The sequence below is a fragment of the Roseateles koreensis genome, assembly GCF_028595305.1.
GTDB lineage: Bacteria > Pseudomonadota > Gammaproteobacteria > Burkholderiales > Burkholderiaceae_C > Paucibacter_A > Paucibacter_A koreensis.
The window spans coordinates 169015-383758 of sequence record NZ_JAQQXS010000002.1 but is presented as its reverse complement, the minus strand read 5'-3'; the positions used below and the strand labels follow the sequence as shown (position 1 = coordinate 383758).

Sequence of the window (214744 nt, the reverse complement as noted above, 5' to 3'; positions counted from 1 at the left end):
TTTTTAGCTGGGGGGACGGGACGGACGCCGATGTGCGAAACGTTGGCACGCGTCTGGGTTCACCCGGCCAATTGCTCTCCGATCTGGATAGTAGCCATGTGAGCGCCGAAGAAAAATGCATCGAAGACGAGCTGTTCTTCAACTCCTCCGAGGAGGAGAAGAAAGGCCTCAAGCCTCACATTCAAAAAGTGATGCAGCGCCGCCAGGCGCGCGGCTGGTACAGCATGTTTTACGACTCCTACGTGCCACTGCTGCACACCTTGAACCAATGGGGTCGTGGCTACTCGGTGAAGCAATTGGATGAGGCGGGGCAGATGCAGGCCCTGCACAACCAGCAGGCCTACCATCCCGTCTGGGCGTTTGGTTATGACTGGCGGCAAGGCGCGGATTTGATTGCTCAAGGCGGCCGGCCTTACGCAAAAGGAGAAGACTTCAGCACCTTTCTGGAAAAAGTCTTTGCAGACAGCTACACGGATTGCGTGGACTGGTACTGGCCCAAGCAGAAGCAGGTGATTGTGGTCACGCACAGCATGGGCTCGCTGGTGGCGCGCTACATCAGCGAGGTGGCGGGGTTCAGGGATCGGATCGCCGGCATCATCCATCTGGCCCAGCCCACCACGGGCGCGCCTGCTGCCTCGCTGCGCCTGCTGGCAGGCACGCAAACCGAAGACATGACCAAGCTCGGGGGCAGTGATGACCAAGCCATTCGCAACATCATGGGCATCTCGCCCTACCGCTATTTGACGGCTGTGGCGCAGCTCACCGGCCCGCAAACCCTGCTGGCCTCCAATGACTATTGCGCCGATGCTGAGAAGGCGGTGGCTTCGGCCAAAGACCCCGTCGATTGGATCAAATGGGTGGACCCGCAGGGGGAGCACAAGGCCTTCATCAATCAGCAAAAGATCGGAGCGATGCGAGGCACTAGCGGGTTACCTGAACTTCATGTCAATGGCCGAATTGGTTGGTCTGCTCCGCGCTTCTGGTCGCGTTGGGGATCACCGGGTGCCTACGGTTACACGGCCTTGAAGCCCTTGCATGACTTCAAAACGCAATGGCGGGCAGATGCGGCGGGGGTTAAGGATCACAGCGAGCCGTCAAGCCAAGGTTTGGATTCGAAGTTTGAAGATGTAAAAAGAGCCTATGAGCAGGCCGACACCATCATCACCAGCCTACGCCTCAAATATCACCCCGAGACAACCGCCATCTACAGCAACGGCGGCCAAAGCATCACCCGCCTGACCGTCCAACTGATACCTGTGAAGTTCCCGGTCAGCCAGTCCATGGACCCCAACACCTTGCAGATGAAACCCACCTTGATCGATGCGTTTCAAGTCCACTGGGGGTTTGAGCGCAGCGCGGGCGATGGCACGGTGCCCGAGTCCTCGGGCAAGGCGCTGAGCGCGGCGGGCGTGAAGCTGCAAAAAGCCATTGCCGGGCCTCACAGCGAGCACCAAAACATCGGCCACAACCCCCAGGCGCAATCGCAGCTCTTCACGGCGCTGCGGGCGATTTCGAAGAAATTCATATGAACAAGCCTACGCAGCGCCGCCATTTTTTACAAACCATACCCGCCTTGCTGGTCTGGCCCCTGGCCGGTTGCAACCCACCCCCTAGCAGAGAGACTCTTCTGATGGAATACACCGGCGCCTGGATAGGCATGGGCAAGGTCTTGATGCCCGTCGCCCCCTTTGAGTTTGAACTCATGTCCATTGAGACAGGGCCCAAGGCCAGCCCGGTCAAACCGATTTACTTCAATATGCGGGTCAATGTGCCGGCCAAGGGCCAGCCTCAACCGCCCATGACCAATCGAGAAAGGCCTGCTGCCGCAGGTATTGACTTCTGGCTGGACAACGGCGGGGGTACTGCCATGGAGATTTTTGAGCGTGCCAGTGAGTGGAATGAGGAGCGCAAGGTGGTATTTGTCAAAGAAGTGAGTTTTGGCAACAACCGCTATCTGCATGGGCAGACGACACAAAAGGGTGCGGATGATGGCACCATCAGTTTGACCGTGGCGGACACTGACCATCGCCTGGACACCTTTGTGTTGACGATCTCTGACCAGCTGAGCCTAGTCATCCAGGCTTCGCGACAAATTGCGATGAATGCGGCTGTGCGTGCCAGGTTTGAGCGCAAGGCCAACACACCAGGGCTCTATTTACCAGACTCGATGAATATCCCGAAGGATTTGCTTGAATCCGAAGCCCGTTACCAAACCTGGCGCGACCAAACTCTGCCCCACCTCGACGCCGCACTGCCTGTTGTGCTGAGCAATGTGCAGGTCTTCCAGCACGACCCTTTTCATTTACCCGCGCCCAAGCCGGGCTTGGAGCGCCACTACCTCTGGAACTGCGCCATTGATTTCCCAACGGACAAGCTGATCGCCAATGGCTGCAGCACGGGGGTCATGGTTAACTTTCATGCGGCGGGCAAAGCGCTTTGGGTGTTTGAAGACAAGCGCATTGAGCATGAGGGCCGGTTTGTGGGCAAGCAGGCCTTGGACGAAGGGGTGCAACGCAATATCGACAAGCTGTTTGCGCAGAGGCAGCACTTCAAAATGGCCACCGACCCGGAGTTCAAAGAGGTCAAGGGTGAGGTGGTCAAGGTGGGCCATCTGCTGGGCCTGCTGAATGAGTTCTATCTCACCGAGGCGCGCTTTGGTTCGTCCGATGATTTAGGCAAGAAGTTCTACAAGCACGAGACGGGCGTGGCTTATGCGGATGGGCATATGTTTTCGTCCGCGACGGAGTTGACCCAGGAGCAGATGTTGGTCTTTCGGGGGTCGATCAAAAACAGTTATGTGGGGCGGTTTTTGCCTTTGCTTTCTTTCACATCGGTGCCTGGGCATTCCTGAGCGCAAGTTTTGACGACGACCTACAGCACAACAAGATCCCCGGAGAGACCCGCGGCACTATTACCATTGGCCATCATTGTTATTGAATGGAGCATGGCATGGCGACGAACCTTAAACCCTCGGGCGGCACAAATTCAGGCAGCCCAAAAATTGATGTCAAACACCTGGCTTCAGACAGCGGCGTGGCTGTAGAAGCCTATGACACCTATGACACCGACGAAGAAACGCTGGCTGCGGCGCACCGCTTTGCCGCCGGCCTGCTGAACCGCGTGGCGCAAATCTGTGAGGCCCAGCCGGGCAAGACTCTGGACGCCGCAGCCCTGCGCGCACTGGCTGCGGGCTTGCTGCCGAAGTAAGAAACTACTTGCGCTGACACGGGCTGAGCGGGCGGCCATTCCTGGCCGCCTTTTGCAATCAGCCCTCAGGCCTTGTTCAGTAAGGGCCGGCGCTCAACCAACGCTCAAGTTGGGGCAGGCGGTCGTTGCCCCAGAAGCGTTCGCCTTCAACGATGAAGAAGGGCGAGCCGAACACGCCGCGCGCTTCGGCCATGTCCACTTCGGCCTTCAGGCGCTGGCGGCTCGATGATGAACTGCTGGCCTCGTGAAAATCTTCGGGCGTGATGCCCATGCTTTCGGCAATCGCCAGCAGCACCTCGGAGGAGGCGATGTTGAGGTCTTGCACAAAGTAAGCCTCCAGCACCTGCTTGGCGAAGGTGCGGCCTTGCTCCGGGCTGCGATCGTTAATCCAGTGGAACAGGCGGGCGGCTTGCTCGGTGTGCAGGCCCAGGGTGGAGGGGGTTTGGTACTTCACGCCCTCATAGGCGGCCAGGCGCTCGGCGTCACGGCGCACGTAGTCGCTGCGCATGACGTTGTTGGGGATGCGGATCCGCTCCAATGAATTGAAGTTGGCGTCCAGCACGATGGCATGCCAGTTCACGGCGCGACCTTGGCGTTCCGCCAACTGATCGATCAGTGCGGAGGCAATGTAGCCGTAGGGCGAGGCAAAGTCGAAATAGAAATCAATCGGCGCGGACATGCGTGGATGCTCCCTCAGTGTGGCGCGGATTGTAGGGGCAGGCTGCGTGGCGTGCGCCTGTGAGGTTAGCGCTGGTGCCTGCGTCGATTTGCTGCCTCGGCATGGGGGGCTTGAAGCGAATTCTCGTTGCGTTGTAAATGAATCAACGCTGTGATGTAATTGCATCATGTTAAAGCCATCAAGCTCATTGCGTTCCTATGGCGGCAGCGTCGCGCTTGCCGGCATTTGGGATTTGCTGGAGGTTCGCGAAGGCGGTCCGCCACCGAGGCCTGTGCAGTCCACCCCCATTGCTTTCAACGCAACAGCGGCCCACCACATCATCAAACGCGGCATCACCAGTCGGGCGATTGCGCCGCTGGGTGACGCGCTTGGCCTGGGCAAGGGCCTTGTTGCAGATTATCTTGATCTCGACAGGGGCACCGCCAATCGGCGGGCCGCCAAGGACCAGCTCCTGCCGCTTCATGCGGCAGAAGGTGTGTTGAGGCTGATGGAGTTGTTTGAATTGGCCAGCGATACCTTTGAGTCCGAAGATGAAGCATCGGCCTGGCTGCGCAAGCCGCATCCCATGCTCGATGGCGAGACACCTCTCGAGACGGCCAAAACCTCCTATGGCGGCGAGCGGGTGAAAGACATCTTGCTGGCCCTCAAGTACGGCGGTGTTGTTTGACTTCGGTTTGGCGCATTGGCTATGTCGACAAACCCGTCCCTGCAAAGGCGGCCCTGCTCGCCTCGCTAGGCTATGGCTCCACGCTTGGCAATGGGCGCTGGCACCTCAAGGGTCCCCACCCGATTGTTTACGCGGGGGCTAGTCGTGCGCTGTGCCAGTTAGAAAAGCGAGTCCACGCCAATGGTGCCCACCCCAAAAATCAAGCGCTGATGCGGCTGGAACTGCCGGCGGGGGCAGCGCTCGCCGATGTGGGCTCGATGCGCTTGCCGGCCGACTGGCGCAGCAATGAAGCGGCAACCCAGGCGCTTGGCATGGCGTGGCTGGGCTCGCTGTCCAGCCTGGGCCTCTGGGTGCCGTCCTATGTAGAACCTGGCGACATGAATTTGCTGATCAATCCCGCGCACCCTGAGTACAGGTCCATCAAGCTAGAGATCGAACGAAACCCCTTTGTGTTCGATCCGCGGATGTTCCCGTAAAGGTACGTCCGCGTTCTTGGGCCGCGTCGGCTTCGTGGCCCCTAACTGTTGCCATCAGCGGCGTGGCACGCCGGGCATGACGCAGAGCATTTCGTACAGCAGATTGGCGGCCAGCAGCGAGGTGTTGCCGGAGAGGTCGTAGGGTGGCGCCACTTCCACCAGGTCGCCGCCGACAATGTTCAGCCCCCAGCAGCCGCGGATGATTTCAAGGGCTTGGGGGACGGTCAAGCCGCCGATTTCGGGCGTGCCGGTGCCACCCGCGTAGGCGGGGTCAATGCCGTCAATGTCAAAGCTGATGTAGCAGGGCGTGTCGCCGATGGTCTCGCGCACCCGGGCCATGATGGGGGCCATGGACTGGTGCCAGACTTCATGGGCTTGCACGATGGTGAAGCCTTGTTCGCGAGGCCAGTCGAAATCGTCCGACGCGTAGCCGGTGCCGCGCAGACCGATCTGGAAGACCTTGTTGCAGGCCAGCAAGTTCTCTTCAACAGCGCGGCGGAAGGGCGTGCCGTGGGCAATCTTTTCGCCGAACATGTCTTCGTTGATGTCGGCGTGGGCATCCACGTGCACCAGGGCCACCGGGCCGTGCTTGGCTGCGAGTGCACGCAGGATGGGTAGCGCGATCGTGTGGTCGCCGCCCATCGTCAGGGGCTTGCAGTTTGCCGCCAGCACGTCTTGGTAGAAGGCTGTGATGATGTCCACCGATTTCGGCAGTGAGTAGGTGTTGATCGGCACATCGCCCAGGTCGGCCACTTGCAGCGCGTCGAAGGGTGCGGCGCCGGTGGCCATGTTGTAGGGGCGGATCAGCGAGGATTCGGCGCGGATCTGACGCGGCCCGAAGCGTGCGCCCGAGCGGTTGGAGGTGCCGATGTCGAAGGGCACGCCGATGAAGCCGACGTCCAGCCCTGCCGCTGAAGCGACGTGCGGCAGGCGCATCATGGTGGCGATGCCGCCGAAGCGCGGCATGGCGTTGCCACTGAGGGGTTGGTTTTTCATGAGGGTCTCAGATTCTGGGGATGTTCTTACATGGGAAAGCCAAGGGCTTTGACGAAGCGGATCCAAGCCCGCTTCCAGCCGCCTTGCGCGTCGGCGCCGTCCAGCGCGGCGAAGGTGATCTTGGCGCCGATCCAGCGCAGGATGCCGGGCGGGATGTAGCTGCTGCCCTTTTGGACGATGTCCAGCCGCTGCTCCGGCGCGTCGCGCCCGAACAAGGTGTTCAAGCCCATGGTGGCGCCGAAGCGGCTGGCCGCCACCCCAAAGCCGGTGTAGCCGGCCACGAACACGGCCTTGCCCTTGAAGTAGGGTTTGACGAAAACGGAGCCGCGCGAGCAATAGTCGATCGGGCCGCCCCAGGCATGCGAGAAGCGCACATCGTGCAGCTGCGGGAAGGTCTTGAAGAAGGCCTCGATCAGGCCCGCGTAGGTCGTGGCCGCGCGGTTTTCGTCCGGGTCGGTGTGCTCGCCGTAGTGGTAGGTGACCGAGCCGCCGAAGATGATGCGGTTGTCTTTGGTGAGCCGGCCGTAGTTGAGCTGGGTGCGGGTGTCGTAGAAGCCCTGGCGGTTTTGCCAACCTACGCGCGCCATCTGCTCGGGCGTCAAGGGCTCGGTGGCCATGATGTGGTCTTGTACATTCATGACGCGGCGGTTGATGTCGCCGACACCGATCTTGGCCACGCCAGTGGCGAAGAACACGCGCTCGGTCAATAGCACGCCTGCCGGCGTGTACAGCGCCAGGCCGTGCGGCTGGTTTTCAATGCGCTCCAGCGGCGAGCGTTCATAGATCGTGACGCCAAGTCTCAGCGCAGCCGCTTTCAGCCCCCAGGCCAGCTTGGCCGGATGCACGGTGCCGCTGCGGTGCTTGCCCCACAGTGCGCCCTCGAACAGCGGGGAGTTGATTTCGGCCTGGGCTTGCGCCTTGTTCAGCAGGGTGACGTCGTGGCCGTGTGCGCGGTGCAGTTCGTAGTCTTCACGCAGCACCTCGATGTGCTCGTGGCTGATGGCGGCGGTGATCTCGCCATTCCATTCGATGTCGCAATCGATGCCGTAGCGGTCGAGGTCGCGCTTGAAGCCGTCGAGGTTGATGCGCCCCAGTTCTTCCAGCTGATCGATGTCTTTGGGAAACACGCGCGCCGCGTTGGCCAGGCCATGCATGATGGAGGTGGAGATGATGCCGCAGGGTCGGCCCGAGGCGCCGTGCGCCACCAGGCCGGCTTCGATCAGCACCACTTCCATCGTGGGGTTGGTCTCTTTAGCCTGGATGGCGGCCCACAGGCCGGTGAAACCACCGCCGACCACCGCCAACCCGGCGCGCACCTCGCCCGTCAACTCACGCTCCGGGCTGGGGGCAGCCGGGTTGTCGAGCCAGTAGGGGAAAAACTTCGTGCCTTGGAAGGCGGGGTGGACGGTCGGGTCGATCATGGCGCGGGTCTTGTTTTTACTGCGGTCGGCGGATAAGAGCTTTTCAGTCTTCGAGGATGACGGCGATCTTCTTCGCGTCGATCAGCGTTTCCCAGCGGCCGGCAAAGCCCTTGGGCAGCAGATAGCCTTCACCGGCCGAGAATTCGCGGCGGCCACCGGCTTCGTCGATCAGCGCGATCTTGCCTTCGGTCAGCCAGCAGACTTCAGTGGTTTCGGTGGCGGGGAAGTCGACGGCGCCGACCTTGCCTTGCCACAGCGCGACGTTGAAGCGCTTGCAGTCGGCGCTGGTGACGCGCAGTTCGCTCTCATCCATGCCGTAGTCCAGGGCGGTGAAGACGCCGTTGGCGAAGGAGATGGCTTGGATGTCGTTGACGGTTTTGCTCATGGTGTGCTTTCAGAGATTGAAATGATGGAGGAAGTGCAGAAAAGTCGGGGAAAGAAAATACTTGCGGTGCCGTTCAGGCGGCTATCAGGCGGCCATCAGGCCGCTTTCAGGCAGCACTACGCACCACGTGGCGAATTTCCTGGAAGGCCTTGAGGCCCCAGGGGCCCAGTTCGCGGCCGATGCCGCTTTTCTTGAAGCCGCCCCAGCCGGTTTGCGGAAAAATCAGCTGCGGGGTGTTGATCCAGACGGTGCCGACCTGCAGCCGCTCAGACAAAACGTTAGCGCGCGCCGTGTCCCGCGTGGCGATGGTAGCCACCAGGCCGTAGTCGGAGTCGTTGGCGATGCGTGCCGCCTCTTCATCGCTGGAGAAGCTGCGCAGGCAGGCCACCGGGCCGAAGATTTCTTCACGCCAGATGGTGGCGCTGACCGGCACGTCGCCAAACACCACGGGGTTCATGAAAAAGCCCTCACGCGGCGTGTCGTCACCGCCCAGCAGCAACTCGGCGGCTTGCTTGCCGAGGTCCACAAATCCGCGCACCCGCTCCCAATGCGCCTGGCTGATGAGCGGGCCCAGCGTGGTGGCCGGGTCGCGTGCGTCGCCGGTTTGCAGTTGGGCGGCGCGTTCCACAAAGCGCCGGGTGAATTCTGCGTAGACGCTTTCCTCGATCAGGATGCGGGAGGTGGCGGAACACATTTGTCCCGCATTGAAGAAGGCGCCGCTGATGGCCAGCGAGACCGCTTCGTCCAAGTCGGCGTCGGCCAGGACGATGAAGGCTGACTTGCCGCCCAGCTCCAGGCTCACGCGCTGGATGCGGTTCGCCGCGGCACGCATGATCGAAGCGCCAGCAGCGGTGCTGCCGGTGAAGGAAATCTTGGCGATACCCGCATGCTGGGTCAGCGCCACGCCCACATCGGCGCCGCCGCAAACCATGTTGACGGTGCCCGTTGGCAGGCCGCATTGCTGGATCAGGCGCAGCAGGGCGATCTCGGCCAGCGGGGTCATGTCCGAGGGCTTGAGCACCACGGTGCAGCCGGCGGCCAGGGCGGGCGCGAGCTTCCAGGCGGTGGTCACCATGGGAAAGTTCCAGGGCACGATCAGGCCGACCACACCGCAGGGCTCGAAGCTCACGTCCGCCTGGAAGGCCGGGTCCGGCAGCGCCACCGGCGCCGTGCCCAGGCCCGCGCCGCTGCGGCACAGCGAGGCATAGTAGTTAAAGGTGGCGACGACGTCGCCCACGTCGATCTCCGCTTCAGCCATGGGCTTGCCGTTGTTGAGCATCTGCAGCTCGGCCAGCGCGCTGCGATGAGCGTCGACGGTGCGGGCAATTTTTTCCAGGCAGTCGGCGCGCTCGGCCAGCGGGGTACGTCGCCAAGTCTCGCTGGCTTGGGCGGCGGCTCGTGCAGCGGCGTCGACGGCGCCGCTTTCGCCGCCCAGCACGGTGGCCAGGGGCATGCCGATGGCGGGGTTGATCACCGTGAGCGCGCGTCCTGTGCCGTCAGACCACTGGCCGTCCACGCAGACGCCGGCGAGGCTGGCCAGTGCGGCGGATTCGGCCTCTGCATCGACGCCAGTACGGGGTGCGCCGAGCAGGTCTTTCAAGGCCCTGGACAGGAGGGGGGTTACTTCGTTATGCATGAGGTTCTCGCGGCGTGCGCGGGAGACTTTCGTTAGGGGCGAACGTTGCCCGCCGCCTGGCAAAGCAGGCGGGGGCCAAGCGTTCTCAGGCGACGGCTTTTAGGGTCGCTCGGGCTCAGAAGCTCACGACCATGGCGCCACCCAGCAGGTGGTTGGTCTTGCGGTAGCCATTGCTGCGTGCGTCGAAGAACACGGCCTCGCTGGCGAAGTCGCTGCGGTACTCCAGCTTGAACGTGGTGTTGGCGTTGAAGTTGAAGTTCGCGCCGACGGTGAGGGCCGTCCGGTTGGCGCCGCGCTCGGGGTTGGTCTGGGTCCAGGCGCTGGCGGCGCTGTCATAAGACCAGCCCGGGCCGATGCCGTTGCGGCCATCGCTGCTGGCGTAACCGAGCAGGCCGCCGCCGTTCTTCTCGTTGTTCAGGTAGTCAAGCCGCACGATGCCTTCAAGCGTCGGTTGGAACTTGTAGGCCATCAGGGTCGAAGCACCCCACCACTGCGCATCACGGTGTTCACCGGTGACGGGGTCGAGCGTGATGGCCGCGTTCTTTTGGCGACCGATGCTCATCTGCCCTTGCAAGGTCAGGTCCCCGCGGATGAAGTAGGCGTCGAACTCGAAGGTGTCAAGGCGTGAGTCCGGCAGTTGGCTACCGCCGCCATCAGCGTAGTTGGCCACGTTGCCATGCACGCCGGCAAAGCCGAAGCCGTCGAACTCGCCCTTGGAGTAGTCCACGCGGTAGGCCAACACAGGTGCCTTTTGATGCGGTGTGCGCAGGCTGGCGTTCATATTGGCCAGCAGGGCCTTGGTTTCCCATTTGCCACGCACGATGTCCACGCCGATGCCGGTGTAGGACACGGGCAGTGTGAAGTCGAACAGCAGGTTGTGGGAGACCAGTTTTGTCTGCGGCGCGGGCACGAACTCGTAGCCGCTCCAGTCAGGAATCTGGCCCGCGATCAGGCGGGTTTGCAGGTCAGTCAGCGGCACCGAGACGCTGGCTTCATGCACGATGGAGCTGCCATCGATGATGGCGCCGGCGCCCCGGTTGGGGGCCAGTGTCAGGTGCCAGCGGGTGCCGCTGTCGGTCTCCTTCAGGAAGTCGAGCATGGCCATGCCGAAGTAGGAGTTGTCGTAGCCATAGCCGCCGCTTTGCACGGGGTTGATGAACTGGAAGCCAGCGCGGTCCTGGGCCTGGTTGTAGACGTAGGCAAGGTCGAAGTAGCCGCTGATCTTGAGGTTCTTCATGCCCATGAAGTCACGGCTGTCTTCCAGCGCTTCGGCCTTGACGGCAATGCGGTTGAAGTCTTGTTGCTGCTCCGGCGTCATGCCCTTGTTGCTCTCGGCGCTTTGCAGGCGCTTTTCCAACTCGGCCATGCGGGCTTGCAGGTCCAGCAATTCCTTGCGCAGTGGGTTGTCGGTCGGGGCCGTCTGGGCGAAAGAAGGCAAAGGCAGGCCCATCGCGACGCCCAGGGCGAGCGCGCTCAATTTGAATTGGTTCATGGAATTCTGTCCGGGGCGGGCCCGGGAGTTGCGATGAATGAAAGAAGAGAGGAGGGGGTGGACGGTGTTTCTTCAGTTCGTCAGTTCGCGCGCTGCGCGGCGCTCATTTCCCGCTGCCGTCGTCGTTCGGTGCGCACGGTCCAGGTGCTGGCGGCGATGACGCCCAGGCTCACGACCGCGATGATCATGGTGGCCATGGCATTGACGCTGGGGTTGAGGCCCAGGCGTGCACGGGAGAAGATCACCAGCGGCATGGTGGTGGCGCCCGGCCCCGAGAGGAAGGCGGAAATCACGACGTCGTCCAGCGAGATGGTGAAGGTCAGCAACCAAGCCGACAGCAGGCTCTGCGCAATCATGGGCAGTGTCACCAGGCGGAACAGCTGCGCGGGCTTGGCGCCCAGGTCCATGGCGGCTTCTTCCAGTTGCGGGGGCAGGCCTTGCAGGCGTGCCTGCACCACCACGGTGGCGTAGGCCATGCCCAGCAGCAGGTGGCCCAGCCAGATGGTCATCATGCCGCGCTCGGGCCAGCCCAGCAGGCGTTGCAGGGAGACCAGCATCAGCAGCAGTGAGAGGCCGAGAATCACCTCGGGCATCACCAGCGGCGCGCTGACCATGCCGGCGAACAGCGTGCGCCCGGCAAAGCGCTTGTACTTGGTCAAGGCAAAGGCGGCCAACGTACCCAGAATGACCGAACCAAAGGCCGTGGCCAGGGCGATCTTCAAGGAAAGGCCGAAGCCGCTGAGCATCTCGCCATCGTTCGCCAGTGCCGCGTACCACTTGAAGGTGAAGCCGCGCAGAATGCTCGGAATCGGCGAGTCGTTGAAAGAGAAGATGACCAGCGCAACGATGGGCAGGTACAAGAACAGGTAGCCGCTGGCGAGCCATGCGCGGCTGAAGGTTTGATTGCTTTTCATGCGCGCTTCTCCTGCGATTGCGCCTGGTACTTATTGAACAGCGCCAGGGGCACGATGATGATCAGGATGAGGGCCACGGCGACGGTGGAGGCCATGGGCCAGTCGTTGTTGCTGAAGAACTCGTCCCACAGCACGCGGCCGATCATCAGGGTCTGTGGCCCGCCCAGCAGTTCAGGGATCACGAACTCGCCGATACAGGGGATGAACACCAGCAGCGAACCCGCCACGATGCCTTCTTTCGACAGCGGCACGGTTACCTTCCAGAACGTCACCCAGGGGTGGGCGCCGAGGTCGGCGGCGGCTTCCAGAAAGCGCACATCGAGCTTTGCCAGGTTGCCGTATAGCGGCAGGATCATGAAGGGCAGATAGGTGTAGACCATGCCCAGGGTGAGCGAGAACGGCGTGTTCATCAGCATCCCCGGCGATGAGATCAGATCGGCGGCGGCCAGCAAGCGGTCAACGTGCAGGGCGATCAAGGCATCAGCCACCCAGCCATGCTCGCCGAGCAGGGCCTTCCAGGCGTAGACGCGCAGCAAGAACGAGGTCCAGAACGGCAACATCACCAGCATCAACAATACCGGCTGCACGCTGCGCTCGGCCCGCGCCATGAAGTAGGCGAAGGGGTAGCCGATGGCCAGGCACAACACCGTGGTGATGGCGGCGTACTTGAGGCTGGCGAAGTAGGCGGTGAAGTACAGCGCGTCCTGCGCGGCCGTCAGGTAGTTGCTCAAGCGCATCGTGATCTGCAGCACGCCGTCGCTCAAGGTCAACAGGTCTTTGAAGACCACGTTGTCCATTTCGGAGACGCTGATCTTCAGCACGATCAGGAAGGGCAGCGCAAAGAACAGCGCAAGCCAGGCGAAAGGGATGCCGATGACCACCTGGCGCCCAAAGGAGGGCCAACGGATTGCGGTCTTCATTGCGTCAGCACCACTTGCGCGGTGTCCGTCCATTGCGCCCAGGCCACATCGCCCACGTCCAGCTCGTTGTCGCGGTGGCGCTCGCTATTGCTTTGGCTCACTTTGAGCACGGCGCCGCTGGCCAGGTCGAGGTGGAACACCGTGTAGGCACCGAAGTAGGAGCGGTCTTTGACCGTGCCGCGCACGGTGTTGAATTCGCCCACGGGCTGCTCACGGGTGAGGCGTACCTTTTCAGGACGCACCGCCACATTCAGCGCCATGCCTGCGTGGCCAGTGATGCCGTGGCCGACGTAATGCCGGCAATCAGCGCACTCGATCACGGCGTGGTCGGGCGCGTCTTGCGCCAACGTGCCTGCCATTAAATTGACGTTGCCGATGAAGTCGGCGACGAAGCGCGTGGCCGGTGTCTCGTAGATGTCGCCGGGCGTGCCGACCTGCAGGATGCGGCCTTCGCTCATCACGGCGATGCGGCTGGCCATGGTCATGGCTTCTTCTTGGTCGTGCGTCACCATCACGCAGGTCACGCCCACGTCGTGGATGATGTTGACCAGCTCGATCTGGGTTTCCTCGCGCAGTTTTTTGTCCAGCGCGCCCAGCGGCTCATCCAGCAACAAGAGCTGGGGGCGCTTGGCCAAGCTGCGGGCCAGGGCCACGCGCTGCTGTTGGCCGCCCGACAACTGGTGGGGCTTGCGCTTGGCGAACTTGCCGAGCTGTACGAGCTTGAGCATGGCGTCCACACGTTCGGCGATTTGCGCCTTGGGCATGCCGTCGCGCCGCAGGCCGAAGGCGATGTTGTCCCAGACCGTGAGGTGCGGGAACAGCGCGTAGGACTGGAACATCATATTGATCGGCCGCTCGTAGGGCGGCAAACCGGCCAGGTCCTGCCCGTTGAGTACGATGCGGCCCGAGGTGGGCGTCTCGAAGCCGCCCAACATCCGCAGCAGCGTGGTCTTGCCGCAGCCCGAGGACCCCAGCAGGGCAAAGATCTCGCCTTGGGCGATGTCGATCGAGACATGGTTGACGGCAATGGCGCCGCCGCCGAAGTCTTTGACGACGTTGTCGATTTTCAGGTAAGGCTCAGCGGCCTGGGTCGTTTTCATGCGGGCTACTTGTTCGGGCAGGAGGACGTTCAAAGACCGGTCTTGAAGCTGGTGTAGATGCGGGTCATCGTGCGACGGATGTCGTTGTTGATGGCCTCGGGCATCACCATCTTCTTCATGGCTTCATCGCTCAGGAAGACGGTGGGGTTGTTCGCCACGGCGGGCTTGACGAGCTTTTTCGACTCGGCATTGGGGTTGGCGTAGAACACCTTGTTGGTCAAGGCCGCCTGCACTTCGGGGCGCATGATGTAGTTGATGAACTTCTCGGCATTGGCCGGGTGGGGCGCGTCGACCGGGCTGACCATCAGGTCGAAGAACAGGATGCCGCCGGTGCTGGGGATCAGCGCCTCGATGTTCTGGCCGGTCTTGCCGTCAATGGCGCGCTGGCGGGCGATGTTGATGTCACCCGACCAACCCAAGGCCAGGCAGATCGAGCCGTTGGCCATGTCGTTGATGTAGCCGGAGGAGCTGAACAGGTTCACATACGGGCGGATGGCCTTGAGCAGGGGCGTGACGCCCTGGTAGTCGGCCATGTTCTTGCTGTAGGCGGGCTTGCCCAGATAGTGCAGGGCAGCAGGCACCAACTCCGTGGACGAGTCCAGCACGCTCACGCCGCAGCTCTTGAGCTTGGAGATGTACTCGGGCTTGAAGAACAGGTCCCAGGCGTTCTCGGGCATGGGCGTGCTGCCCAGCGCGGCCTTGACCTTGTCGACGTTGATGCCCACCGTGGTGTAACCCCACAGCCAGTCCACGCCGTATTGGTTGCCGGGATCGAGCTTGGCCAACTGGGTCTGCACGGCGGGGTCGAGGTACTTCAGGTTGGGCATCTGGCTCTTGTCGAGCTTGCGCAGCAAACCGCCGTCGGCCTGCAGCTTGGCCCAGAAGGCCGAGGACACCACCACGTCATAACCCGTCTTGCCGGCCACCAGCTTGGCGTGGACGATTTCCTGGTTGTCGAAGTTGTCGTAGCGGACCTTGATGCCGGTCTCTTTCTCGAAATTCTTCAACGTGTCTTCGGCGATGTAGTCCGACCAGTTGTAGACGTTCAGCACTTTTTCTTCCTGAGCATGCGCTGCCGTCAGCGCGCCCAGAGCAAGGGCGATGGCGCCCAGAGTCTTAGACTTCATGGTGTGGTTTCCGGAGGTAAGGGTTGGCGGGGTCGGAGTGGGTTGATCGGCCTGGGGCGGCCGCGTTCAGAGCTTGACCATCACATGGCGGGCGACGGTGTAGTCCTCCAGCGAGAGCACGGACATGTCCTTGCCGTAGCCCGAAGACTTCGTGCCGCCGTGCGGCATTTCATTGACGAACAGGCCGTGGGCATTGACCCAGGTGCAGCCGTACTGCAGGCGCCGGGCGACCGACAGGGCGCGGCCCACGTCTTGCGTCCAGACGCTGGAGGCCAGGCCGTAGTCGGAGTCGTTGGCCCAGTTGACGGCTTGCTCGGTGTCGGTGAAGCGGGTGACGGACACCACGGGCCCGAAGACTTCGCGCTGCACGATTTCGTCTTCTTGCCGGGCGCCGGCAATGACAGTGGGTTCGTAGAAGAAGCCCGGGCCGCGCCGCAGCTTGCCGCCGGCGGTCACTTCCATATGGCCTTGCATCTGCGCACGTTCGACAAAGCTGGCCACGCGCTCGCGCTGGCGGCTCGAGATCAGCGGCCCGAGTTCAACGTCAGCCTCTTGCGGCACACCCATCTTGAGCGAGGCGATGGCGCTGCTGAGGTCCGCCACCAGTTTTTCGTAAATCTTGGGGCCGGCGTAAATCCGGCAGGCCGCCGTGCAGTCCTGGCCGGCGTTGTAATAGCCGGCCACGCGAATGCCTTCGACGACGGCTTTCAGGTCGGCGTCATCAAACACCAGCACCGGTGCCTTGCCGCCCAGCTCCATGTGCGTGCGCTTGAGTGAACCCGCCGCTGCCTGCAAAACCTTGCGGCCGGTTGATAGATCACCGGTCAGTGCCACCATGCGCACGTGGGGGTGGTCGATCAATTGCTGCCCGACGCTGGCGCCGCGCCCGCACACGATGTTCAGCACGCCCTTGGGCAGCACTTCAGCCGCCAGCGTGCCGAACAACAAGGCGCTCAGCGGCGTCTGCTCGCTGGGCTTGAGCACCAGGGTGTTGCCCGCGGCCAGTGCGGGCGCGAGCTTCCACACGGCCATCATGAGCGGATAGTTCCAGGGCACGATGGCGCCAATCACGCCGATGGCGTCGCGTCGGATCATGCTGGTGTAGCCGGCGGCATATTCACCCGCCACCGGCGCATTGAGGCAACGCGCCGCACCGGCGAAATAGCGCAGGCAATCCACGATGGCTGGCAATTCTTCGTTGCGCACCGGCGCCAGGGGCTTGCCGCAGTTGAGGGATTCGAGGGTGGCGAAGGCGTCTGCATGGGCTTCCACCACATCGGCCAGCTTCAACAACAGGCGGCCACGCTCGGCCGGCGTGGTCTGCGACCAGGCGTCCCAGGCCCGGCTGGCCGCCGAGATGGCCCGCTGCACTTGCTCGGGCGAGGCCTCAGGCACGTCGCAGAGCGTTTCTCCGGTAGCGGGGTTGACGATGGTTTCTGCGGCACCTTCACCGCGCACCAGTTGCTGGTCGATCAGCAGTTGGGTGGCAAAGGGGGCCGAGCGGTCGCGGAGCGTGGTCATTCAGGTTTTCTGATCAATTTTCGGATCAGCCGCATGTTGATGGACCGGACTCTATGTCTGCCATTCAGGACCGCATAGTTCAATATTTGACAGCCTTGCTATCTAAAAAAGTGATATCGTTGCCAGCCCTTAAGGGTTTTTACGAGGATTTTGGGCTTTATTGGATTCAAGAATGGCGTTTGAATCCTTGTCTAGCCCTAGATTCGAGACCATTGATATCTCTTAGCGAGAGTGCTCACTCATTGCCATGCTGCGGCGCATTACCCTCAAACAATTCCGCTACTTTCTGGCTGTTGCTGACACGGCGTCGGTTGCGGCCGCTGCGCGCTTGCTCAATATTGCGCAATCGGCGGTGACCAAGAGCATTCAGGAGCTGGAAGAAGCGGTCGGGCGCCGGCTGTTTGACCGCACCCCGCGCGGCATGGCCTTGACCAAGGACGGCTATCGATTCAAGGCCAGCGCACTCAAGGTGGTGGAGGCTGTGGCCGAGGCTGGTATGGTCGGCAGCGAAGATGAGCACCAGATGCGTGGCAGCCTCACCATCGGTGTGACCAGCCTGGTGGCGGGCTACTACCTGGCCGACTTGCTCACACGCTTTCAGCGTGCGCATCCCTTGGTCAAGGTGTCGGTGGTGGAAGACGCGCCGCAGTTTCTGGAGCATTTGTTGGTGAATGGCGAGGTGGACCTGGCCATCATGATTTCAAACGAGTTGGGCGACCCGCAGGCCTTGGTGGTCGAGCCGCTGACCCATTCCACCAACCGGGTCTGGCTGGCTTCCACCCATGTGCTGGCGGCGGAGAGTGAGTTGTCGCTGGCGCAATGCGCAACGCAGCCTCAGGTGGTGCTAGAGGTTGCGCGGGTCGACGCGGTGTTGAAGGGCGTTTGGGCGCGCCACGGCTTGCTGCCCGAGGTGTTGCTGCGCACCTCTTCGCTGGAGGCGGTGCGCTCGCTCGTCGGGCGCGGTGCGGGCATCGCCATCCTGCCCGATTTTCTCTATCGCCCCTGGACCCTGGACGCCGATCGGATCGAGGTGCGCACCCTGCGCGACGCGCTGCCCAGCATCGACGTGGGCCTGGTCTGGCGCCGGGGCTCACATATTCGCGACGTGGTGACGGCCTTTATCGCCCTGGCACGCGAGCAGCAGTCGCGCGCCAAGGGCTGGTAGCTGCGTGAATGGTCTTCAGTCGATCAGGCCGAAATCCGGGCTGGCGACCATGGCTTCAATGTCCAGCAAGATCAGCATGCGCTCGCCGATTTTGCCCAGGCCGGTGATGAAGCGTGCGTCCAGAGCGGCGGCGACTTCAGGGCGAGCCTTGATTTGATCCGCGGTCAGCTCCAGCACGTCCGACACCGAGTCAACCACGATGCCCACAATGCGCTGGCAGACATGCAGCACGATGGTGACCGTGAAGCTGCTGTACTCACCCACCTGGCCCAGGCGCATGCGCAAATCAACAATCGGCACGATCACGCCGCGCAGATTCGTCACCCCTTTGATGAAGTCCGGTGCATTCGCCACCCGGGTGGGCGCTTCGTAGGAGCGAATTTCCTGCACACGCAAGATGTCCAGGCCGTACTCTTCCTCCCCGACGCGAAACGTCAGGAATTGGCTGCATTGGGGCCGGGCTTGACCGGTGGTCTGAAGCGCGTGGATGCCAGATTGGGAAACCAGATCGGTAGAAGTCATGAATGTCGTTGACAGCAAACGTGGTGGACAAGGTCAAAGCCAGGGGAGGCTGGGCAGGGCCCAGGCGCTAATTTAGCCACTTTTCACCTTTGGGGATCGCGGGATCAAACCAAAAAAAGCCGAGGTTTCGGTAAAAGCCCAAGTTTTGGCAAAAACTTTGATCCGCAGTTTGCGCCCGTCCGTGCGGAGCGTTGCTGGCATGCCGTCAATAAATAGACCACCCCCCAACGAAAAAACCCCTGCGGGTGGGCAGGGGTTTTGTTCGATATCAGCGGCTGGCCGATGCCGATTTACATCGACAACCTCACGCCCAAGAAGAATTGCCGCCCGCTGGTATAGAACGCCTGGGGTTGTTCGGCATTGGAGTAGTACTTGATGACGGGGTTGTTCAGGTTCAGGCCGTCCAGGGCGACGGTCAGGTGATCGTTGACCTTGTAGTTGATGGAGGCGGCCAGTGTGCCCACACCCGCTGCGTACTGCGGGGTGACGTTGGCCAGGCCCACCAGGAAGGAGGAGCGGTAGGTGTAGGCCACGCGGGTGCTGAAGCCTTCATTCTCGTAGTACAGCTCGGCGTTGTAGGTGCTTTTGGAGAGGCCGACCAGGTCAGCGCCGTCCGCCGTATGGCCCGACGCGTAGGAGTAGTTGGCCAGCACGCCGAAGTTCTTCCAGAACGGCTGCTGCCACGCCAATTCAAAGCCCTTGTTTTTTGCGGCCACGTTGTAGGGCGAGGTGACGATGAAGGTGTCGATCTGCTGGGTGGCCGTGTTCAGATAGGGCTTGGGCGCGTACTGAAAGGCCACGTAAGAGGGCATGTCCATGGTGAACACACCGAACGACAAAAGCGACTGCGGCGCGTAGTACCACTCCAGCGTACCTTCGTAGTTGATGGAGCGAATGGGCTTCAGGTCTGCATTGCCGCCTGAGCCGGTCAAGTTGATGTTGTTCAGCGTGACCGCTGGCGAGAGCGATGAAAAGTCGGCGCGCGACATGGTCTCGGAGCCGGCGATCCGTGCCACCCATTCTTTGGAAATGTCGAATTTGAAGTTGGCGCTGGGCAGCACATTCACGTAGTTATGCGTGGCATTGATGGGCGTGATGTCGCCGCTGTTGACCTCGACGCTGTAGGCCGATCCTTCTTGATGGGTGTTGACCACGCGCAGGCCGACATTGCCGCGCCATTTGGCGCCCGACAGGTTCACCATGGCATATGCCGCCGTGTCTTTCTCGCGGATGGTGAAATTGCTTTGGTAGTTGGGGCCGGTGTTCACGTTGTTGTACGTGGATTGCCAGGCGGCAATGTCATTGGGGTTCAAGGTCCAAAAGCGTGACAGAAAATTGGGTCCGGCGTTCAAGCCCGATCCAAAGTTGGCGGGCGACACGGTGCCGCTCCAGGCCGGCATGGGCAAGGCCTGCCCTGGGTTGTTCATGCAGGGGGCGCTGGGGTCGGCCGAGCAGTTGTAGTTCACGCTGTAGGCGCTGCGTTTGTGGTCGGCGTAGCGCAGGCCGAACTTCACGCTCTCCCAGATGCCGTCGTCCACCATCAACAGGGCATCGACCTGGCCATAGGATTCTTCATCCTTCACCTGGGTCGAGCCTGACCAACTGCCGCCGTTGGTGACGTTGGCAGCATTGTTGAACTGCGTGGTGTCCACGCCGGGGAAGGCCACGTCGCCCGGCCCCTTGGTGCCGTGCAGCTGGTAGCTCATGGGCGAGTTGATCAGGTAGGCCTCGTAGCCGTAGTCGTGTGGCGTTTCTCCGATACCCCGGGTGTAGCCGACTTTGCTGGTCAGTGTGAGTGTGTCGTTTGGTTTGTACTTGGCGTCAAGGTCCAGATACGCTGACGAAGACCCCGCGTTGGGCCGGTAGATGGAGTCGCGCAAGCCCGGAAAGGCCTGGGTCCCGCCGGGTTGAGGGTCATTGGCGTTGTAGCTCGTGGCCGGGAAGTCGGCGGCCACCAGCGTGCTGTTCACCACGGTATAGCGGGTGGGTGAAATGCCCTGGCCCAGCAGATTGCTGGGGCTGGCCATGAAGTTGGTGTCCAGGTTCGTGCCTTTGAATCTGGAATAAAAGCCGTTGAGATCCAGCGTTAGCGATTGACTGGGCCGGAGCTGCACGTCGATCAAACCGCCTTCGCGCTTGCTGGTCTGGGTGAACGCTGCGGAGCCGATCTGCGTGGGATAGCTCACGCCGTTCAGGTCGGGATGGGCGGCGACAACTGCGCTGCTGTTGTCGCTGGGATCACCGATCGTGCCTTTGCCCAGCAAAAACACCTCCTGCCCGTCCCGGCGCTCGTGCCGGGACTCAGAGAACACCTGAAACAGCACGCCCATCGTCTGGGTGTCGTTTTTCCAGTTCACCAGGGCATTCATTTGTGGGTCCCACTGGCCGGGCAGGTCGGCATACAGTCCTTGAACAGTAGCCTCGAGGGTCAATTGCTTTTTGAAGTCCAGCGGCGAGCGGGTCACGATGTTTACATTGCCGGCGGTGCCGCCTTCGATGTAGTCGGCCTGCGAGCTTTTCTGCACCTCGACCGTACTCACGATCTCGGAGGGCAGCAGGGTGAAGCTCACGCTGCGCCCCACCGTGCCTGACTGGTCGCCGATGTACCAATCGCCGGTGGAAATTGTGTGCCCGTTGACCGTGGTTTGCGTCAGGCTGGGATTGGTGCCGCGAATGCTGACCCGATCGTTCTCCGAGAAGCCGCCTTGCCCGCCCGAGCCGGAGCTGATGTTGACACCGGGCACGCGCTGCACCGCATCGGCCACGTTTTTATCAGGCAATTTGCCGATGTCTTCGGCTGTGACCACGTCCATCACCGAGTCAGCGTCCCGCTTTTTGACCAGCGAGTTTTGGCGTGATGCCCGAATGCCGGTGACGATCACTTGGTCCAGCTGCGCCGGTGTTGTGCCGGCTTCAGCCTTGGGCGCGCTGTCGGCGGACTGCGCGTTTGCGCCGAGGCACAGGGTATTCAGCGCCATGGCAACGGCCAGGGCTACGGGCTTGAGTCGCTTATTGTTCATCGCATTTCCTTGCACTGGCCGGGCGAGTTCGCGGCGGCGCTCTGGGTTGATGGGTTGACGTTCGACAGCAAAAAATAGGGTGGGGCGCGCGCTTATTCGCGCTAGGGGGTGGCGTGGCGGCGCTTGAACAGCTCGCTCACGCGCACGGTCTCATTGCGAACCAGGGGCTGGGCCCACCAAGCCATGCTCAAGATGAAACCCAGCGTGAGAAAGACCACCGTCATCGCCGGGCGTAGCCCGACTTGGTCGCCCAGCAAGCCCACCAGCAGGGGCACGACGGCGCCGCCCAGGATGCCGGTGCAGAGAATTCCAGACAGGGCGCCGTGGTTGTCGGGCACCGAGTTGAGGCCGAGCGAGAAGATGATTGAAAACATCACCGACAAGGCAAACCCGCTGGCCGGAAATGCAAACAGGGCGAGCGGCGCGGGCCCGAACAATGCCGCAGCCACGCAGGCCAGAGCCAAGGTTGCGAACAGGCCCAGCACCACTTTGGCGTCCAGCAGCTTGAGCAGGAGCAGGCCCAGCAAGCACCCCAAAGACATCAGGCCCCAGAAAGCGCCTACCGCGCTCGCGCCTTCAGCGGTGGGTGAAATTTGGTGATAGGTGCTCAAGAACTGAGACATCCAGTTGGCCAGTGTTTGTTCGGTGCCCACATAGGCCACGATGCCGAAGAAAAAGCGCCTGACATCGCGTTGCCGGATGAGTGCCTTGTAGGTGTCCAGCCCACCGGCTTTTTCTTCGTCCTTGAGTTCAACCTCCGGGAGCGGCAGCCGGGCGGTGCCAACGATCAGCGCGATGAACAGGATGGTGAAGGCCCAATAGAACGCCACCCAAACCAGCGTCTCCTGGCTTGCACCGGGCCGCGCCATCAAGTGCTCAAACACCAGCGGGCTGACGAAGGAGGCGAAGCCAAAGACAAGCTGCCCCATCACCGAATAGAAGGCAAAGTGAGCCTCCCCGCCAGCCGTGCGCATCAGCGGGTTGATCACAACCTGGAGCATGGCCATGCCCAGCCCGATCACGAACAGGCCGCCCATGGTGCTCACGAAATCGGGCTTCAAGGCAATGGCCAGCGAGCCCAGCAGATTCAGGCCGAAGGCCGCAAGCAGCGTGGTGCGTGGGCCGCGCGCCTCCACCAGGGTGCCCGCTGGGATGGACACCAGGCCATAGGCCAGGAAGAAGGAAAACGGCAGAAAGCCGGCCAGCCCCAGGCTGAGATGAAAGTCCTGAATGATGATGGGCATCAGCGGCCCGATCAGGTTGGTGACGAAGGAAATAACGAACCAAATCAGCAGGATGTAGCCAATCGTGAGGGCGCGTGCGTTCATGCGGCCTCCGTGCTGCTCAGGCTTGCGGGCTGCGCGCAAGCTGCCAACTCGCCGGGCTTGATTTGCCCACGCGGAAATCTGGACAGAATATGGAAGGCCGCATCGCAGCCCGCTTGCATGGCCTGCGCCAGCGCCGCGCCGGACTGTCGGGCCAGCAGGTAGCCGGCGTTGAAGGCATCGCCGGCACCGATGGTGTCGAAGATGGCCGCCCTGCGGGAACTGCACTCGATGGGCGCGCCTTGTTCCAGCCCGATGGCACCGCGTGGCCCGGCTTTCACGACCAGGCTGGCGGAGGGGGCGAGCAGAGTGCGGAGGTGCGCCATCGCGGCGTCCAGGTCGTCGATGTCGGCAATGCTTTTGGCTTCAAGCTCGTTGATCAGCAAATGATCGCAGTGCGCGAGCCAGCCGCTGACTTCAGCGCGCAGCGCCGCATCCCAAGACGATGGGGGCCAGCCGGTGTCTAGCGCCACTTGGTAGCCCGCCGCTTTCAGCGTGGCCAGCAGGGCCGGGTAGTGCGGACGCAAGCCGGGCGCCAGAAAGACACCCGACAAGAGCGCCAATGGCTGCGTGGGTGTGGGCTGCGGCACTGGCAAGTTGGCCTGCACATGTGCCACCGACAAATGCTCCAGATGCCCGCGCGTAGTGAAGAAGCTGCGCTCGCCGCAGGCGTGCATGATGCCGACCGACACGGTAGTGCCGGTGTCGCAAACCTGCAGGGAGGTTTGCAAGCCGTGGAACTGTTGCGCCAGCCAGTTGCCGAAATCATCGTGTCCCACGGCTGAGATCAGATGCGCCTGCCGACCCAGGTGGCGAACCGCCAAGGCGGCATTGCCGGCCGAGCCTCCGGCACGGAGTTCGCTGCGTTCCATGATGGACTCGGTGCCAATCTGGGGCCATGCCGCGATCGGCCCCATGACCAGGTCGACGCCAATGTCGCCAACGATGAGAAGTGGTGCGGTGTGGGTGTGCATGGGCGCCGACTATAGGTCGGCGATTTATGCCTTGTCAATTATTAAATCAACTGGATGTAAATATTTAAAGCCGACCCACCCGGCCCATGTCCCGCTGCCCCAGAAGCTCCGCCACATCGGCGTCAGGGCGCCGGTCTTGCTGCAAGACTTCAAGCCTCGGGGAGAGCATGTCGTAGATGGGGAGCACGGCGGCGCCCAGCAAAGAGCTGTCTTCCTGGCGCTCGGACAGGACGATCCGCTCGCCGTCGGGGGCAACGCCGCCACGGACCGAGCGGTGCAGCGGTTGCGCCAGTTTCACCAGGTGCTCGACCAAGGCTTTGGGGGCGGATCCGCCGATCACGATCGTGCGCGGGTCCAGCATGTTTTCAATGATGCACACGGCATCGCGCAGGCGCAACGCGGCCTGCCGGCACCAGGCATGCAGGGCCTCCTCGCTGGGGTCGCTCAGGCGAGACACGATCTCCATCTCGCGCACCAGATGATCGTCAACATTCAGCGCCTCACCGAGTGAATGCAGTGACAGATAACGCTCCAGGCAACCGGAGTTTCCGCAGTAGCAGGCGAGCCCGCCAGGCACCACGGGGATGTGGCCAATTTCGGTGGCATTGCCATTCGCACCGCGGTAGGTGGAGCGGTTCACCACCAAGGCGCCACCCAGGCCCAGGCCCAGGTGGAGGTAGAAAAAATTGTCCAGCGTCTTGGCCACGCCGAACAAGGTTTCACCAAGGGCGCCGGCCACGCTGTCGACGCTGTAGAACACCTGCATTCGGGTGGCGTCACGGAGGTCGTCAAACACAGATAGATCGGTCCATCCCTCCATGGCCGTCGGGCCGACAAAGCTGATGTCGGTGGCCACGAGCGGGCCAGGCAATGCCACGCCAATCCCCCAAAGCCGCTCGGCCACGGGGCGCTTGACCAGCAGTTCCTTGACCAGGCTCACCATGGCTGCCAGCACCTTGCGGCGATCGCTGGTATCGACTTCGGCGTCACTGCGTTTGAGCACGTCGCCCACCAGATTCACCAGCGCGGCACTGGCGCGGCCGGGCTCCAGGCTGATGCCGATGGCGCAACCGGCGTTGGGGTTCAACTCGAAGGCTATGGGGGGTTGGCCGCGTGACTTTTCGGTCTTGAGTCGTCGCGAAACGATCAGCCCGATGGACTCCAGATCGTTGGTGATGTTGGCCACGGTTTGCGGGCTGAGCGACACCATATCGACGATCTCTTTGCGGGAAATCGAGCCCAAGCGTCGAATCAAATCAAGAACGATGCGCCGGTTGTAGGGGGCGCTCGATTGCTGGGTGGTTCCGCGGTTCACCGTTTGCATGCTTTGAGAGGTCCTGTGTCCATCATGTTCATGGTGGGGCGCCGGGCAGGGCGCGGTGGCTTCGGATGATACGCGAGTGGATTCCGGGTAAACCCGGAAATTGAGGGTGTGGCTCGCGATTGGATATTATTTCCATCCGATGTTTGTTTTTATTGACAGCGGGTCGGCTGCCGGCTTATCGTCGCCATCTTGTACGTTCGCCAAAGCCGAAATCCATGACACGAAATTTAAACGGGATGCGGGCGACAGCCGCTCAGGGTTTGTGGGTGCTTGCCTGTGCGGCCTCCGCCGCCATTGCCGCTCAAGGCCTCGCCGGCAGCGCCCGCGCCGGGGAAGCGGAGCAGGCGTCGCCACACGCTGCTGTACCAATGGCGCCAACTCCCTCGCTCGTCACGATTGGTCGCCCCCCAGCGCCGGGCTTGGTCGTGCGTCTCAACGAGGTTGCGCTTGAACGTCTGGGGCCCAAGGTGGCGGTGGTGGAAGCCTCGGAGGCGCTGGACGCGACCGGCGCTGGACGCGCCCATTTCAAACTCACCCGCGACGGTGCGGTGGTGCTGCAAGGGCCGCTGACCCGCCTCCCGGCATTTCAGGCCTGGGGACCAGGCAGGCGCTATTTCGCTGCCGATTTTTCCGCCCTGGCGGAAGACGGGGTCTACCGCGTGGAGGCATTTGTTGGCGGGCGGCGGGCGGTGTCGGCGCCCGTCAAGGTGGGCGTCCATGCCCTGTTTGCGGCGACTGCAGCTCAACTGCTGGACTACTTTCATGCCAATCGCCATGTAGGGGAAGGGGATCGGCACATCCGCATTTTCGACACCGACCGTTTTGTCGATGTCTGGGGCGGCTGGAAGGACGCGGGCGGTGATACGGGCAAGTACCTCTCGCACTTGTCGTATGCCAATTTCTTCAATCCGCAGCAGGCACCCTTGGTGACCTGGGTGTTGGCCAAGACCTATGACAGCGCACCGGCGCTGTATGCCGAGGCGAAACTTGATGCACGGGTTTTGCGTGAAGTCTTCTGGGGTGCAGACTACTTGCACCGCATCCTCGACCCGGAGGGGTATTTCTACCTGACCGTGTTTGATAAATGGGGCACAGACAACGCTGAGCGCATGGTGACGGGCTTTGAAGGCCTGGAGGGCAATTACACCCGCAATTACAAAGCGGCCTTCCGCGCCGGTGGGGGGGCGGCTATTGCGGCGTTGGCTCGGGCGTCGATGCTTGCGCAGAAGTCAGGGCAGCAGGGCGAATTTGCAGGGGTGCAATACTTGGCGGACGCCGAGCGTGCTTTTGATCACCTGCAGCGCAACAACACCCGGTACTGCGCAGACGGTACCGAAAACATCATTGACGACTACACCGCGCTGATCGCCGCCACCGAGCTGCTTCGGGCCACCGAAAAACCCATCTACCTGGAGGCCGCACGCCTGCGCGCCCAGCATCTGTATCAACGCATGACGCCGCAGGGTTGGTTCGTTAGCGATGCCGGGTCGCGCCCTTACTACCATGGCGTGGAAGCCGGCATGCCGGTGATCAGCCTGGTCAACTATCTGGAGCTGGAAACGGATGTGCTGCACGTGCAGCAGGCACGCCAGACCGTGGCTGCATCGTTAAAACACCAATTGGCCTTGAACCAAGGTGTAGCCAACCCGTATAACTACGCCCGGCAAACCTTCAGCACCTACAAGAAGGGCCAGCTCTCGCCCAAGGTGCAAACAGGGTTTTTCATGCCGCATGACAACGAGACCCAGTATTGGTGGCAAGGGGAGAGTGCGAGCCTGGCCTCGCTCAGTGCTGCGGCCGTGATGGGTGGGCGCCTTGTGGCCGCTGAGCCGCGGGGGAGCTTCGGCGTAAGTCAGGCGCTGGCCGAATTTGCGCAAAACCAGATGGACTGGACGTTGGGGCGAAACCCTTACGGCATCACCCTCTTGTACGGTTTTGGCTCGCACAACCCGCCCAGTGCCGAGAGCGCAGGGGAGATGGTGGTGGGTGGCATCTCAAACGGCATCACTGGCGCCACGCTAAGCGCGACGGGTGCAGGCATCACCTTCGCGCCGGGGCCGGATGAAAACCAATGGCGCTGGGTCGAGCAATGGCTGCCTCACTCGACTTGGTTTCTGCTAGCCGCTGTGACACTGGCGCAGTGAGGAGGGTACCGCTGCCGCCGCTGATTGAGCGCTATTTCTGTGCACCCAAGCCACTTCCTGCCCCAAAGAATGCAACTGGTCAGCACTCAAGCGAAATCAAGTGTAATTAGTTACCTGTGCATCGACGGTAACCTGATCGAGAATTTTCTCGTTCGATGCTGACGCTGATTGGTGCCAGCAGTTGAATCAGGAGATTGCGATGGAAGCAGTTCGCCGTTCGATTCTTGCTTTGACTGCACTTTTGGTTTTCCTCGGAGGCGTGCATTTCGCGCAGGCGAGACCACCCAATGATGTTGCCGGACTCCGAATTCAGCGGCAATTGGAACGCAACCCACCATCAGCCGGCATCGCATTGCGAGACAACTCCAACTACGCGAATTGCATGGACGCGCCAACTTCGGAAGGTTCACCCTTTGATTGTGCCGCCTTCAAACGCAAACACATGAAGCCGGATTTTCAAAAACCGGCGGCGTTAAAAACTCACTCGAAAGCACCTGTACTTAACTATTTCGGTGAGGGCTGCGAAAACGGGTGTGCCCTGAGCAATTGACATGTTTGAGAAGCCATCGCTTGCGACAAAGCCATTGAGTGGCGGGCGCATCCCCAGAGGTGTGGAATGGTCGGGGTTGCTGCGCAGCGAGTAACAGCCTTGTCGTGCATTGCCTGTTCGGCTACACCTCGCATCACGCGAGGCGCGGTATCTTAACGGGGCTTAAGCGGAACCCCTGGAAATGAAAAAGCCTTGTAAGTCGCTGACTTACAAGGCTTCCATTTTTTGGTGGCGCTTCAGGGATTCGAACCCCGGACCTGCGGATTATGATTCCGTCGCTCTAACCGGCTGAGCTAAAGCGCCTCAAGCCCTCTACTATAGCACCGAAATTTTTGCGGGCGCAAGAATTTTATGAAATTGTTTTGAAAACTCTTTGCTGAAGACGTTGTGCTCCGGGTGCTGGATGTCGGACGCAGGGGTTCAGTTCAGGGCGACCCGAACGGCGGCGAGGTCCCAGGCGGCGTGGCCCACTGTTTTCAGGAGCATGGGGGCTTGGGGCAGTTGGGGTTGGGCGAGGGCTTCATGCAGGGGGCGGACGGTGCGCCAATTGACCTTGGCTTGCAGCAGGTCGCCGGCTTCGTGCTGCGCGCCGTCCCAGTCGTCTACCCAGACTTGGCGGGTTTGAATGGCGCGGGCGGGCAGTTCGGCCATTTGCGGGGTGAAGCTGCCCACGCCGACGATCAGGGTGGAAGGGTCAATCGCATCCGCCGCTTCTGGCAGCACGGCGCTGAGTGAGGTGGTGGCTGTCACGACGACGCAGGCCTCGTGCAGGGCGTGCTCCAGGGGCAGAGCGCAGATATTCAACGTGGGGTGTTGTGCTTTAAGGTGGGCCACAAATTGTTCGCTTTGTGCGGGGGGGCGCCCGACGCTACGCAGCGCCACGCCCGGCCAAAGCTCGGCCATGGCCAGGGCGTGCATGCGTGCCTGGGCACCGGTGCCGACCAATGCAATGCGCGTGGGGGTTTGCCGTGTCAAGGTGTTGATGCCCAGCAGGGTGACGGCGGCGGTGCGGCGGGCGGTCAGTTCGGGGCCGTCCAGCACCGCAAGAGGGGTGCCATGCCGGGCGTCGTTCACGATCACGCGGCCTTGCAGCGTGGGCAGGCCTTGGTGCCGGTTGGCGGGGGTGATGGCCACCAGTTTGGTCACGGCGTAGCGGGCATCTGCACAGGGCATGGCCAGGTAGGTGCCGCCTTCAGGTAGCGGCAGCACGGTGCGCTGGCGGGCGTGGATGAGGCCGCTGTGCAAGTCTTGCATGGCCTGCGCCATGGCGGGGACCAAACGCTCGAAGGGGAGCAGCGCGGCGGTGGCAGTGGCGTCGTGGATGTGCATGCTGGGCTGCGGAGTGGGGTGGATGTGATGGGCGATGCGGCGGGCCGCTCGGGGAGGCCGATTATGATTCGGGGCTTCGGGTCGGGGCGTCAAGCGCCGGCCGCGTGGGCGCTCGCCGAACCGGGTTTTCCGGAGCGGCTGATCCCAGGATCTCAGGCACTCAGATGTTCAGTTTTTTCAAGAAAAAATTCGGCGCGGCACCTCCACCAACGTCTGCGCCAGAGCCGGTTCCCGTGGTGGTGCCTGTCCCGGCCCTGGCGCCGATCCCCGCAGCCCCGCCAGACCCGGTTCCGGCCCAGGTGGCGGCAGCTGTGCCGCCTGAGTTGGTGCCGGTTCCCCCGGCCAGCGTACCGGTCGAACGGGCACCATCGGCGTCGCATGATGCTGTGGAGGTACCCGCTCCTGTGCCTGTGCCGGCCGTAGCGCCCGCGCCTGCCTTGGAGCCTCGCCGCAGCTGGATGGAGAAGCTGCGCCAAGGTTTGCGCAAAACCAGCTCTAGCATTGCCCAGGTGTTCACGGGCACGCGCATTGATGATGCGCTCTATGAAGAGCTTGAGGCGGCGCTGTTGATGGCCGATGCGGGTGTGAAGGCCACCGAGTTTTTGTTGGAGGATTTGAAGCGCCGCGTCAAAGAGACCAAGACGACGGAGCCGCAGGCGGTGCGTGGCTTGCTGGTGGAGTCGCTGGCGGCCTTGCTCAAACCCCTGGAGAAGTCTTTGGCGGTAGGGGTGCACACGCCCACGGTGATGATGGTGGTGGGCGTCAATGGCGCGGGCAAGACCACCAGCATTGGCAAGTTGACCCGCCATCTTGCCGAGGCGAATCAGAAGGTTTTGCTGGCCGCGGCGGACACCTTTCGGGCGGCGGCGCGTGAGCAACTCTCGGTGTGGGCCGACCGCACGCAGGTGGAGATCGTCAGCCAGGAGGGCGGAGACCCCGCCTCAGTCACGTTTGATGCAGTCAATGCGGGTCGCGCACGGGCTTGCGACGTGGTGCTGGCCGACACGGCGGGCCGTCTGCCTACGCAGTTGCACCTGATGGAAGAGCTCAAGAAGATCAAGCGTGTGATCACCAAGGCTCAGGCCGACGCGCCACACGAAGTGCTGCTGGTGGTGGACGGCAACACCGGGCAGAACGCCCTGAGCCAGGTCAAGTCCTTCGACGACGCCCTGGGCCTGACCGGCTTGATCGTCACCAAACTGGACGGCACCGCCAAAGGCGGCGTGTTGGCCGCCATCGCTCGCGAACGCGCCATCCCGGTCTACTTCATCGGGGTGGGCGAGAAGCTGGAAGACCTGCAGACCTTCAACGCACGGGAGTTTGCGCAAGCCCTGCTGGAATAAGGCAGGGCAGCGTGATCGGGCGGCAGGGCGCCGTGTATTCAGCGCCCGCAGGCCGGGGGGCTCACATCCCGGGGGGCATCATGCCCTTCATGCCCTTCATCCCGCCAAGCTTCTTCATCATCTTCATCATGCCGCCGCCGCTCATTTTCTTCATCATGCTCTGCATCTGATCGAACTGGGTCAGCAGGCGGTTGACGTCCTGGATCTGGACGCCGGCGCCGGTGGCGATGCGGCGCTTGCGGCTGGCCTTGCTTTTGCCGTCCAGCAGCAGATTGGGTTGGCGGCGCTCTTTGGCGGTCATGGCGTTCAAGATGCCTTCCATGCGTTTCATGTCGCGTTCGGCGCGGTCCATGTCTTGCGGGCCGGCCTTGGCGGTCATTTGCGTGGGCAATTTGTCCATCAGCCCGGCGAGGCCGCCCATTTTCTTCATCTGAGAAATCTGCGCCAGGAAGTCGTTCAGGTCGAAACCGCTGCCGCTCTTGAGCTTTTCTGCCAGTTTTTGCGCAGCGGCCACGTCCACACCCTTGGTCACTTCTTCGACCAAGGCCACGATGTCGCCCATGCCCAGTACGCGGCCGGCATGGCGTTCGGCGTCAAACACTTCCAGGCCGTCAATCTTCTCTGACACGCCGGCAAACTTGATCGGCGCGCCGGTGATCTGGCGCACCGACAGGGCGGCACCGCCGCGTGAGTCGCCGTCCAACTTGGTCAGCACCACGCCGGTCAGGGGCAGGGCCTCCTTGAAAGCGCGGGCGGTGTTGATGGCGTCCTGACCCTGCATCGCGTCCACGACGAACAGGGTTTCAACGGGATTCAAGAGGCTGTGCAGGTCGCGGATTTCGGCCATCAGCGCTTCGTCGATGGCCAAGCGCCCGGCGGTGTCCACCAGCAGCACGTCGAAGTAGTGCTTCTTGGCGTAGTCGATGGCGGCCAGCGCGATGTCACGCGGCTTTTGGTCCGGCGCGGAGGGGAACCACTCGGCGCCGGCCTGTGCCGTGACCGTCTTCAACTGCTCGATAGCGGCGGGCCGGTAGACGTCGGCAGAGACCGTTAGCACCTTCTTCTTGCGCTTTTCGATCAGGTGCTTGGCGAGTTTGGCGGTCGTGGTTGTTTTGCCCGCACCTTGCAGGCCGGCCATCAGGATGACGGCGGGCGGCTGGGCGGCGAGGTTGATGTCCGCCACGCCTTCGCCCATGGTGGCGCTGAGCTCTTTGTGGACGATGGAAACCAGCACTTGCCCGGGGTTCAGCGAACTCACCACCTCCTGGCCCAGGGCCTTCTCTTTGACGCGAGCGATGAAGTCGCGCACTACGGGCAGGGCCACGTCGGCTTCGAGCAGGGCCATGCGAACTTCGCGCAGCATCTCCTGGACATTGCTCTCGGTGATGCGGGCTTGGCCGCGCATCGTTTTCACGAGGCGACTGAGGCGGTCGGTCAAATTGGAAGCCATGAGGGGTGGCACCGCCGGGAAGACGGTGCGCAAAAAGTACACTGTGGGGATGATTTTATCCGTCGCATCTTCGGGGGGCTCCGATTTGCTGTTGGCCGGCGCCAGTTTGTCGGCCGCGTTGGCCTATATCGTGGTCGCTGTTCGGCGTGCCACCCCCGCCGGCACAGGCTCGGTCGCCCCGCCAGAGGATGCGGTGCCTGAGTCTTCTGTGGCGCGTTTGCCGGTGCTGTTGTTGACAGCCTGGGGCTTGCATTTGTTGGCCTTGCTGCTGGACATCTCCGGCTTTGGGCAGCCGCAGCCGGGTACGCGATTCGGCTTTGCGCCGGCTCTGTCTGCCACTGTGTGGCTGGTGCTTGCGGTCTATATGGTGGAAAGTCGCTTTTTGCCCCTCCCCAGCGTGCGCCGTGTCTTGGCGGTGATGGCGGCGGCGGCGGTTTTGCTGGCGATTGTTTTTCCCGGTGAGAGCCGGCCTCATGCGGCCTCGCCCTGGGCGCCGCTGCATTGGTTGCTGGGTTTGGCGTCGTATGGCTTGTTTGGCGTGGCGGTCTTGCACGCGGCGATGCTCAACCGGGCGGAGCGCATGATGCGGACCGTCAAGTCGGGCGTGACACCTCATGGTGCCGGCGCCGGGTTGCCCGCCATGCCCTTGCTGCGCCTGGAGCGGCTGACCTTCCAGTTCGTGGGCGCGGGCGTGGCCGCTTTGTCGGTGGCAATTTTGCTGGGCTGGTGGTTCACGCCGCAGTGGCATTGGGACCATAAAAACCTGCTGGCAGTTTTGGGCTGGTTGGTGCTAACGGGCTTGCTCACCGGACGCCGGGTGTTTGGCTGGCGCGGGCGGCGGGCGACGCGTTGGCTCTATTTCGGCGCCATGCTGTTACTGCTGTCCTATGCCGGCTCGCGCTTTGTGCTGGAAGTCTTGCTGCAAAGGCCGGTGCCGTATTGAATCCAGCCCTACATCCCTAGACGCCGAGATTGCTGCCATGAAGTTTTTGTTATTGATCGCCCTGCTGGCCTTGGTGTTCTTTTTGCTGGGCAAAAAGCAGTCGCGGCCGCCGAGTTCAGAGGGGTCGGCTCGCCCTGTGCCCGGCCCAGTGCCGCCGCAGGCCATGGTCAGCTGCGCCCGTTGCGGTGTGCATTTGCCAAGTGATGATGCGTTGCCAGGCAAGGGCGGCATGTTCTGCTCAGCGGCGCATCGCGCTGCTTTTGAGGCGGAGCAGGCCCGAAACGCATGAGCGGAGCGCCGCACACCTGGTTTGGTTCCATCACGGAAAAGTCAACCGTGCGTGTTGATGCATCCACGGGTGTTGACACCATGCCCGCGGAAAGCTTGGCCGATCTATTGAGCGATGGATCCGGCGAAGACGCCGCTGCAGAGGCGGCCGGCGCGGGCGAACCGGGGCATGAGTCGCAGTTTTTCTTTCGGCAGGCACGGCGTTCGGTCAATCGGGGCGGCAGTGCTTTTGCGCGGCTGTACCGGGCGTTTCTCGGCGCACGCGCTGCACTGGGATGGGCCTTGGTGGTCACCCAGTTGATTGCGGGCTGGCTTGGGGCGCTCGGGCCGCATTGGACGATTGCACTGTGCGGCCTTTACGCCGTGCAGGCCGCGGTGTTGTGGTTGTGGCCGCCCTTGCAAAAGGGCGTGTCGGCGCAAACCATGGCGCGTGTTTCAAGCCCGCAGTGGTGGAGCAGCATCGGGCTCGACCTGATCGCGTTCGGCGTGCTGCATGCCTTCGATCAGGGCGGCACTGTCAATTACGGCGCCTTGTTGGTTTTGCCGGTATTGATGGCGGGGGTCTTGACACCGCGCGCGTTGGCCCTGGCTACCGCAGCGGCGGCCGCATTGCTGATGCTGGGCGTGGCGGGATGGTCGGTGCTGACCGGCGCGGAAGTCGGGTTGCGCATGACGCAGGCGGGCCTGGTGGGCAGCGGATTTTTTGTCATCACCTTGCTGGCCAGCGAGTTGGCCAGCCGATTGGCGAAAGAAGAGCGCGCCGCACGCGGCAGCATGGAGTTTGCCCGTCAGCAGGCTGAGCTCAACCGCCTGGTGATCGATGAAATGCAGGAGGGCGTGCTGGTGGTGGACCGCAGGGGGCGTGTGCGTGCGGCCAATCCTGCCGCCAGTGCTTTGCTGGCCGGCGGCGAGCGCGGTCCGCTGCGCCGCTCGGCGCCCTTTCAGCTGCGCGGCGTGAATGCCTGGGAGCCGCTGGTGATGGCCGTGGAGCAGTCGTTTGCGCAAGGCGGGTGGCCGGAGGCGGGGCGGGATGTGGGTTTGCAGTTTGACGGTGGGCTGCAGCGCAGCCTGCGTTTGCGCATGCGCTTCACCCGCCGCCGTGAGTCCGACACCAGCGAAGACTTGTGCGTCCTGTTCGTCGAAGACAACCGGCAGGTGCAGGCCCGAATGCAACACGACAAGCTGGCGGCCATGGGTCGGGTTTCCGCCGGTATCGCGCATGAAATTCGCAACCCCTTGGCGGCCATCGACCAGGCGAATGCCCTGTTGTGCGAAGACGTTCTAGACCCGCGTGGCCAGCAACTCACCCGCATGGTGGCGGCCAATGTGCAGCGTCTCAAGCGCATCGTGGATGACGTGCTGGAGGTGGCACCAGGCGCGGCTTCAACCGCCATTCCGGTGGACGCGGCGCTGCTGGTGAGTGAAACCTGCCTGGACTGGGCGCGCACCAATCAGCTGGCGCCGGGCCCCTCGGACCCCTTGAGTTGTACGGTGCCCTTGCAGGCTTTGGTGGTGGGTTTCGATCCGGAGCATTTGCGCCGCGTGCTGGTCAATTTGCTGGACAACGCTTTGCGTCACGCGGAGCTGGGGCCGTCTTGCGTGGAGGTGACCCTGGCGCTGGAGCCCGAGTTGCCTCGCGATCCGCAGCGCTGGGCCTGTTTGCGTGTCTTCAACGTGGGTGCGCCTATCCCGTCAGATGTTGAGCAGCATCTGTTCGAGCCTTTCTTCTCGACCCGCAGCCGAGGTTCGGGTTTGGGCCTGTACATTTGCCGGGAGTTGTGCCAACGCTATGAGGCCAGCATCACCTACCAACGCCGTGAAGCCGCAGGCCGAGCCGGCAATGAGTTCAGTCTGCGGCTGCGAGTGATCGCCGGTGGTTCGGGCGTAGGCGTGGGTGCTGGCACTCGAACCTTATTTGATTGATCTTTCGGCCGACGACAAAGCGCATGAGCCCTACGACCCCGACATTCAGCCTGCTGGTTGTTGACGATGAACCCGACCTGCGCACGCTGTATGAACTGACCTTGCTGCGTGAAGGGTATGAACTGGACACGGCAGGCACGGTGGCCGATGCCTTGGCGCGCCTGCAGGCGCGCTCCTATAGCGCTGTGATCACCGACATGCGCCTGCCTGACGGCAGTGGGCTGGATATTTTGCAGTGGCTGGAGCAGCAAGCCCGACGCGAGAAGACCCTGGTCATCACCGCCTACGGTTCCGCTGAAAATGCGGTTGAGGCCTTGAAGGCCGGCGCCTACGATTACCTCACCAAGCCCGTGGATCTGCGGCAGTTCCGCCAGGTTGTGGCCTCAGCACTCGGGCGGATGCCGCAAGCAGCGGCCGCGTCCCCGGCAATGCCCGGCCGTGACAGCGCGGGCCAGCGCATGCCTGAGCCTTTGCGTGCTGGCGTCGCACCGACCGCAGGCAAATCCGTGGCAGCGCCGGCTGTACCGGTCGCCCTGAGCCGCCTGGCGGGACGGTCTGCCGCGATGCTAGAGGTTCATTCGCTCATCGACAAGGTGGCGCGCAGCATGGCGCCGGTCTTGGTGCAGGGCGAGTCGGGCACTGGTAAAGAGTTGGTCGCGCGCGCCATCCATGACAGCGGCGTGCGGGCTCGCCAGCGATTCGTGGCCGTCAATTGCGGCGCCATCCCGGAGCAGTTGCTGGAGGCTGAATTCTTTGGCTACCGCAAAGGTGCATTCACTGGCGCGAACGAAGACCGAGAAGGGTTTTTCCAAACCGCAGATGGTGGCACCTTGTTTTTGGATGAAATCGGCGACTTGCCGCTGGCCATGCAAAGCAAGTTACTGCGCGCCATCCAAGAGCGCTCGGTGCGGCCCGTGGGCGCTGTGGCGGAGGCGCCGGTGAACGTGCGCATTGTCAGCGCCACCCACAAAGATTTGAGCGCGGAGGTGGCTGGTGGGCGCTTTCGGCAAGACTTGTTCTACCGCCTGAACGTGATCCAGCTGCGGGTGCCGCCGCTGCGTGAGCGCATTGAAGATGTGCCCCTGATCAGCGAGACGGTGCTGGCGCGCATTGCGGCGGATGCAGGGGTGTCGCCCACGCCGCGCCTGACACCTGCGGCGTTGGGGCAGTTGGCTCGCTATGCCTTTCCCGGCAATGTGCGGGAGTTGGAGAATCTGCTTCACCGCGCCCTGGCCATGGCGGGCGGCGAATGGATTGATGCCGTGGACCTGGGGCTGCCTGATTCCGTGCTGGATGATTCTCAAATGGGGTCATTGGACGGGCTGGACTCACTGGGTGTACGGGCTCGCATGCCCTTGGGTGTCGACAGCACGCCACCTCAATGGGCTGGTTTGCCGGCCTTGGCCGAAGACGAGGTGCCCGCTGACCTGGCGCGTTACTTGGACGAAGTCGAGCGTGAAATTCTGCTGCGCGCCCTGGCCCGCCATCGCTTCAACCGCACGGCCGCAGGTGCTAGCTTGGGGCTTTCATTGCGCCAGATTCGTTATCGCATGGCCCGGCTCGACATCACGGCCGGCGAGGGCGGCTGAAATCCCTCGCGGCTGCGCCGAATTCACCTTCGCCGAGCCTGGGATTTACCCGCTTTTCCGGGTTCCGCCGGGCGCCTGAGTTCCGGCCGCCGGCGATTGCACGCGCGATGCACCTTCTTTGTGCGCCTCAATAGCCCCAGCATTGGCGCGGCTTGGCGGGCGATGGGCCGCGCCAAGCCCGTCGTCATGCGGGCTTGCGCCGACGGGCCTCGTCGGCATCGGGGTTGGCGCGGGTCAGTGCATGAATTGCGTTAATTCCGGGAGCCGGCCTAGCGTTTCAAATCAACGGCGTCAAGCGTATAGATACGCTATTGGTAGTGCTTGAATGGCATTTGACCCCCAGATATAGTGCGCGGCATGGTATCCTTCCGTCCTGAGTTCAACGCCACGCGCAATCAACTTTTCGATTGTTCGGGTTGGGCATATTTTCAGGAGCGGGCGGCCATTTTTGATTTGCCGCGCTCGCACTACCGTCTCCCATTGCCGTCTAAAGCAAGCGGTGATCTCCCGGCTTGGATGCCGTGGGACGCACTTGCAAGGGCGGCCTCGATCGCGCAGCCTGGTTCAGGCACCCCCATCAATGAAGAAGCAAGTCTGGCAATGGCCACGAATGTTCATGGCCCATTGGCGCGCCTTGAATTCTGATTCAAACAAAACAGCAGCACCGGAAAGGATTCCATTCATGCAAACTCATGTCGATCATGCCGCGCCCGAAGGCGTCGCCCATCCCACCGTAACGACGGCCGGACAGGGCCACGCTTCGGCGTATCTGGCGTATCACATCTTGCGTCGCAACGGCGCCGTGGTGTCCTTCGAGCCCAGCAAGATTGCCGTGGCTTTGATGAAGGCATTTCTGGCCGTGCACGGCACGACCGGCGCGGCCTCGGCCAGCGTGCGCGAAACGGTGGACGGCCTGACCGAAGCCGTGGTGCGCGCCCTGGTGCGTTCACGCCCCAGCGGCGGCACCTTTCATATTGAAGACGTGCAAGACCAAGTTGAACTGGGCCTGATGCGCGGTGGCCATCATGAAGTGGCCCGTGCCTATGTGCTGTATCGCGAGCGCCGCAATCAAGAGCGCGCCCGCCAGGGCGAGCTGAAGACGCCGGTGGCGGCTGCTGCCTTGACCGTGATTGACGGCGGCCAGCGCGTTCCGCTGGACCTGGCGCATCTGCAAAGCCTGATTGTGTCCGCCTGCGCCAACCTGGGCGCCGACGTGAAGCCTGACCCCATCCTGGCCGAGACCAAGCGCAATCTGTACGACGGCGTGGCCATCGATGAGGTGTACAAGGCCTCGATCCTGGCCGCCCGCACCTTGATCGAAAAAGACCCGGGCTATAGCCGTGCCACTGCCCGCTTGCTGCTGCACACGATCCGCCGCGAAGTGATTGGCGGTGAAATCACGCAAGAGCAGATGCAAACCCGCTACGCAGAGTACTTCCCTGGCTACATCAAGAAGGGCGTCAAGGCTGAGTTGCTGGACGAGCGTTTGGGTCAGTACGACCTGGCTCGCCTGGGCGCCGCGCTGAAGGCTGAGCGCGATCTGCAGTTCGACTACCTGGGGCTGCAGACGCTGTATGACCGCTACTTCCAGCACATCGATGACCAGCGCATCGAGATGCCGCAGGCCTTCTTCATGCGCGTGGCTATGGGCCTGGCGCTGAACGAGATCGACCGCGAGGCGCGCGCCATCGAGTTCTACGAAGTGCTGTCCAGCTTCGATTTCATGAGCTCGACGCCCACCTTGTTCAACTCCGGCACGCGCCGCTCGCAGCTGTCCAGTTGCTACCTGACCACCGTGGCCGACGATCTCGATGGCATCTACGAGGCGCTCAAAGAGAACGCGCTACTGAGCAAGTTCGCCGGCGGCCTGGGCAATGACTGGACACCTGTACGCGCCCTGGGCTCGCACATCAAGGGCACCAATGGCAAGAGCCAAGGCGTCGTGCCCTTCCTGAAGGTTGTCAATGACACCGCCGTGGCGGTGAACCAGGGCGGCAAGCGCAAGGGCGCCGTCTGCGCTTATCTGGAAAGCTGGCACCTGGACATCGAAGAGTTCCTGGAGCTGCGCAAGAACACCGGCGACGACCGCCGCCGCACGCACGACATGAACACCGCGAACTGGATCCCCGATCTGTTCATGCGCCGTGTCATGGACGGTGGTGACTGGACCCTGTTCAGCCCCTCCAGCACGCCTGATCTGCATGACCTGTTCGGCGCTGCCTTCGAGAAGGCCTACGTCGAGTACGAGGCCAAGGCCGACCGTGGCGAGATCAAGCTCTTCAAGCGCATGCCCGCCAAGGACCTGTGGCGCAAGATGCTCTCGATGTTGTTCGAAACCGGCCACCCCTGGATCACTTTCAAGGACGCTTGCAATGTGCGTTCGCCCCAGCAGCATGTGGGCGTCGTGCACTCCAGCAATCTGTGCACCGAGATCACGCTGAACACCAACGACAGCGAAATCGCCGTCTGCAACCTGGGTTCGGTCAATCTGGTTCAGCACTTGAAGGACGGCGGCGTGGACCACGCCAAGCTGAAGAAGACGATCTCGACCGCCATGCGCATGCTGGACAACGTGATCGACATCAACTATTACGCCGTCAAGAAGGCGCGCGACTCCAACCTGCGTCACCGCCCCGTCGGCCTGGGCCTGATGGGCTTCCAGGACGCGCTGTATGCGCTGCGTACGCCTTACGCTTCTGACGCTGCGGTTGAATTTGCCGACCGCTCGATGGAAGCCATCTGCTACTACGCCTACGAAGCCTCGACCGAGTTGGCCGCTGAACGTGGCCGTTACTCCAGCTACCGCGGTTCGCTGTGGGACCAAGGCATCTTGCCGATTGACTCGCTCGATCTGCTGGCCAAGGCCCGTGGCGGTTATGTGGAAGTGGACCGCAGCACTTCGATGGACTGGGACACCCTGCGTGCCCGCATCCAGCAACACGGCATGCGCAACAGCAACTGCGTGGCGATTGCGCCCACGGCCACCATTTCCAACATCATTGGCGTGGATGCCTCGATCGAGCCGTGCTTCGGCAATCTGTCGGTCAAGTCCAACCTGTCGGGCGAGTTCACTGTCATCAACGAATCGCTGGTGCGCGACCTGAAGACCTTGGGCCTGTGGGACGACGTGATGGTCATGGACCTGAAACACTTCGACGGGTCGCTGCGTCGCATCGACCGCGTGCCGGACGAGTTGAAGGCGCTGTACGCCACGGCGTTTGAAGTCGAGACGCATTGGCTGGTCGAGGCCGCCGCGCGTCGCCAGAAGTGGATCGACCAAGCGCAGTCGCTCAACATCTACATGGCCGGTGCGTCGGGCAAGAAGCTCGATGAAACCTACAAACTGGCCTGGTTGCGTGGTTTGAAGACGACCTACTACCTGCGCACCATGAGCGCCTCTTCGGCTGAGAAGAGTACGGTGACCCAGGGGCAACTCAATGCGGTGTCGTCGGGCGGTGCGTCTTCGATGATGTCGGCCCCGGCGGCCCCTGCGGCTGTCGTGCCGGTGGATGAATTGCCAGCCACCGACATGAAGTTCTGCTCAATCGACAACCCCGATTGCGAGGCTTGTCAGTAAAGGTTGGCCGGCACTGTCAGTGCTTGTACAGGGTCAGCACATCACCTGCAGTCGTCGGTGATGTGCGAGATTGCTACAAAGTACGGCGCAATAAATTTGTAAAGAGAACGCAGCATCTCAGCGGTACGTCAAAGCTCGCGCACAAGGCGGGTCTGAAACCAGAGGTGCCTGCGATCCCCGTGTTCATCGGCTCAAACTCGATTCACTTATTGGCAGCAGCGATCGATCAAACGCACTGGGTGCGTTGAAATCGGCCGCGATGCGATGCACGCGAGCAACGCAGTTCGCATCGCAATGTCAAGAAGTCCTTGGTGTTTGAACGCAACACTCTGATAATTCGATTCGATAGGAAGGCCACCATGTTGGTTTGGGAAGAAGACCTGAAGCCTGCTGAAAAAGCAACTGCAAATACCGCGACCGGCCCAGCTGCGAACGCGGGTGCAAACGCCACCCCCCAAGGCTCGACTCCTCATGTTGCAGCGCCCGCTGAGAGCTCGGCCACCGCCGCCGAGCGCCGCGTGAAAGCTGCTGACAAACGCATCATCAACGGCCAGACCGACGTCAACCAGTTGGTGCCATTCAAATACAAATGGGCGTGGGAAAAGTACCTCGCCACGTGCGCCAATCACTGGATGCCGCAAGAGGTGAACATGTCGCGCGACATCGCTCTCTGGAAAGACCCTAACGGTCTGACTGAGGATGAGCGCCGCATCATCAAGCGCAATCTGGGCTTCTTCGTGACGGCCGATTCGCTGGCCGCCAACAACATCGTGTTGGGCACCTACCGCCACATCACTGCGCCCGAGTGCCGCCAGTTTTTGCTGCGCCAAGCCTTTGAAGAGGCCATCCATACGCATGCCTACCAGTACATCGTGGAGTCGCTGGGTCTGGATGAGTCCGAGATCTTCAACGCCTACAACGAAGTCAAATCCATCCGCGACAAAGACGAGTTCCTGATCCCCTTTATCGAGGCGATCATGGACCCGAACTTTCACACTGGCACCGTAGCCACCGACCAGACATTGCTGAAAAGCCTGATCGTGTTCGCCTGCTTGATGGAAGGTTTGTTCTTCTACGTGGGCTTCACGCAGATTCTGGCGATGGGTCGGCAGAACAAGATGACGGGTGCTGCCGAGCAGTACCAATACATCTTGCGCGACGAGTCGATGCACTGCAATTTCGGTATCGACCTGATCAACCAGATCAAACTGGAAAACCCGCAGCTCTGGACCGCTGAATTCAAGGCTGAGATCAAGGCCCTGTTCATGCGGGCCGTGGAGCTTGAATACGCCTATGCCGAAGACACCATGCCGCGCGGCGTGCTGGGCCTGAACGCTTCCATGTTCAAGGGCTATCTGCGCTACATCGCCAATCGCCGCGCTACGCAAATCGGGCTGGAAGAGTTGTTCCCCAACGAGGAAAACCCCTTCCCCTGGATGAGCGAAATGATTGACCTTAAAAAGGAACGCAACTTTTTTGAAACCCGTGTCATCGAATACCAATCCGGTGGCGCGTTGAGCTGGGACTGAAATCGCAGGCATGACAGGCGGTGTCGCCTGTCATGGATGCAGTGGCCGTTTGGCCGATGTGGGTTTTGTCTCGATGGAGACGGTTTGAACCTCATGCGTTTCAGTTTTCGCTCAAGTTGATAGAGAAATTTGTCGAGGACCACCTGCTTGGCCGCTGAAGCCGAGACGGGGTTATCGAAACCCAATTCTTCGCACCGGGGCGCTCTCCTAAGCGACATCTGGGCGTTGAATAACTGCGACGCAGCCGCGGTCTGATCCCCGCTGTCTGCACGCAGTGCTTTTTCCACTTGATCAAGGAGAACTGAAATGGCAACTGCAAAGAAAGCGCCGGCAAAGAAAGCCGCTGCACCCGCGAAGAAGGCTGCTGCTCCCGCAGTGAAGAAGGCCGCTGCACCTGCGAAGAAGGCTGCTGCTCCGGCCAAGAAGGCTGCTGCACCTGCGAAGAAGGTTGCTGCTCCGGCCAAGAAGGCTGCTGCACCTGCGAAGAAGGTTGCTGCTCCGACCAAGAAGGCCGCTGCACCTGCGAAGAAGGTTGCTGCTCCGGCCAAGAAGGCTGCTGCACCTGCGAAGAAGGTTGCTGCTCCGGCCAAGAAGGCTGCTGCACCTGCGAAGAAGGCTGCCGTGCCTGCGAAGAAGGCTGCTGCACCTGCGAAGAAGGCTGCTGCTCCGGCCAAGAAGGCTGCTGCACCTGCGAAGAAGGTTGCTGCTCCGGCCAAGAAGGCTGCTGCACCTGCGAAGAAGGTTGCTGCCCCGGCCAAGAAGGTTGCCGCACCTGCGAAGAAGGCCGCTGCACCTGCAAAGGCTGCCAAGCCTGCTGCTGCACCGAAGAAGGCTGCTGCGCCCGCCAAGCCTGCTGCTGCTCCGAAGAAGCCCGCTGCCAAGCCGGCTGCCGCTGCTCCCACGGCCAAGACGGCGCTGAGCCCGCAAGCTGCATGGCCCTTCCCGACAGGCAACAAGCCCTGAGGCGTGCATGGCCGGTGAAAGCCGGTTTTGCCCCATTGCAAACCCGGCCTCGGCCGGGTTTTTTCATTCAGGGGTAGAAGATTTCGACGCTGTAGCCGCTGATGCGCTGTGCGCCGGTGGATAGCACCACCTGCAAGGGGAGTTCTGCGCCAGCCGCCATGACAGGAAGTGCGGCGCTGTCGCGTGTTGCTGTCTGTGTTGATGCCGTTGTGCTGGACGGCGCTGGTGGCGCCGATGCGGCCGCTACGGTTGCTTGCGCCGACTGAAGGGGCATGGCGGCCGATCGAAACTCGTTGGGCGCCAGCAGTCGGCGGCTGACCAAAGCACCGCTGGCGTCGGTGAGGCTGAGTTCAACCCAGGGCGTGGCCAACTCGACGTGGCCCTTGTTGCGCAAGCTGATGGCCAGTTGATACCGGGCACTGGCGCTACCGGGGCTCATCTGGCTCAGGGCGGTGCTCTCAACTGCCACGTGCTCAATGCGTTGCCATGGGCGCAGCTCGCAGCCGGCGAGTTTGCAAAAGCTCATCAGCGCTGGGCGGGTTTGTGGCCAGGTGGCCGCCATGGCGTCGTGGGCATAGAACAGCACTTGCGTGCCCAGCAGCAGCATCGACAGCAAAACACCCAGCCCAAGTGCTGCCCGCACGGTGCCGCGCTGCCAGATGTGCTGGCCATCGGCTGGCTTGCGCATGAAGGAGGGTACGGCTGCTTGGTTTGTCGCGTCGGCTGCGCTTTTGCCGACACGGCCGCTTTTCCCTGGCACCGACTTTGCAGATGGCGATGCTGCTGATACTGCGGATTTGGCTGCGGCTTGGGCGGCCGCCTCCAGGCTCTTGGAGAGCAGGACATCGGGCTTGTCATCAACGAGCGGCTCGGCGGGCGCTGCAGTGACTGGCGTGACCTTCGGTGCCTTGGCGACGCCAGCGGGCTTGGGCCGCGGCTCTTCATCCACGTTGTCTGGCGGTGCATCATCGACCCAGCGGGGCTCTTGGCGTTGCTGCCCGCCGGCGCTCACATAGGGCGCTGTCGCTTGGGGAGCCGCGTGGTCCTGTTCGACGTCGATTTCGGGGGCGGCGTCCGCGGCAAGTTCGGGAGGCGGCACAAATGCCTGCACGTGCTCGGGTTCAGAAAAACCGCTGTTGTGCTGATCTGCATGAGTCGTCGGAGTCTCATCAAACTGCCAGTTATCTTCGACGGACTCTGTGTTGGGTGTGTTGGTTACGTCCAACGCCTCGGCCGGTGCGGGCCACGGTGGCGGGGCTTCACGGTCGATGTCGAAGAGTTGTTCGCGGGCGTCAAACACCTCGGCGCAACGGCCGCAGCGCACCCAACCTTCGGACACACGGAGTTGATCTTGCACCACCCGAAAGATGGTGCCGCAAGCGGTACAACGGGTGGCGAGACTCATGGCGGAATGATGCCATGAGTTTTTGCCATTTCAGGCCGCACTGGCGCCTTGAAAGCGCCAAACCAAGGGATAAACCGAAGGCTTGGCTCGCCCATCAGGCGCTGCGCTGCGCGTGCATCAGGATCCAGCCCTCTTGGCTGTCGCTCACGTCCAGTTGCAACCAGGGCGCATAAGCCTCTTTCAGATCGTCGGCCTGACGCTCCAGGATGCCGGCCAGGATCAGGTGGCCACCCGGTGCCAGATGCGCGCAGAGCAAGGGTGCAAGCAGCTTCAGCGGCGTGGCCAGGATGTTGGCGATCACCAGAGGATATTCGCCCTTGGCAGCGTCGGGCATGGCGGCCTGCAGCGTGACCTTGTTGGCCTCGGCATTGGCTTGGCTGGCCACAATGGCGGCGGGGTCGATGTCCACCGCGTCGATGTTCAGCGCGCCATGCAGGGCCGCACCGATGGCCAAAATGCCGGAGCCACAGCCGTAGTCCAGCACGCGTTGCCAGGTGGGGGCCAACGTCTGGTGATGGGCAATCCAACGCAGGCACATGCGTGTGGTGGGGTGCGTGCCGGTGCCAAAGGCCAGACCGGGGTCGAGCCGCATGACCTTGCGGGCTTGCGGCGGCGCCTCGTGCCACGAAGGCACGATCCAGAACTCGGGCGTGATCTCCACCGGCTGGAATTGGGATTGCGTCAAGCGCACCCAGTCTTGCTCGGCCACGGCCTGAATGCCTTGCACATGCACGTCAGCGGCCCAGTCCTGGCTGAGGATGAGGGTAGCGCATTCGGTGGCTTCCGCTTCGTCCGGGAACAGCGCCTTGACCACCGAGCGCTGCCAGCCACCGCGCGGCGCGGGCATGCCGGGCTCGCCGAACAGGGCGTTCTCGGCGTCGGTGTCTGCATCGGCGTCCTCCACCGAAACGGCCAGGGCGTCGAGTTCCATCAGCGCGTCGCTGACGATCTCGACGTCGTCCTCGCCGCAGATCAGCAGCAACTCGTGCAGCGTGGCCGGGTTGGGTTCATCTTGCGCGTCGGGGGTGATGGCTTCACTCATCGCTTGTGCTGGCTCATCCAGCCCTCAAGGTAATGGATGTTGGTGCCGCCTTCGACAAACTTGGCGTCCACCATCAGTTCGCGGTGCAGCGGGATATTGGTCTGAATACCTTCCACCACGGTCTCGGACAGGGCGATGCGCATGCGCGCCAGGGCCTGTTCGCGGGTGTCGCCGTGCACGATGATTTTGCCGATCATCGAGTCGTAATGCGGCGGCACGAAGTAGTTGGTGTAGACATGCGAGTCCACGCGCACGCCCGGGCCGCCCGGCGCATGCCACATGGTGATGCGGCCGGGGGAGGGGGTGAACTTGAACGGGTCTTCGGCGTTGATGCGGCACTCGATCGCGTGGCCGCGCATCATGATGTTGCGCTGCGTGAAGGGCAGCTTCTCGCCAGCCGCTACGCGAATCTGCATCTGCACGATGTCGATGCCCGTGACCATCTCCGTCACCGGGTGTTCCACCTGCACGCGGGTGTTCATCTCGATAAAGTAGAACTCGCCATTTTCGTACAGAAACTCAAACGTGCCAGCGCCGCGGTAGCCCATCTTGCGGCAGGCTGCCGCGCAACGGTCACCGATTTTCTCGATGACGCGGCGCGGAATGCCGGGGGCCGGCGCTTCTTCCAGGATCTTCTGGTGGCGGCGCTGCATGGAGCAGTCGCGCTCGCCCAGCCAGACGGCGCTCTTGTGGGTATCGGCCAGCACCTGGATCTCGATATGGCGCGGGTTCTCGAGGAACTTCTCCATATAGACCTCGGGATTGCCGAAGGCTGCACCGGCTTCCGCTTTGGTGGTTTGCACCGCGTTCACCAGAGCTGCTTCGGTGTGCACCACGCGCATCCCGCGCCCGCCGCCGCCGCCCGCCGCCTTGATGATGACGGGGTAGCCCACGGCCCGGGCGATCTTGACGATTTCACGCGGATCGTCGGGCAGTGCGCCTTCAGAGCCGGGCACACAGGGCACGCCGGCACGGATCATGGCTTGCTTGGCCGACACCTTGTCACCCATCATGCGGATGGACTCGGGGGTCGGGCCAATGAAGGTGAAGCCGCTGCGCTCAACGCGCTCGGCGAAGTCGGCGTTCTCGCTCAGGAAGCCGTAGCCGGGGTGAATCGCTTCGGCGTCGGTGACTTCCGCCGTGGCGATGATGGCCGGCATGCTGAGGTAACTTTGCGAGGATGCGGCCGGGCCAATGCAGACAGCCTCATCGGCCAACTTCACATACTTGGCTTCGCGGTCCGCTTCGGAGTAAACGACCACCGATTTGACGCCCAGCTCGCGACACGCGCGTTGAATCCGCAGGGCGATTTCGCCTCGATTGGCGATCAGAATTTTTTTGAACATTGCCTGGGCCTTATTCAACCAAGAACAAGGGTTGACCGAATTCAACCGGTTGGCCGTTCTCGCACAGGATCTTGGTGATCGTGCCGCTGATTTCGGCGTCGATCTCGTTCATGATCTTCATGGCTTCGATGATGCAGACGGGGTCGCCTTCCTTGATCTGCTGGCCCACCTCGGCAAAGGCCTTGGCATTGGGGCCGGAGGCGCGGTAGAAGGTGCCCACCATGGGCGAGGTGATGACCTGGCCGGTTTCGACGACGGGTGCTGCAACGGGAGCGGCCACTGGCGCGGCGGCGGCCAGGGGGGCGGCGGTGGCCACTTGGCCGGCGGGCATCGCGGGGACCATCATCGGCACCGCCACGGCGCCTTCTGATTTGACGATGCGCACCTTGCCGTCCGCTTCGGTGATTTCAAGTTCAGAGATATTCGACTCGGACACCAGGTCGATCAGGGTCTTGAGCTTGCGCAGGTCCATAAGGTTTCTCCAGCGAGGTGATTATTGTGTTTTGAGGAAAAAAGAGGGCGTTCAGGCCTTCGCGGCGCAGGGCCGGCGAAGCGATGAGCGCCGCTCTTGCTTGATCAGCGAGGCACCGGCGGATTAAGCCGAGCCACCGCAAATTGCAGGGCCAACGAGTAGCCCTGCGCGCCCAGACCGCAGATCACACCTTCTGCCAGGTCCGAGAAATAACTGTGCTGCCTGAAGGCTTCGCGTTTGTGAATATTCGACAAATGCACTTCAACAAACGGCAGGGCAACAGCTGCCAAAGCATCCCGCAGGGCCACACTGGTATGGGTGTAGGCGGCGGGGTTGATGATGATGAACTGCGTGCCGTCGCCGCGCGCGGCCTGAACTCGGTCGACCAAGACACCTTCGTGGTTGCTTTGGAAGGATTTTAACGCAACACCTTCTTTGGCAGCCAATGTGCTGAGATCTGCGTCGATCTGCGCCAAAGTGAGTGAACCGTAAATTCCGGGTTCACGCGTGCCGAGCATGTTGAGGTTGGGGCCGTGGAGGACAAGTATCTGTTTCTGCGACATCGTTGATCTGTGGTCTGCCGTTTAGAGCCGGCGCACTAGAAGCGAAGAAGGCCGGACTTTACGCTTTTTGAAGCGTGATCCAGCGTCTTGTCATGAAATAAAGTGCTTGACCTCAATGATCCTTTGCGCCAGGCATTTTTCACATTGAGGCTCAGCCGGGCCGGTGGCTGCTGCCCAAAAGCCGGAGTTCTTCGGCATTTGTGGCGCCCAATTTTCGCCAGATTATCCGCCCATCTGCGTCAAAGGCGACGCTGAAGGGCAGGCCTCCTTGCGCATTGCCCAAGCTGCGTGTGAGGGTGGTACCGGTCGTGCCCGCCATGGCTTGCGGGAAATCGACAGGCAACTTCTTCAAGAAGGCCTGCACGGCGGCCGGTGAATCCACCGCCAGCCCGAGGACTTGCCAGCCCTGGTTTTTGAATTCCCGGTGGAACTGGGCCAACTCGGGCAGTTCTTTCACGCAAGGCGCACACCAGGTGGCCCAGAAGTTCAGCAACAAGGGTTTGCCGCGAAAGTCTGCCGCAGCCACCCAGGTCGAGCTTGCGCTGGTGGAGGCCGCTTCTTCCGCCAGGGGGCGCTCGAAACGGGCCGCCCAGAAGGCTTGTTCGGCCTCGGCCAGGGCAGGCTTTGGTGAGCCTGCCCGCCAAGCCAGCCCGGCACCCAGCGCGGCTGCGCCCAGGCCTGCGGCAGCCACCAGCAGATGGCGGCGCTGGTTAGGCTTGGCCGGATGGGTGGGGGGGGAATCGGCGGGATCGGTCACGGGCTTGCTCTTTCATCAGGGGCTGTGCCGAGACTTGCTTCGGCCAACAGTTTTTCCAGGGCGGCCAGGTCGCCTCGTTCGGTGCGGCCCCGGGAGTCGCTTTTGAGTGCGCCACGCATATCGTCAAAATCCAGAATGCTCAGGTGCAGCGTCACCCACTCGTTCAAGGCCGGGCACCGGGCGGCAAGGCTCAACACGTCCACGTCTCGGCCGCGTGGACCGGAGGTGGCGCCGACTTCGTAGTCCACCTGCATATTGATCAGGGCGATTTCGGCGGATTTGCTGTCGTCGCAGAACAGCTGCAAATGGATATTGGACAGCCGTGTCGCCGTGCCACGCCAGACGGCGCCGCACAAATGAGGACGAAACTCCGCCAATCGAGCCATCCACTGGGCCGCCAGTTCACGCAATGCGCGCAACTCTTGCGGCTGGGTGTCGGCGCAGAAGAGGGCAAGGTAGTCGCGTACCTCCTCCTCTAACTCTTCATTGCTGGGGAGCGCTGCGCGGGTGTTGCGCGCCAGGCCCAGGGCTTTGAGGGCGCGTTGTTTGGCGGGACCGTATTCCAGGCCTTCTTCAACCACCAACCGGGCAGCGGTGGCGGCAATTTCGGTGCTGATGCTGTGCTCTTTGGGCATGGGGGCTCAGGGCAGTTCGACCGCGGGCATGCGGGCTTCGATGGTCGCGGCGCGGGACAGCACGTAGGGCGAGGAGGGGCGCTTTTCGAATCGTTTGGGCGCGGGCAACATCACCGCCAGCCGCGCCGCCTGGCTGCTGCTGAGTTGGTTGGCGTTGACGCGAAAGTAGTGTCGCGCCGCCGCTTGGGCACCGAATACGCCTTCGCCCCATTCCACATGGTTCAGGTAGATATCCAAAATCCGCTCTTTGCCCAGCAGGCCTTCCAGCATGAAGGTGATCAAAAACTCCTGCCCTTTGCGCAGCAGATGGCGCTCGCCGCTCAGGAACAGGTTTTTGGCCAACTGCTGGGTGATGGTGGAGCCGCCGACGATTTTGGCCTGCGGCATCACCGAGGTTGCCAGGGGTTTGGCGGTGTTTTGGCTTTTGACGGCCTTGGCGCTAAGTTGTGCAGAGCGTTTGTCGGCCAAAATTTGGGCGCGTTGATTTTTTTCCCAGGCCTTTTCAAGTGCGTCCCAGTCCACGCCGCTGTGGTCGACAAAGCTTGCGTCTTCACTGGCAATCACCGCGCGTTTGAGCTGGCGCGACAGCCCGTCGCCATCCACCCATTGCTGGCTCCAGGCGATCTCATGTTTTTCCACAGCAAGCCGCCAGGCTTCGGAGCGTTCGAAGCTGGTGGACTGTGGCGCTGTCCAGGCCATCATGGCAATGCGGGCCGCAAAGTAGATTTGCAGCGCGAGCACGCTCAGCGCGAGCAGCAGGCCCAGGCGAGCCAAGGAGCGAAGCAGGGGCTTCATGTATGCAGGCTTCAGGACTTGGCCGCAAGCTTGGCGCGCAAGGTGGCCAAAACTTCGGCGGTGTCGGGTTTGACACCGCGCCACAGCTCGAAGGCCTCGGCCGCTTGCTCGACCAGCATGCCCAGGCCGTCTCGCGCCTCGGCGCCGTGCGTGCGGGCCCAATCCAGGAAGGGGGCAGCGGCGGGGCCGTACATCATGTCGAGCGCCAGGGCGCCGGGTGCCAGCACGGTGGAAGCCACCGGAACTCCCGCCCCGGCCAGGCTGGCACTGGTGGCGTTGATGAGGATGTCGTAGCCCGAGCCGCAATCCGCCAGCCCGCAGGCCTGCACCGGGACGCCGTGCTGGCCGGCCCAGTTCCGGTGCTGTTCAACCAACGCTTGCGCCTTGTCAGCGCTGCGATTGGCGAGCGTGATGGCCGCCGGCCCTTGTGCAATCAGGCTGCCCAGCACACCGGCCGAGGCACCACCTGCGCCCAGCAGCAAAATGCGGGCGCCGGCGAATTGGCGGCCGGCGTTGTTTTGGATGTCTCGCACCAGGCCGGCGCCGTCGGTGTTGTCACCGTACCAGCCGCCTGCCTCGGCGGGGTCAAAGCGCAGGGTGTTGACGGCCTGCGCCAACTCGGCGCGTTCGCTCAAGCGTGCGGCCAAGGCATAGGCCTCAAATTTAAAAGGCACGGTCACGTTGCAACCGCGGCCCCCTTCGCTGGCAAAGCGCTGCACAGTGCGGCGGAAATCGTCCAGCGGGCACAACAAGCGTTCATAGTTGAGCGATTGCCCCGTCTGCAGTGCAAACGCACCGTGGATCCAAGGGGATTGGCTGTGCGCCACGGGGTTGCCGGCCACGGCATAACGTGCGACGCCTTGGGCGCTATCAGGGGCAATGTCTTGGGTCATGGTGCTGATTGTGGGCTGCCGCTCATGCTGGCCTCCAGGCCGTCGTCACGGGTGAATCTGAATCGGGAGGTAATCACCAGTACTTCGGCGCCTTGGCGCATGGCGGCGCTGAAGGGGCCGAATGGCGCCGCCGCCCGCACAATGGCCACGGCCCGGCGGTCGAGGTTGGGGTCGCCCGAGGGCATGACAATGTCGGTGTCGATCACGCGGCCGTGTTGGTCCACATGGATGTTCATGGTGAGCTCGCCGTAGAGCTTGTGCCCCCGGTGCTCTGGAAAATCCCGGGTGCCGCGTTCTTCGATACGGTGCCGCAGCTTGTCGTAATACGCCGCGTAAACCACCTCGCGCGTGGCGGGGCTGATGTAGCGCTTGCGCGGCCGGGCGTTTTCTTCGTTGACGCGCTTTTCAATTTCGGCCAGCAATTGCACCAGGGCTCGGCGGCGTTCGGCTTGTTCGCGGGCGGCTTCCGAGCCTTTGTCGCGACGCGGGTCGGGTGGGGGCATCATGGCCAGCTCGCGTCGTACTTGCGCCAGCAGCAGTTGCTCCTGCTCCTTCAATTGTGCAATCTGCGCGTGCTGGGCTTCAACGGCTTCGCCCGCCTCCTGGTTTTTGGCCGGGGGCAGGGGCAAGGTGGCGCGCCCGGCCGTTGCTTCCCCGCCGCCACTCAAGTTGGCTTGAGCCAGGGCTTGCGCCTTGGTCGGCGGGGTTTTGCTCTTTGCGTTGACCAGCACCACCTCCAGGGGGGTGTCTTGAAAGATGCGTTCAAAGCCCGCCGGATCCACCAAACGAAGCGTCAACAGGGCCCCGTGGAGGCCCAGCGATAGCAGCAACGCAACAGAAAGAGGACTGAGCCGGCGCCGCATCGTCAGGTCACTGCGACCTCAGGGTTGGTGTTGTCGGCAGCCGCTTCATTGTCCGGGGCCAAGTCCAGCGCCAGGGTGAGTGGCCCGCTACCGGCTGCGTCCTCGTCATCGCCTTCGTCGTCGGCGGTGCTTGATTCATCAGCAGCAGCGGTGCCGTCCAGGCGTTCGATCAAGCTGGCATGCACATCCAGGGTCATCTCATCGGTGCCAGTGATGCGCACCCGCACATGGGCACCGCGCTCCAGCGGTTCGCAGCCTAGCGCCTTGAAGACCAGCGGCAGCTCATCCGCACGCACCAGACCGTCTTTCATGACCGTGGCCGTCAATTCGGTGATCTGGTTTTGCACCAGATAACGCAGCGTCCAGAAACGCTCGATACCATTTTGAAAGCCGTTGTACGCCGTATAGGCTGCATCAAAGCCGGAGATGATGGAGAACAGCTGCGCGTCCTTCGGCTTGAAGGGGGCAACCAAGGCGGCCGTGCGGCCATTCTTGGCGCAGGCAATGATCTGCCATTGATTCACCAGATCCACATAACGCCGCAGCGGACTGGTCGCCCAGGTGTATTGCGCTACGCCCATGCCCGCGTGCGGCAGGGCTCGGGTGCCCATGCGTACCTTGATGCCGGGCGCCATGCTGGCCTGGCTGCGGTAGATGCCGGGCAGGCCCAGGTCGTTCAGCCAGCCGCCCCAGGTGGAGTTGGCCAGAATCATGGCCTCGGCCACGATCAGGTCCAGCGGCGAGCCCCGTACGCGAGTGCTGATGCTGACGATCTCACGGCCGTTGGGCTCCCGTTCGCCGTTGCTGTCGAGGCGGAAGTTGTAGTCGGGCCGGTTGAAGTTCTCCGGCTTGCCGCGCACCACCTCGCGCTGCGCCTTCAAGGCCTTGGCCAAGCGGAAGGTGAAGGCCAATTCAGGCGCAAAGCCGTAGTCCGCCGCAGCCTCGCCGGTCAACGTAGCCTCGGTGATCACGCCGTCGAGCTTGTCGTGCCGCAGATTGGCTTTGATGGCCACCCGCTCCAGCCGGGTCTCGCTACTTTGCACTGCCAGCGTGGCTTCATCGAGCGTGAAGTAAATCGAGACTGCCGGGCAGTCGCGCCCTTCAATCAGGGTATAGGCTTGCACCACCTCGTCGGGGAGCATGGTCAGCTTCCAGCCCGGCATGTAGACGGTCGACAAACGCTCGCGCGCCACTTTGTCCACGGCGGAATCAGGCTGAATGGCCAAGCCCGGTGCAGCAATGTGCACGCCGAAAACAACGGTGCCCGTGCCCAGGCCCTGCACCGACAGCGCGTCGTCGATCTCGGTGGTGGCCGAGTCGTCGATAGAGAAGGCTTGCGCGCTGGACAGCGGCAACTCGTCCTTGATTTCCGGCGCCGTGAGCGCGGGAAAGCCCACGCCCTTGGGGAACTCTTCAAACAAGAAACGCTTCCAGTGGAACTGGTAGGCGCTGGCAATGGCGCCTGCGGCCTTGAGCAAATCCAGTGGCGCCTTGTGCGAGCGCCGGGTGGCTTCCACCACGGCCTTGTATTCCGGCCCATTCTTGTCGGGCTTGAACAAGATCTTGTAGATCTGATCAGCCACGGGCGCCGGGCAGGTGCCCGCAGCGAGTTCAGTGGCCCATTGTTCAATCTGCAAGGTTTGCAGGCGCTTGCGCTCAATGCCCAGCAAGGCCGCCTTGACGATTTCTTCAGAGGCCTTTTTGAACTGGCCCTTACCTGCGCGGCGGAAATAGTGCGGCGCCTCGTACAGGCGGAACAAGGCGGCCACCTGATGGGCGGTGCTGGCCTTGGCATCGAAGTATTCGCGCGCCAAGTCGGCAAAACCGAACTCGTTGTCTGGCGCGAACTCCCAGGCCAGATCAAGATCGATCTCCTGCGCCAAGCGCAAGCCCTCCGCGATCAACTCGGCGGGAGCAGGTTTATCGAACTTGAGCAGCACATTGGCGGCTTTCACTTTGACGCGCTTGCCTGACTCCAGTTCGATTTGCATCGAACTATCGGCTTCAGACATCACACGGCCGGCGAGGAATTTTCCGGCGTCATCGAACAGGGCAAACATATGCAGGCGATTGTCGCCGATTGTCGGGGCGGGCTCAGGTCCGCTGCTCGTTGGGGGGGCAAAAGCTTTGGGCTGGCGATGCCTTGCCCAACAAAGCATCACGGCCTACGCAGGCGGCGCAAGTCCGGCACAGGGTGTCCAGGCCACGGCCGAACGTGCATTGAAGAGTATCAACCGAACGCAATTACGGTGCAGGACTTGGGTGTGCATCAGATCAATGGCAATATTTTTTTCCAAAATTCTGCTGCGATACAAACAATCCGATCACTACCAGTGCCCCGCCCAAATAAGTGTTAAGGCCAGGAAATTCATTCAGAAATAGCACTGCCAACAGCGCGGCAAACAACGGTTCAGTTAATTCAAATAATTGAATTTGAGCAGGAGTGGCTAATTCAATTGCGCGAGTGGTGCAGTAAAAGCCTCCGATTGAGGGCAGTAAAGCCAGTGTCAATAGCGCTGTCCATGCGCCAATTGACCAGTCGGGAGAAATCGCGCCATTGGATACGAATGGAAATGCCAAATAAATACTTCCAAATAGCAATAAACGACGAGTTACCGCTAAGCCACTTCCGAGTTTCATCGCCTTAGCGATTACTGAAAATGCACCGTAACCAAGGCCAGCAATTGAGGCGTAAATTAAACCTGTTAGATTTGTGGGCCTAGAGACGCCTAAAAATACGGCCAAGCCAATAACACAAATCGCCAAACCTAACCAGCGTGTTGGGGTGGGCTTGTCTCCGATGAAAATCCAGCTCAAGATAAAGGCAGAAATAGTTGCAAATGCCATTAAGGTGAGGACTACATTGGCGGCAAGCTCGTGATGATAGGCGCTTGTTTCAAAGTAAAACAATATGAAAATCCCAAAAAAAGCACATACACCAGCACGTAGATAGGCAGTGGTTGATTCAACTTCCCCTCGAATTACTATTAGTAAACAGATGAAGCCAATCAAGCTTTTGAAAAATGCAATGCTGGCAGAAGTCAGTCCACTTTCCATTAAAAATTTACTAAGCACGCCAATAGTGCCATTTAAAGCGGCAGCAAGGGTTGCAAATAAAATTCCCTTGGTGCTGTCCGAAATTTCGTGTTGAGGCATTTGGTGTTGAGTTTATTGCGAGGGTGTCGTCTATTCCTGCCTTTCCTAGTTGTCTAATTTCTCTGGTTGGTGTGATAATTGTTTTATTGTTAATGGAGTCGATAAAATACGGAGTTGATTTCGTTTTTAATTATTGGTTGAAATATTTGAATTGTAATTAGGGTTGTTTTGTGTCTGTTGCGGGATTTTTAGAATTGAAGTGCCTGTTTTGAAAGGTCCCGTCAACTTGTGTCCTCGTTGTGGTTGTATTTTGATAATTAATGTGCATGAAAAGTAATGGAAATAACTAAGGGACTTCCTGTCCCCTTTTATGTTTGCGTAGCTGTTTGCATAAAAGTTTGTTTTGTAGTCGCAGTTGACGGTGTGGGGCATCGGTTGACGCGTTAATTGGTTTGGTTGTAGAGATGGTGGGCGAGATATTTTTGATTGGTCACAGAACGTCAAAATGGGTTTATTCGGCGTGCAATCCAATCAGTGGGAACGAGCGGGCTGTAGCGGTGGAACTCGGCAGCATGGCGTTGACGCGTTTGATCATTGCCCACCGGCCTGAAACGATTGCTGGCGCTCGGCGAGTGGAGTTGGTCCGGGAGGCATGGGCGGTGCAGCTGGCACGGGCTGTCGTAGCGCTGGAAAGTCCTGCGCAGGCGGGCGTCATCTGAGGGCAGGGGTGGGCGGCGCTTCTACATTCACTAAGATGTCGCACCGAAACGCAAGCACCCACCCCGTGCACCCAAGGAAGCCTGTTCATGAAACTCAAGACTCCGCTCACTTTCACGGCCAGCATATTGGCGTCATTGACTGTTGCCAGCTTGGGCGTATCGCTCGGCGCTCAGGCGGCGGCACCTTATCCAGTGACCCCCGAGAAGCCCGTGACGGACAACTACCACGGCACCGTGGTGGTCGACCCTTACCGCTGGATGGAGGACATGAAGGCCGCCGAGTTTCAGGGTTGGTTGAAGACGCAATCCACCTACGCCGCCGAGGTGTTGGCGACTTTGCCGGGACGTGCGGCCTTGCGTGAGCGCTTGGGCAAGCTCTCAGATTCCGCAGAGTCCACGGGCGGCTACGACATTTCCGGCGGCCAGCTGTTCTACCTGAAGCGTGGCGCGGGTCAAAACCAGGCGCGCCTGTGGTTGCGAGCCGACCTCACTTGCGCCGCAGATGCCGCGTCTTGCGACCGCGAACTGCTGGACCCGAACAATCTACCCGGCGAACCCGGCAAGCACGCCATTGACTGGTACAGCCCGTCGCCTAATGGCAAGCGGGTGGCGATCGGCCTGTCCAAGGGCGGCTCCGAGAACAGCGTGCTGCGGGTGTTTGACGTGGCGACCGGGCGCTTTCTCAGCGAGGCCATCAGCCGCACCGGCCTGAACGAGCACGGCCTGGCCTGGCTGCCTGATTCGTCGGGCTTTGCCTACAACCGTCATCCCGCTGACGAGCGCTACAACAAGAGTGCGGTCTACCTGCACAAGCTGGGTCAAAGCGAGGCAGCAGACACCGCGCAGTTTGGATGGCAGGTCGACCCGAAGCGCGTGTTTGCGCTGCCGGACTTGCCTTATCTGCACCTGAGCAAGAACTCGCCCTGGGCGCTGGCCGAGGTGCTGCATGGCGACGCGGTGGATCACTCCTTCTGGGCGGCACCCGCCAAACAACTCAAGGGTGCTGCCACCCCTTGGCGCCGGGTGATCCGGCCTGAGGACCGCGTCATCACCGCCGCTTTGGCCGGGAACACGCTGTACGCGCTGACCCAGAAGACGGCGTCCCGCCGCCAGTTGGTGAGCCTGGATTTGAGTCAGCCCCGCGCCAAATTCAAGATCGTTCTGCCGGCCAGCGACAGCGTGATGCAGACCTTGCAAATGGCGGACGATGCCGTGTATGTGAAAGGTTTGGACGCGGGTGTGAGCAAGCTGTGGCGGGTGGACCGCAAGAGCGGCAAGAGCACCGTGGTGGCCTTGCCCTTTGATGGCACGCTGCGAGACATCGCGCCCTTGAAGAACGGCCAGGTGCTGGTTTTGCAGGAGGGTTGGACCCAGGCGCCGCAAAGCGTTCTGCTCAGTCCAAACAAGCCCGGCACCGCGCCGCAAGCGGTACCCGTTCAAAAGCCGCTGGCGCTGGACACCTCGTTGATGCAGGCGCGCCGAGTGATGGTCAAGAGCCATGACGGTGTGATGGTGCCGCTGTCCATCGTGGCGCCAAAAGATGTGGCGCTCGACGGCCAACGACCCACTGTGTTGACGGGTTATGGTGCTTACGGCATCACGCTGGAACCTCGTTTTGCCGCAACGCGCCTGGCCTGGATCGAGCGCGGTGGCGTGCTCGCCACCTGCCATGTGCGTGGCGGCGGTGAATTGGGGGAGGAGTGGCACCAGGGCGGGTACATCGCGACCAAGCAGAACACAGTGTCTGACTTCATCGCCTGCGCGGAATGGTTGATCGCCAACAAGTACACCTCGCCTGCCAAATTGGCCGGCACCGGGGGCAGTGCGGGCGGCATCACCATTGGCGGCACGATCACGCAGCGGCCTGATCTACTGGCTGCGGCACAAAGTTCGGTCGGTTTGTCGGACATGCTGCGCATGGAAACCACCCCCAATGGCGCCCCCAATGTGGCTGAGTTTGGCACCACCACCAACCCGGCGCACTTCAAGAGCATGTATGCGTTGAGCCCGTACCACCGCGTGCAGGACGGCCGCGCCTACCCGGCCGTGATCGTCACCACCGGGGCCAATGACCCGCGTGTGGAGGCTTGGATTCCCTCCAAGTTTGCCGCCCGCCTGCAGGCCGCCAACCCCGAGAGCTACAAGACCCGGCCGACGCTGCTGCGGGTGGACTTTGAGGCCGGCCACGGTATGGGCTCCAGTGTGTCTCAGCGTTTGGATGAAGCCGCCGATGTGTGGAGCTTCTTCCTGTGGCAATTTGGTGATGTCGCCTTTGCGCCCAAGCCATAAGCCGCGCCGTGCCGGTTAGCCGTGTAGGCTGGTCGCGCGGGCTAATATCGGCGCGACGGGACACTGCCGCGCCGTTCTCCTATTTGAGGTTTCATCACCATGCCTTCCTTCATCAAGACCACCGCTTTTGCTGCCGCTGTTTTGTGCCTGGGCGCTGTCAGCTTGCCGGGTTGGGCCACCAGTTCAGCGGCTTCATCGGCGTCTGAGAGCGTCGGCGCCTCGGTGGGCAGTTTGTCGAACTCCATTCAAGGCTCCAGCCGCAGCTCCACGGGCGGCAACAATGTGGCCGCCGGGGACTACAAAATTTTGGGTGTGACCCCTGTGATGGCCGAACTGGGCAAGCCCGCGCTGGCCAGGTTGACGCTGCAGGCACTTGCCGCTCCCCAAGGCCAGTCGGCGGAGGAGCGCGCCCAATTCGACCTGCTGCTGCCGCAGGCCGCCCTGGCGCAAAGCGGCCTGAGCGCCGGCGGCACCGTGACCGCGCGTGAGCATGCTTATGGTATCGAGTTCGCCAATGCGGCAAATCAGCAAGCGTTCTTTCTGGTGCTGCAAGACGCCTGGTTCAAAGAGATTCAAAGCCACCCGGTTACCTTGTGAGGCCGTTGAGCTGTGGGGTTAGCGATGATTCGAGGCCGATGTTGATATCGACGTTGATATGGATGTGGCGGCCCAATTCAGGCTGGCTCAGGGCGCTGTTTTTCAGCGCCTTTTTTTCGTGTGTTGTCCAACCTGCGTGTGCTGACATCATCGGTTATTGCCGCACACCCGCAGCGCTTGACGCGCGAGACCAAGACCATCTCTTGCGCTTGGCCGACGTGGTGCGGCGTGAGTTGGCGCTGTCGGGCCAGCGGGTGGCGTTGTTGTCCCGCTCGGGCCTGGACTTGTCGCACTTCGGCTTGCGTTATTCGCATGCGGGCCTGAGCCTGCAGGGCAGCGGGAATGCGCCGTGGTCGGTGCGACAGCTCTACTACGCTTGCGAGGAGCAGCGGCCGCGCCTCTATGACCAAGGGCTGGCCGGCTTTGTACTGGGTGCTGACGACGCGCGTGAGGCGTATGTGTCGCTGGTTTTCTTCCCCGAGGCGCAAGCCCTGCCGCTGGAGCGGGCGGCCCTGGACAAGCGCCTGTCTTTGCAACTGCTCAGCCCCCGCTACAGTGCCAACGCCTATCCCTTCAGTCAGCGTTATCAAAACTGCAATCAATGGGTGGCGGAGCTGATGGCTTCGGCCTGGGCTGAACCCGCCGGGGACGGTGTGGCGGGTGAGGACTCGACGGTGAAGTCTGACGCAGGGGACGGCACGGGCCAAAGCGCAGGACCGGGTGCCGAGGTCCGTGCGCGCGCGCAGCGCTGGCTCAGCATGAATAACTACCAGCCCACGGTGATGGCCCCAGACTGGCCCGTCTTGATGTGGCTGGGGGCGCTGATCCCCTGGATCCATAGTGATGATCATCCGCTGGAGGATTTGCGGCAGCCGCAGTTTCGGGTCAGCATGCCGGCCTCGCTGGAGGCATTTGTGCAAGCCCAGATGCCGGGCGCGAGCCGGGTCGAGCTGTGCCAGACGGCGAACCGCATCGTGATTCATCGCGGCTGGCGCCCCATCGACCCAGGCTGCCAAGCCGGTGCTCAGGATGAGGTGATCACGCTGAACTGAGTCGCCCCCGCTTTGAGCGTGTCAGTACCCCCTCATGCCGCCTTGCGAAAGGTCAGGTTGATGCGCATGCGGCCCAGCGCGGGGTGATCGCCCTCAGCCACTGGCATCACGCCATGGAAGCGCAGGCGCGCTGGGCCACCCCACACCAGCACGTCGCCATGGCTCAAAGGCAGGCGAAACGTCTTGTCGCTGCGGGCCATGCCACCCAGCAAGAACACGGCAGGTAAGCCGAGTGAGACCGAAACAATCGGTTGAGAAAAGTCCTGCTCGTCCCGGTCTTGATGAAGGGATAGGCGCGTGCCGGGCAGGTAACGGTTGATCAGGCAGGCGTCGGGTTTGAACTGAACATAACCGCTTTGTTCAGCGGCCAAGCAGGCAAGGTTCGCCAAGGTTTGGGGCATGGGTGGCCAGGGGCGCCCGGTCAGGGGATCGTGGGTTTGGTAGCGGTACCCTGCACGGTCAGACACCCAGCCTAGCGGGCCGCAGTTGCTCATGCTCACGGCCATGGTCTGGCCGCCGGGGGTTTGCATCTGGCGCCACGGGGCGGCGGCGAGCACCTCATTTACACCGTCCTGCAAAGACGTTAGGGTCGGCAGGGCGAAGGCGCGCAGCCACCAGACGCCGGGGGCAATTTCTTGCGCTGAAGGTTCGTTGAACAAGGACAAGGTCATGGTGGGCGATAATGCTACCGTGAAGCAAGTCAGACCGCCGCTGGTGCAAGCATGGAAACATGGCACTGGAGGAAGGTCCGGACTGCATAGAGCGGCGTAGCAGCTAACGGCTGTCCGGCGTGAGCCGAGGATTAGAGCAACAGAGACGAGTCGATCAAACGTGCAAGGTTTCAACGCCTTGCGGGACCGGAAGCGCAGCCTCCGGGGTCGGGTGAAACGGGCAATCTCTACGCGCAGCAACACCAAGTAGGCCAGTATTGATGCGGCTCGCAGAGCTGGCGGGTAGGTGGCACCGAGCCGGGCAGCGATGTCCGGCCAAGAGGAATGGCGGTCACGGGCCTGGCTTCGAAAGAAGGCAGGCTTGCACAGAATCCGGCCTATCGACTTGCTTCACTTTTTATGGATGAAGGGGTGCCCGTGGAGCGCCCGGTTTGGTTCGACCTGAGCGGACAAGTCCTCACGCGGCAATCGTGTGGAAATAGCACACCGCGCCCCTTTGGATGAAGGGCTGTATTACTTCGCCGGAGCTACGTCGGTCAGGTCTTGGAAGGTGAACAGCTTGGCGTCGACGAAATGGCTCAGGGCATTTCCGCTATAGGTGTTGCCGCCAGCCAGTTTGAGCTTCTTCACGGCGGCTCCTGGCTTCAGGTCTAGCTCATCGAGCTTTACCCAGAACGTGGCTGGCGCCATGGCCGAGTCGAAGATCACGACGCGGTTGGTGCTGTCGCTCACCGTGCGCCAAATTGTTGAAGAAACCCAAGGCTGTTCTTCAAGAGAAAAGCCCAGTGGGGTACCGACACTGCGCATCAACGACATGACGGACATGGGCGCCTGGAACTTGAAGTTCTGTTGAGGCGTGCCGCTGATGTACTTCGGGGATGCCTCGGCTGGGAGCGCATCGAGCAGGTACGTCGCCCGGACGAAGCGATCCGCGGCGCGGGAGGTGCCGGGCAGGGACTTCTCGAGACCGCCGGCTTCCTTCCAATACTCCATGATGGCCAACTGCTTGTCGTAGGTGGGCGAGTTGGTTACGACCTTGTACTGCTTGCCATGGTGAATCACCAACTTGCCGTCGACGTACTCGAACACTGCCGAGTCGCCGGTGGCGTCCGAGACCACGAGGTGCATGTTGGCGGGGCGGCCCGTGCCCAGTACGACGGTCTGCACTCGGAAATTTTCTTTGCGCAGGTCGGCAACTGCCTCAGCGACGGTGGCAAAGTTGTCCAGCACGTACTGCGGCCACGTGCTCAGTGAGATCACCTTGGCGCTTTCCGGAGGCTTGCCGTAATTTGACTCGACAAGGGCGAGCTCGTTGACCACCAGCCCCTTCTCATTCATGCCGTCAGCCGTGCCGATGTCATATGCCGACACGATCAAGCTGCCGTATTTCGACTCCCACGAGATCGTGTTCTTGCCGCCCCTGCCATCGCGTTTCATGCCGCGCGGCAACACCCACATATTGGACATCATGTCCTCGCCCCAATCCATGGAGCGGCCCACGATGGCCGTGCCATCCTTGGCAACGTAAAGTGCCCGTGTGCAGGCCTCGGTTGACACCGGACTTGCTGAAACGAGTACTGTCGCGATGAGCGCGGCCAAGGGGGTTTTGTAGAAGCTGGTTGTCGGCATATTTTCCTCCGTAGATACAACACGATCCGGTCAATCGCACTTCAATGGTCAGCCCCAGTCTGCAGTGCCGCGATGATGGCCGGATGCCGTGACAACAAACTGCGTTGAATGGACTCGGGCGCGAAGGCTTGCAAGACGCACTGAAATTGAAACAATTGATGTTCCAGTTTGCCTCTTTTTCTTCAGCGATGCCACCGCGTGGTGACATACGGGGCACGCTTCGCGCTGTGTCAGACCAGTCTGGCGGAAGCCCACAGCGGGGCCGAAAAGAATGCGAGGGGTCATGTGTGTCTAACGGCGGTGAAATTGGGCGTTATTTACACTTGGCCGCAGATGGGACAGTTGGTGGCTGCCGTCAATGTATTTCGTTAGCCCGCGTTAAGCGCCGGTTTAATACCGCTCAAGCGGTGTTTTTTCGCCCATCCCAATTGTTTCCAATTTGTACAAAGGCCGGCTTGCCCGCTCTTTTCGGGGCATGGCGGAGGCTGCTCTCCATTTAGATTCATCGGACAGCGTGGCCCGAACTTTAGGGCTATTGCACGGAGTTTCTAAATGGCATCAGCAATCACCGGTCTGCCCACAGACCAAATCGCTCAACTCAGCTTGACGGCAATTGCCGCACTCAAGCTGGCGGACTGGCAGGCGTTTACCAACGACCAGATGGCCGCGCTCAGTAGCGCCCAGGTGGCTGCCATTCCCTTGGCGGGCTGGACGGCGATTGCGCCTGCGCAAGTGGCGGCCCTGAGCGATGCGGCGGTGTCCGGTCTGACCGATAAGACCATGCCCTTGCTCAGCAGCGCCCAGTTTGGCGCATTGCAGGCCGATCAATTGGCGTCTTTGAGCACAGTGGGCCTGCACGCCCTGACCAGCAAGCAGGCGCCTGCGCTGTCGGATGTGGTTTTGGGTGCGCTGGATACCCCGCACATTCAGGCGATTGGCACGTCGGCCATTGTGGCGCTGGGCAGCGCGCAAGTTGGCGGCATCTCGGCCACCAATTTTCAGCAAATGAGCACCGCGCAGGTTCATGCGCTGGGCAGCGCTCAGGTGCAGGCGGTGAGCGCTGAAACCGTGGCAGCGCTGGGCACCGACCAAGTGCAGGCGTTGAGTTCAGGCGTGGTGGGTGTGCTGTCATCATCGCAAATTCAGGCGTTAACACTGGCGCAGGCCGGTGCGTTGGTCAGCGCCCAAACCGCGGCCTTGGGCAGCAGCCAGGTCTCGGCCTTGAGCAATGACCAGCTGCAATCCCTGAGCACCCAGGCGCTGTCGGGCCTGAGCACCAAGGCGGTGGTGGGCATCAGCGCGAACCAGTTGGATATCTTGGGGGGCGATCAACTGGCGGCACTCACCACGCGAACCGTGGCGGCCCTGTCCACCCAGCAGCTGCAGTCATTGAGCGTCGATCAGGTGCAGTCGCTCACGACGGCGCAGGTGGCCGCACTGACCACGGCGCAGCTTGCCGCGCTCAGCACTGACGAAGTTCAGGCCCTCAGCAACGCGCAATTGCTGGCCTTGAGCAGCACCCAGATCGCCAGCTTGGCGGCAAGCACGGTTGACGTGTTGAGTGACACGCAAATGGCGGCGCTGGGCTCCCGGCAGTTGATGGGCTTGAGCGCGCAGACGCTGGCCACCTTGTCGGATAGCCAGATCCACGCGCTGGGCAGCGGGGCTTTGCGTGCCATCAGCACCGCTCAACTCGCCGCCCTGAGTGCTGAACAAATCGCTTCGCTCGACCCCGCTCAAATGGCAGGTTTGGGTACGGTTCAGATGCGCAGCTTGAGCGATACCGCGCTGGCCAGCCTCACGCCCGAGCAACTTGGTGTCTTGAGCTCGGCGCAGCTCAATGCGCTGAACAGCCACCAGATTCAGCAGCTCAGCGCCGACCAGATGGCCGCCCTGGGAACAGCCGCCTTGCATGGCCTGAGCGCGCTTGAAGTGGGCTATCTGCGGGCCGACCAGCTGGGTGATTTGACAGCCCAGCAATGGGCCGCGATGAGCACGCAAGCTATCCACGCGCTCAAGTCGGCGCAGCTGAATGCCTTGAGTGCCGATCAACTGGACGCGCTCACCACCGCGCAAGTCGTGGCACTGAGCGGCACCCAGATTGTCAGCCTGACGGCCGCTGAGGCCGACAGCCTCCTGCCCAGCCAACTGGCCGCCTTCACCAGCACCCAGTTTGCGCAACTGAGCCGCAGCGCCCTGGCCGGTTTGGGCCTTGAACAAATTGCGGCCTTGGGCAGCCGTCAGATGCTGGCCCTGAGCAGCGCGCAGATTGCTGCCCTTTCGCCCGACGCGGTGGCGGTGCTGTCAACAACGGCGCTGCATGCCCTCAGCAGTGCCCAGATGGCGGGCCTGAGCGCAGCCGCCTTTGCTGCCTTGAGCATGAATCAGTTCCAGGCGCTGGGCAGTGCGCAGCTGCGCGGCTTGAACGACGCGGCGTTCCAGGCCCTGACGACGGACGAGCTGACGCAGATGAGCTCGGCGCAGCTTGGCTCCTTGAATTCGCATCAAATCCAGCTGCTCACGGGCGACCAATTGGCGGCTTTGAGTACTGCGGCCGTTGCGGGCCTGGGCAGCAACGGCGCGGCAGCCCTGAGCGCCGGGCAATTCGGTGCCATGACGGCGGAGCAAATCCATGCGCTCAGCACGCAGGCGATTCACGGTTTGTCGACCGCCGCTTTGGCCGTGCTGTCGCCCGATCAGTTCGCCGCACTGGGTACAGCGCAAATCTCGGCGCTGACGACCACGCAAATGCTGGCCCTGGATGCCGCCCACGTGGCGGCGATGGGGACGGCGCAGATCGCCGCCATGACCAGCAGCCAGTTCAGTCATTTGAGCAATGCCGAGTTGGCTGTGCTCAATGCCGACCAGCTGAGCGCGCTCAGTGCGCGGCAGTTTGCCGGCATCACCACCGCGCAAGTGGCGGCACTGACACCCGATCAGCTGAACTTCATCGGCAGCAATGCTTTGTCGGTGCTCGGCAACCCGCAGCTCGCGGCGCTGACCGGCAATGACATCATGGCCTTGAGCACCGCGCAGTTGGCGGGCTTGAGTGGCGCACAGTTGCGCAATCTGTCGGACGCTGCGTTTGGCGCACTCACGATCGATCAGTTGGCCGCCCTCAGCACCGCGCAGGCTGCAGGCCTCGGCGCTCACCAAGTGCAGTTGTTGAATCTTGACCAGATCGGCGCCCTGAGCACCGCCGCCTTGCACGCGCTCGGGGCCGGGGCAGTGTCTGCGCTGAGCGTTGCGCAGATTCAGTCTTTGCGGCCCGAGCAGGTGCAGGCCATGAGCAGCAGCGCCATCATGAGCCTGCAAACGGCGCAACTGCATGCGCTGAATGCCGACCAATTCGCCGCACTGAGCACAGCCGACATCGCCGCACTCACGATCAGCCAGATTGCCAGCTTCGACGCCGGCACTGTGGCCATGATGAGCGCGGCCCAATTGGCGGCACTGAGCATGGCCCAGTTCGGCAAGCTCAGCGCGGCCGGGGTGGCGGCTTTGAGCCTGGACCAGGTTGGCGCCTTGACCGCCAAACAGCTGCAAGGCTTGAACAGCACGCAGTTCAACGCCTTGTCCGGCGAACAGCTGGCGGCTTTCAGCACAGCGGCCCTGGGCGCCTTGCCGGTGGCGCAAGTGGCCATGATCAACACCAGCCAGATTGCTGCCTTGTCGGCCAGCCAATTGCAGGGCTTTGGCGCCGCGCAGTTGCATGCCTTGAATGACCGGGTCTTGGCGGCGTTGAGCACGCCGCAGATGGGCGCCTTGACCAGCACGCAAGTCAATAGCTTGACGACCCACCAGTTTCAATTGCTGTCGCCGGAGCAGGTTACCGCATTGAGCACCACCGCGATTCAGCATCTCAGTGCTGTTGACGCGGCAGCGCTGCAAACGGCGCAGCTGGCGCAATTGACCTTGGGGGACATGCAGGCCATCGGGACGCAAGCCATTCACGTCTTGCAGGCCGCCCAGTTGCAGGCCTTCAACAGCACGCAAATCGCCAACCTGGGTACGGCCGCTTTGGCGGCTTTGACCAGCAGCCAGTTCTTAAGCCTTGGCACGAGCGATTTGCTGGCGTTGACCACGCAACAGGTGGCCAGCTTGTCAAGCGCTGAGATGCGCAGTTTGGGCACCGGCAACCTGGGCCTTTTGTCTGACACCCAATGGGGTGCGATGACCAGCTTGCAGATGGCAGGGCTGAGTACGGCGCAGATCAATGCGCTCACCAGTTCGCAGGCCGCCAATCTGTCCAATAACGCCGTGGCTGGACTGAGTACTTTGCAATGGGCCGCCATGGGCAGCCAGCAATTGCAAGCCTTGAGCACCGCCGATATGGCGGCGCTGAGCAGTGCTGAAATTACCTCGTCCACCGCAGCCCAATGGGCCGCCTTTGGCACTGCCCAGATGGCGGCGCTCTCCGGCAGCGAGTTGGCTCAACTGAGCAGCACGCAGTTGCACGGCTTGCGTGTTGACCAAGTGGGCGCCCTGGCCAGCGGCGCCATGCCCAGCCTCAGTAGCATCCAGCTGAGTGGTTTGACTGCCGATCAACTGGCCGGCATGAGCACAGGCCAGGTTAGCGAATTCGGTGCCGGCGCACTCCTGGGTTTGAACAGCACGCAGATGCAGGGTTTCAGCACCGCGCAGATTGCGGCCCTGCCCACGCAGACGCTGCACAGTTTGGGCTCAGCCCAAGTGCTGGAGTTCAGCAGCGCTGAAGTGCAGGCCCTGGGCACCGCGCAGATTGCCGCACTTGGTGCCGGGCTTTGGCCGGCTTTGAGTGCGGATCTTCCGTTGCTGAGTACCGTGCAGTTGAGCAGTTTGACCGCAGCGCAGTTGCAAAATTTTAGCGGCGCTGACTTTCAGGCCCTGAGCCCGACACAATTTGCTGCGCTCAGCTCGGTGGCCATTGGCGGGCTGGCCGTTAGCGAGATCAGCATGGTGAGCACCGCGCAACTGGCCGCGATGACCACGGGCCAGATGCAAGCACTGACGGGCGCGCAACTCGGCGCCATGAGCAATGCGCAGCTGGAGTCGCTGAACACCGCACAGCTGAACGCCTTGACCGGCGGCGCCGTGGGCGCGCTCACCACCGATCAACTCACCGTGTTGGGCGCGGGTGGTGTGGCGTCTTTCAGTGCGGGTGTGTTTTCTTCTTTGAGCAGCGGCGCTTTGGCCATGTTCACCGCCACCCCGGTGGCCGGGCTCGCCACCGACCAGATTGCCGCTTTGACCGTGGTGCAGGCACCGGGGCTGAGCACCGTCGAGCTGGCGTCCTTGTCCGCCGCCCAGGTGGAGGCCTTGACGCCGACCACTTTGCGCGCCTTGAGCACGGGCCAGTTTCTCGCCTTCAGCGGCCAGCAGATCGGGGCGCTGACCACCGCTCAGCTGGCCATGTTGAGCACCACGGACATGCAGTTGCTGTCAACCAACGCCATGCAGGCCCTGTCGGCCTTGCAGGTGCATGCGTTTGAGAGCCTGCAATTCCAGGCCATCAACGACCGGCAGCTGCAAGCCTTGTCGCCCGACAGCCTGGCCGGGCTCAGCACCGCGGCCCTGCATTCGCTCAACCCCACCTTGTTTGGCGCCTTGAGTGCGGCCCAAGTGGGTGCCCTGACAACAGCGCAGATCGCCTCGCTTGATCCTTTACAAGTGCAGGCCATTGCGCCGCAAGCCCTGCGGGCGCTGGACATGGATCAGCTGGCGCAGATGAGCAGCGTGCAGCTGGAGTCGCTCAGCGGTGCGCAACTCAGCCAGTTGCTGCCGCAGCAGATGTCCGCCTTTACCCCGGCGGTGATCGCCAGTTTGAACAACGTTCAATTGCAGGCCTTGCATGGCGAGCAACTGGCCAGCTTCAGCCCCGCCCAGCTGGCCGCCATTTCGCCCTATCACCTGAGCGGCTTGAGCACCACGGTGCTGACGTCCTTGAGTGCCTATCAACTCAGTGGCTTGAACGTGGCCCAGGTGCTGGCGCTGACGGCAGATCAAATGGCCGCACTCGCCCCCGCGCAAATGCCGGGGCTGAATGCGAATGCCATCTACGCCATGTCCTCCACCCAGTTTGCCGAGTTGCGGCCTGATCAGGTGGCGGCCTTGACGGCCAATCAGATTGCGTCGCTCAACCCCTCCGAGATTGCTTCGCTGAGCACCCAGCACATCGTTGCGCTGGAGCCTGCACAGTTGCAAGCCCTGGTGCCGGTGCAGATTGCAGCCCTGACCGTTCAGCAGGTGGAAGCCTTGGCGCCTAACCACTTTGCGCAGTTCAGCACCACCCAATTGGCGGCGCTTGGTACGGCTGAAATTTCGGTCTTGACCGGTGAGCAGCTCAATGCCATGGCCGCCGCCAATGTCAGCGCACTGACGCAGGCGCAGATTGGCGCCATGAGCACCGCCGAGTTGGCCTCCATGGACATGACCCATGTGGCGGCCTTCACCGGCACGCAGCGTGAGTCGATGAACGCAGCGCAACTGAGCGCCTTGTCGGGCGTGTCACCGTTGGTGCTGGATTTGTCGGGCATCGGCGTTCAAACCGTTTCTGCTGCGCACGGCACGTCCTTCGACATCAACAACACCGGCCATGCCTCGCAAATCGGCTGGGTGGGGTCGGGGTCGGGCTTGTTGGCGCTGGACCTCAATGGCAACGGCAAGATCGACAACGGCAGCGAGCTGTTCGGCACCGCCACCAAGCTGGCCAACGGCCATCTGGCGGACAACGGCTTCCAGGCTCTGGCGGCGCTGGACAGCAACCACGACGGCAAGATCAACGCTGCCGACGCCGAGTTCAGCCACCTCAAAGTGTGGATCAACAGCGGCAACGCCGGGCAGACTGGGCAACTGGTCAGCCTGACTGATTTGGGCATTGTGGAGTTGGACTTGGGCGCCACCACCACCCACACCGTTCAGAACGGCAACCTGATCGGCCTCGACAGCAGCTACAAGACGCAAGACGGTACCACGCATGAATTGGCCGACGTGTGGTTCGCGCAAGGCGCCACCACGCCGGGCGGCACGGCACATGACGCAATACCTCATCTGACTGATTTACTGCAATCAGCCGCCGCACCCCTGCCCACGGCCGTTAGCACCACAGTGAGCGATTTGCCAACGCACGACGTGCACACAGCGGTCGTCACCGACCCCTTGCTGAACCTGGCCTGGGTGGCCAGCCACCGCCGACAAGCCGAAGAGGAGTTGCATGCGGCTGGGCGCTGGTTGATTTGACGCGCCGCAAGCCTTGGAGCGCAGGGTCTTGACACTGCACCGCCAGCCCTGACTGACAATGCCCCGAAGGAGACCCTGTGATGGCCCCAGCAATAACGGTTTCATTGAGCGCACCTGAATTGGCAGACGTTGACGAACTGCTCGCTTTTGAGCTGGACAACCGAGCCTTTTTCGAATCCATGATCAACGCCCGGCCTGCGGACTACTACAGCGCCGAGGGCGTCCGCGCAGGGATTGCGGCGGCGCAGGACGACGCGCAAACCGACCGCAGCTATCAGTTTTTGCTGCGCGATGAATCCGGGGTGTTGGTGGGACGCGTCAACCTGAGCCAAGTCCGCCGGCAGCATTTTCATGCGGCCATGCTGGGCTATCGGATTGGGCAGGCTCACCAAGGGCGTGGCTTCGCCAAGGCGGCTGTGGCGCAGGTGCTGGCCCATGCGTTCCAGACCCTGGGCCTGGCGCGCGTTGAGGCCACAGCACGGTCAGACAACCCCGGCTCGCTGGGTGTTTTGCGCAGCAATGGCTTTGACCAATTCGGGCATTCACGCCGCAGCTTCGAGTTGAACGGGGTCTGGCATGACCTGCTGCATTTCGAGCGCCACGCCAAGGCTTTTTAGCCTCCGTTGCGCAACAACGCGGCCGCCTGTGCCGCGGCCACCGATCCTTCGTCGGTCGGCACCACCCAGACTTCAACCTGGCTGCCGGGTGCATGAATCGCGTACAGGGTGTCGCCGACCGCGCGGGCATTTGCCGCAGTGTCGAGGCTAACGCCCATAAAGCTCAGACCGGCGCACAGGTCGGCGCGCAGCGCGGCGTCGTGTTCGCCGATGCCACCGGTGAAGGCCAGAATGTCCAGCCCGCCCAAGACTGCAATCAAGGCGCCCGCTTCACGCCGCAGCCGGTAGGCGAACAGCCGGATTGCCTCTTGTGCCTGGGACGCGTCACTGGCGCGCAGGGTGCGCATGTCGGCGCTGATGCCCGACACGCCGCGCAGGCCCGACTGCCGGTACAGCAGCGTTTCGATTTGCTCGGCGCTCCAACCTTGCTGCAAAAGGTGCAGCAGCAGGCCGGGATCCACACTGCCGCTGCGCGTGCCCATCATCAAACCGTCCAGTGCTGAAAACCCCATGGAGGTGGCCACGCTTTGCCCACTCAGCGTGGCGCACAGGCTGGCGCCGTTGCCCAGATGGGCCAGCAGCGCGCGGGTGCCGGGCAGCTGGGCCCGCGTGGAGCGCTCGTGCAGGCGTTGGTTTAAATAGTCGTAGGAAAGGCCGTGAAAGCCGTAGCGCCGGACCCCTTCGAGCGCGGGGATCTCGGGCAGCGCGAAGCGTTGCTCCAGCGCTGGGAGTTGCGCGTGGAAGGCGGTGTCAAAACAAGCGATCTGCGGCAACTCGGGCCAAACCTGGGCGAAGGCCTGCACGCCGTCGAGGTTGTGCGGTTGGTGCAAGGGGGCGAGTTTTTCAAAGCGCCGCAATTGCGCCATGACTGTTGCATCCACCCGCACTGGGCCTTCAAAGACGCCCCCACCGTGCACCACCCGATGCGCCACAGCCCGCAGCGACGGCGCGCTGTCGCGCAGCAAGGCTTGAAGCCGCCGCAGTGCCTGCTCAAAAGCGTTCTGGCCGGGGCCGACTTGCAAGGCCTCATCCGCCCGGTCGCTCAGGCGCAGCCGAGGCTTGCCGCCGGGCTCCAGGCCGTCAAAGCAGCCACTCAGATGGGCGTGTTGCTCACTGCCGGCTTTGGCGCAGTGGTAGAGGCCGAACTTCAGGGAGGACGAGCCGGCGTTGACCGCCAGAATTTCATCGCGGGAGGGTGGGGTGTTGTGCGCGTTCATGGGAGAGGGGCCTGGGTTCATCCGGGCCGGTTCAGACCAGCGAGGGGTTTTGTCGCGCGGCTTGCGCGAGTGCCAGCACGACGCCTAACGCGGCCGAGGCCATGCGGGAATTGGCACCGTCGGCCCGGCTCGTTAGGGCAATCGGCACGCGGGCGCCCACCACCAATCCGCAAGTGGATGCGCCGGCCATGTACTGCAGCAGCTTGGCAAGCATATTGCCGGACTCCAGATCGGGCACCACCAACACATCGGCATCACCCGCCACCGGCGAGTCGATGCCCTTGATGCGCGCCGCCTCTAGCGACACCGCGTTGTCAAAGGCCAGGGGACCATCGAGCAAGCCGCCGGTGATCTGACCCCGCTGGGCCATCTTGCACAAGGCTGCGGCGTCCAGGGTGGAGGCGATTTTTTCCGTCACGGTTTCAACGGCGGAGAGCAGGGCGATCTTGGGGCAGGGCACGCCCAGCGCATGCGCCAGCTCGATCACATTGCGCACGATGTCGGCTTTGTCCTCCAGCCCGGGGGCGATGTTGATGGCCGCATCGGTCAGCAGCAAGGGCTTGGGGTAGCTCGGGATGTCGAAGCGGAACACATGCGAGAGCCGCCGTCCCGTGCGCAGGGCCGGCTCTTTGATCACCGCGTGCATCAACTCATCGGTATGCAGGCTGCCCTTCATCAGCATGCGGGCTTCGCCACTGACGGCCAGGGCCACTGCCCGCTCGGCCGCTGCGTGGCTGTGGGGCGCGGCTTCAAGGCGATAGGCAGAAATGTCCAGGCCGTGTTGCTGGGCCAGCGCTTGGATTCGGGCTTCAGGGCCCACCAGGATGGGCGTGATGAGGCCGCGTTTGGCCGCCAGCAAAGCGCCTTGCAGCGATTCGATGTCGCAGGGGTGGACCACCGCACAAGGCATGGGCGCGCCGAGCGTGAGCCCGTCGAGCCAGGCGCCCAGGCGGGCTTCGGGGTCGAACAACTGCACCTCGGGCAGGGCGGGGCGGGGCCGCTCGATCTTGTGCTTGGGGGCGAGCACGGTGGCCAAGCCGCTGATCACGGTTTCACCGTTCTGGTTGACGGCTTCGCAGTCCAGTTTCACTTGGCCGGTTTCGGCTTGCTTGTCGGTGACCGTCAGCACGATGGTGAGGGTGTCGCCGATGCGCACCGGGCGCTTGAACTTCAGCGTCTGTTCAAGGTAGATGGTGCCCGGCCCGGGGAACTCATTGCCCAGCACCGAGCTGATCAGCGCGCCGCCCCACATGCCATGGGCAATCACGCCATGGAAGCGCGTGCCCTGCGCGTACTCAGGATCCAGGTGGGCGGGGTTGACGTCGCCGGAGACGGCGGCGAAGGTCTGGATGTCGGTCTGCGACAGCGTGCGCACCAGACGTGCGGTTTGGCCCAGGGTCAACTCGTCGAAGGTGATGTTGTGCATCATGGGATTTTGTGCGGCAGCGGTGAGGTGAAATTCAGGAGCGTTCATGCAATCAATCAGTGTGCGGCGTGGTGGCCGGCATCAACAAACAAAGTTTGGCCGGTCATGCCGGCGGCGGCGGGGCTGGCCAGGAATGCCGCCAAGGCGCCAATTTCAGCCAGCGTCACCAGGCGCCCTAACGGCGAACGCGCACGGGCATCTTCCATCAGCGCTTCGAAGTCTTCCAGCCCCGAGGCAGCTCGCGTGGCAATTGGGCCGGGCGACACGGCATGCACGCGGATATTGCGGGGCCCCAGCTCCATGGCAAGGTAGCGCACCAGCGATTCAAGTGCTGCTTTGACCGGGCCCATCAGCCCGTAGTTGGGCACCACTTGCTGCGACCCCAGGTAGCTCATGGTGATGAGGCTGCCGCCCTGCGTCATCAGCGGCTCACAACACCGCGCCAGGCGGGCGAAGGAGTGGCACGACACCTCCATGGCGCGCTGAAAGCCAGCGGCCGAGGTATCTACCACGCGGCCGTGCAACTCAGCCAGTGGCGCCCAGGCAATCGAATGAATGACAAAGTCCAGCCCGCCCATTTGAGTGGCGGCTTGTTGCACGGTGCTTTCCAGTGCGCCTTCGGCCTCGACGTTGCAGACCATCAATTGCGCGCCGACTGAGGCTGCAAGCGGGGCAACTGCTACCTGGGCTTTTTCGTTCAGGCAGGTCAGCGTCAGGCGAGCCCCCGCTGAGTGGGCCGCCTGCGCGCAACCCAGGGCGATGCTGTGCGCATCCGCCAGGCCAAGAATCAAGCCACGTTTGCCTTGCAGGGAGGTTGGCAGCGATGTGGCGTCGAGAGAAGTCGTTAGTGCGGTGTTCATGCCCGCAGCTTGCCCCAAGGGCGTGTCTGATTGGTGACCTGTTTCATTGCTGGGGCGTGAATCAAGCCAGCACTTGACATGCGTCAAATTGGATCAGCACCATCCAGCCTCAAAAAGGTGCACAACTGCGAGAGATAGTCGTCGAAATCGGACAAGCCGTGGTCTGAGCCTTCCAGCAGCAGGGTGGGGCACGGGGCGTAGCGGGCTTGCATTTCGCGCCAATCCAGTACCTCGTCGCCTTTGGCGATCACGGCCAGAAAGCGCGCTGGGCTTTTCAGCTCACCGGGCATCAGCGCTTCCAGCTCCGGCATGAATTCGGCACGCACAAAAAAACGCTGGGTGGAATCTTGCCAGCAACTTTGCTCGCCGATGTAACGCGTTAGATCCCGTGCCGGTTGAACGGCTGGGTTCAGCACCACCACCGGGCTGTCAAGCCAACCGGGCTCGTGCGCCAGCGCGGTGGCGTAGAACCCGCCGAGTGAGCTGCCCATCAAGGCGCGGCCCTGAGCAGGCCAGTCTTGCGTCAGCGCCTGCAGCAGGGCGAAGGCTTCAGCCGGCGAGGGTGGCAGTTGAGGGCAAGCAAAGTGCAGGTCGGGTCGATGGGTGCGCACCCACTCGGCCATGCGCCGCGCCTTGGCCGAGCCGGGGGAGGAGCGAAAACCGTGCAGGTACAGAAAATGGGTACAGCGGGCGAAGGTGTTGGGCGTCATGGCTTGCGAGTGTAGGCAGGCTTGCGACAAATTGGCGTTTGAACTGCGCGAGCGACGGTTTTCCGCATTGACGCAGGCCATGGGGCAGGAGACAGTTGTCCGCTTTGCCGCCACGCCGTCTCGATGAAGGGCGGGTGCTTTGCGGTTAGTCTTGCGTTTTTTACGACCCGTGCCCCGTGCTTTGCGTTTTTTGGGCGAGGGGGCAGGTCGCTTCGCCAACAGTCCGAGGATGGTTTGAATGAGTTTTGATGCCAAATTTGCGGCCGCCGGATCGCGCCGTGCGCTGAGCTTGTCGACGGTGGCTGCCGCTGTCGCTCTGTTGGGGGCTTGCGCCACGACAAACCCAGGTGCCGGTGTGACTGAGGCCACACCCACCCATGCAGCGACCGCTGCACCCGCCGTAGCGGCCAAGCCCGGCAGCCCGCAACCCCCTGCAGCCGCCCAAGCAGCGCGCCCACCGGTGGACCCTGCGGCGCCCAAGCCGTTCATGGAAGTCATCAAGGACGCCAAAGGGCTGGACGGCTACTTCCCTATCTGGCGCAAGGACGAGAAGGTTTGGCTTGAAATTCCTTTGGACAAGATTGGCAAGCCGTTCCTGTTCACGGTAAATACAGCCAGCAGTGTGGGTGAGCGTGGCCTGTACGCCAGTCAGATGGGTATGCACCAGATGGTGGAGTGGCGCCGCATCGGGCATCAAATTCAGCTGGTGGCCTTGAATACAGCCTTCCGGGCCGAGGGGGGAGGCAAACTGGCAGTGCAGCAAGCCTTCTCGCCCAGTCTTTTGGCGGCGGGCACCGTTGCCAGCGCCGAGCACCCAGAGCGCAAGTCGGTATTGATCGACGCTGGCATGTTCTTGACGGATATCCCCGGCTTGAGCACCCGGCTGGAGTTGGTGTATCGCCTGCCTTACGCGCCGGACCGCAGCAATTCTTACTTTGAAGCCGGTCGGGGCGATACGCAGCTGACCACGCTGACAGCGCGCATGCACTTCTTTACGCCGCGCATCCCGGCGCCGCCCTTGGTCGCACCGCCGGTGCCGGTGCCCACGCCGCCCCAGGCCACGCCCGACCCGCGCAGCATGTTTGTGAGCTTTGTCTACAACTTCGCGGCTTTGCCTGAAACGGCGATGAGCCCGCGCCTGAGCGACCCGCGCCTGGGCCATTTCATGGAGTCCTTCACCGACCTGGGCAAGGACAGCAAGCCCAACCCGCGCGTGCACTACATCAAGCGCTGGCGCCTGGAAAAGGCCGACCCTGCTGCCGCACTGTCGGAGCCAGTCAAACCCATTGTTTACTGGCTAGACAAGAACATTCCACCGCAATACCGCCCGGCGGTGGAGGCGGGTATTCTGGAGTGGAACAAGGCGTTCGAGAAAATCGGTTTCAAGAATGCCATTGTCGCCAAGCAACAGCCTGACGACGCCGATTGGGACAATATGGACGCCAGCCACGCCTCGGTGCGTTGGTTTGTGGGTGCCGATGTGGGCTTTGCCATCGGCCCCAGCCACGCCGACCCGCGCAGCGGTGAGATTCTCGATGCCGACATCGGCATGAGCGATGTGTTTGTGCGTGGGGGCCGTGCCTTCATCAGCGAAGACCTGGGCCCCGGCATGAGTGCGGGCCTCGTGCAAGCGCCTTTGATCATGGGCAGCCAAGCCCGCAGCCAGAGCCAATCAGCAGAGGCGAATTGCAATTACGCCCAGGAGGCTGCGGCTGAGTTGGACTTCGCGCTGGACATTGCGGAGGCGCGCGGCGAGATCGCCCCTGACAGCCCGGAGGCCGATGCCTTCATCTTCGCCCGCATCAAAGATGTGGTCATGCACGAGGTTGGCCACACGCTAGGGCTCAAGCACAACTTCAAGGCGTCCACCACCGTCACCCAGGCGCAGTTGAAGGATCAGGCCTACACCGATGCGCACGGTATCTCGGGCTCGGTGATGGACTACAACGCCTACAACATCGCGGCCCAGGGCGAGGCGCCGACCACGCTCAACAACACGCAGCTGGGCCCATATGACTATTGGGCCATTGAGTACGCCTACAAGCCCATCGCGGCGGATAGCGAGGCGGCTGAGTTGGCCAAGATCGCGTCCCGCAGCACCGAGCCGGCCCTGGCCTACGCGGATGATTCCGATGCAGGCAATGGCCCCAATGAAGGCATTGATCCCTTGGCGAACCGTTTTGACCTGGGTGATGACCCCCTGGCCTATTACAAAAAGCGCCTGAAGCTGTCGCAAGAGCTGTGGGCCCGGGTGCAGAACCGCAAGCCCGAGGCCGGCGACGACCCGCTGCGCCGGCGCCGATCGCTGGTGAATGGGTTCAATCAGCTGTACCGCTCGGCAGAGTTGGTGGGCAAGTATGTGGGCGGCATGTATGCGGTGCGTGATTTGCCGGGCTCGACCGGACGCGCGAGCTACAAGCCCGTGGAGCCGGCCAAACAGCGCGAGGCCTTGCAGTTCTTGGCCAATGGCTTGTTCAGCGCAGACAGCTTCAAGTTCCGCCCCGAGTTCTTGTCGACCTTGACGGTGGACTACAACGAGTGGGACCGTGGCGGCCCGGTCAACGTGCCGGCGGCGGTGGCGCGCGTGCAGTTGGTGGCTCTGGACCGTCTGCTCAGTGGCGATACCGCGGTGCGCCTGCTCGATCTGTCATCGTATGTACCTGAGGGGCAGCGCAAGGGCTTGATCTCCTTGAGCGAGGTGTTCTCCACCCTGAACAACACCATCTGGAGCGAGTTGAAAACGGGGGGGGAAATCGATCGCCTGCGCCGCAATCTGCAGCGCGAGCACCTCAAGCGCCTGCAGTCCATCCTCACCAAGGGCGGTGGCCCGGGCGTGCTGGCCGATGCCTACTCGCTGGTGCGCCTGCATGCCGTGGAATTGCAAGGCAGCCTGAAGAGCGCCTTGGCCAAGGGTGGGTATTCGGTTGAAACCCGCGCCCATCTGGCGGAGAGCCTGGACACTCTGAGCACGGTGCTGCGCGCGACCATGCAACGCGTTTGATGGATTGAAAACGGATTGAATCTGGACCGCACCCGTCGCCGTGCTGGCCAAGCGGCGGGTGTGCTCGAGAGAGGTCTGCGGGCCGGTTGTTCTATCCGAACAGCCGGCCTTTTTACTTCACGGGTTTCAGCGCTTGGCCAAGGCGGCCAGCAGCTTGTCGTGAATGCCGCCGAAGCCGCCGTTGCTCATGCACAGCAGGTGGTCGCCCGGTTGAGCGTGGCGCATGATTTTGTCGACCAGCGCGTCCACATTGGCTTCAACAAAGGCCAGTGTGCCCAAGGGGGCCAGGGCCTCTTTCGCGTCCCAGCCCAAGTTGTCTTGATTGCAAAAGCTGAGGTCGGCTTCTTCCAGCGCCCAGGGCAGTTGCGCCTTCATCGTACCCAGCTTCATGGTGTTGGAGCGGGGCTCGAAGATGGCCAGAATGCGCTCCTTGGGCGCGATGCGGCGGCGCAGACCGTTGATGGTGGTGCGGATCGCCGTGGGATGGTGGGCAAAGTCGTCATACACCTTGACGCTGCCCGCGCCCTGCGGCGTCGTCAGCACCACCTCGCCCCGTAACTCCATACGTCGACGCACGTTCTCGAACGTGGCCAACGCCGCGGCGGATTGCTCCGGCGTCACGCCCACATGCTCCGCCGCAGCAATGGCGGCCAGTGCGTTGAGTTGGTTGTGCTCGCCCATCAAGGCCCATTCCACCCGTGCGACTTTGAGGCTGCCGCGCAGCACGTCAAAGCTTTGGGGCTCGCCGCGCGCGCGCAGGACGCCGGGCTCTTCCTTGCGGCCGCCGAAGCGGATCACCTCGCTCCAGCAGCCCCGACTCAGCACGCGCTGCAGGGCATCTTCACGGGCATTGGCGACGATGCGGCCCGTGCCCGGCACGGTGCGCAGCAGGTGATGGAACTGGGTTTCGATAGCGGTCAAATCCGGAAAAATATCCGCGTGATCAAACTCCAGATTGTTGAGCACCGCCGTGCGCGGGCGGTAGTGCACGAATTTGCTGCGCTTGTCGAAAAAGGCGGTGTCGTATTCATCCGCCTCGATGACGAAGGGTTGGCCCGTACCCAGCTTGGCGCTAACTCCGAAGTTTTGCGGCACCCCGCCCACCAGAAAGCCCGGCTGCAGGCCCGCATGCTCAAGAATCCACGCCAGCATTGAGGTGGTAGTGGTTTTGCCGTGCGTGCCCGCCACCGCCATCACATGGCGACCTTGCAGCACCTGTTCGGCCAGCCATTGCGGGCCGCTGGTGTAGGGCAGGCCGGCGTCCAGGATGGCTTCCATCAAGGGAAACTTTTCACCCCGGGTGACCACGTTGCCGATCACGAACATATCGGGCTTGAGCGCCAGTTGCTCGGCGCCGAAACCGGTCACCAGATCAATGCCCAGCGCTTCCAGTTGCGTGCTCATGGGCGGGTAGACATTGGCGTCGCAACCCGTGACGCGGTGGCCGGCTTCGCGCGCCAGCGCTGCCAGGCCGCCCATGAAGGTGCCGCAGATGCCGAGGATGTGGATATGCATGAGGGGTGCGGGTCAGTTCAGCGCAGCGCCTTGCGCGCAGCTTCGAGGGTGGCGTCGAGATCGGCCTCGCTGTGCGCGGCCGAAACAAAGCCGGCTTCATACAGCGCGGGCGCCAGATAAACGCCTTCGTCCAGCATGCCGTGGAAGAAGCGGTTGAAACGCTCTTTGTCGGTGGTCATCACGGTTTGGTAGTTCTGCGGCAACTCGCTCATCAGGAAGAAGCCGAACATGCCGCCTTCGGCGTCCACGCTGAAGGGTACACCGTTGTCTTTGGCCACACCGGCCAAGCCGTCGACCAGGCGGCGTGTCTTGTGGGCCAAGGCGTCGAAGAAGCCAGGCTTTTGAATTTCACGCAGGGTAGCCAAGCCGCAGGCGGTGGCCACGGGGTTACCGCTCAGCGTGCCGGCTTGGTAGACGCCACCCAGCGGTGCGAGGTGCTTCATGATGTCGCGGCTGGCGCCAAAGGCGGCCAAGGGCATGCCGCCGCCGATCACCTTGCCGAACACGCTGATATCGGGCTTGAAGCCGGGAATCAGCTGTGCATAGAGCCCTTGAGCGCTGTGCAAGCCGACGCGAAAGCCCGTCATCACCTCGTCCATCACCAGCAGGGCGCCGTGTTCGGTGCACAACTCGCGCAGGCGCTTCATGAAGGGCGTGCTGGTGCGCACGAAGTTCATATTGCCGGCGATGGGCTCAATGATCACGCAGGCCAGCGATTTGCCGTGCAGGGCGAAAGCTTCTTCCAGTTGCGCGAGGTGGTTGAACTCCAGTACCAGCGTGTGCTGGGCAACTTCCTCAGGCACGCCCGCGCTGGTGGGGTGGCCGAAGGTGGCCAGGCCCGAACCGGCCTTGACCAGCAGCGCGTCGGTGTGGCCGTGGTAGCAGCCTTCGAATTTGATGAACTTGCTGCGGCCGGTGGCGCCGCGCGCCAGCCGGATGGCGCTCATGGTGGCTTCGGTGCCGGAGGAAACGAGGCGCACCTGCTCCATGCTGGGCACGAGCTTGAGAATTTCTTCCGCCAGCTCGATTTCGCGCTCGGTGGGCGCACCGAAGGAGAAGCCTTCTTGTGCAGCACGCATCACGGCGTCCAGCACGGCCGGGTGGCCGTGGCCGAGAATCATCGGGCCCCAGGAGCCGATGTAATCGACATAACGCTTTCCGTCAGCGTCAAAAATATAGGCGCCTTCGCCCCGGGTAATGAAGCGTGGTGTGCCGCCGACGGCACGAAATGCACGCACGGGCGAATTAACACCGCCAGGGATGACGCGCTGGGCGCGTTCGAACAAGATTTGGTTTTGAGACATGGTGTTGGCAATCAACTGGGGCAAAGGCGGGCCATCAAGCGCTGACATGCGCAGGCATGCGCCAGCGGGCGAGGGCTTGCGGCGACAGGTTTGAAAGTTCAATGCATGCGTTTGGAGGGGCGAATGCTGGGCGGCGTGTCGTCGAGGCTGAGGCTGGTGGGCGATTCCAGCGCCGCTGCTGCGGCGGCGGCAGCTTCTTCTTCCTCATTGGGCGGCAGGGCCCAGAAGAAGCGGTCGGGGATGGCGTTGCCCATGCCGGGGCGGAACCCCCCGTCCAGCGCCTGATCCAGGAAGGACAGGGCTTCACCAATGGCGCTGTGGATGTCTGCACCGACCGATAGCAGAGCTGCGAGCGCGGCAGACAAGGTGTCGCCCGCGCCTACGAAATTGATGTCGAAGCGCTCGAACTTTTCACCGGTCACCGGGCCTTGTGCGGTGGCGAGCACGTTGTCCACGAACTGATTGGGCAGACTGATGCCGGTCACCAGCACATGGGCGGCGCCATGTTGACTGGCCGCCACCGCCAGTTCGCGCGGAGAGGCGGGGCGGTCGGCATCCCAGTCGGGCAGGAGAAAGTCGGTGAGCGTCTTGTGATTGCCGACCAGCACATGGGTTTGCGGCAAGATCAACTCGCGGAAGGCATCGAGATAGCTTTGTTGCTGTTCTTCGTCCAACCAGGCGACGTTGGGCAGGTAGGCCACCAGAGGCACGTCGGGGTAGTCGGACAAGACCTCGGCCACCGCGCTGACCCCTTCGGCGCTGCCGAGAAAGCCCACTTTCCAGGCGGTGATGGGGATGTCCTCCAGGATCAGCCGGGCCTGCTCGGCAATGGTGTCGGTGTCCAGGGTTTGGTGCTCAACCACTTCAGCCGTGTCACGCAGGATGATGGATGTGACGACGGGCAGGCAATGCGCGCCCATGGCCGCGATGGTGGCGATGTCACCAGCAAGCCCGCTCGCGCCGCTGGCCTCGCTGCCGTTGAAGCTCATCACGCAGGCCGGAGCCTGGGCGCCCTGGTCTTCCTCGTTGAGGGCCATGTCGACGGCGGTCGCCGCAGGGGCTTTGGGATCGGTTTTGCTCATGATGTGCGGCGCAAGGTCTGGGTCGGGCAAAGCGGCTGGCCGCAGGCGGCAATAATCCGCGTCGGAGCGCCTGCTGCACGAAGCTAGCTAGGGTCTGTACTGAGAAGTGCTCTCGCAACCCTGTCTATTTCCGCACGAAAGCGCTGGGTCCGGCGTGGCTACAATCTTTGCATTGTAGTGAGCAAAAAGATATATACCGTGAGCGAAGCAAGTACCTGGATGTGCCTGATCTGTGGCTGGATTTACGACGAGGCCACGGGCGATCCCGAACATGGCATCGCAGCCGGAACCCTGTGGGCCGATGTGGACATGAACTGGACCTGTCCCGAGTGTGGCGCCCGCAAGGAAGATTTTGAAATGGTCCGTATCTGAAGACCTGAAGTTCAAGATTGGCGGTGCCTGCGAAGGCGCCGCCTGTTGCTGTTTCATGACCCGATTCGCTTTGATGAAAGAGGCTTGGCGTGCAAGTTCCTGAAAGTTCCGAAGACAGCGCATCGGCAGCGAAGGTGCTGGTGATCGACGACAGCAACACCATCCGCCGCAGCGCCGAGATTTTTCTCAAGCAGGCGGGGCATGACATCGTGCTCGCTGAAGACGGCTTCGATGCGTTGGCCAAACTCAGCGATTTCCAACCCGATCTGGTGTTTTGCGACATCCTGATGCCGCGTCTGGATGGGTATCAGACTTGCGCCATCATCAAGCGCAACCCGCAGTTTGCGGCGGTGCCTGTGGTCATGCTGTCCTCCAAAGACGGCCTGTTCGACAAGGCCCGAGGGCGCATGGTCGGGTCGCAAGACTACCTGACCAAGCCCTTCACCAAAGACCAGTTGCTCAAGGCGGTGCAAATGCATCGGCGCGGCGTTTGAAGCGCACCCTGGCACCCGTGCTTGATGCCCTGCCTTGCAGAGCGGCTTGAGGAGGACTCATGACAATACAGAAAATCCTGTTGGTGGACGACTCGAAGACCGAGTTGCATGTGCTCAGCGAATTGCTGATCAAGCGCGGTTACCAGGTTCGTACCGCTGAAAATGGCGAAGAAGCGCTCAAGCGCCTGGCCGAAGAAAAGCCCGATCTGATCCTGATGGACGTGGTGATGCCGGGCCAAAACGGTTTTCAACTCACTCGCACCATCACCCGAGACGAGCGCTATGCCGGTCTGCCGGTGATCATGTGCACCAGCAAGGGTCAGGAGACCGACAAGGTCTGGGGCATGCGCCAAGGTGCGCGTGACTACGTGGTCAAGCCCGTCAAGCCCGAAGAGTTGTTGGCCAAGATCAAAGCCTTGGGCTGACCCTATGGGCAACAAGGAAGCCCTGAAAGAGTTGCAGCAGCGCCTGGCGCAACGCATGCAACAAGCGCGTGAACAACAAGGCACGTCGGCCCGTTGGTTGGCCGTGGAATGTGCGGGTTATGGCCTGTTGTTCTCACTCAAACACGCAGCGGAGATCTTCACGCCCGTGCCAATGAAGCCACTGCCTTATGCCAAGCCCTGGATGGCCGGGGTGGCCAATCTGCGTGGCGGGCTGTTCACCGTGGTGGATCTGGCGGTGTTTTTGGGCCTGCGGGAGGCGCAGCCCCGCAGCGGCGACCAGCGCGCTGATCTTGGTCAGTCGCGGTTGGTGTCCCTGAATCCTGATCTGGGCAACAACTGTGCGCTGCTGGTCGATAAATTGGCCGGCTTGCGCAGCGAGGACCAATTGACGCTGGCCCCCGACGACGACGCCCTGGCGGCCGAGCGCGGTCCAAAGCCCCGTTTTGCGGGGGCGCGCATGGTGGACGCTGCAGGTCGATCGTGGCAACAAGTGCATTTGGATGCCCTTTCAAAACATGATCAGTTCCTGCAAGTTGTGGTCTGATCCCGGCGGAGCGGGCGGGTGCCTGCGCCTGGGATAAGTGCTGGGCCAAACCGTAGTTCTTTGGCCGAGGCTTGCGTGGAATCGGCGAACAATCGACAGCTAGAGGGTGAGATGAGCTTCCTGGACAAGATCAAGAACCTGGGCAAGACCGAGGCCGACAAGCGGGTCACTGCCGACGCTCTTCCGCTCAAGACCAGCGGGGCTGCAACGCCCGCTGGCACCGATACCGATCCCCACCGACTCGACAGCGGGAGCCATTCCTCCATCATTTCTGAGGCGGTACCTACTGAATTCACTTCAGGTGAATTCGGCAGTACCGCCAGCTTTTCAACCACCACTTCGGCCATGGATGTCCCCGGCCGCTCTGCTTGGGTCAAACCCAGTGCCGGGCGCCGCCAAATGTTGCTGACCGCGATGGTGGCGCTGGGCTTGATCGGCACGGCCGCCACGGTGACGCTGACCATTTTGGGCAGCACGCGCAGCGCCGCCCAGGTGCGCGCCACTGGCCAGGCGCTGATGCAGTCGCAGCGCATGGCCAAGTCGGTGACTTCTGCTCTGGTTGGCAAGCCTGAAGCCTTTGTCGAATTGCGCGAAAGTGTCAGCAATATGGCCAGCGTGGTGAAAGAACTGCGCTCGGGCGAGGGGACCCTCGCCGCGGCCACGGGCAGTGCGAAAGTCAGCCTCGACGCGATTCAGCCCCTGGTAGAACGGGCTGAGAAAAATGGCCAACTGGTTCAGTCGCAAGAAAAGGCCTTGATCGAAGTCGGCCAGGCCTTGAAGGTCATCAACAAGCAGTCGGGTGACTTGCTGGAGAGTGCCGAGTCGGTCTCGGCCGATGCCTTGCAACTGAACGCGCCTACGGCCGAGATTTCCGCCGCGGGCCAGTTGGTCATGTTGACCCAGCGCATTGGCAAGAGCGCCAATGAATTTCAGACCCAGGAGGGGGTTAGCCCCGAAGCTGTGTTTTTGCTGGGCAAGGACTTGAACTCCTTCAAGTTGATCACCGAAGCTTTGATCAACGGCAGCAGCGAATTGCGCCTCAATGGCGTGCGTGATGCCGGCTTGAAGGCCCGCTTGGTGACCCTGCTCAAGCAGTACGAGCAAACGCGCAGCCAGGCCGGAGTGATTTTGGGCAATTTGCAGGGCCTGGTGTCAGCACGTGAAGCGCAGATGAGCATCCTGGCCGACGCCGAGCCCTTGCGAAAGGGCTTGGAGCAAGTGGCGCAAGACCTGGAGTCAGCCGGCGGTGTCAGCCTTGGTTTGATCGCTTTGATGGCCGCGTCCATGGCCTTGCTGGTGGTGGGTGCCCTGGGTTTTCTGCGACTGTATGTGGCGGGCCAAACCCAGCGTGCCGCCATGGCAGAAGCCCAAAAGCAGGAGGCTGAAGCGCAGGAGCGCGAGGCCAAGCGTGTCAATGACGCCAATCAGGCCGCCATTTTGCGTTTGATGAATGAATTGCAAACAGTGGCGGAGGGCGATTTGACCCAACAGGCCACGGTGACGGAAGACATCACTGGCGCCATTGCCGACTCGGTCAACTACACCGTGGAAGAGTTGCGCAATCTGGTCAGCCAAGTCCAGACCACCGCGGCCCGGGTGACCGACACGACCGGCCAGGTTGACCAAACGTCGACCGACCTGTTGGCCGCGTCCAAAGAGCAGTTGCATGAAATTCGCTCCACTGGTGAGGCGGTGTTGCACATGGCGGGCCGCATCAATCAGGTGAGCGCCCAAGCCCAGGCCACCGCCAAGGTGGCACGCGCCTCCCGGGAGGCGGCGGAGTCAGGCCTGCAGGCCATGCAGAACAATATCAGCGGTATGAACTCCATCCGCGACCACATTCAGGAAACCTCCAAACGCATCAAACGCCTGGGCGAAAGCTCGCAGGAAATCGGCGAAATCACCGAGTTGATCTCTGACATTACCGAGCAAACCAACGTGTTGGCCTTGAATGCGGCCATCCAAGCGGCTTCAGCGGGGGAGGCCGGGCGCGGCTTCTCGGTGGTGGCCGAGGAGGTACAGCGCTTGGCCGAGCGCTCCGGCGACGCCACGCGCCGCATTGCCGCCTTGGTCAAGACCATTCAGACCGACACCCACGACGCGGTGGCAGCGATGGAGCGCTCCACGCTCGGCGTGGTGCAAGGCACGCGCCTGTCTGACGCGGCGGGCCGTGCGCTGGAAGAGATCGACAGCGTGTCCCGACAGTTGGACGGGTTGATCGCGCAGATTTCCAGCCAGGCCCTGAGCGAGGCACGCTCCGCCAACGAGGTGGCCGAGAATATTCAGCACATTTTTGCCGTCACCGAGCAGACCAGCGAGGGCACTCGCTCAACCGCTCAGATGGTGCATGAACTGTCGCGTTCCGCCGAGGCCCTGAAGGCCTCAGTGGCTCGCTTCAAGGTCGCTTGAGGCAAGGGGCAGTGATGGATCTGATGCCCAATTCCCTGGCCCGTCAAACGCGTGTCAAGCCGGAGGCGCAGGACTCTGAGTTTCCGGCCGACCTGAGCCCTTTGGCCTGGGTGCAGGAAGAGTTGCGCCGCTCGTTGGAGTCGGTGCACAAAGCGTTGCGCCGTCTGCTGCGTGATGGGGATACCCGGTCTTCAGGCTATGCCGCGCTGGCCAGCCAGGATTCGCAGCCCAGCCCGCCCTTGCAAGCCGCCGCGGCGCAACTGCATCAGGTGGCGGGGGTTTTGTCTTTGGTGGGCTTGCCGGCCGGTGCCCGCGTGCTTCAAGCTGCCGAGCGTGCGGTGGCCAACTTGGCCTCGCGCCCGGCAGACATCGATCTTGCGCGGGTTGAAATCATCGAAAAAGCCGACTTCGCGCTGCTGGCGCTGGTGTCGCGTATGTTGGCGGGGGGGGCGCCCTCGGCCGGAACGTCGAGTCTGAGCCTGTTCCCGACTTACCGTGATTTGCAGACGCTCAACGGCGCAGAGCGGGTTCATCCGGCCGATCTTTGGCAGTTTGATTGGCACTGGCAGACCTTGCCGGTGGACCCCAGCGCACATGCGGCACCGGCCAGTGAAGTGCGTGCGCCTTTTGAGGCCGCGTTGCTCAAGCAAATGCGTGAGACCCAGGCGAGTGTTGCCGCCACCTACGCCGCGCGCCTGAGCGATTTGTGCGCGGCCCTGGCTGCAGGGCTCCACGGCGCGCCGCGATCAACCACTTTGTGGCAGTTGGCTGCGGCGATGTTTCAAGCCCAGGCCCAAGGCCTGCTGCCGATCGATGCCTTCGTCAAGCGACTGGGTTCCCGCTTGCTGTCGCAGTTGCGTTCGGTTGGGCAGGGGGATGCCGGCGATGCGGAGGCGCAAGAGCGGCTCGCTCGGGATTTATTGTTCTTCTGCGCCCAGAGCCGCGCGCCGGCCGAGCCGGGTGTGGCTGGCCGCCTTGACGCGGTTCGTGCTTCTTACGGCTTGAGCGAGCGGTCTGCCGGCGACTATGAGGACGAGAGTCTGGGTCGAATTGACCCGGCATGGGTGATTCAGGCCAAGCGCCGGGTCAGTGCGGCCAAGGAGTCATGGGGCTCGGTCGCCGAGGGTGAAACCCATCGCATGGCGGGCCTGGACGAGCAATTCGCCGGGTTGGCGGAATCTCTGCAGCGGCTGTTCCCGAGTGGCGCGGTATTGGGTGAAGTGTTGCAGCGTGCCGTGGTCAGCACGGTGCGTGCGGGCAAAGCGCCACCGCCTGCTTTGGCGATGGAACTGGCGACCAGCTTGTTGTACGTGGAGGCCGCGTTGGACGAGGCGGCCTTTGACCAACCCGAGCAGGCCGAGCGCGTCAAGCGATTGGCGGCACGCGTGGGCGCGGTGGCCCGAGGCGAGGCGCCTCAGCCGCTGGAAGGCTGGATGGAAGACCTGTATCGCCGGGTCTCCGATCGGCAGACCCTGGGCAGCGTCGTGCATGAGTTGCGGGTCAGCCTGGCTGAAATAGAACGCCAGGCCGACGAATACTTCCGCGACCCAAGTCAGCGTGAACGCCTGATCCCGGTGCCCGGGCAGTTGTCCAGCATGCGCGGTGTGCTGACCGTGTTGGGCCTGGATCAGGCCGCCCTGGCCTGCGTGCGCATGCGCGACGAGGTGGACGAACTCACCAATACTGAAGTGGATGTGGCCCGCGCCGCGCCGCGCGAATTGTTTGACCGCTTGGCCAACAATCTCGGCGCGCTGGGCTTTTTGATCGACATGCTGGGCGTGCAGCCGGCCTTGGCCAAACGCATGTTTGTGTTTGACGAAGCGTCTGGCCGCTTGAGCCCGCTGATGGGCCGCAGCCGCGAGGTGGCAGAGGTGGCGGGTGCTGCGTCGATTGCGCCCGTTGAAACGGTGCCTGCACCCGCTCCCGCACGGGCGCCAGTCTCGGCGCATGCGCCCGCCGCCGCGCCACTGCCATCAGTGTCACTCGCTGCACAGGCCCGGCCTGCCGATGAACTCAAGCTTTCCTCAGGGGATGACCCTGAAATGCGCGAGATCTTCTTGGAAGAAGCCACCGAGGTGCTGGGTCAGGCCCGCGATGCCCTGAATGCGCTGCGAAAAGACGCTCACAACCGAGAACAGTTGACGGTCATGCGGCGCGCCTTTCACACCCTTAAAGGCAGCTCGCGCATGGTCGGGCTGGAGGCCTTGGGTGAAGGCGCCTGGAGTTGCGAGCAATTGTTCAACGCCCGCCTGAGCGACCCTTCGCCCACGGCGGATGCACCCTTGATCAGCTTCAGCGCCATGGCGCTGGACTACCTGGGGCACTGGTGCGATGAAATCGCGTCGGGGCAGACCGCGGCGTCAACGCCCGATCTATTGCGCCAGCAAGCCGATGCCTTGCGCTTGCCTGGCGCAACTCCGCATGTCGCGGCGGATGTTGCTGCGCTGCCCTTGGCGCCGGAAGCTGTTCCAGAGCTGGTACCTGACACCATGGCTGAGCTGACCGCTCACCCGGTGGATGAGGCCGTTAGCTCAGGCTTTGCGTCCACCGAACTGGCGGCAGATGAGCCCTTGACCGAGCTGGCTCCGCTGACTTTGAGCATCATGCCGCTGGCCGATGAGGTCGAGCCGATGCCGCGCATCACCCTCGTGCCCGATGTGCATGAGGCGCCAGTTCTGCCGGCTGTCACCGAAGCGCCGAAGCTGGATGAGGTGCTCGTGTTGGACGGCGAGTCCGGCCCTGCGGTGCTGGAAGAGTTTGCCCCAACGACGAACGAGGCGCCCGATCTTCCTTGGGTTCTGGAGTTTGCAACGCCCTTGCCGGAGGCCGGCACCGCAGAGGCGGCCGACTTTGAGCTGCCCGCCTTTGAGTTGAACCTGGAGTCGGGCGAAGTGTTTGCGCCCACGGTCTTGCCAGAGTCTGAGCTTGAGCAGATTGCAGCTACAAATGGAGATTCAGCGACCAATGAGGCCGAACTGCCTGCGTTGACTGCAGCCCAGCTGTCCGAGGCTCCGCAGATTGAACTGCCTGCGCCCGTAGGGGAGACGCATGTCGCACCGGTGCTTGAACTTGTGCGTTCAGCGCCAGACAGCGAATCCGGTGATTTGTCGGCACACACTGACGAAGACAATGTCAAAGTCATCGGCCCGATTCGGGTCAGCATCAACCTGTTCAATATCTTCCTCAACGAGGCGGACGAGCTTTCGCGTCGCTTGGCCACCAGTCTGGCTGAATGGGCGTTGGAGCTGAATGGCCCGGTCCCTGCCAACTGTGAGGCATTGGCCCATGCTTTGGCCGGCAATGCCGCAGCGGTGCAGTTTGATGATTTGTCTCAATTGGCCCGAGCGTTGGAACATGCCCTGGGCCGGGCGCAACGGACCCGCCACTACAGCGAGGAAGATGCCCAGATGTTTGTGCAGGCGGCAGACGAGGTGCGGCATCTGCTGCATCAATTTGCCGCTGGCTTCCTCAAACCGCACGATCCAGACACCGTAGCGCGCTTGCAGGCCTATCAACCCGAGCCGGATGCTGATTTCGAGCAGGAGCTGGACTCGCTGTCGATGGGGCTGGACGACGCCATCCGCCATAAGAGCGGCCAGACGAACGAGCTGGCCGTGTCAGGGTCAGACGAAGCACCGCTACCGGTGCCGGCTGCGCATGAGGATGAGGTGGAACCCGGCCTGCCCGACGCCATCGAGCCCGTGCTGTTCCCCATCTTCGATGAAGAAGCCCAAGACTTGCTGGTGCAACTGCATGGCGCTCTGCGCGCTTGGGTGGCCAACCCGCAGGACCGAGCGCAAGGTGATGCTTGCATGCGTGCCTTGCACACCTTCAAGGGCGGTGCGCGGCTGACAGGTGCCATGCGCCTGGGTGAGCAGGCACACGATCTGGAGTCTGCCGTTGAGCGCGCTCAGGCGCCTCAGGCTGGGCGCGAAACTGCAACGCCAGATGAACTGCTGAGCTTGCAGGCCGGCGGCGACGCGCTGGCGGCCAGCCTGGAGCGCTTGCGCATGGAGCTGGCCGGCAACATCTCGGCGCCCGCCCCTATGGTGTCTCCTGTCGCCGAGGTGCGGGATTTGACGCCGAATTTGAAACAAGCGGCGGCAGAACCGGTGGAGGTTCACGACGCCCCCTTGCATCAGGTTGATGCTGAGGCGTCCGGCCGCCCTGCTGATGAGCCAGCCGTTGCGGGCGCAATGGTTGCACCGCGCCAAGAAACACCGGCAGCGCGTATCGATTGGGCACGATTTGCCGAAGGCCCGCAGGACGATGGCGCCGTGGAGTCAGGCCCCACCGGTTTGCAGGCCATGGTGCGCGTGCGCGGCAGCCTGCTGGAGCGCATGGCGGCGCAAGCCGGCGAGGTCAGCATCCGTCGTACCCGGCTTGAGTCAGAGCTGGCGCAGATGAAGAGTGCTTTGCTCGATCTGGATGACAACCTGGAGCGTCTGCGCAGCCAAATGCGTGAATTGGAGCTGCAGGCCGAGGCGCAGATGGGCGCGCAGCAAGATCACCTCAGCCCCAACTCCGCGCACTTCGACCCCCTGGAATTTGACCGTTACACCCGGTTCCAGGAATTGACCAAAATGCTTTCAGAATCGGTGGGCGACGTGGCCACCGTGCAGCGCGCCCTGCAGCGCAGTGTGCAGTTGGGAGAGGATGAGTTGGCCGCTCAATCGCGGCTGACCCGTGAGTTGCAAGACGATTTGTTGCGCACCCGGATGGTTGAGTTTGAGAGCGTCTCTGAGCGCATGCACCGGGTGGTGCGCCAAGCCGCGCGAGACACTCACAAGCAGGCTCAGCTGACCGTCGTTGGCGGGCAGACCGAGCTTGACCGCAGTGTGTTGGAACGCATGGCTGGCGCGTTTGAGCATCTTTTGCGCAACAGTGTCAGCCACGGCATTGAGTCCGCTGAGGTTCGCAGCGCGGCGGGCAAACCGGCGCTGGGGCAACTGACCTTGTCGCTGCAACAAGAAGGCAACGAAGTGTTGTTGACCTTCGGCGATGACGGGGCGGGCCTCGACCTGGCACGCATTCGCCGGCGTGGCGAGCAGATGGGCTTGATCAAGTCTGACGGCCCGTCGCCCAGCGACAGCGAGTTGATGCAGTTGATCTTCACGCCGGGGTTTTCAACCGCAGCGCAGATCACCGAAACTTCGGGGCGCGGCGTGGGCATGGACGTGGTGCGGGCCGAGGTGGCCACACTGGGCGGCAGCATCGAGACCCGCTCGCAGCCCGGCCTGGGTAGCAGCTTCACCTTGCGGCTACCGCTGACCACGGCGCTCACCCAGGTGGTGATCTTGCGCTGCGGCGAGCAAACCGTGGCGGTGCCGGCGGGCTTGATGGACTCCGTTCAGCGCGTGCCGCAGGAGCAGTTGGACCAAGCCTACCTCAGCGGCAGTTTGACCATCGGTGGGCAAGAGCAGCCCTTCTACTGGTTGGGCGGGCTGTTGGGCCAAGCCGGGCGCGGGCTGTCGCATGGCAAGTCGGCGTCGGTGGTGCTGCTGCGCAATTCGCAGCAGCGCCTGGCCCTCCATGTGGACGAGGTGATGGGCAACCAGGAGGTGGTGGTCAAAAATCTTGGCCCCCAACTGAGTCGCGTGCCGGGGCTGGCTGGCATCAGCTTGCTGGCAAACGGCGAGGTGGCGCTGATCTACAACCCGCACGCCTTGGCCAGCTGGTATGGCGCGGCGGCCCAGCAGCGGCTGCGTGATTTGCAGCCGTCTCAGGCACAGTTTCAAGGTATGGCAGCGGCGCCCGAGTTGGCGGCGCCCGATCTTGCGCCTTTGGTTCTGGTTGTGGATGATTCTTTGACGGTACGCCGGGTGACCCAACGCTTGCTTGAGCGTGTGGGTTATCGCGTGCAACTCGCCAAGGATGGGCTGGACGCGATGGAGCAATTGGCAGGTGAAGAGTTGCCGGCCCTCGTGCTCAGCGACATCGAGATGCCGCGCATGGACGGCTTTGATCTGGTGCGAAATATGCGGGCCGATGAGCGCTTGGCTGCGCTGCCGGTGATCATGATCACTTCGCGCATCGCGCAGAAGCATCGCGACTACGCGCAGCAGCTAGGCGTAAATCACTATCTTGGCAAGCCCTATGACGAAGACCTGTTGCTGAAGTTGATAGCTGGTTACACTCCGATTCCTGTTCCTAACAGGGACTTGACGGCAAAAAATTGAGGCGTGCTAACGCCTGTTTACTACGGTGAATGAGTGTCGGGCCGGCAGGAAATCTGCCGGCAGATTGAGGGCAAAGGATGGGAATGGCGGGCCGATGGCGAGATTGCCGCCGGCGCCGTTTGCATGATTCGGGGTGTAACAAGGTCTCGAGAGCCTTTGTGCACTGGGGGAAAACAAGCTGCCGCCTCGTACATGGGGCAATAAAAGCATGCCGGAAGTTGTTGATCATCTGGCCGAGATGACGGGGTTTCGTGACCGCGACGTGATGGACGTCACCCTGGTGTCAGCCTTGCGCGATTTGCTGGAGCCCTTGTCCGTGGCCATTTATCGCTGTGTCGGCGATGCGGGGCAGGAGCGCTGGTTGACCCGAGCCCGATTGGAGTCGGGTGATGCCGTGGCCACCGCCGACCCGTTGTGGGCTGACCCCAGCAGCTTGCCCCTGGCGTCTGCCTTTCCACTGCGCCTCAATTGTCTGCACAGCCGTGTGATGCAGCAACAAGCACAAGGCGGGCAATGGTTGACCCTGTTCCCCATCGCCACCGACCGCGAGGTGGTGGGCGTGGTGGAGTTGCTTACGGGTGAAGCGCTCAGCCCGACCTTGCAGCGCATGGTGGGCAGTGTGTTGCGCATTTATCACAATTTCCAGGGCTTGCTCGACTACAGCGAACGCGACACGCTGACCGGCCTGCTCAATCGCAAGACCTTTGAAGACAGCTTTCTGAAGGCCGTGAGCGAGGCGCCGCTGCGTCCGGATGCCACGCCGAGCGAGGACGGCCGCCGCCATGAGGCCTTGCGGCCTCAGCACTACTTGGGCGTGATCGACATCGATCATTTCAAGCGGGTCAACGACAACTTTGGCCATTTGATTGGCGACGAAGTCCTGCTTTTGCTGTCTCGATTGATGCGAAGCAGCTTCCGCTTCCATGACCTGCTCTACCGGTTTGGCGGGGAAGAATTTGTCGCCTTGATCCGTTGCGATGATGCCGATGACGCCGCGCAGGCATTTGAACGCCTGCGCGTGAACACTGAACGTTATGTCTTTCCGCAGGTTGGGCATATCACCGTCAGCGTGGGCTTTACGCTCATCCGTGGCGGCGACTCGCCCAGTTCCGCCTTTGATCGGGCCGACAAAGCGGTGTATTTCTCCAAGCAAGCTGGGCGCAATCAAGTGCACAGTCACGCTGAACTGGTGGCAGCTGGACGTATGAAAGAGCGTGCCGAACTCAGTGCGGTTGAGTTGTTCTAAGTCCCCTGGCTGCGTGCATACGCCGCAAAGGAGTCGACTTTGCCGCGACAACACTCTTGAATTTGGGCTAGCCTGACGCCATCTGCCGTCTTCACGCACGGTAGGAGGGCTTGGAAATGGTGTTGGCTTCGCATCGACAGGGATGGCGTCTGGTGTTGGTCGCCGCAATGGTGGCAACGCTGGCGCTGAGTGCTTGCAAGACCACCCCCAAAGCGTCAGAAACCAATCACACGCAGGCGCTGGCACAGATTGAAGGCACCGCCCCGGCCGCGCCCGAGCTGAGTGACTGGGCCAAAGCCGCCGTTGCTGAGGGTGTGCAGGTCCATGACCTGGATTGGAGAGATGCCAGCCGCCAGCGCGATGTGCCCGTTCGCCTGTACTGGCCCGCCCAGGCTCAGGCGGGGCAAAAGGTGCCGCTGGTGGTGTTTTCACACGGCATTGGCAGTTCCCGGCGTGGCTACAGCTATTTGGGCGCCTATTTTGCGTCGCAAGGCTATGCGAGCCTGCATGTTCAGCACGTGGGCAGCGACCGCCAGGTGTGGATGGGCAACCCCCTGCAATTGGTGTCGCGCCTGCAAGCCGCTGCGCAAGAAGGCGAGGCGCTGAACCGGGTGGCGGACGTCAAGTTCGCCTTGGACCAACTGCTGCAAACTGAGTACGCGCCCGCCATCGACACCGAGCGCATCGCTGCCGCCGGACATTCTTACGGCGCGAACACCACACTCCTGCTGGCGGGCGCGCAGGTCGAGCGGCACGGGCACCGCCTGGACCTGCACGAACCGCGCATCAAGGCGGCGATCATCATTTCGGCACCGCCGTTTTATGGTGAACCCGAGCTGCCAAAAATCATCGGCCCCATCGCCATCCCCACCTTGCACATCACCGCCACCGACGATGTGATTCGCATTCCGGGCTACTACTCCGCCGCGCAAGATCGCCTGGACCTGTTTGAGGCGGCCAATCCCTCCGCGCCCAAGATGCTGGCCGTGTTTGAAGGCGGCTCGCACAGCATGTTCACCGACCGGGGCTTGACGGGCGGTGTCAGCTTGAATCCGCGTGCCAAGCAGGCCACCAAAGAACTGGCCGTGGCCTTCATGAATCAGGCCTTGAACGGGCAGGCCGAGGGCTTGCAGCGCTGGGGCGATCAGTACCAGGATATTTTGGCCCGCTGGCAATCGCCCTTTGGGCATTTGCCTACACCTGCCATGGCGCAAGGCCATGGCGGGCCAGTGGTCTTGACCGGGGCGAAGGCCTTGACGCTCAGTCCGGTATCGCCCGGGTCTTGACCACGGCATATCGGGCCAGTGTTTGCGCCCGAGCCTCATCGTGGCGAACGATGGGCCAGGGGTAGTCTGCACCCAGTGTCAAGCCGCAAGCTTGCAACTCCAAGGGTTTAGCCAGCCAGGGGGCGTGAACCAGCCGGTCCGGCAGGGCGCTCAAATGCGGCAGATAGCGTTTGATGAAACGCCCTTGGGCATCAAATTTTTCACTCTGCGTGACCGGATTGAAGATACGAAACCAAGGTTGGGCATCGCAGCCGCTGGATGCGGCCCATTGCCAGCCCCCGTTGTTTGCGGCGAGGTCGAAATCCAGGAGCTTCTCGGCGAAATAGCGTTCGCCGCGGCGCCAGTCCAAGCCCAGGTCCTTGACCAGAAAGCTCGCCGTCACCATGCGCAGGCGATTGTGCATATAGCCGCTGCTGTTGAGTTGCCGCATTGCCGAATCGATCAAGGGATAACCGGTACGTCCCTCGCACCAAGCGGCAAACAAGGCGTCGGCATGTGGGCCTTGCTCCCACTGGATGGCGTCGTACTCGGGGCGCCAGGCTGCCGCCATTGCGTGCGGGTGGTGGTGCATCACCTGATGGTAGAAATCTCGCCAGATCAACTCACTCAGCCAGACCTCGGCGCCGCGCACGCCCGCTTGCATGCGCGCCCAGGCTTCGCGTGCCAGTTGGCGAATTGAGATCGTGCCAAATCGCAGGTGCACGCTCAAATAACTGGGACCTTTGACGGCAGGATAGTCACGGGCTTGCGCGTAAGCGTCGATGCGGTCGAGAAAATCGACAAACAGGCGCTTGGCGCCCTCGCTGCCGCCCAACACGGCTGGATTCACGGAGTCAGGCTCGAACCCGATCTCGGTTGGCGCTGGAACACCTTGGGCCAACGGCGTGGGCGCCAAGGCCCCCTGGTAGCGGTTAACAGGGTAGGCGCGCAGGTAGAAGGCGTCCACTTTGCGGAGCCAGGCGTTTTTGTAGGGGGTGAATACGCCATACGGCTTGCCCGCGCCGGTCAGCAACTCGCTGCGCTCGAAGATGACGTGGTCTTTGAAGCTGTGCCAAGCGCATGCAAAGGTGCTCAGCCGTTGTGCAACCTGGGCGTCGCGGCGCAGCGCGGCGGGTTCATCGTCGTGGTTGGTGAACACGGCTTGTGCGGCCAGTTCCGCGGCGACCTGGGGCACCAACTCGGTGGCCCGGCCGTAGCGCACGATCAAACCGCCGCCGGGGCAGATCCGGCGAATTTGCGCATCTAGCGCGCACAAGGTGTCAAGAATGAAGCCCACACGGCGGTCATTGCGCGGCAGCGCGTCCAAGATTTCCTGGTCCAGCACGAACAGGCAAAAAACGGCCTGAGCCGACTTGCAGGCAGCGTACAGCGCGGCCTGATCCTCGACCCGCAGGTCGCGCCGAAACCAAACCAATGCACGGTCGAGACGATTCATCATGGCGTAAGTGTCGCTGACGAATAAAATGCACGCATGAGCCAAGACCGGATAGACCTCGCCAACCAATTTTTGATCGCCATGCCTGGCATGGCCGACGAGGCCTTTGCGGGCAGCGTGGTCTATATGTGCGAACACAATGAAAAAGGCGCGCTGGGCTTGGTGATCAACAAGCCCATCGCGTTGACCCTGGGCAGCTTGTTTGAAAAAGTCGAATTGAGCCCTCCGCAGGACGCATTGGCGCAGACGCCTGTGTTCTACGGCGGGCCGGTGCAAACCGAGCGCGGTTTTGTGCTGCATGAACCGCTGGACGAGAAGGGCGGGCATTACAACGCGACGTTAACGGTACCGGGTGGGCTGGAAATGACCACCAGCCGTGACGTGCTTGAAGCCTTGTCTAACGGCGCAGGCCCACGGCGCATTCTGGTCACCCTGGGTTACAGCGGTTGGGCGGCCGGCCAGCTGGAAGAAGAAATTGGCCGCAACGGTTGGCTGACCGTTGATGCCTCGCCCGAAATCATTTTCGACACCCCGATTGAATTGCGTTACGAGCGCGCCTTGGGCCTGCTGGGGGTGGACCCCCGCATGCTGAGCCAAGAGGCTGGTCACGCATGAGCCAGGCAAGCGCCCCGCTGCAATCCTTTCTGGCCTTTGATTTCGGCACCCGCCGCACCGGCGTGGCCACCGGCACACGCTTTACGCACATGGCGCAGCCGCTGCGCACGATTGCCGTCGACGGTGAAGCCCGTTTCCAAGCCATTGAAAAGCTGATCAAGGAATGGCAACCTGACGCCTTGGTGATCGGGCTACCGCGCCATCCCGACGGAGCCGAACACGAAATGACTTTGCGCGCCCGCAAGTTTGGCCGCCAGCTGAAGTCGCGTTTTCGCCTGCCGGTTTTCGAAGTGGATGAGCGCTACACCTCCGTCGAGGCTGAAAGTCATGGCGCCCGTGATGTGGACGCGGCGGCGGCGGCCTTGATTCTTGATCAATATTTTCGGGAGAACCCATGACCAACCTCTTGTTGGATGCCGAGGCTTTGTACGCCGACCTCTTGCAGGGTGTGCGCAGGCTGATGCTGCTCAAACCCGACAGTGTCCTGGTGGGCATCTGGTCGGGCGGGGCTTGGCTGGCCGAGCGCCTGCATCAAGATCTGGGCTTGCCCGGTGTTTCAGGGGTGATTTCCAGCAGCTTGCACCGGGATGACTTTGGGTCTCGGGGCATGTCGGCCAGTGCCGACCAGACGCGGCTGCCTTTTGAGGTGAACGGCCGCCCACTGATCTTGGTCGACGACGTGCTCTACACCGGCCGCACCACTCGCGCGGTGCTCAATGAGTTGTTCGACTTTGGCCGTCCCTCTAGTGTGAGCCTGGCGGTGCTGGTGGACCGCGGCGGGCGCGAGTTGCCGATCGAGCCGGTGTTTTCGGCCGCCCGCATCAATCTGGATGCCTCACACCGGCTGCGCCTGGCTAAGGGCGAGGACGGTCGTTTCAGTTTCGACGTGAAGGAGGATTGAACCCGATGCTCCCGCGTTCATTTTGTTCATCGCCCCACAGGATCCCCATGAGGGTTCTGGCGGTGGCTCGGCAGGAGGCCTAACGTGTTATCTAAACGCAATCCCCAATTGAACAAGCATGGTGAGCTGGTTCACCTGCTCTCCGTGGAAGGTCTTCCGCAGGCCATCATTCACCAGATTCTTGATACGGCGGGTACCTTTCTGTCGGTCAATGACCGTGAGGTGAAAAAGGTGCCGCTGCTGCGCGGCAAGTCGGTGTTCAATCTGTTCTTCGAGAACAGCACCCGCACCCGCACCACGTTTGAGATTGCGGCCAAGCGCCTGTCTGCTGATGTGCTGAACCTGGACATCGCTCGCTCCAGCACTGCCAAGGGCGAGACCTTGCTGGACACGGTGGCCAATTTGTCGGCTATGCATGCCGACATGTTTGTGGTGCGCCACAGCGAGAGCGGCGCGCCCTACCTGATTGCCCAGCATTGCGCGCCCCATGTGCATGTGGTGAATGCGGGGGATGGGCGTCACGCCCACCCGACGCAAGGCCTGCTGGACATGTACACAATCCGTCATTTCAAAAAAGACTTCAAGAACCTGACGGTGGCGATCGTGGGCGACATCGTGCACTCCCGCGTCGCTCGCTCTGACATTCATGCCTTGAATATCCTGGGCGTGCCCGAGATTCGCGCGGTGGGCCCCAAAACCCTGGTGCCTGGCGATCTGCGCGAGATGGGCGTGCGGGTCTGCCACGACATGGCGGAGGGCGTGAAGGGCGCTGACGTGATCATCATGCTGCGCCTGCAGAACGAACGCATGAGCGGTGCCATGTTGCCCAGCGCCGGCGAGTTCTTCAAGAACTTCGGCCTCACGCCTGAAAAGCTGCAACTGGCCAAGCCTGACGCCATCGTGATGCACCCGGGCCCCATCAACCGCGGTGTGGAGATCGCGTCTACTGTGGCGGACGGCCTGCAGAGCGTGATCCTGCCGCAGGTGACCTTTGGTATTGCTGTGCGCATGGCCGTGATGTCCATCCTTGCCGGAAACGAAGCATGAAGATCTTGATCAAGAACGGTCGTTTGATCGACCCCGCATCTGGCCTGGACCGCGTGGGTGACCTGGCCATTGCCAATGGTCGCATCGTCGCCCTGGGCGAGCCCACGGAGTTCGCTGCCGACCGCGTCATCGACGCCACCGGCCTGGTGGTAGCGCCCGGCTTGGTGGACCTCGCCGCACGCCTGCGCGAACCCGGCCATGAACATGAAGGCATGCTGGAGAGCGAACTGGCCGCCGCAGCAGCGGGCGGTGTCACCAGCCTGGTCTGCCCGCCGGACACTGACCCCGTGCTGGATGAGCCGGGCCTGGTGGAGATGCTCAAGTTCCGCGCCCGCAAGCTGAGCCGTTGCCGGCTCTTCCCGCTGGGTGCGCTGACGCGCAATCTCGACGCACAGTCCCTCACCGAAATGGCCGAATTGACGGAGGCGGGCTGCATCGGTTTCTCGCAGGCGGAAGCGCCCGTGCGCGACACGCTGGTCTTGAACCGGGCGCTGATGTACGCCGCAACCTATGGCTACACCGTCTGGTTGCGCCCGCAGGACGCTTATCTGGGCGGCGGCGTTGCGGCCAGCGGCGCAGTGGCCACCCGCCTGGGTTTGTCCGGCGTGCCGGTGGCTGCCGAGACCGTGGCGTTGCACACCATTTTCGAGTTGATGCGCAGCACGGGCGCCCGGGTGCATCTGTGCCGCATCTCCAGCGCTGCCGGTGTGGAATTGATTCGCGCCGCCAAGCGTGAGGGGCTGGCCGTGACGGCCGATGTGTCCATCAACTCCTTGCACCTGACTGATGTGGACATCGGCTATTTCAACCCGGCCATGCGCTTGACACCGCCCTTGCGACAGGGGCGTGATCGTGATGCCTTGCGCGCCGGCTTGGCCGATGGCACGCTCGACGCGCTGGTCAGCGACCACATGCCCGTTGCTGCCGATGAAAAGAACGTTCCTTTCGCAGAAGCCACGCCCGGCGCCACGGGCCTGGAGCTGTTGCTGAGCCTGGCCCTGCGCTGGGCACAGGACAGTGGGTTGTCGATGAGCCAGGGCTTGGGCGTGATCACTGCCGGGCCTGTTGGCGTGCTGGGTGAGGCCTTGGGTTCCCTGGCGGCAAGCGCCGGGCGCTTGGTGCTTGGCGGCGTGGCGGACGTGTGTGTGTTTGACGACCGCGCGCATTGGGCGGTCACGCCTGAAGCGTTGAGCAGCCAAGGCAAGCATACCCCCTTCGCCTTCGAGACCAGTGGCTTCGAGTTGCCGGCCCAGGTGCGGGCGACCGTGGTGGCCGGGCATCTGGCTTACGAGTCAGCCGGCCTGATGGCGCCGGCCGGGGCGGCAGCCTGAGATGCGCAGTTTGCTTGCCGTTGTTCGCCTGCTGCGCCTGATCGGGCATTTGTTTTACGGTGTGGGGTTAATCCGCTGGCGCTTCGGCAGCCTCAGCCTGGCGCGGCGGCATGTGCTGATCAAGCGTTGGTCAGGCAAGATGCTGCGTATTCTTGGAGTTAGCCTCGAATCCAGCGGCACACCGCGCCCGGGTGCCAAATTGATCTTGGCCAATCATGTGTCGTGGTTGGACATCGCAGCCGTTCACGCCGTCATGCCGGAAGCCCGTTTTGTCTCCAAGGCCGACGTGCGCGATTGGCCGGTGGTGGGCCTGCTGGTCGACGGGGTGGGTACCTTGTTCATTGAGCGCACGAACAAGCGCGATGCCCTGCGCGTTGTTCACCAGATGGCCGATGCTTTGAAAGAGGGCGACACCGTGGCGGTGTTCCCGGAGGGCACGACCGGCCCGGGGCCGGAGTTGCTGCCTTTCCATGGCAATTTACTGCAGGCGGCCATTGCGACGGAGGCGCCCATTCAGCCGGTGGTCCTTCGTTGGTTTGAGCCTGGGCAGCGCTTCAGCACGACTGCGCAGTTCATCGGTACGACCTCCCTGATTCAGAGTTTGTGGGCGATTTTGAGGGCGCGTGGTTTGGGCGTTAGGGTCGACGTGTTGACGGCAATGGAAACTGCTCACGCAGACCGGAGAGCCCTGGCCGAGCACGTGCGCGAGGAAATTTCGCAGCGCATGGCGCAGCCCTGAAGTGAAGCGTTTGTGAAGTTAAAGTCAGCCCATGAATTCAAACGCCACCGCCCTTGTTCTCGCTTTCGAGGAAGAGTCCTCACTCGCTGGCGAACTGGCGCAGGCATTGGGCTTGCCGCTGAAGCTCATCGTTCGGCATCGATTCCCGGACGGCGAATTGCGCCTTGTGCTGCCGACACCGCTGCCGCCCACGGTCTTGCTCTTGCGAGGCCTGCAGCAGCCGAATGAAAAGCTGACCGAGTTGATGATCACCGCGCCTGCGGCCCGTGAGCTAGGGGCGCAGCGCCTGGTGCTCATCGCGCCTTATTTGGCCTATATGCGCCAAGACATGGCCTTCACGCCGGGCGAGGCGGTGAGCCAGCGCCATGTGTCGCGATTGCTGAGCCATTTGTTCGATCATGTGGTGACGGTTGATCCGCACCTGCACCGCATCAATCACCTCGACGAGGTCATGCCGCCTGGGGCGGGGGTGGCCCTGTCCGCCGCAGCCTTGCTGGGCTGCTGGGTGGCCGCCCGTGTACCGGGTGCCTTGTTGCTGGGGCCGGACGAAGAGTCGGCGCAATGGGTCCGTCAGGCCGCACAAGCCAGCGGATTGGACCACGCCGTAGGGCGCAAGGTCCGACATGGCGACCACCAGGTCAGCCTGGCCTTGCCCGACATCCCCGTGCACGGCCGCGCGGTTGTGCTGCTGGACGATATGGCGTCGACAGGGCGTACCTTGATCGGCGCCGCCCAAGGCCTGATGGCGCGGGGCGCTGCCACGGTGGACGTGGCCGTGACCCATGCCTTGTTCAATGGCACAGCGGTGGCCGATTTGCAGGCGGTGGGCGTTCGCCAGGTATGGAGCAGCAACACGGTGCCGCACCCCAGCAACAGCGTCTCCATCACGCCGCTGCTGGTTCAGGCGCTCAGCCCCCTGTTGGGTTGATCTTTTCTGTCAACCCGGGCCTGATTCCGTTCAGGCCTTGCCTTGGTTGGCAACTGCGGCCGCCGCCTTGGCTGCTGCTTCGGCGTCACCCAGGTAGTAGCTGCGAATCGGCTTCAGGTCGGCATCCAGCTCGTAGACCAAGGGAATGCCGTTAGGAATGTTCACGCCCACGATGGCGTCGTCGGCAATATTGTCCAAATATTTGACCAAGGCCCGGATGCTGTTGCCATGGGCGGCAATCACCACGCGCTTGCCCAGCTTGATGGCGGGTGCTACGGCGTCGTTCCAGAAGGGCATGACGCGGGCGACGGTGTCCTTCAGGCATTCGGTCAGCGGCACGTCCTCGGGATTCATCTTGGCGTAGCGCAGGTCGCCGCGCTCGCTGCGTGGGTCGGTCGGCTCCAGGGCTGGCGGCGGGGTGTCGTAGCTGCGGCGCCAGGTGAGTACCTGAGCGTCGCCGTACTGCTTGGCCATGTCTGCCTTGTTCAGGCCTTGCAGTGCCCCGTAATGGCGCTCATTCAGGCGCCAACTGTGCACAACGGGCAGCCAGGTGCGGTCCATCTGATCCAGGCAGTGCCACAGCGTCCAGACGGCGCGCTTGAGCATCGAGGTATAGGTGATGTCGAATTCGAAACCGGCTTCTTTGAGCAGGCGGCCCGCCTGCTTGGCTTGGTCGACGCCCGTGGGAGTCAGCTCGACGTCAGTCCAGCCCGTAAAGCGGTTTTCGAGGTTCCAGGTGGATTCGCCGTGGCGAATGAGCACGAGTTTGTACATGGAATAGGTTTCGGTTCGAGGCTGCCCCAACTGGGCCCGCCCATTCTATCGATGCTCGGAAAAGACCGTTGTTTTAGGCGTGTGCGTCGAGACTCGGCGTTAAAGAGCGGAGGCCTAATGGCGATAAGTAATGCACCTCCTCCGTGCACCGAAGGCGGATACGACCGCCTCTGGTGCATATGTTCTGTTGTTCAAAGGACGTTATATGAAGCGTATGAGTGTTTGGCGTTTGACCCCGATTGCCTTGGCCCTGCTGTGTGCCGCGGTGCAGGCGCAAGAATCCAGTGCCGGTTCTAGCGAATCGGCAATTTCATTGTCGGGTTTCGGCACCGTGGGTTTTGTTGGGACAGACACGGGCGAAGCTCAGTATGTGATCTCTGGCCAGCCCAATGGCGCCACCTCAGCGTGGAATGGCGGCGTGGACACCAAATTGGGTGTTCAGGCGAATGCAAAATTGAACAAGATGTTCTCGGGCACTGTGCAGGTACTGTCCAAGCAAAATGGCAACGGCAGCTTCCGTCCAGAGTTGGAGTGGGCCTTTGCCAAGGCGCAGTTCTCGCCGTCTCTGGCGGTGCGTGTTGGGCGCATGGGCGGGCCCTTCTTTGCTGTGTCTGATTTCCGTGATGTGGGCTACGCCAACACTTGGTTGCGCCCGCCGCAAGACGTGTACGGCCAGGTGCCGATCAGCCGATTCGATGGCGCCGACGTGAACTACCAGACCAGCCTGGGCTCGACCACGCTGAACGCGCAGCTCTATGGCGGCAAGTCGTCGGCGGTGTTTGAAGGCCTGGATGTCAAGATGGATGGCCTGATCGGCTTCAGCGCGTCGGCGGAGCTCGAAAGCGGCTTCACCTTCCGTCTGGGTCACGTGGAAGGCAAGCTGACGGTGGACAGCCCCGATATGGCGTTTTTGGTTGGCAAACTGCGCAGCGTGCCCATGGCCGCCGTGTCTAGTGTGGGTGACCAGTTGATCGCCGACAAAAAGAAGGCCAGCTTCACCGGATTTGGCGTCACCATGGATCGCGACAACATGCTGGCCATGTTCGAGTACACCATGCGCCGCACCGACTCCTTCGTGCCAGACACGGATGGCTGGTACCTGACGTTGGGCTATCGCTTCGGCAAGTTCACCCCATACGCCACGGTGTCTGAGCTCAAGCAAAAGGACAGCAACGTCAACAACACCATCCCCACGGGCGTGGCCGCTTCGCTGACCTATCTGAAGGGCGTCGTCGACGCGACACTCCAATCACAGAGCAATGCGCAGAAGACGCTGGCTGTGGGCCTGCGCTGGGACGCCTACCGCAATATCGCGGTGAAAACCCAGTACGAACGCATCAAGGCCGATGGCCCGGGCCTGTTCACTTCGCCTTCGACCTCGTTCACAACGGGGCAGAACAACGTCAACGTCTACAGCGTGGCTGTTGATTTCGTGTTCTAAGGCAGGAGCGAGTTAAAAAATGAAAACCAAGACGATTGTTCTCAGTATTGTTGCAATGATGGGCATGGCGCTGGGCGTTGCTGCTCAGGCCCAGGTGGCTGTGATTGTGGGCGCCAAGAGTGCTGTGGGTGCCATGACGGCCGACCAGGTGGCCAGCGTTTTTCTCGGAAAATCGAACACCCTGCCTAACGGCGCAACTGCTCAGGCTGCGGATCAGCCGGAAAGCGCGGCTGTGCGTGAGTTGTTCTACACCAAGGTGACCGGCAAGCAAGCCGCGCAGGTGAAGGCGGCTTGGTCGCGCCTGGTGTTCTCCGGCAAAGCCACGCCACCGAAGGAGTTGGGCAGCTCGGCTGAAGTCAAGAAATTCGTTGCATCCAACCCAGACGCCATTGGCTACATTGAAAAATCTGCGGTGGACGGCACGGTCAAGGCGGTTTTGACAGTCGACTGATTGGGTTGCCAGTGTCTTTAAGTGGCGCGCTGTCCGTTGGGGCGGCGCGCCCGTCATGGAGGCTTGAATGAATGTAAAGACCAGGATCTGGCTGTTGCCGGTTTTCGCAGCACTCATCTTTGCGGTCGGGATCGCCGTGGTGTGGGGCTTTTCGGCTCGAACGTCGTCGGCCATCACGGCCCTCGGCAAAGTGGATTACCCCTATGTGGATGCCACCAGCCAATTTGCGTCTCAGCTGGAGGCCTTGAGCGCGACGATTCAAAGCGCGGTGGCCGAAGGCGAGAAAAAGCGTTTGGACGAGGCCCGTGAGCGCGCCACCGGTATTCGAAAGTTACTCGACCAAATTGCAGGAATTGACGGTAAGGCGGAGACCGGCGCCAAGCTTAAAAAGGGGTTCGAGACCTATTTCTCGGCCTCTGTCGAAACGGCTGAATTGTTTCTGGGCATTAAGCAAGGTGACCAGGCTGGGGCCATTCCAAAAATGCAGGCGGCCTTGAAGGCATTGGACGAGGATGTGAAAGCGGCACGGGTCGAAGCCAATGACGGTTTTGCCAAGGGTTTGCAAAACGCCGAGGGTGGCGTTTCGGCGAGCTTGGTCGCTATTTTGATCAGCGGTCTGGTGGTGGTGCTGGCTTTGGGTGCTGGCTCTTTCATGGTGATCGGCAGTGTGTGGCGGCAATTGGGCGGCGAGCCTGAATATGCCCGCGACGTGATGCGTCAGATGGCTGACGGCGATCTGTCTCAAGCCATCGTGGTTGCGCCCGGCGCTGACGAAAGTCTGTTAGCGGCGGTGCGCGCGATGTCGCAAGGCTTGGCGGCCATCGTGACCAATGTGCGCCAAGGCACCGACTCGATGTCGGTGGCGTCGCGCGAGATCGCCGTGGGCAACCACGATTTGTCGGTGCGCACGGAAAAGCAGGCGACTTCGCTGGAGCAGACCTCGGGCAATATGCAGTCGTTGACCGACACCGTCCGGCAGAGCGCTGAGGCCGCCGCGCAGGCAAACCAATTGGCGGGCTCTGCCGCCGTGGTGGCGCGACGCGGTGGTGAGGTGGTGAACCAAGTGGTGGTCACCATGAACGAGATCAACGCCAGCTCCAACAAGATCAGCGACATCATCGGCGTGATCGACGGCATTGCGTTCCAGACCAACATCCTGGCCTTGAATGCTGCGGTTGAAGCCGCCCGCGCCGGCGAGCAAGGGCGTGGTTTTGCCGTGGTGGCTGCCGAGGTGCGCTCGTTGGCCCAGCGCTCAGCCGAAGCCGCCAAGGAAATCAAGAGCCTGATCGGCGCCAGCGTTGAGCGTGTGGAGTCCGGCAGCAGGCTGGTGCAAAACGCCGGTACGACCATGGACGAAATCGTTGCCAGCGTGCAGCGTGTGTCCGACATCATCGGTGAGGTGACGGCCGCATCGGGTGAGCAAAGCCAGGGCATCAGCCTGGTGAATCAGTCGATCGGTCAACTGGACCAGATGACGCAGCAGAACGCCGCCTTGGTCGAGGAGGCCGCTGCGGCGGCCAGCAGCCTGGAGCAACAGGCCAATGCCTTGCAGGCGGCGGTGGCGACCTTCAAGCTGTGAGCATGTTGGCGGAGAAGTTTTAAGACGCTTTTAGACGCGCACTCGACCTCAGCCCCCGCTGCCTTGGGGTGGCCTTCGGGCTGAATTCTTCGAGATCGCATGGGCCCGTTGCCATTGGCTGCGGGCCTTTTTCATATCGGGTGAATCCTGGGCCGCGATTTTCTATAATCGAACTCTTTTCTCAATCGGACGCATCTTTTGAACTTCTTGCTCGAAAACTGGATTTTGGTGCTGGCCGCGGTGACGTCCGGTGGTTTGCTCTTGTGGCCCACATTGACCCGGAGCGCCCAGGGCGCGACCTTGGGCACGGTGGAGGCGGTGCGCCTGATCAACCGCGAAAAGGCTGTGTTGATCGATGTGTGCGAGCCGGCTGAATTCGCCGCAGGGCATGTGGCGGGCTCGCGCAATATTCCGCTTGCCACATTGGAAGGCCACAAATCCCTGCCCAGTAACAAAGCCCTGCCACTGGTGGTGGTGTGCCAAAGCGGCGCGCGCGCCACTCGCGCAGCTGGCATGCTGCGCAAACTGGGCTATGAAAAGGCTCAGCCCTTGGCAGGCGGACTGGCCGCTTGGCGCGAAGCCAATTTGCCGATTGAAAAATCTGCCTGAGTTGTGAGTGATGTGCGGCGCCCTGGCGCGGGCTTGACCCGCCTGGGGCCCTGAATTTTTGAAGTGAATGAGACTCCCCATGGCCAGCGTGAAGATGTACACCACCCAAGTCTGCCCCTACTGCATCCGGGCCAAGGCTTTGCTCAAACAGCGCGGTGTGACCGACATTGAAGAGGTGCGGATCGACCTGGATCCTGCCGCTCGCGATGCCATGATGGCGCAAACAGGGCGACGCACCGTGCCGCAGATTTTCATCGGTGACACCCATGTCGGCGGTTGCGATGATCTGATGGCCCTGGACCAAAAGGGCGGGCTCGCGTCGTTGCTACAGGCGGCATAAGCGGCTTGGACCCTACGCCCGTGGCGCGTTGGGGTGACGGTTGAATTCTCAAGAGGGTGAAGACCCCGGCGAGTTCGTCATATTGGCTGGGCCATAATTGCGCCGCTGCCCGCAGCATCTGCATGCGGGCCTCTTTTTTTGGAAACCACCATGGCCGACGAGAACAACACCCCCGTATTCCAGATTCAGCGCATGTACCTGAAGGATTTGTCGCTGGAACAACCCCATGCGCCGCAAATCCTGTTGGAGCAAACCCAGCCTCAGGTTGACATCAACCTCGCCTTGTCCGCCGAACCGGTGGCTGAAGGCGTTTTTGAAGTCAGCGTGACGGCCACCGTCACCACCAAGGTGGGCGACAAGACCTTGTTCTTGATCGAAGCCAAGCAGGCGGGCATCTTCGAAATCCGCAACGTGCCGCAAGAGCAGGTTGAGGGCATTCTGGGTATCGTGTGCCCGCAGATGATCTACCCTTACCTGCGCGCCATCGTGTCGGACGTTTGCACCCGTGCAGGCTTCCCGCCGGTGATCTTGTCGGAAGTCAATTTCCAGGCCATGTTCGAAGCCCAGCAAGCACAGCGCGAAGCGGCTGCTGCACCGACCATCAACTGAGCTTGATTCGCGCCCCCGGGTGCGGTAGAACTCATGTCGCCCCATGCCGCCTCGTGCGCATGGGGCGATTGTCTTAGAACGCCAACGTTCTTAACTGCCATGAATTTTTACGCATGAAGATCAGTGTTTTAGGGGCGGGCGCCTGGGGTACGGCTTTGGCTGTGCAAGCCGCTGCCCGCCATGAGGTCGTGTTGTGGGCGCGCGATCCGGCGGCGGTGGCGGCCATGTGTGCGCAGCGCCGCAATGCCCATTATCTGCCGGACACCCAACTGCCAGACGCTTTGCAGATCGAGGGGGATCTGCAGCGCGCGGTGGCGCATGCGACCGAGGCCGATGCGCTGGGATTGATCATTGTGGCCACACCCATGGCAGCCTTGCGCGCTGTACTGGCGGGCCTGCCCGATGGGGCACGGGTGCTGTGGCTTTGCAAGGGCTTTGAAGCGGGTACCGGTTTGTTGGGCCACGAAATTGCGCGGGACGTGCAGCCCCGCTTGCGCGTGGGTATTTTGTCGGGCCCCAGTTTTGCGCAAGAGGTGGCTGCCGGCCAGCCCACTGCCTTGGTGGCTGCGAGCGACGACGCTGCGCTGGCGCAGGCGGCTGTTGAGGCCTTCCACAGCGAGCGTTTGCGTGTCTACACCGCCAATGATCCGGTAGGTGTTGAGGTCGGCGGAGCGGTCAAGAATGTGATGGCGATTGCCGTGGGTATCGCTGACGGCCTGCGGCTGCGCGCCGAGCGATTGGGTCAGAGTGGTGACGCGCCGGGCTTGAACGCCCGTGCCGCCCTGATCACCCGAGGTTTGGCTGAAATGTTGCGCTTGGGCTTGGCTCTGGGTGCCCGTGCCGAGACGTTCATGGGGCTGTCGGGCATGGGTGATCTGGTGCTGACGGCCACGGGCGACCTGTCAAGAAATCGGCGTGTCGGGTTGTTGCTCGCTGAGGGCTTGCCCCTTGCGCAAATCCTTCATGAGCTCGGCCACGTGGCCGAAGGCGTTTACAGTGCGCCCACGGTGCTGGCGCGTGCCCAGGCCAAGGGGGTGGACATGCCCATCACGGCGGCGGTGGTGGCAGTGCTGGAGGGGCGCCTGAGCCCGGCAGCAGCCGTCGATCTGCTGATGAGCCGGCAAGCGAGGTCAGAGAATTGAAGGCCTGCGATTTTAGGGGCGGGCTGATCAGACGCTGCCGGCGTAGCCGTTCTGCCGCCAGGCTTCAAACACCGCAACCGCTACGCTGTTGCTGAGATTCAAGCTGCGCTGCGTGGGCAGCATGGGCAGGCGCACCCGTTGATCGGGTGCAAATTGATCACGCACGGCGGGCGGCAAGCCCGCAGTTTCCGAACCAAACACCAGAAAATCTCCGGGCTGCCATGCCACATCAGCAAAGGGGCGACTGCCCTTGGTGGTGAAGGCGAAGAGCCGGCTCGGATCAGGGTGCACCGTGGCGAGAAATTGCGCCCAGTCCGCATGGCGGTGCACGGCGGTGTACTCGTGGTAGTCGAGGCCGGCGCGTTGCAGCAGGCGGTCTTCCATCGAGAAGCCCAGAGGCTCGATCAGATGTAAGGTGCACCCCGTGTTGGCGGCCAGGCGGATGACATTGCCGGTGTTGGGCGGAATTTCCGGGTGAACCAGAACAATGTGGAACATAGGTAAAGACTGCTAACGCTAGGGTTGATCGGTGCCTGGTTGCGGCGTTCGGGCCAGCACCCAGGCCTGAATATGGCTTGCGCCGGCTTGGCGCAGGACGCGGGCAATTTCAAACAAGGTTTCGCCGCTGGTCATTACATCGTCCAGCACGGCTACGCTGCGGCCCCGCAGGCTGGCGGCCCGCGCAGGCTCGAGGGCAAAAGCATGCCGCACATGCGCCGCCCTGGCCTTGACCTCGAGTTGTGCTTGCGGCGAGCCATGGCGCACGCGCAAAAGCAGCGAGGGTTCGCACTGTAGCGGGTACTGGCGCGCAAGTGCGGCGGCCAATTCGAGACTTTGGTTGTAGCCGCGTTCGCGCAGCCGCTCAGGCGCCAAGGGGACGGGCAGCAGCAGGTCGGGTATTTCGGGTCGGGCCACAGCCAACGCTTCAGCCAAGCGGTCACTCAGCGCCCGCCGCAACTCGAGCGCTTGATTGAATTTGTAGCGTTGCAGCAGGCCGTCCCAGGGAAAAGCGTAGTCCAGCGCCGCGATGCAGCGATCCAGCGGCGGTGGGGTGTGCAGGCATTGGCCGCAGCGCGGTTCAGGCTGCGCGGCTCGATCGCCTGGAATCCGTAAACCGCAGGTCCAGCAGCGTTGGGTGCTGGAGGCATAACGGTTGAGGCAACCGGTACAAACGGCCTGTGTAGCCCAGCTTCTGCAGACGGCGCACTGGCCGGGGCTCACGCGCAGCAGTCGTTGAGACGGTGCGGGCTTGTGAAGAGAGTGCAGTGCCGCGTGCATGGTCTCAATATACTGCCGGCCATGCAATCAAGCTCTTCTTCTGAAATCAGTGACAACACGCGACCGCAGGCGGTTGACGCGGTGGCCGTGGCCCGCCAAATGCGCCGACTGGCCCTGGCCGACGGGCCCCCTTGGCTGCATCAGGAGGTGGCTCGGCGCATGGCGGAGCGTTTGAGCATCATCAAGATGCAGCCCCAAAGCGTTTTGCAATGGTCGGCGTTTTTAGGTGGCGGTGGCGAAGCGCTGGCGCAGATTTACCCCCGGGCGCAACAGGTGTGCGTCGAGCCGGCGCCAGCGCTGCTGGCGCGCAGCCAAGCCGTGCACAAAACGCCCTGGTGGCAGCCCTGGGCAGCGGGCAGGGCGGCGCGTGTCGTTGCCCCTGACGAGGTGCCTGATGAGTCGTTTGAATTGTTGTGGGCCAATATGGCGCTGCATGCTTGTACTGACCTGCCACAAATCCTTCAGCAATGGCATAGGGGTTTGGCGCGGGATGGCTTTGTGATGTTTTCTTGCCTCGGCCCTGACAGTTTTTTGGAGCTGCGTCAGCTGTACCGCACGCAGGGCTGGGCGCGCCCGGGGCCGGATTGGTGGGACATGCACGACATTGGCGACTTGTTGGTGCAGGCCGGTTTTGCCGACCCTGTGATGGACCAAGAGCGCCTGACCCTGACATGGGCGGATCCGCAAACATTGTTGAAAGATCTGCGCGCAATGGGCGGAAACATCGCGCCCAGCCGCTTTTCAGGCTGCCGGGGGCGTTTTTGGCATCAGGCGCTACTGCGCACCTTGGAACAGTTGCGCGGCCCGGACGGGCGCTTGCGATTGACTCTGGAGATTGTTTACGGCCATGCGTTCAAGCCTGAACCCAAAATCAGAGTCAGCGCCGAAACGACGCTGAGCCTCGATCAGATGCGGGCCATGATTCAAAAAACAAGGTGAGGCAGTGTTTGCACCGTCCCGGCGTGTGTGAGCCGTAGGCTAAACTCCCGAGTTGATAGAAATATCGGCAATACATTTGAAAGTTTAGGACAGGGTCACGCCAGTGACTTTGAGCCAACTCAAGAAGAAGTCATTGGGGTAAGCAGTTCTTTCACGGATCGCATTTTTGAGCGGTTGGTGGGAAGCTGTGCGAACGGACAGGGCCAACAGCGTGTGGCCCTGCTTGTGCGAGTCAGCGGCGCGACATCCAACGGATGAATTGGAGACAAGAGTGACGACCATGAAGATGATGAACGCAGGTGTGCATCAAGCCGAGAAACGGCCCGGCAACCTGTCGACCTTCCGGCTGCAGCGCCTGGCGCAGTTGACACTCGCTGGCGGTGCCGCTTTGGGCGCTGAGGCGGCAAGGGCCGTGAACAGCCTGCCCGGTGGCCCCATAGTGAATGCTATCAACCTGCCACCGCCGGTCACGCGCATCGCTGCCGACCAGATGTGGCTGCACAATTTCATGTTGATCATCTGCCTGGTGATCTTTATCGCCGTCTTCGGCGTGATGTTCTATTCCATCTTCAAGCACCGTAAATCCAAGGGCGCGGTGTCTGCGCATTTCCACGAGAGCGTCAAGGTGGAAATCGCCTGGACCGTGGTGCCCTTCATCATCGTGATCTTGATGGCGCTGCCTGCGACCAAGGTGGTGGTGGCCATGAAAGACACCACCAATGCCGATCTGACCATCAAGGCCACCGGTTACCAGTGGAAGTGGGGCTATGACTACATCAAGGGCGAGGGCGAGGGCATTGGCTTCGTCTCCACACTTGACCCCGCTCAGCGTGAAATGTCCAACGCCGGCAAGCCGGCAGGCGATGACTATCTGTTGAAAGTGGACAACCCCCTGGTTGTGCCGGTTAACAAGAAGGTTCGCATCATCACGACCGCCAGCGACGTGATCCACGCCTGGATGGTGCCGGCTTTCGGCGTCAAGCAAGACGCGATCCCCGGCTTCGTGCGCGACACCTGGTTCAAGGCCGAGAAAACCGGCGACTTCTACGGTCAGTGCGCTGAGCTTTGTGGCAAAGAGCACGCCTACATGCCCATCCATGTGAAGGTGCTGTCGGCTGCTGACTACGCCGCCTGGGTGGATGGCAAGAAGAAAGAACTGGCGGCCAAGGCCGATGATCCAAGCAAGGTCTGGGATCAGGCCGCGCTGGTGGCGCGTGGCGAGAAAGTCTATGCCGCGAACTGCGCTGTCTGCCATCGCCCTGACGGCAAAGGCGCCGGCCCGGTCAAGCCCCTGGATGGCTCGCCGGTGGTGCTGAATGACGACAAACTCAAGCAAGTGGCTGTGGTGCTGAATGGCCAAAATGGCGTGATGCCCTCCTGGAAGCAGTTGTCCGACACCGAAATCGCTGCCGTGGTGACCTTCACCAAGAACAACTGGTCCAACAAGACCGGCCAAGTGGTGCAACCCGCCGAAGTTGTGGCGGCCCGGAAGTAAACACAGACAAGAATTTGGCGGAACAGCCCTCGCCGATCAGCGCGAGCGCTGTTCCCCGACGGACCATGCTGGAAATCTAGCAAAGGAAAAATGATGAGTGCAGTGCTCGACAACCACGGCCACGCCGGTCACGGTGCGCATGACCATGACCACCATGACCACCATGACCACCACGCGCCGAGTGGCTGGCGTCGGTGGGTCTACGCGACCAATCACAAAGACATCGGCACCCTGTATCTGCTGTTCGCCTTCACGATGTTGATGATCGGCGGCGTGCTGGCGCTGTGTATCCGTGCGGAGTTGTTCCAGCCCGGTTTGCAGTTCTTCAACCCTGAACTGTTCAACCAGTTCACCACCATGCACGGCCTGATCATGGTGTTCGGCGCCATCATGCCGGCCTTCGTGGGCTTTGCGAACTGGATGATTCCGCTGCAGATCGGTGCATCGGACATGGCTTTTGCCCGCATGAACAACTTCAGCTTCTGGCTGATGATTCCTGCCGCCATCATGCTGGTGGCGTCCTTCTTCATGCCTGGCGGCGCCCCCGCCGCAGGCTGGACGCTGTACGCGCCGCTGACCCTGCAGATGGGCCCATCGATGGATGCTGGCATCTTTGCCATGCACATCCTGGGCGCGTCCAGCATCATGGGCTCGATCAACATCATCGTGACCATCCTGAACATGCGCGCACCCGGCATGACGCTGATGAAGATGCCCATGTTCGCCTGGACTTGGCTCATCACGGCTTACCTGCTGATCGCCGTGATGCCCGTGCTGGCCGGCGCCATCACCATGACGCTGACGGATCGCCACTTTGGCACCAGCTTCTTCAGCCCCGCAGGCGGCGGCGACCCGGTGATGTATCAGCACATCTTCTGGTTCTTCGGTCACCCTGAGGTGTACATCATGATCTTGCCGGCCTTCGGCATCATCAGCCAGATCGTGCCCACTTTCGCCCGCAAGCGTTTGTTCGGCTATGCCTCCATGGTGTACGCCACGGCATCGATTGCTATTCTGTCCTTCATCGTGTGGGCGCACCACATGTTTGCCACCGGCATGCCGGTGACGGGCCAGTTGTTCTTCATGTACGCCACCATGCTGATTGCGGTGCCGACCGGCGTGAAGATCTTCAACTGGCTGGCTACGATGTGGCGGGGCTCCATGACCTTCGAAGTGCCCATGCTGTGGGCCGTGGGCTTCATCTTCGTGTTCACCATGGGTGGCTTCACGGGCTTGGTTTGCGCCATGGCGCCCATCGACATCCAAATCCAAGACACCTACTACGTGGTGGCGCACTTCCACTATGTGCTGGTGGCCGGTTCGCTGTTCGCGCTGTTTGCTGGCGTGTACTTCTGGGGCCCGAAGTGGACTGGCGTGATGTTCAACGCCACACGCGGCAAGATCCATTTTTGGAGCTCGCTGATCTCCTTCAATGTGACCTTCTTCCCGATGCACTTCTTGGGTCTGGCCGGCATGCCGCGCCGCTACGCCGACTATCCCATCCAGTTCGCTGACTTCAACATGATCGCGTCCATCGGCGCCTTCTGGTTCGGCTTCACGCAGGTCTACTTCTTCTTGTTCGTCGTCATCCCGATGATGCGCGGCAAGGGTGAAAAAGCGCCTCAACAACCCTGGGAGGGCGCTGAGGGCCTGGAGTGGGAAGTGCCTTCACCCGCACCGTTCCACACCTTTGAAGAGCCGCCTAAGCTGAATGCCAGCGCAACCAAGGTGATTGGCTAATCCCATGGCAATGACCCCTGAGCAGCGCAAGAGCAACAAGCGTTTGGCGTTGATTCTGTTCAGCGTGGCGGCGGTGTTCTTCGTCGGCTTCATGACCAAGATTGCCGTCCTCGGTTTTTGAAGCGAAAACCCGGCGCGGATCAGGCCTCTCCTCATGACAAACAAGACGTGGTCACTCGCCGGCGCCCTGCGCAGGGACAACCTGCATTTGGTGGCCAAGCTCTTGGTGGTCACGGCGTTGATGTTCGGTTTCGGCTACGCCTTGGTGCCCTTGTACAGGGCGGTTTGCACGGCGCTGGGCATCAACGTGCTGTCGTTGTCAGAGCGTCAGCATGCGGTCAAGGCCGAAGACCTCAAGAACAGCCAAGTTGACCTCAACCGCTCCATTTCGGTGGAGTTCGATGCCAACGCAAGGGGCCCCTGGGAGTTCAAGCCCGCGGTGTCGCATCTTGATGTGCACCCTGGTGAAATCGTCACGGTCATGTACGAGTTTCAAAACGTGCAGAACCGGGTGATGTCGGCCCAGGCAATTCCGAGTTATGCACCCAAGCAAGCCACTGCGCACTTCAACAAGCTGGAGTGCTTCTGTTTCAACGAATACACCCTTCAACCGGGTGAAAAGAAGCAGTGGCCGGTGGTGTTTGTGATCGACGACAAATTGCCGAAAGATGTGAAGACCATTACTTTGTCCTACACCTTCTTTGAGGTGGTGGGCAAGGACAAACGGCAAGGCCCCGCCACGCCGGCGGCGCCCACTGCGGCTGTGCAACAGACGGGTAGGGTGCAGTTGTGAGCGAGCATATGGAGGATGATTTAAAGGCCGCTGCGGCACGACCTTTGTCGTTTTTGCAGACGATGCGGGCGGTGGCATGGTCCTTTTTTGGTGTCCGTCGGGGCGCCGAGTATGAAAAAGATGTGGCCCGACTCAACCCCGTGCATGTGATCATCGGGGGAGTGATCGGGGCAGCCTTGTTTGTGCTGGTTCTGGTGTTGCTGGTTCAATGGGTAATCGGCAGCGGCGTGGCCAGCGCTACAAATTGAATTTCAAGCGGAATCTGGACTGAAGAACTCTAGTTCAAGGAGACAAGAAATGTCGGCAGCGACTTCCACGGGCAAAACCCCTTATTACTTCGTTCCGGGGCCTTCCAGGCATCCGGTGATGGCGGCCATTGGCCTGTTCTTCGTGATGCTCGGCGCAGGCCAATGGATCAATGATCACGACTGGGGCAAGTACTCCCTGATCTTTGGTCTGCTGTGGTTCTTCATGGTGCTCAAGCAGTGGTTTGGCGAAGCCATTCGCGAGAGCGAAGGCGGGCAGTACAGCAACCGTATCGATGCATCCTTCCGTTGGAGCATGGGCTGGTTCATCTTCTCGGAGGTGATGTTCTTCGCGGCCTTCTTCGGCGCCCTGTATTGGGCCCGCGTGCATTCACTGCCCAATCTGGGCAGCATGGAGAACAGCCTGCTGTGGCCCGATTTCAAGGCCATCTGGCCCAGCACGGCCGCAGGCTTCACGGCCTCGCCTGCAGGTACAGTCGAGCCCTTTGCGACCATGGGACCCTGGCCGCTGCCGACGATCAACACTGCTTTACTGTTGACCTCCGGCGTGACCTTGACGGTGGCGCACCATGCCTTGATCGCCGGCAACCGTGGCAAGACCATCGCCTTCATGTGGCTGACCGTGCTGCTGGGGGTGACTTTCCTTTGCGTGCAAGGCTATGAGTACCACCATGCTTATTCCGAGTTGAACCTCAAGCTCAGCTCAGGCATCTACGGCTCTACGTTTTTCATGCTCACCGGTTTTCACGGCTTCCACGTGTTTGTGGGTATGTTGATGCTGCTGTTCATCACCTTGCGCCTGCAAAAAGGGCACTTCACGAAAGAGCGCCATTTCGGCTTCGAAGGCGCGGCCTGGTATTGGCACTTTGTGGACGTGGTGTGGCTGGGCCTTTACATGATCGTCTACTGGATGTGAGCGTTGGGCTTGACGGGCCTGGGTGAACAGCGCTTCACGCAGCCCCTGAAATAAAAGCGCCGCATCACGCGGCGCTTTTTTCATGATGAGCGTGAATGTGAGAACAAACTGAGCGCCAATGTTCAGTGCAGCGGTAGGCCGGTCGGCTGGATCCACCCCATCAAATAGCTCAGCAAAATGAACAAGAACAAGGCAATTGACAGCCCCACCCGCAAGGCCAGGGCGCGAGCCATCTGGGCGTTGCGCTGGCCGCTTTCAGCCTTGGCGCTGCCATTTTTCAGCATGAAGAAGCCCGCCGCGCCGAGCGCGCCGAAGATGCCGATGAATGCAAGCAGGATGACGATTTTCATGGCTGGCGATTATGCGCCGTGCGCTTCGTCATGACCTTGCGTGGGCGTTCTTGGCTGCTGCTATTTCTGTCGATCGTCGGGGTATCGCTGACCGCTCGTTTGGGCGTTTGGCAACTGGACCGTGCCGCGCAGAAGGTGGCTCTGCAGCAGGCGGTTGAGCGACAGGGGGAACTGCCTCCGCTGGAGGGCACCGCTTTGTCGACAGAGAGTTTGGCGAGCAGTGCCGCCGGTCAGGCTCAGCTTCATCGGCGGGTGCGGTTGATGGGCCGTTGGTTGCCCGACAAGACCGTGTTTCTTGACAATCGCCCGATGCAGGGCCGCGCGGGATTTTTCGTGGTGACGCCCTTGCTGCTGGAGGGGCGCCCGGAGGCGATTCTCGTCCAGCGGGCTTGGGTGCCTCGCAATATGGCGGACCGCAGCGCCTTGCCGGCCCTGCCGACGGTGGCCGGCGTGGTGACGGTGGAAGGGCGCTTGGCGGCGTCGCCGTCGCGCCTGTACGAGTTCAGTCCGGCGCACAGTGGTGTGATCCGGCAAAATCTGGAGGCTGCGGCATATGCGCAGGAAATCAAGCAAGGCCTGCTGCCTTTGACTGTGATTCAAACCGGCGGTGCGCCGGCTGACGACTTGCTGCGCGACTGGCCAGCGCCCGATCTGGGGCTGCAAAAGCATTACGGTTACGCATTTCAATGGTTTGCGCTGTCTGCGCTGATTCTGGGTCTCTATGTCTGGTTCCAATTTCTCCGTCCCGCCCGCCGAGCCGCTTAATCTCAGCGTTCACAGTCTTCCCGATCCCCGTCAAATGGCGGCGCTTCAGCGCACTCGGGGTGGGCGCTTGCGCATGCTGCTGGTGATGGCCGTCTGTGCGGCCCCGGTGATTGCCTCGTACTTCACCTTTTATGTCTTGAAGCCCTCGGGCCGCGCCTACGGTGAGTTGATCGTGCCAACGGTGGACCTGCCTGGCGAGCTGACCCTGCATGACCTGAGCGGCCATGCCGTTGAATCTGCAAGTTTGAAGGGGCAGTGGCTGCTGACCCTGGTCCAGAGTTCGGCGTGCGACGAGGCCTGTGAACGCCTGCTGTTCATGCAGCGCCAGTTGCGTGAAATGCTGGGTAAAGAGCGCGACAAGGTGGACAAGGTCTTGCTGATTCCCGACGATGCGCCGCTGCGCCCGGCGCTTCAACAGGCCTTGACCACGGGCATTCCGGTCACGATTTTGCGGGCACCGGCGGCGCAATTACAGGCGTTCTTGCAGCCTGCTGCGGGCCACGCGTTGAGCGACCACCTGTTTTTGATTGACCCGATGGGTCGCTGGATGTGGCGCTCGCCCGCGCACCCCGACCCTGTGCAAGTGAAAAACGATTTGAATCGTTTACTCAAAGCCAATGCGGGCTGGGACAAGCCGGGACGCTGAGCGATGACGATGGATTGGAGTGCCTTGGCCCAGTTGGCCGGATTGGGCGCCTTGCTGGCGGCGGGGCCGCTACTGGGTTTGCGTTTGCGTTCCAAGGCGGCCAGCCCGGCGGCGCGCTTGCGGGCGCTGACGGTCATGATTTTGTTCCTGACCTTTGACCTGATTATTTTTGGGGCCTTTACCCGGCTCACGGACTCAGGTTTGGGCTGCCCGGACTGGCCGGGCTGCTACGGGCAGGCCTCTCCGGTGGGGGCGCATCACGACATCGCCGCAGCCCAGGCGGCCATGCCCACAGGCCCGGTGACCCACGGCAAAGCTTGGGTCGAAATGATTCACCGCTATCTCGCCAGCAGCGTGGGCGTGCTGATTTTGGTGCTGTGCGTGCTGAGTTGGATTCACGCCCGCAAGGCCCAAGATGGCGGCGTGCGTGTTTCCCCCTGGTGGGCGACCGTAACCTTGGCGTGGGTGTGCATGCAGGGGGCGTTTGGTGCGTTGACAGTCACCATGAAGTTGTTCCCAGCCATCGTGACGCTCCACCTCCTGGGTGGCATGGGCCTGCTGATGTTGTTGGCCTGGGCTGCCCAGGGCTATGCGCCGCGTCCCTTGAGCTTGAAACCCGGTTTGCGGCTTGCGGCAATTTTGTTGTATGGCCTGCTGCTTTTGCAGGTGAGCTTGGGCGCCTGGGTCAGCACCAATTACGCGGTGCTGGCGTGCTCAGACTTTCCGGCATGCCAGGCCGGGCAGTGGTGGCCGGACATGGACTTCACCCACGGTTTTGCGATCTGGCGTGAATTGGGGGTCGGGGCGGACGGCGGCTGGTTGCCGTTCGAGGCGTTGACCGCCATCCACATGGTCCACCGCGTGGGCGCCTTGCTGGTGTTTGGGGTGCTGGGCGGCTTTGTCTGGCGGCTTTGGGCCAGCGGGCAGGCGATGGCGCGGGTTTGGGCGCAGCGTCTGGCCTGGGCGGCGGCCTGGCAATTGGTCAGCGGTTTGTCGAATGTGGTGCTGGACTGGCCATTGCTCGCGGCGCTGGCGCACACGGGGGGCGCCGCCATGCTCTTGCTTTTGATGAGTTTTCTGTTGGCGCAACTTCGGCAAAGTCGCGCCAGGCCCGAAAATACTGTTTCTTCCTGATTTCTATGGCATCCAACTCTTCCATGTCCGCTGTCGCACCGCCCAGTTCGCGTTGGCAGCAGTACTACCAACTCACCAAACCGCGGGTGGTGCAGCTGATCGTGTTTTGCGCGGTCATCGGTATGGCGCTGGCCATCCCTGGCCTGCCATCGGCGCAGGAGTGGCGTGCCATTGCCGCCGCCACGGCAGGCATTTGGCTGGTGGCCGGCGCCGCTGCGGCTTTCAATTGCTTGATTGAGCAGCAGATCGACGCCAAGATGAAGCGCACGGCCTGGCGCGCCACGGCCAAAGGCCAGTTGAGCCGCCTGCAGACGCTGTCGTTCTCCGCCGTGCTGTGTGCTTCAGGCATGGCCTTGCTGTGGGTCTGGGTCAATCCGTTGACCATGTGGCTGACGTTTGCCACGTTCATTGGCTACGCGGTGATCTATACCGTGATTCTGAAGCCCATGACGCCGCAGAACATCGTCATTGGCGGGGCCTCCGGTGCCATGCCGCCCGTGCTGGGTTGGGCGGCAATCCGGGGCGATGTTGGACCTGAAGCCCTGCTGCTTTGTCTGATCATCTTTCTCTGGACGCCCCCTCATTTTTGGGCCCTGGCCTTGTACCGCACGGAGGACTACCGCAAGGCAGGCTTGCCCATGTTGCCCGTGACACACGGTGCCGAGTACACCCGCTTGCAGGTGTTTTTGTACACCTGGATCTTGCTGGCGGCTACCTTGTTGCCCTTCTTGACGGGTATGAGCGGCTGGGTCTATCTGGTCAGCGCGGTGGTTTTGGGCTTGGGCTTTTGCTTGTACGCCTGGAAGCTGTGGCGGGACTATTCTGACGAGTTGGCGCGTGCCACCTTCCGCTTTTCTATCCTGCATCTGTCATTGCTGTTTGCGGCTTTGCTGCTGGACCATTACCTGCTCCCTTGGATGCGCTGACATGAAATTTCGAAAACTGCTCCCGGTCTTGTGTTTGAGCTTGCCTTTGGCCGTGGGGCTGGCGGGCTGTGATGGCAAGGGTTGGGGGGGCGCCGCACCCAGCACCTTCAAGGGTGTGGATCTTACGGGCGCTAACTACGCGCGGACCCTGCAACTCAGCGACCCAGACGGCCGAACTCGTTCTTTGGCGGAGTTCAAAGGCAAGGTGGTCGTCGTCTTCTTTGGGTACACGCAATGCCCGGATGTCTGCCCCACGACCTTGGCCGAATTGGCTGAGGTCAAGCGCTCCCTGGGCGCCGACGGCGAGCGGGTGCAAGGCGTGTTTGTCTCCGTCGATCCCGAGCGGGACACCGCGCCGTTGCTGAAGGCCTATATGGCCAGCTTTGACCCCAGCTTTGTCGCTCTGCGTGGCAGCGAAGATCAAACCCGTGCCGCGGCCAAGGAGTTCAAGGTGTTCTACGCCAAGGTGCCCGGCAAAACACCAGAGACCTACACCATGGACCACACCGCTGCCAGCTTCATTTTCGACACGCAGGGGCGCGTGCGGGTGTTCTCACGCTATGGTGTCGGCGCACAGGCCTTGGCGGACGATATCAAGGCCTTGTTGGCTGAGAAATAGGACGGGTAGTCGCAGCCGCCCCCAACAAAAAACGCCCCGGGGTTGCCGGGGCGTTTTTTTAGGCAGTGCAGCCGAGGCGATTTACGCCGGTGCCAGCGTCTTGCGCATTTTCTTCATGGCGGCCGCCTCGATCTGCCGAATCCGCTCGGCGCTGACGCCGTACTCGGCCGCCAGTTCGTGCAAGGTCATGCCGCCCGAGGCGTCGTCGTTGACCTTCAACCAGCGCTCTTCCACGATGCGGCGGCTGCGTGCGTCCAGCGCTTCCAGCGCGCGGGAGATGCCGTCGCCGGCCAGGGCATCACGGGCTTGTGCTTCCAGCACGCGGGTAGGCTCCTGGGTTTCATCGGCGAGATAGGCGATGGGCGAAAAGCTCTCGCCGTCATCATCCGTTTGCGGCTCCAGCGCGACGTCGCCGCCGGACATGCGTGTTTCCATTTCAAGCACTTCTTCGCGCTTGACATTCAACTCGCGCGCCACGTGCGCCAACTGGGCCTCGGTGAGGCTCATGCGGTGCGTCAACTCGTCGCTTTGCGCTTCTTTCAGGCTGTGCTTCATCGAGCGCAGATTGAAAAACAGCTTGCGTTGCGCCTTGGTGGTGGCGACCTTGACCATGCGCCAGTTGCGCAACACATATTCGTGAATTTCGGCCTTGATCCAGTGCATGGCGTAGCTCACCAAGCGCACCCCTTGATCCGGGTCGTAGCGCTTGACGGCCTTCATCAGGCCGACATTGCCTTCCTGGATCAGGTCGCCCTGGGGCAGTCCGTAGCCCAGGTATTGGCGTGAGATGGACACGACCAAACGCAGGTGCGACAGCACCAAGCGGCCAGCGGCCTCCAGATCGCCGCTGTCGCGCAGTCGGCGCGCCGCCGAGCTTTCTTCCTCAGGGGTGAGGAGGGGCAGGCGATTGACGGCCGAAATATAAGCATCCAAGTTGCCCAGGGACGGCACCAGCGACCAGGGGTCCCGGACGGTCAGAGCAGCAGCAGGGGTCAACGTCGTCATCTTTACTTCCTTCACAGTTCAGGCCCGCAAAGGGCCTGATGAGAAAGATATTAGCACTCTCCGCTCGGGAGTGCCAAGAGCGAAAAAGTAGCCCTTTTGTGTTGAATTTGTGCAAAGCAGCATGGCCGGCTAACTTCCTCAGTCCACGGCGTGGGGTCTCTGTCGACCCGGCCTCACCGCAGGCTGCCGTACCGCTACACTTTCGCCACCCTCACGCACCCCATGGCCGCTACCCGCGCGCTTAGATTTTTCACTATGAATCCCGACGCCGGCAATTTATGGCGCGCACCGCGCTGGGCTTTGGCTGTATTGCTGGCCGCCCTGGGCATGATCGGCCCTTTTTCGATCGATACCTATTTGCCTGCCTTTTCGGGGATTGCCCGGGCCTTGGACGCCTCGCCTGTGCAGATGCAGCAGACGCTGTCGAGCTATCTGCTGGGTTTTGCCCTGATGAATCTGTTCCATGGGGCGTTGTCGGACTCATTTGGCCGCCGGCCCGTGGTGTTATGGGGCATGGCCGCATTCACGTTGGCGTCCGTGGGTTGCGCGCTGGCGGGCAGCATTGGGCAATTGGTGTTCTGGCGTACCGTCCAGGGCATGTCGGCGGGAGCGGGTATCGTGGTGTCGCGGGCCATCATCCGGGACATGTTTCCGCCATCCGAAGCGCAGCGGGTCATGTCGCAGGTCACCATCTTCTTCGGCGTGGCGCCAGCCATTGCACCCATGATTGGCGGATTTTTGTTTGTGCACGCTGATTGGCACAGCATTTTCTGGTTCCTGGTGTTGATTGGCTCCAGCCTGTTCATTGCCAACTGGCGTTTGTTGCCCGAAACCCTGCATGCCGAGGCGCGCCAGCCTTTCCATATTGGCCATCTGATGCGTGAATACGGTCGCTTGGTGACCAGCCGTCGCTTCATGTTGCTGGCACTGGCCAGCGGTATTCCGTTCAACGGCATGTTTTTGTATGTTCTGGCCGCGCCAGTGTTTGTTGGTGAACATCTGGGTTTGGCGCCCGCGCAGTTTTTTTGGTTTTTCTGCTTTTCCATTGGCGGCATCATGGGGGGCGCTTGGCTGAGCGGGCGCCTGGCGGGCAAAGTCAGGCCGCGTCAGCAGATTCGCTATGGCTTCGTCATCATGGGGGTCATATCGATCATCAACGTCAGCCTGAATTTGCTGTTGCCGCCGAGCCCGATCTGGGCCTTTCCGGTGATTTCGGCCTTTGCTTTTGGCTGGGCCTTGATGGTGCCGGTGGTGACGTTGTTGGTGTTGGACGAGGTGCCTGAGCGGCGCGGGCTCGCCTCGTCTTTGCAAGCCTGCATCGGCAGCGCAGCCAATGGCTTGGTCGCCGGTTTGGTGACACCGCTGGTGATGCACAGCACCGTGGCGCTGGCCTTCACGTCCATGGGCATGATGGGCATCGGCTTGTTGTCCTGGCAGACGATCAAGCGTGAGATGAACTGACTCTTGCCTCGGTGCTTCGCCCTAGCAAGGCACTATGGCTCAAGCCGAGGCCAAATCGTCCGATGTAAGAGCAGTCAGGCCACGGGGTGTGGCTGGGAGCTTTGCATGCATCATCATCGACAACACGGCCGGCGCAGCGGATGGCTTTTGCTGGTCTTGCTGGCCACTTTCGCGGCATCGATTGCGCCACGCGCCGTTCGCGCAGAAGAAGAATCGCTGGATGTCCTGCGCCAGCGCCTGGCCGAACGCCTGAGCACCAAAGAGCCCGCCGGGGCGATGAAGGTGTCCGGCAAGGCCGGCAAGACGGGGGCAAAGGCCGAAGGCAAGGGGGAGTCCAAGCCAGAAGGCAAGGGCGAACATGCCAAGGCCGAAGGGCACGCCATGCACTGGGGTTACACCGGCGAGGGCGCACCAGAACGTTGGGCTGCGTTGAACCCGGAGTACAGCACTTGCGCCATCGGCACCCGGCAAAGCCCGATCGACATTCGCGAGGGCATTCGTGTCGACCTAGAAAAGATTCAATTCGACTACCGACCCAGCAGCTTCTCGGTGCTGGACAACGGCCACACGGTGCAGGTGAACGTGGCACCGGGCAATTCACTGCAGATCATGGGGCGGCGGTTTGAGTTGCTGCAGTTCCATTTTCATCGTCCCAGTGAAGAGCGCATTAACGGCCGGCAGTTCGACATGGTGGCGCATTTGGTGCACAAAGACGGCGATGGGAAACTCGCAGTTGTGGCCGTTTTGCTGGAGCGGGGGCGCGATCAGCCGCTGATCCAGACCATCTGGAACAATCTGCCTCTCGAGAAAAACGAAGCACTCCCGGCACAGGTCAGCATCGACCTGAATCAATTGCTCCCGGAGGATCGCGCCTACTACACCTATATGGGCTCGCTCACTACGCCGCCTTGTTCGGAGGGCGTGCTCTGGATGGTGATGCGCCAACCGGTGCAGCTCTCCCTGAATCAGATCAACATCTTCTCGCGCCTCTACCCCATGAATGCGCGGCCGATTCAAAGCAATTCGGGCCGGCTGATCAAGGAGTCTTCCGGGCCTTGAGTGCCATCCCCGGCTCAGCGGGTATTTGAACTAAGGCGTTAGTTCGGCGGCGTCGGATGATCGCGCAGGCTGAGCCACTGATACAGGGTGTCGAATAATTGTTCGGCTACGACGGGCTTGGTCACATGGGCGTTCATGCCGGCGTCCAGGCAACGCTGGCGTTCATCGGCAAAGGCGTTGGCCGTCATGGCGAGAATGGGAATGTCGCGGCCGCGCTCCAGCCGACGAATCGCCCGCGTGGCGTCCAGCCCGTCCATGATTGGCATTTGCACGTCCATGAGGATCAATGCGTAGGCGTTCGCCGGGTTGTTCATCATCTCGACGGCGGCTTGCCCGTCAGGCGCGATGTCAAGCTCCAGCCCGGCGCTGCCCAGCAGGGCGATAGCGACCTCTTGATTGACCGCATTGTCTTCCGCCAGCAGCAAGCGGCTGCCGCGGAAAGGCGCCAAGCGGTCTCGTGCTGCGTGATTGCGAGCCATTGGCGCCGGCTTGGCCCCGGGTGTTGGGGCCAGCAACATGGTGCCGCTTTTGTCCAGCGTGAGCTGCAGCCAAAAAGTGCTGCCTTGGCCCGGCGTGCTTTGCATACCGACCTCGCCGCCCATCGCCTGCGCCAGGCGGCGGCAAATGGCCAAGCCCAGGCCGGTGCCGCCGTAGCGTCGGGTGGTGGAACTGTCGGCTTGCTCGAAATCCTGGAACAGGCGGGAGCAGGCTTCGGCGCTGATGCCGATGCCGCTGTCTTGCACCTCGATGCGCACCTGAGCTCGCCCACCGGTGTCATGTATCAACTGGGCCTTGACCCGGACAAATCCTTGCTCGGTGAATTTGATGGCATTGCCGACAAAGTTCAGCAGCACTTCAGAGATGCGTTGTGCGTCGCCCAGCAGCGCTTGCTGGGCCAGCGCCGGTTCGATTTCAATCTGCAAATCGAGTTGCTTCTCTGCGGCGCGCTCCGCGAGCATTCTGCGGACACCCTCCAACATCTGCGGCACATTGAATTCTGTGTGCGCAAGTTGCAATTTGCCCGCTTCAATCTTGGAAATGTCTAACACGTTGTTAATGACTCCCAGCAGGTGCTCCGCTGCTTCGGTCACCTTTTTCAGGCGGTCTTGCTGCTTGGGTTCCCGGGCTTCGCTTTGTACCAGATAGGTCAAGCCGATGATCGCGTTCATCGGAGTTCGGATCTCGTGACTCATATTGGCCAGAAATGCGCTTTTGGCACGATTGGCCGCCTCAGCCGCTCGACTGGCCAGGGCCAATTCCGCGGTGCGCGCCTCCACAAGTTCTTCAAGGTGGTTGCGATAACGTCCAAGTTCCAGTGCGTCACGGCGCTGCGCTGATATGTCCGTGACAAAGCCATGCCACAACACGCCGCCGCCTGCGTCTTCCGCCGCCTGTGCAATGGCGTTGCCGTACAGCCAACGTTCGGTGCCGTCGGTCTGCAGGGTTCGGAACTCCTGTTGCCAAGGTGTCAGGCGCCGTGCCGACTCCAGCAGGCTCTGCCGCACCAGCCCACGGTCTTGCTCGGCGATCTGCGTGAACCAACTGTCGGCATTGCGGCTCAGATCCGCGGCGTTGAGGTGAAAGAAGTCCTTGACCGCTTCGCTGACGTAGGTGAAGGTCAGGCGGCCGTCCGGTGCCATATGAAGTTGGTAGACCACGCCCGGCACGGTTTCAGCGATACCGCGCAGCCTCTCGATCAGCGTGCGCTGCGCGCTGAATTGCGTTTGCAAGGCATCGCGCATGTGTTCAAGGTGAAGGCCCAGTTGGCCAATTTCGTCGTTGCGTTTGTAGTTCAACCGGGTGCTGAAGCGGCCCAGCGCCAGATCGTTCGCAAATTGCCCCAGGTTTTGTAAGGGGCGCAGCAGGCGCTTGTTGAGCAGTAGCAGGATCAGGGCTAGCGATACGAGCAGTTGTCCCCCAACGGTAGCGCCATACAACCACCGTTGCCGGCTCAAGGTCTCTACGCTGAGTCGATCGTCCAGGGTGATCTTGATATGGCCGATGCGCTTGGCGTTTCGAGTGATATCGCGCTCGCCTGTCAGCAGCTTGCCCAGGTGCCGGCTCGGCTCGTTCATGTCAACGAAAACAGACTGCTGCGAGACGTCAGTGACTTGGACTGACACCACATCAGGCGACTTCATGATGGCCTGAACCACCTCGCGGGCAGCGACGGTGTCCAAGTTCCAAAGCAGCTCAGGCAAGCTGCTGGCCAGCACATCCAACTGGGCTTCGATGTTGCGCTGTTGAAATTCGGCGTTCACTTGCGACTCACGCCAACCAATCAACAGGCCACCCACGACGAGCGCGGGAAGCAGCAGGCCGATGCTGGCGCCCAGGGCGATGGCGACAAACAGGGACGAGGAAGATTTGTTGCTCAAAAGTGCCTCTCGACCTCTGGGTGCTGCGCGATTGAACCGGCGCAGGGCTTGGGGCAAGCGTTGCGACCGAAATAGGCCCGCCCAAGCAGGCGTTTTGTACAGCAATCGGAACCCGTACTAATTAGAGATTATGTCCATGAGCCCAGCAATGCAGTGCAAGCGCATGGATGAGGCCGAGAAGCGTCGCAATTTCGCGTCAGAACGTCTCCCAATTGCCGTCATCGACAGGGGCGCGGGATTGCGCGGTTTGGGTACTTGTCGATGCGGGTGCGGGCGACGATGCCGAGGCCATCGCGGTCTTGTTGATGCGTGGCGCCGGAGCCGGCTTTGTCGCTGGTGGTTTCACGCGGGGCGAGTTCATTGCCTGGCTTGCGGGTGGGCTTGCATGTGAGCGTGAAGGTGCAGCCCTTGCACCGGTCTGCATGGTGCGGTCATTTGTTCCCGCCAGCTGAAATCCCCGCACGATGTCGGCCAGTCGCAAGGCCTGGCCTTTCAGGCTTTCGGCTGCAGCGGCAGACTCTTCGACCAGCGCTGCATTTTGCTGCGTCATGCGGTCGAGTTGATTGACGGCTTCACCCACCTGGCCGATGCCTTGGGTCTGTTCGGTCGTGGCGGCGCCGATTTCGCTGATCAGGTCAGCCACCCGTTTGACTTGGGCCACGATGTCCGTCATGGAGGTGCCTGCTTCGCGTACTAGACGCGAGCCAACTTCGACCTTCTCCACGCTTTGCCCGATCAGCCCCTTGATGTCCTTGGCGGCTTCGGCGCTGCGTTGCGCGAGCGAGCGCACCTCGCTGGCCACCACGGCAAAGCCTCGGCCTTGTTCACCGGCCCGGGCGGCTTCAACGGCGGCGTTGAGCGCAAGGATGTTGGTCTGGAAAGCGATGCCGTCGATCACACCGATGATTTCGGAGATTTTGTGCGAGCTGCTGCTGATCTCTTCCATCGTGCTCACGACTTGGCCCACCACTTCGCCGCCGCGTCCGGCCGCCGCACTCGCGGAGCCCGCCAGTTGGGTGGCAGTGTGCGCAATGTCGGCGTTTTGTCGAACCGTGGCGGTCATCTCCTCCATGGAGGCCGCTGTTTCTTCAAGATTGGAGGCCTGTTCTTCGGTGCGTTGAGACAGATCCGCATTACCCGTTGCAATCTCCGCTGAGCCTGTGGCAATGGATTCCGAGCTGTCCCGTACCTGAGACACGATACCGGCCAGCCCCTCATTCATGCCTTTCATGGCTGCCAGCAGGTCTGAGATTTCATCGCGGCCTTGCGGCGTGATCTGGTGGGTCAAATCGCCCCCTGCCACTGCATTGGCCAAACGTGCCGCATCGGCAACGGGCTTCACGATTGAGCGCGTGATGACCACTGCCAAAAAAACGGCCACAGCTGCAGCTGCCAAGCCGACCAGTACGCACGCGATTCTTACGTTTTGAGAGGTCTGCTGGGCCTTTTTAAATTCATCGGCCGCAACATCGACCTGCAGTTGCACCAGTTTGGAAAGTAAATCACCCGCAGTCGCGCCCAAAGGCTGAATTTTTGCCGCGTACATTTGCGCAGCCTCTTCAAGTTTGCCCGCAGCAATGGCGTCTCGGGCGGCAAGCAGCCCCTCTTTGACATAGGCGGTTCTGGCGGGCACAAAAGCGTTAACCAACTTCTTTTCTTCCTCGGTCAGTGCGGTCGCTGCGTAGGTACTCCAGGTTTTCGACACCTTGTCGATATTGGCGCGTAACTCGGAATTGCCTTGTTCCAGCGTCGCCGGCGCGGGGTCGCGCATGATTTCCATCACCACGATGCGGTTGCGCATCATGAGGTGGTCAACTTGCGCCAGTTGCCCAAGGGCCACTGTGCGGTCTTCATAAACTGTCTTCAAGCCGCCCTGGGCCTGGCTGACGCCAAACAGGCCAACGGCGGTGACCACCGCCAGAAACAGGATCAAGCTGCCGAAGGCCAAGCCCAGACGCGGGCCCAGTTTCAGGTTGCGAATTGAATTCATGAGGACACCTATTTGTGGATTTGCCTGCATGGCAGGCGTGCCGAAGCGAAGCGTCTTTGCGCTGTAAAGAAGAGGCTCTGTCAGCCGTCGTAGGGCCCGCGTCGTCGCGCCATGAGGGGGAAGAGATGCCAGATCGGTGTTGCCGCTGGATTTGGTCGTTATGGTATCGACACCCGAGCGGTTGGCGTTCGAAATATTGGGTGAAAAGGCCCTCAAAAGTCTGTCTATTTCGAACTTTTCATGCGCAATTGGCGTGTCAGCGCTGCGGCGACTCCCTCGGGGGCAATGGCCCGGCGCAGATGCATTGCGCCTGAATCTAACTCGGTGCCAGTGCGGTAACGCCGCAACGTCACACCTCTGTCAGAGGGGCCGTGAATCTGCGAAAATCGAGGGTTTTTAAGGATGCGCAGGCCGGTTTGCGCAGGCATGAAACAATCGAGGGTCAGCGTGTTGGCCCTCCGTGGGTGGCGCTTGCTGCGATAGCCCCGAATTTTTCCAAGAACCCAGACCATCACATGAGTGCATTTCTTGAAGAAACCGTGACCAGCGTTCATCACTGGACGGATCGACTTTTCAGCTTCACGACCACGCGGGATCAGGCTCTACGCTTCTCCAACGGCCATTTCACGATGATTGGCTTGCGGGGCGAGAATGGCAAGCCCCTGCTGCGCGCCTACAGCATCGTCAGCGCCAACTACGAGGAGCATCTTGAGTTCCTGAGCATCAAGGTGCAAGACGGCCCCTTGACCTCGCGGCTTCAACACATCAAGGTGGGTGACAAGATTGTGGTCGGGCGCAAGCCCACGGGCACCTTGTTGATCGACTATCTGCTGCCCGGGAAAAACCTGTACTTGCTGGGCAGCGGTACCGGCTTGGCGCCGTTCCTGAGCATCGTGCGTGACCCCGAGACCTATGAGCGATTTGAAAAAGTCATCATCGTCCACGGCGTTCGCGAAGTCGCTGAGTTGGCCTATCACGACTATTTGACTGACGAATTGCCCAAGCATGAGTTCCTGGGTGAGATGGTGAGTCGGCAGATGCTGTATTACCCGACGGTGACTCGCGAGCCCTTCCGTAACCAGGGGCGCATCACCACCTTGCTGGAAACGGGCAAGCTGCAGGCCGATCTGGGTCTGCCGGCCTTCAATCCGAAAGACGACCGCGTCATGATCTGTGGCAGCCCAGGTTTGCTGAAGGACCTGAAGCACGGCCTGGAAGCGCGCGGCTTCAAGGAAGGCAGCACCACGACGCCGGGCGACTACGTGATCGAACGAGCCTTCGTCGAGCAATAAGCCAGGACGCTCAAGCAGCGAATCGGGAGATTCGCTGCGAGCTTGGGCGGGATCCGCCTGCGGCGGGCCCTATGGCGGGCCGCGCCAGGTCACCCTGCTATGCCAGGGCAATGCCAGTCACAACGCCGGCGCTGGCATTGCGACCCGGCACGCACAGATAACTCCTACTTGATCTGCACGCACGCCGCATTTTCTGATCGGCGTGCGCTGCTGCGTTGTCGGGCGCCGAGTTCATCTTCCACTTGCAGACAGTTTTGCAAGTCCTTAATTTTGAACGAATTTGTCTGTAAAAAAGTTCTCAGAAAGCTATTCTAAGTACTTGATTTCATTGGAATTTTTTGCGAATTTGGCTTGACCTTGTGTGGTTCGGTAAGTAAAGTGGTGAAAAGTGTACTTTGGTGGGTCGCCGTGGCGAATTTTGTGTTTCAGGGGGCTTCGTCCTTGGCAATGGATGCCAAGGGGCGCTTTGCCGTCCCAACACGCCATCGTGAGGTGCTGCAGGCGCTGTGCGCCGGGCAGATGACCATCACCCGCCACCCGGAAGGCTGCTTGATGGTCTTCCCTCGGCCCGCCTGGGAGGCGTTTCGCGATCGCATTGCGGCCTTGCCCATGTCGGCCTCGGGTTGGAAGCGCGTTTTTCTGGGCAATGCCATGGATGTAGAGATCGACAGCGCGGCGCGCGTGTTGATTTCGCCTGAATTGCGAGGCGCAGCGGGCATCGAGCGCGACGTCATGCTGCTGGGTATGGGCAGCCATTTCGAACTCTGGGATAGCGCCGCCTATGCCCACCACGAAGCCCAAGTCATGCAGTCCGAACTGCCTGACGCCCTCAAGGATTTCAGCTTCTGATGGATACCTCGCCCGCGCAGTTTTCCCACACCACAGTGCTGCTGCATGAGACGGTGGAGGGCGTGTTGACCTCGCCCGATGGCATTTATGTCGATGGCACCTTCGGGCGCGGCGGGCATTCGCGCCTGCTGCTGTCCAAGCTGTCGCCGCAGGGTCGATTGATCGCCATCGACCGCGATCTGGAGGCCATCGCTGCCGCCACCGAAGGAGAGGGGCGTATCGCCGACGCGCGCTTTTCCATCATCCACTCTGGTTTTGCCGACATGCGGGCGCAGCTGGCGGCCCGGGGTGTTGAGCAGGTGCAGGGTGTGCTGCTGGACCTGGGGGTTTCCAGCCCGCAGATCGACAACCCGGAGCGTGGTTTCAGCTTTCGTTTCAACGGACCGCTGGACATGCGCATGGACACGACCCGTGGCGAAAGTGCCGCGGAATTCTTGGCTCGTGCAGACGAGCGTCAGATCGCGGAGGTCATTCGGAATTATGGGGAAGAACGGTTTGCTGTTCAGATTGCAAAGGCGATTGTTGCTCGCCGGGCAGGCGGGAGTCCCATTGGAAGCACCGATGAGCTGTCCGAGGTCGTGGCTCGTGCGGTCAAGACCCGGGAGTCGGGCCAAAATCCCGCAACGCGTACCTTTCAAGCTCTTCGGATTCATGTCAACGGGGAACTTGAAGAGCTAGAGCAGGCTTTGAGTGCGATGCTGGCCTTGTTGGCGCCCGGTGGGCGCATGGCCATCATCAGCTTCCATTCGCTGGAAGATCGCATCGTCAAGACCTTCATCGGCGGGCACAGCAAAGAGGTGCTGGACCGGCGTGCGCTGTTTGCTGCGCCCAAGGCACTGGCCTTGCAGGCCGTGGCGCGCATCAAGCCCAGCGAGGCGGAAGTGGCAGCCAATCCGCGCGCGCGCTCTGCCGTGTTGCGGGTGGCGCAACGCACCGACACGCCCCTGCCCGCAGAGCATCACAAACGGCGACGGGGTGAGCGTTGATGAGCCGCTGGGTCTTTGTGTTGCTCATGGCGGTGCTGTTCAGCGGCATGGCTTTGATCCACAGCGCCTACGACGCACGTCTGCTGTTCACCGAGCTGGACCGTGCCCAGGCCGAGGGCCGGCGCCTGGAGGCCGACGCCCAGCGCCTGCAGGCTGAGCGTCAGGCACAAGCCACCAATCTGCGCGTTGAGCAGGTGGCGCGTGAGCGTTTGCAAATGCGGGCCATCACGCCTGCCGTGATTCAAGGCGCGGATGACAAGGCGGCCTCGGCGCCCCGGACAGGAAAAGCGCCATGAAATTGCCAGGCGCCAAAAGCAAGGCCAAGACACGGAGCCGCACGAGCGATCCGTCGATGCGCGCTTTGAGCGCGCGCGGGGTCAATTATTCGACCAGCCCGCTGTTGGCCTCGAAGACACCGCCCTGGCGTTCGCGTTTTTTGGTGGCCTTGGTGGGTTTGGCGTTTGCGGGGCTGCTGGGGCGTGCCTTGTATGTGCAAGTCATTGGCACCCAGTTCTATCAAAAGCAGGGTGAGGCCCGTTACGCCCACACCGTCGAGTTGCCCGCCAGCCGTGGCCGCATTGTCGACCGCACGGGGCAGGTGCTGGCCGCCAGCGTGGCGGTGCCCTCGTTCTGGGCCATTCCGAAAGAAGTGGATGCCGACCCCGAAAAGCGTCGGGCGCTGGCCAAGATTCTGGGCTGGTCTAACGCTGAGTTGGAGCGCAAGCTGGACCCGGCGACCAAATTCGTCTGGCTGCGCCGTCAAGCCGACGACAGCACGGCTGAGGGCATCAAGGCGCTGGGCCTGAAGGGTATCTTTCAAGACCGCGAATACAAGCGCAAGTATCCCGAGGGTGAGGCCGCTGCCCATGTGGTGGGATTCACCAATATCGAGGAGCGTGGGCAAGAAGGCATCGAGCTGGCTTTCCAGAAAGAACTGCAAGGGCGCGATGGATCGCGCTCGGTGGTACGCGACCGCCTGGGCCGCGTGGTGGAAGACATTGGCGACCGCATCCCGGCGGTGAACGGGCGTGACATCGATCTGTCGGTTGATTCCAAGGTGCAGTTTTTTGCTTACCAGCGCATCCGCGATGCGGTGGCTGAGAACAAGGCCAAGGCCGGCTCGGTGGTGGTGCTGGACGTGCAAACGGGTGAAGTGCTGGCGCTGGCCAACTTCCCCAGCTACGACCCCGGTGAGCGCAAGAATCTCAGCGGCGCGCAACTGCGCAACCGCGCCTTGACCGATATCTTCGAGCCGGGCTCGACGATGAAGCCCTTCATCATTGCGCAGGCGCTGGAGACGGGCCGGGTCAAGCCAGACACAGTCATCTCCACAGCGCCGCACAGCGTCAACATCAACGGGTGGTCGCCAACGGATGCCCACCCGCATGGCGATTTGTCGGTGGAGCAAGTCATTCAGAAGTCCAGCAACATTGGCGCGGTCAAGATCGCCATGATGATGCCGGCGCGCGAGGAACATGAGTTATTCACCGCCATCGGCCTCGGACAGCGGCCGCAATTGAACTTCCCTGGGGCGATCACCGGCAAGCTGCGGCCCTACAAGAGCTGGCGGCCGATTGAGCAAGCCACCATGGCTTACGGTTATGGGCTGTCGGCATCCCTGTTTCAGCTGGCCCACGCGTACACCATCTTTGCCCGCGACGGAGAAATCATTCCCGTCACGATGACCCGCAAGGCGCCCGGCGAAGTGGTGACCGGCATCAAGGTGTTTTCACCCAAGACGGTGGTTGAAGTGCGCCATATGTTGGAGATGGCCGCGGGCCCGGGCGGCACCGCACCGCAGGCCATGGCGGCGGGCTACAGCGTGGGTGGCAAATCGGGTACGGCGCACAAGCAAGAAGGCAAGGGCTACGCCGGCAACAAGTACCGCAGCTGGTTTGTCGGCATCGCACCCATCAGCAAGCCGCGCATCATCGTGGCGGTGATGGTGGACGAGCCCAGCAATGGCGTCTATTTCGGCGGGGCGGTGGCCGGGCCGGTGTTCAGCCAAGTGGTGTCGCAAACGCTGCGCCTGATGGGGGTGCAGCCAGACCTCGAAGTCAAGCAGCAGATCGTGGCCAAGCAGCAAGCCGTGGCCGTGGAAGAGAGTTTCTGACAATGATGAGCCTGACACCTCCAGTGCACATCGCTCCACAAAGGCCGAAGCAAGGCCTCAAGGGCAACCGGGCAGTATTCGCATGTTGATGAAATTGAAATCCCATGAAGCCGCCGCGCGCTGGCTGCAGGAATGGACCACCGGTGTCTTGCATACCGACAGCCGTACCGTGCGCGCGGGCGATGCCTTCATCGCCTGGCCGGGTTATGCCCGTGATGGCCGTGAGTTCGTGGCTGGCGCCCTGGCCGCAGGCGCAGCCACCTGCCTGGTGGAAGACGATGATGTTGAGCGTTACGGATTTGTCGACGCACGTGTGGCCTCCTTGCCCGGCTTGAAGAGCAAGACCGGCTTGATCGCTGCGGCCTTCTATGGTGAGCCGTCCAAAGCGTTGCACGTGATTGCCACCACGGGTACCAATGGCAAAACCTCCACGGCCTGGTGGATGGCACAGGCCTTGTCTTTGCTGGATCAGCGCTGCGGCGTGGTGGGCACCCTGGGCGTGGGTGAGCCGCCCGTGCCGGGCGCCGCTGGCCCCGCATCCATCGAATACACCGGCCTCACAACGCCCGATCCCGTGCTCTTGCAGCAAGGTTTTCGGCGCATGGTGGACCAAGGCTTTGCGGCTTGCGCGATCGAGGCCTCCAGCATTGGCTTGAAAGAGCATCGCCTGGATGGCACCGTGATTCGCGTGGCCCTGTTCACCAACTTCACGCAAGACCATCTGGACTATCACGGCGGCATGGACGCGTACTGGGCCGCCAAGCGCGAGCTCTTCGACTGGCCCGGCCTGCAAGCCGCCGTGTTGAATGTGGATGATGCCAAGGGCGTGCAGTTGGCGCTTGAACTGGCCGGCAAGCTGGACGTCTGGACCTATGCCTTGAATGGCCCGGCCCGCCTGTCGGCTCATGCGCTGCACTACCGGGCGGGCGGCCTGGCCTTCACCTTGCGTGAGCAAGGCGGCGACGAGGCCCTGATTGAAACCGGCTTGATTGGCGACTACAACGTGGCCAATCTGCTCGCCGTCATTGGCGGCCTGCGCGCCCTGGGACACAGCCTGGCTGATGTAGCCCGGGTGGCAGGGCGCGTTACGCCGGTGCCAGGGCGCATGCAGCGCGTGGGCAATGGGCTGGAGCAGCCGCAGTTGGTGGTTGACTACGCCCACACGCCCGACGCGCTTGAAAAAGCCATCGAAGCTTTGCGCCCGCTGGCTGCTGCGCGCGGTGGCCGGTTGGGTGTTGTGTTTGGTTGCGGTGGCAACCGGGATCGCAGCAAGCGCCCGGCCATGGGCGGCATTGCGGCTCGGTTGGCCGATGCGGTCGTGCTCACCAGCGACAACCCCCGCCATGAGGCACCCGAGGCGGTGCTGGCCGATATCGAGGCCGGGCTGCCCAGCGGGGCTGCGTTGCAGAGTCAAGTCGAAGTGATCGTTGACCGCCGCACGGCCATTGACGGCGCCGTGCAGGCCGCTGGCAGCCGCGACGTGCTCTTGATTGCCGGCAAAGGCCATGAGGACTACCAGGAAGTGGCCGGCGTGCGTCAGCATTTTTCAGACGTTGAAGAAGCCCGCGCTGCCCTGATCCGGAGGGCGGGCCTGTGAGCGATGCCTGCCTGATGACCTTGGGCCAGGCCCATCAACTGCTGTTGGCCCAGGTGCCGCAAGCGGTGCTGTTGGGCGACCCGAATTTGCCGCTGCAGCGCGTGCACAGCGACAGCCGCAGCCTGCGCGCCGGCGATTTGTTTGTCGCCCTGCGGGGTGAGCGCTTTGACGCCCACGATTTTCTGCCGCAGATTGCGGCCCAGTTTCCCGACAGCAGTGTGGCCGTATTGGCCGAGCGCGGCTTGCTGGGTGCTGGCCTGCCGGGCATCCAGGTGCCCGATGCCAAGCGTGCGCTGGGCCTGCTCGCCCAGGCCTGGCGTGCTGGCAAGCAATTACCCGTGATTGCGGTGACCGGTAGTAACGGCAAGACCACCGTGACACAGATGATTGCCAGCATCTTGCGTGCCTGGCATGGCGAATCGTCACTGGCCACAGAAGGCAACTACAACAACGACATCGGCGTGCCGCTGACGGTGCTGCGCCTGCGTCAGGACGAAGCCGTGTGGCACCAGGCCGCCGTGATCGAGCTGGGCATGAATCACCCGGGTGAGATCGCGCCGCTGGCAGCAATTGCCCGGCCCACCGTCGCCCTTGTCAATAACGCCCAACGCGAGCATCAGGAATTCATGCAAACGGTCGAAGCGGCCGCGCGTGAAAACGGTGCCGCTCTTGCGGCCTTGGGCGACACCGGCGTGGCGGTGTTTCCCGCAGACGACGCTTGTGCGCCGATCTGGGCCGAGTTGGCGGGTGAGCGCGCCCATCTCAGTTTTGCCTTGCAAGGCCAAGCCGATGTGACCGGCTCCGCCCGCTGGATGCCTCAGCAGGGGCATTGGGCGCTGGCGTTGCGCACGCCTGCGGGCACGGCCCCCATCGAGCTATCAGTTGCGGGTTTGCACAACGTGCGTAACGCACTGGCTGCGGCCACTTGTGCCTTGGCGGCCGGCGCGCCGCTGATTGCCATCGTGCGTGGCTTGCAAACCTTTCGGGCCGTCAAGGGGCGTTCTCAACTCCAATCACTGACGCTCAAGGGGCAGCACGTTAACTTGATTGACGACAGCTACAACGCCAACCCCGACAGCGTGCGCGCCGCCATCGATGTGCTGGCGGCTTTGCCCGGTGCGTCCTGGCTGGTGCTGGGCGACATGGGTGAGGTGGGCGATGAGGGTCCTGCCTTCCATGCCGAGGTGGGTGCCTATGCGGCCCAACGCGGCTTGCAGTCCTTCTGGACCGTGGGCACTGCCGCGGCAGACGCGGGCCGTGCCTTTGGCCCGGGTGCACGCAGCTTTGCCGCTATGCCTGAGTTGCTGGCGGCCTTGGCCCAGAAAACGGATGGGCTGAGTGCCCAGAATATTTTGGTGAAAGGGTCGCGCTTCATGCGCACCGAACAAGTGGTGGCTGCTTTGCAGAAGATGTCCGAACAAGAAAAACAAGAAGAGGGAGGCAGTCATGCTGCATAGCCTGGCCCTGTGGTTGCAGAGTATCTACCCGGATTGGGGCTTTTTGCGCGTCTTTCAGTACATCACCTTTCGTGCGGTGATGGCGGCGCTAACGGCCTTGTTGATCGGACTGGCCTTTGGCCCCTGGGTGATCCGCCGTCTGACGGAGATGAAGATCGGCCAGCCCATCCGCGAATACGGTGTGCAGCAGCATCTGGCCAAAAGCGGCACGCCCACCATGGGCGGCGTATTGATCTTGATCGGCATCGCCGTATCCACCCTGCTGTGGTTTGACTGGACCAATCGCTTCGTCTGGGTTGTGATGCTGGTCACGCTGGGTTTTGGCGCGGTAGGCTGGGTGGACGATTGGCGCAAAGTGGTCGACAAAAACCCCGAAGGCATGCGCAGCCGTGAGAAGTTCTTCTGGCAATCGCTCATTGGTCTGGTGGCCGCGCTGTACTTGGCATTCAGCGTTTCGGAAACCTCTTTCCTGGGCGTGATCCAGCTGTTTTTCCGTTGGGTCAGCAGCGGCTTTTCAACCGATTTGCCGCCGCGGGCCGACTTGATCGTGCCGTTTTTCAAGACGGTGAGTTATCCGCTGGGCGTATTTGGCTTCATCGGCTTGAGCTACTTCGTGATCGTGGGCACCAGCAACGCGGTGAACTTTACCGACGGCCTGGACGGCCTGGCCATCATGCCGGTGGTGATGGTGGGCTCGGCGTTAGGGCTGTTCGCATATGCCACTGGCTCCTCGGTGTTTTCCAAATACCTGTTGCTGCCCTACATCCCGGGCGCGGGTGAATTGCTGATCTTCTGCTCGGCCATGGCCGGCGCGGGGCTGGCCTTTTTGTGGTTCAACACCCATCCAGCCCAGGTGTTCATGGGCGACGTGGGCGCCTTGTCTCTGGGCGGCGCGCTGGGCACCGTGGCGGTCATCACACGTCAGGAGATTCTGCTGGGCATCATGGGCGGCATCTTCGTGGCCGAAGTGTTGTCCGTGATGCTGCAGGTGACCTGGTTCAAATACACCAAGAAGAAGTACGGCAACGGCCGGCGCATCTTCAAGATGGCGCCCTTGCACCACCACTTCGAGAAGTCGGGCTGGAAAGAAACGCAAGTGGTCGTGCGCTTCTGGATCATCACCATGCTGCTGTGCCTCGTGGGCCTGGCCAGCCTGAAACTGCGGTAAGCACGCCCATGGACAAGCTGCAAGGTCAACACGTGCTGGTGCTGGGTCTCGGAGACTCCGGCTTGGCCATGGCCGTTTGGGTTGCTCGTTATGGTGCCCAGGTCAAGGTGTGGGATTCACGCGCCAATCCGCCCCAACTGGCCGCCTTGCAGGCAGCCTTGCCGGAGGCTACCTTCTTCAGCGGGGACTTGGTGCCGCTTGAACTGCAGGGCGTGCAACGCGTGCTGAAGAGCCCCGGCCTGTCGCCCCGTGACCCGCGCATTGAACCCTTGCTGAACCTGGCACACCAAACCGGCGTGCGGGTTGAAGGCGAGCTGGACCTTTTTGCCCAGGCGCTTGCCGCATTGAAGGCCGAGCAACACTACGCGCCCGCCGTGCTGGCCATCACCGGTACCAATGGCAAGACCACCACCACCTGCATGACTGCGCTGCTGGCCGAACGGGCCGGCAAACGCGTGGCCGTGGCCGGCAACATCGGCCCCAGCCTCTTGACCACCCTGTCGCAAGCCCTGGATCAGGAGCCGCTCCCGCAAGTGAATGTTGATGATGACGTTGATGCAGATGCAGATGCTCATGTCGACGCTGCGGTCATCACTGCTTTGCCCGCAACGCAAGAGCCTGCTGCCACTGAAGCTCAGGCCGCCTTGCAGGCAGTCGGCTCCGATGACTTGATCGAAACCACGCTGCCGGAGACGGCTGAGCCCGAGCCCGTGAACGACGCGGTCAACGAACCCGCGATCCCTGAGCAAACGACCATGGAGATGGTGGACGCCTTGTTGGACGAGGCGCCGCTGCCCATCAAGCCGCCACCGCCCAAAGGGCCCGTCTTCCAATTCTTGCCCGAGGTGTGGGTGCTGGAGCTGTCCAGCTTCCAGCTCGACGGCGTCAAAGGCTTCGAGCCCACTGCCGCTGCCGTGCTCAACATCACCCAGGACCATCTGGACTGGCACGCTGACATGACGGATTACGTGCGTGCCAAGACGCAGGTTTTTGGCCAGCAGGGCCTGATGGTCATCAACCGTAACGACCCGGTGGTGGAGGCCATGGTGCCCGCCCCCGTGATGGTCAAGCAAGGCCGTGGCCGCGCTGCCAAGGTGATGGGCCGCCGGGTCACGCGCTTCGGCCTGGACGCGCCGGACCGCCATGGCGATTTCGGCCTGGTGGAAGAGGGTGGCATGGCTTGGTTGGTGCGTGCCCGCGAGCAGGACGAAACCCTCAAGCGCAAGAAAAACGAAGACGAAGAAGAAATTACGCTGCAGCGACTGATGCCCGCTGACGCATTGCGCGTGCGTGGCCGCCATAACGCCGCCAATGCGTTGGCTGCGCTGGCCCTGGCCACGGCAGCCGACTGTGCCCTGGCGCCGATGCTGCATGGCCTGCGCGAATATCGCGGCGAGCCCCATCGCGTGGAGCATGTTGCCACGCTTGATGGCGTCGATTTTGTGGACGACTCCAAAGGCACCAATGTGGGCGCCACCGTGGCGGCGATTGCCGGCCTGGGGGCTGATCGTGCGCCGTCCAAGCTGGTGGTGATTCTCGGTGGCGATGGCAAGGGGCAAGACTTCAGCCCACTGGTGGCGGGCGTGAGCCGCCATGCCCGCGCCGTTGCACTGATCGGGCGCGACGGCCCACAACTGGCCGCCGCCCTGGCAGATTGCGGTGTGCCGCTGCAAGCGCACGACACGCTGGAGGCTGCCACCACCTGGAGCCTTGCGCAAGCGCAGAGCGGCGACACGGTATTGCTCAGCCCCGCCTGTGCCAGCCTGGACATGTTTCGCAACTATGCGCACCGCGCCGAGGTATTTGTGGCGGCCGTGCACGAGTTGGCCGCTGAGCGGGGGCTTTCAGCATGAGTACGGCCAGCACCCCGGTGAATTGGTTGCAAGCTGTCGGCCAACGCCTGCGCAGCCTGATGGACCGCGAGCCCGGGGGCGAAAACGTGCCGGTGCGCGACTGGGTTTCTACCTCGGCCGGGCAACCCACGCGCGTCCTTGGTTTGGATTTGACGCTGATTTGGGTCGTGCTGGTTTTGATGGGCCTGGGCTTGTTGATGGTGTATTCCGCCTCCATCGCCATGCCTGACAACCCCCGTTTCGCCCGGTATTTGCCCACGCACTTTTTGGTGCGCCATATCGTCGCCATCGCTTTCGGCTTGGTGGCCGCGCTGGTGACGGTGCAGGTGCCGGTGTCGAATTGGGAGCGCTGGGCACCGTGGATGTTCGTCACCGCGTTGGTGTTGCTGGTGGCCGTGCTGGTGCCCGGCGTGGGCAAGGTGGTGTACGGTGCGCGCCGCTGGTTGCCTCTGGGCGTGATGAATTTTCAGCCTTCCGAGTTGGCCAAATTTGGCATCGCCATGTACGCGGCCAGCTACATGATGCGCAAGATGGATGTGAAGGAGAACTTCTTCCAAGCCGTTTGGCCTATGGCGGTGGCGCTGGGCGTGGTTGGCGTGCTGTTGCTGGCGGAGCCGGACATGGGTGCCTTCATGGTGATCGCGGCGATTGCCATGGGTATCTTGTTTTTGGGCGGCGTCAACGGGCGCATGTTCTTCCTGATCGTTGCGGTGTTGATGGGCGCTTTCGTGCTGATGATCACCTTGAGCGACTTCCGGCGCGAGCGCATTTTTGCCTACCTGAACCCCTGGGACGACAAGTACGCGCAAGGCAAGGCATACCAACTGACCCACTCGTTGATCGCTCTGGGCCGTGGCGAGTGGTTCGGCCAGGGCCTGGGCTCCAGCGTTGAAAAACTGCACTACCTGCCCGAGGCGCACACCGACTTTTTGTTGGCGGTGATCGGAGAAGAGCTGGGTTTTGTCGGCGTCGCCGTTGTCATCGTTGGCTTCTTCTGGTTGTCCCGCCGGCTCTTCCATATCGGCCGCCAGGCGATTGCCCTGGACCGCGTTTTCGCCGGCCTGTACGCCCAAGGCATCGGCATCTGGATGGGTGGCCAGGCCTTCATCAACATGGGCGTGAATCTGGGCGCTCTGCCCACCAAAGGACTGACTTTGCCTCTGATGAGTTTTGGTGGCTCGGCGATTTTGATGAACTGCGTCGCCCTCGCCGTCGTCTTGCGAATTGATATTGAGAACAGACAACTCATGCGCGGAGGCCGCGCATGAAGGCCTGGAGCGCAGTGAAGGCCGTGACCGAAGGTACTTCGGTCGAAGGCTCGTTCCGGTGCAGGCTCATGTCGCGCAGCGACGTGAAGCGCGCCCCGCGCGCGTGCCGAAGCCACAACAGACAACTCATGCGCGGAGGCCGCGCATGACGAGTAAGCACTTGGTCATCATGGCGGCGGGCACGGGTGGGCACATCATTCCGGGGTTGGCTGTGGCGGAGGAGATGAAGCGCCGTGGCTGGAGCGTGAGCTGGATGGGCACCGAGCTGGGCATGGAGAACAAGCTGGTGCCGCCCACGGGCATCCCGCTTGACCGCCTCGCCTTTGCGGGCCTGCGTGGCAAGGGCTGGGTGCACACGGTCAAGGGTTTGTTCAAGCTTGTTCAGGCCTTTGTGCAGAGCCGGCAAGTGTTTGTGACTCGCAGCGCCGACGCGGTCCTGGGCATGGGCGGCTATGTTTGTTTCCCTGGTGGGCTGATGGCGCGCCTGATGCGCAAGCCCCTGGTGCTGGTGAATGCCGACGCGGCCATGCTGCTGAGCAACCGCAGCCTGGAGCGTTTTGCGCAGCGCATTGCATTTGGCTTTGACGGCGCCGCCGCCGCTTCGACCACCAAGGCCGTGGTGACCGGCAATCCGGTGCGTGCTGAGATTGAGGCGATGGATGCGCCAGAGCAGCGCTTCAGCGGTCGCAGCGGTCCCTTGCGGATTTTGGTGGTGGGCGGCTCATTGGGTGCGCGTGCCATCAATGAAGTCCTGCCCAAGGCATTGGCGCTTTGGCCCGTGGAGTCTCGGCCTTATGTTGTGCATCAAACTGGCCAGGCCAATCTGCATGCGGTGCAGGAAGGGTATCGCCATGCCGGCCTGGAATCGGGGTTTGAGCTGCTGCCCTTCATCGACAATATGGCCGCGCAGTTGGCCGAGGCTGACTTGATCATCTGCCGCGCTGGCGCCGTCACGGTGAGTGAGCTGTGTGCTGCAGGTTTGGCCAGCGTGCTGGTGCCCTTGGTGGTGAGTACAACCTCGCATCAGCGCGACAACGCGCGTTTCATGGCCCAGCATGCCGCGGCCATTCATATGCCGCAAGAAGAAATGAGTCCGCAGAATTTGTTTGATTTGTTGAAGAGCCAGGACCGAGAGTCCTTGTTGCAGATGGCGCAACGTGCCCGCAGTCTGGCGCGCCCACGGGCGGCCAGCCGCGTGGCTGATGAAATCGAGGCCCTGGCATGAAGCACGCGATCAAGCACATTCATTTCGTGGGTGTGGGCGGTGCGGGCATGAGCGGCATCGCTGAAATTTTGCACAACCTCGGCTACACCGTGTCGGGCTCAGACCAAAGCGACAGCGCCACCGCGCAGCGCTTGGCAGGCTTGGGTTTGTTGATTCAGGTGGGTCATGCGGCGGCGCATATCGCCGGTGCACAGGTGGTGGTGACCTCCACGGCCGTGAAGGCCGACAACCCCGAGGTGATCGCCGCACGCGCCCGGCAGATTCCGGTCGTGCCCCGTGCGGTCATGCTGGCTGAGTTGATGCGCTTGCGCAAAGGCATTGCCATCGCCGGTACGCACGGCAAGACCACCACCACTTCACTGGTCACAGCCGTGCTGACGCAAGCGGGCGTGGACCCGACTTTTGTCATCGGCGGCAAGCTGATGAGTGCGGGCGCCAATTCGGCACTCGGCTCGGGCGAGTACATCGTGGTGGAGGCCGATGAGTCGGATGCGTCCTTCCTGAATCTGTTGCCCATGCTGTCGGTGGTCACCAACATCGACGCTGACCACATGGAAACCTATGGGCACGACTTCGCCAAGCTGAAGGCCGCGTTCGTCGAGTTCTTGCACCGCATGCCTTTTTATGGCGCGGCGATTTTGTGTGGTGATGATGCCGGCGTGCGCTCCATCATGCCCTTGCTGTCACGGCCCGTGATCAGCTATGGCCTGGACGAAGGCAACCAAGTGCGGGCCACCCAAGTTGAAGCTCTGGCCGGTGGCCGCATGCGCTTCTCGGTTCAGCGATGTTTTGCAGGTGCTGAGGCTTTGCCGGAATTGCGCGTAACGCTTAATTTGGCCGGTATGCATAACGTCTTGAATGCACTGGCCGCGATCGCCGTCGCAACAGAGATTGAATTGCCCGATGCGGCGATTGTTAGCGCGCTCGAGAATTTTGGCGGCGTGGGTCGGCGGTTTCAGCGTTATGGCGAATTGCCGAGCGCCGACGGCGGCCATTTCAGCCTGATCGACGACTACGGCCATCATCCGGTGGAGATGGCTGCGGTGATCGCTGCGGCGCGGGGGGCCTTTCCCGGGCGCCGCCTGGTGCTGGCCTTTCAGCCGCATCGTTACACCCGTACTCGCGATTGCTTTGCGGATTTCGTCAAGGTGATGGGCCAAGCTGACGCGGTGTTGTTGACCGAGGTGTATTCGGCCGGCGAATCGCCCATTCAAGGGGCCGACGGCGCTGCCTTGATGCAGGCCTTGCAGGCCGAGGCCCAAGTGAGCGCGGCCTATGTGAACGAGGTGGGCGAGTTGCCACAGGCGATTGCCTCACAAGCACGCGACGGCGACGTGCTCATCGTGATGGGAGCGGGCTCCATTGGTGCGGTGCCTGCGGCCACGGTTGAATGGTTGAAGACAAACCCGGCGAACCCCGAGAAACCCACGAGCGAGGGCAAGGCCCCATGAAACTTGATTTGAATATTGACCCCAAGGCCCTGGGTAAAGTGGCTGTGCTGATGGGCGGCATGTCGGCGGAGCGCGAGGTGTCGTTGACCATGTCGGGCCCCGGCGTGCTCAAGGCCTTGCTGGACTCGGGCGTGGACGCCCATGCTTTTGACCCCGCAGAGCGTGAACTGGGTGAGTTGAAGCATGCCGGGTTTGATCGCTGCTTTATTGCCCTGCATGGCCGGGGTGGTGAAGATGGCACCGTGCAAGGCGCGTTGGAATTGCTGGGCATCCCCTACACCGGCTCCGGCGTGATGGCCTCCAGCATGGCCATGGACAAAATCACCACCAAGCGCTTGTGGCTGGCCGACGGCCTGCCCACCCCGCGTTACGTCAAGTTGAAGCGGGATGAAATCAGCCGCGAGCGCTGCATGACGATCCCTGACGAGCTTGGCCTGCCGATCTTCGTCAAGCCGCCGCACGAGGGTTCCACCATCGGCATCAGCAAAGTGATGGGCTATTCACAAATGCTGGATGCGGTCAATCTCGCCGCCCGTTACGACGATGAAATTCTTTGCGAGGAATTCATCGACGGGCCTGAATTGACCTGCCCCGTGTTGGGCGAGGGCGATACGGCGTTTGCCCTGCCCACAGTGCGCATCGAAGCGGCAGACGCCAACTACGACTATCAGAACAAGTACTTCACCGACACCACGCGCTACATCGTGGGCTCGCTGAGTGAGGCACAAGAGGCGGCCATCCAGGCCCTGGTGCTTGCCGCCTACCGCTCGCTGGGCTGCCGGGGTTGGGGCCGTGCCGACCTGATGCTGCGCAAGAGCGATGGCAAGCCCTATCTGTTGGAGATGAATACCTCGCCGGGCATGACCTCGCATTCCCTGGTGCCGATGTCCGCCAAAGCGGCCGGCATTTCGTATCCGCAACTGTGCCTGTGGCTGTTGTCGCAGGCCCGCCTGGACCACGTTTCGGCCCAGGCCTGAGCGATTTAGACACTGAACCATGCGCGCCGTCCGTTCGCCCACTCAACTGCCAGCCCAGCTGCCGCCAGACATTCGTCTGATGCAGGCGGTCACGGCCGTGCTGTTGGCGGCCTTGGTGCTGGGCGCTGCCGGCCTGGGTTTGCGCTGGGTCACGCGTTTGCCGATTTTTGCAATTCGGGCGATTCAGGTGGAAGGCGAGGTAACTCGCAACAGCGCGGCCTCATTGCGCGCTAACGCCCTGCCTCAACTCACCGGCAGTTTTTTGAGTATGAATCTGAAAAACGGGCGCCAAGCCTTTGAGGCTGTGCCTTGGGTGCGCAAAGCGGTGGTGCAACGGGTTTGGCCCAATCGCCTGCGCGTCAAGCTGGAAGAACACCGGCCGGCCGCATATTGGGAGGCTGGGGCTGACGATGCGGCCAGTGATTCGGGTGTCGACCGAAGTCTGGTGAACAGCTATGGCGAAGTGTTTCAGGCCAATCTGGGTGATGTCGAAGACGATGATTTGCCGGTTTTGGCGGGCCCCAAGGGCACCGCCACCGTGATGTTGCAGATGTGGCGCCAATTGCAGGCGCAAACCCAGGCCCTGGATGACAGTGTGGAGCGCCTGGATTTGTCCGGCCGAGGCTCTTGGCGCGTCACGCTCGAAAAAGGTGCGGTGCTGGAATTGGGCCGCGGGTCACCGGAGGAGGTGCTGGCCCGCTACGGCCAGTATGTTCGTACTGTCACCCAGGTGACGTCCCGGTACCAAGCACCAGTTTTGTCCGCCGATTTGCGTCATGCCGATGGGTTTGCGCTGCGTTTGCGTGGGGTATCCACCACGCGACCCGCCGCCGCCGCCGGTAAGGCCGCCCGTTGATTTGTGTCATAGCCCTCAGTGCTGCAGAGAAAAACCTAAGGAAAAGAAAACATGGCCAAGGAATACAAGGATTTGGTCGTCGGCCTGGATATCGGTACCGCCAAGATCATGGCGGTGGTGGCCGAGGTGTTGGGCAATGGCGAATTGCGGATTGCAGGCCTGGGTGTGGCCACTTCGCATGGCCTCAAACGCGGCGTGGTGGTGAATATTGACGCAACCGTCCAGTCTATCCAGCAGGCCTTGAAAGAGGCTGAAATGATGGCCGACTGCAAAATTTCCCGCGTATATACAGGCATTACAGGCAGCCATATTCGCGGCCAAAACTCCACTGGCATGGTGATTGTGCGTGACAAAGAGGTGACGCCAGTCGATGTGGCCCGTGTGGTGGAAACTGCCAAAGCCATCAATATTCCCAACGATCAGCGTTTGTTGCTGGTTGAACCACAGGAATTTGTCATCGATGGCCACGAGGTTAAAGAACCTATTGGCATGAGCGGCGGACGCCTTGAGGTCAAGGTGCATATTGTGACGGGCGCACAAAGCGCGGCAGAAAACATTGTGAAATGCGTGCGCCGATGTGGTCTTGAAGTGGATCAGCTGGTTTTAAATCCCAGTGCATCCAGCCATGCAGCATTGACCTCCGATGAACGCGACCTCGGTGTCGCCATTGTGGATATTGGTGCGGGTACGACGGACGTGGCGATATTCACTGGCGGCTCCATCCGTCATACCGCTGTAATACCAATTGCCGGTGATTTGATCACCAGCGATATTGCCATGGCGCTGCGCACCCCCACCAAGGATGCGGAAGAAATCAAGGTTGAGCACGGTGTGGCCAAGCAATTGCTGGCCGATCCAGCGGACCAGGTCGAGGTGCCAGGGCTGGGCGACCGTGCGCCGCGCATGTTGTCCAAGCAGGCTTTGGCAGGGGTGATCGAACCGCGGGTTGAAGAGATTTTCTCGCTGGTTCAGCAAGTGATTCGGGAAAGTGGTTACGAAGAATTGCTGTCGTCCGGAATCGTTTTGACAGGCGGCTCCTCCGTCATGCCGGGCATGATTGAGTTGGCGGAGGATATATTTCTCAAACCAGTCCGCCGTGGCAATCCGACTTATAGCGGGGCGCTCTTCGACATGGTTTCCAACCCGCGCTCGGCAACGGTTATGGGTTTGCTCGAAGAAGCCCGCATGTCGCGCACCCGGGGTTTGAAAGCAGCGCAACAAGCGGGCTCGATGAAGACCGCATTTGGCCGCGCAAAAGATTGGTTTCTCGGTAATTTCTGAAGCGCTGCGGCGCGAGTTTGGCGAGATCAGGGATTTTCAAAAATGAACTGTCGGAATTCAGCGGCAGAGCGTGAAAAAAGAGGGTCATCCCTGTGGTTTTTCACCGGTAATAACGGCACAATTGGTGCAGGAGGTTTCTTATGCCGATCGAAATGATTGAAGAGTTTGACCAAGGCACCCAGATCAAGGTGATCGGTGTAGGTGGTGGTGGTGGCAATGCAGTTGAGCACATGATTGCCCAGGGCGTTCAGGGCGTGGAGTTCATCTGCGCCAATACTGATGCTCAGGCGCTGAATCGCTCGAAGGCAGATCAACTCCTGCAGTTGGGGGTTTCCGGTCTCGGCGCCGGTGCCAAGCCCGAGAAGGGCCAAGAAGCTGCACTGGAAGCTGAAGCCCGCATTCGGGATGCCATTCAGGGCGCGCACATGCTGTTCATTACCGCCGGTATGGGTGGCGGTACCGGCACGGGTGCGGCGCCGGTGATTGCCCGGGTTGCCAAGGAAATGGGCATCCTGACGGTCGGCGTGGTGACCAAACCTTTTGAATTTGAAGGTAATCGGCGCACCAAGGCCGCCGATGCAGGCTTGGCCGAACTTGAAGCCAATGTCGACTCACTCATCGTGGTGCTGAATGACAAGTTGCTGGATGTGCTGGGCGACGACGTCACACAAGATCAGGCGTTTGCTCATGCCAACGATGTGTTGAAAAACGCGGTGGGCGGCATCTCCGACATTATTCATGTCCCCGGTCTGGTCAACGTCGACTTCGAAGACGTCAAGACCGTGATGGGCGAGCCTGGTAAAGCCATGATGGGTACGGCGCAAGCCAGTGGCCCGGACCGTGCTGTTAAGGCGGCCGAGGCGGCGGTGGCCTGCCCGCTGCTGGAAGGTATCGATCTGTCCGGCGCACGCGGCGTGCTGGTGCTGATTGCAGCCGGCAAGAACAATTTCAAGCTGAGCGAATCGCGCAACGCCATGAACGCCATCAAGCGCTATGCCGCCGATGAAGCGCATGTCATCTTCGGCACTGCCTATGACGAAAGCCTGGGCGATGCCCTGCGTGTGACCGTGATTGCAACCGGCCTGTCGTCACAACGTGCGCGCCAGGCGGCGCCGCTGCAGGTGGTGCAGTCGCAGGTTCAACTGCGCACCGGTACCGACAATATGCCGGTGCTGACGCAGGCGGTCAACATGGGCGCGGCCGGTGGTGCTGGGCACAGCGCGCACGGCGGCGTCAGTCAGTCGCCCGCCTTGGGTGGCGGCAATGACTTTGCCGGCATGAGCGTGCCCAGCGTGTGGCGCCACGGCCGTACGGCCGCCGCCAAGGTGGAGGCCCTGTCCTCCAACGGCATGGACGAAATTGAAATCCCGGCTTTCCTGCGCAAGCAGGCCGATTGATCAGCTTGATCGGTTGATCGAAGCGCGCTGAAGCAGATCGACCGCCGGTCAAGCTCTGGCCAAGACAGCCTCCGAAGCCCGGCGCGTGATCGTCATCACGCGCCGGGCTTGTTTTTTTTACCTTATCGCTGGTTCAGCGTTGTGACCAGCCCGACGGCCAGCCAAGGCGAGCAGATGCTGTGGCATGCTTCGCCTCCAGGTGAGGTTTGACGCGCACGAAGAAAGATGACGTTGAGTTGCGTTTCCTGAGCGCGGCTCAAATTGTTCGATACATTGACGGTGCGGGTATCGATCCGCGGTTTGCGCGCCTCGCAAACCTGTGATGAAGGCAAAGCTCCGTGACCGTCACAAGCGCTGACGGTGCTTTGTGGATTTGTTAGGACCACCATGTTCTCGTGTGCTTTGTCGAATGCCTGATACCGCGCTGCCCGGTTTTTCTGCCCGTGTGACCGCACCAGTCCGTGTACTGAAATCTCTGGTTTTGGCCGCACTGCCTGGTGGCTTGTCCTGTGGATTGGGGCTGTCTAGATGGCTGTCGGGGGCCATGCTGGTGCTTGGGACACTTGCCTTGCCGCAGGTGCACGCCCAGGGTCTGACCACGCCGGGCGTGGCTCCAGTACCGTCGGGCCAACACATGCGCTCGGCGGAGTTGGCGTTGAGCCAATGGTCGGGTGACGATTTGAATGAATGGTGGGCCGCCTTGCGCGCCATGGATGGCAGCCCCGGCAGTTTGCCGGCGCATTTGCAGCCGCCGACCGCACCGGCCAACTGGAAGCCCGTTCAACTGCCCGATACCCGCAGCCGTGATGTGGGCAGCCATTTCAATGCCGACAAGCTCTACCAGATGCGCTGGTACCGCTTTCGCTTTGATTCTGACCAGGGCTTCTGGCCCACCAGCATGGCCTTGTACATCCCGCGGCTGGTCACCATGGCCGCCGCAGTGCTGGTGCATACCGATGAAGGCTGGCGGCCTGTGTTCGACAACCAGGCGGGCGCCCGTGAGCAGTGGGTGCGACCGTTGTGGGTGGTGTTTCCTGCGGCGCTCACGGAGCTGAGCCGAGACCAATCGCTGGAAATTGTGCTGGCGGTGCCCGTGCTCAATGACAATTTTTATGCGGTGTCATCCGTCTGGTTGGGGCCGCGAGAAGACCTGGAGCCGCGCTACCGCCGGCGCTGGGCCTTGCAGATTGGCGTGCCTCAGGCCACTGGCCTGACTTTGGTGGTGTTGGGTTTGTTTTCGATGTCCTTGTGGGTCAAGCGACGAGATGACTCCGCCTATCTCTTGTTCGCACTGGCGGCCGTGGGTTGGTTGCTGCGCAATCTGCATTACCACGTGGACCTGCCTCGCACTCGCTTGGGCCTGGAATGGTTTTGGTGGTTGACGCACGCCTCCATGTCTTGGGTCATGGTGTTGACCTTCTTGTTCGTGCTGCGGTTTTCGAGAAGGCAGTTTCCGCGCTTCGAGAAGGGATTGATTTCGTTCGTCGTGCTCGGCAGCCTGATGACCCTGCCTCTGTGGCGGGGCATGTTCGACGCACTGGTCGCCCAGCATGCGGTCAACGCGGTGGTTGGGGCGGTGTGCACCCTGTTTGTGGCGGTGATCGCCTTCAATGAGCGCCGCTACGGCTTGCGCATTATTGCGGTGAGCATGTTCCTGAGTTTGCTGCTGGGCATCCACGACTTGGTCATGCTGGCGGGCTGGACGTGGCAGGAGCACATCTACGTCATGCCCTTTGCCACGCTCATGATGGTCGCCAGCTTTTTGTACGCGGTGCAAAACCGTTATGTGGGCGCGTTGTTCGAGGTGGCTTTGCTGAATGAAAACCTGGCCCAGCGCCTGGACGCGCAAAGTCGCGAGTTGCAGGCCCAGCACGACCGTTTGCGGGAGGCGGAGCGTCAGCAGGCTCTGCTGCTGGAGCGCCAGCGGCTGATGCAAGACATGCATGACGGATTGGGTTCGTCCCTGCTGTCCGCCATGGTGGCGGTGGAGCAAGGCACCATGGGCCAGGATCGGGTGGTAGAAGTGCTGCGTGAATGCGTGGACGATCTGCGCTTGGTCATCGACTCCCTGGAGCCCATTGGCCATGACCTGGTGTCACTCCTTGCGACCATGCGCTACCGGCTCGGCAAGCGTTTGCAGGCGGGCGGGCTGCATCTCGAGTGGGACGTTCAAGACCTGCCTCCGCTCACCTGGCTGGAGCCACCCGACGCCTTGCATGTGCTGCGCCTGATGCAGGAGGCCCTGACCAATGTGATCAAGCACGCCAATGCGGGCCGGGTGCGCCTGGTGACGCGCCATCACAGCAGTTATGTGGAAATACGGGTGGAAGACGACGGCACCGGCTTTGATGTCGAGAACGCGCCGCGGGGCCGGGGCCTCAAGAGCCAGCAACGGCGTGCGCAGCGCCTGGGCGGTTCGGTGCGGATTGAATCCAGCCCGGGCCAGGGCACGCGCTTGAGCCTGCGCCTGCCTGTGCATCGCCCAGAGCCCCCAGACAAGCACAGTTAAGGGTTTTCACGGAAAATCGCCAGCATGCTGCAACAAAGAACACTCAAGAGTCTGACCCGCGCCGTGGGCGTAGGCATCCACAGCGGGCAACGGGTTGAAATGACGCTGCGCCCGGCGGCACCGGACACCGGGATCGTGTTTCGGCGGATAGATCTCAACACCCCGGTTGACATTCCGGTGCGTGCTGACACCGTGTGCGACACCCGCATGGCCACCACCGTCAGCCCCGGCGGCGACCCGGGCGCGCCCAAGGTGCAGACCATTGAGCACTTGCTCTCCGCCTGCGCGGGCCTGGGGCTGGACAATCTCTACGTCGACATCAACGCAGACGAAGTGCCCGTGCTGGATGGCTCCGCCGCAAGTTTTGTCTACCTGCTCCAAAGCGCCGGCATCGAGCAGCAGAATGCGCCCAAGAAATTCCTGCGCGTCAAAAAAACCGTGGAAGTGCGGCAAGGCGAGGGCAAGCGCCTGATGTGGGCGCGCCTGGCGCCGCATCATGGGTACACGCTGAGCTTCGAGATCGAGTTTGACAACCCGGCGGTTTCTGCAACGGGCCAGCAGTATGTGTTCGATATGGGGTCGGGCCAATACAAGCGTGAAATCGCCCGCGCCCGCACCTTTGGCATGACCAGCGATATCGAGGTCATGCGCTCTCGCGGCTTGACGCTGGGTGGTTCGATGGACAATGCCATCGTGGTCGACGACTACCGCGTGCTCAATGCCGATGGCCTGCGCTACGACGACGAGTTCGTCAAACACAAGATTCTCGACGCGATCGGCGACATGCAGGTGGTGGGCCACCCGCTGCTGGCAGCCTACACCTCGTTCAAGGGCGGGCACGCACTCAACAACAAACTGCTGCGCGCCCTGCTGGCGGACGAAACCGCCTATGAAATCGTCACCTTTGAAGACGAAGCGCAGGCGCCGGCCGGCTTCGCTCAGTTGGCGCCGGCCTGGTAACTGATCACCGCGAATGAGTAGCGCGCCATGATGTTGTTTCGACTGGTGGTTGGCTTGCTGCTGTTTGCAGGCGTGATCTGTTTCGCCCTGTACATCGGCACCCAGCAGGTGGTGTGGCGCCAGCGCGGCTTGCTGATCGTCAAATGGACCGTCTTGGCCGGCCTCGCGTTTTTCGCTGTGTTGATCCTCGAGCGGCTGGCGATGCTGTTGTAGGGGCATGGCACGAGGCGGGCAGCTGGCGGCGCCCGCCGGTGCGCGCTCAATCGCTGAGATCCTGCAACTGCACCAACCGCTGGTAGATGCCGCCTTCGCGCGCCATCAACTCTTCATGCCGGCCGCGCTCCGCCAGATGCCCGTGGTTGAGCACAATGATCTGGTCGGCCGCCCGGATGGTGGAGAGTCGGTGCGCAATGGCCAACACCGTCACCTGGCCGTGCAGCGCGGTCAAGGCCTCGCTGATGACGCGCTCAGTGGCGCTGTCGATGCTGGAGGTGGCTTCATCCAGAAACAAGATCCGGGGCTTGCCCGCCAAGGCGCGTGCCATCGCGATCAACTGCTTCTGCCCCGTGGAGACCCGGGCGCCGCCTTCGCCCAGCAGCGTGTCCCAGCCTTGCGGCAAGGCGTCGAGAAACTCGGCAATACGGGCGGCTTCGGCGGCGGCGCGCAAATCGGCCTCGCTGATGTTGCGGCCCATTGCGATATTTTCACGTGCTGTGGCGGCCATCAGATAGGGTTCTTGCGGCACCAATCCCACGGCTTGTCGGAAGCGGTCATCGGGGATGCTGGCCAGCGCTTGGCCGTCAATCTCGATGCGGCCCAATTGCGGCGTGTAAAACCGCAGCAACAAAGACAAGAGCGTGGACTTGCCGCTGCCCGTATGGCCGACGATGCCCACAAAATCACCCGCAGCGATGTCGAGATTGAGTTCGTGCAGCACCGGGCGCTCGGGCGCGTAGCCAAAGCTCAGTTGCCCGATGGCAATGCGGCCGTGCTGAATGTCGCGGCCGTTTTGCCCTTGCGGCACCGGCGCCATTTCCTGCAGCAGGCTGCGCACTCGTGCGGCGGCCACCATGGATTGCTGCAACTGGCCGAATTGCATCGTGATCTGAATCAGGGGTTCCACCACGCGGGCGATGTAGCTCAAAAAGGCGTAGAGCAGGCCCACCTCCAGCCCCGATAAATCGCGCCGGCCGAAGCCATAGATCACGGTCACCAGCAGCAAAACATTCAGCAAGTCCAGCGCCGGCCGCAGCAGCCAGGCATTGGCTTTGAGCTCATCAATGCGGGCGGACCAGTGGGCCTTGTTGGTGTGCTCAAAGCGCGCCCCAAACCGGGCGGCCGCGCCCGCCGCCTGCAGCATCGCCATGCCGGCCATGCTCTCGGCCATCTGCGCGTTGATCTCGCTGCGCAGCTGGCGCGCGCGCGCCACGGCCGGCGCACTCAGGCGCTGATATAGCAAGATGATCACCAGCATGGCGGGGATCAGGGTGGCGACGATCAGCATCAGGTGCCAGTCCAGCCAAGCCATCGCGATCAAGGAGCCGAGCACCACGATGCTGGAGTCCAGCATCACGTACAGCACTTGGCGGTACAGCGTGTTCACGGCTTCACTGTCGTTGGTGACGCGGCTGACCAACTGCCCCGTGATGGCCCGGTCAAAAAAGGCCATGGGCAAAGCCAGCACGTGCGCATACACCCGCTCGCGCAGGCGCAGCACCGAGCGCTGTGCCACGCCGGCCATGCGGCTGAGCTGGGCGTAGCGAATCCAGCTGGCAGACCACCCGCACACCAGCAGTGCGGCGAGCAGTTGGGCCATGGCCATGACGTCGAACTGGCGCGGTAGCAAATGGTTATCGATGAAGCGCTTGCCGAGAATCGGTCCCAAGGCCTCCAGGCCCGCGGCCACCAGCAGCCATGCCACGCCGCGGCGCAGTTGCTGCTTTTCAGGGGAGGCTGATTCAAGCAGCAGGCCCACCGAGGCCCAGGGCCGCTCTTTGCCGGTGAGTTGTTCAGGCGTCTGCATCGAGGCTGGCCTCCAGTTGTTGATAACGCCATTGACTGGCGTACCAGGCGCCAGCGGCCAATAGCGCCGCGTGGCTTCCTTGCTCAGTGATGCGACCGTCGCGCAGAACGATGATGTGATCGGCCTCCATCACCGCGCTGAGCCGGTGGCTGTTGATGATTACGCTGCATTCCGGGCGGGTCTCGCGCAAGGCTCGCAGATGCTGCAGGATTTGTGTCTCCGTGCCGGTGTCCACGGCAGACAAGGCGTCGTCCAGCAGCAAGATCTGGGCGTTCGAGAGCAGGGCGCGCGCAATGGCCACCCGCTGGCGCTGGCCGCCGGACAGGGTCACGCCGCGCTCACCCACCTCGGTGTCATAGCCCTTGGGCAGCAGGCGAATGTCGTCATGCACGGCGGCCATACGGGCCACTTGCTCAATCTCTGCGCGGCTGGCCGCAGGGCGCGCCAGCGCGATGTTCTCCGCGATGGAGGCTGAAAACAAAAAGGGCTCCTGGGGCACCCAGGCCATGCCCTCGCGCAGGCTTTGCAGCGTCAATTCAGGCAGGGTGCAATGCACAGCGCCCCCGCTGACAAGGATGCGCCCGAGCGCCGGTTCATACTGCCTGAGCAACAGCCGCAGCAGGGTGGACTTGCCCGCGCCGGTGGGGCCAACAACGCCCAGCGTGCTGCCCGGCGGCAGTTGCAGGGAGATGTTTTCCAACGCTTTTCGACCCGCCTCCGGGTAGCTGAAATGCAGTTGCTCGACGCTCAACCGAGCCCGCGCCGGCAAGGGCAGTCGGCCCGTGTCTTGCAAGGTGAGCGGTGCGGACAACACCGGCTGAAGGCGGTCCCAGGCAGCACGCCCGCGCTCGAGCAACGACAGCACCCAGCCGGCGGCAAACATCGGCCAGATCAGTTGCCCCAGGTACATGGTGAAGGAGGTCAGTTGGCCGATGCTCAACTCCCGCCGCGCCACCAGCACGCCGCCCAGGCCGAGCGCGATCACAGTGGCCGCGCTGAGCGTCATGCCCACCGCAGGTTCGTAGGCGGCCTCCCACTTTTGCGCACGGTAGCTTGACTCCGCCGCTCCTTCCGCCAGTTGATGGAACTGCAGGGTGTTGTGCTGCACCAGCCCCAAGGCGCGCAGCGTGCGCACGCTGGCCAGCCCCTCCTGCACATGCTGGTTGAGGCTTGAGAAGCGATGGAGCGAGCTCTGCCAAGCCTGATGCACCTGCTCGGAGATGCGCCAAAACGCCAGCGCCATGAAGGGGAAGGGCAGCAGGGCGGCCAGGCCCAGGCGCCAGTCCACGCCCACCGTCATCATCAGCAGCACGAGAATCAGCGTGAGCGACCCGTCAAACGCGGCCAACAAAGCTTCACCGGCCGCCATTTCAACCGCGTCGACATCGTTGGTGGCCAAGGCCATTAAATCACCCGTGCGCTTGGCCTGAAAAAAGGCCGGGCCCTGCAAGGTGAGTCGCGCATAAAGCTGCGTGCGCAACTGCTGGCCCAACTGATAGGCTGCAGCAAACAAGGCCAGGCGCCAGCCCACACGCAGCAGATAAATCAGTACGCCCGCCAGCACCAGCCAACCCAATTGCTGCTGCAGTGCCGAGCCCTGCAGCGTGCCCGCCACCATGCCGTCCACCACATGGCCCACCTGACGCGGAATCCAGGTGGTGGTGAAAGCGATGCAGGCCAGCATCAGAGCGGCAGCGCTATAGGGGCGCCAATGGCTGCGCACAAAAGTGGCCAGCATTCGGGTCAGGGTCATGGGGACTTTCAGCGTTATGTTGCGCTATGCCACGGGATGCTGCGTTGTGTCGCTTTGTGCGTGGGCGAAGAGGCGGTAGGGCCGCATTCTAGGCATCTACCCATGTCAACCGGGGGGGGCAATACGTCGCCCGCAGATCGGCGAGCCTGTTAGGCTTCCATGGCGACTCCCCCGGACGTCGCTTTCAGCATTCAGTGATCAAGGAGGTCTATGTTGGAGCCCGCACCTCGGTACACGGTTCTGGTGGTGGATGACACCCCTGAAAATCTGCTTCTGTATTCTCATATTCTCAAAAAAACCTACCAGGTCAAGGTGGCGCCCCATGGTGAAAAAGCCCTGGCGATTGTTCAGGCCACGCTGCCTGACTTGATTCTGCTGGACGTGCTCATGCCGGGCATGGACGGCTACGAGGTCTATCGGCGCCTGAAGGCCGACCCGCGCACGGCAGCCGTCCCGGTGATTTTTCTCACCGCGCGGGTGGAGTCCGAGGCCCTGGCCCATGCCCGGGCCGCGGGCATCAGCGTGGGCGCGGCAGACATGCTGATCAAACCTGTGGATTCCCAAGTGCTGCTGGCGCGGATTGCTGCGGGTTTGTCGGCGGCAACCGCCACCCCAGGGGCGCCCGGGCGCTGAAACTTCAATAAGTACGGCTGCCCTTGAACTGGGCATGCTGGCGGCGTTGCAGCGTCGTGCTGCGGCTCATTGCCTCGAATGAGACGCTGGCGTGCGCGTGCATGATGGCCAGCCCCAAGGCATCGGCGGCGTCTTTACCGGGCTCGCCGGGCAGGCTCAACAGGCGTTGCACCATCAACTGCACTTGTTCTTTTTTGGCGTGGCCGTGGCCGACCACGGCTTTTTTCATCTGCAAGGCGGTGTATTCGGACACCGTCAGATCACAAGACACCAGCGCGGTGATGGCGGCACCGCGGGCCTGCCCCAGCAGCAGCGTGGACTGCGGGTTGACGTTGACAAAGACGATCTCTACCGCTGCGCATTGCGGTTGATAGCGGGCGGTGACCTCGCGCACCCCGTCGAAGATGATCTTGAGGCGACCGGGCAAATCGCCTGTGGCGATGGTGTTGGTCTTGATCGTGCCGCTGGCCACATAGCTCAGGCGCGGGCCGTCTGCCTCGATGACGCCAAAGCCGGTGGTCTGCAAACCAGGATCGATACCGAGAATACGCATGGAGGGTCAGTGGCGCCAAGTGCGCTAAGTTTCGTTAACGTGCGTTAGCGCGTGAGTTGAACGGAGGCTGTGATTCTGAATGACAGCACACGCTCAGCGTGCCGCCTTGAAATACCAACGCGCCAGATGGAAAAACACCGGCGCCGAAAAGCACAACACGGCCATGCGGTCCAACAAGCCGATGGCACCGGTGATCGAACTGCGGTTGCCCCAGTAGCGCACGCCTGCGTCGCGCTTGAGGGCTTCCATCACCAAGCTGCCGAAGCTGCCCGCACCCGCGGCGATGGCCGCCATGGCCATGGCCTGCCAGGCCTTGAATGGGGTGATCCAGAACAGCGCCAGGCCCACCAGCGCGGCGCACCCCACGCCTGCCCACCACGCCCGCATGGAAAAGTCGCGGTCCACGTGCCGCGCCACGGGCCGGCGGCGCAACCGCCGGCTTGCCCAGTGCTCGGCCAGCTGCCCGCCGCTCACCACCATCACCAGGAAGAAGAGTAAAAATGCCCCGCGCCCTTGGTAGCCCGCAAAATCTAGGAGGATCAGCGCCGGGGCGTGTGAAAGCCCGTACACGCAGACCATGATGCCCCATTGAATCTTGGCGTTACGCTCCAAAAAATCATGCGGGTCATCCGCCATCGCGCTGACCACCGGAATGGCCAAAAAGCTGTACACCGGAATCATCACTGTGAAGAGGTCAAACTCGCGCAGACCCACCGTGAGGTACTGCAGCGGCAGCAGCACGAAAAACGCCAGCAGCAAGCTCCGGTGATCGCCCCTGCGGGTGTGCAGCAGGGTGACGAACTCTCTGAACGCCAGAAACGACAGCACGCCGAACAGCAGCGTCGCACCGACCGGCCCGGAGATCCAGGCCGCCCAAAAGATGCTGGCGCCCAGCCACAAGATGCGCATTTCATGGCGCCAGTGGTGCTGGCGGGCCCGCCCGGGGATGGCGTCGGGATCGGCAGGTACGTCCTGCAAACTCTCGCGCCGCAAGCTCATCAAAACGCGCAGGCAACTGGCCAAGGCAAGCATGCCGAACAAAGCAACAAACAGCAGGGCGGTTTGCTCGTGGCTATTGAGTTGCAACAGCCAGTTCATGGGCGCTCCCCACCGGGGCGTTGCGCCAGCACCGCCGCACGCGCACGGGCCAGAAATTCACGCTTGTCTTCGCCCGGCTGCAGCGCCATGGGCGCGCCAAAGGTGACAGTGCACAGGATGGGCACGGGCACCACTTCACCCTTGGGCATCACGCGTTGCACGTTGTCAATCCAGGTCGGGATCAGCTTCACCTGCGGAAACTGCTCGGCCAAGTGGTACAGCCCCGCTTTGAAGGCCTGTGGCTCACCCAGGTTGGAGCGCGTGCCTTCCGGAAAAATCACCAGCGAGTCGCCCGCGCTCAGTGCATCGGCCAGGGGCTCCAGAGGGTCTTCGTCCGGCGTGGCTCGGGTGCGACTGACGTAAATGGCGTTGAACACGGCGGTTGTGATCCAGGTTTTCAGCGGGCTGCTGGTCCAGTAATCGCGCGCGGCAATGGGTCGGGTCTGGGCACGCATTTCGCCGGGCAGGGCGGCCCAGATCAACACCCAGTCGAAATGGCTTTGGTGGTTGGCGAAGTAGATACGCTGCTCGGCCATCGGCGGGCAGCCTTTCCAGTGGCCTTGGGCGCCCGTGATCAGGCGAGCAAGGCCGGCCAGCAGCAGACCGGTGAAATTGGCAAGGGACATGATGAGGATGGTAGCGGGAAGGTGGGGCGACGGGGCAGCACTGACGCTGATCATTGCGCCGCACGGGTTGGCGGCCACCTTCGGGCTGCGTGCAGCCCGCGAAGCACCCGCAACAAATCGCCCGCTATGTCGTCAATCAGAATGTTGTTGTGATGCGCAACCAACTCGCGTGTGCTCGCCACCTGGCCCGGCCGACCCAAGCCGGGGTGGTCGATCAAAAGGGCCGCGTTTCAGCGCGTTGTGCTGCAAACTCGGCCTCAACATCCTCGCCCAAGACCAAGCGGCCCGCATGGGCCGAATCAAGACCGTCTTGCACTTGGCGGCGAAACCATGCTTCGTTATGTGCACTGTACTGCGGGGGGGGGGGGCGGGGGTGTTTGCTTGTTCAAGCCAACTGCACGTCCTTGTCGCTCAGCCGCTTGGCCAAGCCCGTAGCCAGGCGGTTGCTCAAGGTGTAGACGCTGACCTGTGGATTGGCGCCGATGCTGGTGGGGAACAACGAGCCGTCGTGAATCGACAGGTTCTTCAACTGCCAATGTTGGCCGTCGGGCCGCACCACGCCGCGGCTGGCATCCACGCCGAGCGGGCAGCCTCCCATCACGTGCGCGCTGCCCACCACCGTCACAAAGGGCTTGTAGGGCAATTGCTGGATGGCGGCCTTGGCCTCGCTCCACGAGCGATAGTCCGCCGCCATTTCATGGGCGGGCCGCACTGTGGTGGCGCCTGCCGCAAACTGCAATTCAGCCATTGTCAGGTGTGCGCGGCGTACGCCGTCCAGCAAGTAGTCGCTCAAGGTGTAAGACAGGGCCGCGCTGCCGTCCGACTTGAGGCTGACCGTGCCGCCTGGCGAGGCCTCATGAAAGCCGTCACGCATCAACGCGATGCCCACCTGGGTGTGCGGCAGCACCTTGGCGCGCTCGGCCAAGGCGGCACCCATGCCGCCGAGGTTGGTCAGCGCGAAGGCGGGGTGCACCGGCGCGGTTTCCAGCTTGTAGCCCACCGGCCCGTCAATGGGGTGCTCACGCAGGAATTGATCCGAGAAGATGCTCATCGGCGCACCCGCCCAGCCCTTTACCGGCTCGGGCAGCACGGCGCTGCTGGCGGCGGTGGGGTGCAAAAAGGTGCGTTTGCCCAGCAGCTTGTGCGGGTCGGGCGCGGCGGAGCGCATCAACAAGGCCGGCGAGTTGATGGCCCCCCCTGACAGCACGAAATGGCGCGCCGTGATGCGCTGCACCGAGCCGTTAGCAGCCCCGTTGAGCAGCACGGGTTGGCAGATCAAGGCCTTGATTTCATCGCCTTGCAGCTCAAAACGTTCCGCCCGCGTTTGCACCAGCAAGGTGGCTCCCATGTCCAGCGCGGCCGGCACGGTGGTCACCAACATCGATTGCTTGGCATTGGTGGGGCAGCCCAGGCCGCAGGAGCCCAGGTTCCAGCAGCCTTTGACATTGCGGTGCATCTTCAAGGCCTCGACGCCAATCTTCAGTGCACCGCGCCGCAGCACCTCGTTGTTGCCATTGGGCTCGCCTTGCCACTCGCCGATGTTCAGGCGCCGTTCGACTTGGTCAAACCAGGGCGCCAGGGCTGCGGGGTTGAAGTCCGACAGGCCCAGGCGCTGCACCCAATAGTCCAGCGTGGTTTCCGGCGTGCGAAAGGCCCCCGCCCAGTTGACCGTGGTGGAGCCACCCACGCAGCGGCCTTGCAGCACGCCCATGGTTTGTTCAGTGTTCTTGCGGCCGGCGGCTTCTTGGTAAAGCTGCCGGTAGGCGTCCGCTTCAAGTTGGCGGAAGTCGCTGCTGGAGCGCAGCGGGCCTTCCTCCACAATGATCAGCTTGAGCCCGGCTTTGGCCAGCAATTCAGCCGTGATGCCTGCACCCGCGCCGCTGCCGATGATGAGCACGTCGCAATCCATGTCCACCGGTGCGGTGCGCAGGGCGCCGTTTACTTCGGTGCCGAACACCTGCCAGCCACGGGCCAGGCCCTCTTTGATGGGGTCGATGATGGGGTTGCTCATGCGAGAGTCCGTGGTCCTGGGTAGCCGGTCTGAGGCCAGTTGCTGGCGTCGGCGAAGAAGACGATGCTGTTGAGGTCACGCAGCGCCCGGTAGATTTGCTGGCGGGTGTCCAGGCTGGAAACGCTCATCGCTTGAAGTGCGGTTTTCACCTCGTCCACGGTGGCGCTGTCCCAGTCAGACTTCAAACCCATCAGGCTGAGGCGGCCCGCGCCGCTGGACAACAGCCCCAGCACCTGCGAGAGCTGATCGCGCACGCCCGCCGGAAAGTCAGCGATATTGGCCTCCAACTGTGCTAACTGTTGGTCCACGCGGGACTCTCTGGCCACTGTGCCTTCGGGCCAGAGGCCATCCAACACGGCCAAGCTGACTTTGCGCATCAAGGTGCGTGCGCCGGGGCTCAGCTTGCCATCAGCCCAGCCGGGCCGCAGCAGGGCCACGCCGGCGCCGGCCAGCCCGAGCAGCACGGTTGCCCCCAATCCGAGTTGTAGCCATCGGCGTCGATTCATGGGCGCGGTCTCCTTTATGGTTTTGAGCTTGTGGCTTGCCGCGCAAGGCTAACCGCAGCTTGCCCCGGCGCCAAGCGTGTAGGCCCTGGGATAGAGCGGAGTCCCTAGTACTAGTGAGCTGTCGCCAGGGTGAGCAGAAACCCCAGCGCTCATACGGCAAGGCCGCCCATGTCAAGATGCGCGCATGACTACCCTCGGCGCCAACGGCCTAACGGCCCCCCTCATGTCTCCCGCCACGGCCATCGCCTTTGACAACAGCTACGCCCGCGAGTTGGAGGGGCTTTACACGGCAAGCCCCTTGCAGCCGGTGCCGGCAGCCAAGCTACTCAAACTCAACCTGGCTTTGGCTGAAGAGTTGGGCCTAGACACAGCCTCTCTCATGGCGTCTGCCGGCGTACAGATGTTGGCGGCGGCCCAGGCGCCCCAGGGGGCTGCACCTTTGGCACAAGCCTATGCGGGCCATCAATTTGGTGGTTTTTCCCCGCAGTTGGGCGACGGCCGGGCGCTGTTGCTGGGTGAGGTGATTGATCGGCATGGGCACCGCCGCGACATCGCCTTCAAAGGCTCAGGTCGCACCGCGTATTCACGCGGGGGTGACGGCAAGGCTGCGTTGGGGCCTGTGCTGCGCGAATATCTCATGGGCGAAGCCATGCATGCGTTGGGCGTGCCCACCACGCGCGCCCTGGCTGTTGTCGGCACGGGCGAGTGGGTGCGGCGCGAGCGGCCTCTGCCGGGCGCGGTGCTCACGCGTGTGGCGGCCAGCCATGTACGTGTGGGGACGTTTCAGTACTTCGCCGCACGGGGCGAGCACGAGAAGCTACAACGCCTGCTCAACCATGTGATCGCCCGACACGACCCTGCCTTGCGCGATCACCCGCTGCCCGCGCTAGGCCTGCTGCAGGCGGTGGCCGAGCGCCAGGCCGCCTTGATCGCCCGTTGGATGCATCTGGGCTTTATCCACGGCGTGATGAACACCGACAACATGACCGTGTCCGGTGAAACGATTGATTACGGCCCTTGCGCTTTCATGGAGCGTTATGACCCCGCAATGGTGTTCAGCTCCATCGACCACGGTGGCCGCTATGCCTATGCCAATCAACCCTTGATCGCCCGTTGGAACCTCGCCCGCCTGGCCGAGAGCTTGCTGCCGCTGATGGGCGCCGACGCGGATGTAGCCGTAGCCCAGGCTGTCGCGGTCATTGACGCGTTTCCGGCGCGTTATGAGCACCATTGGCTGGCTGGCGCCCGCGCCAAGCTGGGTTTGCAAGACGCGCAGGTTGATGACTTGGCCCTGGCGCACGACTGGCTGCAATTGCTGCACACCCAGGGGGCTGACTTCACGCTGGCCTGGCGCCGTTTGGCGGATGTTGCGGAGGCCTTTGATCGGGCAGGCGCCTCGCATGCATTCTCCGCAGATGCCACTGTGCCCCTGCAAGCCTTGCTGGCCGACCCCGGCGCCGCGCAGCCTTGGCTGGCGCGCTGGTGGCAACGCCTGCAGTCGGCGCAAGGCCCTGCCGGCACGCCAGCGGCCCGGGCCGCCGCCATGCGGCAGGTCAGCCCGATCTACATCCCACGCAACGCACGGGTAGAAGAGGCGCTGACCGCTGCCAGCGAGGCGAGCGACTACTCCCCCTTCGAGCAATTGCTGGCGGCCGTGTGCCAACCCTTTGAAGAGCACGCGGACCGGGTACGCTTGGCCGAACCTGCCGCGCAGAGCTTCAACGACAGCTACCAGACGTTCTGCGGGACCTGAGCAGGGCCGCCGATACAATCGCCGCCATTGCAGCGCGCCTGCAGCGACCCAGCCGACCGCCATGACCGAACCGACAAACGCCTTGCCCTTTCTCCCCTTTGCCTTGCCCGAAATCGGTGAAGACGAAATCAACGAGGTGGTCGACACGCTGCGCTCCGGCTGGGTGACCACGGGGCCCAAGGCCAAGCGTTTCGAGACCGATTTCGCGGCCTTTTTGAACGAACCCCAGTTGGAATGCATTGCCGTCAACTCTGCCACCGCCGGCCTGCATCTGGCGCTGGAGGCGCTGGGAATCGGCCCTGGCGACGAGGTGATCACCACCACCCATACCTTCACCGCCACCGCTGAAGTGGTGCGTTACCTGGGCGCTGACGTGGTGCTGGTGGACATCGACCCCAAGACCCTCAACATCGACCCTAAGCTGGTTGAAGCCGCCATCACGCCCCGCACCCGCTGCATCATGCCCGTGCATTACGCGGGCTTGGCGGTGGACATGATCGCCATCCTCGACATCGCCCGCCGCCACGGCCTGCGCGTGGTGGAAGACGCCGCCCACGCCCTGCCCACCACGCTGGAGAAAGAGCTGATCGGCACCATGGGCTCCGACGCCACCGTGTTCAGCTTCTACGCCAACAAGACCATGACCACGGGCGAGGGCGGCATGCTCGTCACCCGCAATGCCGAACTGGTCAAGCGAGCCCGCGTGATGCGCCTGCACGGCATGAACCGCGACGCTTTTGATCGCTTCACCGCCAAGGTGCCGAGCTGGTATTACGAGATCGTCGCCCCCGGCTTCAAGTACAACATGACCGACATCGCGGCGGCACTGGGCATCCACCAACTCAAGCGCATCACCGCCTTCCAGGCCCGGCGCGAGCAAATCGCGCAGGCCTACAACGAAGCCTTTGCCGACTTGCCCCTGATCCTGCCGCCCCAGCCCATCGAGGGCGATGTGCACTCCTGGCATCTCTACGTGCTGCGTCTGAGCGAAACCCTGGAGATGGAGCGCGATGTGTTCATCGAGCGCATGTTCGCTGCCGGCATCGGCTGCAGCGTCCACTACATCCCGCTGCATCAGCATCCCTACTGGCGTGAACGTTATGACTTGCGCGCCGCGCAGTTTCCGCACTCGCAAAAGGCCTATGAGCGCAGCTTCAGCATCCCGCTCTACACGGCGATGACGGACGATGATGTGCAGCGCGTCATCCGCGCCGTGCGCGAGATCGCGCTGAGCTAACTGCTTACGACATTGTCCGTGGCGAAACGCCTTTTTGACGTGATCTGCGCCTTGGCGGGCCTGATCGCACTCGCGCCGCTGTTGTTGATCGTTAGCCTATGGATCAAGTGTGATTCCGCCGGCCCGGTGTTGTTCCGCCAAGAGCGGGTCGGGCGCTTCGGCCGCCCCTTTGATATCCACAAATTCCGCACCATGCGGGTGGACGCGCCCTCCCTGGGCCCGCAAATCACCATTGGCGCTGACCCACGCATCACGCGCATCGGCCGCTTTCTGCGCGCCACCAAACTCGACGAGTTGCCCCAGCTGTGGGACGTGTTGCGCGGCGCCATGAGCCTGGTCGGCCCGCGCCCCGAGGTACCGCGCTACGTGGCGTTGTACCCGGCAGAGGTGCGCGACGTGGTGCTGTCAGTGCGGCCCGGCATTACCGATTTGGCCAGCATTGAGTACCGCGATGAAGCCAGCTTGCTCGCCCAGTCCACTGACCCCGAGCGCACGTATGTCGAGTTGGTGATGCCGGCCAAGCTGGTCTATGCGCAACGTTATGTGGCCTCGCGCAGTTTTTGGGGCGACGTCAGCTTGATCCTCAAGACATTGCGGGCAATTTTGAACTAACGAAGGCGGGCCCAGACGCCGGCCAAACTTCTCGCCCCGGTCATAGGCAGCGGTGTTGGCGGACCGTACCTCCACAATCCACTTGGGCTCGCGCTTGATTAAGGGTAGAGGCGGTCGGCGTCGCTACAGGTTACAAGAACCCGCCATGGCAAACACCTCGTCGTTCACAAAGTCGTGGCGTTTGGTTTGCTCCGCGTCCAGGCCAAGTAGTCGGCAGAAGTCCATGGTGGTCGGCTCTAGGAGTTTGTGTTGATTATCGACCCGCCAGGAACTGCGCCGTCGAAACGCAACCCAGTTGCCGCGACAATAGCGCCCTATGTTTTGGCAATCACTCGACGCATTTCTCACCCGTATCCGTCCCAAGCGCGAAATTCTCTCGCTGGCGCTGGATGGCCTGATGATCGTGCTGGCCTGGCAGGCCACCTATTTGTTCCGGCTCGGGTTTGAGCGCTGGTGGTCGGCTCGCCCCAGTTATGACGGCTGGGTCATTGCCGGGCTGGTGCTGCTGTATTTGCTGAGTCTGTGGCTGTTCAAAGTACCCAAGGGCATGTGGCGCTTCAGTGGTTTTGGCGAAGTCAAACGCGTGACCCTGGCCTGTGCGGCGGCCGGCGTGATTGGCGCGGTGGTGGTGTTGATGGCTCAGCTGCAAGCAGTGCCGCGCTCTGTGCTGGCGCTGCACCCCTTGTTCAGCATCATTGGCTTGGCCATGATGCGTCTGGGCTACCGCATGTTGTACGAGCACCTGCGCGCACGCATCAACGGCAGCGCCACTGAGACCCACCGTGCGTTGGTGATGGGGGCCGGCCGGGCAGGGCGCTTGCTGGTGGCCGGCATTCAACACCAGGGCTGGACGGTGGTGGGCTGGTTGGACGACGACATCGCCAAACAAGACGCTCGCGTGGCCGGCATCCCGGTGCTGGGCCCCTTCAGCGAGGTGGCCCCATTTGCCGAACTGCATGGCATCACCCACATCATCGTGGCCATGCCCTCCGCCGAAAGCGCCAAACGTCGCCGGGCCCTCGACCTGGCGGGTAAAACCGGCCTGCCGGTGTTAACCGTGCCGACCAGTTCAGAGCTGATGGCGGGCAGCAAGGTCGACCAGCTGCGCGACATTCAACCTGAAGATCTGCTGGGTCGCGAGCCCGTGCAACTGGACGAAGCCGGCATCAGCGAATGCATCAACGGCAAAGTGGTGCTCATCACTGGCGCCGGCGGCAGCATCGGCAGCGAACTGTGCCGGCAGGTGGCCCGTTATGGTCCACAGAAAATTGTCTTGTATGAACTGAGTGAATTTGCGCTCTACACCATCGAGCAAGAATTGAGCGAGAAGTTTCCGCACATCCCGCTGCTGCGCCTGATCGGCGATGTGAAAGACCTGGCCCACCTACGCCACACCTTTGCCCAATACAAGCCGCAAATCGTCTTCCACGCCGCAGCCTACAAGCACGTGCCCCTGATGGAGGTGGACAACGCCTGGGCCTGCCTGCGCAACAACACCCTGGGCACCTACCACGCCTGCACCGCTGCGGCCGAGCATGGCGCGGAGCGCTTCGTGCTCATCAGCACCGACAAGGCTGTGAATCCCACCAACGTCATGGGCGCCACCAAACGCGCCGCGGAGTTGGTGATCAGCCATATGGCTGGCCAAGGTCATGCCACCAAGTTCATGGCCGTGCGCTTCGGCAATGTGCTGGGCAGCAGTGGCAGCGTGATCCCCAAGTTCAAAGAGCAGATCGCCAAGGGGGGGCCGGTGACGGTGACTCACCCTGACATAACGCGTTATTTCATGACGATCCCCGAGGCCGCGCGCTTGGTGGTGCAGGCGGCGGCGATCGGGGAAAGCGGCCAGGTGCTGATTCTGGATATGGGCGAGTCGGTGCGCATCGCCGATTTGGCGCGAGACATGATCCAGCTTTCCGGTAGAAACCTCACCGACATACGTATCGAATTTAGCGGCTTGCGGCCAGGCGAGAAACTCTATGAGGAGTTGCTTGCGGACAAAGACACGACGCTCTCCACCCGCTTCGAGAAACTCAGCATTGCCAAGCTGGATGATGATGCCCAGGCGAGGGAGGTGTTGGGGTGGCTGGAGGAAGTTGTCAGCCAGGCTTGGGTGCCGGATCAACAACTGAGATCAAGATTAAGGGACTTGCTAAGAGCTGAATATTCGGTCTGACCTCGCCCTGCAAGTGCTGACTTAGCACTTGCATGTGATTATGGGGTCGACAGGGCATCTCCCCAATCAACTCGCATGATAGGTGCGACAATAATTTTTAGTTAACTAGGAAATCAGCGGAGCTGAGCGAATCAATGAAGAAAGCACTCATTACGGGCGTAACAGGCCAAGACGGCTCCTATTTGGCTGAGTTTTTGCTAGCCAAAGGTTATGAAGTTCATGGCATCAAGCGACGTGCGTCGTTATTCAATACTCAGCGCATTGACCACATTTACGAAGATCCGCACACTGAACATCAGCGATTCAAACTTCACTATGGTGACCTCGCGGATAGTTCAAATTTGACTCGAATTCTTCAGGAGGTGCAACCTGACGAGGTCTATAACCTTGGTGCGCAATCCCATGTTGCTGTGAGTTTTGAGGTGCCTGAGTACACGGCTGACGTAGATGCAATGGGTACGCTGCGCCTGCTGGAGGCGATTCGTTTTCTGGGGTTGGAAAAAAAGACGCGCTTTTATCAAGCCTCCACATCGGAGTTGTATGGATTGGTGCAAGAAATCCCTCAAAAGGAAACTACGCCTTTCCATCCAAGAAGCCCTTATGCAGTTGCCAAGCTCTATGCTTACTGGATCACCGTCAATTACCGGGAGGCCTATGGCATGTACGCCTGCAACGGCATTTTGTTCAATCATGAGTCCCCACGTCGGGGCGAGACTTTCGTGACGCGCAAAATTACACGCGGCTTGGCCAATATCGCGCAGGGTATTGAAACACGGTTGTACATGGGTAATCTTGATGCCTTGAGAGATTGGGGCCATGCCAAGGATTACGTCCGTATGCAGTGGATGATGCTGCAGCAGGACCAGGCAGAGGATTTCGTGATTGCTACTGGTGTTCAGTATTCGGTGCGAGAGTTCATTCAATGGGCGGCAGCTGAACTTGGAATCGGGCTACGTTTTGATGGAACTGGTGTTGAAGAAAAGGCCTACGTCGCCAGCATTGAGGGTGACCGCGCACCAGCGCTGAAGGTGGGTGATTGTGTCGTTGCTATTGATCATCGTTACTTCCGCCCCGCTGAGGTTGAAACTCTTTTGGGAGATCCGAGTAAGGCCAAAAAAGTATTGGGCTGGACCCCCGAAATTACCGCCCAAGAGATGTGTGCTGAAATGGTTGCGGCGGATTTAAGGTGTGCGCAACGGACTGCGTTCCTAAAATCCCATGGCCATGTGGTTCCAGTTGCCCGAGAAGTGGGGGCTCTGTGATGTCAGCGCCTATGAATGCGATTTCGCCGCTGCGCTCAATGCCTGTTTTTGTGGCGGGTCATCGTGGAATGGTTGGGGCCGCAATAGTGCGGCGCCTTCACGCTTTGGGATATCAGCAGGTCATCACCGCTGGCCGCGACGAATTGGATCTTTGCTCACAAACCGCAGTCCAGCAATTCTTTCGGGATCGGAAAATTGGTGCCGTGGTGTTGGCTGCGGCCAAGGTAGGCGGCATTCATGCTAACAACACCTATCCCGCGGACTTTCTGTTCGAGAATTTGATGATCGAAGCGAACGTCATCAATGCTGCACATCAAACCGGTGTGCAGCATTTGCTGTTCCTGGGATCATCCTGTATTTATCCCCGCATGGCTGAGCAGCCTATGCGCGAAGAAGCCTTGCTCACCGGTGTGCTGGAGCCTACTAACGAGCCGTATGCCATTGCAAAGATTGCGGGCATCAAGCTTTGCGAAAGCTACAACCGCCAGCACGGTCGGAACTATCGCAGTGTCATGCCCACCAATTTGTATGGCCCGGGCGACAATTTCCACCCTGAAAACTCACATGTTATCCCGGCCCTGATGCGACGCTTTCACGAAGCCGTGCAGCAGAACGCGACCGAAGTGGTGATTTGGGGCAGCGGTAGGCCCATGCGTGAGTTTTTGCACGTGGACGATATGGCGTCGGCCAGCGTACACGTGCTTGAGTTGGATGACGCTGATTACAAGGCACACACGCAACCTATGCTGTCTCACATCAACGTGGGGACAGGTGTGGATTGCAGCATTCGTGAATTGGCGGAGAGCCTGGCCCGGGTGACTGGATTCAGTGGCGCACTCGGCTTTGACAGCAGCAAGCCGGACGGTACGCCCCGCAAATTGATGGATGTTTCTCGGTTGGAGAAATTGGGGTGGCAGGCGAGTATCGGGTTGGAGGATGGCTTGAGGTCGACCTATAGATGGTTTGTTAGTGAAGCATTGAAAAAAAGCGTCACTTTACGTAAGTAAATTGAGTTGCGGCCGTAATGTTTGTTTGATCTGTGTCGAAATGGCCGCGTGTTGATTTGAAATGTGCTAAGACGTAAATTGCACGCAATCAATTGGTGTTGAGGCGTGCGGTATTTCTATTGATTCAGGTTCCTACTCTCTCGGAGTCGCCTCGTCCATTTAATAAAAGACGTAAGTGTCGATCCCTTGTGGGGGTCGCCATGATGGAAAAGCAGTGTTGCTCGGAGAGAGTCTTCCTTACATGCTAAATTGGCATGGAGTGTTCGGTATCCCCAGAATATATATATATTTCCAACTTCGAGATTGTAAATGTTTTTCTCGGATGTTCTGTTTTTTATCTTCGAGGCAAAGAATTTTCTTGCTATAGGATTTTGGTAGAGAGCCTTCTCCAAGCCATTAACAAGGGAACTTGATCTGATCTTTCTCAGGTTCGGGAATGCTACGAGTGCGCCGGATTCTTCGGGGTTCCCAGGAGGTATTTCAAGTGGAATTAAGACAGTTACTACTGATGCATCGAAATGAAATTTCAATGACTGCTCGTTGTGATTCTTTCCGGCAATGACTCGTAAAACGTTATAAATTTCATTATTTGAGTTTCCTTCCTCTAGTCCTCGCTGGGTTAGGCCGTGAAGCAATTTTCTAAAATTATCATCAAATGCAAGGCAGCGAAATTTTGAACTTTCATCGACCCATGGTTGGATAAGGGAAAAATATCTGTTTCCATGCACCTCCAGTAAACTTTTTATCTCTGATTTCCATTCTTTGATGGTATTTGATTTGAATGCATTTTCGATGCAAAAAAAACCGCTTTCGTTGAGTTTTGTTGTTATTGTATCTAGTAAATTTTCAGTTATTTCTACTTGAAGTGGGGTCATATTTTACGTTCCAGTCGTTGGTTGTGCAGTTAATATGTTGAGTGTGCGTTTATTTCTGAATACGTGCAATTTACTTGCAATAAAATTTTTCCAAATACAACCAATTTTTGAGACTCAGGGTGCCTTGAGCCCGCACTTCTATTAATAATCTTTCAATGCGAAATTTTGGTCCGAATTTTCTCGATTTATCTTTGCTTTGCTTTGCTTTGCTTTGCGATGGGCTTGACGCTGATTCCGGCCCTTGCATCCAGCAGGATTACTTGCCCTAAGCTTGGTACGTGCTCCAAGTTGTAGTCCGCCGTGGTCAGCACAAGTAGTCGGGCTACGCGATTGAGTCCGCGCCCATCTTTTGGCGAATTCCACCTAAGGTCCTTCTGAGTCTTCACTGTACGTGGTTACTTGAGCGTGTTAAGCTAAAAATATCTTCATTGCCTTGCATTGCTTCGAAATGGCCTGGGCTGAATGGTAGTGTGGCGGAGATCAGCGGCACAGTTTTTTCTTGATTCCTATTTTCTGACTTACATGCGCGCGTTGAATAGCTGCCGTTATCGCACCAAAGGGAACGTCGTAAAGGGTGATCGGAGAATATTACAAAGGTGACTGCATCGAATCGCCCTTCGATCAGTCGGTTTGCGATTTTGGTGACAAGATTGTGCGCTTGGTTTAAATTATTTTCATATTCCAGGCTTAACGAGTCCTCTTTGGAGTCGCCTGGGGGGTGGGGCAGGGGTACGTGTGCGTATAGCAACCCACCTTGTTGCCAGATCGGCGCAGCCCATATGGCTTGATCTATTGATTGACGGAATTGCGCCCAGGCATCATGGTGTTGTGTGTTGCAGGATGTGCGCTGAGCAGAGGCAAATGCCTTGGTGACCGCACAGATCCAGCGTTCCGGGTTGCGCAGGACTTTGACGCTGGGCGGACGCTGACAATAGCGCAGGCCTCGCATAGCGCAGTACGGGTGATAAAACCCCACCACATCGACGTCAGGGCGACTGGCGGTGACCTTGGCGAAATCGAGAACGTGGGTTCCGCTGCAGATAGCGGTGAAACTGCAAGGGCGAGCGCTAGAGAATTCCAAGCCTGTCCACATTGTCGGTACAACTTTGGACGTTGCTAAGGCTATAGGCACAAGCTGCTGGACACTTACCTCCATGCCAAGCTGACGTAATTCGTTGACAAATGGTTGTGCAGCGCTGCCGTTTAACTCGTCGAGAAGGAGGAAGACCGTTGCAGTCCGTCCGTTTTTAGGTGCGACCACCAAGTTCAAATTTCCGCTCAATTCCTTTCGAGCGGGCCACTGGTAAGACTTGCTATTGAGGTCGGCCAGCAGCGGTTGGCTAAAAACGAAACCGATACTACTTAGCGTGAGGGCCTTTAGCCACTGGGTACTAGGTTGTTTGAGAAGTAGTTTGCATATATAGGTTGTTGATAATATCGCTGTCGCTAAAAATAATATAACCACTGGGGTGGTTGTATATAGATGGAGCGGCGTGCGTGGTAGTAAAATCAGCCAGCACCAAAGAACTATCGATATGCCGAGTGACGTACTGCCCAGGGCGTTTCGTAAATCAACGCGCCGAATGCAGGCGGAAATCGCCAACGTCATAAGTGTGATCGTTGTGCCGACGAGTAATGTCAGAAAACGTGAGGTCTCGGTTGCAAGTTGATAGTATTGATCAACCATTACCACATCGGCGATTGCAGACATAAGAACCAACAAGATAGGCCAAGCTACGCGTCGGGGGGTGCTCATGCCTTGACTTTCTCCAGTAGGGTCAACGTGCGATGCCTTGAGGGTAAAGACACAGCTTCGCGAACAATGAACCCAGCCAATTCAAAGGCGTGGCGTTGATGTGCAAGAGATACCTCAGCCGCCACCCTACCGCGCTGCGTGCAAAGCAACTCCAGTTGGGGATCGTTAGGCGCAATAAACTCAACGATGGCCCACCGGCGGGTCCAGTGAGCCACCAGTTGAGCAACTTCATCCAAGGGGATCGACGCGCCGATGGAAAGGTGGTGTATCAACGCCAGCATAAGCACTAGGTCGGCATGACCGGTCAGTCGCTCCGGTAGGCCTGGATGCTCTCGGCCGAGCCAACCTCGCCCACCTTGTATGTCGTCCAAGTTGGTGACCAGAGGGAACAGCTGACGTTCTTCAGTGTCGAACATGCGTGACACCGCACCATGGTCACCATCGACGGCCACCACCTTGGCACCGGTCGTCAGTGCTATACGCGAAAACTCCCCTGAATTGCAGCCGAGGTCAATGACCCAACGCGGTTTTATACCTGATATCCAAGAAGATACGTGGCTCCGCTTTACCGTCAAGTCAGCTTCGCTGTAATGAATGCGGTTCTCAGCGTAGTCCTGCCAGACTGTTTGATCGGCGATGCTGTTGTGAGGACTGACACCGTTCAGCATCCATTCGAAGGACTGATGCAAGCCCCCCCTGAAGCGTCGAATGGGATCGAGTTGCAACGGCGTTCCTTCTCGGATCGCTGCGGCAACCAAGGGGGCGTCGCTACCATTTGCCATGAGTGGCCAGTAGCGGGTCAGGAAGCGTACCGGCCCCAGCATTTTCCGGGCTACTTCCTGTGGTACGCCGTCACGCCAGGTCAGGAAGGCCTGATTTGCTCGCAAACCACGGCGTTGAGACAATAGAAGCGGAAAAATAAAGTGACGTGCGAACTGGCCGGCGGCCCACCAGCGCCGACTTTCTAGGCGCTGGAATGAGAGTAAATCGCAAAAAATTGGGCGTGTGCCGTCGAACAATATGTTCCACGCCGATGCGTCTTTGAGGTCGTAGCCCTCGAGAACGGCTTCATTTTGTAAGCGTAGGGTGAGACGGGCAGCCGCGTGGAATTGTGTGTCACACCACTCATAGGGATGCGACACGAAGGGAATCCGCTTCGCTACCGCCGTGACATCGTCCCTCAGTTCGAAGGGTACCAAGTCGCCTCGCGCTATCCAGCGCTGCGCTAGGCTAGACGTCAACCAGTCGCCCGGCGCCACCGGTTGGTGGAGATTACGGGTAACGTGATTTGTTTCAAAGTGCAGCGACGCTGCTGGATCTCTCATTTGCGACGGAAGCGGTTGATCAACTCCTTGATTGTCTGGATTGGATTCCGAACAAATACGATCAAAGCGCCGACGCCAGCAATGAGTCCTTGCCATGCGAGCATGCCGCTACCTGGGTCTATATATGCCCAAGCATACATAGGGGTCAACAGGAGTCCCGCGAGAAAAATGGTGGGACGGCATTTCATATTGATAGATTTCTTCTTAGAGGCCCGTGAGGAAACGCAGCGCGCTTCGGGCGTGCCAAGACAGGTGCTGCAGGTTCCGGCGACTGGCGCGCCTTGCGTCGTGAATGACGCTGGTCGAACCGTCCACTATGATCTCATAGCCACGTCGTCGTAGCCGCCTGCAAATGTCTGCGTCTTCCATATACATAAAGTAGCGCGTATCAAAGCCGCCGACAGTTTGGTACGTTGCACGGGGGAACACAACGAACATCCCCGCCACCCAATCGACCGGTACTTGGCTACGACTGCTAAGGTCGTAATCGGGACTCTTGCGACGCAACAACACTCGTTTCAGTAGGCGAGGAATGGTCGGGAAGCGGCGGGCGCTATCTTCCGTCGTGCCCGCGGCGCTTAATACACGGGGGGCGCATGCACCGACCTTAGGGCTTGCAGCGACGGAGGTAAGTGCTGTGAGGTCTAGCTTTGGTGCACGGATGTCTGGATTCACAATGGCAAATAGCTCACCCCGACTGCAAGCAAAGGCGGCGTTGTGGTTTTCACCGAACCCCTTGGGCTGTAGGTTCTCGATTACCGTGATTTGCAAATCCTTGAAATCGGATAGGAAGGACATGTCCTCGGGGATGTTGATGGTCAGCAGAATCTCGAAATTGGGGCCCGTGAAGCTACGACTATCTTCCAGTAGGTATTTGATCAGGTGGCCTTGCCCGTGGCTTACGATCGATAGGCTCACTCTATAAGAAGGGGTCATTTTGCGGCACTTTCGACAGCGGTGATGGCGGAATCTGTCGCTGAACGGGGAGTGTCGATCAGCAGTCGCCAGAGTCCATCCCAATGCGCGGCAAAAGGCTGCGCCGGTGCTTGCCGAGTATTGCCGTCAGGCCGCCAAGCACCCTGGATAATTGCTTCCATCTGATCCGCCAACTGGCCGGCGGCGTCTGGATTGAAGAAGCTCACCAAGTCATAGGTGCTAACAGTCTCCCGTGCATAAGGTGCATCAGCCACCAGCATCGGCAAGCCGTGCTGTTTGGCCTCGGTGATGGGCAAGCCCCAGGTTTCCAATCGACTGGGGAAAACAAGCGCGTTGGCTTCGCGATAGTGCGATTGCATTTGGATACTGTCCTGCCTCCCCAAAAAACTTATGCCTGGTGTTTTCCCATAGCGGTCTTTCAACCAACGGGCATACCGATTTTCACTGCCATCTACCGTCATCCGAATTTCGAAGCCAGTGACGCCCCGCTTGTGCAAGAGCACAGCTGCTTCGCCGAGAATTTCCAGGTTTTTAAATACCCGAGCTAAGGCTGGATACAGGAATATGCAGGGGGAATTTGTTCGTATCCTTCCGTGTTGGGGCAAGGTATCAAGTGACGGGTGCGCAACGACCATAGGCAACTGACCGAATCGTCGAAGAAATTCCTGGCGCAGCCATTCTTGCTGCACGATCACGTGGTGATTGCGTTGAATCAGTGTCCGATACAGGCGTGCATAGAAGAGGTTGAACAGCAGCAATGTTGGCTCTAGGAGCATCTCGCGCGGCTTGAGTTTATAAAACGGGGCTGGATTGTGGCAGTACACCGCTTGGCGCTTCGCTAGAACCCGCGGAGTGATGTCATGCAGAGAAAGCCAGAGATCTGGTTGGAGTTCTCGGGATAGTTGGAGAGCCCCAAGCCATTCCCAGCGTAGCCTGCGCCACCACGCGCGTTTGGCGTCTGGGATTTCCACCACTCGAATTCGGGGCAGGTCGATCAGCGTTTTGCAATGAACAACCGCCACAATGTCCCAGTCATCGGGTAATGTGCGGACCGCAGCAGCCAAGCTTTCGCGGAGCACTGTAAGCGGTCCGCCCTCGGTGAAATTTACCGCAGAAATGACCACTGTTTGGCAAGTTATACGGGGAGCCATAAACCAGCCTCGCTGTCGAATTTCTTGATAACGCGGGCGGGATTTCCGGCCACGATGGTATTTGGTGGGACGTCATGCGTGACGACTGCATTCGCGCCTACGATGGCCCCATCACCGATGGTGACACCGGGCAGCACACATACCTGTTCACCCAGCCAAACGTTGCGACCGATTCGCACCGGCCTCGTTACGATTGGCCGCTGCTCTGGTGGTACTTCGGGGATAGACGCTGCGTCGACTCCACTGTAGCAACCATGGCTGTGGTCGGTAATGAATACCCGGCTTGCGATCAAAGTGTTATCGCCGATCTCCACGAGTTCAACCGCACCGATATGCACTGAATCGTTGAGTTGAACATCCTTGCCAAATACCAGTACAGGCGCTCCGTGTCTAATCGGTGCGGCATCCAGGCGCACGTGCCTCCCGGTGGTGAGCCTAGATCCGAAGTTCATTGCGTAGCGGCCACGCACATAGATTGGGAAGCGAATCAATCGGGCCCCCGGAAAGAACAGCCTAGTCAACAGCCAATGACCGGTGAGGCCGACGAGGCCAAAGAAACCATACCTTCTTAACATTGGAACTAAGCTTTCTGATTTGCACGATATGTAGTGATCGACCGTGATCGTGCTGCTGTGCCTTGGAGTAATGAGGCTAGGGCATAAATAGGGCCGAATACCAATAGAAAATCCACAACTTGGCCGATGGCCAACCCCTCCTCAATGGGCAGGGCTCCTGCCAGACAAATGGCAAATGCCGCTAGGCTATAACGCAGTGGACTGTTGCCGCGATAGCGAACAAAGAGTGCGCGAATCTGACCAATTATCAAGCCAATAAACACGGCATGGATCGGTGCGAGCCACGGCCCAAAATACAACTCACCACGGACATAGAACGGCAGGTTAGGGCCAAGAGACTCTGAAAAATCGTAACCAACTGGCAGTGAGTATTGAACGAATTGATTTCCGATTGGGGTAGCGTAATCACTCATTCGAAGCATGCCAAGGACTGAGCCAAGAGAGTCCCGAAAATAATCGATCGGCCCAAGGTAGGAGAAATGCGCGCGCAGGTCCGGTTGGCCCCAGTAAAGGAGAATGTCGCCAGAGAAGAAAAGACGTACTAGTAGAGCATCTATCGCCGCTTGTGGGGAATCCCCTTCGATGAGCAGCACAACTGCCACGGGCACCGCACCTAGTAGCAGCGCGCCTACAAGCAATCGTCGGCTAGGTATGTGGCGGCCTTTGCGCGCGGGTTGAAATGGGTTTAAAAAATACAGGCCAAGTGCAAAGATTAATGGCAACAGAGCACTTTTGCCCCCGCCGGTAAAGCTTGTCAACATGGCAACACATGCGCATATTAACGACACTAAACTGCGTTCCCACAGCCACCAATAGATCGCAGCTATTAGTGCAAAAACGCCCAAGCCCCAGTTAATTCGGCGAATGAAGCCCAGCCCACCTTCATAGGCCACACTCTTCTGCAAACTGGGGTCGTCAGAGAGAAGGATCGTGCCTGACTGAACCCAGATGATTACATTGGATAAGAAGAAGATAAGGCAACTGGTAACGACTATGGTTTTGAAGTGACGCCCTCCCGATTCCAGTTTCAGCGGCACCACCGGTGGCAATGCCCGTCGATTGCCAAGCAGGAAGCCTAGATAAAAACAGAAAAAGTACAGGAGGATACGGGCATATATCGCGTGTGACCCCGTTGCGTAGGAGCCAAGGCCGAGCGAGAACGCCGAAGTCAGCGTGAAAAATACAAGTGGATCGGCGATATTGTTGACGTAACGTCGAATCAGCCAGAGTTGCCCGAACGCGGTCGCCAAGACAGCGGCAAGCATCGCCCACAGGTGTTCATCAATGAAGTTCAACTCAGTAACCTCAGGAATGCCAATTCACGATACCGAACAGCGTAGGTAATCGACACCAGTTGCATCACCATCGCAACGCCGAATCGCTGCCAAATAGGCCGACCTTCGTAGATATACCGATAGGCTGCGCGCATTGTATTGAATTTCTCCGCGCGGTTCTGCACAGAATCAGAGAAGAAGCTCAAGTCATGTTCCAAATGCAGGTCGAGTACCACCAATTCAGCACAGCGATCCATATAATCCAACATGAATTGCGTGTCCGTACCATAGAAACGAAGGCGCTCGTCATAACCCGGGCAGGCCTCCTTGAGGTAGGTCGACGAGATGAGCATGCCACTGTTGATTGCACAAATTTTGCGGGAGCTCATTCGGCCTGCTTTTGGCGCTGGCCAATATCGGCCCCAACCTAGAGCGTAGCTTAGCGGACTGACCCAGTTGGAGTTGGCCCTGATCATTGGGAGGAACAATGCAATGTCCGGATGTTGACGCACTGCAGCATCGCACCTAGCCAGGAAGTTCGTTGGTAACGTGGTGTCCTGATCGAGCAGCAGCAGATGCTCGCCATCTTGCAGATCAGTCTTAATCACGTGGTTGTAAATGACAGACAGCCCCAAGTTCTCCGGCGTCGATCGGTATGCCACACCGGCGTCCGTCAATGGCGCAATATTGTTTAGCGGGGATGGTGAGTTGTCCCACACGAGAATGCGCAGGTTGCTACGTGGGAAGTCTGTCGCTAGTAGCGTACAAAGTGAAGTTGTCTTTAGTGGGTCGGCGCCATAGACGACAACCAATGCGAGCACTCGCATGTTCAGGTCCCGATCAGACGGTGGCGCAGGCCCCGCAGCTTGAAATAACTGTAAGAGAGAGCAACCCAGATGACCCCTTCATTTTTTCGAATGATCTGAAAAACCTCGCTGAAACGCTTGGTTGTGTGGGAGATGCCTCCCTCATCGTGAATCGCTACGATATCTTGGCAAATTAATACCGTTTGTCCAGCCTTCACAAGCCGCTGGTTTAGATCGAAATCAGAAAAAACTCTGTATGTCAGGTCATATCGAAGCTGAGAATTTCGTCGATAGAAGCACCCCTGATGGTGCAAGGTATTGTGCAGTTTCAGGCTGAATCCGATTGATGGTATATGAATCTTGCCATGATTAATCCGCACCTGACCGGCGATACATGCGACATCATCCGGAACATCGTTCGATAGCTGCGTCGGAATCGCCAATAATTTGTCGCCAATGTTGAGGTGATAGACGAATCGACCGCGAGCGAGGGTGATCCCCTTGTTCATCGCGTCATAGATACCAGCATCGGGTTCGCTGACCCAGTAGTCTAGGCGACTATCGTACATGCGTAGAATATCGACAGTGTTGTCGGAGGAGCCTCCGTCAACGATAACATATTCGATATCTGTCCTTTGTAGGGCAAGTACGCTCTCAATTGTTGACTTCAATTGATCTCCGCCATTGAATACTACCGTAATCACGGTAATGCATGGCATGGAGTTTTCCGTGGTTGGATCGTGAAGACGACGCCCCCCCGTCAGTCGTGTTGACGCTGGCGTGGCTGTTGGCGCATCTAGATAATCCACAATATTTTTTTTGAAAACAAGTTTTTTCAAGGCCTAATGTTTGTATCTGGCTAGTTGACTATAAATGAATGACAAACTCATGGCTCAACGTATCATGCGAAGCTTAAGCGGAGATGGCGTAAAAACCAATTTATAAAGAATAGAAAATTAAATTTTGTAGTTATGGGCTCTGGATAAAAATCTCTCACACCGAGAATGCCGTACGGTCGGCCATCGAAACGCCTAAGGTGCATCCAAAGCAAAGAGTTTAATTTTGATTGGAGTTGTTTATTCCCTGCGTGTTGATGTACGAAGTAGGCCCGAACTATGTCGTAATGCAAAATTAGGCGCCCCCCTCCCGATTTTGTCGATATCGAATCTTCATGATCGCGAAATAATGCAAGTGGTTCGTTTATCGTGGCGAACTTCGGGTAGTCATTGGCTGTCAGCAGAAATAGCAAAAAATCGATGCCGATCCCATGTTGGCTGAAATCACTGCCTATCGAGTTAGGAACATTGTCCCGGAGGTTTTTTGCAAGATCACGGGTTCTGAAGATTGCACAGCCTGGTGAATATGGATAGTGCTCCCCAAGTAGTGCGCCCTCAATGAACTTCCAGCAATGATGACTACCTGTCGGTAAATGGTTGTAAAACTCTCGGGACTGATCGGCAGGAATTTTGTCGTTGAAGATTAGTGCCGACGTATATACAAAACCAACCTCGGTTGACTCCAAATAGGGTACGCAGCGAGTCAAGAATTCAGGTGAAATCAGATCATCTGACCAAAGAATTTTTCCGTAAATCCCCTTCGCATGACGAACGCATTCGATCCAGTTGCGCACCGGACCCAAGTTGCTGTCATTTCGAAAGACTCGAACTCGCGTGTCAGTTCGAGCGACTTCTTGAATTTCGTGCCAGGTGTTGTCGGTGCTTGCGTTGTCCACCACAATCACTTCAATGGCTGGATAGGTCTGAGCTAAGGCAGATCGAATAGCTTGGCCGATGAGGCCGGCGCGGTTATAGGCAGGAATCAGGATACTTACGAGAGCTGCGCTCATACATGGTTCTTCTTGACTAGCTGTAGAGCCTTGAGCGGCCCAAGAATGGAAAATAAACTGAGTGACACCAACGTACCTAGTAATAGGCCGGAAATACCCAATTCAAATTTCACAGTGAAAAGGTAGGTCGCGGGAATATTGATCAAGCCGGCAATAATTGCAGAAAACATTTGTAGCTTTGTGTCACCTATGCCGTTGAGGAAATACGCGAAGATGTTGCTCCAGCAACTGAATGCAGTTACTGCGGCAAACAGAAGATAGAATCCCAGCGAAGCGGCTTGAGAACTTCCCAGCCATTTTGAAACCAGCCATGGCGCAATCCATGCCATTACGAGGCAACTGGCGACGACCGGTAACATCATTTGCACTAGGCGAATCAGGCTGCGGCGAATCCACTCCATTTCTTTACGCTCATAAGCCTGTGTGAAACTTGACCACAGTGTTCCCATGATTAATGTGTGAATCATGGTAATTAAAGAAAATAGCTTAAAACCGGCATCGTAGATGACGACACTTTCAGGTCCGAGCAGTGTGCTCGCCATCAAGCGCGATGTAGTGAAAATCACTAAGGCAGCCAGTTGAACCACGAACAACCGAAGGCCGAAGTTCATGATTGAGGCTCGCCGCGTGCGGTCAAAGGACGCGCGCCTGGGTGTGTAATGCGGATATGCTGAAAAAAACCTTGCAATCAGCCAGAGATTGCTTGCGACAACAGCAACTAGGTAAAGCAAGGCGATGTGAGCCATGCTTGTCCACGAGAACCATTTCGCCAAGGCCAATAGCGCTAAAAAAAGTACATTGGTACCCAGCGAAAAGAGTGAGAAGGCAGAGGCCTTTTCTAAGGCGGCAAACACACTTTGTATGTAGCCCAAACCGAACGACAAGCATGCACAAGTTAGAACCAGCCAAAGCGCGCCGCCCGCATCTACTCCCTTGAAGACATTTTGCTCAAGCCATTGCTGCGCCGGTGTGAGGGTCAAAGCCAGCGCCGACAACGCAAACAAGCTGGCCGAAACGACCATGACGTACCACCATCCGGTGGTAACAGCTTGCCGTACGTTGTTTGGATTGTTGCTTGCTACTGCACGTGCGATCTCGTTGCGGGCGCCCGCAGAAACTCCTAGGTCGAACAATGAGATCCATTGAAGCACTGACAACAAAACTAGCCAGACGCCAAACTGCCGCGAGCCCATTAAGGTCAACATCATCGGGGTAGCCATCATGGTGGCGGCCACAGACCCAAAGCGTAAAACGATGCCAAAGCCGGCTTGCTGCACCACCCGTCGCGAACGGGAGCGACTGCTTTCGGTTATCACGCCACTCACGGCTCAGGCGCTACGGGAAATCATGTCTTCTACCCATGCCAACATTTTGGCAACACCTGTGGTGGCCGAGACCTCAGGCGTCCATCCGCCCAGGTGGGTAGTGGCCTTTGAAATATCCGCCACAAACACCCGCTGATCACTTTCCCGTGGGGGCAAGTGGCGGTATTGCAGCGGCTGCCCAATCTCGTCTTCGAGCAGCTTGAACAACTCCAGCAGCGAGAGGCTGTTGTCAATACCGCCGCCAATGTTGAAGGCCTGGCCGGCGGCGGCATCGATGTGCTTGAGTGCAGCGTAGTACAGCGACACCATGTCTTCGGCGTGCAGTACGTCGCGCACTTGCTTGCCGTTGCCGGAGATGGTGAAGGGCTCGGTGCGCTTGCCGGCCCGGGTCTCGGCGGCCATTTGGCAGAACCAGCCGATCCAGCCTTGGTCGGCGGTGGCAAATTGGCGGCCGCCGTACATGGAGGAATGGCGGAACACTACGGTATTCAGGCCGAAGATGCGGTGGTAGTCGCGCAGGTATTGGTCGGCTGAGCCTTTGGAGCAACCATAGGGCGAATGAAAGTCCAGCGGGGTGCTTTCATCAAAGCCCCGGGGGTGGTCGGTGCAGATGTAGCGGGTGGCGGTTTCTTCAAAGGCGTATTGCTCCAGATCGCCGTAGACCTTGTTGGTGGATGAGTAGACGACCGCCGCCTTGGGGACGTGTTGCCGCACGGCCTCCAACACGTTCAATGTGCCCAGCGCGTTCACTTCGAAGTCCATGCGCGGGTCGGCGATGGAGGTGGTCATGGCCACCTGGCCCGCAAGGTGGAAGATGGCGTCGGGCTTGATGCGCTGGATCAGGCGTTGCACATCGTTGGCGTTGCGGATGTCGCCATGCACGAATTCAAAACGACCCTGTTTGCGCAGCCATTCCAGGTTGCTTTGCGAGCCCTGGCGATACAGGTTGTCGAACACGCAGAGGTCAATGCCTTGTTCAATCGCGTGGGCGGCCAGGTTGCTGCCCAGAAAGCCGCAGCCGCCGGTGATGAGGAGTTTCATGGGTGAGTTTCTCTCGCTGTTGCTGGGCTGTGTTCAAGCGTGTGTCGCAGCCCGGATTCAAGGTCAAAGGCGGGGCGCCAGCCGAGTTCGCCCAATCGGGTGGTGTCGGCCACGCAATGCATGGCCTCGTTGGCGCGGTAGGGCACGGCGCCGAAGTCCAGTAGCGTGTCGGCAAGGGTGAGTTGCTTGGCCAGTTCTGCAAAGTCGCGCACCCGCGGGGCGAGGCCCGATCCGACGTCGATGGTGTCAGTTGGCGCAAAGCTGCGGTGCTGCTGCAGGATGCAATCGTAGGCGCTGACCACATCGGCCACATGGATCATGTCGCGCCGCTGCTCGCCAGGCGTGAGTGCCAAGCGCGCTTCGTTGCGGCGGCAGCTCTCCAGAATGTGCGTGGTGAACTTGCTGCGGTCATCGCCCGGGCCATACATCTGCTGCAGGCGAATGTTGATGAACTGCAAGGCCGCCGGATGTTGCTCAGCCAGCGCCGCCCCCCAGTGTGAGAACTGGGTTTTGCTGAGCGCGTAGAGGCTGACCTCCGGCGCTAGCACCGTGCCGGTGTTCAGAAAGGTGCAAGGCGGGTCGGCCTTGTTCAGGCGCAACACGCCTTCGAGCAAGGCCATGCCGAAGCGAACATTGGCATCCAAAACATTCAAGGCGGTTTCGCCCAGGCGCCCGTAGGTGCAGGCGGTGTGGACGACGGCTTCGGGGGCGAAGGATTCGACCAAGCCCGGCAGTTCGTCCTGGCCCTGTACCCGCACCCATTGGACATGTCGAGTATGGGGCAGCAGGGCCGCTATGCGCCAAGTGTGTGATGCGGGCCGTAGGGGCAGCATCAACACATGACCCTGGGCGTGCCAATGGTGGGCCAGCGCGCTGCCGAGAAAGCCCGTGGCGCCGGTCAGGAGAATCCGCATATCCGTTGCGTCCTTGGGACGATCAGAAATTCAGGCCGAAGAATTCTTCCAGCTTGTCGGCAATGTAGTCCAGCTGCGGCTCGCCAAGCGCCGGGAAGGTGCCTAGCCAGAAGGTCTGGTTCATCACCACGTCGGTATTGACCAAACTGCCGCTGACGCGGAAGTTGCGGCCAATCATGTACGGCTGCTTGGTCAAATTGCCGGCGAAGAGCAAGCGCGTGGCGATCTTGTTCTGGTCCAGGAAGTTGATCAGGTCGGCACGCTGGATGCCGCTGCTGGCTTTCAGGATCAGCGGAAAGCCGAACCACGAAGGCTCTGAATCCGGCGTGGCTTCGGGCAGGTGCAAAAACTCTGTGCAGCCGGCCAGGCGGGCTTTCAAGTAGGCGAAGTTGGCCCGCCGTTTGGCGATGAACTCATCCACGCGGTCCATTTGCGCCAAGGCGCAGGCGGCCTGCATATCGCTGATTTTGAGGTTGTAGCCGAGGTGGCTGTAGGTGTATTTGTGGTCGTAGCCCTGAGGCAGATCACCCAGTTGCCAGCAGAAGCGCTTGTCGCAGGTGTTGTCTTTGCCGGGGGGGCAGTAGCAGTCGCGGCCCCAGTCGCGGAAGGACTCCGCAATCAGCTTGAGTTCAGCGTTATTGGTAAACACCGCACCGCCTTCACCCATGGTGATGTGGTGCGCGGGGTAGAAGCTCAAGGTGCCGATGTCGCCAAAGGTGCCCACCATCTGCCCCTTGTAGGTGGCGCCCAGCGCGTCGCAGCAGTCTTCTACCAGCCACAAGTTGTACTTCTTGCACAGGGTGGTGACCACGTCGAGGTTGAAGGGGTTGCCCAGCGAGTGCGCGAGCATGATGGCCTTGGTTTTGGGCGTGATGGCTGCCTCGATCAGGCTGGCGTCGATATTGTGGGTGGCGAGATCCACGTCCACAAAAACCGGCACCGCGCCGAATTGCAGAATCGGGTTCACCGTGGTCGGAAAGCCCGCTGCCACGCCAATGACTTCATCTCCCGGCTTGATGGCGCGCTCGCCCAGGCGCGGGCTGGTGAGAGTCGAGAAGGCGACAAGATTGGCGGAGGAGCCCGAGTTCACCGTGATCAAGTACTTCACGCCCAAAAAGCCGGCCAGGCGCTGCTCAAACGCGGTGTTGAAGCGGCCCGTGGTGAGCCAGCCGTCCAGCGACGCTTCGACCATCAACTGCAATTCTTTGGCACCAATGACCTTGCCCGAGACCGGCACCGCACTCACGCCCGGCACGAACGGTTTGGGTGCGTGGGCGATGTCGGCGTATTGCTGCACCAGCTCACTGATCTGGCTGCGCAGCTTGTCAAGTTGGGGGTTGAAGGCGATGGGGGCCACGGTGGTGGTGGCGGTGGTGTTCGTGCTCATGCGGACTCGGAATATTGAGAAATTTGTTTCAGGCACAGGGCGTGCATGTCTTGGCCAGCACGCCAGGCCTGGTGCCATTCGATGATGTGGGAGAGCGTGGCTTCCAGTGACCAGCGCGGCGCCCAGTGCAGGCGCTGGCGTGCTTTGGAGATGTCCAGCTTCAGAAAGTGGGCCTCGTGCGGGTGCTCGCCGGGTTGCAACTCCCAGCGCGCTGGCGTGCCGGTTTTTGCCCAATCGGCGCACATGCGTTCGACAATCCATTGCACCGGTTTGGCGTCTTCGTCACGCGGACCGAAGTTCCAACCCTCGGCCGCCAACTGCCCTTGCTCGAACAATTGCTCGGCCAGCAGCAAATAGCCAGACAGGGGTTCCAGCACATGCTGCCAGGGGCGGATCGCGTGCGGGTTGCGGATCTGCACCGGCCGGCCTTGCTCCAACGCCTGCAAGATATCGGGCACCAAGCGGTCGGCAGCCCAGTCGCCTCCGCCGATCACATTGCCGGCGCGTGCCGTGGCCAGCGCAATGCCCGCCTTCGCCATGAAAGACTTGCGGTAGGCGCTGCTCACCAACTCTGCGCAGCCCTTGCTGTTGGAGTAGGGGTCGTGGCCGCCCATGGGTTCGTCCTCACGGTAGCCCCAGACCCACTCGCGGTTTTCGTAGCATTTGTCGGTGGTGATGTTGACAATGGCTTTGGCGCTGCCCACGGTACGCGCGGCCTCCAGCACATGTACGGTGCCCATCACATTGGTGGCATAGGTGGCCACCGGCTCGCTGTAAGACAAGCGCACCAGCGGCTGCGCCGCCATGTGGATGATGACTTCCGGCTGAACCGCGGTCATGCAAGCCCGCACGGTTTCGTAGTCACGAATATCGCCAATCGTGCTGCCCATGCCGGCGCCCACGTTTGCTTCGGTGTACAGATTGGGTTCAGTCGGCGGGCTCAGCGCCAGCCCATGCAGATTCGCGCCCAGGGATTGCAGCCACAGACTCAGCCAGCTGCCCTTGAAGCCCGTATGCCCGGTGACCAGCACGCGCTTGCCGCGCCAGAAGTCGGGGTTGATGGGTTGAGAGTTGTTGTTCACGCTCACTTCCACATCTTCCAGGGCGCCTTGCCCGAGGCCCACAACTCCTCCAGCAAATGCTTGTCTCGCAAGGTGTCCATCGGCTGCCAGAAACCTTGGTGCTCGTAGGCCATCAATTGCTCGTCGGCGGCGAGACCGGTCAGGGGTTCTTGTTCCCACACGTCTTGGTCGCTCGAAAGGTACTTTAATACCTCTGGCTTGAGGACGAAGAAGCCCCCATTGATCACCGCGCCATCGCCCTTGGGCTTCTCTTTGAAGCTCATCACCTGCTGGTTGCGAATATCCAGTGCACCGAACCTTCCGGGAGGTGCAGTTGCCGTCAAGGTTGCCGCCTTGCCATGGGCGCGATGAAAAGCAATGGTGGCCGAGATGTCGATGTCACCCACGCCGTCACCATAGGTGAAGCAGAAGTCCTCTTCATCGCGTACGTATTCTGCTACCCGGCGTAATCGACCGCCTGTCATTGATTCGTCGCCAGTGTCAACCAAGGTCACCTTCCAAGGTTCCGCGCGCTTGTGATGCACGTCCATGCGGTTCTCGCGCATGTCGAACGTTACGTCAGACATGTGCAGGAAGTAGTTGGCAAAGTATTCCTTGATCACATAGCCCTTGTAGCCACAGCAAATCACGAAGTCGTTCACTCCATGCTGTGAGTACATTTTGAGGATGTGCCACAGAATCGGCTTGCCGCCAATTTCCACCATGGGCTTGGGCCGGGTGGCGGTTTCTTCGCTGAGCCGGGTACCTAGGCCACCGGCCAAAATGACTGCTTTCATGTGTGAAGTCCTTCCAAATCAGTTGGTGGCGGAGCAGACAAACGCGTCGGAATGGAACTGCCCATCCGGCAAACCGGCCGACGCCAGCAACAATTTCGCACTGTTGATCATGGCATCGGAGCCGCAGGCAAATACCAGGGTTTCATTCAGCAACGGTTGCGAGGCCAGAAATACTTCCTGCACATGGCCGCGCGCGCCAGTCCAATCAGCATTCGCCCGAGAAAGTACCGGCACAAAGCGCAGAGGGACATCGGGCACCGCAACATCAAAATAGATATCAGCAGGAAGCCGCCCCCCCCAATACACCGTGGCCGATCGTGGTTTGAAGGGGCTTTCCAGTTCGGCGAGTTGCTCAAGAATTGCCTTGACGGGAGCAATACCCGTGCCTGTCGCCAGGAAAACAAGGTCCTTGCTAGCTGATTCCCGCAGGAAGAATGTACCCAGCGGGCCGTTCAGACGGAGCAAGTCGTTCACCTTCGCTTCAGTGAACCAGTACCTGCTCATCGCGCCGCCTTCGACTTCGCGGATATGAAGCTCAAGCAACTTGTCCGCACTGGGCGCATTGGCCACGGAGTAGCTGCGGCGGACACCATTGCCGCCAATGATGTCGATATATTGGCCCGGTCGGTATTGGAACTTTGTTGACGGCGGCAGACGAAGTAAAACCTTCATGACGTCGGCAGCCAACCGGTCGAGCGAATGAATTCGGCAGGGCAGGGTCAGGGCGGGCGCCAGCGGCCATTGGCTCAAATCTTCGACTTCAATTTCTATGTCGGAGTCGGCGTGGCGCACACAGGTCAGAATCCAGCCGGCATCTATTTCAGCTGTCGTGAGGCCTTGTTCGTCCGCAATAGCCGAAGTGGCGCCGCGCCGAATTCGCCCTTTGCAGGAGCTGCATCGTCCGGTGCGGCAGCTGTATCCCAAGGCAATGTTTTGCCGAAGTGCGCCCTCCAGCAACGTTTCATCGCTCCGGATTTCAAATTGCTTGCCGCTGGATGTGGTGACGACGGGCATTTCATTTCAGCCGAATTCGGCGGGTTTCATTTTGGTGTTTACGGACAATCAAAGGCTATTCGCCGGCTTGTTCTTGCAAAGCCTCTTGGCGCAAGGCAGAGATTTCTTTCTGTAGGCGTTCGAACTCACGTTCCTTGCGTTCCAAAAAAGCCTTTGCCAAACCTACCTTTGCACTCACCCCACTCGGTGTCAGCAAATAGGCGTAAGCCCATTTGTTATCAGCCCGCTTGAAGTTGTTGGCCTTGACCCAACCCTTTTCGATAACCGCACGCAAGCAGAAATTCACTTTGCCGACGCTGATGCCCAAGCGTGCAGCCAGGTCGCGTTGGTTGGTGCTGTTCAATTCTTCTATCTTGCGCAGCAGTTCGTAGTCGAGATCATCGCCTTGCATGAGCGTCCTGTGAGTTGCATATGTTCACTGCATGAACGGACTCGACTCTACCATGGGAGGGCTTGGTCTCGCGGTTGGCCAAAGGGGGGTCAGACGCCCAATTTTTCAGTGTCCTCGCGGCGGGTTTTGGCCTCGCGCCAGAAATGGCGACTCAGCAAGCCGATGACCAAAACAAAGAATGCGGCAAAGGTGAATGAAATCGCCATCAAGGCGCGTTTGGGCTTGCTCTTGTACTCTGCTGGCGTGGCCACGTCGACAACTTGAATCAGCGCGCCTTCGCGGCTTTCGTCCAGGCGGGCCATCTCGAACTGCTTGGAGAACAGCTCGAACAAGGTTTCTTGGTATTTGTATTCGCGGTAACGGCTGATGTAGTCGGAGTCGTTCTTGGGGTCACGGTTCGAACCCTCCAACTTGGCGAGTTGGGATTTCAGTGCGCCCAGCAATGATTCTTGCTGTTGGATTTCAGGTGCGGTGTCGGCCAAGCCGCGGCGCATGGTTTGAAGTTTGACTTCCGCCGAAGTCGCTTGGGCTTTGAGAGTGGCATAGCCCTCAGCCGCGGCCTTGGGCTCGGCTTTCAAGGCGCCAGGGTTGAAGCCGCTGCTTTGCAGGATTTGCTGGGCTTCCACCAACTTGAGTTGAGTGCGTTTCAACTCAGCTTCAAAAAAAGCACGGCGTTGTTGGGCTTCGGTCAACGCTAACTCGGAGGTCAAACGGCGCAATTCGGCCACATGCTGGTTGGCCATGTCGGCGGCCACTTGGGGGTTTTTAGCATCCACTTCAACGCTGATCAACCCATCTTTTTTGCCCAGCGAAATGCGAACGTTTTGCTCTAACTCCTTGCGAGCCTGGAAGCGGTATTTGGCCTCGTAGGCCTCCATCAACTTGAAGCGGTCAATGATGCGGTCTTCGACATTGACGCTCTGCATCAGCGAAACGTATTGATCCGCCGGGCTTTTGATGCCAGCCATGCCGCCCGCCAAGCCTGAAAGAGCGCCTAGCGAAGCGAGGGCGGAGGCTGCCGAGCTTTGCTGCTGTTGTGGCGGCAGAAAGGTGGTTTTGGCGGTGAAAGTGGGGGCGATAAGGTAGCTCGCACCAAAGGCGACTGCACCGACCGCGACGGGGGCTGCAAGCAGCAGGCGCCAGCGACTGGCCAGGATGGTCAGCAGGTCCAGCATGTCAATCCCTTCATTCTCAGGCAGGTCGAAGGGGTCGAGTGGGTCTTGGTTTGTGTTGTTTTGGCTCACGCGCAGTGGCTCCGCAGTGTCGGCTGGGTTGAGATCTGAATGAGATCTAAAGTGGACCAGCGCTTAGTTCTTGATGGTCTTCAACGCCGCAGCACCCAGGCCAAACTGGTACAAGATCTGCGTCCACTCTTTGGCGTCTTGCATGAAGGTGGACTTGTTCATTTCTTCGGGCACAAACACGGTGTCGCCGGGGAGGGCGGGCAGGCCTTCAAGGCCACCGCCGCCGAGGATCCAGCCGGACTTTTGGCGAGCGCTCACCACGCTGCCGTTGGCGCGCAGCACGAAGATGCTGCCGGTGTCGGCGCCGCGGGTGGGACCACCGGCCAGTTTGAGGAAGTCAGTGACCGAGCTGCTATCGGCATAGAGATAACTGCCGCCATTGAAGACGCTGCCGAACACGCCCACGGTGTTGGGGCGGCTGGGGATCAGCAGGCGGTCGCCATCTTCAAGTGCCAGCTCAGGCAGGGTCTTGGTGCTGGGGTTGAGTTGCAGCACGATGCGGCCCGTGGGTTTGACAGCGCGCAGGCGTTCGATCAGGCGGTTGGAGCCTTGGGCTTTTGAACTTTGAATGGCGGCGTCGTCGGCGCTCAGTGCTTTTTGGGTGGCGCTGGTGCGGGTCAGCTCGGTTTCGAGGTCACGCAGGGCGCGTTCATAGTTTTCTTGCTGCGTGATGCGCACGCTTTCCCGGCTGAAGTCGGTGCCAAAGACGTAGGCGCCTGGCGTCAGGCCGCCGGCTGCCTTGATGGCGTCGGCCAGGCTGCTGTTGGCAGGCAGGATGAACTCGCCGGGGCGTTGCACTTCGCCTTCCACCTTGACGCGTTTGCTTTGTCGGGCTTGCGGCAGCGAGGCTTCAACGGCGCTGAAGGCTCGCAGCACGTCGCCGTTGCGGGGTTTGTCTTTGCCTTGTTGGGGTAGCTTGAGTTCAATCACACGTACGTCGTTACGGGTGTCTAGCTGCTCGACGGTGAGGCGGCTGCGGTCGGCCACGGCGGTGAAACCACCTGCCATGGCGAGCACATCGTCCAGGGTGTCTTGGGGTTTGAGCTCGAAGATGGCGGGCTTGTTGACGCTGCCGATCAAGGCAATCTGTGGCCCCACGGCGCCGATGTGGATGACGTCTTCGGCCTGCAGCGTGCGGTCGGCGGACTTGTCGCCTTTGATCAGCAGGTCGTAGAAGTCAAATGTGCTGACCGTTTTGCCGTTGCGGCGCAATTCGATCTGCCGGAAGCTGCCCGCTGAAGAGGGGCCGCCTGCTTGCATCAAGGCATTGACCAGGGTCGACAAGCTGCTGAAGGTGTAGGCGCCGGGGCGCTGCGTGAATCCGGTGACGTAAACCCGGATGCTGCGCAATTTACCCAGTGAGGCACTGAGCTTGTAGTTGCGAAAGACCTGGCTCACGCGTTGATCGATGGAGGGCGCCAGATCTGCGTAGCGCAGACCGGCCACCATGACGGGGCCGACGCGGGGCAGGGTGATGCGGCCGCTGCGGTCGACGCTCAGGCGAAGGTCAGCCTCGACCGAACCCCACAAGGTGACTTGAACCTCATCGCCGACGCTGATCACATAGTCTTGCGGAATTTGGCTGCTGGCTTCTTGTCCCATGCCGGTACGGCCGTTGGGGCTCATCAACTCGGCGCCGAAGCGGCGGATGTATTGGTTGCTGCCGGCAGCGGTTTGAACATAACGCTCAAAGTCGCTGGCGGCGAAGCGGCTCATATCCCCGCCGACTCGTCCCGCGTCGCTGTCGGGATAGCGTCGAGAGTTGGTGGTTGTGCTTGTGGTGGGCAAACCATCCGCGTTGTCGCTATTGTTGCCATTGCCTTGTGGGTCGTCGTTCTGCCGCCCGTAGCTGGCGTTGGCGCCGCCATTCGTTTGCAGGCGTACGGGGCCGCTGTTGTCATTGGCTGGGTCGGTGCTGCCCGCCGCCAGGGCGGACGTGGTGAGCAGCAGCGTCTGGGCGGCCGCCAGGGCCATCAAGGTGAAGGAACTCGCCTTGTGCGTTGGGAAGTGGGCGGCCGTTTGTGGGGCTGGGTTGCCGTGGGGGTTCGACAAGAAGGCTTCTCGAAACTCGCTCAATTTCATGGACGCTCGCTCAATGTTGTTTTTTGTCGGCAGTCGCCGAGTCTAGCTCGGTGTGGCAGGCCAACGCGGCGGATTCTAGCCCCGGCGGGTGGGGGATCAGTAGGAACCCTTGGGCGTGATGGATACACTGCGCCCATGACCTATTTTTTCGTGCCATTTTTTGTTGCCGCCGTGGTGACTTTGCTGGTGATCCATTTCACCCGAGGTGAAGGCCATTTGTCGGCGGACGGGGATCTCTCTGGCCCGCAAAAATTTCATATCAAGCCGGTGCCTCGCATAGGGGGGGTGGGCCTTTTTGTGGGTTTATTGGCCGGTGTGGTCCTGGCGTATCAGCAAGGCTTGGTCAGTGCCCAGTTGGGGGGCTTGCTGCTGCTGTGCGGGCTGCCGGCTTTTGCCGCAGGTTTGACTGAAGACCTGACCAAAAAAGTTTCCCCGGGCAAGCGTTTGCTGGCCACCATGGTGTCAGCAGCGTTGGCTTTTTACATCTTGGACGGAAAAATTACCCGCACTGACATTTGGGGCCTGGATTGGTTGGTGGGCATGCCCTTGGGCGCCTTGGCCGCCACCGTGTTCACGGTGGCAGGCGTGGCGAACTCGGTGAACATCATTGACGGTTTTAATGGCCTGTCTGCCATGTGCGTGACCCTGATGTTGTTGGTGTTTGCGTATGTAGCCTACCAAGTGGGTGATGCGGAGTTGGCCCTGTGGGCCCTGGCGGGCGTGGGCGCGGTGCTGGGATTTTTTGTCTGGAACTTTCCGGCGGGCCTGATCTTTCTCGGCGATGGCGGAGCGTATTTCATTGGCTTTTTCTTGGCCGAAATCGGCATTTTGCTGATTGCGCGTCACCCTCAGGTGTCGCCGCTGTTTCCTTTGATGGTGTGCATTTACCCGGTGTTCGAAACCTTGTTCTCGATTTACCGGCGGCGGTTCATTCGTGCCACACCACCGGGTTTGCCCGACGGCATTCACCTGCACTCCTTGATTTACCGTCGTTTGATGCGTTGGGCGGTGGGCGCCCGTGACGCCCGCGCCATGACCCGGCGCAACTCCATGACGGCGCCATATTTGTGGACGTTGTGCCTGACCTCGCTCATCCCGGCGCTGTTGTTCTGGGATTCAAGCCCGATGCTGATGGCGTGCATGGTGGTGTTTGGTGCCCTGTATGTGGGCTTGTACTGGCGCATTGTGCGTTTCAAGACGCCGCGTTGGATGCGTATGCGCGGGGGCGTCAGTCGGCGTAGCAGCGCCGTTCGCATGCGGCCAAATCCGGGCAAACCCGAGGACTTTCGGACATAGCGGATAATCTCGGGATGACCGAAACCCAACACATGGAAGCCGCACCCGCGCGCTTCGACACTCTGCCGCTTGACGCCAAGCTGCTCCGCGCTGTCGCCGACTCAGGCTACGCGATGATGACGCCCATCCAGGCCAAGGCCATTCCTATTGTGTTGGAGGGGCGCGATGTCATGGGCGCAGCCCAGACCGGTACGGGCAAAACGGCCGCGTTTTCCATCCCGCTGTTACAGCGCATGCTCAAGCATGAAAATGCCAGCGCCTCACCCGCGCGCCATCCTGTGCGTGCGCTGGTTTTGGCGCCTACCCGTGAGTTGGCCGACCAAGTGGCCAACAACATCAAGGCCTACGCCAAGCACACGAATCTGCGGGTGACCTGCGTGTTCGGCGGCATCGACATGAAGCCGCAAACCCTGGTGCTCAAGGGGGGCGTCGAGGTCTTGATTGCCACGCCCGGACGCTTGCTGGACCACATTGAAGCCAAGAACTGCGTGCTCAATCAGGTTGAGTACGTGGTGCTGGACGAGGCGGACCGCATGCTGGACATCGGCTTCCTGCCCGATTTGCAGCGCATCCTGAGCTACCTGCCCAAGACGCGGCAGACCTTGCTGTTCTCGGCCACCTTCTCGCCGGAAATCAAACGCCTCTCGCAAAGTTATTTGCAAGAGCCGATTCTGGTGGAAGTGGCGCGGCCCAATGCCACAGCCACCAATGTCGAGCAGATTTTCTACAGCGTGGAAGACGACGACAAGCGCGGCGTTGTACGCAAGGTGCTGAAGGACCGCAGCATCACGCAGTCCATCGTGTTTGTGAACTCCAAGCTGGGCGCGGCGCGTCTGGCGCGTTCTTTCGAGCGTGATGGTTTGAGAACTGCCGCGCTGCACGGCGACAAGTCGCAAGACGAGCGTTTGAAGTCGCTGGAAGCTTTCAAGCGCGGTGAGGTTGATTTGCTGGTGGCCACCGATGTGGCTGCTCGCGGCCTGGACATTGCCGACTTGCCTGCGGTGTTCAACTTCGACGTGCCCTTCAACGCGGAAGATTATGTGCACCGCATCGGCCGCACCGGCCGCGCTGGCGCCTCTGGCATCGCGGTGACCTTGGTCACACGCTCGGATGCACGTTTGGTCGGCGATATCGAAAAACTGCTTAAACGCACCATCGATTTGCAAGCTATCGAGTTGGATGACGAGCGCCCGCGTCGCAGTGAACGTTATGGGGAGCGCGCTGATCGTGGCGATCGCAGCAGCCGCGCTTCGCGTGAGGGTGAGGGCAGTTATGCCGCGCCGGCGGCTTCCGCGCCCGCGCCGCGCCCCACTCACCGGCCTGCACGCGATGCGTTTTTTGACAAGCCTTACGAGGCCAGTGCCAGCACCGAGTTGCCCGCCTGGGACAAGGGCAGCACCGCAGCAGCCGCGCCGCGCGGCTTGTCGTCCAACATCAAGCCCAAACGCAAAGTGGCAGCCTTGTTTGGCGCCAAGCAGCCTGCGCCTGCTGAGTCCTGATCGGCACTTGGCTTCTTGAGGCGATGCCTCAGAGTCGCTGAGCAGTGCTTAGCGACGGCGTTTGAGAAAGAGAGGGGCTGGCAGCTTGGCCGGCCCTTTCGCTTTTTGTTTGTTCCGTCACGCCAGCAGTGCAAACACCGCCGGAATCTTGTCGGGCATGGATTCGCCTGAACTGCGCCATTCGGCCACCGTGGCGCTGCGTGTCCAGCCTTGCTCAAGGCTCAGGCCGCAGCTGATGGAGAGCCGCGTCTGTGGCTTCAAGCTGCTCAGCAATGCGTGCAGCAGGGCCGAGTTGCGGTAGGGTGTTTCGATCATCAGCTGGGTTTGTTGCTGGCGGGCCGACAAGGCTTCGAGCTCGCGGATGCGCGCGCTGCGGGCGGGGGCTTCGACTGGCAAGTAACCGACAAATGCAAAGCTTTGGCCATTCAACCCGCTGGCCGACAAGGCCATCAACAAGGCGCTGGGGCCGCTCAGTGGCAGCACCTCGACATCAGCGGCGTGAGCGGCGGCCACCAGTAAGGCGCCCGGGTCGGCTACCGCAGGCAGGCCGGCTTCAGAGATCAACCCCATGTCGTGCCCTGCCAGTGCCGGGGCCAGCAGGGCGTTCCAGGCCTGGTTCTGGTTGACCAGGTCGGCGGCCCGGCCCTTGGGTGGGCGGGGCAGCTCAGTGATGTTCAGCGTTTGCAGGGGTTGCTCCAGCGGGCAGATGGCGTCCACGCGCTTGAGAAAGAAACGGGTGGTCTTGGCGCTTTCGGCTGCCCAATAGTTCAAGCGTGCGGCGGTTTGAATCACGTGCAGTGGCAGCACGGTTTGCAGGTCGACAGCAGCGCCTTCGACGCCGAAGTCCAAGGTGTTGGGGATCAGGTAGAGGCGGCCTTTTTTCATGCGGTGGCTCCGGCCTGGGCGGCTGGTTTCAGTAGAGGGTCAAGGCCACCGGCGCGCAGCAGCTCACAGGTGCGGATCAATGGCAGGCCGATCAAGGCGGTGGGGTCGTCGGAGTGGATGGCTGCCAGCAGGCTGATGCCCAGGCCCTCGGACTTGGCGCTGCCGGCACAGTCGTAGGGTTGCTCGGCGAGCAGGTAATTTTCTATTTCAGCGGCAGACAAGGTGCGGAACTGCACGCGCACCGGGGCCAGGTCTTGCCGGGCGAAGTTGTTGGCGGCGCAAACCACGGCAACTGCGGTTTGAAACACCACCGTCTTGCCGCTCATGCGGCGGAGCTGCTCGCGTGCGCGCTCGTGGGTGCCAGGCTTGCCGATGGGTTCGCCCTCAAGATCGGCTACCTGATCGGAGCCGATCACCAGCGCCTCAGGGTGTTGTCGGGCCACCGCCCAGGCCTTGGCCAAGGCGAGCCGGGCGGCCAATGCGGCGGGTGTTTCGCCAGGCAAAGGGCTTTCATCCACGTCAGGAGCGCAGACCTCGAAAGGCAGGCCCAGGCGCTGCAACAGTTCACGCCGGTAGCGTGAGGTGGAGCCGAGAATCAGCGGGCGTACCGTTGAGGCGTTGGAGGGGGAGGGGGCGTCATCATGCATCGGGCGATTTTCGCATCGAGTGCGCTCGCCCTACACTTGAGCCCATGAAAGAACATGCATTCCTAGCGCGCAAACTCGACGTGGCAGCTTTTGCCCGTGAAGGCGCAACCCTGAGTGGCGAATGGCCGGCGCTTGAATTTGAGCGAGTGGCTGAGTTTGCCGCCCCCGAGGCGCCGGCCTCGACTTGGCCCCCCGTTCAATGGACCTTGACGGGCGAGCGGCGTGAACCCCGTGGCAGTGAGGCGCAAGTCTGGGTGTCGCTGGAGGCTTCGGCGCAAGTCAGCCTCACCTGCCAGCGCTGCTTGCAGCCGGTGCGGGAGCATTTGTCCATGTCGCGCTGGTACCGTTTTGCGCGCACCGAGTCTGAGGCGGCTGAGCTGGACGCAGAGAGCGACGACGACGTGTTGGTGCTGTCCCGCAGCCTGGATACTTTGGAGTTGGTGGAGGACGAGTTGCTTTTGTCCTTGCCCCTGGTGCCGCGCCATGAAGAATGCCCCCAACCCTTGCTGCCACCGGCCAGCGTCGTGACGTTGGAGGAGGCTTCTGAGGACGAGCGCCCGAACCCATTCGCGGCCTTGGCGGCGCTGAAAAAAGACAAGGGCTGAGCTTGCGGTGCCGGCCCTTGGCTTGAGTCTCTTGATGGCTCATGCTACAATCACGGGCTTTCCCCGGTTCGAGAGTCAAAAGCAGGCATGAATGCGGCAAGTGCGCGGCGTGCGCAGTGCTCATCAGTGGAGTAAATACACTCACTGTTTGGGCTCTGTGGTTCAGCGGCGAATTTGCAGTGTTTGAAGGCGGCTTCGCGCATGGTGCGCATGAGTCTCGTGCACAGCAATTGCGGCGTCCGGGGTGTGAGTCGGGGTTTGGGCATTGATCTGGCTCCAGATCTGCCGCAGCCTCAGTCTCAATCACCGGATCCTTAGGAGAATTTCATGGCCGTTCAACAAAACAAGAAGTCGCCTTCCAAGCGTGGCATGCACCGTTCGCACAATGCCCTGGTTACCCCGGGTACTGCCATCGAGCCGACCACTGGTGAAGTGCATTTGCGTCACCACATCAGCCCCACCGGCTTCTACCGTGGCCGCAAGGTCCTGAAGACCAAGGCTGACGCTTAATCATCGATTGGTCTTGTGCTCGTTCGCGGGGTTTCAAACCCGGCGATGATTGAGCCAAGCTTTTCTGGCGTTCTCACGAAACCCCGGCCTGTGCCTTGATGCAGTGCCGGGTTTTTGTGTTTCTGCCGTTGGGAATTCTTCCCTCACGGTCCAACCTGCCCTGATCTGATGTCACCTGAATTAGCAAGCAGCAATTCCGTCCGGCCCGAGGGCTCGCAACTGCAGCCCCTGGCCGTGGTTCGTCTCGCGGTGGATTGCATGGGGGGCGATCACGGCCCTTCGGTCACCTTGCCGGCCTGCCAGGCGTTTCTGGCCAAGCATCCGCAGGCTGAACTGGTGCTGGTGGGTTTGCCTGAGGTGCTGGCTGAGGCGGCGCAGTGGCCGCGTTGCAGCGTGGTGCCCGCCAGCGAGGTGGTCACCATGGACGATCCGGTCGAGGTGGCCTTGCGTCGCAAGAAGGATTCGTCCATGCGGGTGGCGATCAGCCAGCTGAAGGCGGTGGGTGATGCCCCGCCCAAGGCCGATGCCTGCGTTTCGGCGGGCAATACGGGCGCCTTGATGGCGGTGTCGCGCTACCTGCTCAAGACGCTGGAGGGCATCGATCGCCCGGCGATTGCCTCCGTCATGCCCAATCAGTTGGGGGCCTACACCACCATGCTCGACCTCGGCGCCAATGTGGATTGCACGGCGGAGCATCTGCTTCAGTTTGCTGTGATGGGTAGCGCTTTGGTGCAGGCTGTTGACGGCAAAACTGAACCCAGAGTGGGGCTGCTTAATATCGGTGAAGAAGCGATCAAGGGCAGTGAGACCATCAAACGCGCGGGCGAATTGCTGCGCCAGGCCGATGCGGCGGGCCAATTGAACTTTTTTGGCAACGTTGAAGGCAATGATATTTTCAAGGGCACGACCGATCTGGTGGTCTGTGACGGCTTCGTTGGCAACGTTGCGCTGAAAACTGCCGAGGGCTTGGCGACCATGATCATTACGATCATTCGCGAAGAGTTTGGCCGCAATTGGCTGACGAAGGCCGCAGCAATGCTCGCCATCCCCGTGCTCAAGCGCTTCAAAGGTCGGGTGGATCACCGTCGTTTCAACGGCGCGGCATTGCTCGGATTGCGCGGTTTGGTGTTCAAAAGCCATGGTTCGGCCGATGCCTATGCCTTCGAAAACGCCTTGAACCGGGCTTATGATGCGGCCCGCAACCGGTTGTTGGACCGGGTTCATGACCGCATCATTGCAACGCTGCAGGCCATGCCTTTGGTGGCTGGGCAGCAGATTCAGGGTGAGGCGGCCGCATCAGGAAACCAGGCGACTGGCGTCGCTCACGCTGCATGACCTCGCAACAGAATAGTTCTTCCAAGCCTGCATCTGCAGCGCTTTACCCGCATTCTTCCCGTTATTCCCGCATCATCGGTACCGGCAGCTATCTGCCACCGCGCCGCTTGAGCAATCAGGATTTGGTCGACCAACTGGCGGCTGACGGGATTGAGACCTCGGACGATTGGATTGTCGAGCGCACTGGCATCCGCGCACGTCATTTCGCTGACGCCGGCGTGACGGCCAGCGAATTGGCGCTGCCAGCGGCCCGCGCCGCCATCGAGGCAGCGGGCATCACCGCCGCCGATATCGATCTGGTCATCGTTGCCACATCCACGCCGGACATGGTGTTTCCGTCCACCGCTTGCTTGTTGCAGCATAAGCTGGGCATTGCCGGTGGTGCCGCGTTTGACGTGCAGGCGGTGTGTTCAGGTTTTGTGTACGCACTGACCGTGGCGGACGCGTTGATCCGCACCGGCTCGGCACGCAAGGCCCTGGTGGTGGGCGCCGAAGTGTTTTCGCGCATTCTTGATTTCAAGGACCGCACCACCTGCGTGCTGTTCGGTGATGGCGCAGGCGCGGTGGTGCTGAGCGCCAGCGATACCTCCGGCATTCTGGCGACCGAGCTGCATGCTGACGGCCAATATGCGGGCATATTGTGCGTGCCGGGCAGTGTGTCGGGCGGGCAGGTCACGGGCAGCCCCTTGCTGCGTATGGACGGCCAGGCAGTGTTCAAGCTCGCGGTGGGTGTACTGGACAAAGTGGCACGTTCGGTGCTCGAAAAGTCTGGCCGTTCGGACGCTGACATCGATTGGCTGATTCCGCACCAGGCCAATCTGCGCATCATGCACGGCACCTGCAAGAAGCTGAAGCTCTCTCTGGACAAGCTGATCGTCACCGTTGATCAGCACGGCAACACCTCCGCCGCCTCGATTCCGCTGGCGCTCGACCTGGCGGTGCGCGACGGCCGCATCAAGTCGGGCGACACGGTCATGCTTGAAGGCGTGGGCGGTGGCTTCACCTGGGGCGCTGTGTTGTTGGATTTTTGATCGGCCGATCTCTATCTGCTCGATCCATCCGCATTGAAAGCCTACGCCCTCCCAACCCCTATTCATTCATAGAAGACCATGACTGCAAAATTCGCATTCGTCTTTCCCGGCCAAGGCTCGCAGGCCGTGGGCATGCTGGACGCTTGGGGTGATCACCCCGAGGTGAGCCGCACGCTGGCCGAGGCTTCAGCAGCCCTGGGTGAAGACATGGCGGCCCTGATCAAGACGGGCCCCAAAGAACAACTCGACCTGACCACCAATACCCAACCGGTGATGCTGACGGCGGGTATCGCCTGCTACCGCGCCTGGACTGCTGAAACCGGCCTGATGCCGGCGGCTGCGGCTGGCCATTCGCTGGGCGAATACACCGCGCTGGTGGCCGCTGGCGCCTTGACGCTGGCCGATGCCTTGCCGCTGGTGCGCTTCCGCGCACAGGCCATGCAAGAGGCTGTGCCGGTGGGTGTGGGCGCCATGGCCGCCATTCTGGGCCTGGAAGCTCAGGCGGTACGCGACGGTTGCGCGCAGGCGGCTGTGGCGAGTGGTGAGGCGGTGGAGGCCGTTAACTTCAACGATCCCAAACAAACCGTGATCGCCGGCAGCAAGGCCGGGGTGGACAAGGCTTGTGAGTTGCTGAAGGCGGCCGGCGCCAAGCGCGCGCTGTTGCTGCCGGTGTCAGCACCGTTTCATTCCAGCCTGATGAAACCTGCGGCAGAGCGTCTGAAGCTGCGCTTGGCCGACACGGCCTTTGCGCCGCTGCAATTCCCGGTCATCAACAACATCGACGTCGCCAGCGTGACCGATGCTGCGGGCCTGCGTGAAGCCTTGTACCGTCAGGCTTTCGGCCCCGTGCGTTGGGTGGAGGTGGTACAAGCCTTGAAGGCCCAGGGCCTCACCCACATCATCGAATGCGGCCCCGGCAAGGTGCTGGCCGGCATGGCCAAGCGCATTGATGGCGAACTCCTCAGCGCCACCATTTTTGACCCCTCTAGCTTGGCCGAGGCACGTGCCCTGCTGGGTTGATGGGCACAAGACAAGACTGAACAGGACTAGCCATGAGTGAACAACAGCAATTCAAGGGCCAGATTGCCCTGGTCACCGGCGCCAGCCGCGGCATTGGCCGTGCCATCGCCCTCACCCTGGCCGAGCAGGGCCTGGTGGTGATCGGTACCGCCACCACCGAAGCCGGCGCAGCGTCGATCAGCGAAGCGCTGGCCCCTTTGGGTGGCCGCGGTATTGCCCTGAACGTGAACGATGCGGCGGCTGTGGAGTTGGCGATCGACGAGATCGTCAAGACCGATGGCGGCCTTCAGATCCTGGTCAACAACGCTGGCATCACCCGCGACACCCTGTCCATGCGCATGAAGGACGACGATTGGGATGCGGTGATGGACACCAATCTCAAGGCAGTTTTCCGCATGAGCCGCGCCGTGATGCGCACCATGATGAAACAGCGTTATGGCCGCATCATCAACATCACCTCGGTGGTGGGCGCCTCCGGCAACGCGGGCCAGGCCAACTACGCGGCGGCCAAAGCCGGTGTGGCCGGCATGACGCGTTCGCTGGCGCGTGAACTGGGCAGTCGGGGCATCACCGTCAACTGCGTGGCGCCCGGTTTCATTGCCACCGACATGACGGAAGTTTTGCCCGAAGCGCAAAAAACGGCGCTGCTGGCGCAGATCCCGGTTGGCCGTTTGGGTGAGGCGCGAGAGATTGCCGAGGCCGTGGCATTTCTGGCTTCGCCCAAGGCCGCCTACATTACGGGCAGTGAACTGCACGTCAATGGCGGCATGTATATGAATTGAACTTGAGTTGAACTGACTCGAATTGAGGTGTCGGCAACCGCCGCCGCCCACCGGATTTGCCCGGCCGGTGAAGGATCTTTGGAGTGATTTGCGCCTCTGCTTAGAGGACTCACCCTAGAGGCCTTAGAATCCCGGGCTGTTCCTAGCAAACCCCTCCCGGAGGAGTCCATGAGCGATATCGAAGCACGTGTCAAGAAAATCATCGCCGAGCAACTCGGCGTCCCTGAGTCCGATGTGACCAACGAAAAGGCCTTCGTGGCCGATCTGGGCGCCGACTCGCTCGACACCGTGGAATTGGTGATGGCACTCGAAGACGAGTTCGGCATCGAAATCCCCGATGAAGAAGCCGAGAAGATCACCAGCGTTCAACTGGCGATCGACTACGCTGTCAAGCACCAGAAGGCTTAAGTTCAAGCCTTGCCTGAGCCTTCGGGCTCAGGGTTCTTCGTTCAACTGATCCCCCTATCGCATGAGCCGTCGTCGCGTTGTCGTCACAGGACTTGGTCTGATCAGCCCCGTGGGTAACACGGTGGCCGAGGGCTGGGCCAATATCCTGGCTGGTCAATCCGGCATTGATCGCATCACTCGTTTTGATGCTTCAGCTTTTGCCTGCCAGTTCGCTGGTGAGGTGAAGGGCTTTGACATTGCCGAGTACATCAGCAGCAAAGAGGCCCGCACGATGGACCGCTTCATCCATTACGGATTGGCGGCTTCCATTCAAGCGGTGCGGGATGCCGGTCTGCCGACAGGCGATCAGTTGACCGAAGAGCAGGCCGAACGCATTGGCGTGCTGGTCGGGTCGGGCATTGGCGGCTTGCCGCTGATCGAAGAAACCCATGCTGAATATGTGGCGCGCGGGCCGCGCCGCATCTCCCCATTTTTCGTGCCAGCCTCGATCATCAACATGATCTCGGGCCACGTTTCGATCAAGTTCGGCTTTCAAGGCCCGAACCTGTCCATCGTGACGGCGTGCACCACCGGCCTGCACTCCATCGGAGCGGCAGGGCGTTTGATTGAATACGGCGACGTCGACGTGATGATCGCCGGCGGCGCGGAATCCACCGTGTCGCCGCTGGGCATCGGCGGCTTTGCTTCGGCGCGGGCCTTGTCCACGCGCAACGACGATCCCAAAACCGCATCCCGCCCCTGGGACAAAGACCGCGATGGTTTTGTGCTGGGTGAGGGCGGTGGCGTGATGGTGCTCGAAGAGTACGAGCATGCCAAGAAGCGCGGCGCCAAAATTTATGCCGAGCTGGTTGGTTTTGGCATGGGTGCCGATGCGTACCACATGACCGCGCCCAGCGTGGACGGCCCCAAGCGCTCAATGCGCGCCGCCCTGCGCAACGCGGGCTTGAATGCCGATCAAATTCATTACATGAATGCGCATGGCACCTCAACGCCTTTGGGCGACCTGAACGAAACCAATGCCATCAAGCTGGCGTTTGGCGACCATGCCAAGAACCTGGTGATCAGTTCCACCAAGTCCATGACAGGGCACTTGCTCGGCGGGGCAGGGGGCATCGAGTCGGTGTTCACGGTGCTGGCGGTTCACAACCAGGTGGCCCCGCCAACCATCAACATCTTCAATCAAGATCCTGAATGTGATCTGGACTACTGCGCCAACGAAGCGCGTCCGATGGAGATTGAATACGCCGCGAAGAACAACTTCGGTTTCGGCGGCACCAACGGCACGCTGATCTTCAAGAAGATCTGATCTGTGGCGCAGCAGCGGCGGTTTGTGTGGCAAGGCCTGGTGAATCGCCCCGCGCTGAAGTGCCCCACAAGGCCTCATCGTTGAACTCAACACGCAGGCGCTCCCCAGCCCTGCGTATCGACATCCATCCCCAGCCCCGGCTGCAGGGCTTGATTGCGGCTTTGGCCGCGCTGGCAGCCCTGTGCGCCGGCGTGGCTTGCGTGGCGCATCAGGCCTCGCTCTGGCCCTGCTTGATCCTCCTTTTGCCCGCGTCGGCGGGTTTTGCCTGGCGCATGGCCAAGGTGCAGGCTTGCCGGCTGCAGTGGGATGGCCAGGTTTGGCGCAGCTCAGTGCGGCTTGATCAAGACGCCGATTCGCCCCAGCGCGTCAGCGTGGTGATGGATATGGACCGCTGGATGTTGCTGCGTTTGCAGCCACTGCCTGCCCGCTGGTGGCGCCCCGACCACTTTGTGCCTGTGAGCGCAGCCCAGCAGGGCGCGCAGTGGGGTGCCTTGCGCGCGACCCTGTTCTCGGCCCACCAAGAAGAACCCTCGGTAAACTCCGCGTGAACGGAGTCCCGGTATCCCGGTCTCTCCGCATTCCGGTGAAGTCTTTTTTGCAACCCTTGTGAGCCTCTGAGTCCAAAGATGATGCCCTCCCTGATTGCTTCTCGTCCTGTTTCTTGCTCCGTCCCGCGCCTCGCGCGGATGGGCCGCGTTTTCTTGTCGGCCTCGGTGCTTTCGCTGTCCTTGAATCTGGCCTTGGCGCCTGCAACGGCGCTGGCGCAGCCGCAAGGCTTGCCGGACTTCACTGAATTGGTGGAGAAGGTGGGGCCAGCCGTGGTCAATATCCGAACCTCTGAGCGCTTGAAGCAAAGCGCTGCGGGCTTGCCGGAGATGGATGAGCAGATGCAGGAATTTTTGCGTCGTTTTGGTCTGCCCGTGCCCAATCAACGGCGCAACACCCCCCGTGGTGGCAACGATGAAGACCTGCCGCAGCGGCGTGGCATCGGCTCAGGCTTTGTCTTGAGCGGCGACGGCTATGTGATGACCAATGCCCACGTGGTGAACGGTGCCGACGAAGTCTACGTCACGTTGACGGACAAGCGTGAGTTCAAGGCCAAGCTGATCGGCGCGGATGTGCGCACGGACGTTGCAGTGCTCAAGATTGATGCAACGGGTTTGCCGGCCGTGAAAATCGGCGACGTCAGCCGTTTGAAAGTCGGCGAGTGGGTGATGGCCATCGGCTCGCCCTTTGGCTTCGATAACAGCGTCACCGCCGGCATCGTTAGCGCCAAGGCGCGCGACACGGGCGATTTTTTGCCCTTCATTCAGACCGATGTGGCGATCAATCCCGGCAATTCCGGCGGCCCTTTGCTGAATATGCGCGGCGAGGTGGTGGGTATCAACTCGCAAATCTATAGCCAGTCGGGCGGCTTCATGGGCATCTCCTTCGCCATCCCGATTGATGAGGCCATTCGGGTCTCTGATCAACTGCGTGCTAACGGCAAAGTGGTGCGGGGTTTCATTGGCGTTGCGCCTGACGACCTGAGCAAAGAGGTGGCCGAATCCATCGGCTTGGGCAAGCCCACGGGTGCAGTGATTCGCAGCGTGACGGCAGGCGGTGCCGCGGAAAAGGCGGGCATTGAGGGCGGTGACGTCATCACCAAGTTCGACGGCAAGGTGATCGAGAAGGCCAGCGACCTGCGCCGGGTTGTCGCGGCCCTCAAGCCGGGGTCCAAGGCGGCGGTGCAAGTTTTCCGCCGCGGTGCATACAAAGACTTGAGCGTTGTGATTGCGGAAATGCCCAGCGACAAGCAAGCACGTGCCGCAGATGCCGAAACCAAGACGGCGCCCACCACCTCGGCGGCTTTGGGCCTGCAGGTGTCGGAACTGACTGAGGCGCAAAAGAAAGAACTGAAGCTGCGTGCTGGCGTTCGCGTGGACACGGTGACGGGGCCTGCGGCCCGTGCCGGCTTGCGTGAAGGGGATCTGATCTTGTCGGTGGATAACGTTGAAATCGGCAGCATCAAGCAATTCCAGGCGCAACTGGCTAAATCGGAAAAAGCCAAGGTCATCAATCTGGTGGTGCGGCGCGACGACGTGGTGAGCTTTGTGCTGTTGCACCCCGTGCGCTGAGGTGCTGCATTGCGTGGTTCGGGGGGCTCGGTCCGGCGCTCGGTTGTGTGAAAAAGGCCGCTGACAGAGCCGAGCGATGGGGGACTTGCGCGGCGGGTCTTTCCTCATCGTGAAAAATCCGGCGCCCTGCTTGAGGGCGCTGACGGATTGGAGTGGTGGCTCGAAAAGGCTGAACTGCGCATAAATCTCACGTGTGCAGACACTGACTTCGTGTTCAAAATGCGGGATTCTTGGCGCTATCAGATAGAATTCAATCCTTGTGTGCACTCTTTGCATGGCTGACGCAATGCAAAAGAGGGGCGGCTGCGCCCATGGGCTTCAAGCTTGAACTTATTCACAAGTTGCTCTCATTCGATTGTGAGTAAGTTGTTGATAACTTTGCTGTTGGCGAGCCGCAACGACCGGGAATCCCCTGCCAGCGCGGTTTCCAGAACGGGGCTTTTCGCTACAATGGAAGCCCAACAAGCAGTTGCCATACGTTTTGTTGGAAGGCGCGTCACCGTTTCGACGTGCCTTTTTTTTATGTTCGGCGCCGCCCTGTCGGGCCTTCACATCGCTGCGCGATATGAGCCTTTCCTGCAACGGTTTCGCCGTTGAAGTCTACGGTCGCTCAGACCGCGTTTGAGTCCATGAATCACATCCGCAATTTCTCCATCATCGCCCACATCGACCACGGCAAGAGCACGCTGGCGGACCGCATCATTCAACGCTGTGGCGGTCTGTCGGACCGTGAGATGGAAGCGCAGGTGCTGGACTCGATGGACATCGAGCGCGAGCGCGGCATCACCATCAAGGCCCAGACCGCGTCCCTGCAGTACACGGCCAAAGACGGCAAGACCTACAACCTCAACCTGATCGACACGCCCGGGCACGTAGACTTCTCTTATGAAGTCAGCCGCTCGCTGTCGGCCTGCGAGGGTGCGCTGCTGGTGGTGGATGCCAGCCAGGGTGTGGAGGCGCAGACCGTGGCCAACTGCTACACCGCGCTCGACTTGGGCGTGGAAGTGGTGCCGGTGCTGAACAAGATGGACTTGCCCAGTGCCGACCCCGACAACGCCAAGGCAGAGATCGAGGACGTGATCGGCATCGATGCCACCAACGCCATCCCGTGCAGCGCCAAGACCGGCATGGGCATCGACGAAATCATCGAGGCCGTGATTGAGCGCATGCCCCCGCCCCAAGGTGTGGTCGATGCGCCGCTGCGCGCCATGATCATCGACAGCTGGTACGACGCCTATGTGGGCGTGGTGATGCTGGTGCGTGTGGTGGACGGCACCCTCAAAAAGGGCGAGCGCATCCGCATGATGGCCTCCAACGCGATCTACCCGGCCGAGCATCTGGGTGTGTTCGCGCCCAAGTCCGAGAAGCGTGATCAGCTCAACGCAGGCGAGGTGGGCTTCATCATCGCCGGCATCAAGGAGTTGCAGGCCGCCAAGGTCGGCGACACCATCACGCTCGAAAAGAAGTTGCCCAACAACCTGGGCCCGGCGCTGGAGGCCTTGCCCGGTTTCAAGGAAATTCAACCCCAGGTTTTTGCTGGCCTGTACCCGACCGAGGCCAGCGAGTACGACCAACTGCGCGACGCGTTGGAAAAGCTCAAGCTCAACGACTCCTCGCTGCGCTATGAGCCCGAGGTGTCGCAGGCGCTGGGCTTTGGCTTCCGTTGCGGCTTTTTGGGCCTCTTGCACATGGAAATTGTGCAAGAGCGGCTGGAGCGCGAGTTCGATCAAGACCTCATCACGACGGCACCCAGCGTGGTCTACGAGGTCTTGCTGAACGACGGCACGGTGATCGAGGTTGAGAACCCCTCTAAGATGCCCGAGCTGGGCCAGATGCAGGAAATTCGCGAGCCCATCGTGACCGTGCATCTGTACATGCCGCAAGACTATGTGGGTCCGGTCATGACCCTGGCCAATCAGAAGCGCGGCAACCAGATCAATATGGCTTACCACGGCCGCCAGGTCATGCTGACCTATGAGATGCCGCTGGCCGAAATCGTGCTGGACTTCTTCGACAAACTCAAGAGCGTCTCGCGCGGTTATGCCTCCATGGACTATGAGTTCAAGGAGTACCGCGCCTCTGACGTGGTGAAGGTCGATATCTTGATCAACGGCGACCGGGTCGATGCTTTGTCGTTGATCGTGCACCGCCAGCAGAGCCAGTTCCGCGGCCGCGGCGTGGCTGCCAAGATGCGCGAGCACATCCCGCGCCAGATGTACGACGTGGTGATTCAGGCGGCGATTGGCTCCAACATCATTGCCCGCGAGAACATCAAGGCGCTGCGCAAGAACGTGCTGGCAAAATGCTACGGTGGCGACATCACGCGCAAGCGCAAGTTGCTTGAAAAGCAGAAGGCCGGCAAGAAGCGCATGAAGCAAGTGGGCTCCGTCGAGGTGCCGCAAGAAGCCTTCCTGGCCATTTTGCAAGTCGAAGATTAATCAACCCGGACCCCTACGATTGATGAGCGCACTGACCGGAATTTTCTACGCAGCCCTCGCGGCTTACCTGGGCGGCTGGTATACCGGCTACTGGAGTGGCAACTTCGCGCTTCTACTCTTCATCTTGACGGTGGTCACGCTGAGTTACTGGCTGGCCGAGCGTTTCCATTTCGCGCCGGCGCGGGCCAAGGCGGCGGCTGAATTGTTGGAAAACGATGCCAAGCGCCGCCAGACCTTGGCCGCACAAGGTATTGCCCGGGTCGATGGTGACGTCGAAGTTGCACGTCAGCAAATCCTGCGCCAACCTTGGTGGATGGACTGGACCGCCGGCTTGTTCCCGGTGATCTTGATCGTTTTTTTGTTGCGCTCCTTCTTGTTCGAACCCTTCAAGATTCCCTCAGGTTCCATGGTGCCGACGCTGCTGGTGGGCGACCTCATCCTGGTCAATAAATTCCACTATGGCGTGCGCCTGCCGGTGATCAACAAGAAGATCATCGCTAACAATGAGGTCAAGCGTGGCGATGTCATGGTGTTTCGCTTCCCGCCAGACCCGAGTGTGGATTTCATCAAGCGCGTGGCGGCGGTGCCCGGCGACGAGATCAGCTACCTGAACCAGAAGCTCTACATCAACGGTCAGCCCACCGAGGTTCAGCCTCAGGGCGATTTCTACGACGAAAGCTCCATGTCCTACCGGCCCTTGTTCACCGAGAAGCTGGGCGACAAGGAGCACAAGTTGCTGGTGGACCCACAGCGTCATCCGATGTTCCGCGCAGACACGGCATTCCCCTTCCAGGACAACTGCAAATACAGTCCTGAAGGCGTGACTTGCAAGGTGCCCGCAGGCTACTACTACATGTTGGGCGACAACCGCGACAATTCCCGCGATTCACGCTTCTGGGGCTTTGTGCCTGACGAGAACATTGTCGGCAAGGCCTTTTTTGTCTGGATGAATTTCGGCAGCCTCAAGCGCATCGGCTCTTTCAATTGAGCGACAGAACGGTTTGAGACGGGTGTATCAAAGGCGCAGTATCAACATCAAGGACCCTACCATGGCACAGCAAGGTCGTGCAGCGACAGCTCGGCAGTTCACCGGCATTGGCCGCTCGCAGCGGGGGGTCAGCTTGCTGGGCTTGTTGTTCTGGGCCGTGGTGCTGGCCTTTGGCGGGGTGGTTCTGGCGCGGGTGTTTCCGGCCGTGATGGAGTACTACACCCTGGAGCGCGTCGTTGGCCGCATTGCGTCGGAGAACCCGGCAACCGTTCCGGCGGTGCGGGAGGCCTTTACGCGTGCCCAGCAGATTGAATACTCGATCATCAGCATTGGCCCGCAAGACTTGCAGATCAGCAAAGAGAATGACAAGGTGCTGATCAGCTTTGCCTATGACAAAGAAATTCCTCTGGCTGGCCCGGTTTACCTGCTGATCAAATTCGAGGGCAGGTCGCGCTGAGAGATTGGCCCCGACACCCGTGCTCTGATTTTTCCTTGTGACCATATTTGACATGACTTCGTCGCTCGCCACGCTTCAACAACGCTTGGGTCATCAATTCAGCAAGCCTGAGTTGCTCACCCGCGCCTTGACGCACCGCAGTTTCAGTGTCGATCACAACGAGCGGCTTGAATTTCTGGGTGATGCGGTGCTGAGTCTGGCGGTGTCCAGCCTGCTGTATGAGCGTTTTTCGGGCTCGGACGAGGGCGATCTCACACGCATCCGCGCCCATATGGTGCGCGAAGACAGCCTGCATCGGCTGGCGCTCACCCTGGATTTGCCTGGGGTGCTGCGCCTCTCCGACGGCGAGGCCAAGGGTGGCGGCGCACAACGTGCCTCCATCTTGGCTGACGCGGTGGAGGCCCTGATTGGTGCCACTTTTGTTGACGGCGGCTATGCGCCCGCGCTGGAGGTGGTGCGCAAGCTTCTGGCGGACGTCATCAGTCAGGCTGGCAGCAGCGGCGACCAGTGGGGCAAAGACGCCAAGACCGCCCTGCAAGAATGGCTGCAAGCCCGCCGGTTGGCGGTGCCCACCTACACCATCACCGAAACTCGGGGGCAGGCGCATGCGCAGACCTTCGAGGTGGAGTGTGCCGTGCCGTCCTTGAGCCTGAGCAAAAAGGGCGAAGGCCGTTCGCGCCGCGTGGCCGAACAAGATGCGGCACGGCGTATGCTTGATGAATTGATCTCACGTGACAAGCCGGGCTCCGGTTTGCGCGACTAAGGAACAGCTTCGCGCTGTCACTCCATGAACGAAACCACACTGCCTTCCTCCGCCCCTGACAGCGAGGGCCCGGCACAACGCTGCGGTCTGATCGCCATTGTCGGGCGTCCCAATGTGGGCAAATCCACCTTGCTGAATGCCTTGGTGGGTCAAAAGGTGAGCATCACCTCGGACAAGGCGCAGACCACCCGGCACCGCATCACCGGCGTGCGCACCGTGGACGAGGCGCAGTTTGTCTTCGTCGATACGCCTGGGTTTCAGACCAAACATAACGCCGCGCTCAATCGCACCCTGAACCGCACGGTGCATGGCGTGTTGGGCGATGTGGATTTGGTTCTGTTTGTGCTGGAAGCGGGACGTTTCGGCCTGGACGACGCCAAGGTGCTGTCCCTGCTGCCCGAAGACAAGCCAGTGGTCATGATTGCCAACAAGCTGGACGCCGTGCAGCGCCGCGCTGAGCTCGCCCCCTGGCTCAAGAGCATGCAAGAGCGTCGCAACTTCGCCGAGTTTGTGCCTTTGTCGGCCAAGAAAGAGGCCGATGTAGCTCGTCTGTTCAAGATTCTCAAGCCTTATCTGCCTGAGCAGGGCTGGTTCTACGAAGAAGATGCGCTGACCGATCGCTCCGAGAAATTCCTGGCCAGTGAAATCATTCGCGAAAAGCTTTTCCGCCTGACGGGCGACGAGCTGCCCTACACCTCCACGGTGGTCATTGACAAATGGGAAGATGAGGGCGAGTTGCGCCGCATCTCCGCCTCCATCGTTGTCGAGCGTGATGCCCACAAGGGCATGATCATCGGCCAGGGCGGCGAGCGCCTGAAGCGTATCGGCTCCGAAGCGCGCCAGGAGTTGGAGCATCTGATGGATGGCCGTGTATTCCTGGAGTTATGGGTCAAGGTGCGGTCGGGTTGGGCGGACACGGAAGAGCATCTGCGCACCTACGGCTACGAGTAATAACTTGTGTTCTAAGCTCTCGCCAGTGCTTTGATGGCCCGCGTCGCGCGCCCACCGGCCGTTCAGCAAGCCTTTGTTCTGCATCAGTACAACTGGAGCGAAACCAGTCTGGTGCTGGATTTGTTCACCCGTGAGCAGGGCCGTATTGCCGTGGTGGCCAAGGGCGCCAAGCGGCCATACTCTCAATTGCGTGCGGTGTTGTTGCCGTTTCAACGCATTCAGGTGACCTTGTCCAAGCCGGGCAAGACAGCAGACGGCGGCAGTGCCGAGGTGCTTACCCTGCGCGGCGCTGAATGGGCCGGGGGCATGACAATGCCGGTAGGTGCCGCGCTGTTTTCGGGTTATTACCTCAATGAGTTGCTGCTCAAGTTGCTGGTCCGGCAGGATGCTCATCCCCAGCTTTTCGATGCCTACGCCGACACCCTGCCGCAGTTGCACGCCAAGGAGGACGCCGCTTCGCAGGCAGCGCTGCGCGCCTTTGAATTGCGACTGTTGCTGGAAATGGGGTTGCTGCCCGACCTGAGCCTGTCCACCATCACCCAGGCACCCGTGGATGAGGCCAGGTTTTATATGCTCAGCGCCGAGGCCGGCGTGTTGCCCCATACCGGCGAGGCCGCGGCCTTCAGCGGCGCCAGCCTGATCCAGCTGCAAGCGGCCTTGCTACACGGCAGCAGCGCCGCGTTGCAATACGCCTGTGCGGCGAGCCTGCCGCCCTTGCGCTCCGCCCTGCGCGGTCTGCTTCACTATCATCTGGGGCAAAAGCCCTTGCGCACCCGCCAGGTGATGGTGGACGTGCAAAAACTCATTGATTGAATGACGAGAAGAAGAGAGACCCGTTCATGAATCCCTTGATCGCGCCCGAGTCCAACGCCCACCATGCTGCCGGCGGCCGCTGTGCCTTGTCGGTCAACGTCAACAAGGTGGCCTTGCTGCGCAATACCCGGCATTTGGGCATTCCCAGCGTGTTGCGTGCGGCCGAAGCCTGCTTGCTGGCCGGCGCACAAGGCATCACCGTGCACCCGCGGCCGGACGCCCGCCATGTGCGCACGCAGGACGTGCATGACTTGGCCGAGCTGCTGCGCCGCGACTGGCCCCAGGTGGAATACAACATCGAAGGCAATCCGACCCAGAACCTGATGGACTATGTGCGCGAGCTGCGCCCCCATCAAGTGACCTTTGTGCCTGACAGCGAGGACCAATTCACCTCCGACCACGGCTGGCAGTTTCCCGCCGATATGGCGCGCCTGAAGCCCCTGGTGGCCGAAGCCCAGGCCCTGGGCGTACGTGTCAGCCTGTTCATGGACCCTACGCCCGAGGCCATGGCCTATGTGGCCGAGCTGGGCGCCGATCGGGTTGAGCTTTACACCGAAACCTACGCCAGCACACATGGCACCGCACGCCAAGCCGAGGTGCTGGCAGGCTTTACCCGCACCGCCCAGGCGGCATTGGCCGTGGGCCTGGGCGTGAACGCCGGCCATGACTTGAACCGCGACAACCTCGCCGACTTTCTGCGCGCCGTGCCCGGCGTTCAAGAAGTGTCCATCGGCCACGCTCTGATCGCAGACGCCCTGGAACTGGGCTATACCGAGACGGTGCGCGAGTACCAGCGTTGCATTCAAAAGGCCTACGCCTGATGGGCATGGCCGCCCCGCAGATGCGTCCCGGCCGGCCTGCGGACGCCGCCCGCATCGCCGCGCTGGCGCGCTGGGTCTGGCTGGACAGCTATGCTGGCCAAGGTGTTAGCGAGGCCATTGCGTCCTACTTGCGCGATGCATTTGACGAGCAGGCCTTGCGTCGCGCGTTGGATCTAGGCCGCCATTGGGTCGTGGAGCAGAGTGAGATATTGCAGGGTTGGGCACAGCTCAGCGAGGCGACTGAATGCCCGGTGGACCTGCCCTTGGGTGAAGAGTCTGCCGTGGAGTTGCAGCGCCTCTACATCGCGCCACCGTGTGTGGGCCATGGCCTGGGCACCCGCCTGCTGCGTCAAGCTCGGCAAACATGGCCCGAGCGCGCCCTTTGGCTCAGCGCCTGGGAGGGCAATACGGGTGCCTTGCGTTTTTATCGCCGTGAGGGCGGGCAAGCCTGGGGCGAGTGCTGGTTTGAGTTGGACGGCCAGCGTCATCGCAATGAAGTGCTGGGGTGGCCTGCGCTGGAAATAGCATCATGATCTACGGCATCGGTACCGACATCTGCGACATCCGCCGTATCCGCGATACCCTGGTACGGCGGGGTGAACGCTTTGCCGAGAAGGTGTTGGGTCCACATGAGTTGGCTGTGTTTCGTGAGCGCAGTGCCCGAGTGGCTGAGCGGGGTGTGAGTTATCTGGCCACCCGCTTTTCAGCCAAGGAGGCCTTTTCCAAGGCGATTGGGATGGGCATGCGCATGCCCATGACCTGGCGGGATTGCGAGATCGTCAAAGCGGTCAGCGGCAAGCCCGAGATCCGCTTACATGGCGAGTTAGCACTCTGGTTTGAAGCCAAGGGGCTGAGGGCCCATGTCAGCGTGAGCGATGAAATCGACTATGCAGCCGCCTTTGTGGTGGTGGAAACCAAGGATTGAAGATGCTCGATAAACACCATGCTCCCGTTGTGCTGGATGTTGCTGGCCTGAGCCTGACCGCGGCGGAGGCTCAACGCCTGAGTCACCCCCTGGTTGGCGGCCTGATTCTGTTTGCGCGCAATTTCGAGAGCCGGGCCCAACTGGTGGCTTTGACCTCCAGCATCAAGGCCTTGCGTCCTGACATTCTCATCGCCGTAGACCACGAAGGCGGCCGCGTGCAGCGCTTCCGCACCGATGGCTTTACTCATCTGCCCGCCATGCGCTCACTTGGCGAGTTATGGATGCAAGACGCGATGCGTGCCACCGAGGCCGCAACGGCCAGCGGGTTTGTGCTCGCGGCAGAGCTGCGGGCCTGCGGCGTGGACTTCAGCTTTACGCCGGTGCTTGATTTGGACGTGGGCAACACCAGCATCATCGGCGAGCGCGCCTTCCACAGCGACCCGCGTGTTGTCAGCCTGCTGGCCAAGAGCCTGATGCAAGGCCTGCTGCTGGCCGGCATGAGCAGTTGCGGCAAGCACTTCCCGGGCCATGGCTTTGTGAAGGCCGACAGCCACGTGGACGTGCCGGTAGACAAGCGCAGTCTGAAAGCCATTTTGGCGGCTGACGCCAAACCCTTTGAGTGGTTGAGCCTGAGCCTGTCTGCCGTGATGCCCGCCCATGTGATCTACCCCAAGGTAGACAGCCGCCCGGCCGGCTTCAGCGCCCGTTGGTTGCAAGAAATCTTGCGTGACAAGCTGGGCTTCGGCGGCGCCATCTTCAGCGACGACTTAGGCATGGCCGGTGCCCGCGTGTTGGAGGGTAGGGCGATTGGCTATACCGAGGCGGCCCTTGCTGCCTTGCAGGCCGGTTGCGACTTGGTGCTGTTGTGCAATCAGTCGGCCGTGGACGGCGGTGCTGCGATTGACGAGTTGCTCGCTGGCTTGGCTGCCGCCGAGTTGGATGGCCGCTGGACACCCGAACCCGACAGCGAATCGCGCCGCCTCGACTTGCTACCCCAAACCGTGCCGCTGACCTGGGACGAATTGATGCGCAATGCGCGCTATCTGGCGGCGGTTGAACGCTTGGCTTGAGCCCCTCGCCGGGAGGCTAGGGCATCTGACGCCTGCTTCATAAAATGCGCGCGCTCTCATCACGCGCAGCCACTCAATTGCGATAGTTGTCCTGCATCTCGTAGCCTCGCGCATACAGCGCGAACAGCAAGGCGGCCAACAGGGCGAAGCCTGCGAAGAAGAACATTTGGAAGGCCGTGACGCTGGTGCCGGTCCTCTGGATGTAGGCGGTGAGGGTGGGGCCCTTGACGCTGGCGTTGGACAGTAGCACCCACAGATTGCCAACGGTTACCGAGAGATTCCAGAAACTGGTAATCACGCCCTTCATGGCCAGTGGCGCTTGGCTGTAGGCGAACTCCAGCCCAGTGGCCGAGACCAACACTTCGCCAAAGGTGAGCAAGGCGTAGGGCAGGATCTGCCAGACGATGCTGACACTGTGCGCCGAGTCCAGCCACAGCTGAAAGCCTGCCACCACGAAGAAGGCCACGCCGGCAAAGGCGATGCCGGCGCCCATGCGCCGCAAGGCGGTGATGCGCAGCCCCAGGCGGCCCAGCAAGGGATAGAGCACCAGGTTGTTAAAGGGGATCAGCGCCATCACCAGCAGCGGGTTCAGGGCCTGCATCATGGACGATTGAAACCACCCCGGCTTGCTCATTTGGTCGGCTTGCAGGACCCAGGTGGAGGCCTTCTGGTCGAACAGCGACCAGAAGGGGGTGACCAACGCGAACAGCACCAGCAGGCGCAAGACGGTGCGCACGCCCGCAACGGCTTCGGCGCCATGTTTCGCTGTGGCGCGGTCCAACTGCAACCAGGCGCCCGCACCGCCGAAGCCCATCACCAGCACCAAGGCGCAGCACAGTGCTGGCACGATGCCCAGAGCGGTGTATTGCGTCAGGCTGAACACAGCCAGCGCCGCACCCGTCAAGGCCAGCCAGAGGCCGTGGCGGCCTGCGCCAGGGGCGCTCAAGGCGGTGCGAATGACCTTGAGAAAGCTGTTGGGGTCTTGCCCAGCCGTTGGCGCGACGTGCACATATTTTTTGCGCCCTGACCAGAACACCAGGGTGGCGATGAACATGAACACACCGGGAATGCCGAAGGCCACGCTGCCGCCGAATTGCTTGAGGAATAGGGGCATCAGCAGCGAGGCGAAGAAGCTGCCGAAGTTGATGATCCAGTAGAAGCCGTCGAACACCTTCTGCGCGAGCGACCGGTTGTTCTTGTCGAATTGATCGCCCACAAAGGCGCTGACCAGCGGCTTGATGCCGCCTGAGCCCAGGGCAATCAGAAATAGGCCGAAATAGAAACCCCGCAGATTGTCTTCAAACAGCGCCAGGCAGGCGTGCCCGGCGCAGTACACCAAGCTGAGCCAGAAAATGGTGTTGTACTTGCCGAAGAAGCGGTCCGACAACCAGCCGCCTAGCAGCGGAAAGAAGTACACCCCGATCACGAAGGTATGGAATACATCCTTGGCTTCGCCTTTGCGCAACGGCTCTGGGATGGACAGCAGCAAGCTGCTCATCAGGAACACCGTCAGGATGTTGCGCATGCCGTAGAAGCTGAAGCGCTCGCAGCCCTCGTTGCCGATGATGTAGGGAATTTGTGGCGGCATTTGAGGCAGCGCGGGCGTGGCCTTGTGGGTCATGAGGGTCGTTCCAGGCGAAGGATGGGAAAAAAGCGCCCGCAGCGGTTGGCCGCGGGCCATTGATCGATCCCGATCAGAGGGTGATGCGGGGCCTTGTGAAATAGGGAAGGGCGCACTGTAGCGCACAGGGCGGGGCCTTCTGGCCGGTGAATGTACGAAGCCCCGCCAAGGGGGGCTGTGAGAGCCACCGTGCGGAGCGCAGCATTCCTCTTGGCCTTTGTCCAAAAGAAAACGCCGCCCGGCGATTCAGCCAGGGCGGCGTTGGGGACGGGCTGGCGCGGCGCCGGCTCGTCGCGGGTCGAGCTGGGATCAGGCCTCGAAAGGCAGCTTGATCTGGGCCAAGTCTTTCTTGGTCTCAACCAGCACTAGCGGGCCTTCGTCCAGCACCACCGCAGGCTTGGGCTCGCGGGGCACGTGCACGGGCTTGGGCTCGGCGGCGATGGCGTCCTGGGCGGCGCGAATCTTCTCGGCGTCCGAGTTGACCCATTGCAAACCGCTGCCTTCTGCAATCGCGTGCAGCGCGTCCAGCGGCAGGGTGAAGGGCGCAGCCACGGGGGCCGCGGCTTCAGCCATTGGCGCTGTTGCCACAGGGGCTGCGCTGACCGGCGTCACCACGGCGGTTTCTGCAGCGTGTGTGGCTACGGCTACGGTTGCGGGTGCGGGTGCGCTTGCAACTGTGTTTGCAGGCACATCCGCGGAGACCGCGTCCTCGGCCGATGAAGCGGCTGCTGCCGTTGCGGGCGTGGCTTCAGCGCCTGAGTCCTCGGCGTTGCGTTCACGACGGGGGCCACGGTCGCGGCCGCGTTGACGGCCACCGCGTGCGCCACGGCCTTCGCCGTCACCTTCGGCGGCGGAGGCTGTCGGGGCGTTTTCGCCTTCAGCGTCGCTGCCAGTTGCCGTTGCGGGTGCCGCGCCATTTTCACCAGTGTCACCAGCGGCTTGGGCTTGATCTTCGCCCGCTTCGTTGGTGGTGCGGCCGTCTTCACGGTCGCGGCCACCACGGCGGCGGCGGCGGCCACGGCCTTGGCGCTCTTCGCTGCCTGCTTCGCCGTTGGCATCATTGCCGGCGCGTTGGCCCTCCGAACCGTCGAGGCCTGCAGGGGCGCCTTGTGTGTCCACAAAGGCATTGGCTGTCACATCGGCTGGCGCGTTCAAGCCTAGCGCGGCTGCGCTTTGCTGCTCTTCCGTGCGCTCGCCGCGTGGCTGGCGTTCACCGC

Annotated in this window: 185 protein-coding genes, 1 tRNA gene, 1 other RNA gene and 1 pseudogene (1 of these 188 cut by a window edge); 109 read left to right on the top strand and 79 right to left on the bottom strand. The window is 61.3% G+C overall.

Features of this window, described 5'->3' with window-relative positions:
* The 3 genes from PRZ01_RS03475 to PRZ01_RS03465 form a co-directional block, all read left to right on the top strand.
* The coding region (locus PRZ01_RS03475) for a lipase family alpha/beta hydrolase (RefSeq protein WP_409993796.1) at positions 1 to 1529 on the top strand (1529 nt) is incomplete at its 5' end.
* Entirely contained in the window at positions 1526 to 2851 is a 1326-nt protein-coding gene (locus tag PRZ01_RS03470; RefSeq protein ID WP_273595360.1) for a hypothetical protein, read from the top strand. The genes PRZ01_RS03475 and PRZ01_RS03470, both read left to right, overlap by 4 nt.
* Positions 2852 to 2949: 98 nt before the next feature.
* Positions 2950 to 3207 (top strand): hypothetical protein, encoded by a 258-nt coding sequence (locus PRZ01_RS03465; RefSeq protein WP_273595359.1) that lies wholly within the window; start codon positions 2950 to 2952, stop codon positions 3205 to 3207.
* A 76-nt stretch (positions 3208 to 3283) separates the two neighbouring features.
* On the opposite strand, the gene PRZ01_RS03460 is transcribed toward PRZ01_RS03465, so the two are convergent.
* Positions 3284 to 3886 (bottom strand): 2-hydroxychromene-2-carboxylate isomerase, encoded by a 603-nt coding sequence (locus PRZ01_RS03460; RefSeq protein WP_273595358.1) that lies wholly within the window; start codon positions 3884 to 3886, stop codon positions 3284 to 3286.
* Positions 3887 to 4052: 166 nt separating this feature from the next.
* Here PRZ01_RS03460 and PRZ01_RS03455 point away from each other — a divergent pair, with 166 nt between their 5' ends.
* Positions 4053 to 4553, top strand: a complete 501-nt coding sequence (locus tag PRZ01_RS03455; protein WP_273595357.1) for an antitoxin Xre/MbcA/ParS toxin-binding domain-containing protein — start codon at positions 4053 to 4055, stop codon at positions 4551 to 4553.
* A complete protein-coding gene (locus tag PRZ01_RS03450; RefSeq protein ID WP_273595356.1) occupies positions 4550 to 5029 on the top strand; it encodes an RES family NAD+ phosphorylase in 480 nt (159 codons plus the stop codon). Before PRZ01_RS03455 ends, PRZ01_RS03450 begins: the two co-directional genes overlap by 4 nt.
* Before the next feature lie 54 nt (positions 5030 to 5083).
* Here PRZ01_RS03450 and speB read toward each other — a convergent pair whose 3' ends face one another.
* The 10 genes from speB to PRZ01_RS03400 form a co-directional block, all read right to left on the bottom strand.
* Positions 5084 to 6025, bottom strand: coding sequence for an agmatinase (gene speB / locus PRZ01_RS03445; protein WP_273595355.1), 942 nt, complete (start codon positions 6023 to 6025; stop codon positions 5084 to 5086).
* 26 nt (positions 6026 to 6051) lie between these two features.
* Positions 6052 to 7446: an NAD(P)/FAD-dependent oxidoreductase gene (locus PRZ01_RS03440; protein WP_273595354.1), complete on the bottom strand. Its 1395-nt coding sequence runs from the start codon at positions 7444 to 7446 to the stop codon at positions 6052 to 6054.
* A gap of 43 nt (positions 7447 to 7489) precedes the next feature.
* Positions 7490 to 7831: a cupin domain-containing protein gene (locus PRZ01_RS03435; RefSeq protein ID WP_273595353.1), complete on the bottom strand. Its 342-nt coding sequence runs from the start codon at positions 7829 to 7831 to the stop codon at positions 7490 to 7492.
* A 106-nt stretch (positions 7832 to 7937) separates the two neighbouring features.
* Complete coding sequence (locus PRZ01_RS03430) at positions 7938 to 9467, bottom strand: aldehyde dehydrogenase family protein (RefSeq protein ID WP_273595352.1); 1530 nt, start codon at positions 9465 to 9467, stop codon at positions 7938 to 7940.
* A gap of 115 nt (positions 9468 to 9582) precedes the next feature.
* On the bottom strand, positions 9583 to 10959 hold the full coding sequence (locus PRZ01_RS03425; RefSeq protein ID WP_273595351.1) for a DUF3138 family protein: 1377 nt from the start codon (positions 10957 to 10959) through the stop codon (positions 9583 to 9585).
* Between the two features lie 80 nt (positions 10960 to 11039).
* Positions 11040 to 11873 carry an ABC transporter permease gene (locus PRZ01_RS03420; RefSeq protein ID WP_273595350.1) on the bottom strand — a complete coding sequence of 278 codons (834 nt, stop codon included), beginning with the start codon at positions 11871 to 11873 and terminating at the stop codon, positions 11040 to 11042.
* On the bottom strand, positions 11870 to 12793 hold the full coding sequence (locus PRZ01_RS03415) for an ABC transporter permease (protein ID WP_273595349.1): 924 nt from the start codon (positions 12791 to 12793) through the stop codon (positions 11870 to 11872). Before PRZ01_RS03415 ends, PRZ01_RS03420 begins: the two co-directional genes overlap by 4 nt.
* Positions 12790 to 13893 carry an ABC transporter ATP-binding protein gene (locus PRZ01_RS03410; RefSeq protein ID WP_273595348.1) on the bottom strand — a complete coding sequence of 368 codons (1104 nt, stop codon included), beginning with the start codon at positions 13891 to 13893 and terminating at the stop codon, positions 12790 to 12792. The genes PRZ01_RS03415 and PRZ01_RS03410 overlap by 4 nt, the downstream gene beginning before the upstream one ends.
* A 29-nt stretch (positions 13894 to 13922) precedes the next feature.
* A complete protein-coding gene (locus tag PRZ01_RS03405) occupies positions 13923 to 15020 on the bottom strand; it encodes a polyamine ABC transporter substrate-binding protein (protein ID WP_273595347.1) in 1098 nt (365 codons plus the stop codon).
* A 66-nt stretch (positions 15021 to 15086) separates the two neighbouring features.
* Positions 15087 to 16499 carry a gamma-aminobutyraldehyde dehydrogenase gene (locus PRZ01_RS03400; protein ID WP_409993798.1) on the bottom strand — a complete coding sequence of 471 codons (1413 nt, stop codon included), beginning with the start codon at positions 16497 to 16499 and terminating at the stop codon, positions 15087 to 15089.
* Positions 16500 to 16788: 289 nt separating this feature from the next.
* Here PRZ01_RS03400 and PRZ01_RS03395 point away from each other — a divergent pair, with 289 nt between their 5' ends.
* Positions 16789 to 17706 (top strand): LysR substrate-binding domain-containing protein, encoded by a 918-nt coding sequence (locus PRZ01_RS03395; RefSeq protein WP_273595345.1) that lies wholly within the window; start codon positions 16789 to 16791, stop codon positions 17704 to 17706.
* 15 nt (positions 17707 to 17721) lie between these two features.
* On the opposite strand, the gene PRZ01_RS03390 is transcribed toward PRZ01_RS03395, so the two are convergent.
* From PRZ01_RS03390 to PRZ01_RS03370, 5 genes are all read right to left on the bottom strand, one after another.
* Entirely contained in the window at positions 17722 to 18228 is a 507-nt protein-coding gene (locus tag PRZ01_RS03390) for a chemotaxis protein CheW (protein WP_273595344.1), read from the bottom strand.
* A gap of 290 nt (positions 18229 to 18518) precedes the next feature.
* Positions 18519 to 21248: a TonB-dependent receptor gene (locus tag PRZ01_RS03385; RefSeq protein WP_273595343.1), complete on the bottom strand. Its 2730-nt coding sequence runs from the start codon at positions 21246 to 21248 to the stop codon at positions 18519 to 18521.
* A 101-nt stretch (positions 21249 to 21349) separates the two neighbouring features.
* Entirely contained in the window at positions 21350 to 22576 is a 1227-nt protein-coding gene (locus PRZ01_RS03380) for an MFS transporter (protein ID WP_273595342.1), read from the bottom strand.
* Complete coding sequence (locus PRZ01_RS03375; protein ID WP_273595341.1) at positions 22573 to 23547, bottom strand: carbohydrate kinase family protein; 975 nt, start codon at positions 23545 to 23547, stop codon at positions 22573 to 22575. Before PRZ01_RS03375 ends, PRZ01_RS03380 begins: the two co-directional genes overlap by 4 nt.
* 64 nt (positions 23548 to 23611) lie before the next feature.
* Positions 23612 to 24862: an ROK family transcriptional regulator gene (locus tag PRZ01_RS03370; protein WP_273595340.1), complete on the bottom strand. Its 1251-nt coding sequence runs from the start codon at positions 24860 to 24862 to the stop codon at positions 23612 to 23614.
* Between the two features lie 224 nt (positions 24863 to 25086).
* Between PRZ01_RS03370 and PRZ01_RS03365 the strand changes: the two genes are divergently transcribed.
* Together PRZ01_RS03365 and PRZ01_RS03360 are read left to right on the top strand one after the other, a co-directional pair.
* On the top strand, positions 25087 to 27015 hold the full coding sequence (locus PRZ01_RS03365; protein ID WP_273595339.1) for a glycoside hydrolase family 9 protein: 1929 nt from the start codon (positions 25087 to 25089) through the stop codon (positions 27013 to 27015).
* Positions 27016 to 27214: 199 nt separating this feature from the next.
* The gene (locus tag PRZ01_RS03360) at positions 27215 to 27565 is read left to right on the top strand and encodes a hypothetical protein (protein ID WP_273595338.1); all 351 of its coding nucleotides are present in this window, start codon (positions 27215 to 27217) and stop codon (positions 27563 to 27565) included.
* A 226-nt stretch (positions 27566 to 27791) separates the two neighbouring features.
* On the opposite strand, the gene PRZ01_RS03355 is transcribed toward PRZ01_RS03360, so the two are convergent.
* Positions 27792 to 27868 (bottom strand) — tRNA-Met (locus PRZ01_RS03355).
* A gap of 117 nt (positions 27869 to 27985) precedes the next feature.
* On the bottom strand, positions 27986 to 28894 hold the full coding sequence (locus tag PRZ01_RS03350; protein WP_273595337.1) for a delta(1)-pyrroline-2-carboxylate reductase family protein: 909 nt from the start codon (positions 28892 to 28894) through the stop codon (positions 27986 to 27988).
* A gap of 164 nt (positions 28895 to 29058) precedes the next feature.
* Here PRZ01_RS03350 and ftsY point away from each other — a divergent pair, with 164 nt between their 5' ends.
* Entirely contained in the window at positions 29059 to 30237 is a 1179-nt protein-coding gene (gene ftsY, locus PRZ01_RS03345; protein WP_273595336.1) for a signal recognition particle-docking protein FtsY, read from the top strand.
* 61 nt (positions 30238 to 30298) lie between these two features.
* Here ftsY and ffh read toward each other — a convergent pair whose 3' ends face one another.
* Complete coding sequence (gene ffh, locus PRZ01_RS03340) at positions 30299 to 31687, bottom strand: signal recognition particle protein (protein WP_273595335.1); 1389 nt, start codon at positions 31685 to 31687, stop codon at positions 30299 to 30301.
* Between the two features lie 49 nt (positions 31688 to 31736).
* On the opposite strand from ffh, the gene PRZ01_RS03335 reads away from it, so the two are divergent.
* From PRZ01_RS03335 to PRZ01_RS03300, 8 genes are all read left to right on the top strand, one after another.
* Positions 31737 to 32630, top strand: coding sequence for a cytochrome C assembly family protein (locus tag PRZ01_RS03335; RefSeq protein ID WP_273595334.1), 894 nt, complete (start codon positions 31737 to 31739; stop codon positions 32628 to 32630).
* A gap of 37 nt (positions 32631 to 32667) precedes the next feature.
* On the top strand, positions 32668 to 32919 hold the full coding sequence (locus PRZ01_RS03330; RefSeq protein ID WP_273595333.1) for a PP0621 family protein: 252 nt from the start codon (positions 32668 to 32670) through the stop codon (positions 32917 to 32919).
* Complete coding sequence (locus PRZ01_RS03325; protein WP_273595332.1) at positions 32916 to 34841, top strand: sensor histidine kinase; 1926 nt, start codon at positions 32916 to 32918, stop codon at positions 34839 to 34841. Before PRZ01_RS03330 ends, PRZ01_RS03325 begins: the two co-directional genes overlap by 4 nt.
* A gap of 23 nt (positions 34842 to 34864) precedes the next feature.
* Positions 34865 to 36430: a sigma-54-dependent transcriptional regulator gene (locus tag PRZ01_RS03320; protein ID WP_273595331.1), complete on the top strand. Its 1566-nt coding sequence runs from the start codon at positions 34865 to 34867 to the stop codon at positions 36428 to 36430.
* A 357-nt stretch (positions 36431 to 36787) separates the two neighbouring features.
* The gene (locus tag PRZ01_RS03315) at positions 36788 to 37075 is read left to right on the top strand and encodes a hypothetical protein (protein ID WP_273595330.1); all 288 of its coding nucleotides are present in this window, start codon (positions 36788 to 36790) and stop codon (positions 37073 to 37075) included.
* 37 nt (positions 37076 to 37112) lie between these two features.
* Positions 37113 to 40007: a ribonucleoside-diphosphate reductase subunit alpha gene (locus PRZ01_RS03310; RefSeq protein WP_273595329.1), complete on the top strand. Its 2895-nt coding sequence runs from the start codon at positions 37113 to 37115 to the stop codon at positions 40005 to 40007.
* 359 nt (positions 40008 to 40366) lie between these two features.
* Entirely contained in the window at positions 40367 to 41536 is a 1170-nt protein-coding gene (locus tag PRZ01_RS03305; protein ID WP_273595328.1) for a ribonucleotide-diphosphate reductase subunit beta, read from the top strand.
* 306 nt (positions 41537 to 41842) lie between these two features.
* Positions 41843 to 42499, top strand: coding sequence for a histone H1 (locus PRZ01_RS03300; protein WP_273595327.1), 657 nt, complete (start codon positions 41843 to 41845; stop codon positions 42497 to 42499).
* A gap of 67 nt (positions 42500 to 42566) precedes the next feature.
* Here the strand turns inward: PRZ01_RS03300 and PRZ01_RS03295 are convergent, their stop codons facing one another.
* From PRZ01_RS03295 to PRZ01_RS03240, 12 genes are all read right to left on the bottom strand, one after another.
* Complete coding sequence (locus PRZ01_RS03295) at positions 42567 to 43904, bottom strand: zinc-ribbon and DUF3426 domain-containing protein (protein WP_273595326.1); 1338 nt, start codon at positions 43902 to 43904, stop codon at positions 42567 to 42569.
* A gap of 94 nt (positions 43905 to 43998) precedes the next feature.
* Positions 43999 to 44895: a 50S ribosomal protein L11 methyltransferase gene (gene prmA, locus PRZ01_RS03290; protein ID WP_273595377.1), complete on the bottom strand. Its 897-nt coding sequence runs from the start codon at positions 44893 to 44895 to the stop codon at positions 43999 to 44001.
* A 47-nt stretch (positions 44896 to 44942) separates the two neighbouring features.
* Positions 44943 to 46292: an acetyl-CoA carboxylase biotin carboxylase subunit gene (accC, locus tag PRZ01_RS03285; protein ID WP_273595325.1), complete on the bottom strand. Its 1350-nt coding sequence runs from the start codon at positions 46290 to 46292 to the stop codon at positions 44943 to 44945.
* A 10-nt stretch (positions 46293 to 46302) separates the two neighbouring features.
* Positions 46303 to 46764: an acetyl-CoA carboxylase biotin carboxyl carrier protein gene (gene accB / locus PRZ01_RS03280; RefSeq protein WP_273595324.1), complete on the bottom strand. Its 462-nt coding sequence runs from the start codon at positions 46762 to 46764 to the stop codon at positions 46303 to 46305.
* A 104-nt stretch (positions 46765 to 46868) separates the two neighbouring features.
* Positions 46869 to 47327, bottom strand: coding sequence for a type II 3-dehydroquinate dehydratase (gene aroQ / locus PRZ01_RS03275; protein ID WP_273595323.1), 459 nt, complete (start codon positions 47325 to 47327; stop codon positions 46869 to 46871).
* A 151-nt stretch (positions 47328 to 47478) separates the two neighbouring features.
* The gene (locus PRZ01_RS03270) at positions 47479 to 48084 is read right to left on the bottom strand and encodes a TlpA disulfide reductase family protein (RefSeq protein ID WP_273595322.1); all 606 of its coding nucleotides are present in this window, start codon (positions 48082 to 48084) and stop codon (positions 47479 to 47481) included.
* Positions 48081 to 48719, bottom strand: coding sequence for a hypothetical protein (locus PRZ01_RS03265; protein WP_273595321.1), 639 nt, complete (start codon positions 48717 to 48719; stop codon positions 48081 to 48083). The genes PRZ01_RS03270 and PRZ01_RS03265 overlap by 4 nt, the downstream gene beginning before the upstream one ends.
* A 6-nt stretch (positions 48720 to 48725) precedes the next feature.
* Positions 48726 to 49514, bottom strand: a complete 789-nt coding sequence (locus PRZ01_RS03260; protein WP_273595320.1) for a transglycosylase domain-containing protein — start codon at positions 49512 to 49514, stop codon at positions 48726 to 48728.
* Positions 49515 to 49525: 11 nt separating this feature from the next.
* Positions 49526 to 50407, bottom strand: a complete 882-nt coding sequence (gene aroE, locus PRZ01_RS03255; protein WP_273595319.1) for a shikimate dehydrogenase — start codon at positions 50405 to 50407, stop codon at positions 49526 to 49528.
* The gene (locus PRZ01_RS03250; protein ID WP_273595318.1) at positions 50404 to 51270 is read right to left on the bottom strand and encodes a TonB family protein; all 867 of its coding nucleotides are present in this window, start codon (positions 51268 to 51270) and stop codon (positions 50404 to 50406) included. Before PRZ01_RS03250 ends, aroE begins: the two co-directional genes overlap by 4 nt.
* Before the next feature lie 2 nt (positions 51271 to 51272).
* Positions 51273 to 53330, bottom strand: a complete 2058-nt coding sequence (locus PRZ01_RS03245) for a ribonuclease catalytic domain-containing protein (protein WP_273595317.1) — start codon at positions 53328 to 53330, stop codon at positions 51273 to 51275.
* 214 nt (positions 53331 to 53544) lie between these two features.
* On the bottom strand, positions 53545 to 54426 hold the full coding sequence (locus PRZ01_RS03240; protein WP_273595316.1) for a DMT family transporter: 882 nt from the start codon (positions 54424 to 54426) through the stop codon (positions 53545 to 53547).
* Between the two features lie 512 nt (positions 54427 to 54938).
* Here PRZ01_RS03240 and PRZ01_RS03235 point away from each other — a divergent pair.
* The 4 genes from PRZ01_RS03235 (at position 54939) to PRZ01_RS03220 (ending at position 59023) form a co-directional block, all read left to right on the top strand.
* The gene (locus PRZ01_RS03235; RefSeq protein ID WP_273595315.1) at positions 54939 to 55085 is read left to right on the top strand and encodes a hypothetical protein; all 147 of its coding nucleotides are present in this window, start codon (positions 54939 to 54941) and stop codon (positions 55083 to 55085) included.
* 87 nt (positions 55086 to 55172) lie between these two features.
* On the top strand, positions 55173 to 57374 hold the full coding sequence (locus PRZ01_RS03230; protein WP_273595314.1) for a prolyl oligopeptidase family serine peptidase: 2202 nt from the start codon (positions 55173 to 55175) through the stop codon (positions 57372 to 57374).
* 99 nt (positions 57375 to 57473) lie between these two features.
* Entirely contained in the window at positions 57474 to 57971 is a 498-nt protein-coding gene (locus PRZ01_RS03225) for a hypothetical protein (protein ID WP_273595313.1), read from the top strand.
* A gap of 203 nt (positions 57972 to 58174) precedes the next feature.
* On the top strand, positions 58175 to 59023 hold the full coding sequence (locus tag PRZ01_RS03220) for a DUF2145 domain-containing protein (RefSeq protein WP_273595312.1): 849 nt from the start codon (positions 58175 to 58177) through the stop codon (positions 59021 to 59023).
* A 32-nt stretch (positions 59024 to 59055) separates the two neighbouring features.
* Here PRZ01_RS03220 and alkB read toward each other — a convergent pair whose 3' ends face one another.
* Complete coding sequence (gene alkB, locus PRZ01_RS03215) at positions 59056 to 59694, bottom strand: DNA oxidative demethylase AlkB (protein WP_273595311.1); 639 nt, start codon at positions 59692 to 59694, stop codon at positions 59056 to 59058.
* Between the two features lie 21 nt (positions 59695 to 59715).
* Here alkB and rnpB point away from each other — a divergent pair.
* An RNA gene (gene rnpB / locus PRZ01_RS03210) (RNase P RNA component class A) lies at positions 59716 to 60090 on the top strand.
* Positions 60091 to 60207: 117 nt separating this feature from the next.
* Here the strand turns inward: rnpB and PRZ01_RS03205 are convergent.
* Positions 60208 to 61323 carry a linear amide C-N hydrolase gene (locus PRZ01_RS03205; protein ID WP_273595310.1) on the bottom strand — a complete coding sequence of 372 codons (1116 nt, stop codon included), beginning with the start codon at positions 61321 to 61323 and terminating at the stop codon, positions 60208 to 60210.
* Between the two features lie 552 nt (positions 61324 to 61875).
* Here PRZ01_RS03205 and PRZ01_RS03200 point away from each other — a divergent pair.
* Positions 61876 to 68541, top strand: coding sequence for a beta strand repeat-containing protein (locus PRZ01_RS03200; protein ID WP_273595309.1), 6666 nt, complete (start codon positions 61876 to 61878; stop codon positions 68539 to 68541).
* 80 nt (positions 68542 to 68621) lie between these two features.
* Positions 68622 to 69158, top strand: a complete 537-nt coding sequence (locus tag PRZ01_RS03195; protein ID WP_273595308.1) for a GNAT family N-acetyltransferase — start codon at positions 68622 to 68624, stop codon at positions 69156 to 69158.
* Here PRZ01_RS03195 and PRZ01_RS03190 read toward each other — a convergent pair.
* The 4 genes from PRZ01_RS03190 to PRZ01_RS03175 form a co-directional block, all read right to left on the bottom strand.
* On the bottom strand, positions 69155 to 70375 hold the full coding sequence (locus PRZ01_RS03190) for an acetate/propionate family kinase (protein ID WP_273595307.1): 1221 nt from the start codon (positions 70373 to 70375) through the stop codon (positions 69155 to 69157). The genes PRZ01_RS03195 and PRZ01_RS03190 overlap by 4 nt on opposite strands.
* A 31-nt stretch (positions 70376 to 70406) precedes the next feature.
* Positions 70407 to 71849 carry a bifunctional enoyl-CoA hydratase/phosphate acetyltransferase gene (locus PRZ01_RS03185; RefSeq protein WP_273595306.1) on the bottom strand — a complete coding sequence of 481 codons (1443 nt, stop codon included), beginning with the start codon at positions 71847 to 71849 and terminating at the stop codon, positions 70407 to 70409.
* Between the two features lie 8 nt (positions 71850 to 71857).
* A complete protein-coding gene (fabI, locus tag PRZ01_RS03180) occupies positions 71858 to 72661 on the bottom strand; it encodes an enoyl-ACP reductase FabI (protein WP_273595305.1) in 804 nt (267 codons plus the stop codon).
* Between the two features lie 83 nt (positions 72662 to 72744).
* Positions 72745 to 73371, bottom strand: a complete 627-nt coding sequence (locus PRZ01_RS03175; RefSeq protein WP_273595304.1) for a YqiA/YcfP family alpha/beta fold hydrolase — start codon at positions 73369 to 73371, stop codon at positions 72745 to 72747.
* Between the two features lie 238 nt (positions 73372 to 73609).
* On the opposite strand from PRZ01_RS03175, the gene PRZ01_RS03170 reads away from it, so the two are divergent.
* Positions 73610 to 76372 (top strand): zinc-dependent metalloprotease, encoded by a 2763-nt coding sequence (locus PRZ01_RS03170; protein ID WP_273595303.1) that lies wholly within the window; start codon positions 73610 to 73612, stop codon positions 76370 to 76372.
* A 126-nt stretch (positions 76373 to 76498) separates the two neighbouring features.
* Here PRZ01_RS03170 and mpl read toward each other — a convergent pair whose 3' ends face one another.
* The 3 genes from mpl to thiD all read right to left on the bottom strand — a co-directional run bounded on the left by mpl (position 76499) and on the right by thiD (position 80273).
* Entirely contained in the window at positions 76499 to 77887 is a 1389-nt protein-coding gene (mpl, locus tag PRZ01_RS03165; RefSeq protein ID WP_273595302.1) for a UDP-N-acetylmuramate:L-alanyl-gamma-D-glutamyl-meso-diaminopimelate ligase, read from the bottom strand.
* A gap of 17 nt (positions 77888 to 77904) precedes the next feature.
* Positions 77905 to 79191 (bottom strand): glutamate-1-semialdehyde 2,1-aminomutase, encoded by a 1287-nt coding sequence (hemL, locus tag PRZ01_RS03160; protein WP_273595301.1) that lies wholly within the window; start codon positions 79189 to 79191, stop codon positions 77905 to 77907.
* Between the two features lie 98 nt (positions 79192 to 79289).
* Positions 79290 to 80273, bottom strand: a complete 984-nt coding sequence (gene thiD / locus PRZ01_RS03155; protein WP_273595300.1) for a bifunctional hydroxymethylpyrimidine kinase/phosphomethylpyrimidine kinase — start codon at positions 80271 to 80273, stop codon at positions 79290 to 79292.
* A gap of 219 nt (positions 80274 to 80492) precedes the next feature.
* On the opposite strand from thiD, the gene PRZ01_RS03150 reads away from it, so the two are divergent.
* The 8 genes from PRZ01_RS03150 (at position 80493) to PRZ01_RS03115 (ending at position 93249) form a co-directional block, all read left to right on the top strand.
* On the top strand, positions 80493 to 80645 hold the full coding sequence (locus tag PRZ01_RS03150) for a rubredoxin (RefSeq protein WP_273595376.1): 153 nt from the start codon (positions 80493 to 80495) through the stop codon (positions 80643 to 80645).
* Between the two features lie 89 nt (positions 80646 to 80734).
* Positions 80735 to 81139, top strand: a complete 405-nt coding sequence (locus PRZ01_RS03145) for a response regulator (RefSeq protein ID WP_273595299.1) — start codon at positions 80735 to 80737, stop codon at positions 81137 to 81139.
* Between the two features lie 59 nt (positions 81140 to 81198).
* Positions 81199 to 81564 carry a response regulator gene (locus tag PRZ01_RS03140; protein ID WP_273595298.1) on the top strand — a complete coding sequence of 122 codons (366 nt, stop codon included), beginning with the start codon at positions 81199 to 81201 and terminating at the stop codon, positions 81562 to 81564.
* Between the two features lie 4 nt (positions 81565 to 81568).
* The gene (locus PRZ01_RS03135; protein WP_273595297.1) at positions 81569 to 82129 is read left to right on the top strand and encodes a chemotaxis protein CheW; all 561 of its coding nucleotides are present in this window, start codon (positions 81569 to 81571) and stop codon (positions 82127 to 82129) included.
* Between the two features lie 111 nt (positions 82130 to 82240).
* A complete protein-coding gene (locus PRZ01_RS03130; RefSeq protein WP_273595296.1) occupies positions 82241 to 84538 on the top strand; it encodes a methyl-accepting chemotaxis protein in 2298 nt (765 codons plus the stop codon).
* Between the two features lie 14 nt (positions 84539 to 84552).
* Entirely contained in the window at positions 84553 to 90717 is a 6165-nt protein-coding gene (locus tag PRZ01_RS03125; RefSeq protein ID WP_273595295.1) for a hybrid sensor histidine kinase/response regulator, read from the top strand.
* A 208-nt stretch (positions 90718 to 90925) separates the two neighbouring features.
* A complete protein-coding gene (locus PRZ01_RS03120) occupies positions 90926 to 91963 on the top strand; it encodes a GGDEF domain-containing protein (protein WP_273595294.1) in 1038 nt (345 codons plus the stop codon).
* A 122-nt stretch (positions 91964 to 92085) separates the two neighbouring features.
* Entirely contained in the window at positions 92086 to 93249 is a 1164-nt protein-coding gene (locus tag PRZ01_RS03115) for an alpha/beta hydrolase family protein (RefSeq protein ID WP_273595293.1), read from the top strand.
* Here the strand turns inward: PRZ01_RS03115 and PRZ01_RS03110 are convergent.
* Positions 93224 to 94687, bottom strand: a complete 1464-nt coding sequence (locus tag PRZ01_RS03110) for a cryptochrome/photolyase family protein (protein WP_273595292.1) — start codon at positions 94685 to 94687, stop codon at positions 93224 to 93226. The two genes, PRZ01_RS03115 and PRZ01_RS03110, sit on opposite strands and share 26 nt — an antisense overlap.
* 33 nt (positions 94688 to 94720) lie before the next feature.
* Here PRZ01_RS03110 and PRZ01_RS03105 point away from each other — a divergent pair, with 33 nt between their 5' ends.
* The 7 genes from PRZ01_RS03105 (at position 94721) to PRZ01_RS03075 (ending at position 100245) form a co-directional block, all read left to right on the top strand.
* Positions 94721 to 95299, top strand: coding sequence for a YqgE/AlgH family protein (locus PRZ01_RS03105; RefSeq protein WP_273595291.1), 579 nt, complete (start codon positions 94721 to 94723; stop codon positions 95297 to 95299).
* Positions 95296 to 95697, top strand: a complete 402-nt coding sequence (gene ruvX / locus PRZ01_RS03100) for a Holliday junction resolvase RuvX (protein ID WP_273595290.1) — start codon at positions 95296 to 95298, stop codon at positions 95695 to 95697. Before PRZ01_RS03105 ends, ruvX begins: the two co-directional genes overlap by 4 nt.
* Positions 95694 to 96200 carry a bifunctional pyr operon transcriptional regulator/uracil phosphoribosyltransferase PyrR gene (pyrR, locus tag PRZ01_RS03095; protein ID WP_273595289.1) on the top strand — a complete coding sequence of 169 codons (507 nt, stop codon included), beginning with the start codon at positions 95694 to 95696 and terminating at the stop codon, positions 96198 to 96200. Before ruvX ends, pyrR begins: the two co-directional genes overlap by 4 nt.
* Positions 96201 to 96284: 84 nt before the next feature.
* The gene (locus PRZ01_RS03090) at positions 96285 to 97247 is read left to right on the top strand and encodes an aspartate carbamoyltransferase catalytic subunit (RefSeq protein WP_273595288.1); all 963 of its coding nucleotides are present in this window, start codon (positions 96285 to 96287) and stop codon (positions 97245 to 97247) included.
* Positions 97244 to 98578 carry a dihydroorotase gene (locus PRZ01_RS03085; protein WP_273595287.1) on the top strand — a complete coding sequence of 445 codons (1335 nt, stop codon included), beginning with the start codon at positions 97244 to 97246 and terminating at the stop codon, positions 98576 to 98578. The genes PRZ01_RS03090 and PRZ01_RS03085 overlap by 4 nt, the downstream gene beginning before the upstream one ends.
* A 1-nt stretch (position 98579) precedes the next feature.
* A complete protein-coding gene (locus PRZ01_RS03080; protein WP_273595286.1) occupies positions 98580 to 99317 on the top strand; it encodes a lysophospholipid acyltransferase family protein in 738 nt (245 codons plus the stop codon).
* 31 nt (positions 99318 to 99348) lie between these two features.
* Positions 99349 to 100245, top strand: coding sequence for a ribose-phosphate diphosphokinase (locus tag PRZ01_RS03075; protein WP_273595285.1), 897 nt, complete (start codon positions 99349 to 99351; stop codon positions 100243 to 100245).
* 30 nt (positions 100246 to 100275) lie between these two features.
* Here PRZ01_RS03075 and gpmA read toward each other — a convergent pair whose 3' ends face one another.
* The gene (gpmA, locus tag PRZ01_RS03070) at positions 100276 to 101019 is read right to left on the bottom strand and encodes a 2,3-diphosphoglycerate-dependent phosphoglycerate mutase (protein ID WP_273595284.1); all 744 of its coding nucleotides are present in this window, start codon (positions 101017 to 101019) and stop codon (positions 100276 to 100278) included.
* Between the two features lie 214 nt (positions 101020 to 101233).
* On the opposite strand from gpmA, the gene PRZ01_RS03065 reads away from it, so the two are divergent.
* From PRZ01_RS03065 to PRZ01_RS03035, 7 genes are all read left to right on the top strand, one after another.
* The gene (locus PRZ01_RS03065) at positions 101234 to 102460 is read left to right on the top strand and encodes a hypothetical protein (RefSeq protein WP_273595283.1); all 1227 of its coding nucleotides are present in this window, start codon (positions 101234 to 101236) and stop codon (positions 102458 to 102460) included.
* 19 nt (positions 102461 to 102479) lie between these two features.
* On the top strand, positions 102480 to 102911 hold the full coding sequence (locus tag PRZ01_RS03060; RefSeq protein WP_273595282.1) for a type 2 periplasmic-binding domain-containing protein: 432 nt from the start codon (positions 102480 to 102482) through the stop codon (positions 102909 to 102911).
* 67 nt (positions 102912 to 102978) lie between these two features.
* Positions 102979 to 104490: a methyl-accepting chemotaxis protein gene (locus PRZ01_RS03055; RefSeq protein ID WP_273595281.1), complete on the top strand. Its 1512-nt coding sequence runs from the start codon at positions 102979 to 102981 to the stop codon at positions 104488 to 104490.
* 198 nt (positions 104491 to 104688) lie between these two features.
* Positions 104689 to 105099, top strand: coding sequence for a rhodanese-like domain-containing protein (locus PRZ01_RS03050; protein WP_273595280.1), 411 nt, complete (start codon positions 104689 to 104691; stop codon positions 105097 to 105099).
* 79 nt (positions 105100 to 105178) lie between these two features.
* On the top strand, positions 105179 to 105439 hold the full coding sequence (gene grxC / locus PRZ01_RS03045; RefSeq protein ID WP_273595279.1) for a glutaredoxin 3: 261 nt from the start codon (positions 105179 to 105181) through the stop codon (positions 105437 to 105439).
* A gap of 150 nt (positions 105440 to 105589) precedes the next feature.
* Positions 105590 to 106048: a protein-export chaperone SecB gene (secB, locus tag PRZ01_RS03040; RefSeq protein WP_273595278.1), complete on the top strand. Its 459-nt coding sequence runs from the start codon at positions 105590 to 105592 to the stop codon at positions 106046 to 106048.
* 113 nt (positions 106049 to 106161) lie between these two features.
* Positions 106162 to 107190: an NAD(P)H-dependent glycerol-3-phosphate dehydrogenase gene (locus PRZ01_RS03035; RefSeq protein WP_273595277.1), complete on the top strand. Its 1029-nt coding sequence runs from the start codon at positions 106162 to 106164 to the stop codon at positions 107188 to 107190.
* A 27-nt stretch (positions 107191 to 107217) separates the two neighbouring features.
* On the opposite strand, the gene trmL is transcribed toward PRZ01_RS03035, so the two are convergent.
* Both trmL and PRZ01_RS03025 read right to left on the bottom strand, forming a co-directional pair.
* Positions 107218 to 107688: a tRNA (uridine(34)/cytosine(34)/5-carboxymethylaminomethyluridine(34)-2'-O)-methyltransferase TrmL gene (gene trmL, locus PRZ01_RS03030; RefSeq protein ID WP_273595276.1), complete on the bottom strand. Its 471-nt coding sequence runs from the start codon at positions 107686 to 107688 to the stop codon at positions 107218 to 107220.
* A gap of 18 nt (positions 107689 to 107706) precedes the next feature.
* Complete coding sequence (locus PRZ01_RS03025) at positions 107707 to 108411, bottom strand: ComF family protein (RefSeq protein ID WP_273595275.1); 705 nt, start codon at positions 108409 to 108411, stop codon at positions 107707 to 107709.
* A gap of 78 nt (positions 108412 to 108489) precedes the next feature.
* Between PRZ01_RS03025 and PRZ01_RS03020 the strand changes: the two genes are divergently transcribed.
* The 7 genes from PRZ01_RS03020 (at position 108490) to PRZ01_RS02990 (ending at position 114617) form a co-directional block, all read left to right on the top strand.
* Positions 108490 to 109407, top strand: coding sequence for a methyltransferase domain-containing protein (locus PRZ01_RS03020; protein WP_273595274.1), 918 nt, complete (start codon positions 108490 to 108492; stop codon positions 109405 to 109407).
* A 271-nt stretch (positions 109408 to 109678) separates the two neighbouring features.
* Complete coding sequence (gene coxB / locus PRZ01_RS03015; protein WP_409993795.1) at positions 109679 to 110902, top strand: cytochrome c oxidase subunit II; 1224 nt, start codon at positions 109679 to 109681, stop codon at positions 110900 to 110902.
* A gap of 93 nt (positions 110903 to 110995) precedes the next feature.
* A complete protein-coding gene (ctaD, locus tag PRZ01_RS03010) occupies positions 110996 to 112642 on the top strand; it encodes a cytochrome c oxidase subunit I (protein WP_273595272.1) in 1647 nt (548 codons plus the stop codon).
* 10 nt (positions 112643 to 112652) lie between these two features.
* Entirely contained in the window at positions 112653 to 112763 is a 111-nt protein-coding gene (locus PRZ01_RS03005; protein WP_273595375.1) for a cytochrome oxidase small assembly protein, read from the top strand.
* Positions 112764 to 112796: 33 nt separating this feature from the next.
* Positions 112797 to 113435 carry a cytochrome c oxidase assembly protein gene (locus tag PRZ01_RS03000; RefSeq protein WP_273595271.1) on the top strand — a complete coding sequence of 213 codons (639 nt, stop codon included), beginning with the start codon at positions 112797 to 112799 and terminating at the stop codon, positions 113433 to 113435.
* Between the two features lie 8 nt (positions 113436 to 113443).
* The gene (locus PRZ01_RS02995) at positions 113444 to 113683 is read left to right on the top strand and encodes a DUF2970 domain-containing protein (protein WP_273595270.1); all 240 of its coding nucleotides are present in this window, start codon (positions 113444 to 113446) and stop codon (positions 113681 to 113683) included.
* Positions 113684 to 113732: 49 nt separating this feature from the next.
* Positions 113733 to 114617, top strand: a complete 885-nt coding sequence (locus PRZ01_RS02990; RefSeq protein WP_273595269.1) for a cytochrome c oxidase subunit 3 — start codon at positions 113733 to 113735, stop codon at positions 114615 to 114617.
* A gap of 122 nt (positions 114618 to 114739) precedes the next feature.
* Here PRZ01_RS02990 and PRZ01_RS02985 read toward each other — a convergent pair whose 3' ends face one another.
* Complete coding sequence (locus PRZ01_RS02985) at positions 114740 to 114967, bottom strand: DUF2909 domain-containing protein (RefSeq protein ID WP_273595268.1); 228 nt, start codon at positions 114965 to 114967, stop codon at positions 114740 to 114742.
* An 18-nt stretch (positions 114968 to 114985) separates the two neighbouring features.
* On the opposite strand from PRZ01_RS02985, the gene PRZ01_RS02980 reads away from it, so the two are divergent.
* Genes PRZ01_RS02980 through PRZ01_RS02960 form a run of 5 tightly spaced genes read left to right on the top strand, consistent with a single transcriptional unit; the run spans position 114986 to position 119057 of the window.
* Entirely contained in the window at positions 114986 to 115732 is a 747-nt protein-coding gene (locus tag PRZ01_RS02980) for an SURF1 family protein (protein WP_273595267.1), read from the top strand.
* A complete protein-coding gene (locus tag PRZ01_RS02975; RefSeq protein ID WP_273595266.1) occupies positions 115689 to 116378 on the top strand; it encodes an SCO family protein in 690 nt (229 codons plus the stop codon). The genes PRZ01_RS02980 and PRZ01_RS02975 overlap by 44 nt, the downstream gene beginning before the upstream one ends.
* A gap of 3 nt (positions 116379 to 116381) precedes the next feature.
* Positions 116382 to 117512 carry a COX15/CtaA family protein gene (locus tag PRZ01_RS02970; protein WP_273595265.1) on the top strand — a complete coding sequence of 377 codons (1131 nt, stop codon included), beginning with the start codon at positions 116382 to 116384 and terminating at the stop codon, positions 117510 to 117512.
* A gap of 5 nt (positions 117513 to 117517) precedes the next feature.
* Positions 117518 to 118438, top strand: coding sequence for a heme o synthase (cyoE, locus tag PRZ01_RS02965; protein ID WP_273595264.1), 921 nt, complete (start codon positions 117518 to 117520; stop codon positions 118436 to 118438).
* A gap of 1 nt (position 118439) precedes the next feature.
* Positions 118440 to 119057 (top strand): SCO family protein, encoded by a 618-nt coding sequence (locus tag PRZ01_RS02960; RefSeq protein ID WP_273595263.1) that lies wholly within the window; start codon positions 118440 to 118442, stop codon positions 119055 to 119057.
* An 81-nt stretch (positions 119058 to 119138) separates the two neighbouring features.
* On the opposite strand, the gene rpoH is transcribed toward PRZ01_RS02960, so the two are convergent.
* Complete coding sequence (gene rpoH / locus PRZ01_RS02955; protein ID WP_273595262.1) at positions 119139 to 120062, bottom strand: RNA polymerase sigma factor RpoH; 924 nt, start codon at positions 120060 to 120062, stop codon at positions 119139 to 119141.
* Between the two features lie 255 nt (positions 120063 to 120317).
* On the opposite strand from rpoH, the gene PRZ01_RS02950 reads away from it, so the two are divergent.
* Positions 120318 to 121523 carry a multidrug effflux MFS transporter gene (locus PRZ01_RS02950; protein WP_273595261.1) on the top strand — a complete coding sequence of 402 codons (1206 nt, stop codon included), beginning with the start codon at positions 120318 to 120320 and terminating at the stop codon, positions 121521 to 121523.
* Between the two features lie 105 nt (positions 121524 to 121628).
* Positions 121629 to 122582, top strand: a complete 954-nt coding sequence (locus PRZ01_RS02945) for a carbonic anhydrase (RefSeq protein ID WP_273595260.1) — start codon at positions 121629 to 121631, stop codon at positions 122580 to 122582.
* A 38-nt stretch (positions 122583 to 122620) separates the two neighbouring features.
* Here the strand turns inward: PRZ01_RS02945 and PRZ01_RS02940 are convergent, their stop codons facing one another.
* Together PRZ01_RS02940 and PRZ01_RS02935 are read right to left on the bottom strand one after the other, a co-directional pair.
* Positions 122621 to 124960: an ATP-binding protein gene (locus PRZ01_RS02940; protein WP_273595259.1), complete on the bottom strand. Its 2340-nt coding sequence runs from the start codon at positions 124958 to 124960 to the stop codon at positions 122621 to 122623.
* 196 nt (positions 124961 to 125156) lie between these two features.
* Positions 125157 to 126950, bottom strand: a complete 1794-nt coding sequence (locus PRZ01_RS02935) for a methyl-accepting chemotaxis protein (RefSeq protein ID WP_273595258.1) — start codon at positions 126948 to 126950, stop codon at positions 125157 to 125159.
* Positions 126951 to 127465: 515 nt separating this feature from the next.
* On the opposite strand from PRZ01_RS02935, the gene PRZ01_RS02930 reads away from it, so the two are divergent.
* The 19 genes from PRZ01_RS02930 (at position 127466) to PRZ01_RS02840 (ending at position 150402) form a co-directional block, all read left to right on the top strand.
* The gene (locus tag PRZ01_RS02930) at positions 127466 to 128242 is read left to right on the top strand and encodes a ferredoxin--NADP reductase (protein ID WP_273595257.1); all 777 of its coding nucleotides are present in this window, start codon (positions 127466 to 127468) and stop codon (positions 128240 to 128242) included.
* A 420-nt stretch (positions 128243 to 128662) separates the two neighbouring features.
* On the top strand, positions 128663 to 129091 hold the full coding sequence (mraZ, locus tag PRZ01_RS02925) for a division/cell wall cluster transcriptional repressor MraZ (RefSeq protein WP_273595374.1): 429 nt from the start codon (positions 128663 to 128665) through the stop codon (positions 129089 to 129091).
* Positions 129091 to 130077 (top strand): 16S rRNA (cytosine(1402)-N(4))-methyltransferase RsmH, encoded by a 987-nt coding sequence (rsmH, locus tag PRZ01_RS02920; protein WP_273595256.1) that lies wholly within the window; start codon positions 129091 to 129093, stop codon positions 130075 to 130077. The genes mraZ and rsmH overlap by 1 nt, the downstream gene beginning before the upstream one ends.
* Entirely contained in the window at positions 130077 to 130373 is a 297-nt protein-coding gene (ftsL, locus tag PRZ01_RS02915) for a cell division protein FtsL (RefSeq protein WP_273595255.1), read from the top strand. The genes rsmH and ftsL overlap by 1 nt, the downstream gene beginning before the upstream one ends.
* A gap of 56 nt (positions 130374 to 130429) precedes the next feature.
* Complete coding sequence (locus PRZ01_RS02910) at positions 130430 to 132190, top strand: peptidoglycan D,D-transpeptidase FtsI family protein (RefSeq protein WP_273595373.1); 1761 nt, start codon at positions 130430 to 130432, stop codon at positions 132188 to 132190.
* A gap of 82 nt (positions 132191 to 132272) precedes the next feature.
* Positions 132273 to 133787 (top strand): UDP-N-acetylmuramoyl-L-alanyl-D-glutamate--2,6-diaminopimelate ligase, encoded by a 1515-nt coding sequence (locus PRZ01_RS02905; RefSeq protein ID WP_273595254.1) that lies wholly within the window; start codon positions 132273 to 132275, stop codon positions 133785 to 133787.
* A 14-nt stretch (positions 133788 to 133801) separates the two neighbouring features.
* On the top strand, positions 133802 to 135244 hold the full coding sequence (locus PRZ01_RS02900) for a UDP-N-acetylmuramoyl-tripeptide--D-alanyl-D-alanine ligase (protein WP_273595372.1): 1443 nt from the start codon (positions 133802 to 133804) through the stop codon (positions 135242 to 135244).
* The gene (mraY, locus tag PRZ01_RS02895) at positions 135234 to 136412 is read left to right on the top strand and encodes a phospho-N-acetylmuramoyl-pentapeptide-transferase (protein WP_273595253.1); all 1179 of its coding nucleotides are present in this window, start codon (positions 135234 to 135236) and stop codon (positions 136410 to 136412) included. The genes PRZ01_RS02900 and mraY overlap by 11 nt, the downstream gene beginning before the upstream one ends.
* Positions 136413 to 136420: 8 nt before the next feature.
* Complete coding sequence (gene murD / locus PRZ01_RS02890; protein ID WP_273595252.1) at positions 136421 to 138265, top strand: UDP-N-acetylmuramoyl-L-alanine--D-glutamate ligase; 1845 nt, start codon at positions 136421 to 136423, stop codon at positions 138263 to 138265.
* The gene (gene ftsW / locus PRZ01_RS02885) at positions 138262 to 139533 is read left to right on the top strand and encodes a putative lipid II flippase FtsW (RefSeq protein WP_273595251.1); all 1272 of its coding nucleotides are present in this window, start codon (positions 138262 to 138264) and stop codon (positions 139531 to 139533) included. Before murD ends, ftsW begins: the two co-directional genes overlap by 4 nt.
* A 145-nt stretch (positions 139534 to 139678) precedes the next feature.
* On the top strand, positions 139679 to 140758 hold the full coding sequence (gene murG / locus PRZ01_RS02880) for an undecaprenyldiphospho-muramoylpentapeptide beta-N-acetylglucosaminyltransferase (RefSeq protein ID WP_273595250.1): 1080 nt from the start codon (positions 139679 to 139681) through the stop codon (positions 140756 to 140758).
* Entirely contained in the window at positions 140755 to 142209 is a 1455-nt protein-coding gene (gene murC, locus PRZ01_RS02875; protein WP_273595249.1) for a UDP-N-acetylmuramate--L-alanine ligase, read from the top strand. The genes murG and murC overlap by 4 nt, the downstream gene beginning before the upstream one ends.
* Positions 142206 to 143186: a D-alanine--D-alanine ligase gene (locus tag PRZ01_RS02870; RefSeq protein WP_273595248.1), complete on the top strand. Its 981-nt coding sequence runs from the start codon at positions 142206 to 142208 to the stop codon at positions 143184 to 143186. The genes murC and PRZ01_RS02870 overlap by 4 nt, the downstream gene beginning before the upstream one ends.
* Positions 143187 to 143205: 19 nt before the next feature.
* On the top strand, positions 143206 to 144042 hold the full coding sequence (locus PRZ01_RS02865) for a cell division protein FtsQ/DivIB (protein ID WP_273595247.1): 837 nt from the start codon (positions 143206 to 143208) through the stop codon (positions 144040 to 144042).
* Positions 144043 to 144093: 51 nt separating this feature from the next.
* Positions 144094 to 145323, top strand: a complete 1230-nt coding sequence (ftsA, locus tag PRZ01_RS02860; protein WP_273595246.1) for a cell division protein FtsA — start codon at positions 144094 to 144096, stop codon at positions 145321 to 145323.
* A 140-nt stretch (positions 145324 to 145463) separates the two neighbouring features.
* Entirely contained in the window at positions 145464 to 146720 is a 1257-nt protein-coding gene (ftsZ, locus tag PRZ01_RS02855) for a cell division protein FtsZ (RefSeq protein ID WP_273595245.1), read from the top strand.
* Between the two features lie 409 nt (positions 146721 to 147129).
* Entirely contained in the window at positions 147130 to 149229 is a 2100-nt protein-coding gene (locus PRZ01_RS02850; protein WP_273595244.1) for a sensor histidine kinase, read from the top strand.
* Between the two features lie 24 nt (positions 149230 to 149253).
* Positions 149254 to 150189 carry a UDP-3-O-acyl-N-acetylglucosamine deacetylase gene (gene lpxC / locus PRZ01_RS02845; RefSeq protein WP_273595243.1) on the top strand — a complete coding sequence of 312 codons (936 nt, stop codon included), beginning with the start codon at positions 149254 to 149256 and terminating at the stop codon, positions 150187 to 150189.
* A gap of 27 nt (positions 150190 to 150216) precedes the next feature.
* On the top strand, positions 150217 to 150402 hold the full coding sequence (locus PRZ01_RS02840) for a hypothetical protein (RefSeq protein ID WP_273595242.1): 186 nt from the start codon (positions 150217 to 150219) through the stop codon (positions 150400 to 150402).
* 46 nt (positions 150403 to 150448) lie between these two features.
* On the opposite strand, the gene PRZ01_RS02835 is transcribed toward PRZ01_RS02840, so the two are convergent.
* Positions 150449 to 152212 (bottom strand): ABC transporter ATP-binding protein, encoded by a 1764-nt coding sequence (locus tag PRZ01_RS02835; protein WP_273595241.1) that lies wholly within the window; start codon positions 152210 to 152212, stop codon positions 150449 to 150451.
* Entirely contained in the window at positions 152199 to 153965 is a 1767-nt protein-coding gene (locus tag PRZ01_RS02830; RefSeq protein ID WP_273595240.1) for an ABC transporter ATP-binding protein, read from the bottom strand. Before PRZ01_RS02830 ends, PRZ01_RS02835 begins: the two co-directional genes overlap by 14 nt.
* Before the next feature lie 210 nt (positions 153966 to 154175).
* Here PRZ01_RS02830 and PRZ01_RS02825 point away from each other — a divergent pair, with 210 nt between their 5' ends.
* Positions 154176 to 154598: a response regulator gene (locus PRZ01_RS02825; protein ID WP_273595239.1), complete on the top strand. Its 423-nt coding sequence runs from the start codon at positions 154176 to 154178 to the stop codon at positions 154596 to 154598.
* Between the two features lie 4 nt (positions 154599 to 154602).
* Here the strand turns inward: PRZ01_RS02825 and ruvC are convergent, their stop codons facing one another.
* From ruvC to PRZ01_RS02800, 5 genes are all read right to left on the bottom strand, one after another.
* Positions 154603 to 155151: a crossover junction endodeoxyribonuclease RuvC gene (ruvC, locus tag PRZ01_RS02820; RefSeq protein ID WP_273595238.1), complete on the bottom strand. Its 549-nt coding sequence runs from the start codon at positions 155149 to 155151 to the stop codon at positions 154603 to 154605.
* Positions 155152 to 155244: 93 nt separating this feature from the next.
* Positions 155245 to 156249, bottom strand: coding sequence for a phosphatidate cytidylyltransferase (locus PRZ01_RS02815; protein WP_273595237.1), 1005 nt, complete (start codon positions 156247 to 156249; stop codon positions 155245 to 155247).
* On the bottom strand, positions 156246 to 156875 hold the full coding sequence (locus tag PRZ01_RS02810; RefSeq protein WP_273595236.1) for a lysophospholipid acyltransferase family protein: 630 nt from the start codon (positions 156873 to 156875) through the stop codon (positions 156246 to 156248). The genes PRZ01_RS02815 and PRZ01_RS02810 overlap by 4 nt, the downstream gene beginning before the upstream one ends.
* 385 nt (positions 156876 to 157260) lie before the next feature.
* Complete coding sequence (locus PRZ01_RS02805; RefSeq protein WP_273595235.1) at positions 157261 to 158886, bottom strand: GMC family oxidoreductase; 1626 nt, start codon at positions 158884 to 158886, stop codon at positions 157261 to 157263.
* The gene (locus PRZ01_RS02800) at positions 158883 to 159392 is read right to left on the bottom strand and encodes a hypothetical protein (protein ID WP_273595234.1); all 510 of its coding nucleotides are present in this window, start codon (positions 159390 to 159392) and stop codon (positions 158883 to 158885) included. The genes PRZ01_RS02805 and PRZ01_RS02800 overlap by 4 nt, the downstream gene beginning before the upstream one ends.
* A gap of 184 nt (positions 159393 to 159576) precedes the next feature.
* Here PRZ01_RS02800 and PRZ01_RS02795 point away from each other — a divergent pair, with 184 nt between their 5' ends.
* The 6 genes from PRZ01_RS02795 (at position 159577) to fcl (ending at position 167439) form a co-directional block, all read left to right on the top strand.
* The gene (locus PRZ01_RS02795) at positions 159577 to 161145 is read left to right on the top strand and encodes a protein adenylyltransferase SelO (protein WP_273595233.1); all 1569 of its coding nucleotides are present in this window, start codon (positions 159577 to 159579) and stop codon (positions 161143 to 161145) included.
* A 61-nt stretch (positions 161146 to 161206) separates the two neighbouring features.
* Positions 161207 to 162382, top strand: coding sequence for a DegT/DnrJ/EryC1/StrS family aminotransferase (locus PRZ01_RS02790; protein WP_273595232.1), 1176 nt, complete (start codon positions 161207 to 161209; stop codon positions 162380 to 162382).
* 18 nt (positions 162383 to 162400) lie between these two features.
* The gene (locus tag PRZ01_RS02785) at positions 162401 to 162994 is read left to right on the top strand and encodes a sugar transferase (protein WP_273595231.1); all 594 of its coding nucleotides are present in this window, start codon (positions 162401 to 162403) and stop codon (positions 162992 to 162994) included.
* Between the two features lie 316 nt (positions 162995 to 163310).
* The gene (locus tag PRZ01_RS02780; RefSeq protein ID WP_273595230.1) at positions 163311 to 165170 is read left to right on the top strand and encodes a polysaccharide biosynthesis protein; all 1860 of its coding nucleotides are present in this window, start codon (positions 163311 to 163313) and stop codon (positions 165168 to 165170) included.
* A 134-nt stretch (positions 165171 to 165304) separates the two neighbouring features.
* A complete protein-coding gene (gene gmd, locus PRZ01_RS02775) occupies positions 165305 to 166432 on the top strand; it encodes a GDP-mannose 4,6-dehydratase (RefSeq protein ID WP_273595229.1) in 1128 nt (375 codons plus the stop codon).
* Positions 166433 to 166443: 11 nt separating this feature from the next.
* Entirely contained in the window at positions 166444 to 167439 is a 996-nt protein-coding gene (fcl, locus tag PRZ01_RS02770; RefSeq protein WP_273595228.1) for a GDP-L-fucose synthase, read from the top strand.
* Between the two features lie 116 nt (positions 167440 to 167555).
* Here fcl and PRZ01_RS02765 read toward each other — a convergent pair whose 3' ends face one another.
* The 20 genes and pseudogenes from PRZ01_RS02765 to PRZ01_RS02670 form a co-directional block, all read right to left on the bottom strand.
* Positions 167556 to 168314 (bottom strand): hypothetical protein, encoded by a 759-nt coding sequence (locus PRZ01_RS02765; RefSeq protein WP_273595227.1) that lies wholly within the window; start codon positions 168312 to 168314, stop codon positions 167556 to 167558.
* Positions 168315 to 168696: 382 nt separating this feature from the next.
* Entirely contained in the window at positions 168697 to 170070 is a 1374-nt protein-coding gene (locus tag PRZ01_RS02760; protein ID WP_273595226.1) for a hypothetical protein, read from the bottom strand.
* Complete coding sequence (locus tag PRZ01_RS02755; RefSeq protein WP_273595225.1) at positions 170067 to 171212, bottom strand: class I SAM-dependent methyltransferase; 1146 nt, start codon at positions 171210 to 171212, stop codon at positions 170067 to 170069. Before PRZ01_RS02755 ends, PRZ01_RS02760 begins: the two co-directional genes overlap by 4 nt.
* Before the next feature lie 387 nt (positions 171213 to 171599).
* A complete protein-coding gene (locus PRZ01_RS02750; protein WP_273595224.1) occupies positions 171600 to 172331 on the bottom strand; it encodes a glycosyltransferase in 732 nt (243 codons plus the stop codon).
* Positions 172328 to 173482, bottom strand: a complete 1155-nt coding sequence (locus PRZ01_RS02745; RefSeq protein WP_273595223.1) for a glycosyltransferase — start codon at positions 173480 to 173482, stop codon at positions 172328 to 172330. Before PRZ01_RS02745 ends, PRZ01_RS02750 begins: the two co-directional genes overlap by 4 nt.
* Positions 173483 to 173490: 8 nt before the next feature.
* Positions 173491 to 173655 (bottom strand): annotated as a pseudogene (locus PRZ01_RS19295) (DapH/DapD/GlmU-related protein); the annotation flags it as partial.
* Between the two features lie 407 nt (positions 173656 to 174062).
* Complete coding sequence (locus PRZ01_RS02735; RefSeq protein ID WP_273595221.1) at positions 174063 to 175352, bottom strand: hypothetical protein; 1290 nt, start codon at positions 175350 to 175352, stop codon at positions 174063 to 174065.
* Positions 175349 to 176158, bottom strand: coding sequence for a hypothetical protein (locus tag PRZ01_RS02730; RefSeq protein ID WP_273595220.1), 810 nt, complete (start codon positions 176156 to 176158; stop codon positions 175349 to 175351). Before PRZ01_RS02730 ends, PRZ01_RS02735 begins: the two co-directional genes overlap by 4 nt.
* Positions 176159 to 176160: 2 nt before the next feature.
* Positions 176161 to 176976: a glycosyltransferase family 2 protein gene (locus PRZ01_RS02725; RefSeq protein ID WP_273595219.1), complete on the bottom strand. Its 816-nt coding sequence runs from the start codon at positions 176974 to 176976 to the stop codon at positions 176161 to 176163.
* Between the two features lie 62 nt (positions 176977 to 177038).
* On the bottom strand, positions 177039 to 177983 hold the full coding sequence (locus PRZ01_RS02720) for a glycosyltransferase family 2 protein (protein WP_273595218.1): 945 nt from the start codon (positions 177981 to 177983) through the stop codon (positions 177039 to 177041).
* A complete protein-coding gene (locus PRZ01_RS02715; protein ID WP_273595217.1) occupies positions 177980 to 179308 on the bottom strand; it encodes a lipopolysaccharide biosynthesis protein in 1329 nt (442 codons plus the stop codon). The genes PRZ01_RS02720 and PRZ01_RS02715 overlap by 4 nt, the downstream gene beginning before the upstream one ends.
* A 3-nt stretch (positions 179309 to 179311) precedes the next feature.
* Positions 179312 to 180349 (bottom strand): GDP-mannose 4,6-dehydratase, encoded by a 1038-nt coding sequence (locus tag PRZ01_RS02710; protein WP_273595216.1) that lies wholly within the window; start codon positions 180347 to 180349, stop codon positions 179312 to 179314.
* The gene (locus PRZ01_RS02705; RefSeq protein WP_273595215.1) at positions 180346 to 181263 is read right to left on the bottom strand and encodes an NAD-dependent epimerase/dehydratase family protein; all 918 of its coding nucleotides are present in this window, start codon (positions 181261 to 181263) and stop codon (positions 180346 to 180348) included. Before PRZ01_RS02705 ends, PRZ01_RS02710 begins: the two co-directional genes overlap by 4 nt.
* Before the next feature lie 22 nt (positions 181264 to 181285).
* Positions 181286 to 182650 (bottom strand): lipopolysaccharide biosynthesis protein RfbH, encoded by a 1365-nt coding sequence (rfbH, locus tag PRZ01_RS02700; RefSeq protein ID WP_273595214.1) that lies wholly within the window; start codon positions 182648 to 182650, stop codon positions 181286 to 181288.
* Positions 182647 to 183732 (bottom strand): CDP-glucose 4,6-dehydratase, encoded by a 1086-nt coding sequence (gene rfbG, locus PRZ01_RS02695; RefSeq protein WP_273595213.1) that lies wholly within the window; start codon positions 183730 to 183732, stop codon positions 182647 to 182649. The genes rfbH and rfbG overlap by 4 nt, the downstream gene beginning before the upstream one ends.
* A gap of 2 nt (positions 183733 to 183734) precedes the next feature.
* On the bottom strand, positions 183735 to 184508 hold the full coding sequence (rfbF, locus tag PRZ01_RS02690) for a glucose-1-phosphate cytidylyltransferase (protein WP_273595212.1): 774 nt from the start codon (positions 184506 to 184508) through the stop codon (positions 183735 to 183737).
* Between the two features lie 18 nt (positions 184509 to 184526).
* Positions 184527 to 185522, bottom strand: a complete 996-nt coding sequence (locus PRZ01_RS02685; RefSeq protein ID WP_273595211.1) for an FAD-binding oxidoreductase — start codon at positions 185520 to 185522, stop codon at positions 184527 to 184529.
* A 55-nt stretch (positions 185523 to 185577) separates the two neighbouring features.
* On the bottom strand, positions 185578 to 185913 hold the full coding sequence (locus tag PRZ01_RS02680; RefSeq protein ID WP_273595210.1) for a MarR family EPS-associated transcriptional regulator: 336 nt from the start codon (positions 185911 to 185913) through the stop codon (positions 185578 to 185580).
* 89 nt (positions 185914 to 186002) lie between these two features.
* The gene (locus PRZ01_RS02675) at positions 186003 to 187157 is read right to left on the bottom strand and encodes a Wzz/FepE/Etk N-terminal domain-containing protein (RefSeq protein WP_273595209.1); all 1155 of its coding nucleotides are present in this window, start codon (positions 187155 to 187157) and stop codon (positions 186003 to 186005) included.
* Between the two features lie 63 nt (positions 187158 to 187220).
* A complete protein-coding gene (locus tag PRZ01_RS02670; protein WP_273595208.1) occupies positions 187221 to 189239 on the bottom strand; it encodes an SLBB domain-containing protein in 2019 nt (672 codons plus the stop codon).
* Between the two features lie 135 nt (positions 189240 to 189374).
* On the opposite strand from PRZ01_RS02670, the gene PRZ01_RS02665 reads away from it, so the two are divergent.
* Both PRZ01_RS02665 and PRZ01_RS02660 read left to right on the top strand, forming a co-directional pair.
* A complete protein-coding gene (locus tag PRZ01_RS02665) occupies positions 189375 to 190535 on the top strand; it encodes an MraY family glycosyltransferase (RefSeq protein ID WP_273595207.1) in 1161 nt (386 codons plus the stop codon).
* A gap of 14 nt (positions 190536 to 190549) precedes the next feature.
* The gene (locus PRZ01_RS02660; RefSeq protein WP_409993794.1) at positions 190550 to 192034 is read left to right on the top strand and encodes a DEAD/DEAH box helicase; all 1485 of its coding nucleotides are present in this window, start codon (positions 190550 to 190552) and stop codon (positions 192032 to 192034) included.
* A 117-nt stretch (positions 192035 to 192151) separates the two neighbouring features.
* On the opposite strand, the gene PRZ01_RS02655 is transcribed toward PRZ01_RS02660, so the two are convergent.
* Together PRZ01_RS02655 and PRZ01_RS02650 are read right to left on the bottom strand one after the other, a co-directional pair.
* Positions 192152 to 192919, bottom strand: coding sequence for an SAM-dependent methyltransferase (locus tag PRZ01_RS02655; protein WP_273595206.1), 768 nt, complete (start codon positions 192917 to 192919; stop codon positions 192152 to 192154).
* Positions 192916 to 193566 (bottom strand): Maf family nucleotide pyrophosphatase, encoded by a 651-nt coding sequence (locus tag PRZ01_RS02650; protein WP_273595205.1) that lies wholly within the window; start codon positions 193564 to 193566, stop codon positions 192916 to 192918. Before PRZ01_RS02650 ends, PRZ01_RS02655 begins: the two co-directional genes overlap by 4 nt.
* Before the next feature lie 44 nt (positions 193567 to 193610).
* On the opposite strand from PRZ01_RS02650, the gene PRZ01_RS02645 reads away from it, so the two are divergent.
* From PRZ01_RS02645 to nagZ, 20 genes are all read left to right on the top strand, one after another.
* Complete coding sequence (locus tag PRZ01_RS02645) at positions 193611 to 194171, top strand: YceD family protein (protein WP_273595204.1); 561 nt, start codon at positions 193611 to 193613, stop codon at positions 194169 to 194171.
* Positions 194172 to 194498: 327 nt separating this feature from the next.
* Positions 194499 to 194681 carry a 50S ribosomal protein L32 gene (gene rpmF / locus PRZ01_RS02640; RefSeq protein ID WP_009552540.1) on the top strand — a complete coding sequence of 61 codons (183 nt, stop codon included), beginning with the start codon at positions 194499 to 194501 and terminating at the stop codon, positions 194679 to 194681.
* 234 nt (positions 194682 to 194915) lie between these two features.
* Complete coding sequence (gene plsX / locus PRZ01_RS02635; protein ID WP_273595370.1) at positions 194916 to 196016, top strand: phosphate acyltransferase PlsX; 1101 nt, start codon at positions 194916 to 194918, stop codon at positions 196014 to 196016.
* Entirely contained in the window at positions 196013 to 197047 is a 1035-nt protein-coding gene (locus PRZ01_RS02630) for a beta-ketoacyl-ACP synthase III (protein WP_273595203.1), read from the top strand. The genes plsX and PRZ01_RS02630 overlap by 4 nt, the downstream gene beginning before the upstream one ends.
* Positions 197048 to 197125: 78 nt before the next feature.
* On the top strand, positions 197126 to 198067 hold the full coding sequence (gene fabD / locus PRZ01_RS02625; protein ID WP_273595202.1) for an ACP S-malonyltransferase: 942 nt from the start codon (positions 197126 to 197128) through the stop codon (positions 198065 to 198067).
* Positions 198068 to 198099: 32 nt separating this feature from the next.
* On the top strand, positions 198100 to 198849 hold the full coding sequence (gene fabG, locus PRZ01_RS02620) for a 3-oxoacyl-ACP reductase FabG (protein ID WP_273595201.1): 750 nt from the start codon (positions 198100 to 198102) through the stop codon (positions 198847 to 198849).
* Positions 198850 to 199017: 168 nt separating this feature from the next.
* Entirely contained in the window at positions 199018 to 199257 is a 240-nt protein-coding gene (gene acpP, locus PRZ01_RS02615) for an acyl carrier protein (protein ID WP_102767677.1), read from the top strand.
* 61 nt (positions 199258 to 199318) lie between these two features.
* Positions 199319 to 200563, top strand: a complete 1245-nt coding sequence (gene fabF, locus PRZ01_RS02610; protein ID WP_273595200.1) for a beta-ketoacyl-ACP synthase II — start codon at positions 199319 to 199321, stop codon at positions 200561 to 200563.
* Positions 200564 to 200643: 80 nt separating this feature from the next.
* Positions 200644 to 201111: a hypothetical protein gene (locus PRZ01_RS02605; RefSeq protein WP_273595199.1), complete on the top strand. Its 468-nt coding sequence runs from the start codon at positions 200644 to 200646 to the stop codon at positions 201109 to 201111.
* Positions 201112 to 201249: 138 nt separating this feature from the next.
* The gene (locus PRZ01_RS02600; protein ID WP_273595198.1) at positions 201250 to 202680 is read left to right on the top strand and encodes a DegQ family serine endoprotease; all 1431 of its coding nucleotides are present in this window, start codon (positions 201250 to 201252) and stop codon (positions 202678 to 202680) included.
* A gap of 629 nt (positions 202681 to 203309) precedes the next feature.
* Entirely contained in the window at positions 203310 to 205118 is a 1809-nt protein-coding gene (lepA, locus tag PRZ01_RS02595; protein ID WP_273595197.1) for a translation elongation factor 4, read from the top strand.
* A gap of 22 nt (positions 205119 to 205140) precedes the next feature.
* Positions 205141 to 206106: a signal peptidase I gene (gene lepB, locus PRZ01_RS02590; protein WP_273595196.1), complete on the top strand. Its 966-nt coding sequence runs from the start codon at positions 205141 to 205143 to the stop codon at positions 206104 to 206106.
* A gap of 61 nt (positions 206107 to 206167) precedes the next feature.
* On the top strand, positions 206168 to 206563 hold the full coding sequence (locus PRZ01_RS02585) for a DUF4845 domain-containing protein (RefSeq protein WP_273595195.1): 396 nt from the start codon (positions 206168 to 206170) through the stop codon (positions 206561 to 206563).
* Between the two features lie 52 nt (positions 206564 to 206615).
* Positions 206616 to 207326: a ribonuclease III gene (gene rnc / locus PRZ01_RS02580; protein WP_273595194.1), complete on the top strand. Its 711-nt coding sequence runs from the start codon at positions 206616 to 206618 to the stop codon at positions 207324 to 207326.
* A 24-nt stretch (positions 207327 to 207350) separates the two neighbouring features.
* Complete coding sequence (gene era, locus PRZ01_RS02575; protein WP_273595193.1) at positions 207351 to 208277, top strand: GTPase Era; 927 nt, start codon at positions 207351 to 207353, stop codon at positions 208275 to 208277.
* A 33-nt stretch (positions 208278 to 208310) separates the two neighbouring features.
* Entirely contained in the window at positions 208311 to 209090 is a 780-nt protein-coding gene (gene recO / locus PRZ01_RS02570) for a DNA repair protein RecO (RefSeq protein WP_273595192.1), read from the top strand.
* A gap of 26 nt (positions 209091 to 209116) precedes the next feature.
* Positions 209117 to 209911, top strand: a complete 795-nt coding sequence (locus tag PRZ01_RS02565) for a pyridoxine 5'-phosphate synthase (protein ID WP_273595191.1) — start codon at positions 209117 to 209119, stop codon at positions 209909 to 209911.
* On the top strand, positions 209911 to 210444 hold the full coding sequence (locus tag PRZ01_RS02560; protein WP_273595190.1) for a GNAT family N-acetyltransferase: 534 nt from the start codon (positions 209911 to 209913) through the stop codon (positions 210442 to 210444). Before PRZ01_RS02565 ends, PRZ01_RS02560 begins: the two co-directional genes overlap by 1 nt.
* Positions 210441 to 210836 carry a holo-ACP synthase gene (gene acpS / locus PRZ01_RS02555; RefSeq protein ID WP_273595189.1) on the top strand — a complete coding sequence of 132 codons (396 nt, stop codon included), beginning with the start codon at positions 210441 to 210443 and terminating at the stop codon, positions 210834 to 210836. Before PRZ01_RS02560 ends, acpS begins: the two co-directional genes overlap by 4 nt.
* A gap of 2 nt (positions 210837 to 210838) precedes the next feature.
* Positions 210839 to 211906 carry a beta-N-acetylhexosaminidase gene (gene nagZ / locus PRZ01_RS02550; protein ID WP_273595188.1) on the top strand — a complete coding sequence of 356 codons (1068 nt, stop codon included), beginning with the start codon at positions 210839 to 210841 and terminating at the stop codon, positions 211904 to 211906.
* Between the two features lie 73 nt (positions 211907 to 211979).
* On the opposite strand, the gene PRZ01_RS02545 is transcribed toward nagZ, so the two are convergent.
* Positions 211980 to 213527 carry a POT-type proton-dependent oligopeptide transporter gene (locus PRZ01_RS02545; protein WP_273595187.1) on the bottom strand — a complete coding sequence of 516 codons (1548 nt, stop codon included), beginning with the start codon at positions 213525 to 213527 and terminating at the stop codon, positions 211980 to 211982.
* Positions 213528 to 213836: 309 nt separating this feature from the next.
* Positions 213837 to 214744, bottom strand: partial view of an Rne/Rng family ribonuclease gene (locus tag PRZ01_RS02540; RefSeq protein ID WP_273595186.1) — the 3' portion only. It continues 2152 nt past the right edge of the window; the window shows 908 of its 3060 coding nt (coding positions 2153-3060); its start codon lies off the right edge, out of view; the stop codon is at positions 213837 to 213839.

Excerpts from the sequence above, each read along its gene's own strand:
- PRZ01_RS03470 (WP_273595360.1), top strand. The coding sequence starts at position 1,526 with ATGAACAAGCCTACGCAGCGCCGCCATTTTTTACAAACCATACCCGCC.
- PRZ01_RS03465 (WP_273595359.1), top strand. The coding sequence starts at position 2,950 with ATGGCGACGAACCTTAAACCCTCGGGCGGCACAAATTCAGGCAGCCCA.
- PRZ01_RS03460 (WP_273595358.1), bottom strand. The coding sequence starts at position 3,886 with ATGTCCGCGCCGATTGATTTCTATTTCGACTTTGCCTCGCCCTACGGC.
- PRZ01_RS03455 (WP_273595357.1), top strand. The coding sequence starts at position 4,053 with ATGTTAAAGCCATCAAGCTCATTGCGTTCCTATGGCGGCAGCGTCGCG.
- speB (WP_273595355.1), bottom strand. The coding sequence starts at position 6,025 with ATGAAAAACCAACCCCTCAGTGGCAACGCCATGCCGCGCTTCGGCGGC.
- PRZ01_RS03440 (WP_273595354.1), bottom strand. The coding sequence starts at position 7,446 with ATGATCGACCCGACCGTCCACCCCGCCTTCCAAGGCACGAAGTTTTTC.
- PRZ01_RS03435 (WP_273595353.1), bottom strand. The coding sequence starts at position 7,831 with ATGAGCAAAACCGTCAACGACATCCAAGCCATCTCCTTCGCCAACGGC.
- PRZ01_RS03430 (WP_273595352.1), bottom strand. The coding sequence starts at position 9,467 with ATGCATAACGAAGTAACCCCCCTCCTGTCCAGGGCCTTGAAAGACCTG.
- PRZ01_RS03425 (WP_273595351.1), bottom strand. The coding sequence starts at position 10,959 with ATGAACCAATTCAAATTGAGCGCGCTCGCCCTGGGCGTCGCGATGGGC.
- PRZ01_RS03420 (WP_273595350.1), bottom strand. The coding sequence starts at position 11,873 with ATGAAAAGCAATCAAACCTTCAGCCGCGCATGGCTCGCCAGCGGCTAC.
- PRZ01_RS03415 (WP_273595349.1), bottom strand. The coding sequence starts at position 12,793 with ATGAAGACCGCAATCCGTTGGCCCTCCTTTGGGCGCCAGGTGGTCATC.
- PRZ01_RS03410 (WP_273595348.1), bottom strand. The coding sequence starts at position 13,893 with ATGAAAACGACCCAGGCCGCTGAGCCTTACCTGAAAATCGACAACGTC.
- PRZ01_RS03405 (WP_273595347.1), bottom strand. The coding sequence starts at position 15,020 with ATGAAGTCTAAGACTCTGGGCGCCATCGCCCTTGCTCTGGGCGCGCTG.
- PRZ01_RS03395 (WP_273595345.1), top strand. The coding sequence starts at position 16,789 with ATGCTGCGGCGCATTACCCTCAAACAATTCCGCTACTTTCTGGCTGTT.
- PRZ01_RS03390 (WP_273595344.1), bottom strand. The coding sequence starts at position 18,228 with ATGACTTCTACCGATCTGGTTTCCCAATCTGGCATCCACGCGCTTCAG.
- PRZ01_RS03385 (WP_273595343.1), bottom strand. The coding sequence starts at position 21,248 with ATGAACAATAAGCGACTCAAGCCCGTAGCCCTGGCCGTTGCCATGGCG.
- PRZ01_RS03380 (WP_273595342.1), bottom strand. The coding sequence starts at position 22,576 with ATGAACGCACGCGCCCTCACGATTGGCTACATCCTGCTGATTTGGTTC.
- PRZ01_RS03375 (WP_273595341.1), bottom strand. The coding sequence starts at position 23,547 with ATGCACACCCACACCGCACCACTTCTCATCGTTGGCGACATTGGCGTC.
- PRZ01_RS03365 (WP_273595339.1), top strand. The coding sequence starts at position 25,087 with ATGACACGAAATTTAAACGGGATGCGGGCGACAGCCGCTCAGGGTTTG.
- PRZ01_RS03360 (WP_273595338.1), top strand. The coding sequence starts at position 27,215 with ATGGAAGCAGTTCGCCGTTCGATTCTTGCTTTGACTGCACTTTTGGTT.
- PRZ01_RS03350 (WP_273595337.1), bottom strand. The coding sequence starts at position 28,894 with ATGCACATCCACGACGCCACTGCCACCGCCGCGCTGCTCCCCTTCGAG.
- ftsY (WP_273595336.1), top strand. The coding sequence starts at position 29,059 with ATGTTCAGTTTTTTCAAGAAAAAATTCGGCGCGGCACCTCCACCAACG.
- ffh (WP_273595335.1), bottom strand. The coding sequence starts at position 31,687 with ATGGCTTCCAATTTGACCGACCGCCTCAGTCGCCTCGTGAAAACGATG.
- PRZ01_RS03335 (WP_273595334.1), top strand. The coding sequence starts at position 31,737 with ATGATTTTATCCGTCGCATCTTCGGGGGGCTCCGATTTGCTGTTGGCC.
- PRZ01_RS03330 (WP_273595333.1), top strand. The coding sequence starts at position 32,668 with ATGAAGTTTTTGTTATTGATCGCCCTGCTGGCCTTGGTGTTCTTTTTG.
- PRZ01_RS03325 (WP_273595332.1), top strand. The coding sequence starts at position 32,916 with ATGAGCGGAGCGCCGCACACCTGGTTTGGTTCCATCACGGAAAAGTCA.
- PRZ01_RS03320 (WP_273595331.1), top strand. The coding sequence starts at position 34,865 with ATGAGCCCTACGACCCCGACATTCAGCCTGCTGGTTGTTGACGATGAA.
- PRZ01_RS03315 (WP_273595330.1), top strand. The coding sequence starts at position 36,788 with ATGGTATCCTTCCGTCCTGAGTTCAACGCCACGCGCAATCAACTTTTC.
- PRZ01_RS03310 (WP_273595329.1), top strand. The coding sequence starts at position 37,113 with ATGCAAACTCATGTCGATCATGCCGCGCCCGAAGGCGTCGCCCATCCC.
- PRZ01_RS03305 (WP_273595328.1), top strand. The coding sequence starts at position 40,367 with ATGTTGGTTTGGGAAGAAGACCTGAAGCCTGCTGAAAAAGCAACTGCA.
- PRZ01_RS03300 (WP_273595327.1), top strand. The coding sequence starts at position 41,843 with ATGGCAACTGCAAAGAAAGCGCCGGCAAAGAAAGCCGCTGCACCCGCG.
- PRZ01_RS03295 (WP_273595326.1), bottom strand. The coding sequence starts at position 43,904 with ATGAGTCTCGCCACCCGTTGTACCGCTTGCGGCACCATCTTTCGGGTG.
- accC (WP_273595325.1), bottom strand. The coding sequence starts at position 46,292 with ATGTTCAAAAAAATTCTGATCGCCAATCGAGGCGAAATCGCCCTGCGG.
- accB (WP_273595324.1), bottom strand. The coding sequence starts at position 46,764 with ATGGACCTGCGCAAGCTCAAGACCCTGATCGACCTGGTGTCCGAGTCG.
- aroQ (WP_273595323.1), bottom strand. The coding sequence starts at position 47,327 with ATGTCGCAGAAACAGATACTTGTCCTCCACGGCCCCAACCTCAACATG.
- PRZ01_RS03265 (WP_273595321.1), bottom strand. The coding sequence starts at position 48,719 with ATGCCCAAAGAGCACAGCATCAGCACCGAAATTGCCGCCACCGCTGCC.
- PRZ01_RS03260 (WP_273595320.1), bottom strand. The coding sequence starts at position 49,514 with ATGAAGCCCCTGCTTCGCTCCTTGGCTCGCCTGGGCCTGCTGCTCGCG.
- aroE (WP_273595319.1), bottom strand. The coding sequence starts at position 50,407 with ATGACCCAAGACATTGCCCCTGATAGCGCCCAAGGCGTCGCACGTTAT.
- PRZ01_RS03250 (WP_273595318.1), bottom strand. The coding sequence starts at position 51,270 with ATGCGGCGCCGGCTCAGTCCTCTTTCTGTTGCGTTGCTGCTATCGCTG.
- PRZ01_RS03245 (WP_273595317.1), bottom strand. The coding sequence starts at position 53,330 with ATGTTTGCCCTGTTCGATGACGCCGGAAAATTCCTCGCCGGCCGTGTG.
- PRZ01_RS03240 (WP_273595316.1), bottom strand. The coding sequence starts at position 54,426 with ATGCCTCAACACGAAATTTCGGACAGCACCAAGGGAATTTTATTTGCA.
- PRZ01_RS03235 (WP_273595315.1), top strand. The coding sequence starts at position 54,939 with ATGGCGTTGACGCGTTTGATCATTGCCCACCGGCCTGAAACGATTGCT.
- PRZ01_RS03230 (WP_273595314.1), top strand. The coding sequence starts at position 55,173 with ATGAAACTCAAGACTCCGCTCACTTTCACGGCCAGCATATTGGCGTCA.
- PRZ01_RS03225 (WP_273595313.1), top strand. The coding sequence starts at position 57,474 with ATGCCTTCCTTCATCAAGACCACCGCTTTTGCTGCCGCTGTTTTGTGC.
- alkB (WP_273595311.1), bottom strand. The coding sequence starts at position 59,694 with ATGACCTTGTCCTTGTTCAACGAACCTTCAGCGCAAGAAATTGCCCCC.
- PRZ01_RS03205 (WP_273595310.1), bottom strand. The coding sequence starts at position 61,323 with ATGCCGACAACCAGCTTCTACAAAACCCCCTTGGCCGCGCTCATCGCG.
- PRZ01_RS03200 (WP_273595309.1), top strand. The coding sequence starts at position 61,876 with ATGGCATCAGCAATCACCGGTCTGCCCACAGACCAAATCGCTCAACTC.
- PRZ01_RS03195 (WP_273595308.1), top strand. The coding sequence starts at position 68,622 with ATGGCCCCAGCAATAACGGTTTCATTGAGCGCACCTGAATTGGCAGAC.
- PRZ01_RS03190 (WP_273595307.1), bottom strand. The coding sequence starts at position 70,375 with ATGAACGCGCACAACACCCCACCCTCCCGCGATGAAATTCTGGCGGTC.
- PRZ01_RS03185 (WP_273595306.1), bottom strand. The coding sequence starts at position 71,849 with ATGAACGCTCCTGAATTTCACCTCACCGCTGCCGCACAAAATCCCATG.
- fabI (WP_273595305.1), bottom strand. The coding sequence starts at position 72,661 with ATGAACACCGCACTAACGACTTCTCTCGACGCCACATCGCTGCCAACC.
- PRZ01_RS03175 (WP_273595304.1), bottom strand. The coding sequence starts at position 73,371 with ATGACGCCCAACACCTTCGCCCGCTGTACCCATTTTCTGTACCTGCAC.
- PRZ01_RS03170 (WP_273595303.1), top strand. The coding sequence starts at position 73,610 with ATGAGTTTTGATGCCAAATTTGCGGCCGCCGGATCGCGCCGTGCGCTG.
- mpl (WP_273595302.1), bottom strand. The coding sequence starts at position 77,887 with ATGCATATCCACATCCTCGGCATCTGCGGCACCTTCATGGGCGGCCTG.
- hemL (WP_273595301.1), bottom strand. The coding sequence starts at position 79,191 with ATGTCTCAAAACCAAATCTTGTTCGAACGCGCCCAGCGCGTCATCCCT.
- thiD (WP_273595300.1), bottom strand. The coding sequence starts at position 80,273 with ATGAGCAAAACCGATCCCAAAGCCCCTGCGGCGACCGCCGTCGACATG.
- PRZ01_RS03150 (WP_273595376.1), top strand. The coding sequence starts at position 80,493 with ATGTGCCTGATCTGTGGCTGGATTTACGACGAGGCCACGGGCGATCCC.
- PRZ01_RS03140 (WP_273595298.1), top strand. The coding sequence starts at position 81,199 with ATGACAATACAGAAAATCCTGTTGGTGGACGACTCGAAGACCGAGTTG.
- PRZ01_RS03135 (WP_273595297.1), top strand. The coding sequence starts at position 81,569 with ATGGGCAACAAGGAAGCCCTGAAAGAGTTGCAGCAGCGCCTGGCGCAA.
- PRZ01_RS03130 (WP_273595296.1), top strand. The coding sequence starts at position 82,241 with ATGAGCTTCCTGGACAAGATCAAGAACCTGGGCAAGACCGAGGCCGAC.
- PRZ01_RS03125 (WP_273595295.1), top strand. The coding sequence starts at position 84,553 with ATGGATCTGATGCCCAATTCCCTGGCCCGTCAAACGCGTGTCAAGCCG.
- PRZ01_RS03120 (WP_273595294.1), top strand. The coding sequence starts at position 90,926 with ATGCCGGAAGTTGTTGATCATCTGGCCGAGATGACGGGGTTTCGTGAC.
- PRZ01_RS03110 (WP_273595292.1), bottom strand. The coding sequence starts at position 94,687 with ATGATGAATCGTCTCGACCGTGCATTGGTTTGGTTTCGGCGCGACCTG.
- PRZ01_RS03105 (WP_273595291.1), top strand. The coding sequence starts at position 94,721 with ATGAGCCAAGACCGGATAGACCTCGCCAACCAATTTTTGATCGCCATG.
- ruvX (WP_273595290.1), top strand. The coding sequence starts at position 95,296 with ATGAGCCAGGCAAGCGCCCCGCTGCAATCCTTTCTGGCCTTTGATTTC.
- pyrR (WP_273595289.1), top strand. The coding sequence starts at position 95,694 with ATGACCAACCTCTTGTTGGATGCCGAGGCTTTGTACGCCGACCTCTTG.
- PRZ01_RS03085 (WP_273595287.1), top strand. The coding sequence starts at position 97,244 with ATGAAGATCTTGATCAAGAACGGTCGTTTGATCGACCCCGCATCTGGC.
- PRZ01_RS03080 (WP_273595286.1), top strand. The coding sequence starts at position 98,580 with ATGCGCAGTTTGCTTGCCGTTGTTCGCCTGCTGCGCCTGATCGGGCAT.
- PRZ01_RS03075 (WP_273595285.1), top strand. The coding sequence starts at position 99,349 with ATGAATTCAAACGCCACCGCCCTTGTTCTCGCTTTCGAGGAAGAGTCC.
- gpmA (WP_273595284.1), bottom strand. The coding sequence starts at position 101,019 with ATGTACAAACTCGTGCTCATTCGCCACGGCGAATCCACCTGGAACCTC.
- PRZ01_RS03065 (WP_273595283.1), top strand. The coding sequence starts at position 101,234 with ATGAGTGTTTGGCGTTTGACCCCGATTGCCTTGGCCCTGCTGTGTGCC.
- PRZ01_RS03060 (WP_273595282.1), top strand. The coding sequence starts at position 102,480 with ATGAAAACCAAGACGATTGTTCTCAGTATTGTTGCAATGATGGGCATG.
- PRZ01_RS03055 (WP_273595281.1), top strand. The coding sequence starts at position 102,979 with ATGAATGTAAAGACCAGGATCTGGCTGTTGCCGGTTTTCGCAGCACTC.
- grxC (WP_273595279.1), top strand. The coding sequence starts at position 105,179 with ATGGCCAGCGTGAAGATGTACACCACCCAAGTCTGCCCCTACTGCATC.
- secB (WP_273595278.1), top strand. The coding sequence starts at position 105,590 with ATGGCCGACGAGAACAACACCCCCGTATTCCAGATTCAGCGCATGTAC.
- PRZ01_RS03035 (WP_273595277.1), top strand. The coding sequence starts at position 106,162 with ATGAAGATCAGTGTTTTAGGGGCGGGCGCCTGGGGTACGGCTTTGGCT.
- trmL (WP_273595276.1), bottom strand. The coding sequence starts at position 107,688 with ATGTTCCACATTGTTCTGGTTCACCCGGAAATTCCGCCCAACACCGGC.
- PRZ01_RS03020 (WP_273595274.1), top strand. The coding sequence starts at position 108,490 with ATGCAATCAAGCTCTTCTTCTGAAATCAGTGACAACACGCGACCGCAG.
- ctaD (WP_273595272.1), top strand. The coding sequence starts at position 110,996 with ATGAGTGCAGTGCTCGACAACCACGGCCACGCCGGTCACGGTGCGCAT.
- PRZ01_RS03005 (WP_273595375.1), top strand. The coding sequence starts at position 112,653 with ATGACCCCTGAGCAGCGCAAGAGCAACAAGCGTTTGGCGTTGATTCTG.
- PRZ01_RS03000 (WP_273595271.1), top strand. The coding sequence starts at position 112,797 with ATGACAAACAAGACGTGGTCACTCGCCGGCGCCCTGCGCAGGGACAAC.
- PRZ01_RS02995 (WP_273595270.1), top strand. The coding sequence starts at position 113,444 with ATGGAGGATGATTTAAAGGCCGCTGCGGCACGACCTTTGTCGTTTTTG.
- PRZ01_RS02990 (WP_273595269.1), top strand. The coding sequence starts at position 113,733 with ATGTCGGCAGCGACTTCCACGGGCAAAACCCCTTATTACTTCGTTCCG.
- PRZ01_RS02985 (WP_273595268.1), bottom strand. The coding sequence starts at position 114,967 with ATGAAAATCGTCATCCTGCTTGCATTCATCGGCATCTTCGGCGCGCTC.
- PRZ01_RS02975 (WP_273595266.1), top strand. The coding sequence starts at position 115,689 with ATGTCTGGTTCCAATTTCTCCGTCCCGCCCGCCGAGCCGCTTAATCTC.
- PRZ01_RS02970 (WP_273595265.1), top strand. The coding sequence starts at position 116,382 with ATGACGATGGATTGGAGTGCCTTGGCCCAGTTGGCCGGATTGGGCGCC.
- cyoE (WP_273595264.1), top strand. The coding sequence starts at position 117,518 with ATGGCATCCAACTCTTCCATGTCCGCTGTCGCACCGCCCAGTTCGCGT.
- PRZ01_RS02960 (WP_273595263.1), top strand. The coding sequence starts at position 118,440 with ATGAAATTTCGAAAACTGCTCCCGGTCTTGTGTTTGAGCTTGCCTTTG.
- rpoH (WP_273595262.1), bottom strand. The coding sequence starts at position 120,062 with ATGACGACGTTGACCCCTGCTGCTGCTCTGACCGTCCGGGACCCCTGG.
- PRZ01_RS02950 (WP_273595261.1), top strand. The coding sequence starts at position 120,318 with ATGAATCCCGACGCCGGCAATTTATGGCGCGCACCGCGCTGGGCTTTG.
- PRZ01_RS02945 (WP_273595260.1), top strand. The coding sequence starts at position 121,629 with ATGCATCATCATCGACAACACGGCCGGCGCAGCGGATGGCTTTTGCTG.
- PRZ01_RS02935 (WP_273595258.1), bottom strand. The coding sequence starts at position 126,950 with ATGAATTCAATTCGCAACCTGAAACTGGGCCCGCGTCTGGGCTTGGCC.
- PRZ01_RS02930 (WP_273595257.1), top strand. The coding sequence starts at position 127,466 with ATGAGTGCATTTCTTGAAGAAACCGTGACCAGCGTTCATCACTGGACG.
- rsmH (WP_273595256.1), top strand. The coding sequence starts at position 129,091 with ATGGATACCTCGCCCGCGCAGTTTTCCCACACCACAGTGCTGCTGCAT.
- ftsL (WP_273595255.1), top strand. The coding sequence starts at position 130,077 with ATGAGCCGCTGGGTCTTTGTGTTGCTCATGGCGGTGCTGTTCAGCGGC.
- PRZ01_RS02910 (WP_273595373.1), top strand. The coding sequence starts at position 130,430 with ATGCGCGCTTTGAGCGCGCGCGGGGTCAATTATTCGACCAGCCCGCTG.
- PRZ01_RS02905 (WP_273595254.1), top strand. The coding sequence starts at position 132,273 with ATGTTGATGAAATTGAAATCCCATGAAGCCGCCGCGCGCTGGCTGCAG.
- PRZ01_RS02900 (WP_273595372.1), top strand. The coding sequence starts at position 133,802 with ATGACCTTGGGCCAGGCCCATCAACTGCTGTTGGCCCAGGTGCCGCAA.
- mraY (WP_273595253.1), top strand. The coding sequence starts at position 135,234 with ATGCTGCATAGCCTGGCCCTGTGGTTGCAGAGTATCTACCCGGATTGG.
- murD (WP_273595252.1), top strand. The coding sequence starts at position 136,421 with ATGGACAAGCTGCAAGGTCAACACGTGCTGGTGCTGGGTCTCGGAGAC.
- ftsW (WP_273595251.1), top strand. The coding sequence starts at position 138,262 with ATGAGTACGGCCAGCACCCCGGTGAATTGGTTGCAAGCTGTCGGCCAA.
- murG (WP_273595250.1), top strand. The coding sequence starts at position 139,679 with ATGACGAGTAAGCACTTGGTCATCATGGCGGCGGGCACGGGTGGGCAC.
- murC (WP_273595249.1), top strand. The coding sequence starts at position 140,755 with ATGAAGCACGCGATCAAGCACATTCATTTCGTGGGTGTGGGCGGTGCG.
- PRZ01_RS02870 (WP_273595248.1), top strand. The coding sequence starts at position 142,206 with ATGAAACTTGATTTGAATATTGACCCCAAGGCCCTGGGTAAAGTGGCT.
- PRZ01_RS02865 (WP_273595247.1), top strand. The coding sequence starts at position 143,206 with ATGCGCGCCGTCCGTTCGCCCACTCAACTGCCAGCCCAGCTGCCGCCA.
- ftsA (WP_273595246.1), top strand. The coding sequence starts at position 144,094 with ATGGCCAAGGAATACAAGGATTTGGTCGTCGGCCTGGATATCGGTACC.
- ftsZ (WP_273595245.1), top strand. The coding sequence starts at position 145,464 with ATGCCGATCGAAATGATTGAAGAGTTTGACCAAGGCACCCAGATCAAG.
- PRZ01_RS02850 (WP_273595244.1), top strand. The coding sequence starts at position 147,130 with ATGCCTGATACCGCGCTGCCCGGTTTTTCTGCCCGTGTGACCGCACCA.
- lpxC (WP_273595243.1), top strand. The coding sequence starts at position 149,254 with ATGCTGCAACAAAGAACACTCAAGAGTCTGACCCGCGCCGTGGGCGTA.
- PRZ01_RS02840 (WP_273595242.1), top strand. The coding sequence starts at position 150,217 with ATGATGTTGTTTCGACTGGTGGTTGGCTTGCTGCTGTTTGCAGGCGTG.
- PRZ01_RS02835 (WP_273595241.1), bottom strand. The coding sequence starts at position 152,212 with ATGCAGACGCCTGAACAACTCACCGGCAAAGAGCGGCCCTGGGCCTCG.
- PRZ01_RS02830 (WP_273595240.1), bottom strand. The coding sequence starts at position 153,965 with ATGACCCTGACCCGAATGCTGGCCACTTTTGTGCGCAGCCATTGGCGC.
- PRZ01_RS02825 (WP_273595239.1), top strand. The coding sequence starts at position 154,176 with ATGTTGGAGCCCGCACCTCGGTACACGGTTCTGGTGGTGGATGACACC.
- ruvC (WP_273595238.1), bottom strand. The coding sequence starts at position 155,151 with ATGCGTATTCTCGGTATCGATCCTGGTTTGCAGACCACCGGCTTTGGC.
- PRZ01_RS02815 (WP_273595237.1), bottom strand. The coding sequence starts at position 156,249 with ATGAACTGGCTGTTGCAACTCAATAGCCACGAGCAAACCGCCCTGCTG.
- PRZ01_RS02810 (WP_273595236.1), bottom strand. The coding sequence starts at position 156,875 with ATGTCCCTTGCCAATTTCACCGGTCTGCTGCTGGCCGGCCTTGCTCGC.
- PRZ01_RS02805 (WP_273595235.1), bottom strand. The coding sequence starts at position 158,886 with ATGAGCAACCCCATCATCGACCCCATCAAAGAGGGCCTGGCCCGTGGC.
- PRZ01_RS02800 (WP_273595234.1), bottom strand. The coding sequence starts at position 159,392 with ATGAATCGACGCCGATGGCTACAACTCGGATTGGGGGCAACCGTGCTG.
- PRZ01_RS02795 (WP_273595233.1), top strand. The coding sequence starts at position 159,577 with ATGACTACCCTCGGCGCCAACGGCCTAACGGCCCCCCTCATGTCTCCC.
- PRZ01_RS02790 (WP_273595232.1), top strand. The coding sequence starts at position 161,207 with ATGACCGAACCGACAAACGCCTTGCCCTTTCTCCCCTTTGCCTTGCCC.
- PRZ01_RS02780 (WP_273595230.1), top strand. The coding sequence starts at position 163,311 with ATGTTTTGGCAATCACTCGACGCATTTCTCACCCGTATCCGTCCCAAG.
- gmd (WP_273595229.1), top strand. The coding sequence starts at position 165,305 with ATGAAGAAAGCACTCATTACGGGCGTAACAGGCCAAGACGGCTCCTAT.
- fcl (WP_273595228.1), top strand. The coding sequence starts at position 166,444 with ATGAATGCGATTTCGCCGCTGCGCTCAATGCCTGTTTTTGTGGCGGGT.
- PRZ01_RS02765 (WP_273595227.1), bottom strand. The coding sequence starts at position 168,314 with ATGACCCCACTTCAAGTAGAAATAACTGAAAATTTACTAGATACAATA.
- PRZ01_RS02760 (WP_273595226.1), bottom strand. The coding sequence starts at position 170,070 with ATGAGCACCCCCCGACGCGTAGCTTGGCCTATCTTGTTGGTTCTTATG.
- PRZ01_RS02750 (WP_273595224.1), bottom strand. The coding sequence starts at position 172,331 with ATGACCCCTTCTTATAGAGTGAGCCTATCGATCGTAAGCCACGGGCAA.
- PRZ01_RS02745 (WP_273595223.1), bottom strand. The coding sequence starts at position 173,482 with ATGGCTCCCCGTATAACTTGCCAAACAGTGGTCATTTCTGCGGTAAAT.
- PRZ01_RS02730 (WP_273595220.1), bottom strand. The coding sequence starts at position 176,158 with ATGCGAGTGCTCGCATTGGTTGTCGTCTATGGCGCCGACCCACTAAAG.
- PRZ01_RS02720 (WP_273595218.1), bottom strand. The coding sequence starts at position 177,983 with ATGAGCGCAGCTCTCGTAAGTATCCTGATTCCTGCCTATAACCGCGCC.
- PRZ01_RS02710 (WP_273595216.1), bottom strand. The coding sequence starts at position 180,349 with ATGAAACTCCTCATCACCGGCGGCTGCGGCTTTCTGGGCAGCAACCTG.
- PRZ01_RS02705 (WP_273595215.1), bottom strand. The coding sequence starts at position 181,263 with ATGCGGATTCTCCTGACCGGCGCCACGGGCTTTCTCGGCAGCGCGCTG.
- rfbH (WP_273595214.1), bottom strand. The coding sequence starts at position 182,650 with ATGAGCACGAACACCACCGCCACCACCACCGTGGCCCCCATCGCCTTC.
- rfbF (WP_273595212.1), bottom strand. The coding sequence starts at position 184,508 with ATGAAAGCAGTCATTTTGGCCGGTGGCCTAGGTACCCGGCTCAGCGAA.
- PRZ01_RS02685 (WP_273595211.1), bottom strand. The coding sequence starts at position 185,522 with ATGCCCGTCGTCACCACATCCAGCGGCAAGCAATTTGAAATCCGGAGC.
- PRZ01_RS02680 (WP_273595210.1), bottom strand. The coding sequence starts at position 185,913 with ATGCAAGGCGATGATCTCGACTACGAACTGCTGCGCAAGATAGAAGAA.
- PRZ01_RS02670 (WP_273595208.1), bottom strand. The coding sequence starts at position 189,239 with ATGAAATTGAGCGAGTTTCGAGAAGCCTTCTTGTCGAACCCCCACGGC.
- PRZ01_RS02665 (WP_273595207.1), top strand. The coding sequence starts at position 189,375 with ATGACCTATTTTTTCGTGCCATTTTTTGTTGCCGCCGTGGTGACTTTG.
- PRZ01_RS02660 (WP_409993794.1), top strand. The coding sequence starts at position 190,550 with ATGACCGAAACCCAACACATGGAAGCCGCACCCGCGCGCTTCGACACT.
- PRZ01_RS02655 (WP_273595206.1), bottom strand. The coding sequence starts at position 192,919 with ATGAAAAAAGGCCGCCTCTACCTGATCCCCAACACCTTGGACTTCGGC.
- PRZ01_RS02650 (WP_273595205.1), bottom strand. The coding sequence starts at position 193,566 with ATGCATGATGACGCCCCCTCCCCCTCCAACGCCTCAACGGTACGCCCG.
- PRZ01_RS02645 (WP_273595204.1), top strand. The coding sequence starts at position 193,611 with ATGAAAGAACATGCATTCCTAGCGCGCAAACTCGACGTGGCAGCTTTT.
- rpmF (WP_009552540.1), top strand. The coding sequence starts at position 194,499 with ATGGCCGTTCAACAAAACAAGAAGTCGCCTTCCAAGCGTGGCATGCAC.
- PRZ01_RS02630 (WP_273595203.1), top strand. The coding sequence starts at position 196,013 with ATGACCTCGCAACAGAATAGTTCTTCCAAGCCTGCATCTGCAGCGCTT.
- fabD (WP_273595202.1), top strand. The coding sequence starts at position 197,126 with ATGACTGCAAAATTCGCATTCGTCTTTCCCGGCCAAGGCTCGCAGGCC.
- fabG (WP_273595201.1), top strand. The coding sequence starts at position 198,100 with ATGAGTGAACAACAGCAATTCAAGGGCCAGATTGCCCTGGTCACCGGC.
- acpP (WP_102767677.1), top strand. The coding sequence starts at position 199,018 with ATGAGCGATATCGAAGCACGTGTCAAGAAAATCATCGCCGAGCAACTC.
- fabF (WP_273595200.1), top strand. The coding sequence starts at position 199,319 with ATGAGCCGTCGTCGCGTTGTCGTCACAGGACTTGGTCTGATCAGCCCC.
- PRZ01_RS02600 (WP_273595198.1), top strand. The coding sequence starts at position 201,250 with ATGGGCCGCGTTTTCTTGTCGGCCTCGGTGCTTTCGCTGTCCTTGAAT.
- lepA (WP_273595197.1), top strand. The coding sequence starts at position 203,310 with ATGAATCACATCCGCAATTTCTCCATCATCGCCCACATCGACCACGGC.
- lepB (WP_273595196.1), top strand. The coding sequence starts at position 205,141 with ATGAGCGCACTGACCGGAATTTTCTACGCAGCCCTCGCGGCTTACCTG.
- PRZ01_RS02585 (WP_273595195.1), top strand. The coding sequence starts at position 206,168 with ATGGCACAGCAAGGTCGTGCAGCGACAGCTCGGCAGTTCACCGGCATT.
- rnc (WP_273595194.1), top strand. The coding sequence starts at position 206,616 with ATGACTTCGTCGCTCGCCACGCTTCAACAACGCTTGGGTCATCAATTC.
- era (WP_273595193.1), top strand. The coding sequence starts at position 207,351 with ATGAACGAAACCACACTGCCTTCCTCCGCCCCTGACAGCGAGGGCCCG.
- recO (WP_273595192.1), top strand. The coding sequence starts at position 208,311 with ATGGCCCGCGTCGCGCGCCCACCGGCCGTTCAGCAAGCCTTTGTTCTG.
- PRZ01_RS02565 (WP_273595191.1), top strand. The coding sequence starts at position 209,117 with ATGAATCCCTTGATCGCGCCCGAGTCCAACGCCCACCATGCTGCCGGC.
- PRZ01_RS02560 (WP_273595190.1), top strand. The coding sequence starts at position 209,911 with ATGGGCATGGCCGCCCCGCAGATGCGTCCCGGCCGGCCTGCGGACGCC.
- acpS (WP_273595189.1), top strand. The coding sequence starts at position 210,441 with ATGATCTACGGCATCGGTACCGACATCTGCGACATCCGCCGTATCCGC.
- nagZ (WP_273595188.1), top strand. The coding sequence starts at position 210,839 with ATGCTCGATAAACACCATGCTCCCGTTGTGCTGGATGTTGCTGGCCTG.
- PRZ01_RS02545 (WP_273595187.1), bottom strand. The coding sequence starts at position 213,527 with ATGACCCACAAGGCCACGCCCGCGCTGCCTCAAATGCCGCCACAAATT.